Here is a 230,686-nt window from a genome sequence, read left to right as displayed (position 1 = left end):
CGTGGTCAGACGTCTATTAGCGGTAGCATAACACCTTTATATATCATTGACGGTATACCGGTAGAATCAAGCGTATTTTCAACACTGAATCCCAACGATTTTGAGAGTGTTGACGTTTTGAAAGATGCTGCTGCCACGTCCGTTTATGGATCTAGGGGTGCAAATGGTGTATTGGTTATAACAACCAAAAGGGGTAAAGCTGGCAAAACTCAGTTTACTTATGACGTGCAAGGCGGTTTTTCACAAAGAAGCAGTACAAAGTTTGACATGTTGAGTAGCCAAGAGCAACTTGCATTACAGCGTACGCTTAAGAGTGGTCCAGGCTACACTTTGTCTCCAGATAATACTGCCGATGTTAGGGTAAGTATTGCTGGTGTTACATCAACCTTAACAGCAGCTCAAAAGGCGCGTTTCCTGGATTCTTTGAACAATATCAATACAAAGTGGGATGATTTGTTTTTCCGTACAGGTAGCTTTCAAAGTCATCAGGTGAGTGCTAATGGCGGTAATGAGAATACCAGATTTTATACTGCACTTTCATATTATTCACAAGAAGGTGTTGCCATTAGGTCTAAATTAGATCGTTACAATTTGCGTTTCAACTTGGATCACACAGCTGGTAAATTTAAATTAGGCTTACAATCAGGTATAGGTTGGTCTAAATCTAATTTTATTGAGTCTGAAGGTTCAATAACGTTAGCAAATCCGTTTGCTGCGGCCTATTTAGGTTTACCTTACGAGAATCCTTACGGCGCAAATGGTAATGTAATAACGTCAACATGGACAGGTCAGCCGGCTTCAAGTTTGAACTTTCCATTATTTGATAGCCGTTTAGGTTCGAATGCTTTGTCACGCATTGACAATACTTTTCTTAAAAACAATCAACTTAAAGAAACTATTGGTTTAAACCTTTCATATGAATTCTTTAAAGGATTTTCGGCTAAAACCACGTTGGGTGTAGACTTCCGTGAGACAGTGAATGAATCAGGTGTATATCCTTTAACTTTACAAGGTTCACAAACCACAAATGGTGGCCAAGGTTCATATAGCACTGGTAATTCAAGAAACTTACAGTTAATACAGACATCTGGTTTCCAGTATATCAATACTTTTGGTAAACACGAGGTATTTGGTACTGCATTATTTGAAACGATCAGAAACCGACTGTTATCATTTAACTATACCGGTTATGGTATCAACCCATCATTGCTGAACACACCAGCTGGCATCACGGCAGGTAACAATACCAATAACTTAATTCCTACTGTTGGCGGTGGCAAGACACAAAATGGTATCAATTCGATCATTGGTATATTCAAGGACACTTATAATGATAAGTACACTTTGCAGGTTTCCTATCGTCGTGACGGCTCGTCCCAAGTTCCAGCGATAAACAGGTATCACAGTTTTTATTCAATTAGTGGTAACTGGAATGCCAAAAAAGAAAGCTTCTTAGAAGATGTAAAGTGGATTGATGTTCTACGTTTCCGTGCAAGTTATGGTACCACAGCTACGCCTTTCGGTACAACCGGTACTGCTGGTAACTTTGGCTTCCTGGCTTTGTATGGTACCACTTCTTATGCTGGCACAGCTGGTATTGCTCCAAGCACGCCAGGCAATCCTGCTTACAACTGGGAGTTTACCAAACAAACCAATATTGGCTTTGATTTTAGCTTCCTGAAAAACAGAGTAAGAACCACTGTTGACGTTTATAATAAAGACACCTACAATCTGTTTGTTCAGCAGCAGCTTTCTGCCACTTCAGGTTTTGGTTCTGTGTCAACAAATGCTGGTAAGATGAAAAACAAAGGTATCGAGTTTCAAGTTGAGGGTGATGTTATTAAAAGCAACGACTGGACTGTCTCTTTGTTCTCTAACTTTGCCTACAACAAAAACCGTATTACTGACTTAGGTCAAGTGAATCAGTTTGAATCAGGTACATCTATTATCCGAGTAGGTCTTCCATTAGGATCACACTACATTCCAAAATCGGCTGGTGTTGATCCTCAAACAGGTAACTACCTATATTACAACCGTGATGGTAGCACAACAACTACTTATAACGCTACTACTCAGAGTGTTGCAGAGTTCGGCACTTTTTATGCGCCTTACCAAGGTGGTTTTGGCTTAAATGCTAACTATAAAGGTTTATACTTAACCACGTTATTTAGCTACGCACAACAGTTTGCGCGTTTTAATAACCAATCGTTCTTCTTAAACAACCCTACTAACATACAGTCTTATGGTATGACAAGTGAGGTAAGTACAGTATGGACTGCGCCTGGCCAAATTACCAATATTGGTCGCCCAGGTTCACAAAGACAATTTAATTCGTCTGATGTTCAAGATGCTTCTTTTGTTCGTTTCAGAAACTTGAATTTGAGCTATGCACTTCCAAAAAGTATAGTTCAAAAATTGAAGTACATCTCTGGCATAAGAATATTTGCACAAGCGCAAAACCTTTATACTTGGACAAAGTGGACTGGTTTCGATCCTGAAGACAGCAACAACTTGGCGTCTTTCGAGTACCCAACACCTAGAACTTATACTTTTGGTTTAAGTGTTAACTTATAATAATAACGAAAATGACATATTCAACAAAGTATTTAAAAGCCCTGTTTATAGCAGGTCTTATAACAACTACAGTTGGTTGCAAGAAAAATATTGACTTGTTGCCATCTGATAACATTACTTCAGCAAATGCTTATCTAACCAGTGCTAATATAGAATCTGGTATTGTAGGTGCTTACGCTGCTTTAAGCTACGATAACTCAATTCTTGTTAACTCGGTACTAACTGATGAGGTAAGATCAGCTCTGGACAATGGTCCCCGTAACTTTTATTCAGAACAGAGATGGCAGTTTGATGGAACTTCTGGTAACGCCACAGCAGCTTGGTTTAACTTATATCTAGTTATAGATCGTGTAAATCGTGTTTTAGAGGCCATTGATAACGTTCCAGGTGATAAAGTAACTATTGACAGACAAAAAGGTGAACTGTATGCTCTAAGAGGCTTTTGTCATTTTGAGTTGTTGAGAAATTACGCTGCCAATTACGATGCTACAGCATTGGGTGTGCCTGTAATCACTAAATCTGATGTGCTCGGCCAACCTAAAAGGAATACTTTTGCTGAGGTTGTAGCTGCTGTGAAAACAGACTTAACTGCAGCAAAAGGTTTAATTCCTACTACTTTTACCGATAACACCCGGATGACTCGTTTAGCTGTAAGCGCTACTCAAGCCCGAGTAGCGTTATATGAAAAAAATTGGGATGACGCTATAACTTACTCTTCTGAGGTTATAGCCGCCTCTCCATTAGCTACACGTACACAGTTTCCTTCAATCTGGACTGATGCGTCACAAGCCGAGGTTGTATTCACGATTAAGCGTACAAGCAATACTTCTTATATCGGTTTACTGTATCGTGATACAAATAACGATGTGTTTTATTCACCGTCATTTAAACTTATTGATCTGTTTGATAAAACCAATGACGTAAGGTATAATGCTTACATTAAGCAAGACTTAACACTTCCTGCAACTAGGGAGCAATGGTTGGTTAACAAATATGCTGGTTCAGGTACCAGTAATAAGTTCAACAACACTAAAGTGTTTAGAACAGGTGAAATGTACTTGATTAGGGCGGAAGCTTACGAACAGAAAAATAATCTTACCAGCTCTGCTAGCGATTTAAACACTTTGAGAGCTGCACGTATAACTGGCTATACCAATATTGCTTTTGCAAGTCAGGCAGATGCAGAATCTACGATTTTGACGGAGCGGTTTAAAGAACTGTTTGCTGAAGGCCATCGTTACTTCGATTTGAAAAGAAAAAATCTTCCAATCGTGCGTGACAACAGGGACTTAACAGAACCAACAATTCCTAAAACTCTTAACCCGACAGATAGAAATTACAGGTTGCCAATACCTCAACCAGAGGTGTTCGCTAATCCTAATATCTTACCAAATAACCCGGGTTACTAATTAAGCGTGTTATACAAAAAGGCCTCCATTGTGAGGCCTTTTTTGTTTTCATAAATTGTATATTAGTGAAAATAATGTGTTGATATGATCACAAGAAAAGCTAAATTGTTAATAGCGTTAATGTTCGCTGGCATGTTACAGACTCTAACTGCCCACAGTCAAGTACTTGCGGATGTTTTCGGAAACCCGGTTAAGCCTAACAGTTACGTGGAGGTAGAAGGTTCGCCATACTATTTCAAAGAAGGTTGGCATCCTGCTGTAATAACTTTGAGCGATAAGTCTGTAATAAAAGACGTGGATTTAAAGTTTGATATTGTCGAAGACAAACTATATTTCAAGGCTCAAAATGGAGAAACGATGTCATTTACTAAGCCAGTTAGAGAATTTACGTTTAATGTTGGCAAAGACGTGACTTCTCCGGCGCATTTTAAAAACGGTTACAACGGCATACCTGACTTCTCATTTGATGCTTATTTTGAAGTTTTGGCCGAAGGCAAGGCGCAGTTGTTAAAAAAGGTATTTAAAAAAGTTGCGGAGAACAAAATGTATGGTTCTGCAACAATTACCAAAACTTTTGTCGAAAACGTAAGATACTACATCGTTACATCAACTGCAACTATACAGATAAAAAACGACAAAAAAAGTGTGCTTCTTGCCTTACCAGACAAGAAAGATTTACTTGAAGCATATATTAAAGAGAACAATTTAAATTTAAAGAAAGACACAGATTTGACTAAGCTTATTACCTACTACAATTCAATATGATTACCAGCATATTGTACGCTTTCTTGATCAATTACATTAAGAAAGCTAACTCTATAAGCCGGTACATTTAGTGATAGCTTAATAATACTTTCCGAATATTCATCTTCTTCTCCATTAAAAATCAAAGCCCTGACTTTGATTTTTTTTTGCTTCAACAACTCCAACGAGAGTAACGTATGGTTGATACTACCGAGGTAGTGTTTCACCACCAGAACAACTTCGGCACCAAACTTTTCGATCAGGTCCACAACATAATGCTCATTGTTGAGAGGAACCATTAAGCCACCAGCTCCTTCTATAATTAGCTGATTGGTTGTTTCGGGAAGTTGGAATTTATATATATCAATTACAACACCATCTATGCTTGCAGATTTATGTGGCGAATAAGGTTGGGTTAGCTTGTAGGCTTCAGGGTGGAATTTTGAGATTGTATTTGAAACAAAACTTTGCACCTTCATGGTATCACTATTATTGAGATCGCCTGATTGTACTGGTTTCCAGTAGTCGGCTTTGAGCTTTTCTACTAATATAGCCGAAACTATAGTTTTACCTACATCAGTTCCAATACCGGTTATAAATAAAGGTTTTCTTTCCATGATCAGCGTAATGTCTTAATAGATGCAACTAGTTGTTCGATCTCATCAGTTTTATTGAATGCGTGCAGGCATATTCTTAACCTTTCGGTGCCAGCCGGCACAGTTGGACTTAGAATAGGCCTAACATCTAGCCCGGCTTTTTGGAGCTTGTCTGCAAAAGCTTTTGTCATTTCATTGCCTCCAACTTTTACTGTCTGGATGGCGCTGGTATTAGAAACATAACCGGCTTCAACCATCATCTCAGCGTAAGTTGAAATGTTTTGTTTAAGTTGGGCAATGGTTTTTTGCGATCCTTCCAGCAATTTATATCCTGCCTTTACAGAGGCTAACTGATGGAAAGGAGCAGCCGTTGTGTAGATAAACGACCTGGCAAAGTTAATTAAATAATTGCGCAACACACTAGTGCCTAGTACTACTGCTCCATGAGTGCCTAAAGCTTTTCCAAATGTGACTACACGCGCAAAGACATCATCTTGCAGATTCATTTGGTTAACAAGTCCCTTATCAAAAACGCCGAGAGCGTGTGCCTCATCTACTATTAATGAGGCGTTGTGTGCCTTACATAACGTTACTATGTCTGCTAAAGGCGCTAAGTCGCCATCCATGGAGTAGACGCTTTCTACCACAACATAACATATTCCTTTTGCACTTTTAAGCTTTCCTGCCAAACCTTCAAGATTGTTATGATTGAAGCTATAGCGATTGGCATGGCTTAGCCTGATACCGTCTATTATAGATGCGTGTGCAAGCTCGTCGTGTATTACAGTGTCTCCGCGTTGAGGCAGGCTTGATAATATACCCAAATTGGCATCGTACCCGGAATTGAAAAATAGAGCCGCTTCTGCTTTATGGTAATGCGCTATAGTATTTTCTAAATTTTCTGCATACGCCGTGTTGCCTGCCAATAGGCGTGATCCGGTAGAGCCGTTTAAAACAGGAAGATGTCTTGAAACCTCATCTTCTATCAATTCGGTTAGCTCTTTGGATCTGGCAAAGCCAAGATAATCATTTGAATAAAAATCAATTGCATCGCTTGGTAAGCGTAGCTGCCGCAAACTGTCCGCCAAAGCACGGTCTGCCAACTTATTTTGTATGAATTGATACGGCGTCAATAAATTAAATTTTTGCTAAAATAAAAAAAGCGACTTATTGCCGCTTCTCTATTGTTTTATTTTTGTGTTGGAGGAGGGGTGCCGCCGCCACCGCCTTGGCCGCCGCCCTGACGTTGTCTGTTCATTCTTTCGGCAAGCATTTTATCATAGGCTTCTTTCTGCTCTGTAGTCAAAATAGCCTTAATTTTGGTGTTGTTGGCTTCCATCATTGGTCCCATTGCGGTACGCATAGATTGAAAGTCGCCATTGCTTGCTGTTCTCAGGCTATCCATAGCTTTACGCTGCGTTTGGTAAATAGCCAACACTTTTGCGGTCTGGTCATCTGTAAGCTTCAATTGTGTTTGTAAACTTTTAGCCTGTTCTTCAGGGCTTCTTCCCATTCTGCCGCCACCACCGCCTTGGGCGAAGCTAACTGCACTGATTCCTAAAACGAAGCAGCACACTAATAAGATCTTTTTCATTTTTTTAAGTTTGTTTAGTTTTTGATAAAGATATTCGCTATAGGTTTAAAATCAAGCTTGTAACTTAATTGTTGCTTTGTAAACGGGAGATCGATTTCTGCATCTCGGCCATCATGCTTGTTAAGTTTTCAATGCTCGGTTCCGGTGTTGGTGTAGGGAGTTGAGTGGATAAATAAGCTTTGGCTTTCCAAATTTCCAGTATATCCTCACCGTTAATTTCATAGGGTTCATAAACCGGATTGTCGGAAAGTAATTTTAGTTTCTTATTATCCCGGTATTTGTTACCAACACGTTTATATACTACACCTTCTGTTTTTGAAAGTATCACATAAGTTTCGCCTGCTTTTACATCGGCCCAGTTTTCTACATACTCGCCTATAATAACAGAGCCCGAAGGCAGGGGTAGCATAGAATCGCCTTTTATCTCAAACGCCCTGAAAGTTCCCTGCTTAAACATGGGTAAGTAGAATTTTGGCAGTGCTGCTACGTACTCGGGATCTGCATAACCATTTAGGTAACCGGCGCTTGCTTTAACCGGCACCATTTCTATATTTTCATTGTCTTCCTTGTCAACTGATATACTTAAAATACGAAGATTGGCCGGATTGCCTTTTGGTTTAGGTGCCCATTTTTCGTTAATGGTTTCGTTTATAAAGTCATCAATACTAATTTCAAAATAAGATGCTATTTTTTTTAGTAAATCATATTTAGGATCTGCACGATCTTCTTCATAAGCGCCCACTAATGATCTTTTTATACCTATTTCATCAGCAAACTGCTGTTGTGTAAGGCCTTTCTTCTTTCTGAGAAATTTAATATTTGCTGAAATAATTGACATAAAATTTGGAATTACTAAATTTGTTAGTAAATTTATGCTCATAAAATTAGTAACAATATTTCATTCAGCAAAATTTATTATCAGATGAAGAACTACATTTATATCATCACAGACAGAAATCGTACTAATCTACACGTAGGTCTTTGCTCTGACTTGATGAAGACCTTACAGTTTTATCGTGATATGCCTACTTTGTTTTTTGACAAGGCGCAGCAATTAAACCGTTTGGTATATTTTGAAGAGATAAATAACGAGGAGCAAGCTATGGAACGCTTTAAATTCATGAGTACTTTCACCCGCGCCCAAAAAGAAAAACTAATAAGGTTAGTTAATGCCGATTGGATAGATCTTACCGTTGGTTTGAAATTGGAAAGCAATATGAGAAAGCGCCCTTACTTAAGACCATCTTTAGGTACTGCCAAGCGCCCTATTGCTTTTTAACGAATTTTAGAGCACCAGAGTTCATGCAGTATCTTTTGCCACCGCGGTCTTCCGGACCATCATCAAAAACATGACCTAGGTGTAGGCCTGTGCTTTTTTCAACCACTTCTAACCGGGTCATGCCGTAGCTGTTGTCTTCTATAATAGCTACTTTGCCCTGACTTACGGGTTTGGTAAAGCTCGGCCATCCGGTACCGCTTTCGAACTTATCGTCTGATGAAAATAAGACATCGCCGGTTGCAGCACTTACATATACACCCTTTTCATGGTTGTTATAGTAAGCATTATGAAACGGCGCTTCAGTGCCTTTTTCAACCATTATATGGTATTGATTGGTATTTAAAAGTTTCTTCCATTCAGCCGGTGCTTTGCTTTTAGCACCTTTAGGTTGACTATTTTGACCCGCAGAATTTTCACAACCAAACGTGGCTGCCGTTGCAGTAATTAACAAAGCTATTATCAACTTTCTCATACTACAATAAACGAGACTGCCATTGCTTTAGTTTTTAGTGTAAGCACTACAGCGCTTTATCCTTCGGAATTAACACTTGGGTGACTAAGTGCATAGTGCCGTTGCTTTGTTCTATATTAAAACGACTAACCACGCTCTGGCCTCCGGTTTCATCATAGAGTACAATATTTCGGTTGCTGTCTATTTTGGCCGTAATCTTACTTCCCGAAAGTGTAAGAAGTGTTGCTTCCCCTTTTCCGTCTTTTATTTGTTTAGCTAATTCTTTAGCATCATATCTGCCAGAAATGATATGATAACTTAATAGGTTAATAAGTTCGTACTTGTGGTTGGGCTTAACCAGTGTATCCAGCTTTTTACCCAAACGTAAACGAAATGCACTATCGGTAGGAGCAAAAACTGTTAGCGGCCCGCGGCTTTTCAGCGTTCCCATCATGCTTGCCGCCCTTACTGCGGTTAAAAAAAGCGTGTGATTTTTAGATTGGGTTAAGTTCTCAACAAAGTCCATAGCCGAATTCATGGGCGTGCCATTTACAATGTTAATTTTTCCAGAACGGGTTTGTGACCGAACAGAGTCTTGATAAGACGAGCCACGAGCGGGCGTATTTTGTGCTTTAACAACTAATGTACCGGCAAGCAAGCAAATTATAGCTAGAACGTTTTTCATATACATCAAATATAACTACTTAACTTAACAGGTGTTTGTATAGAACAAAAAAAGCGGCCCTGGGCCGCTTTTTATTTAAGATTATAGTGCTTACCAACCTGGTGTGAAATTCAGGCCGAATACGGGTTTTTTAACATCGGTACGGTTAAACGGAAATGCGTAATAAGGCTCCAATATAAGCGCACCAAATAGATTTACCCTTAACGATACACCAGCACTAAGCGCCGGTACACGTTGGTTGCTGTTGTATACAGCAGTGGTGGTTGTATTACCTTTGCCATCGTTTACTACTTGGTAGCCTAGTAAGTCCGGGCTTTTTTGAAATTTAATTTGGTTGCCCTTATTCCAGGCCAAACCCGCATCAAAAAACAAATTCAATTCGCTAAACAAGAACTTTGATTTAATAGCCGAAAGCTTTTCCGGACCTGTAAAAGGTAGCCGGATTTCGAAATTTGCCACAGCCACACGTGAACCCGACAATTGATCGATAGTAAATCCATTAGTCGACACCTGGTTGCCGCTGCCATAAAAAGTTTGACTTTCGTAACCGCGTATTAAAAACGGATAGCCGATGTAATAGGGGTATAGTCCGGTATCTTCGCCAAAACGACCAAAGGTGTTAAACCTGGCTGCAAGCGTAACCGGTTTTATACGGACATACTTGCGGAGGTCTACAGTGGGCGAAAAGAACCGGTATGAACCAAAATCATACTCAGCTTGTATACGGTAACGAAAACCGCTCAGTGGTGATGCTATACCAAAATAAGAATTATCGCCTATTAAAGCTGTGCTTACCTGCATAAGGCTAATGGGCCTTAATATGCCTACATTGTTATAAGGGTCATTGTTGTAGGTATCATTAGAGATACGGTTACGCTGAAAATCTATATAACTACCGGTTGATGCATCATAATATGTACTATAACGGGTAACCATATAAGAGTTGCGCGAAAAGCCGCCGCCAAACTCGGCACGGGTTGTTTTAGAGAAGGGGTAAGAAGTAAACAGCGAAACCTGATCTTGAAAAATGCGGATAATATCATAGCGCTCTTCAACAGCAGGTATACTTTTGTCACCAATTGAGTAGGTGCTCGGTACTACATTGTAAGTAGCCAGTTGGTACGGAATATGTGATAAACCACCACCAAAGTTCCAGCGACCTTGTTGTTTAATATAAAAAACCTGTGCGCCAAAATCGTAAATCTCACCATTAACTGATGCACCGGCATAGATTTGGTTACGGCCTAAAATGTCGCTAAAAACACCTTGTATACCGCTTGATAAGCCCGCACCGTAACTGCCGGCACCAATACCAACACCTACGCCAACACCGCTGCTTGCCAGGTAATCCAACTTAAACTGCGGGCGGTAGGCAATGTTTTGAATGGAATCGGCAGGTATGCGCTGGTATGAAAGGAAGTTGTTGAGATTGGAGTTAATCAAATCAACACCTACAGCTTTAGGCGGCGGCAAAAGTGCAGCATCAAAATTGGTTTCTGAGCCTGCTACAGTTTTGGTTTTAAATTCCGAGGCCTTTGCGTTATACAACGCATACTTTTGCGAACGATAGTACGAGTACACCACATCATCATGAGCCGAAACACTTAAGGCAGGAGAAAATTCTGTAATACCCGATATACCTGTAAATAGTTCCGTCATTTGATCAACACTGCCATTGGCTGTGTTATACGCATATAGGTTGCGGAACCCATCACGGTTAGATAAGAAGAAGATTTTGGAACCGTCGGCTGAATATTGCGGGTTCATATTGTTAGCACCGTCGAACACTTTGATATTGGTTACCTTACGGGTAGCCAGGTCAATTTCGGCCAGGTTAAAGCTTATTGTGTGCGCCGTAGTTGCATCATAAGTGGTGCGGTCGCTCGTGAATACGATCTTTCTTCCATCACGCGAAAAGTTTGGCTGATAATCTGAATACTTGTCATCAGTGAGTTGAGTAACTTCTTTGGTGGTGAAGTTATACATATACAAATCGCTATTGCCATTTGATAGCGCCTGAAACGCAACCAGGTTACCATCAGGCGACCATGTTAAGTTGCCAAATTGCTCGGCCTTACCCATAGCAATATTACTTACTACTTTGCCGCTAGGAACTGATACAACGAGCATCCGGTTGCGCCCGCCGCTAAATATACTGAATGCAAATTTCTTGCTATCCGGCGACCATGCTCCAGCCGATTCGATAAAATTAAATTCATCAATGTGCGTGTTAGATGTTTTACTCGTGAGCCGTCGCAATATCTTCCCGGTCTTAGCATCCGCCAGGAATAGATCTATAGAAAACAGGTCTTTCTCAGAAAGGAATGCAAGGTACTTTCCATCCGGACTAACGGCTGGCGCCACATTCATCTCTCCGGCGTTTTTATTGTCAATTAAGCGCTTACCGGTAGGTACCTGTGAGGTATCTTTAAGATAAGGCTTGTACATGTTAACAATAGAGTTCTTCCATAGGTTAGAGAGCGTCTTATCGTCGTACCCAAACGTACGCCTTATGCCATACTCAAGGCCAAAACGTGCCGTATTTTTAAAAAACGGTACAATAATGGTATCGCCATAGGTTGAACCCAGGTAAGACCAAAACGCCTCGCCATAGCGATAAGGGAAATATTTTCCGCTTTCTGTCAAATCCCGAATACTTGGAATGTCTTTGTTCAGGTAAGCATCGCGCATCCACATAGCTGTATATGCGTCCCGTTTTCCGAGCGAAAGGTATTCGGCCATACCTTCAATCATCCATAATGGGAGGTTGTTGATATTGCCTAAGCCTGTAGTGTCATTTCCTAAAAGCAGATGATATTGAAAAGCATGCACCAACTCGTGTCCCAGTACGTGCCGGGTTGTTTGGTTAGTTTCCATAATTGGCATTACCACCCGGTTCTTTAAACCTTCTGTAACACCACCTGTACCTACGCTAATATCGCCGTCAATAGCTGTAGTTTGCTGAAAATCGGGGTGATTAGCATATAATATAATGGGGTTGGGGCGCTTAAAAGTATCGCGAAATACCTGCTGATGCAGGGTGTACCACAGCTCGCTCTCCTGCGCAAAGCGCTTCAGCAAGCTGTCGTTCTTCATGTAATAGTAAATCTCAAAGTGAGGAGTTTTATAGACCTTAAATTTCAGGTTTTTATAGCGCACCTTATTTTGACCAAAATATTGTGCCTGCGCCGTGTTGTTTAAAAAACATGCACTGATGAGAATAACAAGCAGAATAAAGAATCGTTGCGCTTTACTTTTTTTACTAAAGTAAAATTTACTCATATAAGTGTTTATAACTGTTGACGTTAAAAATATTAATTTACGTTTATAAAGCGTAATTACTTCTTATTTTATTGCTGACCGGTAGTGTCTGGCGGTAATGTTAAAGCGCTGTCAGACGGAGCGGATAAGCTATCGCTAACAGACGATGTATCTCTCGAAATCCTCGGAGATTCGCACATGTATGGCTTTGTTATTTTCACCCATGGTTTAGGGAAGGGGCCGTATGTGTAACCCGATTTTGGGTCTGCATATACTTTTTCCATAAAGGTGCCGAATATTGGCAATGCCGTGTGCGAGCCTTCGCCACTTGCCGATGTATTGAAGTGCACGCTACGGTCATCAGCGCCTACCCAAACACCTGTTACAAGGTCTTTGGTAATGCCCATGTACCATCCGTCCACATAGTCTGATGAGGTACCGGTTTTACCGCCAATCTGGTTGCTGGCCTTTTTCCATAAAATAGGATATTCCCATAAAGCTTGTGATGTACCGCCTGGCTCTTCCATGCCTCCGCGGAACATGTAAAGCATCAACCATGCAGTTTCTTCGCTTAAAACTTTAGTTGTCTTCAACTCAAATTCGGCCAGCACTGCATCATTATGATCGGTAATTTTAGTAACCAGTAATGGTTCAATTTTTTCACCTTTGTTCAGAAAAGTGCTGTATGCTCTTACCATCTCATACACCGAAACATCATTAGACCCCAATGATACTGATGGCACTGGTTTAAGCGGGCTTTCTATACCACATTTGTGAGCATATTCAACTACTTTGTCCCATCCAACTTTTTCTGTTAATTGTGCAGTTATAGAGTTAACTGATTTACCCATAGCCCAACGCAATGACATTTCTCGGTAAGAGAAGTTAAAGTCAGCATTATTAGGAGACCATACTTCCTGTTTGCCGTCTTCATTGTAAGTAATCGATACTGGTTTGTCGGTAAACTTATCACAAGGGGTGTAGCCGTTGTCAATAGCGGTCAAGTAAGCAAATGGCTTAAAGGTAGAGCCCGCCTGCCGTTTTGCCTGGTTCACGTGGTCGTATTTAAAATATTTATGATCTATACCACCAACCCAAACCTTAATTTTTCCCGTTGTGGGCTCAATAGTCATCATGCCGGTATTGAGCATTTTTGCGTAATACTTAATAGAATCCACACTAGAAAAAGTTGTGTCTTTTTCACCGTTCCAGGTAAACACTTTCATACGTTTGGGTACGTTAAAGTAATCCTGAATTTTAACAGTATCGCCTTTGTACTTCTTGTCCAGTAGGTCATAAATGGGCAGGCGTTGCTCCGCTTTCAGCACAAAATCTACTATTTCATTACCTTTCGAGTCCCGCCAGGGGTTCTTACCCCGCCAAATGTTATTGAATCGCTTTTGCAGCATTTTCATTTTTTCGGCAACAGCCTCTTCGGCGTATTGTTGTAAGCGCGAATCAATGGTGGTGTATATTTTCAGGCCGTCTTCGTATAAATCATAATCATTTTTGGTAAGCCACTTGTCCAGCCATTTTTCAACAGCCCGGCGCAGGTAGGAGTCTCCCTGGCCTTCATCTTCCACATGGCTCAGGTCCAAACCAATGGGCTGCCTTATGCTTGCATCATATTCGGGCTTTTTTAAATAGCCGTATTTTTGCATCTGCCCCAAGACAATATTACGGCGTTCTAAAGATTTTTCAGGATTGCGAATAGGATTGTAAGTTGATGTTGCCTTTAGCATGCCAATCAGCGTTGCGGCTTCGGCAGCCGTAACTTCATCCGGATTTTTGTTAAAATACTTTAATGTTGCAGTTTTAATGCCGAAGGAATTGTTACCAAACGGTACCGTATTAAAATAAAGTGTAAGTATCTGCTGTTTGTTGTAAATGTGTTCTATCTTAAATGCGGTTAGCCACTCCTTAAACTTGTATACAACCGTACGCACTATAGGGATGTGCCTGATAAAGCCTTGTGCCTTGCGCTTACGGGTTTGAAAAAGATTTTTTGCAAGTTGCTGTGTAATGGTACTTCCGCCGCGCTTGTCGCCTTTAGCTGTGGATAGCACGCTGGTAAAAAAGCTATAATAATCAACACCGTGATGCTTAAAAAAGCGGACATCCTCCGTCGCAACAAGTGCATTAATCAAGTTTGGCGACAGGTTACTGTATTCAATCGGCGAACGATTCTCTTTGTAAAAACGCGCCAATAACTTACCATCAGCTGTGAAAACTTCTGATGATACGGATAAAATAGGATTCTTGATGTCCTTTGTATCTGGCGAGTAGCCAAAGAGGCCAAACAGGTTTAATTCAATAGAACAAAAGAATATAATTACGAAGTATATAAAAATAACGAGGTAACGCAGAATAGGATTGCGGATACGTTTAAACATTGGCTATAGTTGTAAGTTATATAGTTAACTTTTAACGACTGACAAATACCATTAACGTATAAAAGTCAGCTAAATTTTAAGTTAATACCGTGCAAATCTATTTTATCTATGCAAAATATAACTAACAATTTTAAAATAACTGGAAATCAAAAAGTTTCGCTCAAAGATTTCGACACATCTTTCAGCGCCGGTTACAGAAAAGACGATGCCGACGATGTATTGGCCGATTTAGTGAAACAAACATCCGAACTGCAAAACAAGCTGTATGCCGATAACAAATTTAATCTTTTGATCATTTTTCAGGCGATGGACGCTGCAGGTAAGGACAGCGCAATCAAACATACCATGTCGGGCGTTAATCCGCAGGGGTGCCAGGTTTACAGCTTTAAGCAACCCAGCTCGGAAGACTATGAACATGACTTTTTATGGCGACATTACAAAGCATTGCCAGAGCGGGGGCGCATCGGCATACATAACCGCTCACATTATGAAAATGTGCTGGTTACCCGTGTCCATCCCCAGTATATAATGAATGAAAATTTACCTGGCATAAGTAGTCCGGATGACATCCCTAAGGATTTTTGGGAGCAGCGTTATGAAAGTATTCGGTCATTTGAAAAGCACTTAACTCGAAACGGTACTGTCATTATTAAATTTTTTCTGCATATATCAAAAGAAGAGCAAAAAGAACGCTTTTTAAAACGGATTGATGACGAAAGCAAGAACTGGAAGTTTTCGGCCGGTGATTTAGAAGAACGTAAGCGCTGGGACGATTACATGGAGGCTTACGAAGATGCTATAAATGCCACGGCTACGCACGATGCACCCTGGTACATCATTCCGGCCGATAAAAAGTGGTTTTCGAGAATTGCCATATCCACCATCATTGTGGATACGTTGAGTAAATTAAAAATGGAATACCCTGTTTTGCCTGAAGGCGAATCAAATAACCTGGACGATATTAAGAAGCGGCTTGAAAAGGAATAACGGGAGAAACAGGAAGCCATCCTGTGCTAATTAGGATGGCTTCTTCATGTAATATCATTGCCTTAGCATCTGCCAATATTATTCAACTACGATTTCATCAGCAAAGATGTAAGACGGGCTTCCTTTGCTTTCGTGCCATATGGGCAGTGTACCGTATTGTTTAGCAACAACTTTAATATACCGCGCCTTGCCGGCAAGGGCAGTAGTAAAAATTTGGGTTTGCGGCGTTAGGCTATCAACCCCTATACTGGAGGTTACGGTGCCGGCAGGCTTATAGTTCTTCCCATCTTCTGATGTAAAGTATTGTACCAACTTAGGAAATATAATCCAGGCGCCGGTATCTTGAAGTGTACCCAAGCTAACTTGTTTTACAGGTTTAATTTGCCCCAGATCAATAATAGCTTCCAGGTCTGTGCCCTGGAAACCCTGCCAGTTACCAAGTCGCCAGTTGCTGTTGCCTTTTATACCGTCAATTAAAGTTTCGTCGCCAGCGGCAGCGTAGTTAGGAAGGTATTTGTTTAACAAGCTGATCTTCGCGTTGCCCTTTAGCAAATTAAATGTGCCAGTATTTACAAAGCTTGTCTTTCCATTTTTTATGGCAATTGCTTTAATCGTGGTAGTGGCCGATATATTGATTGGATTGACATACACGTTAGATTTGATGCTTGGAACGGAGCCATCTAATGTATAGTAAATCTTAGCCTCAGGGTCTGCACAATTCATTGCCACCGTCATGGTTTGCCTGAACGAGCGGGATGGCACTATAAACGCCGGGTTGGGCACAATCAGTGAGTCGGTAATTTGTAACACGGGCTTCTCCAGTTCCTGCAGAAAAAGCTGGTTGGGCAAACGACCAGTGAAAATCTCAAACTCGCCACCATCAGCTATGTCCTTATAATCTAGGTAAAGTTTACTGTAAGGCTTTTTGTTAAGGTTCATACCCTGTAAGTAAGTATTGCTCAAGCTAACCGATGTACCTGAATTCAGCACGGTGAGCTTCTTGCCATTTTCCAGGTTAACAACAGCTTTTTCAAATTGTGGTAAGCCAATCATAAACTGCTGCTGGCCGGGTGCTACGTTATATAAGCCAAGTGAACTCATTACGTACCAGGCTGACATTTGGCCGCAGTCTTCATTGCCAGACAGGCCGTCGGGTTTATTACTGTATTGGGTATTTAAAATTTGATTCAAACGTACCTGCGTTTTTTCAGGATTGGTGGTGAAATTATAAAGGTAAGCCATATGGTGGCTTGGCTCGTTACCATGTGCGTACTGACCAATCAAGCCGGTAATATCAGATTGCTGGCGCCCGCTTAATGTCTCTGTCGTTGTAAATAATTCATCAAGCTTGGCTTCAAGCTTTTCTTTGCCGCCCATGCTTTTGGCTAAGCCGTCTATATCCTGCGGAACAAAGAAACTGTACTGCCATGAGTTACCCTCAGTAAAGTGACTATTTACGTCTGTAGGTTTAAAGGGGATAAACCAGCTGCCGTTGGTTCTGGCTTGCATAAAGCCGTTTTGGTTGTTGTACACGTTTTTCCAGTACTGCGCTCTTTTTATAAAAGTGGCGTAATCCTGCGGCTTGTTAAGCATTTTGGCCATTTGGGCTACGCACCAGTCATCATAAGCATATTCTAATGTTTTTGAGACTGACTCATTTTCCGTATCACTCAAAACCAAGCCGTTGTTGCGGTAAGAATCGAGTCCGAGCTTATCTCTGTTTGTTGCGGCTTTCATAGCTTCAAATGCTTTTTCTGCGTCAAAGTCGCGTATGCCTTTGCTGTATGCGTCAACAATTACCGGTATGGCATGGTTGCCAATCATGCAGTAAGTTTCATTTGATGCTAGTGGCCATATAGGTAACAATCCACCTTGCTCATACATCGCTAAAAATGTCTTGATAAAATCGAGGGTGCGCTTTTTGTCAATTAGTGTAAGAAGCGGATGCTCTGCCCGGAAGGTATCCCACAGCGAAAAAACGGTATAATAATTAAAGCCCTGAGCTGTGTGGATCTTATTGTCGAGCCCGCGATACTGGCCATCAACATCGTTGTAAATGTTAGGCGCAATCATGCTATGGTAAAGTGCGGTATAAAAAATGGTCTGCTTTACCTTCGCTTGGTCAACAACCACAGGCCGGCGTTGAGGCTGTTGAGCGTAAGGGCCATATCCATAACTCTGATTGTGCTGGGTTTGCGGCACCGGAGGTGCGCCTCCTTCTACTTCAATCTTTGCCAGTTCGTTTATCCAGGCAGTTTTGGCTTGTTTTTGTACTTGTTTAAAGTCAAAATCTTTTATTTCGGCGTCGAGATTCTTTAAAGCGCCCTCAGAACTTACGGCCGATATGCCTACTTTAACCAGTACCTCTTTAGGGTCGTCAAACTGCACATACATTTTAATGTTGGTGCCTTCAAGTCTTAGTTTACCTTGTTGCAACACGTCGTTAGCGGCAAGGCCATAGGTTTTAAATGGCTTGGAGAACTTAGCATGAAAATAAATGTATTGATTTTGGGCCCACGACTGCGATTGTCGAAATCCTCTGATTTCATGGTCGTTTACCACTTCAATCCACGAGTTTAATACCTTGTCCCGATGCTTCAGATCTATAATGATATTGGCTTGGTTAGTAGAAGGGTAGGTGTACTTATGTAATCCTGCTCTTGTAGTTGCTGTCAGCTCCACTTCTACCTTGTATTTATCTAAAATAGTTTTGTAGTATCCTGGGGATGCCTCCTCGTTAGCTTTTTTAAATCCAGATTTGTATGCTGTGTTTTGCAACTTTGGGAGACCTGTGGTAGGCATAAACAAAATGTCGCAATAGTCGGCTATGCCTGTACCACTTAAGTGAGTATGCGAAAAGCCGTACACGGTGCTGTCAGTGTAATGATAACCCGAACAGCCGTCCCATCCCTCAAGCCGCGTATCAGGACTCAGTTGAACCATGCCAAATGGCACTGTGGCACCAGGAAAGGTATGGCCATGGCCGCCTGTACCTATAAACGGATTTACGAGTGGAGTATAATCTTTCTTCTTTTTTTGAGCAGATGCACCGAACGCAAAAAAAGTAAGTAATAAACAAGTTGTTAAAAAAGCTTGTACTTGTTTAGTATATCTCATGAATTTAGGATTTGTTTATCTAAAGAAGTTAACAGAAAGGAGGCGTTTTAGTGTGTTATACAGAAGATAAGCATGTGAAGTTAAACGTCCAGATGAAAGCTATCAGCATCTTTTAAAAAAGGCATAGCGCGGCGTGCTTTCTCTAACTCTTCAGCGTTAATGGTAAAGGTGTATACATCTTCTTCGTCGCGCTTATAGTATACTACGTTTCCGTTGGGGTCTATACAGGTCGAGTCGCCTGAGTGGTAAACCTCATTACCATCATGTCCTACACGATTTACGCCTATTACATAGGATTGATTTTCAACCGCCCGTGCAGGGATGAGCGTACGCCAGTGTAAAGAGCGGCGCTCCGGCCAGTTAGCTACAATTAATAAAAGGTCATAAGTATCACCAACATTGCGCAACCATACAGGGAAGCGAAGGTCGTAACAAATAGCCGGGCAAATTTTCCATCCCTTATGTTCAACAATCAGTTTTTTGGTGCCGGCTGTATAGGTTTGGTGTTCTTTTCCCAGCGCAAATAAATGGCGTTTATCGTAACATTCATAGGTGCCGTCAGCCCTCATCCAAATAAGGCGGTTGTAAAATTTATCTTCGTCGGCTATAATTAAGCTCCCGGTAACGACGCACTCATATTTTTTTGCAGTAGCCTGCATCCACTGCATTGTTTTGCCATTCATGGGTTCGGCCAATTTTTCAGCGTTCATTGTAAAACCTGTGTTGAACATTTCGGGCAAAATGATCAGGTCTGTGTTCGTACGCATGCCCGATAAACGCAAGGATATATTCTGAAGGTTTTTATCAACGTTTTCCCAGAAAAGGTAGCCTTGATACGTGGTGATTTTTAAATTGTCCATCAGGAATGGCTTATAAGTTGGTTAATAACAGCAGGTTATAGCCTGCAAGTAACAAAAAATATTACAACTTCATTAATCTTTCAACGGCTTTATCTAAAGTTTCTTGTCTTTTAGCAAAACAAAAGCGTAACACATGATGATCTGTGCCCTTTGTATAAAATGCCGAAACAGGGATTGAAGCCACCCCGAGCTCCCTTGCTATATTTATGGCAAATTCGGTGTCTTTAACATCACTGAAATGCTTGTAGGAAACTGACTGAAAATAAGAGCCCGAACAAGGCAGCAATTCAAATCGGGTTTGGGCTAAACCCTGTCTGAAGGTATCTCGCTTTTGCTGAAAAAAGCCAGCAAGGCCCATGTAGCTGTTTTCGTTTTTTAAGTACTGGGCAATAGCTGCCTGCATGGGTGTGTTTGCGCTAAATACAATGTATTGATGTATCTTTCTAAATTCATGCATAAGCTCAGCTGGGGCAAGACAGTAACCCAGTTTCCAACCGGTAGTGTGAAATAACTTTCCAAAAGATGCTACAATAAAGCTCCGTTGCCTGAGCTCAGGGTATCGGGCCATGCTATGATGCTCTTCGCCGTCAAAAATTAAATGCTCGTAAACCTCATCGCTCAAAATTAAAATATCACGATTGCGTACGATGGTGCTCAGCTCATCAATATCCTCTTTGCGTAAAATAGTTGCGGTTGGGTTATGCGGCGAATTTAAGATGATCATACGCGTTCGGTTGCTAACCAATCGCTTCACCATATCCCATGCAATCCGGTAATCGGGCGGCTCCAGTTCTAACGATTTTACAGTACCGCCCATCAGCTTTATAGCCGGAGCATAGCAATCATAAGCGGGCTCAAATACAATTACCTCATCATTAGGATGTATAGACGCACATATTGCAGTAAAGACAGCCTGCGTGCCACCCGATGTGATAGTAACTTCAGACTCAGGATGATAAACTGCGCCGTACAGCTTTTCGGTTTTATAAGCTACCTGCTCACGTAACTGCTGCAAACCAGCCATAGGTGCGTATTGGTTATAGCCATTTTGCATAGCTTGGCTAACCAGGCTTACCAGTTCAGGGTCGCAATCATAGTCGGGAAACCCCTGCGACAAATTGATAGCCCCAACCTCATTTGCCAGGGCAGACATTGTAGTGAAAATAGTAGTTCCGGTTTGTGGAAGTTTAGAAACAGGTATCATTAAGGGCTAAAATAGTTAAACGTGGGTAAAATTGAGCTTCTTTATAAAGATATTAAGCCATCTGCTTTACAATTGTTTACTTTAGTGCAATGAAGCGCAATCCATACTTTATACTTTGTGCTGCTGTGCTTTTAATGACGGCGTGCAAATCAACCGAAAAAAATACTGTTCCCATTGTTGGCTTTGTTGATGCCTTTGAAGATGCTACCATTGCACAGGCTAAGTCCGGCTTTACAGATGCTTTAGCAAAAAATGGCTTTAGCGAAGATAAAGGCAATATCAAAATAGAATACCAGAACGCTCAAGGCAGCATACCGACCCTGACACAGATTGTAAATAAGTTTGTATCAGAACCTGTTGATTTGCTGGCCACCAGTACTACATTATCATCAGTTACTGCAGCTCAAAAAACAAAAACGATCCCCATTTTTATGATGGTGTCACCTACACCAGAACGTGCACATTTGCTTGATGCACAAGGCAGGGCCCCGGCTAACCTGTTCGGTACAGTTGAAGACCTGCATTATATTGACACATCATTTATGCTGATACCGAAATTACTAAAGGCAAAAGCCGGAAAGTTGTTGATCGGAATGGTCTATAATCAGTCGGAGCCGCAATCGGCCGATGCTATGGAGCGTATAAAGGAGTTGGCCGGAAAATCAAATATAACATTGATAGCGATGCCGTTAAATTCATCGGCCGATGCACAACTGGTTACACAGTCGCTGCTATCAAAAAATATCGATGCATTTTTTGCCAATCCAGATAATACCGTATTTGCAGCTTTTGAAACCATATACAAAAACTGTGAGCAAAAGCAAGTACCTATTTTTACCAGCGAAGCCGGTTTGGTACAGCGAGGTGCAGTAGCAGCATTTGGGGCCGATATGTATCAATGGGGTTACCAATCGGGCTTGCAGGCTGCGCAATATCTTAAAACGCATAAAACTGACGGGTTAAAGCCTGAGATGGTTAAAGTAAGAAAGCGTGTATACAACGTGGACGCCGCAAAAAAATATAATGTAATCGTTCCTAACAATTTCGAAGCTGTAAAGTAATGGACTTTTATTTAGCTGCCTTACTGCAGGGAATGTGTTTTGCGGGCATTGCGCTAGGGATATACATCTCCATGAAGATTTTTAACATACCTGATATTACAACTGATGGTAGTTATACGTTAGGCGGTATGCTAACAGGTGTTATGATAACGCATGGTAATTCGTTATACATTACGTTAATAATTGTGTTATTAGCCGGTGCATTAGCCGGCGCAGTAACCGGTTTCATACACACTAAACTTAAAATAAATGCGCTTTTAGCAGGTATTTTGGTGATGACGGCTTTATACTCTGTTAATCTTTCGGTAGCAGGGCGTTCAAACTTACCGCTGGTAAATATGCCGTCGGTCTTTAATGTCGTCAATCTAACAATCGATCCTAATTTAAATGCGCTGGGTATATTAACGATAGTTGTATTGGTAATTACAGGGTTTATAGGCTATATTTTGAAAACTGATTTTGGTATTGCGATGCGTGCCACCGGCAACAGCGAGACCATGATTAGAGCACTGGGTGTAGATACCGACAGGATGAAGATAATCGGTTTAGCCCTAGCCAACGCACTAACTGCCCTAAGCGGCTTTTTGATAACGCAACAACAGGGTTTTGCCGATATAAGTATGGGTATCGGCATTGTTATTATCGGTTTGGGGTCGGTTATTATTGGCGAAAGTTTGATTAACTGGTTTAAGATAACATCAGTGCTGTGTAGCTTGTTACTGATATTGTTAGGTGCAATAGTGTTTCAGTTGGTGCTGGCTATAACGCTTGCGTTGGGTGTTGATGCCAATTTACTTAAATTGGTAACAGCTGTGCTTGTGCTGGTTATTGTAAGCTTACCAAGGTTGTTATTAATAAAACGGTATGATTAAGCTGGAGGGCATTAATAAAACATTTAACCGCGGCAAGGCCAACGAGGTTAAAGCCATACAGGATTTAAATTTGGATATTGCGAGCGAGGACTACCTGGTGATAGTAGGCGCAAATGGATCAGGTAAAAGTACTTTGCTGAATCTGATTGCCGGTAGCATTATACCATCGGCGGGTAAGATTGAATTAGATGCCCATTTGGTTACGCGCTTGCCTGATTACGAACGCAGCAGGTGGATAGCGCGTGTATTTCAAAACCCGCTCAGTGGTACTGCACCTGATCTAAGCATTCTGGACAATTTTCGTGTGGCCGCCTTACGCACTAAAAAAAAGGGTTTAAGTATTGGCACCAATAGTGCTTTTAAAGCAAAGGTTCAGGACAAAATCAGTGTATTGGGCATGGGACTCGAAAATAAATTGATGCAGCCCATGGGCACCTTATCGGGTGGCCAACGGCAAGCTTTAACCTTACTGATGAGTGTGATGGACGATTGCCGGATATTGTTGCTTGATGAACCAACCGCTGCACTTGATCCGCGATCAGCTAATTTAGTTATGCAAACAGCCAACCGTCTCATTCATCAATTCAAACTGACCGCTATTTTAATCACCCACAACCTTAAAGACGCTCATACCTACGGCAATAGGTTAATTTATATGGCTGAAGGGCGTATATTAAAGGATATACACAGTGAAAATAAATTAAATTTAACGCAAAGTGATTTATTTGAATGGTTTGGTTAATTAACTGAAAATAGTGGCAAAGTAATTGTATAGGTAGGTGCATCTATGAAGAACAATCAGTTTGCACCAATAAAAGATGCTTACCAGTTAGTGCAAGGCGCTAAAATTAAGGGCATAAAACACGAAGAAGTTTTTGAATTAGGCTCATATGACCCCAACAAACGCGGTTACACCATATATCCATACGAAGACGGCGTTAAGTTTAACGACTTTAGCGTTATTGTGAGTGAAAAGGAATTGAAAAGCCATTATGTTATTCAGGACGTTAATGTTAACATGCCTTTAATTACCTCAACTCAAACCTCAGTACCTTTAACAGATTTAGGCTTGGCTAGTTAAAAACTGCTGCCAAGATTTTCTACTATATAACAGATAATAGGAGGGTTGTTATACAATGACTCTCTTATATGAAACTGAGAACAGTTTCGTATTAACATTTATCCCTGGCTTTATTAAAAAAGCTTACAGTGCCTTTCTTTTGGTAGTATTTTGCAATCTGTTAATAATTATTACTTTTGCGTTATAATACTTAATAAGATGCTACGCTTCACCCATATCTGCACATTGCTACCTAAGCAGCCTATTCGGCTGGTGCAGAGGGTATTTACTGTGAAGTAGCCTTTCTGCGTTTTGGCCTGTATTTACAGGCATCACTAATCAACTATCAGTTTCTTTTTTTAATAAGGTCAGTCGACACTGGCACTTACATTTCCATATGGACATTTTTTACACAATAGATGAAAAATATCTGCAAGCGGTTGAGGAGTACAAATATGGCGAATCTCCTAAAAGCCTGCAGTTACTTAACGAGATCATTGCTGCCGACCCAACATACGCTCGTGCTTTCTTTCATTTAGGGCTTATATATTACTATGAGCTGAAGGATTACCAACAGGCGGGTTACTGTTTTAAAACCTGTAACGATCTCGATGATCGGTTTCCTGATCTATATGAGCACTATATACGACTGCTTGCATTTCTGAATCTAGAAAGAGCTTTAGAAACTATCAAAATTAAAGCATTGAACATACCCGGCGTAGACTATACCGTAATTTGGGAGATAGCAGGAAAGCATGCCGAAAAGAACAAGCAATTTTGTTTAGCCCGTTCCTGTTATCAGGAAGCGATCTTAACTGCTGTAACTACCAAAAGAGTAGAAGATCTTGAGGAGAGTATACAGCGTTTGGACGGCAAAGAGCAACGTATGGCGGCATTCCGTTACAGCGTAATTTAAAAGTTTGTCTCTTTTATAGAGACAAACTTTTGTTAACAAACACTTAATTTAAATAGGTGTAGGGCTTAATAATGTGTTAATATTTTTGGTGTTTAACCTCAAATACCGAATGAAACATTATTTACTGTTTATCCTTCTGGCTGTAATCCTTGCCGGTTGTAAGAAAAAAGACAATGCGGACCCGATTGAACCTACTGAGGATCCATCCACATTTGCAGAAATTGGAACATTAGACATCGGTGATGCCGGCGCAGCTGAGATCAGCGCTTTTGATCCGACAACAAACCGCCTGTTTGTAGTAAATAACGGGACTGTAAATAAAATTGATGTGATCGATTTCAAAGATCCATCTAAAATGGCAGTTATCTCCTCCATACAAATGGCCCCTTACGGCGGTGCTGTAAATAGTGTGGCTGTCTACGACGGCAAATTGGCTGCCGCTATTGAATCTGCTGATAAACAGGCTCCTGGTAAGGTGGCAGTGTTTAAAACAAGTGATTTTAGCGAAATAAAAGTAATTAGCGTTGGTTCTTTGCCAGATATGATAACCTTTTCGCCCGACGGTAAATTCATCATGACGGCTAATGAGGGCGAGCCAAATACCACTTATACTAGTGACCCTGCTGGCACAGTGTCTATCATAGCTGTAGATAATAATTATGCTGTCACAACGCTCGATTTTGCCGGCTTCGCCAGTCAGAAAGAGGCGCTAAAAGCCCAGGGCTTCAGGGTTTTTGGTGTGGGCAATGATTTCGTTAAAGACATAGAGCCAGAATACATCACTATTTCCGAAGATTCAAAAACGGCTTGGGTAACCTTGCAAGAAAATAATGGTATTGCCAAAATAGACCTGGTGACTAAAACTATTACCAACATCTTTCCACTTGGATTTAAAGATTACAATGCCAATGGTAACGAGATAGACGCCAGTGATCGTGACAACAAAATAGGGGTAGCAGCAAAGTGGCCTGTTAAAGGAATTTTTATGCCCGACGGTATTGCCGTATTCACATCGGGCGGTATACCTTATTTGTTTACTGCTAACGAAGGTGATGCACGTGAATATACAGCGCTAACCGAAGCCAAACGCATAAAAGACGTTACGCTTGACGCTACTGTTTTTCCTAATCGCAACGATTTAAAGACCGATGTGCAGTTAGGGCGTTTGAACATCACCAGCACACTGGGCGATACTGATGGCGATGGCGACTACGATGCATTGTACTCCTTTGGGGCCCGCTCATTTAGTGTATGGAATGGCAATACCGGAGCACAGGTATTTGATAGCATGAACGAACTGGACGTTAAAGCAGTAGCCGCAGGTGTGTACGACGATGCCCGGAGTGATGATAAATCTATTGAACCTGAAGGCATAACGATAGGGAAGATTGGCAATAAAAACGTTGCCTTTGTTGGAATGGAACGCGCTGTTGCAGTAGCGGTATACGATATCACTAACCCTAAAAAGCCGGTGTTTCTGCAATTGCTAAAATGTGGCGATGCGCCCGAAGGTGTACTTATTATACCTGCTAAAAACAGCCCTACCAAAAAGAGCTTGTTGGTAGTGAGTAGTGAAGATGATGGTGTACTGAAAGTTTACTCACCAAAAACGATTTAAAAGCCAGTTGCTATTAAGTATAGATACGTTTAATAAAAAAGGCGGACTCAACAGTCCGCCTTTTTATTAAGGTTACTTTTTATATAGTATTCTGTATATTGTTCCTTTGCTATCGTCGCTTACATAGAGCGATCCGTCTGGCCCCTGTGCCAGTCCGCACGGGCGGTGATCGGCACGACCACTTGCTGTTTTCTCCGTCGAGCCCGAGAATCCGTCAGCAAAGATTTCCCACTTACCGAATGGTTTTCCGTCTTTAAAAGGTTGGAATACCACAAAAAAGCCGGCCTGTGGTTCAGGCGCACGGTTCCATGAACCATGAAAAGCTATAAAAGCACCGTTTTTATAACGTTCCGGAAACATGTTGCCGGTATAAAACAGCAAGCCGTTAGGTGCCATATGGCCAGGAAAGGCCACAGATGGATCAATAGCTTCCTTACCACCTTCTTTCTTACCGTCGCCGCCATATTCGGGCGCTAAGATCTTCTTGTGTTGGTCCTGGTCATAATAAATATACGGCCATCCTGCATTGTCGCCTTTTTTAATGGCATACATACACTCGGCAGGGTAAATAGAAGATTGTTGCACAGTGTAAAGATTAGGAAACAAATCGTGCAATTGGTCGCGGCCGTGCTGCATCACAAACAGCTGGTTGTTTTGCTGATTCCAGTCTAGGCCAACAACATTGCGCAGCCCGGTTGCGTAGCGTACGCCATCTCCATAAGTTTGATTGAGCTTGTTTGCTTTAAATTGCCAGATACCGCCAGCCGAATCAAGTATGGGGCAGCCTTCGCGTCCCATAGACCCAGGGTTGCGATCCTTTACCTGGCACGAGTTAGAGTAAGCGCCAACGTTCACATATATGTTGCCTGCGTTATCAAGCACTACCGACTTCGATTCATGCTGATGGCGGTCAATCAAACCGGTCACTATTTTTTCAGGAGTTGGGTTTGCTATCTGGTATTTATCGTCTAATTTATATCGAAAAACTTCGGTGTTAGATGATGCATAGAGATAACTATCTTTAATGTACATGCCAGTACCAATGTAATTGGCAAAACCTTTTGCATCCTCCATTTTGCCATCACCATTACTATCGTGCAGGTATACAATGCCATTACCGTCTTTATTAAGCCGGTTAAGCTTCACATACATATCGCCAGCAGGTGTAATTGCTATATGCCGCGCTCTGCCAACACCATCGGCCGCCTTTAAGGCGCCAAACCCTTCCGGTAGCTTTAAACCGGCGTTATCAGCGTCCGGAATTACTGATGTAATTGTGTTTTGCTGGCTGGCGCCATACCAAAGTAAGCCGGCAACAGCCAGCATAGGTATAAAAGAAGACAAGGCTACTTTTCTTTTCATAAATAATGGATTGTGCTCAAATTAAAGCATTATAATTTGCGGCCTAAAATTTTACAAATAACAATTTAAATACATGGTTGTGTAATGTACACACAGATGTTACAAAGCATATTATTTAGCCCCTTAAACCTTGCTGTCTGTTATCCTGTCATACATGCAAATTACAGGATATATGAAAAAGTTCTTCTTATCAATCATCATAGCTGCTGGAGGTTTGTTGTCACAAACTGCAAGTGCACAAGTAGGGGTAAACGTAGGTGTACGAATAGGCCCGTTGGTTATTAATGTTCATAAGCCTGTACCTCCGGCTGTAGTTTACGACAACTATTACTACCTGCCAGATGTAGAAGCTTACTACTCTGTACCTGAACACTGTTATTATTATATGGACGATGACCGTCGTTGGGTAAGTGGAGCGTACCTTCCTGGCCGGTACCATGATTACGATTGGCGCAGTGCCCGCCGTTATGAGGTGAGAGCGCAACGCCCGTATGCAAATCACGATTATTACCGCAGTAGATATGGCAGTAACGGTGGCCGCAGTTGGAACAATAACCAATATGCTAACCGAACCCCAGACAGACGTGACGACAGAGGATACAATGGTCGTTTCCCTAGCTCGCCATATGATTCAAACAACGCCGGCGGCGGCCGTGGCAACTGGGATCGAAACAACAGAAACGAAGACAGGAGTAGAGACCGGGACCGTAATTATGGCCAGGGCCCTAATGAGGGCGGCAATAGTAATAACAACAATGGTTATCCTAACAGGAGTGGTTATCCTAACAGGGAAAACAATGGACAACCAGGCAGAGATAACAACCAGGGCAATTATGGAAGACCCTCAAACGGTGGCTTTAATCGTGAAAATAACCAGAACGGAAATAGTAACAATCGTAACGGGAATTATCAACAAAGGTATACCCAAAACAACGGAGGAAGTAGTCGTCCGCAACTTCCCGGAAACAGGTATTCATTCTAATCCGATTAACTCCATCATATATTTAGTAAGGGGACGCTGTTACAGCGTCCCCTTTACTATTAATAAGCACTTGCCTGGGTTAATTGGTTTATCACATCCAAAGGAAGGTTAAGACTTACAGCCTTAGCAAGCTCTTGTAATTGCGCTATACTCGTTGCACTGGCTATGGGAGCTGTTACGCCGGGCCGGGCAATTATCCATGCTAAGGCAGCAGCAGCCGGTGTTGTGCTGTAATTATTGGCTACATCGTCTAAAGCGTTGAGTATACGAAAACCACGCTCGTTCAAATATTTTTTAATGCCCTGTCCACGTTTGCTTTTATTCAGATCCGCTTCGTTTCTATATTTCCCGCTTAAAAAGCCACTGGCTAATGAGTAATAGGTAATAACGCCTACATTGTTGTCTCTACATATAGGTTCAAGCTCTTTTTCGTAACCTTCACGGTCGTATAAATTGTATTCAGGCTGCAGTGTAGCATAGCTGGGCAGGCCAAGCTCTTTACTTGCTTGTAATGATTCGGCAAGGCGGCCAGCACTGAAGTTTGATGCGCCAATGGCGCGCACCTTGCCCTCTTTAATCAACTGCGCATAGGCTTCAAGGGTTTCTTGCACCGGCGTATCCGTATCATCATAGTGCGATTGGTAAAGATCAATATGATCAACTTGCAGACGCCTTAACGAATCTTCGGCAGCTTTAATAATGTAAGCTTTAGATAAGTTCTTTTTACTGTCATTAGGCAACATTGAGCTTCCAACCTTCGTTGCAATAACAACCTTGTTTCGCTTCCCTGTCTTTTTTAGCCAGTTCCCTATAATGGTTTCAGACTCGCCACCTTTGTTGCCCGGCACCCAGCGTGAGTAAACATCTGCTGTGTCAATGCAATCTAACCCATTATCAACAAAGGCGTCTAACAATGTAAAAGACGCCCGTTCATCTATAGTCCATCCAAAAACATTACCGCCAAAAACAAATGGTGCAATGCTTATGCCCGAATTACCTAATTCCCTTTTGTTCATCGGTATTTACTCAATTGAAGAAGTATGATTGATTTGTTCTACCAGCTCATCAACCCAGCCGGTTAAATAGGGTTCTGTACCGGCTACCCTTATCCAGTGCCCGTCCGTCTCTTGCACTATAACCAAATGCAAGGTCTCGTCTATAGATTTAAACTCATATGCCTGCGGGTAACCGCTATAATCGATAGTGGTTACCAATCCCTCAATTGGGCTATCAGAACCGGTTAATACGGCGTCAAACTGTCTTTCCATAAATATAGTTATAAGGTATTTAAAATTACTCTATCAATAATGCACATAACAGGCTATTTGTTTTACACCTAGGCGGTGTATTACTTGGCAGTTAAAACTTTTAATTTATGGTGGTGTTAATAGGGCAATTATAAATAACCGATGAAACTTAATAACATAAAATATTTTCAGGTTGCTCAAGGTGTTTGGGGTATGCGCATTATGTTTGTTAATGTGTATATAATTGCCAATCGTCGCGGTTTTCCTAAAGGCTGGGTATTGGTTGATGCTGGTGTGCAAGGTTCTGCCAAACGCATTATAGCATTTGCCGAAGCCGTTTTCGGGGCGGGTGCAAAACCATCAGCTATTGTTCTGACCCACGCACATTCTGATCATACAGGCGCATTGGAAGACCTGCTTATGCACTGGGATGTACCCGTATATGCGCATGAGCTTGAAGTGCCGTACTTAACAGGTAAATCATCATATCCACCGGCTGATCCTACTGTTGGAGAGGGTATTATGTCTTTAATGTCTGTTTTTTTTCGCAAGGCGCCGTTAGATATAAGCCGTAATTTACGTGTGATTGATGTGAACGAAGGTGTACCTGAGATACCTGAATGGAAAATAATTCACACCCCTGGGCATACGCCGGGGCACATATCGCTGTTCCTGCCTTTGAATACAACACTGGTGGTTGGAGATGCCTTTGTGACTACCAAGCCCGAGTCGGCCTTTTATGCGTTAAACAATATTAAAAAGATTTCTGGCCCGCCTCGTTACATGACCACTAATTGGGAAGCTGCAGCACAATCAGTAAGAACTTTAGCTGACTTACAACCACGAATTGCAGCCACTGGCCATGGCCCGGTAGTTCGCGGACGCGAATTACAAGAGGCATTACGTAATCTGGCTGATAATTTTGAAAAACTTGCCGTGCCGGCGGGTGGCCGCTACGCAGAGCAAGCCGCCGTTGCTGATGAAAGCGGAGTAACGTATGTTCCTCCATTCCACTCTACAACGAAGTTTAAGGTGGTTGTAGGCCTGCTGGGCGCATTAGCAGGTTTTGCTGTTACCCGCGGTTTGGTAAAATAGTAAGCCGTTTTCTGTTACCTTTACGGTGTGGAAAGTTTAAAGCCAGACAGTCAGATATTGGTTGATATAGTTAAAATGCAAATGCCGTTTGGCAAGCATAAAGGTACTTTATTGTGTGATTTGCCGGTAAGCTACCTGGAGTGGATGCACCAAAAAGGAATGCCTGCGGGCAAGTTAGGTATGATGCTTGCAACTGTATACGAGATTAAGATAAATGGACTTAATGTCATCTTACAAACAGTAAAAAGCAAACTGAAGTCTGGGACGATATAATTTAACGTAGGTGGTGATATGAAGAAGTTGGTAATGTACCTGGTTGCCGCTATTTTATTAGGCAGTTGTGCTAACGGACAACCCTATAAAGAGCGGAATGAATTTGCTGCAGTGCCGCAACTCAAACCCAACGAACAGGTTGCCACTTTTGGAGGTGGTTGTTTTTGGGCTTTAAGCGAAGCAATGCTCGAGCTGAAAGGGGTAAATAAGGTAGTATCAGGCTATGCTGGCGGTAATACAAAAAATCCTACTTATGAAGAGGTATGCACCCGAACTACTAACCACGCTGAGGTAGTTCAGATTTATTATAACCCCAAACAGATAAGTTATTCGACACTTGCGGAGTCCTTCTTCTTTGCACATGATCCTACTACACTTAATCGGCAGGGGCCCGACGTGGGTACAGACTATCGTTCCATCGCCTTTTACCGTACACCGCAGGAAAAACAGACTCTATTACAGGTTATTGCCAAGATCAACGCAACAAAACATTATAGTGGTAAAGTAGTAACACAGGTGGAGCCGTTCAAAGTATTTTATCCAGCCGAAAAGTATCATCAAGGCTATTACAGGCTACATCTGGCTGACAATTCTTATTTAACATCTGTTTCGATGCCCAAAATTGTGAAGATGCGCAGGGTTATGAAAGCACAGTTAAAGCCCGAGTTTCAGAAGTTATAACCGGCTAAACCAGCCTTTGCGCCAAAAGAAAAATAATTGTAGCAACCCAATAACAATCATAATGCCTACGCAGTATAGATAACCATGGGGCTCGTAGAGTTCAGGCATGTTATTCGGCAGGGGTTTGTTGGTGTACGGATCGGTAGGAGCGAAGTTCATACCATAAACTCCTGCTACAAATGTTAAGGGAATGAAGATCACCGAGATAATTGTAAGCACCTTCATGATTTCATTCATCCGGTTACTTACCATGGATAAGTACAAGTCTATATTAGTTGCGCTAATCTCTTTATAACTTTCAATCAGATCAATTATCTGAATACAATGGTCGTAGGCGTCACGCAAATAGGTTTTGGTTTCCTTGGTAATCAGCGGGCTTTCAGTACGTATCATATCATTGATCTTGTCACGCTCTGGCCAGCTAGCCCGCCGCAGCACAATAAGCATACGTTTTAGCCGCTGCGTATCGTACATAATACTACGATCGGGGTTTATGTATATGCGGTCTTCTATAGCCTCCAGTTCTTCGCCAATTTGATTCAATACCACAAAATACCAGTCAATTAACGTATCAAATAAAGCGTAGCATATAAATCCTGGCCCGAAGTTCCTAATAGGGCTTTGCTGCGCATTTAACCGTTTTTCTAGGCCTTCAAAGTTTTCTTCATATGTTTCTTCAAAACTTATCACCATGTTATCCTTCACAATGACAGAAAATTGCGTGTTGCTCAACTCACATTGTTCATCACTGGTGATAATACGGCCGGTTGCAAAAACATATTGATCGTACTCATCAAACTTAGGCCGTTGGTGCGTATTCATAATGTCTTCCAGCACCAGATCGTTAATGGAAAGTCGTTTGCCAATTTCTTCAATGAGGCTGGCATCGCCCAGGCCATTTATTTTTATCCAATGTGTGTGATTGGCACACCGGTTTAACTGATCTAAAATCGTTTTGATGTCCTCTCCTTCAGCAGTAACCAGTTCCTTATCGTTGTATGAATATATTTTGATATGTGGTTTAAGCGCACCATCAGGCACCCTAACCAAGCCAGGCCGGTCGCCAACATTGCCTGCCCGGCGTTTTAGTTTAGTAATGCGTTTATACTGCTTGCTGGTCATTTATAAATAATTGACAGACTGCGGCCCTTGATTGAAAAGTAAGTCAACTATACTTAAATCTTTCAAAAACCCATTCCGTTCCTCAAAAACCTGAAAATAAGGTTTTTGTTCAGAGGGTACATTTTTTTTAGGATGTATGTTATTACGGTAGTCGGTCAGCATTGGGTAGTTGCGTTCATATTCGTTGGTATACTGCGGCTTAACCGGTAGCTTTAAAAACTTCAGTAATAGATGAAGCAATTGCTCGTTATAATCAAACAAAAAGGTGAATTGCTCTTCATAAAAGTGTGCAAACTCATCCTCATAAAATTCAAAGTACGCCGACCGCCGATAACATGACTGCAAACTCATCCAATGCAAACGTTGCCATGCAAAGTCATTGCTGATCTTTACGTCCTTTACCGGCGTATGCACCTTTGCACCTTTAACTACCGGTACAACCAGCGCCAGTACACCGTCTGGCGAATATATATTTGCGCGGTTACGGTAGGTTTGTTTAGGGAAGTGCTCATGCTTCTCAATGAGTATGTTTGGTTTACTTTGATTAAGCGCCGTGAAATAGGATACCGGCGGTAAATAAAACATAGGCAATAAGGCGCCGTTTTCCATCATATATTTTTAAGTTTGTAGCTTAATTTTTTGCGAAAGTAATGATAAGAAAAGGTTTTTCAAGGCTAGGGGTGGGTTTACTATACCTGCTTTCTATGCTGCCTTACTTCTTATTATACCTGATTGCCGACGTGCTTTTCGTATTACTTTACTATATGATTGGCTACCGGCGTAAAATTGTACAAGAAAATTTAGCTAACGCTTTCCCTGAGAAGTCACTTAATGAGCGCAAAGCCATTGAAAAAAGATACTTTCGTTTCCTGGCCGATTTGGTAGTGGAAACTATAAAGCTGTGTACGCTCTCGGAAAAAGAGGTGATTAAGCGCGTTCGCATAGAGGATAAGTACCTAAAAGAAAATCTAGCATTTAAACAGGGAAAAAGTATCATAGGCGCAGTAGGACATTATGGTAACTGGGAAAGTGGCTGTTTACGAATGGGGTTGATTACTGAAAGGCCATGCATCATTGCGTACAAGCCCCTGTCAAACCCAGTGTTCGATGAATTTTTTTACAATATGCGTTCACGCTTTGGTGCACATTTGGTGCCGATGAAAAGTACCTTCCGTAAACTGGTTGCCCACCGGAACGAGGTTACCTTTACCGTATTAGCGGGCGACCAAACGCCATCCCGTGATGAAACTACGTACTTCACAGATTTTTTGAATCAGCCCACGGCAGTTTTTTTGGGCGTGGAAAAGCTGGCCAAGGCAACAGACAGCTTGGTTGTTTTTTGTGACGTAAGGCGTGTAAAACGTGGTTATTACTCCTGTACATTTGTACCTTTGTTTGATAACCCTAAGCTAACTGCCGAGTACGAGATTACAAAAGCACATGTGCATTATCTGGAAAATGTTATTAAAGAAGAGCCTCAATACTGGTTATGGTCTCACCGCAGGTGGAAGTTTAAACCAGAAGATATGAACTGATGAATATACCACCTAAAGTTGCTGTTATAATACTTAACTGGAACGGCTTAAAGCACTTGCAACAATTCTTACCCTCTGTACTACAATCAACTTGGCCAAACTTACAGGTGATTGTTGGAGACAACGGTTCTACCGACGGTTCTGTTGAGTTTATTAAAGCCCGTTATGCCGGCCACATTGATGTTATAGAGAATGAACAGAATTACGGGTATACCGGCGGGTATAACCGGGTAATTAACAAGGTGGAAGCTGACTACTATGTCCTGCTTAATTCGGACATTGAGGTAACGCCTGATTGGATTGAACCGGTGATTGCATTGATGGAAGGCGATGCTTCCATTGCTGCAGCTGCACCTAAAATAAAAGCGTTCGACAAGCCCGGCTACTTTGAGCATGCAGGTGCTGCCGGTGGTTTTATCGATAAACTGGGTTATCCGTTTTGCCGTGGCCGTTTGTTTTATGAGGTAGAGGAAGATAACGGACAATACGAGCAGTCGGGTGAGGTGTTTTGGGCGTCGGGTGCGGCACTGTTCATTAAAAGCTATTGCTGGCGCGAAGTAGGTGGGTTTGATGAGCGCTTTTTTGCACATATGGAAGAAATTGACTTGTGCTGGCGTTTAAAGAACTGCGGCTACAAGGTTATGTATTGTGCGCAATCTTCCGTTTATCATGTGGGTGGAGGTACACTCAATACCGAAAATCCATTTAAAACGTATCTTAATTTCAGGAACAATCTTTTATTGCTCAAAAAGAACCTGCCTTCCATGCGCGGTGCATGGGTAATTGGTATACGTTTTTGGCTGGACCTTTTGGCCTTAATCCGCTTTTTGGGTGAAGGTAAACGTAAAGACGCATGGGCCGTAAGCAAGGCCCATCAAAGCTTTGTAAGAAGCTTTTTTAAAAAAACGCAACAAGTTGCTTGTGCGGAGAAACAGCAAACCGAATTATATAGCAACGAAGCGGTGCTGGCCGGTCATTCGGTTTCCAACGCTTCATCAAGCAGACAAGACGGTAGGGATCAAACCTATCAGAAGCCAATGATGGTTCCAAATACAAAAGGGCTGTACAAACGGAGTATTGTAATGCAGTTCTTCGCCAAAAAGAAAACCAAGTTTACTGATCTGGATCCGCAGGACTTTCATTAGTATTGGAGCTTGGCAACGTACCTTGTGCGCTTGCAGAGGTGCCGCTTGGCACATGCAAAATCACTTCTTGCCGCTGCTGTGGTATCTCAATTCCTTCAGCTTCAAAGGCTTTATATATGGCTGATAGGATGCGGCTTTTTAGTTGCTGCCACATCGAAATATCCGCTGCCCAAAACTGTACTTTAAAATCAACCGTGTTTGGCCCCAACTTATCCAAAAAAACAACCGGAGCTGGTTTAATCATAATATCATCCCGGTTAGCCAGTAAATTGCGTAAAATGTTCTTCACCTTGTCTACATCACAGCCGTAGGCAACACTTATGTTTAATTCAACTTGGCGGTTGCTATCACTTAAAGTCCAGTTAATTACATGCTGCGATATTAAATCACCATTGGGGATGATGATCTCAGCGCCGTTACCTGTAGCAATTTTGCTAGATCGCATTCCTATATCTTTTATAGTGCCCGAGCGGTTTGCAACCTCAATAACGTCGCCAACTTGTACAGGTTTTTCAAAGGCCAGTATTAACCCCGATACCAGGTTGTTTACGATGTTTTGTAAACCAAAGCCTACACCAACACCCAGTGCGCTAATGATAATGGTGAGCTTATCTAACGGGAAGCCAGAGGCACCCACAGCTAACAAGAAACCAACGCTGAATATTGCTATGCGGATAAGCAGGAGTGACGTGCGTGTTTTGCGCTTGGTAGACTCGGTTGGCTTGTGCTGGCCAACAAAATCATAAAAGTAACTGATGATGCGGGCCACAACAGATGCCAGCCAGATAACGCCAACGAAAATCAGAATGCTTCCGAAAGTAAATAAGGTGCCGCCTAATTTGCGCGATTGTGTCAGAAAGCTTTCCACTATTTCAAACGCATTGTCTTCGACGCTTAAATTTTGCAGTAGAGTAACTACCCACATTACCACGGCAGCAATGTTTAGGATGTTTTTAAATTTGGCCTGTAGCAATTTAAAGTCTAGATAGGAGCTTATACTATCCTTATCAATTTTATTCGCCTCAAGCTGTAAGAAGAGGCTTTGCATTAATATCTGTACAAAGTAGTATAAACTGATGGCCAGCCAAAAATTATATACGGCGGTAACACCAATAATTTTTGCTAAACTAAAACGGCCTGCTATATTCAATAATACCGATGCAGCTTGAAGAATTACGAGCAGCCAAAGTGCAAAGCGGCTGTAGGGTATATACGGTTCGTAGGTTATGTTAATTTGCTTAATGAGCCTGAAACTTATCCAAGCGGTTGCCGCAGATAAAAATAAAAGCGCAAGGCGATCAACGGTAGACACTTCCACAAATAAGTTACTGATGCTGAACAGCAGCGTTAACCAGAATAGTTTATGTAAATAGCTTAAAGCTGGTTTAGGGCAAGTTTTGTAGGTAAGGTATAATACACAGGTAATAGTTACCAGAAAAATAATTTCCAGGAAAACCATAGGGGGCTGGTCGTAAAAATAAGGAACAAGTAAGGATGTAACTAAAAGCGCAGCGGCAATAGGGTAGCCCGAAACGTATTGTGTTTGTTGAAGTATGCTGGACGGGTTCCTTTTAGTTTTAACAATTTTACGTCTGTTTAAAATAACCCAGCTTAAAAAGCCTGCCAATATCATTAAACCAAGCAAATGCATAAGCGATTCGCCATTGAGCAGCTTAAAAAGCTTTATGTTCATGCTAATTGTACGCTCTAAAGACGATGCAAACGTAGCCCCTTTGGCCGATTGCATGTTCCAGATATAACCGTATTCGCAATTAAAAGAATTAATGCTGAAGTTCCTGATCTTGGTGTTGATGAGGTCCTTCTCCTCCAGTATAGTGATATAAATAGAGGTAACTTTATTTTGCATTAGCCCTATACGAAGCAGTGCTTTCTTGTTCAGCGAGTCGAGCTTATGCGCTTTGACTTCGATAGACGCGCGTTGTTGCAGGAAGGTAAGCCTCAACGTACTATCGGCAGGGAAGATCCTAAAAATGGAATCCCGGTTGATTAAGGTCAGTTGATCGTCAGTATCAGCCAGCTTGTCATTAATGGCTTTTAAATCCTCCTGCCAAACATCTAGCTTGTCTTGTTGCTTAGTTAAAATATCCCTTATAGAATACAGGTAGCGTAATGTTCCTGATCGGTCGCGTACAATTAAATTCCTAACTATTGTAGTCAACTTTTCCAGCTTTGGCAGCTGTGCGCTTATATCTGCAGTATCTAATCCTTTACTTAATCTATTACTTATCTGATTGAAAGATAGTGTGTAATACTCAATTCTTTGAAGTAAATTATTAGTTGATGTGTCTGAGGTTTTGTAATACCTCATCATTGAATCGCGGCGCAGCATTGCCGCACGCAAAGAGTCGCTTACACTTTTAGAACGTTTCTTTTTAGATTGTGCAATGGCATGGTAAGGCATTCCAACCAGCAACAAAAGACAACAGGCAATTAGCCGGAAAAAAAGAATTTTACGCATCAGCACATGAAGTAAGTGGAGCACTTATAAAGTATTAACATCTGCTTGCTCAAAGCGTTTGCTTACAATTAAGTTTAATTAAATGCTTACTATGCTTTCAATTGCTAAGCGATAACCGTCGAGCCCAAAGCCCACTATGATGCCTTTGCAGTTTGGCGAAAGAAAAGAATTATGCCTAAACTCCTCTCTTTTATGTACGTTAGATATATGTACCTCAACAACTGGTGTAGTTATAGCGGCAATTGCATCGGCAATTGCGATAGAGGTATGGGTATAAGCGCCTGCGTTTAAAACAATGCCATCATAGTCAAATCCCACTTCATGCAGTTTGTCTATCAACTCCCCCTCATGGTTACTTTGAAAGTAATGGAGGGAATGGTTGACATAGCGTTGCTGGAGTAAAGCAAAGTAGTTATCAAAACTGCTGTCACCATAAATAGATTTTTCTCTAACACCAAGTAGGTTTAAATTTGGACCATTAATGATTTGTATCTTCATAGCATTTCAAACTTACTTATAAAACATCAAAACTTAAAGCAGGTGGATTGGCAGTCAGCAATAAAAGGTTTTCGGAACTATTTAAAATTGGAGAAATCACTGTCGGAGAACTCTATTGAAGCATATAGTAGAGATATAGGTAGACTCCGCGAATACGCTGAAATACAATTACCTATTTTAACGCCTGATAATATAGTATTATCCGATTTACGGCTCTTTATTCAGTGGGTAAATGAGTTGGGTATGATTCCGTCTACCCAGGCTCGTATTCTATCAGGCATTAAGGCGTTTTATAAATACCTGCTAATTGAAGAGGTTGTTAATGCAGATCCTTCTGAGTTGTTGGAGTCGCCAAGAATTCAACGTAAGTTACCAGACACCTTAAGTTATGATGAAATAAACCAGCTTATTGCCGTAGTTGACCTGTCCAAACCTGATGGCACCCGTAATAAAGCGATGGTTGAATTACTGTACAGTTGCGGACTGAGGGTGTCTGAATTGACTGAACTTAAGCTTTCTAACCTATATCTTGATATTGAATTTATTAAGGTTACTGGTAAGGGTAATAAAGAACGCTTGGTACCCATTAGCAGTACTGCAATAAAGGCTCTTCAATTATGGCTTGAATTTGGACGCGTGCATACTTCAGTAAAGAAGGGAGAAGAAGATATAGTGTTTTTAAACCGGAGAGGTAGCCGTTTAACACGTGTATATATCTTTATGCTTGTTAAGCAACTGGCAGAAAATGTAGGACTAAAGAAAAAAATTAGTCCGCATACCTTTCGCCACTCTTTTGCTACTCACCTTATTGAAGGAGGGGCCGACCTGCGCGCTGTACAAGAGATGCTAGGGCATGAGAGTATTACCACAACCGAAATATACACACACTTAGATCGTGACTATTTAAAAAGCACTATCATTCAATATCATCCCCGTAGTTGAGAAAAGGTTCTGTTCTTTTGATGTAAAAAATCTACCAATATTATAGACTTTTGCTTGGGTGTTCTATCTTTGTTCAAGATGATCTTTGGTTGTTGCTTTTAAAACCGAAATCGTTTTAAACAATTATATACTTATCATAACATTACAAAAATTAATAACCATGAGTTTAAGATTAGGCGATAAAGCCCCCAACTTCAAAGCGCAGACCTCGGTAGGCGAGATAGATTTTTACGAGTTTTTAGGCGATAGCTGGGGCGTGCTCTTTTCGCACCCGGCAGATTACACGCCGGTTTGCACAACGGAACTTGGCCGTACAGCCGCATTAACAGATGAGTTTAAGAAACGTAATGTGAAGGTAGCTGCTTTAAGTGTTGATTCTGTAGAGTCGCATAAGGGCTGGATTAGCGATATTAACGAAACACAGGACGTAGAAGTGAACTTTCCTATCATTGCCGATGAAAGCCGCGAGATAGCGGAGGCCTGGGATATGATTCATCCTAATGCTTCCTTAACTGCAACCGTTCGTTCGTTATTCATCATAGCGCCCGATAAAACCATTAAACTGATAATTACTTACCCTGCATCAACGGGTCGTAATTTTCAGGAAATTTTGCGCGTGATCGATTCCCTGCAGTTAACTGCTAACTACAGTGTAGCTACACCTGCAGATTGGAAAGAAGGTGAGGACGTGGTAATTACGCCTGCTGTGAAAGATGAAGATGTTCCTGCTAAATTTCCGAAAGGCCATCGGGTAGTTAAACCCTATTTGCGAATGACCCCGCAACCAAACAAGTAAAAAGAAAGGCCTCCAGATAAAGGAGGCCTTTCTTTTTTACTTGTTTTATAATCCTATGAGCGCCGAATCTCCCAGCGATACTTCCTTGTCAATTAAATCAGCAATGCTGGTTTCAGATAAGATTTTAAGTGTTGCGTCACGGATGTCCAAAAACATGCTGCGAATACCGCAGGTTGATTCGTTATGGCATTCCTCGCAGCGATGGTAAAAGTTTAAGCTAACGCACGGTACCATAGCTATCGGGCCATCGGTAATGCGTAATATACTAACCAAATAAATTTCTTTTGGATCTTTATTGATGGCATACCCACCGCCAGCGCCCTTTTTACTGTATAAAAAGCCGGCTTTACGTAATTCAAGCAAGATTACTTCCAGAAACTTTTTTGGAATTTTTTCCAGCTCCGCAATCTGTGCAATCTGCATGGGTGGGTTGTCTTTGTTCTTACCCAATACAATCAGTGCCTTAATGGCATACTTTGTCTTTTTTGATAGCATAGATCACTTAATGGAGTACAATTATATTAAAAATATTGCATGCAAGTATAAATGCGGGCTGTTATAGCCGTTTTAAGGTGGTTAATACCTAAAATAGTGATTAAAGCTTTTGAAGTGTAACTCTTTGTTCGATGAATTGTGAATAAAGAATAATTTTGAAATATGGACTTTTTGCACACCTTACTTGGCGAAGACATTAAAGCAGGGCTGTTAATAATCCTCAACTTAATTGTTATTGAAAGTTTGCTATCGGTAGATAACGCGGCAGTTTTGGCAACCATGGTGCTCGATTTACCCAAAGAACAACGTAGCAAAGCCTTACGGTATGGCATTATAGGGGCATATGTTTTCAGGGGCATATGCCTGTTGCTGGCCACATGGCTGGTTAAAATCTGGTGGCTTAAGCCCTTAGGCGGCTTCTATTTGCTTTACCTTTCCTTTAACTATTTTAAAGGAAAAGCTGCTGATAAAGACGAGACTGAAAATATCAAAAAAGAAGAAAGCTGGTTCTACAGAAAAACCGTAGGGGCACTGGGCAACTTTTGGGCTACGGTTGCACTGGTTGAGATAATGGATCTGGCCTTTTCCATTGATAACGTTTTTGCCGCCGTTGCCTTTACCGACCACGTTTTCCTGATATATACCGGGGTGTTCATAGGAATTCTGGCTATGCGCTTCGTAGCCCAGTTCTTTGTGCAACTGATGGAAAAGTTCCACTTTTTGGAAACGGTAGCTTACCTGGTTATCGGTGTTTTAGGGTTAAAACTTTCAGCATCTTTGTTCTCACACTTTTATCCTGAGTCCCCAATAACTAAAACACTTGATAGTGAACAGACTGATATGTGGATATCAGTCTTCACAGTAGGCATATTTGTTATTCCTGTCATTAGCTCAATCTTATTTAATTTCCCCAAAAAACACCAGATTGATCATGCTGACAAAAAGTAGCATGTTTTAATGGCAAATGCAAAGCCATGTGTCGGCAATGCATTTAAGTTTAGTTTAAGTAACGGTATGCTAAATGCATCAGGTAGTATAACAAGCAGGCAAAATTTATCTTCTCATTGTAAACTCCAGCCATAAAATACCAACAAACTAAACTAACTATAATTAATGTTGTAACTTATACGAGCTGTTAAAGTCTATAAGAATAATCTTAATTAAATATTGTTAGTGGAAAATATACTGGAAATTACCGACCTAAGTAAATCCTATCAAAGTGCCGGCAAAACACTTACGGTGCTCGATAACATCAACTTTTTAATTCCCACCGGCTCAGCCAACGCTATTGTTGGGCCATCAGGCAGCGGTAAAACTACATTGCTTGGCTTATGTGCCGGGCTTGACCGGTCGAGCAGCGGAAGCGTGGTGCTTAACGGTATCAATTTAAACACCCTAAGTGAAGACAAGAGAGCGCAGGTTCGTAATCAATTTGTAGGCTTTATATTTCAAAACTTCCAACTGCTCCCTACACTAACCGCTTTAGAGAATGTAATGGTGCCGTTAGAATTACGTGGCGAACGAAACATAAAGGCGAGGGCGCTGGACCTGCTCGATAAAGTAGGGCTGGCCACTCGCAGCCATCATTACCCTACACAGCTTTCAGGTGGCGAGCAGCAGCGGGTATCTATTGCACGGGCGTTCTCCAATCAGCCCAAAATTCTATTTGCTGATGAGCCAACGGGAAACCTGGATGCCGAAACAGGTGAGCGTGTGCAAAAATTACTTTTTGATTTGAACCATGACGCCGGTACCACCCTAATATTGGTTACGCATGATTTGGAGCTTGCAGGAAAAACACAACGCATTTTGAAAATCAAAGGCGGCAAACTCGTATCTGACGAAAAAACTTTAGCCTGATATGAGCGCAGATTCATCTAACATGATAAACTTAAACCGGTCAGTAAAATGGAGCTGGCTATTTAAGATGGCCTGGCGCGATAGCCGGCGCAACCGTTCCAGGTTATTTCTTTTTATCTCATCTATTACGCTGGGGATAGCCGCTCTGGTTGCCATATATTCTTTTGGTTATAACCTGCGTGATGATATCAACTCACAGGCTGCCACCCTGGTAGGAGCAGATTTAGTTATATCGGGCAACAAAGCGGTTGATAAAAAAATGGAGAGGCTGCTTGACACATTGGGCACGCAGCGTTCGCAAGAACGCAATTTTGCCTCAATGGTATATTTCAACAAAAGCCAAGATACCCGGCTGGTACAAATTCGTGCTTTAAAGGGTGGCTTTCCGTATTATGGCAGTATTGAAACTACGCCTGTTACAGCCGCTAAAAGTTTTAAAGATGGTAAATATGCTTTGGTAGATGCGGCTTTAATGCAGCAATACAAAGCCCGTGTAAGCGATTCAGTTAAAATTGGTAAGGTAACTTTTATTATTGCAGGGGTTTTAAACCAGGCACCCGGGCAAAGTGGCTTAGCGGCAGGTATTGCGCCGGTGGTTTACATTCCGCTGCAATACTTAGATGCAACCGGACTGGTTGATAAAGGCAGCCGAATAAATTACAACTTTTACTATAAGTTTGATAAAAAGACAGACGTCGATAAACTGGCAGATCGCCTTGATGAAAGGCTGGACAAAAATAACCTGCGTTATGAGACTATCGAAACGCGTAAGCAAAACACAGGTAGGGCATTTAGCGACTTAAACCGTTTTCTATCCTTAGTAGGCTTTATAGCGCTGTTACTGGGCTGTATTGGTGTGGCCAGTGCAACACAGATCTATGTGCGCGAGAAAGTAGCTTCTATTGCGGTGCTGCGTTGCCTTGGCGTCAAAGCCTCAGAAGCCTTCTTGATATTCTTGATACAGATTGCAGGCATTGGCTTAATAGGTTCAGTTGTTGGCGCTGTATTGGGTACGGTAGTGCAACAGGTTTTGCCGCTTGTTCTGAAAGATTTTTTGCCATTCGACATTTCAGTATCTGTATCATGGTTGGCTTTAGGCCAGGGCGTTTTGTTAGGGGTTATCATATCCGTGCTTTTTGCTTTATTGCCTTTAATCAGCATTCGAAATATATCGCCGCTTAACACTTTGCGCTCTGCATTCGAAACAGTAAAATCTCGCAGAGATCCTCTTCGCTGGCTGGTGTACCTGCTAATACTCGGCTTTATTATAGGTTTCAGTTATATGCAGCTGAAGGATTGGGCGGCAAGTGCAGCCTTTACAGTGGCCATTTTAGTAGCCTTTTTGATACTTACATTAACGGCACTCTTGCTTATGTGGATTATCAAGTTATTGGTTAAAGCATCTTGGAGTTATTTAGTAAGACAGGGCTTTGCCAATTTACACAGACCCAATAACCAAACCACCATCCTGATGGTGTCTATAGGGCTTAGTACTGCTTTTATTTGTTTGCTCATCTTCCTGCAGTCGATGCTTATTAAGCAGGTAACGTTATCTGCAAGCGGCAATCAGCCTAATATGATTTTGTTTGATATACAAAGCGACCAGGAAAAAGGAGTGCTGGATATTACAAAGCAACACCATATGCCTGTTATACAGCAGGTGCCCATCATTACCATTAAGCTGGACCGTATAAACAATAAAACAGCTGCTACCTTACCTAAAGACAGCACTGCTGATAAGCTACGCCGTGCTTTTGGTTATGAGTACCGGGTTACTTACCGAGATTACCTTACCTCGTCCGAAAAGATAGCAGAAGGAAAATGGATTGGTAAGACTGACGGTGAAACCGTAGTTCCTGTATCATTAGATGAACGCATGGCCAAGCGGTTAGAAATAAAATTGAACGACAAGCTTACTTTTAACGTGCAGGGTACGCCAGTAAATACTTATGTAGCCAGTTTAAGAAAGGTAAACTGGAATAAGGTACAAACTAACTTTCAGGTGGTGTTTCCTACTGGTGTTTTAGAGCAGGCGCCGCAATTCCATGTTTTGCTTACCCATGCTTCTTCTTCGCCAACGTCGGCTAAGTATCAGCAAGCTATCGTTAAAAAATACCCTAACGTATCTATAGTTGATCTGGGGTTGGTGCTAACCATACTGGATGAGATTTTGGATAAAATAAGTTACGTAATACGTTTTATGAGCGGCTTCAGTATAGCTACAGGTATTATTGTACTTATCGCCTCTGTCCGTATCAGTAAATATCAGCGTATTAAAGAAAGCGTTTTATTGCGTACCCTTGGCGGCAGCAGAAGGCAGATACTGGCTATCACAGCATTAGAATATTTGTTCTTAGGGGCATTATCTTCATTAACTGGTGTGCTGCTTGCAATAGCAGGGGGATGGTTGCTTGCGAAATTTAGTTTTGAGATTCCTTTTCAAGTTAACTATGCCCCGGCTGGCATACTGTTTGGGCTTACTGTAGCGTTAACTATTTTAATTGGCCTGTTTAACAGCCGTGGAGTGCTTAACCGTCCACCACTGGAAGTGTTAAGATCAGACACTTAAAAGAATATAAGAAAGATGATTGAACATAAGTTGAAAGCATTATTAATAAGCAGCTTATTGCTGGCGGCATGTAGTAATGCAGGGCAGCAGCAGCAAGCAACCGACTCTACTACAGTGGCGTCAACGGCAGCTGTTCCTGCTAAATCCAAACCAAACAAAATAGTATTGTTTTTTGGCGATAGTTTAACTGCCGGTTACGGATTGGAAGATCCGGCAACGGAGGCTTACCCAAGCGTAGTGCAGGATAAAATAAAAGAGGCCAAATTGCCTTACACCGTTGTAAATGCTGGCAACAGTGGTGAAACAAGTGCCGGCGGCCGTGGCCGTATTGACTGGGTATTGAAGCAAAAAGTAGATGTTTTCGTGCTCGAACTGGGCGCTAATGATGGTTTGCGTGGTGTGCCCGTAAGTGAAACAACCCGTAATCTGCAAACAATCATCCATAGCGTAAAATCAAAATACCCTGATGCTAAAATAGTATTAGCTGGCATGCAGGTGCCGCCAAGTATGGGTGCTGATTACGCCAGCCAGTTTAAGGCTATGTTTACCCAACTGGCTGAAAAAAATAAAGTGACCCTCATCCCATTTTTGTTACAGAACGTGGGTGGGGTAGCTAAACTTAACCAGGATGACGGCATCCACCCAACTAAAGAAGGCGCCAAAGTTGTGGCCGATAACGTTTGGAGCGTTTTGAAAAACGTACTGTAGCAATTACATATTATTACGAACAATAACTGAAAATGAGTTGTTCTGTGTAAGTGAAGGTCAAATGCACCGATCTGATTGAAAAACTTATTATGGAAATAACTATTAGCGAAACGGTCTTAAATTATAACCTATCGAAAGCCGAATTTGATGCTTTTGCCCACGAAGGTGTTTGTAAGCAGCGAATTGTGATAGGTGAGGAGCCTATTCTGTTTGTGCTGCAGCGTACCGCCGAAAATGAAATGAGAGCTACTCTTCATACAAATCTGGTAACTGTGTTTGTTCCTGAAAACATAGCCGATGAGTGGACAGCCGGTGAAAACTCTTTTTTAGAAACACAAGATGGTAGCTTACACATTACGATAAAAGCAGTCGATGGTAGTGAATAAATCTATCGTTATAAAGCAGAAAAGCCGCATATCATTGATTAATGCGGCTTTTTTGTTTACATATATTGATATTACTTTTCGGTAATGTAACCGTCGTAAGAAATAGTGTTACGGTTGGTTATAATTGCCTGCAGTGTAGCTGTGCCGCTGTCGGTAACCTCCAAAATAAATTTTTGATTATACTTTGCATCCCGAGGCGTAATGGTAATTACAGTGTTGCCTTTCTTACCGGCCTTAGCGGAGTAGCCAAATTTTGTTGAAGTAAACATCACACCGTTATCGTTCGGCGAGTTGTAAGCTGCATCAAAAGTAGCGCGACCATAATACGGTAAATAAGAGATTACCGAATCGGGCCTAATCTTGAAGTCGTAATTATAATTCAGATAGATGTGGCCATTTCCGTTAGGCGATAAATTAAATAATCGGCCATTTAATGTTGTTACTCCTCCACCCAATGGGTTTGCATATTGGGCCTGAAATACAAATTTTTTACTTTCTAACAGCTGTCTAACTTCCGCAGCTTTCATTTCCTGGCGCTCGGCACGGGTTGTCTTCCTAACGGTGTCTTGAGCGTAAGTATTGCCTGCCAATAAAAACAGTGCAATGATGAATATATACTTTAATGTCTTCATAGTTTGAGCTATATTATATATTGATTATAACACTACTATCTGTAAAGGTAAATTGTTTGATAACCAATATAGTTAGACACAAAAAAAGCCGCCGGTTTAATGGCAGCTTATATTTTTTAAAAGATATTTTCTTAAATCAGGCTCACGCTTCTGTTAACAAACTCGGTCAATTCAGAACCGGTTAACAGGCCTTGAGAAAGTAGCGCCAGATCAAACGCCTGCTTGGCCAGTTGTGATTGTGCACCTTCGTCACCATTTTCTAATATGCGGCTTATCAGTTTGTGATTACCATTCACCACTACTTTATAGCTGTCGGGCATATTTCCATAAAAGCCCATTCCGCCGCCCATTTGGGCCATTTCTTTCATGCGGCGCATAAACTCGTCCATGGTAACAGTTACCGGTAGCTCTTCAGGGCTTAGGCTTTCCAACTCTACTTTAAAGCCAGGTTTGGTAATTGCTTTTTCAAAAACAGCTTTAACCTGAGTCACTTGCTCATCAGTCAATACAGTAGCCGGCGCATCATCCTTTTTAATCAGCTTATCGGCTACGTCAGCATCAACACGTTTCAGTGAAGTCTTTTCAAGTTTTTGCTCCAGGTTACCTACAAAATGATTGTCGATAGGAGAATTCATAACCAACACGTCATAACCTTTTCTGGTAGCCGATTGGATAAATGCATCTTGTTTTGCAGGCTCGTTAGTATATAAATAAATTAACTGGCCATCCTTGTCGGTTTGTACAGCTTGTACTTTCTCTTTGTATTCGCTTAGTGTGAAGTTTTCTTTAGCACTATTAGTTAATAATACAAAGTCTTTTGCTTTTTCGTAAAACTTATCGTCGCTTAAAAAGCCGTATTTAACAAATAGGCCAATGTCGCTCCATTTTTCTTCGTAAGCTTTGCGGTCGGCTTTAAATAGATCGGCCAGCTTGTCGGCCACTTTTTTGGTGATGTAAGTATTTATTTTTTTAACATTACTATCTGCCTGCAAGAAACTGCGAGAAACGTTCAACGGAATATCCGGTGAATCGATCACGCCATGCAAAAGCATTAAAAATTCAGGAACAATGTCTTTAACCTCATCCGTAATAAATACCTGGCGTGAAAATAACTTGATTTTGTTGCGTTGGAAATCAAAGTCGTTTTTCACTTTAGGGAAGTAAAGCACACCCGTTAAGTTAAACGGATAGTCTACATTCAGGTGAATCCAAAACAACGGATCCTCTGAGAATGGATATAATTCTTTATAGAAAGCTAAGTAATCCTCGTCCTTTAGCTCAGATGGGGCTTTAGTCCAGATCGGGTTTGTTTCATTGATAATATTATCGCTCTCAACTGAAACATATTTAGGTTTGCCTTCTTCATCTTCACCATCTGGCTCCTGTTCGGTCTTGGTGCCAAATTTAATAGGAACAGGTAGGAACTTTGCATACTTGTCTAATATCTCTTGCAGTTTGTGTTTGCTTACAAACTCTTCCGACTCTTGATTAACATGTAGTATGATATCTGTTCCGCGTGTTGTACGGTTACCTTCAGTAATTTCAAATTCGGTGCTGCCATCGCATATCCAGCGGGCAGGTTCAGCACCTTCCTGATAAGATAGCGTTTGTATTTCAACCTTATCGGCTACCATGAATGCAGAATAGAAACCTAAGCCGAAACGACCAATAATTTCGTTTGCATCTTTAGCCTCTTTAAACTTTTCCATAAACTCGGTAGCGCCCGAGAAAGCTATCTGGTTGATGTATTTTTTAATTTCATCAGCCGTCATACCTAATCCGTTGTCGGATATGGTGATCGTTTTGGCAGCTTCATCAAATGAAACTTCAACCTGCAGACTGCCAAGGTCGCCATTGTATTGACCCAGTGAGGCTAAACGTTTTATCTTCTGTGTAGCATCAACGGCATTAGACACCAGCTCACGCAGAAATATCTCGTTATCAGAGTATAAGAATTTTTTAATGATGGGAAAAATGTTTTCGGTGTGAATCGAAATCGTACCTTTTTCTTGCATATAGTTAAAATTTAAGGATTAATGTTTAGTAGCTGTTGCGCATACATCAAGCCTTGTTCCAAACGGCTTGCGCTTGTCAATTTGGCAGCTTGCCAGAAATATGTTGGAGGAAAGATTGCAATACACTATGAAGTTTATCAATCGTTTCTGCATCCGTTATTTGGCTTTGGGAGTTTATTTTAGTTCGGATGTAGGAGATGAGCAGCGTAGATGTATCAGGCACGTGACTTGTCAAAACATTCATTATTATTTTTAATGAAGCATGCGCATTTTCTCCCGATGAGGATGCCGTAATAATAGCTACCGGTTTTTCATTAAACTCGCCTGATGATGCGGTCCAATCCAAAGCGTTTTTCAACGAGCCCGGTAAACCAAATACATACTCTGGCGTGCAAATGATAACGCCGTCTGCATTGGCAATTAATCTTCTAAACCTCACAACCTCGCCTGGTACATCTTCGTGATTGAAAGTGGGATCAAAATGTGGCAACAAGCCTATGTTGTCGTAAATTTCATATTGAACACCATCCGGCAACCATGTTTGAATGGTTTTCAGGATACTCATATTAGATGACTCCGGACGCAGGCTGCCACATAAGGCGAGTATCTTCATAAATACAGGGTTAATTAAGTTGCAATATAAAGGTTGTGCCCACACCTTCGGTACTTTGAACCTGTATGTTACCCTTATGCATAAGCATGATTTGCTTGCACAGGCTTAAACCAATGCCACTGCCGGTTTTGCGTGTACTAAAGAACGGAATAAAAATCTTTTCCATAAGCTCGGCAGACATGCCTGTACCATTGTCGCTTATCTTCAATAGAGTTTTGTTGCTTTGCACCTCGGCCGAAAGGCTGATCATTGGTTCAGGCTGATCTTTTACAGCTTCAATGGCGTTTACCAATAAATTAATAAGCACTTGCTCTAACAGGTTAACATCCACATCGATTGTCATGTTAATATCTCGGAGTATAATATCCAATTCAATGTTCTTTTTCTCGAGTGTGGGCAGCATCAGCGTATTCAGGTTTTCGAATAAATCATAAACCGATACCTGTTGCAGCTCGAGCTTGGTGATTTTGTTAAGGCTGCGATAACTTTCTGTAAATTTAAGCAAGCCTTCGCTCCGGCGCTTAATAGTGTCAATTCCTAACTCTAAATCTTCCAAGTCATGACTAACCGGACTGTTGGCTATGTCCGGCCGCTTAAGCCGGTTTTTCAATGTGTCAGCCAGGGACGAAATAGGAGCAACCGAGTTCATGATCTCGTGCGTCATTACGTTGAGCAACTTTGACCAGGCGTTAGATTCCGACTCATCCATGGCATCGCTTACGTTTTGGAAGGCGACTAATTTATAGATCTTATCTTCGCTTCGCAACACGCTCGCCATTAGCTGCAGTTTCACTTTTTGCTGATCCTTGATTAACGTTACTACCTTGCTACCGCCCGATTTTAGTTTAATGATCTCCCAATAAAGCTCATCGTTGCGTTTTTCGAGCGAATGGATGCTTTTAAGGTAAGGTATACTGATTAAATTCTTGAACGATTCGTTAATCCAGGCTACTTCGCCCGTTTCCTGCTCATAAGATATTATCCCGGTGCCTACCAGCTCCAATATCTTTTGCAGATAATGATACTGCGTTTCGCGCTCGCGGTTAATAGTTTTAAACGTGGTGTTGATTTCATTAAAACCTTTACGTAAAATCTGCACGTTAGCAGGTGCGCTCTGGATGGCATAATGGCGCGAAAAATCGCGATACAATGCTGCTTCAGAAAACTCCTGCACCTCCTGATGGATTTTTGTGTATTGCTGCATAATGCTAAAAATTACGTATATAATGAATGGTGCAAGCGCAATGCTGTAAACATAAAACCGGTTTGTAATGGCATAGGCAGCACCACAAAGCAGGGCAAATAAAACAAAAATGCGAAGCAATAATTGCCACTCGTAACGCTTAAATATCATACTTGTTCAGTCGGCGGTATAAAGCGGTACGTGTTAAACCAAGTTCTTTGGCGGCGCGTGTAATGTTGCCGTTATGTTTTTCAATCACCCTTAAAATGGCGTTCTTTTCCATCATACTTAAAGGGACATTGTCAGCAGCTTCGGGAGCTTCTTTTATACTCGTTTCCAGAGATGAAAAGATCAGGTCGTCGGGCTGCAAAATGGCATTTTCGGCCATGATAACAGCCCGTTCAATGGTGTATTGCAATTCGCGTACGTTGCCAGGGTAATTGTATGACTGTAATTTTTGCAGTGCCGCGTTACTAAAATCCACAGACGGCTTTAGGTATTTTGCCGCATAAATTTTTGCAAAATGGCGTGCCAGTAAGGGTATATCGTCATTACGCCTGCGCAAGGCAGGCATGGTAATTTCAACCGTATTAATGCGGTAAATCAAATCCTTACGAAACTTGTTCTCATTAGCTAACTCCTGCAAAGGCACGTTGGTTGCGCATATCAAACGTATGTTAATATCAACCGGCTTGTTGTTGCCTAAGCGCGTAACCTGGCGGTTTTGCAATACAGTTAACAATTTGGCCTGCTGTTGTAAAGAGATATTGCCAATCTCATCTAAAAACAAGGTGCCACCTTCGGCCTCTTCAAAACGGCCCATGCGGTCTTCCCGGGCGTCTGTAAAAGCGCCTTTTTTGTGACCGAATAACTCACTCTCAAAGAGCGTATCCGTTAATGCGCCAACGTCAACCTTAATAAAGGGTTTGTTGGCACGTAAAGACCTTTCATGAATAGCTTTCGCCATCAAATCCTTACCCGTACCGTTTTCGCCTAAAATAAGTATGTTGGCGTCAGTGGGCGCTATCTTGTTTACTTTGTAAAATATATCCTGCATGGCTTCGGCTTCACCTAATATGGCCGTGCCGCCTGTTGAACCCTTGACAGAGATTTTAGGCTTTTTAGGGCCTTCCTGTTTGTCTAATAAATCCTTAATGGTTTCTATCAGCTTTTCGTTGTGCCAAGGTTTTACAACAAAATCGTTGGCGCCTTCTTTCAATGATCGTACAGCTAAATCAATATGGCCGTATGCGGTAATCATAATCACACATACGTTCGGGCGCCATTCTTTTATCTTACGCAGCCAGTATATGCCCTCGTTTCCAGTGTTCATGGCGCTATTAAAGTTCATATCCAATAGCACCAGGTCAATCTGGTTACGGGTGAGCAGCGAGTTTATATTTTCCGGATTTTTTTCGGTTATGATTTCCTGTACTTCTGTCTTTAACAAAAGTTTTACTGCCGTTAGTACATCTATATCATCATCAACAACTAATACTGTTGCTTTTTTTAATATCATTTGCTTTTATTGTGGAGGGTTAAGTTAGTATTAATAGCCGAATGCACTATTATTCATTTTAAATAACAGCTACGCTGATTTGCGCAAATATTGCAATTGGCTATCCAAATTTATAACTATTTGGCAATCAAAGCGCTTCATTTGTTTACAATTTTAGCATTGTATCAATACCGCACACTTGTTGTAACACAAGCGTACGCCAAGCTTTGAGATTGGTAAATAAGGTACTGATAAACAGTTATTTAAACTATGGCACAGGGTTTATATATACGATGTAAATAACATTCTTACGTGGACAGAATAATTGAAAAAAAGAGGTGGAACAATAAACGGGTAATGACTATTGCCGGCATAGTAGCTGTTGTAGCGTTGGTAACAGGAAGCATTGTATTTACTTCGGGCAAGAGCAAGCTTAATGTAGATGCCGAGCGTATAACCATAAGTGAGGTGAAAAAGGGATCGTTTCAGGAAATTATACCGCTTAATGGTATAGTTTTACCTATAACCACTATTTATTTAGATGCAGTTGAAGGAGGCCGTGTAGAAAAGTTATTTGTGGAAGACGGCGCTACCATGAAAAAGGGACAGCCCATCTTAAAACTAGCCAATACTGATTTGGAGTTAAACCTGGCCAACGAAGAAACTGCCGTATTTAACGTGCTTACACAAATGCAAATATCGCACGATAACGCCCGGCAGAATACCATTAGCAAACTAAACCAAATGGCCGAGGTGGAAAGTAACCTGAAAGAAGCCGATCGGGTGTATAAACTAAATAAACGCCTTTATGACCAAAAAGCCATCGGCTTGCAGGAATTTCAAAAATCTGAAAATGATTACTCATACGCCGTGCGCCGCAAGCGCTTGACTACACAAATTCTGAACCAGGACTCAACCGCCATGAACCAGCAAACGCAACAGTCGAAAGAATCGTACGCGCATATGAAAGCTACATTAGAGTTGATGCGCAAAAAGGTGGGAGACTTGATTGTACGTGCACCGGTTGACGGTCAGCTTACTTCATTGGATGCTGAAATTGGCCAAAGCAAGCAAAAAGGTGGTCGTTTAGGCCAAATTGATGTTCTATCTGGCTTTAAAGTGCGGGTTGATGTGGACGAGCATTATATAACCCGTGTGTTTAATGGGCAAATGGGTGAGTTTACCTTAGGCGACAAAACTTACAAACTAAAAATTAAAAAGGTGTTCACACAGGTTTCTAACGGCCGTTTCCAGGTCGATATGCAATTTGCAGGCGCATTGCCAAAAGACATACGCAGAGGGCAGAGCCTACAGATACGCTTAGCTTTAAGCGATGAAACGCAAGCGGTTCTAGTACCTAAAGGCGGTTTTTACCAGCAAACGGGTGGCAGCTGGATATTCAAACTAAGCGAAGATGGTAAAACTGCTTATAGGATGGATATACAATTGGGTCGCCAAAATCCGGATTATTATGAAGTTATGCAGGGGTTAAAACCGGGAGATCGCGTAGTAACATCAAGCTATGAAAATTATGGCGATATGCAGGAGCTAGTTATAAAATAGGAACTGACACCTGCAACAGAGAATGCATCATACTAATAACGCAACTGAAGAAATTACCTTTAAACAAAGAAACCCGGTACAACGGGTGAGGAGGATAAATGATTAAAATAACAAACCTTGAAAAGTTTTACCGCACTGAGGAGGTGGAAACTGTAGCCCTTAATAAGCTGAACCTCGAAATTAACACCGGTGAGTTTGTAGCTATTATGGGTCCATCGGGCTGTGGTAAATCTACCTTGCTTAATATTTTGGGACTGCTTGACGATCCAGATGGCGGCAGTTACCTGTTTAATGGTACTGAGGTGGCTCACTTTAATGAACGCAAGCGTGCCGACTTACGCAAGCATAACATCGGGTTTGTTTTTCAAAGCTTTAATTTGATAGACGAGCTTACGGTTTTCGAAAACGTAGAGCTACCACTTATTTACACAGGCGTTGGCACGGCCGAGCGTAAGCAACGTGTTGAAGAGGTGCTTGCCAAAATGCAAATAATGCATCGGCGTAATCATTACCCCCAGCAGTTATCGGGCGGCCAGCAACAGCGCGTAGCTATTGCCCGTGCGGTGGTAAATAAACCCAAACTTATACTGGCTGATGAGCCCACCGGTAACTTGGACAGCAGTAACGGTAACGAGGTGATGGAACTCCTAACCGATCTGAACGAGCAGGGGACCACCATCATCATGGTAACCCACTCTGAGCATGATGCCCGTTACAGTCATCGTATTGTTCGCCTGTTGGATGGGCATACCGTTGTAGAAAATATCATGATGTAATAGTACTTATTGTACGCAAATGAAATTACCTAAAACCTTATCACTTTTAGTTGCTGCAGCAAGCTTATACATGCATGCTCACGCACAAATGCCCAACACGCTTAAGCCTGAGGAGAAAGTTTACGGACTATCTAAATTTTGGCAGGAGGTGAATTATAACTTTGTTTATCTAAGTAAGGTTAACCGTACCACCTGGGATAGTTTGTACACGGCTATGATACCGACTGTGCAAAAAACTAGTAATGATTATGAGTATTATCATGAGTTACAGCGCTTTTGTGCTTTTTTAAATGATGGTCATACCAATATCTACATGCCTCCTGTAATTGGCAATCAGGTGCTGAATACCATGTTTGGCAACTACCGTCTGTTCATTCAAAACATCGATGGACGCGCAATTATCACCCGAACTAATCTTTCAAAAAAGGACGAAATTCCTGTAGGCAGCGAGATTATTGAAGTAAACGGCATGGCTACCCATAACTATATGGCAAAAAATGTAAGACCATATATTGCATCGTCTACTCGCTATGTGCTCGACGACCAGGCAGCTTCAAATTTGCTGCAAGGGCCAACTGGCACAACCTACGCGCTCAAAATTAAAACACCAAAAGGAGCAATTAAATCATTGCAGTTAACCCATGCAAAAACCGAGGAGAAGGAAACCTATCCGGCGCTCACCGAACCTGGTTTGCTTAATTTAAAATGGTATCCTAACCAGGTAGCGTACGTGGCTTTAAACAGTTTTGGCGACAAGAAGATTGATAGCCTATTTATACAAAAGCTACCCGAGTTGTATAAAGCTAAGGCCCTTATTATCGATCTGCGTAATAATGGAGGTGGCAGCACTGGCATTGGGGCAGCCATCTTGGACTATCTCACCAATGATAAAACATTTTACGGCTCTAAAATGGTAAGCCGGCTGCACGTGCCCTCTTTTAAAGCATGGGGTGTGGGCCTAACACCAAAAGACACTGTGAATAGTGCTTGGGCAAGCAAAGCTTACCTCAACAACCATGATGAGCGTTATGAGCTTATCACCGCTTCAACCATACATGTTAATACAGCGAAAGCACCTAAAGTAATTGTGCCAACTGCCGTACTCATCGGACACAATACAGCCTCTGCAGCCGAAGATTTTTTGATTTTTGCCGACAAACAACAGCACATGATCAAAATAGGCCAAAATACGTTTGGAAGCACCGGCCAGCCTTATAATTTTGACTTGCCCGGAGGTGGAGGTGCGCGTGTTTGCACCAAAAAAGATACTTACCCAGACGGGCGCGAGTTTGTAGGCTACGGTATAAAACCTGATATCGAAGTGGTGCCTACCGTAAAAGATTTTGTTCAGAACAATGATGCAGCATTGAACAAAGCATTGGCCTTCTTAAAAGGCAAAAACCTGCAAAATGTCGGCGTGAGTAAATTGCAGCCAATGCCAGGCAGTAGTAAATAAAGCACAAGCCATTCATTAATGCAGAGCAGAATATTCCGCTCACCAAAAATTTATCACCATGATTAAGAACTACTTAAAAATAGCCTGGCGCAACTTGTGGAAAGGTCGGGTCTTTAACCTAATGAACATCGTTGGGTTATCGGTAGCAATAGCTTGTTGCACACTCATCTTCCTGACCGTTTTTTACGAGTTCTCTTATGATCGCTTTCATGAAAAACTGGAAAACATTTACCAGGTATATAATATTTCGAACCGGCCGGAGGGTGTGGAAAAGACCTCGTCGATGTCTATACCTTTTGCACCTGCATTAAAGGCCGAATATCCAGCCGTAAAACACATAACCCGTAGTGCCAATGCAGGTGCACTAGTGAAGTACGGCAACAAAGAGGTGGAGCAAGGTGTACATTTTGTGGACGAAGATTTTCTGAAGATGTTTACTTTTCCGCTTTTACAGGGTAATGTAAACACAGTTTTTTCCGGCCTTAACAACGTTGTTATTACCGAAACTGCAGCTAAAGCCATTTTTGGTAATGAGCCGGCACTCAACAAGACCGTTACTTTGACTATCGGCAATGAGGAAAAGCCTTTTGTAGTTAGCGGTGTCATGAAAAAATTACCCTCAAATTCAAGTTTGGAGTTTGATATGCTGGTAAGGTTTGAACATTTTCCAAACTACAAAACCGATGTTGACAGATGGGATAATCGAACACATTTTGTACTTGTAGAATTTGCTGAGCACTATGACCCTAAGGTTTTCAGTCACCAAATGAAACCCTTCGTAACGAAGCACTATACACAAGACCTGGACCTATTGAAACGCGAGGGTGCAAAGCCAGATGCAGACGGAGATCTATTTAAGTTAGGTATCGTCCCGTTTGCAACAAATCACTTTAATATAGATTTAGGCGGCGTTGAAGGAAATTCGGTAAGTAAAACATATCCCATCAGCCTAATTGTAATAGGTTGTTTTATTCTCATTATTGCTTGCATTAACTTTATTAATCTTTCGGTAGCCCGCGGCTTTACCCGTGCCCGCGAAGTAGGTGTACGCAAAACCTTAGGTGCCGGCAAATGGCAGCTGCTGCTGCAATTTTGGACAGAAACCATTTTAGTTTGCCTTGGCGCTACCATAGTTGGTTTACTGATTTGCGTGTTGGTGATAGACCAGTTCAAGGCAATTTTTAAGAGTAAAATCAGCTTATCAATGCTTGCCGAGCCAGTCCATCTGGCAGGCATACTTATTTTGTTTCTGGCAGTAACTGCTATAGCCGGCTTTTACCCGGCTCTAATGATGGTGCGTTATAAAACTGTTGTGGTGTTAAAAGGAGACGTGAGTGCTGGTAAGCCGGGCAAATTGCGTAATACCTTGTTAGTTATACAATTTACCCTGTCAACGTTGCTTATCATTTGTACCATTATAACCTGGCAGCAAATAAACTATTTGAGCGAAAAGCCGCTTGGCTATAACAAAACAGAAGTGCTCAGCATACCGGTTAGTAGGGGAATTACGGGCGAAAAGGCTTTACAGCGGATGCGTAACGAGCTGCGTAACAATACAAATGTACTGGGCGTTAGCGGCGCTTATCTGAACATGGGCCGCGGTAATGATGGCTCATCACGCACATCAATTTTAGGTTTTACCGTAAACGACCGGGAAATACGCACCAATATTCAGCGTGTAGATTACGACTATGCCAAAACACTCGACATTAAACTAGTAGAAGGCAGGGAGTTTGATCCGAATTTTCCGGGCGATAGTACAGCTATTATTATTAACGAAAGCATGGCCCGGCAACTGGGAGGCAAGAACCTGTTGGGTAGTTTCCTGCCCATGTATGATCAGCAACCTAAAGCACAGATTATTGGTATTGTAAAAAACTATAACTTCAAGTCGCTGCACGAAGATATTGGCTCTTTAACCTTGACTATGGATAAAGGTTACACCATTAATTACATATTCGTTAAAGTAAAACCGGCAAGTCTTATTCATGCCTTTGATGAAATAAAAGAAAGCTGGCACCGCCAATATCCTAACACCGAATTTAAAGGATCATGGCTTAACGAAAACACCGAGCGCCAGTACTTAAGTGAACGCCGTTTATCAGGCATCTTTGTAAGCGGTGCTGTATTGGCCATTGTTATATCATGTGTTGGCTTATTAGCTATCTCTATTATGATGGTATTGCAACGTACCAAGGAGATAGGTATACGTAAGGTATTAGGGGCCAACGTAGCCGGCATTGTGTTATTGCTTTCTCGCGACTTCGTCAAACTGGTTTTGCTCGCAGCCATAATATCTTTCCCGATAGCTTGGTGGCTAATGAACAAGTGGCTGCAAGGCTTTGCATATAGGATAAGCATCCAGTGGTGGGTTTTTGTAGTATCAACCATACTAGCTATAGTGTTGGCTTTTATTACTATTAGCTTTCAATCTATACGAGCGGCGTTGGCCAATCCGGTTAAAAGCTTGCGGAGCGAGTAATCCCGGTTCTTTTATTATCAACGGTTTAGAACCCGCAGTTTTTCCTGGTCTGAATACAAATTTTTCAAAACATTTATTACTGCCGTACCATGTTTAAAAACTACATCAAAATTGCTTGGCGAAGCTTGTTAAGCAACAAAGGTTTTTCGTTTATTAATATTACAGGTTTGGCTGTTGGCATGGCGGCAGCAATGTTAATTGCGTTGTGGATACAGAACGAAATAAGCTTTGACCGTTTTCATAAAAATATCGATTCCCTTTACGTTGCTTATAACCGGTCAACTTTTGAAGGAGAGGTAAATTGCTGGTCTACCACACCAAACACATTAGGCCCGGCCTTGGCACAAGAATACCCTGAAGTGAAATCGGCTGTACGGGTCGATTATGCTGAAAGACATTTAATAGAATACAATGGTAAAAAGTTGGAAGCAGATGGCTTTAACGCGGACCCGGGCTTTTTTGACATGTTTAGCTTTCCGTTGGTAAGCGGAAATAAACACGATGCGCTAAGCAGTTCCAATCACATCGTAATTAGCCAGGTTTTTGCCAAAAAGATGTTTGGAAGTGAAGACGCGTTGGGCAAGATTATCATGTTTGACAATAAACACAGTTTCGTTGTAAGCGGTGTTATGAAGCCGCAGCCATCCAACACCCGTTTCCAGGGTGATTATATTACGCCATGGTCTTTTATAAAAGTATTTTGGGGTCGCGATGATCAAAATTGGGGAAATAACAGTTACCGTACTTTTGTCCAGTTAAAGCCAGGCGCATCCTTAGAGCAATTCAATAAAAAAATAATCAACATTACTATACGGCACAGCAAGCATCGGGAAGATAATGAGGTTTTCCTTTATCCGCTAAGCGATTACTATCTGCATAATATTTTTAAGGATGGCAAACCGTCGGGCGGAAGGGTAGATGTAGTGCGTTTGTTTACCATAATTGCTGGTTTTATACTGCTTATTGCTTGTATAAATTTCATGAACCTAAGTACGGCCCGCAGCGAAAAGCGTGCTAAAGAAGTAGGCATACGCAAGGCCGTCGGCGCAATTAAAGGCGCGTTAATTGGTCAGTTCCTCATTGAGTCGGTTATTGTTGCCCTTATTTCTGGTATCATTGCTATTGTGCTTGCGCAGGTAAGCCTGCCATACTTTAATAGGCTGGTGCAATGGCAATTGAGCATTCCTTATGGTAACCCTTTATTTTGGCTGTGCATGCTGGCATTTATTTTACTTACTGGCATATTAGCTGGATGTTACCCTGCATTGTACCTTTCTTCGTTCAAATCGGTAGAGGTTTTAAAGGGTACTTTCCGTTCGTTCAACGCCCTGATTACGCCACGCAAGTTATTGGTTATTGTGCAGTTCACGTTTGCTGTGGTAATGATAATTAGCACTATCATAATACGCAGACAAATACAATATGCACAGCAGCGCGACAATGGCTATGATAAAAGCAACTTGGTATATACGCCTTTTTCGGGCGATATTAAAAAGAATGAGCAACTCATCAAGAATGAACTACTCAACTCCGGGGCTGCTGTTGCTGTAAGCATTACCAGCTCAAATTTGGTTACGAGCCAATCCAACTCATGGGGGTTAGAATGGCAAGGGAAAGCACCAGATGCAAAGATTGTTTTTGACCAAATAGCTACTCAAGGCGACTTTATTAAAACTGTAAAGATACCACTGGTTGACGGACGCGACATTAACCCGGCGGCTTACCCCACAGATTCTACCGCCTGCCTGATAAATGAATCGGCCGCTAAAATCATGAACTTTAAAAAACCTATTGGCCAGGTTATAGATAAAGATTTTGTAAAGTGGCATGTAGTTGGCGTATTTAAAGACTTTATTTGGGGATCGCCATTTGATGCTAAAAACCCGATGTTTGTTATGGGGCCAAGAAGCGAGTGGGACAATGTTATTAATTATCGCTTAAATCCAGCACAATCAATAAGTGCTTCGTTGCAAAAGGCCGAAGCTGTTTTTAAAAAATTTAACCCTGCTTTTCCTTTTAACCCTCTGTTTGTTGATCAGGAATATCAGGCAAAGTTTAAAGAACAACAACGTACAGGCAACTTAGCCGGCACGTTCGCTTTGCTAACCATCATCATATCGTGCTTAGGTCTGTTTGGCTTGGCTGCTTACATGGCCAGCAGCCGTACCAAAGAGATTGGCGTACGTAAGGTATTGGGCGCCTCGGTAAGCAGCATTGCAACGCTTATCTCTAAAGACTTCCTGAAGCTGGTTATGATCTCTATTTTTATTGCTACGCCAATAGCCTGGTACGCTATGCATAGCTGGCTTCAGGGCTATACTTACCGCATTGAAGTTGAATGGTGGGTTTTTATACTGGCCGGTTTTGCAGCCATTATAATTGCGATGGTTACAGTAAGCTTCCAATCTGTTAGGGCCGCAATTGCCAACCCCGTAAAAAGCCTGCGGAGCGAATAACGCCATTAACCGGATTGAATTCGGTTGATAATTGTTCAGTTCGACGGCACAACTTACAGTAGAAAAAACGTATCTGTTAGTGTGCCTTTTTGCTTTTTGATCTGAAACTGCCAGCAACATGTTTCCACGTGCCTAATCGAATAAGCAATTGATCTTATAACTGTATCACAACCGCACAATGCATGTTACACAAGCGAACAGCCGTATGTTACTAAAACCATCTATAGGTTTTATAAACAGCACTTTATGGTTTTGGTATAGAATTCATGTATAGCATAATGTATAATAAGTTATCTTCAAACAACTAATCACTCATCATACTGCAAATGCTGTCACTTAAACAAATATCAAAATTCTATAACACTGGAGCTAATAAAACCTATGTGCTTAACAAAGTAGATTTGGAGGTTGACAAAGGAGAATTTCTTTCTATTATGGGGCCGTCGGGTTCCGGTAAGTCAACGCTGCTCAACATCATAGGCATGCTCGATCAGCCATCTGAAGGTTATCAGTACTTTCTAAATGAACCGGTTCATCAATTGAAAGAAAAACAACGTTCAACTTTGTATAAGCAAAACATAGGTTTTGTTTTTCAGGCCTACCATTTAATAGATGAGCTGACAGTATATGAGAACATTGAAACGCCGCTGCTATACCAGGATGTAAAAAGCGCAGAACGAAAGGCATTGGTTGCCGACATTTTAGACCGCTTTAACATTGTAGGCAAAAAGGATTTGTTTCCGGCTCAGTTATCGGGTGGCCAGCAGCAACTGGTGGGTATAGCACGTGCACTTATCAGCAAGCCCAATTTATTATTAGCCGATGAACCGACTGGCAATCTGAACTCTAAGCAAGGCGAAGAAATTATGGACCTTTTCAAAAAATTAAATCAGGAAGATGGTGTTACCATTATCCAGGTAACGCACTCAGAAAAAAATGCCCAGTACGGTTCACGCATCATCAACTTGTTGGATGGCAAAATTGATTCGACCGTTATATTGTAAGCAAGGTTATGCGCTATCTCATTTTACTGATTAGTTTCCTGTGCCTCAATAGATCGGGCCAGTGTCAGTCTGCCGATTCTGTATACAATCTGCAGCAATGTATCGATATTGCCATTACCAATAATCTAACAGTTAAACGCAGCGAGTTGGATATGGAAAGGAGCAGGGTATACTGGCAGCAGCAGCGTGCGGCTTTGCTACCTACTTTTAATGGTGTGGTAAACCATGGGCTAAGTACAGGACGTGGCTTGGATCCGTTTACAAATACTTACTTAAACCAGCAAATTGCATCGGCTGATTATGGCGTAAATGCAAATCTGATACTTTTCAACGGCTTGTCGGTTCAAAACAGCATACGCCAAACTGCCTTAGCCTACCAGGCCGGAAAGATGGACTTTGAACAAGCCAAAAATGATATAACGCTAAATGTGATAACCACCTACCTGCAGGTAATTAACAACACTGATTTACTTACACAAGCTAACAATCAACTGGAGGTTTCTAGGCAACAGGTACAGCGTTTGCAGGTAATGAATACCAATGGCGCAGTTAAGCCATCAGATTTTTATGATGTTAAAGGCCAGCAGGGAACCGACCAGTTGACGGTTATTAATGCTAAAAATGCCTTGGACGCATCAAAACTTAATTTGTTGCAAATTATGAATGTGCCCTACACCCGTAGTATCACTTTGCAGCGCCTGGATGCCGCCCAAGTCTCATCAACCAAGTTCAATAAATCTGCCGAGCAGATATACACCACTGCCATACAAAACTTGCCGCTGGTAAAAGCAGCCACCTTGCGCAGGCAGAGCGCCGAAAAGCAAGTTAAAGTGGCCAAAGGCAATATGCTTCCGGTATTGGCATTATCGGGCGGATTAGCTACCCGGTACTCCAATGCCGCACGCAAGTCTATTTTTGTTGACTCGATGGAGGTTAATACCGGTGCATTTATAAAAACAGCCGGTGGCAACCAGCCAGTGTATGCCTATAACCAAAATTTTTCGAGTGATAAGATAGGATACTTCAATCAGTTTAAAAATAATTACAATACGCAGGTTAATTTAGGCTTGCAAATCCCCATACTTAATGGTTTTGTTAGCCGCAACCGGGTGGCTTTAGCTAAAATTGATTTGCAAGAAACCCGATATGTAGAAGAAACTACACGTATACAATTGAAACAGAATGTAGAGCAGGCCTACATTAATATGGCATCTGCTTATGAAAGGTTTCAGGTATTAACCGAACAGGTCGACGCGTTTAAAGAATCATTCCGCACTGCTGAAATACGTTTCAATGCCGGCGCACTAACCTCAGTTGATTATATTGTGGCCAAAAACAATCTCGATAGGGCTAATAACAATTTAATTAATGCGCGTTATGACTATTATATCCGCACCAAAATATTAGATTATTACCAGGGTAAATTGAACTTGTAGTTAAGTGAGTGTTTCAAGATTAACAATAAAGCCGCACAAAAATGCGGCTTTATTGTTATGCAAATACACACATACTACTATGAAAAAATACTTTTATCTATTAGCCATTACCTTGTGCACCGGATTTTCGGCGTCAGCTCAGTTCTTGCCGAGTTTTAATTTCGGCTTAAAGGCAGGGGCAAACCTGTCCTCTTTTTCTACAGAAAACACTTTAAGCAGCAGTCACCGTGCTGGTTACCTTGTAGGTGCCTGGGCAAGGGTAGGCGCTGTAGGGTGGCATTTTCAGCCGGAGCTGTATTATACCAGTAAGAACGTTAAGTTAAAGGATGCAACAGCCGGAGCTGAAAACACCGCCGAATTTCAAAGCATTGATCTGCCCTTGCTGGTTGGCAGAAAGTTTGGCATGTTTGGCGTTGCCGCCCGGGTTAATACCGGCCCATTGATTTCGTTTGCGATCAATCATGACCAAAGTGTAGGTGATGCATTTACCAACGCAGCCCGGCTTCGGGTACATGATCAAAATTATGCCTGGCAATTTGGCGCAGGTTTAGATTTTCAGCGCATGTCGTTAGATCTGCGTTACGAGCTGGGTTTAAACAAACTTAGAAATGGAAGAGGTGATTCTGAAATTCGTGCAAATTTGTTTAACCTCACTTTAGGTTACCGTTTATTTTCTTTATAAAATTATACAACTACACGTTAGCTCTAAACCTTGTAGGTTTAGAGCTTTTTTTATATATAAAACCAAGAGCTTAACTATCTGTTAATTTAATTGTTATAACATTAATTATAATAACTAAATCTACTTATGAAAGCAGCAGTTTTTCACAAACCGGGTGATATTAGCGTAGACACGGTTGAAGATCCGAAAATTGAAGAAGCCAATGATGTGATATTAAAGGTTACTTCGACCGCAATCTGCGGGTCAGACTTGCACATTCTGGACGGAGGCATTCCGCAGGCAAGCGATATTATAATGGGGCACGAATTTATGGGCATTGTTGAAGAAGTCGGCCCCTCTGTTCGGAACTTAAAACGAGGTGATAGGGTAGTCGTGCCTTTCCCGATTGCATGCGGGCAATGCTTTTTCTGTACCCATGGCGCTTCACCGCATTGCGAGAATTCCAATCATGAGCATTACGGCCCACAAGGCGATATGCTGGATAATAAAGGCGGTGCCTTATTTGGCTATACCGACTTGTATGGTGGTTATTCGGGCGGACAAGCCGAGTACGTACGAGTACCTTACGCCGATGTAAGCCCCCGCATTGTGCCCGATAACATGACAGATGAGCAAGTGCTGTTCCTAACCGATATATTTCCAACCGGTTGGTCGGCCATTGACTGGGCACAGATGAAGGGTGGCGAAGTGGTGGCCATTTTTGGTTCCGGCCCGGTTGGGTTAATGGCTCAAAAAGCTGCATGGTTAAACGGTGCAAGCAGAGTAATAGCAATTGATCCGGTTGATTACCGCCTGAGAAAAGCCCGCGAGGCTAACAAGGTGGAAACGCTTAACCCGAATGATGTAGATGTCGTAGCGGCAATTAGGGAAATGACCGGCGGACGTGGTGCCGACGTTTGTGTAGATGCCGTGGGTTTTGAAGCGCAACGTTCATTCCTTGATAAAGTGAAAGCTACACTCAACTTCGAGAAAGGTAGCATGAAGGTACTGGAAATGTGCTTTGAAGCTGTGCGTCGTAGTGGTACTGTAACCGTAGTAGGTGTATACGGAACTCCTTATGACAACTTCCCGGTTCACCGCATGTTTGATAAGGGTATCACCATTAGGCAAGGGCAAGCACCTGTACTTAATTATATCGATCATCTGATAGATCTGATTAAACAAGAAAAAGTCACTTTAAATGATATCATATCGCATACACTTCCTCTAAGCGAAGCAGCTCATGCCTATGATATTTTCAAGAACAAGCAAGATGATTGTGTGAAGGTGGTACTAAAGCCGCATGCATAACAACAACAAACAAAAAAGGCTACTCATATTCGGTAGCCTTTTTTGTTTGTTACATATCGGCATCTGCAGCCAATATTATTATTATACGTGCTGTATAGCGTCTTCAAGCGCTTTGTTGTGCTTATACCGAAACACGAACGGAAATACAACAGCAATTATAAGGGCATAAGCTGCAAAGGTTAACCATATGCCGTGCCAGTTCTTACTCTTATCGGCCAGGGTAAAAAATTCATCAATGATAATGCCGCTGGCAAAGCTGCCAAACAAAGCGCCAAATCCATTTACCATCATCATAAACAAGCCTTGTGCACTGCCACGTATTTCTGGTGTGGTTTGCGTTTCCACAAATAATGAACCCGAAATATTAAAAAAGTCGAATGCCATGCCATACACAATGCATGAAAGGATAATCATCCAAAGGCCGTCTGCGGGGTCACCAAAAGCAAAAAGACCAAAACGTAATACCCAGGCCAGCATGCTAAACAGCATCACGTATTTAATGCCGAACTTGCGCAAGAAAAATGGTATAGCCAGTATAAACAGTGTCTCAGAGATTTGTGAAATAGACATGATAATAGCGGGATACTTAACCGCAACGGTGTCTTTATAAGCAGCTACATTATTGAAATCATGTAAGAAGGTATCGCCATAAGCATTGGTGAGTTGCAACGCTGCACCTAACAGCATAGAGAAGGCGAAGAATATGGCAAACTTGGGAGTTTTGAAAAGAGCGAATGCATTCAGGCCCAGGTTGTCGGTTAGTGACTTGCCGCTGGTTTTGCTTAACAATGGCGGGCACTTAGGTAAAGTGAAGGAGTATATGCCCAGTGCCATTGATACTGCAGAAGCAATATAGAACTGGTTAGCTGAAGTTTCATTATGTGTAAGACTTACCGTCCACAATGCGGCTATAAACCCGATGGTGCCCCAAATGCGTATAGGTGGATAGTCTTTAACAACATCCATATTCTTATTTTTTAAGGCTGTATAAGCTACTGTAATAGAGAGTGACAGTGTTGGCATATAAAAAACCATATTAAGTAGTATCACCCAAAAAAATGTGGAGGGATTTGTCACTAATGGCAGGCTAAACAAAACAAGCGAACCCATGATATGCATAATCCCGTAAAGCTTTTCTGCGTTTACAAAACGGTCGGAGATTATACCGGTAAGCGCGGGCATAAAGATAGCTGATATGCCCATAGTAGAAAAGATGACGCCAAACTGCGCACCCGACCAATGCTTGTTCTGGAACCAATATGCGCCTATGGTGAGTAGCCACGCTCCCCATATAAAAAATTGCATAAAATTCATCAGTATCAAGCGAAACTTAATATTCATACGGCGCCCGGTTTAATCAGTTTTAGTCAGTGAAAATAAAAGCGGAAAGTAGTGAAATATTGCGAAATGAGAAAACGGCAAAAGTAGATATTTACAGGCGGTGGCGCAGTAAAAAGCCATAGCCGAGACCGATGTTCAACTATGGCTTAATTTATTAATCGTTACTGAGCTAGCAGAATTCAGGATGCTTTTCGCTTATTCAACTCGTCTCTGATCTTGGCTGCTTTCTCATAAGCTTCCTCAGTAAGCGCGTCCTGTAGTTTGGTTTTCAATTCGTCTATACTTAAAGAGGTATAACTGGCTGTACCCGAGCCGCTCGGTTTTTCCTCGGTCGCTTCGGTCAGGTTTTCTAAGTAAACAAAATCATTGCCTTCAATCACAATGCCTGCAGTTGAAAGGATAAACTCGTGGGTATAAATAGGGCAATCGAAACGCACAGCCATCGCAATAGCATCAGACGTACGGGCGTCTATTTCAGCCGTTTTTTTGCCGTCAGAGCATATAAGCTTGGCGTAAAATATTCCGTCTACCAGGTTGTAAATAATGATTTCCTGAATATTGATGTGGTAAGCCTGGGCAAAGCTCTTAAAAAGATCATGGGTAAGCGGACGGCTCGGTGTCATCTTTTCAATCTCAATAGCAATAGCCTGCGCCTCAAAACTCCCAATAATGATAGGCAACCTCCGACGGCCATTTACTTCACCTAACACTAAAGCGTATGCACCCGATTGTGTTTGGCTGTAAGACAGACCTACAATGTCGAGCTTTATTTTTTTCATATTGTTACCCATCACAAACCATTTTAACCTGTTTACAGCATTATTTATGCCGCAAACCTTTCTGTTTATCCATTTAACATCAATAACCACATTGCGGCAGGTTTGTTGAAAACGTTTGCTTTTATTTTAAGCCTGGCGTTAACACCTGTGTTAAGACAATATTAGGTTGATGCAGTAAGCTGCAAACGTTACATTTGCAACGGTTGGGACGGCTACTAAATAATTTGATTTTTATGCCGTCCTTGCTGCAAAAATATATTAAAAAATACACAGTTTAAAATGCAGGCCGACCGCTTAACCAAGCTTCTTGAATTTTTAAAGGGCGAACCCAATGATGAGTTTCTGTTATATGCCCTGGCTACAGAGTACTTAAGATTAAACGATGTTGATAAAGCTTTGCAATACTATGAAAGCTTAGTGGCAGAACATCCAAATTACACTGGTACATATTATCACTTGGGTAAGCTTTATGAAACGCTGAACCGAAAGGATGAGGCTATCGTGATCTATCAAAAAGGTATGCAGATTACACGGCAGAAACGTGATAACCATGCTTTTTCAGAATTGCAGTCGGCGTATAACCAGGCTTCGGGTTTATTTGATGACGACGATGATGATTAACCCGGCACTTATTTAAGGAAGCTTTTAAGATAATCAATCAGCGTAAAGCGAAAGAGATTAACGGCCCGCTAAACACAGGCAAATTGAACAACCGCAAACTACTTTTTTTACGTGATGTGTTGGTTTATACCTTCACTACCTTCGGCGGACCACAAGCGCATGTAGCTATATTGCTGCGCGAATTTGTGGAAAAACGCCGTTACGTGACAGAAGAAGAATTAATGGAGCTCAATGCCTTATCGCAAATACTGCCCGGCCCATCCTCGACACAAACTTTGGTAGGTATTGCCTGGAAGGTGGGAGGTTTGCAACTCGCTCTATTAAGTTTCGTAATTTGGGTATTACCGTCAGCAGCCATTATGTGCATAGCGGCTGTGACCTATAAAGGCCTTGCAGCAAGTGGCAGGGTAGATGAGGTGCTGCGGTTTCTTCATCCAGCAGCGGTGGGTATTGTTGCCTATGCAGCCGTGAATTTTGCACAAAAGATACTTAAGACCAAGGTGAGCGTTTACCTGGCTATTGGTTCGCTGCTGGCAACGCTTATACTGCAAAATCCATACGCATTCCCAATATTAATATTACTGGGCGGTATCTTTTCTTCGGCCTTTGAAACGCAACCCACTGAAGATGCACTACGGGTAAAATTGTTTTCGAATGTTAACCCTAAAAAGGTTGCCTACTTTATAGGGATACTGCTGTTTTTTGCTTCGTTAGGTGCTATTATAAATCGTACCTCGCCTTTTAGCTTGCCCATCCGCTTGTTCGAAAATTTTTACCGTAACGGCATTCTCATTTTTGGAGGTGGCCAAGTGTTGGTTCCGCTAATGTATACTGAGTTTGTGGAGGTTAAGCATTACCTAACCAATGCTGAGTTTTTATCGGGTTATGCTTTACAACAAGCCTTGCCGGGGCCTACCTTTTCATTTACTTCGTTTGTGGGTGCCATTACGTTAGGTAATGAAGGTTACGGTTTAGCCGGACAGATTTGGGGTAGCGTTGTTGCGGTAGTGGGTGTGAACCTGCCAGGTCTTATACTCATACTGTTTATAGTGCCTTTTTGGGAAGACCTAAAGAAGATAACCCGCATTAAAAATTCATTAAGTGGCATTAATGCGGTTGCTGTTGGTTTTATGGCTACCGCTTTTATTTTGCTGGTTGCGCCTTTTGGGGGCAATTGGATGGCTTACCTGGTAATGGCGGGTGCGTTTTGTTTACTGTATTTTACCAAAATTAAAACGCCTATCATTATTCTGATAGGCGTAGCTTTAGGTTTATTGTTTTAAGTATTGGTGGTTATGTCACTAAGTGCTGCGTGTAGCTTTCTATAAAGCTGACAACTAAATTGCCAATCGCTTCTAAGCTTCTGCTCTTTTCTAACTGTTCCGCACCTTAAAATGGTGGCTCATCATCCATGTCATCCATGCGCGACGGACGTATAATAATATTACCTGGGTTGCTGTCGAAACCCTGCGATGGATTTAAGCCTGCAAATGCACTGCCCGATGCAGGCGGCATGTAGCTGTCCATACTTTGTTCCAAATCGGTGAATTTAACGTATTTGCCTACAAATTTCAGCCTTACAGTTCCGGTTTCGCCGTTACGGTGCTTTGCAATAATTACTTCGCCCACACCTTTGGTAGGGTTGTTATCTTCGTCAAATTCCAAACCATAATATTCTGGTCTGTAAAGGAATAACACCATATCGGCATCTTGCTCAATAGAACCCGACTCACGCAAATCCGACAGCATGGGTCTTTTAGAACCGCCCGGACGGCTTTCCACCGCACGGCTCAATTGTGATAGCGCAATAACAGGCACCTGTAACTCTTTAGCTACCATTTTTAATGCGCGGGATATACTACCAATTTCCTGCTCACGGTTACCGCCGCCTTTGCCGTCGGTTTTACCGCTCATGAGCTGCAAGTAGTCAATAATGATAAGCTGAATATCGTGCTGTGATTTTAAGCGGCGGCATTTAGCTCTAAATTCAAAAATATTCAGGCCGGGTGTATCATCAATAATTAACGGCGCTTGTTCAAGGCGGCCAATTTTAGAGTGAATTTGTTGCCATTCCCACTCCTCCATTTTACCCTTACGTATCTTTTCCTGCTCAATTTCAGCCTCACCTGATATTAAACGATTTACTAACTGAACAGAGGACATCTCTAAGGAAAAAACAACTACCGGTTTGTTAAAGTCTACGGCGGCGTTGCGTGCACAGCTTAACACAAACGCAGTTTTACCCATTGCGGGGCGTGCTGCAATAATTACCAAATCCGATTTTTGCCAGCCAGATGTCATGCGGTCAAGGTCGGTAAAGCCAGTACCTATACCCGTTAAACCATCGGTTTTATTTTTGAGCTCTTCAATTTCCTTCAGCGTTTCCTGCATCAGGTCATCCATTTTGCGCGAATCGCGGCGGAGGTTGTTTTGAGCAATATCAAACAAGTTCTTTTCGGCCTTATCCAGCAGCTCTAAAATATCTGTGGTGTCTTCATACGCAATATTGATGATATCGGTCGAAATGCGGATCAGTTCACGCTGAATATATTTTTGAATGATGATACGCGCATGGTACTCAATGTTGGCTGCCGATGCTACTCGGTTAGTTAACTCGGTAATATAAAAAGCGCCTCCAACCATTTCCAATTCGCCCTGCATACGCAATTGGGCCGTAACAGTTAAGATATCAACAGGCGATGTTTTTTCGAACAGGGTACGTATGGCATTAAAAATCTTTTGATGGCTTTCTACGTAAAAAACTTCTGGTTTCAATACGTCAATAACCGAAGAAAGTGCGTCTTTTTCCAACATCAACGCGCCTAAAACAGCTTCTTCCAAATCACGGGCCTGAGGTGGCAGTTTTCCGGATATCTGGTTAGGCGATGTAAATGTTTTATTGCGTCTGTCGTTGTTGGTTCGGTTGTTGTTCTCAAAAATCATGGCCTTGTCTCAAATCGTTGGGGCGACAAAAATATACAAATATTGTAGGGTTGACGCAGGTATAGCAGATTAAAATTACTAACCGATCTTGTTGATAAATATTTGCCGGCTTAGTGTTCTTTTATCTGAAATCTTATTTGTATAGAATATTTGTTCGCCTTTTCACTCCTAACTAAATGTAAGGTTTATACTAGTAATTATGCGTATTTTTGTCACTTTATTTTATTTTAAATGACAGGTAATTATCCCCCGCGACGCAGCAGCAACAATAGTCAATTTATATTCGGAATCCGTGCCATCATAGAAGCAATTGTATCAGGCAAAGAAATTGAATCGCTTTACGTTCAGCGCGGCCTTACCGGCGGACTGTATCAAGAGTTAAAACAAGTAACCAGCGAGCATCAAATTACACCACAGTACGTGCCCGTTGAAAAGTTGAACCGCATGACACCTAAAAATCACCAGGGTGTTGTAGCGGTGGTATCGCCAATTACTTATCAGAAAATAGAAAACATTATTCCAGATGTTTTTGAAAAGGGGGAGGTGCCGCTTATTTTAGTGCTGGATAGCATAACCGATGTACGCAATATGGGAGCATTGGCCCGTACTGCAGAATGTGCCGGTGTGCATGCCATATTGATACCCGCAAAAGGATCGGCACAGATTAATGCAGATGCCGTGAAAACATCGGCCGGCGCTTTATATAAAATTCCGGTTTGCCGACACGAAAATTTTGTACAAACCGTACGCTTTTTACAGGAGTCGGGTTTGCAGATAGTATGCTGTACCGAAAAAACAAATGATTATATCTACAAACCGGATTATACCTTACCTACCGCAGTGGTAATGGGATCGGAAGAAGATGGCATACGTAACGAACTGATACGAACAGCAGACCACTTAGCTAAGATACCCATGTACGGCGAAATAGAATCTCTAAACGTTTCGGTATCTGCTGGAATAATACTTTATGAAGCAGTTAGACAGCGACAGTAATTGGTATGCAAATAAAAATGCGCAGATGTTTAATAAAGGATTAAACACCTGCGCATGGGTTCATTATTTTATTTGAATCTTAAATGTATTTCGTGCCGAATTTCTGTTTAACGTCGGCAACTACTTGTTTTACGTTTTGTTCCTGATCTCGTGGGCAAATCAGCAAGGTATTGTTTGATTCAACAACGATATAATCGTGCAGGCCTTGTAACACAACCAGCTTATCATCAGGTACGTTTACCATACAATTTGACGAATCGTACATAATTACCTTTTCAGAAGGAATAACTGCATTGCCTACATAGTCTTTTTCTGCCAGCTGGTAAATTGAAGCCCAGGTGCCTAAATCACTCCAACCAAATTCAGACGGCAGCACGTAAACGTTTTCTGCCTTCTCCATAATGCCGTAATCAATAGAGATATTGATGCAGCGCTGGTAAGCAGTATGCACATGCGGTTTCTCTTCAGCGGTATTATAAACAGCGCGGGCTTCTGCAAATATCTCATGCATGTCGGGCAAGTACTTATCAAATGAGCTCACGATGGCCTTGGCCGACCAAACAAAAATGCCTGCATTCCATAAAAAGTCGCCACTTTGAATAAAGGTTTTGGCTATATCAAGCGTAGGCTTCTCGGTAAAGGTCTTTACTTTATGGAATTGTTCGTCGATTACCTGGTCATTGTACTGAATGTATCCGTAGCCTGTGTCCGGGCGCGAAGGCATAATGCCTAAGGTGATCAGGCACTCATGAGCAGCTGCTGTTTCCAGCGAGCTTTCAATGGCGCTCACAAATTTATCTTCTGCCAGTATCAGGTGATCGGAGGGCGCTACTACAATTACAGCATCCGGGTTCAGGCTTTCTATTTTAAAGCATCCGTAAGCTACACAAGGAGCTGTGTTGCGCATAACCGGCTCAGTAAGTATCTGTGAGTCGGTCATATCTGGTATCTGCGTTTTTACCAGGTCGGTATAAATTTCGTTGGTAACAACATAAATATTTTCCTTCGGACAAATCTTCAGGAACCGATCATAAGTGTTTTGTATTAACGTTTTGCCAGTGCCCAAGATATCGATAAACTGCTTGGGGTGTGAAGTACGGCTGATAGGCCAAAAGCGGCTGCCTATGCCACCAGCCATGATAATGGCATAATAGTTTTTATTCATGTGATATACAGTATGTGATCAAGTGGTAACACTGCCGTCAAATTTGTAAAAAATAATTCGATTTTGTAATAAAAATCGGGTATATTTAGTTAATTATTATCGGGTTTAGCACAACACGTAAAATCATAATAGTTTAATATTTTGTTTACATTTTGTCGTTTTTCTGTATTTTTTTGTTATTTTGAACTATAAAAGCAGAACTTCAAATTTTTTCTAAGATAAAATGATTGAAATTAAAAAATCGCTTTTTGATAACCTGCAAAATTTTTTCGGATTCGATAATTTTAAAGGCGAACAAGAAGCGATTATTACTAATATAATGGCCGGTAATGACACGTTCGTGATTATGCCTACCGGCGGCGGTAAATCCATGTGTTATCAGCTTCCGGCATTAATGACGGAAGGTACAGCCATCGTCATCTCTCCACTCATAGCCCTGATGAAAAATCAGGTTGATCAGCTAAGAGCTTTCTGTAATTCAGACAGCGTTGCACACTTTCTAAACTCATCATTAACCAAATCAGAAACGGCTAAGGTTAAAGAAGATGTTTTGGCTGGTCGTACCAAACTATTGTATGTTGCTCCCGAATCATTAACAAAACAGGACAATATTGATTTTCTGAGGCTTAACAAGCTGTCATTTGTAGCGGTTGATGAAGCGCACTGTATTTCGGAGTGGGGGCATGACTTTCGTCCGGAATACCGTAAGATACGGCAGGTAATCACCAATCTTGGCGAAGATATTCCGATTATAGCGCTAACCGCTACGGCTACACCCAAAGTGCAGCACGATATTCAGAAAAATTTGCAAATGAACAATGCAACGGTATATAAATCATCGTTCAACCGTTCAAATCTCTTTTACGAAGTGCGTGCCAAACGCAATGTACTTAAAGAAATCATTAAGTTCATTAAGCAGCATCAGGGCAAATCAGGCATTGTTTACTGTTTAAGCCGTAAAAAGGTAGAAGAAGTAGCCGAGGCATTAAAGTTAAACGGCGTTAAAGCTTTACCTTACCACGCCGGCCTTGACGCTAAAGTGCGTGCCGATACACAAGACAAATTCTTGATGGAAGATGCCGACGTAATTGTTGCTACCATTGCTTTTGGGATGGGTATTGACAAACCCGATGTGCGTTATGTAATACACCATGATGTGCCTAAGAGCATGGAAGGTTATTACCAGGAGACCGGCCGTGCGGGGCGTGACGGCGGCGAGGGCATTTGTGTAGCTTTCTATTCTGAAAAAGATGTAGACAAGCTGCAAAAATTCATGAAAGACAAGCCGGTTTCTGAACGTGAAATCGGTACACAGATACTTAAGGAAGTAATTGATTATGCGGAGTCGGCGGTTTGCCGCCGTAAGCAGATCTTGCATTACTTTGGTGAGGACTATGATGCGGCCAGTTGTAATTGCATGTGTGATAATTGCAGTTCTGAGCGGCTGTTCTTTGACGCTGAAGCGCAACTGCACCGTGCTTTGAGCCTCATCAAACAACTGGGCGACAAGTTTGATGATCATCATATTACCAGTGTGTTAATGGGTCAGGATAATCCGCATGTACACCATTATGAACATCATCTTCTTGATGTTTTTGGCTCAGGTAAGGAAGAAGGCCAAAATTTATGGCACTCCTTACTACGCCAGGCAATGTTGGATAATTTCTTATCGAAAGACATAGACAATTATGGCTTGTTGAAGCTAACTGATAAAGGTTACGATTTTATAGACAACCCATACAGCATTAAATTTGTATTGAACAAACCTATGGAAGCCGCTGAGGACGATGAGTCTGAAGAGGGCCCTAAGCACGGCGGTGGTGCGTTGGATACACAGTTGCTGCAGATGCTGAAAGACTTGCGCAAAAAGATTGCCAAGCAAAAGAATTTACCCCCGTTTGTAGTTTTTCAGGATCCGTCATTGGAGGAGATGTGTACGCATTATCCCGTATCTACAGATGAGCTGAAGCAAATATCGGGCGTGGGAGCGGGTAAAGCTGCCAAATTTGGTGCACCATTCATTGAGCTGATTAAAAAGTATGTAGAGGACAACGACATCGACCGGCCGGTTGATATGGTTATAAAAAGTGCGGCTAATAAATCAGCACTTAAAGTTTACATCATTCAGAACATTGACCGCCATTTAGACCTGGAAGATATCGCTGCATCAAAGGGATTAACCTATGAGGAAATACTTCGTGAGGTTGAATCTATTGTTAACTCGGGTACCAAGCTTAACCTAAATTACTATATAGACGAAGTAATTGACGAGGATAAACAGGAAGAGGTTTATGATTACTTCCGTTCGGCTGAAGTTGATTCAATAGACGACGCTTTGGTGGATTTAGGCGTTAATGATTATACCCGCGAAGAGATACAACTCATGCGTATCAAATTTATGTCGGAGTTAGGCAACTAGCATTTACTAGATATGATTATAAAAAGGGAACTCACAAAACGAGTTCCTTTTCTTATATCTTGCATTCTGCAACCTAAAGACCACAACCAAATTTTATGTTAAAATGCCGGCTTAAAAATGCAAGCTCAGTCATACAACTAATTATGACTACTCTGCTTTTATGCCTGGTGAATCAAGAAACCACCGCACAAGTGCTGCCTCCGTTGGCTGACACCCTGCAGCAAAAGATGAAGCGGTATCAACAATTGCGCCCAGCCACATTGTTGTTTGCACATTTCGACAAAACAGTTTACACCAATAACGAAAATGTTTGGTTCACGGCTTATTTGCTCAATTGCAATACTTACGCCGATCATCACACGTTGTCGGTTAGCTTGGTTAGCGATATGGACCGGGCCATTGTTTTGCATGAAAAGTTTGTAATGGCAAATGGTGTAGGTTTTGGTAACGTGCTGCTTCCAGATAGCATTGCACCGGGCAATTACACATTTACAGTGTATACCAACCGTCTAATTAACCATAACCCGGAAGCGGTATTTCATCAACCCGTTACCATCAAATCAGGTGCTGTTCCACCGTTTAAGGCCATATTGTTTCTTAAAGACACTCTGGTTAACAGGCTCAACAAGCCGCGTCAGGTAGTGCTAAGTGTTACCGGTGCCGACTACATGCCGGTTGCTGATGCTACCGTTAAATACAAGCTTGCTGGCAAGGACACGAGTATCATTAGCGGAAAAGCAAAAACGGACCGAGCCGGGCAATACTTGATTAACATGCCCCCAGGAAAAAGCATGTTGAAAGTGCTGATACAAGACAAGAAAGCCAGCCAATATATGTATCTATCACTGCCCGATAAAAACGAAATGGCGCAGGTTAAATTTTATCCGGAAAGTGGGCACCTGATTAATAATGTGCCCTCAAAAGTTGGTTGGGAAGCTACCACGCCAGATGGACAGCCGCTAAAAGTTACAGGTGTACTTTATGAAAATGGTAACGCACTCGATACGCTGTACACTGACTCATACGGAATGGGCAGGTTTTTACTATATGCACGTTCGGAACATGTTTACACCTTAAAATTAAAGGGGATTAGGCAAAGGGACACGTTATACCAACTACCGAAAGCACTTTCATCGGGCATATCACTAACCGCTAGAAACCCGCTGGCAAACGATACGCTCGAGGTGCAGGTTCGTAGTTCAGAACGGGGAAGATATTTTATAAATGTTCACAATTTTACGCACTTGTACTCTTGTACTCCTGTTAAGGTTGATATATTACATCCGCTAAGAGTTAAGGTGCCATTAAATGAGATGCCCAGAGGCTTGGCCGAAGTAACTGTAACTGACAGTGCCGGCCACCCGATGGCTGAGCGTGTATTTTTTTCTCACTTCGATCAACCTAACCCTTTAATTTTTCAGACTAACAAGATCACCTTCAGTACACGCGAAAAAGTTAACCTCAAGGTGCGTTTAGATGCGAAAATGATTGCGCCTTTGCAAGGCTTCGTGTCTGTAGCCTGCGTACAGGATAACCGTATCGAGCTTAAAAAAGTACAGGACATTGAGAGTTATTTTTACCTTAAAAGTGGTATAGGCACCTTGCCGCTAAAGGAAAAATATATGGGTAGAAACCCTCAAGACAAAGCTTACCTTGAAAACGTCCTCTTGATAAAAGGCTGGCGCAAATACACCTGGCAGGATATGCTTAACGTTAAAGTAACCGATACTGCATCCATGCAGGGTTCATTAGTATTATCAGGCAAACTGACGAAATATGATAAGCCATTAAAAAAGGCGGCAACAGTTGTGCTGGCCCGCGATTCATCATCGATCATATTCAGTACGAATGATATTGGACACTTTGATTTAAGTTTTGAACAACTTTTAACCATGCAGGACAAAAAAGTAAGGTTTATAACACAAACAAAAGACAACTACTACGTTCATATAGCGGATCCATATCTTTCTGTTAATAAGACCCTGGCCCATTCTTTAAAAATGCAAAGCTATGAGCCTTCGGTTTCAACACTCAATAGCGAATCTTTTGCAATAAAAGGATTGGAACGTGCTATACAATTAAAGGAAGTTACAGTAGTAGCCAAAAGAGACAACTCCTTTTTTGGTGCTACAAATAAATGTGGCGACTATGTGTGCGCGTTCAAAATTCTTAATTGCCCAAACCATGTTAACGCACAACATACATTGCCGGTAATAGGTGCAGTATATACGTTTAATGGAATGCGTACTGTATATAACGGTTGCTCAGCTGAAAGCAACGGTCAAACCAACACCATCCATGGCATATACCTGGCCAAGCAATTTTACGGGTCAGATTATGCGGTAGCCAACCCTACCGAACCAGAGTACAACTCCACGATATTTTGGAGGCATTTAGTCAAAATAAATAACGAAAAGGAAACCGAAATGAGTTTCTATACCAGCGACATCACAGGAAAGTTTAGGATAGTTATACAGGGCATTGCCGGTGACGGAGTGGTTTATGGTGAGAGCTTTATCAATGTTAAAAAGCCCTGATTTATTTTGCTATTATTTTGAATTCCGTTCTGCGGTTCTTAGCACGATTGTCTTCAGTAGTGTTTGGCACTACCGGCTGCTGCTTGCCATAACCTTTAAACTGAAGCTTGCCGGCATTGGCGCCATGGTTGACAAGATATTGATAAACGGATTTCGCCCTGCTTTCAGACAATGTTTGGTTTAATTTATCGTTACCCATATTGTCTGTGTGCCCCGATATCTCAATACTAACAGTAGGATTAACAGTCATGAAATTGAGCAGGTATTGCAATGCAGACTGCGACTCGGGCTTCAGGTCATATCGATTAGTGTCGAAAAAAATATTCTTCAGAATAGCCGATTTGCCAACTTCAATGGTATTAAGAGGTACCTCAATGTTAAAGGGTTTATTAGTGTCTTTTCCAGTAAGCGCAAAATTCTCAGACGAAAAAAGGTAGCCGTTTTTAGTAATTGTAAGCCCGTAATTGCGACCTGTTACCAGCGTTACCAAAAAATCGCCGTTTGTTGGCGAACTGTAATTCTGATAAACCGGCCGGTTGGTTGTTAAATCAACAATTTCAACTTCTGCTTCGATAGGTTTTTTAGTAGTTGCATCCACAACAGATCCTTTAACGTAGGTTACGTTATGTGGCCTTGTTTTTTCCGGCAGCTCAAACATGTAAATATCAAAGCCTCCATAGCCATTTAACGTGTTTGAAGCAAAGTACGCATAACCGCCGGTAGTACTAATGCTCATGCCATTTTCGTCACCGCTCGAATTAATAGGATAGCCCATATTTTCGGGCTTCTCCCACTTACCTGCCTTGTTAAGGCGGCTTATAAACAAATCTTTATTGCCCATTCCAGGCCACCCGTTTGAGCAAAAATAAAGCGTGCTATCATCAGGATGAATAAACGGAGATTGCTCATCATATGGTGTATTAATGTTTGGCCCCAGGTTTTCAGGTGCCGACCATCCCTTATCAGTTATCTGACATTTCCAGATGTCGTAACCTCCATACCCACCTTTACGGTTACTTACAAAGAACAAGGTTTTGCCATCAGCGCTTATGGATGGCTGCGATTCCCATCCTGAACTGTTGATTGGCGAACTTAGATTGAAAGGTTTGCTCCAGTCTTCCCCCTTTTTTTGTGCTACATAAATATCACACCGACCTAAGCCATCAGGACGGTTGCAGCCCGTAAAGAACAGGAACTTGCCATCTTGCGATAATGATTGTGCCCCCTCATTAAACTCAACGGTGTTGATGAATTTACTTAAATAAGAGGCTGCTGTCCACTGGCCGTTTTGGCGGCTGCTTTTATAAAAATCTTCGTTGGATGCTATTTTACGGGTAAAAATAAGGGTGCTTTCGTCTGCTGTTGATACGGGCAGATATTCGTCGTTTACGGAATTTATTTGTGGCCCCAGATTCACCGGCTTGAAAGGAACCGGGTGCTGTAGTGCATCTATACTAAAAGTACAATCGTCAATGAGCTTGCGGGCATAAAAACGATTCTCGGGCGTTAATGTGGGGTAGGTGATGTATTTCTCGAGATGTGCTTGAGCTTGTACATATTCAGCCAAATTAATTTCCGATTCGCCCAGTTTTAGATAGATGCCACGACTAAACTCGGGGTTAAGCGTCAGTACTGCCCGGTAGTGCTCTACAGCTTCTTTATACTTAATTTGCATTTTAAGCAAATCGGCCAGTTGAGCATGCGCTTCGATAAAATTATTATCGGCCTGGAGTGCGCTTTGTAAATTCAGGCCTGCATTTGTATAGTCCTGACGGTCTAAAAAGGCGCTTGCTTTTTGGTAATACGTTATAGCGGCGCTATTATTGGTACTCAGCTTTTTAACCTGACCATGAGTTTTGATAGTAAAAAGAAGCAAAAAACATAAAGCTACACATCGCATAACAGATACTATACGTATTTTAAGGCAAAAATGTTACGGTATATTCATAAACTTATGGGTCTGTAAAGAAACTTCCCATTTAGGATTGTTCATTACATACTCCACAATAAGCGGCATCATTTCTTTGCTTTTTGACCACTCGGGCTGTAAAAATAACTTGCATTCGGGCGACACCTTGCTGGCGTGTTCTTCGGCCCAGGCAAAATCCGACTTGTTAAAAACAATAACTTTTAACTCATGCGCAAATGCGGTAACATCAGGCATGGGCGCTTTAAACTTTTTAGGCGAAAGGCAAATCCAATCCCAATGGCCCGAAAGGGGGTATGCGCCAGACGTTTCAATAAATGTTTTAACGTTATGCTGATGCAACTTATCGGTAAGATAATCGAGGTTATATATTAATGGCTCTCCACCGGTAACTACAACATTTTTGGCGGGATATCTTAATGCGTTTTCTACAATGAGATCAGAAGGAGTGAGGGCATGTAATTCAGCATCCCAGCTTTCTTTTACATCGCACCAATGGCAGCCTACATCACAACCGCCAAGCCTTATAAAGTAGGCGGCCTTACCCGAATTGTAACCTTCGCCCTGTATCGTATAAAATTCTTCCATCAACGGAAGCTGTGTGCCATCTTCTGGTATTACGTGTGCCATAAATTAATCTGCAAATATACATAAAGCCCGGCAGCATAAACATTTTTAAAACTTCTAACTACAAGTTATTATTTGTATAATTACTTACAAATGACTGGTATGAAAAAACTTTACATTTTTATTATAGTTTGTTTTGCCTGCTCCATAACATCATGTGTGGATATTGTTGAGCGTTATAACTTTAAGGCCAACGGCACATGCGAGGTGCTGTATGATTTTGACATGAGCCAGGCAGTTGCAGTTCTGCACAACTTACTGTCAGACTCGCTTGCATCTACACCGCAATTTGCCATGGTGAAAGATACGGTAATGAACTTGTACAGCGCCTTACCAGATAGCACCCAAACCAAAATGAGCGCTGAGGAAATGAAGCTTGCGCAAAGCAGCAACTTGGCCATAAATATGAATTTAAAGCGAAGCATGATGAAGGTGAGCATTAGGCATCAGGCAAATAGTCCGCAAGAACTGGAGTATTATCTGCAGCGTTTATCTAAATTAGCTAAGTACGATCAAGAGAACGCTAAAAGGCCTAACATGAATATGTTTAATGCCCAGCAACTCATAGCTGGCCAGGATATTTATGCTTACCAGGTTACGCCACATAAATTTTGTCGCGTTATTGATATGGCTAAATTTAAAGTGTTTTTAAAAAAGACGCAGTCAACCTTTGCTATGGCAAAGGCTATGCTCATCGAAACGCCCTACAAGGTGGTATTGAACTTTGCCAAACCGGTTAAGAAAATAGATAACAAGAAGGCAATAGTATCGGCCGATCGTAAGCAGGTTACACTACAAACCAGCATGGATGAGCTGGTCAAGAATCCGTCCCTTATGAACTTGAGAATAGATTTTTAACAGCTTAAATGGCATGGTATAAAGTGGCCGACGGCCTTAACCTGTCTGCATCGGTGATAAAGAAAGTGCAGGCAGGCGGCAAAACTATATGCTTAATAGTTCATGAGAAAAACGTTTATGCACTATCAGCCTGGTGCCCCCATGCCGGTGCGGATTTAAGCGGCGGTTGGTGCCAGGATGAAAAGCTTGTTTGTCCTTACCACCGCTATTCTTACGATTTACAAACAGGTAGAGGCGCGCCTGGCCAAAATGATTATGTAACCGTGTATCCGGTAAGGAATGAACCCGACGGAGTATATATAGAAGTAAAGAGCTGGCTGGAGGGTGTAAAGCGTATTTTTAAATAAGCTTTCTGCAAAAGCAAACGCCGACTCGCAATGGAGCTAACGGGACATTATTCTTTGTGGAAACACTATAGGGGTATTCTATCAGCAACCGGCAAAATGAAATGCTACTATGTAGCAAGTTCGGGGTAGACATCGCGGTTAGCTGAAGCCAGCGTGTTTTTGAGCAACCCAATAATTGTCATTAAACCCACACCACCAGGCACCGGTGTAATCCATGCCGCTTTAGGTGCAACGCTTTCAAAATCCACATCACCATAAAGTTTGTAACCCGACTTGGTTAGGGTAGAGGTTTCGCGGTTCATGCCCACGTCTATAATTACCACGCCGTCTTTAACCATATCAGCGGTGATGAAGTTTTTCTTGCCAATAGCAACAATCAATATGTCGGCGTCAAGTGTAAACTTCTTAATGTCGGGTGTACGACTGTGGCATATTGTAACCGTACAATTACCAGGCTGGGCGTTGCGCGCCATTAAAATACTCATAGGTGAGCCTACAATATTACTTCGCCCAACTACCACACAATGCTTGCCGGCCGTTTCAATACCATATTCCTTAAGCATCATGGTAATGCCGTAAGGGGTAGCCGGTATAAAAGATGGCAAGTTACGCTGCATACGGCCCAAATTTACAGGGTGAAATCCATCCACATCTTTACGGTGATCTATATGTTCGGTAACCTTCTCCGGGTCAATGTGCTTGGGTAGAGGGAGCTGCACAATAATGCCGTCAATATCGGCATCACGGTTTAGCTCAGCAACTTTAGCTAAAAGTTCTTTCTCGGTAACATCGTTCTCATATCGTACCAAGGTTGATTTGAAACCCACCTTTTCGCAGTTTCGCATTTTGCTGGCTACATAAGTTTCGCTTCCACCATCGTGACCAACCAAAACAGCAACTAAGTGCGGTTTGCGGCCCGTGCGCTGCAAATATTCTGATGCTTGTTCTGCAATTTCAACCTTTAATTTTTCAGATACGTATTTTCCGTCGAGTAGTTGCATGTGAGGACATAGGATTAAAAAGACAAAGGACGAAAGACATTGTCGCATCTTTTGTCCTTTATCACATTGTCATTTAGTCTAATTTCAATACCGCCATAAACGCCGATTGTGGTATCTCTACGTTACCTACCTGGCGCATGCGCTTTTTACCTTTTTTCTGTTTCTCTAACAGCTTACGTTTACGTGATATGTCGCCACCATAACACTTGGCTGTTACGTCTTTACGTAAAGCTTTTACTGTTTCACGAGCAATAATCTTAGCGCCGATAGAGGCTTGTACAATGATTTCGAATTGCTGGCGCGGAATAAGCTCTTTCAGTTTCTCACAGATCTTTTTACCAAAATCGTAAGAGTTACTGCGGTGAATTAATGACGATAGGGCGTCAACCGGTTCGCCGTTTAAACGGATGTCCAAACGTACCAGGTCGCTTTGGCGGTAGCCTATTTGCGTGTAATCAAACGAAGCATAACCTTTGGATATAGTTTTCAGCTTATCATAAAAGTCGAACACAATCTCGCCCATTGGCATCTCAAATATGAGTTCAACCCGGTCTGATGTTAAATATGACTGGTTTACAATAGTACCACGCTTTTGAATACACAATGACATTACTGGCCCAACAAACTCGGCCTTGGTAATAATGTTGGCTTTAATGTAAGGTTCCTCAACAAAATCCAGCTTGCTTGGGTCGGGAAGGTCAGAGGGGTTATTTACCGTAAGTGGTTCGCCTTTGGTAGTGTAAGCAATGTAAGATACGTTAGGTACGGTAGTAATAACCGTCATGTCGAACTCGCGCTCTAAACGTTCCTGGATGATCTCCATGTGGAGCATACCCAGGAAACCACAACGGAAACCAAAACCTAACGCAGCAGATGATTCCGGCTCAAATACTAATGATGCATCATTCAGCTGCAGCTTACCCATTGAGTCGCGAAGTTCTTCATAATCTTCTGTATCAACCGGGTAAATGCCAGCAAATACCATAGGTTTAACTTCTTCAAACCCTTGAATACCAGTAACTGCCGGGCGCTCAATTAAAGTGATCGTATCGCCAACTTTAACCTCTTTTGCCTCTTTAATACCTGAAATAATGTAACCTACGTCGCCGGTTTTGATAACATCCTTAGGAACCTGGTTAAGTTTTAAAGTACCTACTTCGTCGGCAATATATTCTTTACCAGTAGCCATAAACTTCACCTTAGTGTTCTTACGTATTTCGCCGTTTACAACTTTATAATAAGCTATAATACCCCGGAAAGAGTTAAACACCGAGTCGAAGATCAACGCTTGCAGTGGTGCGTCGGGGTCACCAACAGGGGCGGGAACGCGCTCAATAATGGCACGCAAAATATCTTCGATACCCATACCTGTTTTACCAGATGCAGCTAAGATTTCTTCCCGCTTGCATCCTATCAGGTCAACAATCTGGTCTTTGACTTCCTCGGGCATAGCACCGGGCAGGTCCATTTTGTTAAGTACCGGAATAATTTCCAGATCATTCTCTAAAGCCAGGTAAAGATTAGATATGGTTTGTGCCTGTATGCCTTGTGATGCATCAACGATGAGCAAAGCACCCTCACAGGCAGCAATTGAGCGTGATACCTCGTATGAAAAATCGACGTGGCCCGGCGTATCAATCAAGTTAAGAACATACGGCTGCCCATCCAGCACATAGTCCATCTGTATGGCGTGGCTTTTGATGGTTATGCCGCGTTCGCGTTCCAGATCCATGTCGTCAAGCAATTGAGCCTGGGCTTCGCGAGCAGTAATGGTTTTGGTGTATTCGAGCAAGCGGTCGGCCAGGGTGCTTTTACCGTGGTCGATATGGGCTATGATACAAAAGTTACGGATGTGCTTCATTTCAAAACGCAAAAATAGCTTTTTAAGGCGATAAATTTGTATGCGTTAACCGATTTAACTAATTTGAAAATAATGGAACCGAACGTTCAATTAATTGATTGCATAGAAAGCTGTTTGACAAAAACTTATGGTCATCATGTAACTATTTTATCAATGCAACCGGTTAGTGGAGGCGATATAAACAGAGCCTATTGCTTGCGCATGCATGATGGTAACATGCTTATGATGAAGTTGAACAGCAATAGCGCTTACCCTAACATGTTTGAGCTCGAAAGCCGGGGACTTGACCTCATCCGCAATACGCACACAATAGCTGTACCTAACGTTGTTTTACAGGCCCATTACGCAGACCACAGCTTTTTGCTAATGGAATGGATTGATAGCACAAAGCCATCTGCAAGCACGTCGGCACTTTTAGGTCAGCAGCTCGCAGCCATGCACCGGCATACGGCCGCCCGGTTTGGCTTAGGCCATGACAATTACATGGGATCGCTGCAGCAAAGCAACCGTATGCATAATACCTGGGCAGAGTTTTTCATCAACGAGCGGTTACAGCCAATGGTGCAGACAGCTGTAAATAAACAATTGCTTAGCAATGTGGATGTAAAACAGTTTGATCGGCTTTATAATATCATGAGTAGTCTGTTTGAGGAAGAAGCTCCTGCTCTTATACATGGCGATTTGTGGGGCGGTAACTACCTTATTGCTAACAATGGGATGCCGTTTTTGATCGATCCGGCTGTAAGTTATGGCAATCGTGAGTTTGATATAGCCATGACTACATTATTTGGTGGTTTTGACAAGCCATTTTACGACGCTTATAACGAAGGCTTTCCTTTAGCGCATGCCTGGCAGCAACGGTTGGATCTGTGGAACCTTTATCCACTGCTATTACATTTGAACTTGTTTGGTGGCGGGTATTTGGGACAGGTTAAAAGCTGTCTGCAGAAGTATGTATAATCATAAGTTATTGCTTTAGAAGATTATTACAGGAACTGGTTCGTCTGTTTCTAAAAAGCGAATTAATAACAATTACATCTAATGCCTTGCTCTTCAAAGGAGTGGGAATTACGTACAAAGCCATTTTACGCTTAAGATTCAACCGAATGCTGACGATAGGCAGCTAACTTTCAAAATAGGCTCAACGGTTTCACATCTGGCCCTTTGAACCAGTCGCCCGATTTGTTGTCGGCCTTGTTGATGCTTTTGCTGATCTCTACTTTGAGTAAAGCGCTATTTTCAATTGGTTTCAGTACTTCGGCGCGCTCTGGGTAAGAGAGTTGGGTATTAAGCCATACATCAGCCTCAGCGCGGGTAAGTATTACGGGCATACGGTTGTGCACTTCGCCCACCATTTGATTGGGCTCGCGGGTTATAACTGTGCAGCTGAGCAGGGGAGTATCAAGCCGGGTGTTATAATCCCACAATCCGGCCAGCAGCATCAGGCTGCCATCGGCCATGCTGAAATAGTAAGGTGTTTTTGTGCCGGTACGTTCCCATTCGTAAAAGCCATCAATGGCTATAATGCAATGGCGCTTACCCAAAAGGTGTTTGAAGGCTGGCTTCTGGCCCATGTCTTCGCTCCGGGCGTTATGGGTATGATACTCAGGATAAGCGTTGCACCATGCCGGCACCAGCGGCCAATGGAAATGACGCAACGTGTCAGGTGCCTTATCAACCAAGCCAAATATGTAGGTCCCTTTACATGCAAAGGCGTTCAGGTCACCAGACCGGGCCGGTTCGCCATCTTTAACACCCAGCCGTTTGGCTGTTTCCGTGCTACTTCCAAAATTTATCCTGCCGCACATAATGAACGCTAAATTACGCTAAAAAGGCTTTATACACAATAATGAGGTAACTAAGCACTTCTAATCTTTTTGAATAAATGATGTATCTTGGTTGCCAGATATTAATTTAAAACGCACATGAATACCAGCAACTACGCCTTATACCAATACTGCATACTTAAAGTGAACACCAAGTTATTTAGCAGTAAGATAGAGTTTGAACTGGACTTAGGTGAGGATAGCGCCACACTTGCCACTTACAACGAAGCCATTAACCAAAAACACAGCAGGTGCAAAAGTACAGCCACCTGGTTGATGGGCTTAATTACCTGGCCACCCTTGGTTGGGAAATCGTAAACGTATACTATCGCGAATTTAGTGGCACCACTTACAACAACCCGCAATACTTGCTCAAACGCCTGGTAAGCGATAAAGCTTAAATAAGGTTAGTAAGGCAAGCTCCCCAGCTCGGCTACTATATTTAATTTATGCCACACATCTGCGCCTGATGGCAGATAACCTCATTGATTATTTGAAACACGTAGCATATACTAATTATGGCTGCAAACACGCCTGTAATAAAGCTGATTTCAGCCACAGATGGAAGTATGCCCGGCAGTTACGAACAGCTAGTGCAAGCTAATGTTAAAGCGTTATGCAGTAAGATTAGTCTTCATTAAGAGTTCCGATAAAAAGTTGTAGGTTTTAAACTCGTTAACTGTCGGAACCCAATAAATAACGCTCACCATGTTTTCGTCTATATCACTAACAGTCATTTCCAGGCTGCCTGATTTTAATTTTACAACGTCGCCAATTTTAATATCTGTATTATGCATATAAAGGTTGTTTACTCATATAAACAACTTTGTATGCAAACTGATTGAGTGACTACAATTTTTGTTCTAAAACGTCGATAGGTGGGTAAATATACTGAACAGCTAAAAATTGCTTGATTTTAGGTACTCACCAGATTTTAGTGTCATGAAAAAAGGGGAGATCACTCGCCCCTTTTTAAACCAAATTTTTCAATTTTGCTATATAAATGACTTCGCTGAATGTCTATATCGTCAGCTGTTTTGGAAACGTTCCAGTTGTTCTTTTCCAACTTAAATTTGATATACTCGCGCTCAGCGTAATCCTTATACTCCTGAAAATTCTTAAACTGCTCAAAGTCGGTTTGTGGCGCAGCGGCCGCACCTGCCGTTACACTAACTGGTGCCGATGGATTGGCAAACGCCTTAACATCGCTATCGGTAATCACCTTGTCGCTTAAAATAATCAAGCGCTCAATCATGTTACGCAACTCACGAATGTTACCCGTCCATGGCAAGGCTCTAAGCGCCTCTAAGCCAGCATCACTAATGCGTTTGGTGGGCATACCGTATTCATTGCAAATCTCTTCTAAAAAGCTGGTTGCTAGCAAAGGTATATCATCGCGGCGCTCAATAAGCGGCGGTACGTGTATCAAAATAACGCTTAGGCGGTGGTACAAGTCCATACGGAAGTTACCATCTTCAATTTCTTTAAGCAGGTCCTTGTTGGTTGCCGCTACTACACGTACATCCACCTCAATTTCCTTTTCGCCACCCACGCGTGTAATACGGCTTTCCTGTAAAGCACGCAGAACTTTAGCCTGAGCAGAGTGGCTCATATCACCAATCTCATCCAAAAACAAAGTGCCACCATTGGCTTGTTCAAACTTACCAATACGCTGCTTTACAGCAGAAGTAAATGAACCTTTCTCGTGCCCAAATAACTCACTCTCAATTAGTTCCGAAGGTATCGCGGCGCAGTTCACCTCAATGATAGGGCCATTGCTGCGGTTCGATTTCTCGTGCAACCAGCGGGCCACCAGTTCCTTACCGCTACCATTGGCACCGGTTACCAATACACGGGCCTCAGTAGGGCCAACACGATCTATAGTTTCTTTGATTTTTAAAATAGACTGCGATTCGCCCAGTATAGGACGAACTTTAGACACCTTACGTTTTAATACCTTGGCTTCGGTAACCAAGCTTCCGCGGTCGAGCGCGTTACGTACGGTAATTAAAAGGCGGTTAAGATCTGGCGGTTTAGAAATAAAATCGAAAGCGCCTTTTTTACTGGCTTCTACTGCAGTTTCAACAGTACCGTGGCCGGATATCATGATAAAAGGCAGGTCAGGCTTAATGGCCATACCCTCAGTAAGGACCTCCATACCGTCCATGCGATTCATTTTGATATCGCACAGCACTAAATCATAATCGTTCTTTTGTATTAGCTGAAGTCCGTCAACGCCGTTGTCCACATCTTCAACATGGTAGTCTTCGTATTCTAAAATTTCGCGCAAGGTGTTGCGTATTGCGCGCTCGTCATCAATAATTAAAATTTTAGCCATGTTTTTCAGGAAGTAGTATGTTTTTTCGGCTGCTAATATAGCTATTTGTATAGTAAAACAAACACTTTTTGTAATGTTCGGGAAATAATTAACCCCTCCTGGTTGTACAAGAGGGGTTAAATACAGCAGCAAAACTGTAAGCCGGGTTTTGTGCTGCCTTGCGGCAGTTTCTATCATTAATCTGGACCTGTCATCGCTGACCGGCTCTATCAACCTACCCATCCTGGCGATACTGCTTACGCAACATCCGGAAGCGAGCAACCTCCATAAACCAGGACCTATTTGGTCTTTCAACTCCTGAGGTTTACCGCAAACATAGTTACCTATGCCTGCCGTGAGCTCTTACCTCACGTTTTCACCCTTACCTAACCTAAGCCAGGCGGTATATTTTCTGTGGCACTGGCTGTCGCCCGCTGCGAAGCGCCTTCCCGTTAAGAAGCAGGATGCTCTATGTTGCCCGGACTTTCCTCCGCCCAAACTAAATCAGGCAGCGATAGAACGTTTTGCAGTGCAAAGATACTGCTTTTCGTATGGCCTGCGTTAACAATCATGCAGAAAGTGATCTGGCCCGGTTAGATAATTGTGGTTATCAATCTCAATTACAATTGTTTAAGTCTTTATTTACTTGTTCAATTGAATGGAGCCCCTGATTATTTCCAAATGAATTTTGTACATAAGTAAGTACCTGAGCAATTTCGACCGGGGTAAGGTCAGCAGGCGGCATTTGCCCGTTGTAAGCTTTACTATTGACAAGTATGGGTAGTTTTAAACCGTTTTTGACATAACATGCTAATTTGCTGCGGTTGTTTTTCAGGAACAGCGAATCGGTGAGCGGCGGTATGAGAGCGGCCAAACCTTCGCCTTGCGGACCATGGCAATTCTGACAACGCGTTTTGTACAGTTGTTGACCTGATGTATAGTAGCGCATAAATTCTAGTTTTTGCTCGCTTTGGCAAGAGTATGCCAATACGATGATTGCGCCTAAAAGAACAAAGATAACTTTCAGTTTCATTGTGCTATACTGTTTGAAGTCTCATTTTGAAGTGTTTTAATATCGCCGATTAGCTTTTGCACCTCGTCGGCATTTGTGCCGTCATAAGTACCACGAATGCGTTTTTGCTTATCAACTAATATAAAATACCCCGCATGTACAAAGCCACCCGGGGCATTCTTGTCTTCTTGTACTGCGGTTAAATAGTTTCCGGCCAATTTGTATGTAGCTTCTTTATCTCCTTGCAAAAACCACCAATTGTTACCGGTGATGCCTAGTTTTTCGGCATAGCTTTTTAATACAGGCACGCTATCATGTTTGGGATCGATGCTATGCGATATAATTTTAACATTGCCCGAAGTTTTAAATTCATTGTAAACATTGAGCATGTTGCGGTGCATAACCGGGCAAATAGATGGGCAACTTGTAAAAAAGAAATCGGCTACATAAATACTGCCGTCTAAAGATTTGCGTGTTATTTCTTTGCCATATTGGTTCACAAACTTAAAATCGGGTATGGTTTGGTAAACGGTATCAGTTACCGTTTTTCTGTTCACCGTTTTGGTTATAGGCTCGCGGTTACCGTATATGGGTAGTATAGTATTGCTTTTATTTTGTGTACACGAACTCCAAATCAAAGCAGTGATAAAAGTTAAGTTAATCAATTTCATTTTTTTAAAGTACTTATAAGTTGGTTTGATTGGTTAACGGCTGTAGCTAGCTGGTTATTTATCTTGCTAACTTTCTTTTTTTGGTCGTCCAGGTATTGCATAACTTCCTCGTGAGATTTGCCTGTATTATCGGCATTAAACTGATGCATCCAGTCTTCCATTGCCTTATCTGCGATACTAAGACTGTTAACCACAGGCGTAACTTTGGCGGCTTCGTCTGCGTTGTTTTTAATCAAGCTATCCAACAGCATCTTATTCCTTACAGCCTGCTCATCATGAGCCATGGCTTTGTCATGTATTTCGATTACTTTGCTTAGCGCTTCCTTTTCCTGCTTTTTAGTGTCGGTGCATGCAGTTGCTAATAGTGTTATTGATGCCAATAAGATATATAATTTCATAATGAGGTTCTTTTAATTCTTTTCAACTAAGTCCATTCCACATTGTGGGCAAATGCCTGGCTTATCTGCCTTTACATCTGGGTGCATAGTGCAGGTATAAACAGTTTTGTCTTCGTTATTCGGCGCTATGGTTTTGGTTTGTGATGATTGATTGCACGCAGCTAAAGTAATCATCAGGCAAAGAATGCTTAATTTTTTCATGTTATTTGTTTTTTAAAAAAGCTGCAAAACCAAACAAAGATACAACTAACACACCGGCTGCAGCCAACATGCTAACTATGTCTCGAATGTTTTTGCCAGCCCAAGTCATACCAAAGTATTTGTGTAAAAAGATGAATGAGAAACCTTCGGTACGGTCAATACCGGCAACTTTTGTAGCTAGCTTTGCAGAAGAGGTTTCGATATACCAGTCTTCATTGTGCGGGTAACTTACTTTAACAACCGGCAAGCGTTTGTTAATAAAGCCGTATTCCTCTGTAAATTGCTTAACAGGTTCGGTGTTTAGCAGCAATTTGTGATACTGATGGGATTTGTTGCCAAAGTAACCGGCCAAATACTGTGCAAATTTATTGTCTCCACCATCAAGAATACTACCGTTTACTGCATTTATATACAAATACTCTTTTTTGTTATTGAGTACCTGATAATACGCAAGCCCATTGAATTTTATTATACTTATGCGCTTAATTAAACTATCAGCTATAACCAAATTCAGATTGCTGGCTCCTAAGTCAGACCGATTGATTAGTTGCTCAAAGGGTTTTTGTGCGGCACCCTGGTTTTGTAATTTAACCCATAAATGAAACCCTCCGCTTATTACGAAGCAAAGCATTACAAACGACACGATTAAACCTAGCTGACGGTGGAAGCGGTGTACAAAGCGATTATTGTGCCGTCCGTTTGCTTCTTGTTTTAGTCTGATCTGTTTAAAGCGGTTCCAAAAAAGTCCGTATACAATTATGCCCGAAAGTAAGGACAACAGCATGAACGAGACAATAATTAGCAGTACAACAATGCGGAATGTTTCTCCTGCTAAATCTCCCAAAAATTGCCAGTTGTGAAACTGTTTAAAAATCCATAAAAATGTTTTACGGGTGTTGTTGTTGAACGTTCCCAGGCGGCTTTGGCTGGTTTCTATATAAACGTCCATTCCATCGGCTCTTTTTAAAGAGATTTTCCAAACCGGTAAGAGGCGATTAATAGGTGCATAATTGTCGTCATAGCTTTTTTGCAACACGGTACTTTTAATAGCAGAAACTGAGTCTTGCGTAAAATACCGGGCAAGGTAAATGGCGTATTGTTGATCGCCGTTAGGCAAAATGCTGCCATCGGTAGCAGAATAATAACTGTAAGAACTATCGCGTTTTAGCAATTGATAGTAGGTGCCTTTTGCAAAGTGTACCAAACTAAAGTTCCTGATCTCGACCGCCTGGTTTTTATCCATAATTTGCTGTAAGGAAAGCTTTGGGGCCATTTGTTGCTGGCTGAGTGGCTTAAATACTTCCTGCGGAATAAAAGGCCTAAACCAGTTTGACATGAAAGGGTGGGAAAGGCCACTAACAGTCCAAAATATTATGGGCACCAGGCTTATCAAACCAATAACGCGGTGCCATTTATAAAACTTCCGCTTGGCTGTTTTGGGTTGTAACTGAACTTCCATAATTAATATTTTGAAAATGAATAGCTAATGCCTAACGTGTACGTACGCGGAGGAGCAGCATAATATGTGTCGCCATACTGGTTGCTGGTTACCGAGGTAGCATAAAGTTCATTGGTTATGTTCAGGGCATTGAACCAGATGCCGGCACCTTTCAAGACTTGTTGCTTAAAGTCATATCCCAAACGCAGGTTAGCAACGTTATAGCCATTATAACGCTTGCTATTAGCCGGATTTGTATAATATTGATTTATGTGCTGCCATTCAGTTGCTGCTCGAAAACCATGCAAAAATGCCGGTTTATAAGTAAGCTCGGCGTTTGCAATCCAACTGGGGGCATTGCTCATGCGCTTACCATTGTAAACGGTGACCTGGGTTTGCCCTGTGCCAAAGTTTGTGCTTACCTCGCTATAGTCTTTGTAAGTGTGGTAGGCATTAGTTCCGCTAAAGCGAAGGGCAAGTTGTTGTACAGGCAGGTAGGTAAGTGTATACTCAATACCGCGATGCTGTGTAGCTCCTGCATTTTGATTTTGTGTGGTATTATCCGGAAGCAGCTGGCTAATAATCTCATTTTTGCCTTCCAGGTCATACAAACTCACTTCCGCATATAGCTTATTATTTAGCATGGTGAACCAGCCGCCTACCTCATAATTATTAAAGGTAGCCTGTTTTAAAGGCACTTGCTGCCGCGAGCTGAATAAGTCGCCTGTTTCGGGAGGTTGAAAGCCTAAACTATAGTTGGCGTATAAGCCTTTATGGTTACCTAAATTGTATGTTAAACCAAGTTTAGGCGCTAAAACGTCAAAGTTATTGGTTTGCTGCTGTTTGTATTTGGTATTACTGGGCGGTAATCCATTTTTAAAGTTATAATTCACTCGGTCATAACGTAGCCCCATCACAATGCGTAGCGGCTCAGCCGGTTTAATCTCGTACTGGGCGTAAGCTGCCGTATTGAATAATTTAATGCGGTAATCATCGATATAAGTACCAGTGTTACTGTACCCTGTATAAAAATTATTAGCCACGTCTTTTTGTATACTTAACGCTTGTGCATAAAACGAGCTTGGACTATTATCGAGATACACACCGGCAATTAATCTGGAGTTTAAAAAGTTGAAATTTAAACGGTGCTGTGCAAGTAACCCGTAGCTATTGAAACGTTGGTCGTTAACCTGCCCATTCGAGCTTACATACTGGCCGGTACTACTGCGCACATCAGAAATAAAGTAGCTGGGCAACTGTGCAGTCGAATTATTGCGGAAATATAGCGTTACAAATGTTTGTGCTTTGCTGCTCCAGGCATGATCTAACCTCGCATTGGCTCTTAAAGCTTTAACCCTACGATAAGTAAATTGCTGGTTGCTGCTATAACTACGGTTATAAAATCTGAGGCTATCCAGGCTGCCGGGCGTTTGGGTGTTCAGGTAGTTGTATGATCCTGATACAGTAAGATGGGTTGCCGAAGTAAAATCATAGGTGGTTTTTAAGCTGGCCGAGTACTTGTCAAAGTCTGAATAATCCTGCCAGCTATCGGCTTGGTGGGCAATATAGCCGCCAACATATAAACCAAACTTTCCGCTGGTAAAGCCACCGTCGGCATCAACGCGCCTGTAATGATAGTTATCGCCCTGTAATTGTAAGCGTCCGGCATAACCGGTTGGTGGATTTTGCGTAATAAAATTTACTGCTCCGCCAATTGAGTTGCTACCATATAATGATGATGCTGGACCTTTGATTACCTCAATATCCTTTACACTGTTCATATTTATCTCGTACAAAGCATTGTGGTTAAAAATGCCTGTAGGCCGTATAGGCAGGCCATCTTCCATATAAAGATACAAGGCGTTATAGGTGATAGGTTGCCTGATGGCCATGGTGTGCTGCTCATTACCGAGATTAACCATGTATACGCCGGCAACCTTGTTCAAAAGCTGGTATAAGGCAGTAGCTTTTGTGTCCTGAATTTGCACCGTGTTAATCTTGCTAATCGCAATAGGGGCGTTTTCACGTGCTTGTCCTTCACGGCTGGCCGAAATTATGACCGGCTGCAAATCGACAGCCGAAGGTGATAAGCTCACACTGATCTTGGCATCACCCGGGTTTATTTTCATAATTTGGGTGGTGTAACCCATATAGGTAAAACGCAGCCTCGAAGAAAGAGCAATGTTAAATTCGCCAAAACGATTGGTGATTGTGCTGATATTGCTTTTAGAGCTACTGTCTGCACTACTTACTGTTACGCCAGACAATGGTTCATGTGTTATGGCATCAACTACATTTCCATGCGTACCAGTTTGAGCCGATAGACATAAGGGTATATATAGTAAAAGGTATAATATAATTTTCCGCATAAAGAATAATTAGGCAAAGTGCCTTTAGGTTGTTACTAAATTATTTTACAATGTGTTATGCGATTTTTTGACGATAGAGCATATACCGTAATGTATAGCTTAGTTGTTGCCATTCCGGTTTAAGATTGGGATGCTACTACGTTAACTATTAAGCAACTTTATAACATGCTTATTAGCCTCAAAGCAGAACCAAATTTGTAGTCAATAAAATCTTAAAATAATTAAGCCACTTGCGGAGGGCGAAGGATAGATTGGCTTACCTGTTGTGTTGACATCACCTGGTAATTGCCGGGGATGAGACGCAGTAATTGAGCATAAAATTTAAATGAAAAGCCAGAAGCGAAATACACGTCCTGGTAAAGGCTTTTTTGTGTTTGGTGCTCGGCACTACGTTCTTTTTCTTCGGCCTGTTTAATCTTTTTCATCAGATAACAGCGGCCGTTACAGTTAAGCCAGGGTTTAGCACGATTTTCACAAAGCTTTTCGGCAATGTATTTTTGATTTACTTCAAAGCCTGCGTAAATAAAGAGCCGCGTAAAGTTAGCGGTGATTATTATGCAAATTAAAAGTAAGGCTAAAAACCGTTTAAACATTGGCACAAAATTAACACTTTCCTATTACAACGCTTTAATGTTTATTGTTTTTATGTAAGGTCACTATCGAATATAATTGGTTGCACTAATTCGAACTGAATTTTCTTATCGTATGTAAGTTAGGTAAAAAGTAGTTTTTCAGTGTTGAAGGGCAGGTGAGTCAACCAAAGGCTTAGAATTCACGATTCATACCTCCAAATTAAATTATAAGCTAAACAAAAAACACATAGATAAACCTTACTTTTATGGCCTCTAATTAAGACAATAAAGCAGTATGTTCTCTAAAACCAGCATAGCCCATTTCAATCAACTGGAAACCCCTTTTTATTACTACGATCTTGATTTGCTTCAGCAAACAGTAGCTGCTTGTATCGCAGCTGCACAGCCACACAATTACCACGTGCATTATGCACTGAAAGCCAACTTTAATCCTAAAGTGCTGCAAATTATACAGGCAGCGGGCATGGGTGCCGATTGTGTGAGCGGCAACGAAGTTAAGGAAGCCATAGCGCAGGGTTTTGATAAAAACAAAGTGGTATTCGCGGGTGTAGGCAAGTCCGACCGTGAAATCAACGCGGCGCTGGATGCTGAAATATTTTGCTTTAATGTCGAGTCTGTTCAGGAATTGGAAATCATTAATGAACTGGCGGCAGTTAAAGGCAAAGTTGCCCGTGTAGCTATTCGGATAAATCCTAATGTGGATGCACATACCCATCATTTTATTACCACCGGCTTAGAAGAGAACAAATTTGGCATTAATACCTGGCAACTTGACGATGTGATAACTACCTTGAAAAGCTGCGATAATTTAGATTTCACAGGCATACATTTTCATGTTGGCTCGCAAATAACAAATCTTGATGTTTTCAAAAATCTTTGCGGTAGGGTAAATGAGTTAAGCAATTGGTTTGAGCAGCAGAACATGCCGGTTAAAGTGTTAAATGTAGGCGGTGGTTTAGGGGTAGATTACTATCAGCCCGATAATAACCCAATTGGCGACTTTAACAGCTTTTTCAAAATATATCGCGATCACTTAAAAGTGAAGCCGGGACAGGAAGTGCATTTTGAACTGGGCCGCGCATTGGTGGCACAATCGGCATCGTTGGTATCCCGGGTACTTTATGTAAAAAATGGTCAGAAAAAGAATTTTTTGGTGCTGGATGCAGGTATGACTGAGTTGATACGGCCCATGCTTTACCAGGCTTATCACCACATCGAGAATTTAACGCGATTGCATGGAACCGAAGCAGCAACAGTTAATTATGATGTGGTTGGTCCGATTTGTGAAAGTACTGACAGTTTCAGAACAGATGTTGCTTTGCCCGAATCTAAAAGGGGTGATTTAATCGCTGTTAGAACGGCGGGCGCTTACGGTGAGGTTATGGCTTCGTCGTACAACTTGCGCGACCGGGTGCAAAGTGTATATTCTACTCAGACTGAGCTGCTGGATGTACAACAATAATAACCCGCGCTTAACTTAGCGTTAATGCTTGGCCCGTAACTTCGTATTAATTCGAAACCGGGACACTTATGAAAGCATTACAATTAATTAAATCGCTACTGGTAAGCGTAAAAGAATGGATGGTGTTGCGCAGCTTCAAATCATCCTTTATTCATTAGTGGATAAACGATTTACTGTCAATATCCATTTATTATGAACAATTTGACCCTGATATAGTTCGGGTTATGTAAATGGATATTCATCATACTACCAATTCTTTCAATAAGCATTTATTCGGTCCCAATTTTCATTGGGGAGTTTCTACCGCTGCGTTTCAAACAGAGGGCGCATGGAATGCTAACGGAAAAGGGCCATCTATATGGGACACCTTTACGCAAAAAAAAGGTAAAGTTCACGGAAATCAGAATGCCTTTGTTGCCTGTGATTTTTATAACCGTTATGAGCAGGACATAGACCTGATCAAACAGCTTAATATACCTAATTTTCGCTTCTCTATAGCCTGGTCGCGTATTTTGCCTGATGGAACAGGCATTGTTAACCAAGACGGTATAAACTTTTATAATAAGGTTATTGATTATTGCTTACAACAAGGGGTAGAACCATGGCTTACTCTTTACCACTGGGACTTACCACAAACCCTTGAAAATAGGGGAGGCTGGACCAACAGGGAAAGTATAGAATGGTTTTCGGGCTTTGTGGAGCTGTGTGCCAAGCACTTTGGCGACCGGGTTAAACATTGGATGGTGATGAACGAGCCGGCGGTATTTACAGGTGCCGGTTACTTTTTAGGCTTACATGCACCAGGCCGTACGGGCTTAAAAAACTTTTTACCGGCGGTACACCATGTTACTTTAAGTATAGCAGCTGGTGCGCGTAAATTACGCAGCTTGCTTCCTGATGTGGTAATCGGTAATACATTTTCCTGTTCTCACATTGAACCTTATAGTGCTAAAGCTAATGACGTGGCAGCAGCAAAGCGCGCCGACGTATTAATAAACCGGCTATATATAGAGCCACTTCTTGGCTTAGGGTACCCGATTGCAGATTTGCCGGTACTGCAAAAGCTAGAAAAGTATTTTAAGCCAGGCGACGAAGACGCTTTAGCATTTGATTTCGACTTTATAGGTTTGCAAAACTATACGCGTGAGGTGGTTAAGCATTCGTTCTTTACTCCGTACATCAGCGCTAAATTGGTTGAAGCTAAAACACGCAATGTGCCTTTAACGGAAATGGGGTGGGAGGTTTACCCACAGGCCATGTATGAGATTTTAAAAAAGTTTAGCGCTTATCCGCAAATTAAACGCATACTTATTACCGAAAATGGTGCGGCATTCAAAGACACCTTACAGGATACACGTTTAAACGATATTTTGCGTATCCAATATATACAAGATAATTTACAACAGTTACTGAGAGCAAAACAGGAGGGATGCCCAGTAGATGGTTACTTTATATGGACACTCACAGATAATTTTGAGTGGGCTGAGGGCTACCGCCCGAGATTTGGTTTGGTGCATATTGATTTCGAAACCCAACAACGCACCATAAAAAATTCTGGATATTGGTATAGGAATTTCCTCAAGTAAGTGCAATTTAGCTTTGCGCAGCAACTGGCGTCGCTGTCCGGGCTACCTGCTTCAATTTAACGTAAAACGTGGTGCCGTCCTGCGCATTGCTGTCAAACCAAATTTCGCCGTTGTGTAATTCTACAATTTGCCGGCAGATGGACAAGCCCAAGCCGAATGATTTTTCGCCAAGGGTGCCTGGCCGTTTGGCTTCCGTAAACATATGAAAGACAACGTTTTTCATGTCATCCGGAATACCAATACCATGATCATTCACTAAAATCTCGATATCATCTTCAATCTTAATAACCTTAACTTTAATTTTACTTCCTACCGGACTAAACTTTATAGCGTTGACTATAAGGTTACTAACAACCCTCCATATTTTTTCCCGGCTAATGAGTATTTCTTCAGATTCATCAAGTGCCTCCAATAAAATTTGCTGATTTTTTTCGGCTGCTTTAAATTTTAATAATTCAACGCTGTTATAAAGCAGATCGTTAATATCTACCCACTGTTTTTCTAACGCCCCGTTACTGTTATTAGTTGCTTCAAGTATCTCGTTAATGAGTTCAAGGCTATTATAGGCAGTATCTTTAACCAAACGTAAATAACCTCGTTGTTCGGCAGAGCAGTTGTCGTCTTCAATAACCGAGGTGGTAAGTGAGGCAATACCACCTATGGGATTGCGCAGGTCATGCACAACGGTGCGTAATATGCGGTCTTTTTCCTGGTTGCTCAATTCAAGCCCTGCTAGTGCTTTTTGTAAATCTTCGTTCTTGGCGTTAATTTGCAGATTAAGCTCGCTCATTGTACTAAGCAATCTTTTAGACTTTTTCCAATTTGCGTAAAGAAGCATCAATATAGTGATAGCCATAACAAAAACCACAAGAGCAACAATTAAGTAGATACTCTTTAGCTCGTTGGTCCTTTTTAGCTCATTCACTTCATAGGCACCTTCAAAACGTTTCAACTCCTCGGTAACGTCTGTTGCTTTTAGCGTAAACGTTTTTTTAAAAACGGCTGCCTGTGATGCATTAAATTGTTTATAATACTTAACCGAATTAGCATACTGGCCTTTATGCTCGTAATAAGAAGCCATTAAACTATTCCAGTCGGTAACTGCTTCATCGTTATGCGCGGCGAGCAAGTTAGTTTGAACCAATTTTAGCACTAGAAACATAGAATCTATCTGATTCTGCTTTTCGTATAATTTAACCAGCTTCAGCTGCGATAAAAGTGCGTCGTTATTATCAAATCCTTCTTGGCTGTTAATAGAAATGCTTTTTTTAAGTAAAGCCTTTGCCTTATTAAGGTGATTAGTGTTGATGTAAACGGATGCCTGATTGCCATATATAACGCCGCGTGCAGCCTGCAACAATTTGTTGGCAACAGCATATTTTTTTGGCACATTATTTAAGAAAATTAAGGCTTTGTCAAAGTAAAACAATGCGCTGTCAGGCTCGTCAATCTTGTTGAAACTAATGCCAACATTATTAAGTAATTCCTGCCGGCGATAAAATGAACGAAAGGTCAGGTCGCAAGTCATGGTTTCATTAAAACTCGTCCGGAAAGATTGCGCTGCGAGCCGGTACCGTTCCTGCTTATAGAGTATCATACCCATATGGTAGCTGTAATCGCTTAGCATACAGTTGTGTAGTTTGCTGCTTTTGTTGGCTGCCAGCTTGCCTTGAAAATAATTTAAGTAAGCCTCATTATATTTATTCTGTCTGAACAAAACATCACCTCTAAAAAAGCGAGCCTTGCCATACAGCGCAAGCTTGTTCTCCTGGTCGGTAGTAATTTGCGATAGCTTTAATAACTCGTCGGCATAACGCAAAGCCTTGTTATTGTCTCCTTTAATATGTAGATAATAGTTGTAATGAATTGTCAAGAAGTCGGCCCGCTGATTGACAGATAAACTGGAAAGATCAATTATGGCAGAATCGAGGTAAAATACCGCTCGTGCTTGTTTCCCCGAATCGTAAAGCTTATTTGCAGAATCGATTACTACAGAAAAAGAAGCTTGCTTTGCTGATGAATGGCGTTGCTTGCAACCTGAAACGCCCCCAATTAAGGCTATAGCACACACCCAATACCAGAATATCTTATTACAAGGAGTGTGTATACGATACCATAATAGTTGCATTAGTGATCAGCTGGGTTTATTACAATAATAAACTTATTCATCTATAAGTAATTAGAATTTTTTAATATTATTTTATTTAAATGGTAGCCTGAAATAATTTGAGATACCTTTGTTTACCAAGTTAACCACCTCATGATAAAAGTTGGATTGCACGAAGCCGAGTTTTTTGCCCGGCACGGATATTATAAAGAAGAACAAATCTTAGGGAATTATTTTGTTGTAAACATTGAAGCCAGTTTTCATCCCGTGGCTCAAAATATAGAAGATGAGCTTGTGAAAACGCTCAATTATGAGCAGTTATACGAAATAACAACACGCCAAATGAAATTGACAAGGCAGCTGCTTGAAAGTGTAGCTCAAGGCATAGCCGATGATATAATGCAGCAATTTCCATATATACAAAAACTGGATGTGCAGGTAAAAAAACGCAATCCCCCCTTAAAGGGCAGCGTTGGTTCTTCAAGCGTTACAATATCTGTCTGATCAAATTAATTTGTGTTGGTAATAAGCCCTGGCTCGTCATACTCTATCATGCGCTGCCGTTCGCGCTGTGGAATAGGTACCGATTTGTAGTTAGTATAATCGTAACTAATGCAAACCGATTTACCGGTTGTACAAATTTCTTCCTCACCATTGGGCCCAATTTTAACCACTACATAAATTACATCAAAACTGCTGTTGCCTATACGTGAGGTACGAAGGTAACAAGCAATTTGATCGTCAACTTTTATAGGCTTCAGGTAATTGATCTCCGAACGGCCTAATATTACACCATAACTCGACCAATCCCAGTCAACAACTTCTTTCCAATAACTCAATCGGGCTATTTCAAAATAGCTAAGGTAGATGGTGTTGCTAACATTTCCGTAGGCGTCGATATCTGAAAAACGTATGGGGATAACTGTTCGATATTTATAATTAGCTAAGTCTTCGGTCATTATGCGTCAAATTGTCTGTATAATATTGTTTTCAATGACATTATGTCTTTAAAAACGCGAATTTTTGCGTTGGTATAACGCTTGTATAGTATGTAGCAACGAAAATAATTAAAAAACGAATTTTTGGAGGATATAAAAATGACTTTAGTAAAATTTAACAACGGACCAAGAAGAAATCAAGTAGCCCCACGCTTTATTGATGTGTTTGACTCATTGTTTAACGATCAGTATTTTTCATCAGCTACAGTAAGTAAAGTGCCTTCTGTAAATATCATTGAATCAGAAACAGGCTTTGATATTGAATTGGCTGTACCCGGTTTGAAAAAAGAGGATATCAAAATTAACGTGGAAAAAAATCTTTTGACCGTAGCTGCTGAGGCTAAAAAGGAAGAAAGCGCTCCAGTTAAAAATTATACAAAAAAAGAATTTAGCTATGCTTCATTCAGCCGTTCATTCACTTTACCTGAAAGTGTAGATCAGTCTAACATTGAAGCACAATATATTGACGGCGTACTTAAGTTGACCGTAGCTAAAAAAGAAGAAGCCAAATTACAAGCTCGCGAAATAGCAGTTAAGTAATTTGAACCATTTGTTTTCATAAGTTAAGTGTTGGTTTGGTTTGATAAGGCCGTCATGTTTAAAAGCATGGCGGCCTTTCTCTTTTAATTACGCATGTTAATGTATTGCAGGGGCTGGCCAAAGTCTTCGGTGCGGCAAAGGCTAATAACCGATTGCAAATCATCTATCTTTTTTGCTTGTACACGTACTTGGTCGTCCATAATAGACGCCTGTACTTTTAAACCGCTATCTTTAATTTTCTTCACGATTTTTTTGGCAACTTCTTTATCTATTCCTTCCTTAATACTTATTTCTTTGCGTATCATGTTACCCGAAGCATATTCTTCTTTTCCAAAATCAAGCGCTTTAGGGTCGAGCTGTTGCTTTACCATACGGCTGATAATAGAATCCTGAATAGCCTTTAGCCGCATATCGTTCTCCGTTACTATGGTTAGATGATTCGTTTTCTTATCCAGTTCAACAGTGCTTTTTGAATCATTAAAATCAAACCGGTTCAAAATTTCTTTCTTAGCGTTATTGATGGCATTATCTAAGGTTTGCGCATCTATTTTACTTACAATATCAAAAGAGGGCATAGGTATATGTTTAGTTTTACAAGCAAATGTAGGTGTTGTGCAAAGCAATTAGCGAAAACACATTAAAAATATTGAAGTTAATATTAACTTAACATCTAAATAAGCAGTTTTGCATACACACATGCGTTGCCTGGCAATGTCTATTTATGGCGCACAAAAACATTCCTTTAATTAATCGCGAGATAAGCTGGTTGTATTTTAACGACCGGGTTTTGCAAGAGGCGGCCGATATAACGGTTCCGCTTATAGACCGAGTAAAGTTTTTGGCAATCTTTTCATCAAACCTTGATGAGTTTTACCGGGTACGTGTAGCTACTTTAACCCGCTTATCTAACCTTAATGAAAAGTCAAAAGCATTATTGGGCTACAATCCCAAAAAGGTGCTTAATCAAATCAAAACGCTGGTTGTAAAACAGGAAAAAAAATTTAATAATCTGTACGACAATATCATTGTAAAGCAGCTGGCCGAAGAAAAAATATTCATCCTTAACGAAAAGCAGCTGAACGTGTCACGGGGTGCGTTTGTGAAAAAATATTTTCGCGAGCGGTTACTGTCAACGCTGGTACCTATAATGCTGGATGAAGACAAGCCGATGCCAGAGTTGCATGACCGGGCTATTTATTTTTTTGTTAAGTTAACCAAAGGCAAAAAAACACGTTTAGCACTAATTGAGTTGCCTGGTAACTTATCGCGCTTTTTGATATTGCCCGAAACCAATAATTTAAAATTTATAATCCTGATAGACGATATTATACGCTATAGCCTGGAGGACATATTCTTCATATTTGAGTATGATAGCATGGAGGCTTACTCCATTCAGCTAACTCGTGATGCTGAGCTGGACCTGGATAAGGAGGTAAGCGGTAAGTTTATAGATGCGCTGGCCAAAAGCTTGCAAAAACGCCGGAATGGTAAGCCCATGAGGCTATTGTATGATGCTGACATGCAGGATGATATGGTAGCTTACTTAAAACATAGGTTAGGATTAGGTATAGAGAATATGATACCGGGCAACCGATACCATAACTTTAAGGATTTTATTAATTTTCCGAACGTTGGCGGCGCGGAATTAGAATACAAGCGCACCAAATCTTTACCGGTTGATGGTTTGTCTTTCGGCAAAAGCTTAATCAATTTTATTGCAGCGAAGGATTATCTGATCAGCACACCATATCAGTCTTTTGATTATGTTATTCATTTTTTACGCGAGGCGGCTATAGACCCTAAAGTGATCGAAATTAACATTTCGGTGTACCGCCTGGCCAGCGACTCGCGGGTTATGCATGCCCTAATTAATGCGGTACAAAATGGTAAGAAAGTAAATTGCCTGATAGAGTTGCGTGCCCGTTTCGATGAACAGAATAACATTCAATGGACGCGCCGGCTCGAAGAGGAGGGCATAAATGTTATACACGGCATACCCGGTTACAAAGTACATGCTAAAATTTGCATGATAACCCGCATGGAAAAGGGTAAACCAGCCTATTACGCTTGCTTATCAACGGGCAACTATAATGAGAAAACAGCACAAATTTATGCCGATCACACCTTACTAACCGCTAACAAAAAATTAACTGGCGATTTAGTTCAAGTGTTTAGAGCCATCAATAAAGGAACGTTACCAAAAGGCTTAAGTCATCTGATTGTGTCACCTGTTGATTCGCGTCCTGAAATATATAAACTAATAGATACAGAAATTAAAAATGCCAAAGCCGGCAAACCCGCCTATATGGTTTTAAAGATGAACAGCCTGGCCGACGAGCAGTTAATTGCCAAACTGTATGAAGCCAGTAATGCTAACGTTAAAATTCAGTTAATTATACGAGGAATGTGTTGCTTAGTACCCGGTGTTGAAGGCTTTAGTAAAAACATCAAAGTAGTCAGCATTGTTGACAAGTACTTGGAGCATGCCAGGGTACATATATTTGCTAACGGCGGTAAAGAGCTTATTTACCTAACTTCGGCAGATTTTATGAGTCGTAACATTGATAACCGCGTCGAAGTTGGCTTTCCAATTTATGATCTCGACTTGCAGAAGCAAATAAGAGATATTATCAATTTACAATTGCAGGATAACACTAAATCGCGCGAAATAAATAAGACCAATACTAACAAATACCACCGTACCCGCACCGATATACATCACCGGGCACAGGTAGAAATATATGATTATCTTAAACAATTAAATAACCTAACAAATTGAGATACGCCGCAATAGATACTGGTTCAAACGCAGTACGACTGCTAATAGCCGACACAACCGACAATGATGGCAACGTTACATTTAAAAAGAACACGCTGATCAGGGTGCCTTTACGGCTGGGCGACGACGCTTTTTTGCAGCAGCATATATCAGACAAGAAAGCTGATGACCTGGTAAAAACGATGACTGCATTTAAAAATCTGATGGACGTATATAAGGTGAACGATTACATGGCTTGTGCAACATCGGCCATGCGCGAAGCCAGGAACGGTCCAGAAATAATTACAAGAATTAAAGAGGAAGCCAATCTTGATTTGGAAATTATTCATGGCGAACGTGAGGCCAGCATAATCTATGCAAGCCATACCGGTATAGACTTGGATGAGAGCAAGACGTACCTTTACATCGACGTGGGCGGCGGCAGCACTGAGTTGTCGTTATTTGCGGAGGGTGAGTTGATTGCTTCTCAGTCATTTAATATTGGCACCATACGTATACTGGATAACCAGGATAAAGATGAAACCTGGAAAGAGATGCAGGATTTTGTACGGCTGCACACCAAACATTTCAAAATTGTTTATGGTGTAGGCACGGGCGGAAACATCAATAAGCTGTTTAAGCTAAGTGAGGAGAAGGATGGTGAACCCATGAGTTATGCCAAACTGAAATCACTGTACAGTTTCCTGTCATCTTACTCTCTTAAGGATCGCATCAATGTACTAAAGTTAAACCAGGATAGGGCAGACGTAATCATCCCAGCATGTGAGATTTATACCACTGTAATGAAGTGGGCCAACATCAAACAAATCTATGTTCCTACGGTTGGAATGGCTGACGGAATTATCCAAACTTTGATCGAAAAAAATTTACCGAAATAATTTAAATTTATTTTAATAATTAAAAAACCTTTGCTACTTTTGTAATGCCCTCTCAAGGGCATGTTTTTCATAGGTAGATGTAGGGTCGAGTACGAGTTATTCGACCCTTTTTTATGCCCTCAACTTTCGTAGCTTTGTCTTGTTACGATATATCATGAAGAAGAAAATTGTAGTTGCTATTACCGGGGCCAGTGGGGCTATTTATGCTAAACTTTTGCTGGAGCAATTACAGGGCCTGCACGAGCAAATTGCTGACGTATCTATTGTAATGTCTACCAACGCTAAGCAAGTTTGGGAATTCGAATTGAATAATACCGATTACCAAAAGACGCCTTTCAAATTTTATGACAAGCACGATTTTATGGCGCCGTTCGCATCCGGCTCTGCGCGGTACGATACGATGGTAATCATCCCATGTTCAATGGGTACTTTGGGCCGAATTGCTGCTGGCGTATCTGACGACTTGGTTACGCGAGCCGCCGACGTAATTTTAAAAGAGCGCCGTAAATTAATCTTGGTAGCCCGCGATACGCCGTTAAATTTAATTCACTTACGTAACATGACCACAGTGACTGAGGCGGGTGGTATCATTTGCCCGGCAATTCCTTCATTTTACAGCAAACCCCAAACAATTGAAGACGTTGCTATGACCGTAGTAAATCGGGTAGTTGATTTGATAGGCTTAGATCATAGCAGCTACCGCTGGAGTGAACAGCAATAAATTAAGAAAGCTTAGTGGCTTTAAACGTTCTTTGCTATATCGTTTCCTGGCTTGAGGAAAAGAACAAAAAGGGTGTATTGGAAAAAGAGATTTTCAATTACTCATTAAAGCCATAATACGGTCATTTAGGCTAAGTAGTGGCGCCACCTTTGGCCTAACTGTTTTTTGCTAATCACATAAAATTGTATCTTTGCAGCTTGATAATGAACAAGAAAGTTGCTTTTTATACCTTAGGCTGTAAGCTAAATTACTCCGAAACGTCAACCTTAGGCAGGCTGCTTAATAGCGCCGGCTTTGATACTGTTGAGTTTACGGATAAGCCAGACGTTTTTGTAATTAACACCTGCTCAGTAACTGAAAATGCCGATAAGAAGTGCAAGAAGATAGTTAAAGAAGCACTTAAAATTTCGCCTAACGCTTACGTAACTATTGTAGGTTGTTATGCGCAACTTAAGCCACAGGAGATTGCCGAAATTCCTGGCGTTGATCTGGTATTGGGTGCTGCCGAAAAGTTTCAATTGGTTGATCATATCAGCGACCTAACTAAACAAGGCAAGGCCGCAGTTTATAATCAGCCAGTATCTGAAGCGAATCAGTTTATTTCCTCTTACTCATTTGGCGATCGTACTCGCACCTTCCTTAAAGTGCAGGACGGATGTGATTACTCTTGTACATTTTGTACTATACCTATGGCCCGCGGAGCGAGCCGTAGCGACACTATTGAAAGCGCTGTTAACCAAGCCGTAGAGATTGCAGCTTCGGGCGTTAAAGAAATTGTGTTGACCGGTGTTAACCTGGGCGATTTCGGTATTCGAAACGGGCAGCGCGAGGATAAATTCTTTGACCTGGTTAAGGCATTAGATGAGGTTGAAGGCATAGACCGAATTCGCATTTCATCAATAGAACCTAACCTGTTAACCGATGAAATTATTCAGTTTGTGGCTACCTCCAAACGCTTTGTACCACATTTTCATATTCCGCTACAGTCAGGCTCAAACAAAATACTGGGCCTGATGCGTCGTCGTTATCGCCGTGAGCTTTATGTTGATAGAGTAGCTAAAATTAAGGAATTGATGCCTAACTGTTGCATCGGAGTAGATGTTATTGTTGGTTTCCCGGGCGAAACTCGCGAAGATTTTGTAGATACTTATAACTTTCTGAACAGCCTGGACATCTCTTACCTGCACGTGTTTACATACTCGGAACGTGAGAATACATTGGCGGCAGAAATGCCGGGCACTGTTCCAGGTTCGACCCGTGCCGACAGGAGCAAAATGTTGCATATTCTATCTGAAAAGAAACGCCGTGCTTTTTATGATTCACAACTCGGCATAACCGATGAAGTTTTATTTGAGGGCGACAACAAGGATGGCTTTATGCATGGCTTTACACGTAACTATGTAAAGGTTAAAGCTAAGTTTGATCCTGTATTGGTGAATGAGTTAAAGACGGTGAAGCTTACAGCGATCAGTGCAGACGGTGATGTCGAAATTACCGAAAGCGAAGAAATATTTGTGCATTAAGCTTATATTCGCTGCAAATTACCACCTGATGTTTCCAACCCTGTCCGATCTTCTGCAGTACCTAACCGGATTAAATATACCGCCATTACCTATACAAACTTTTGGTTTTTTTGTGGCCTTGGCTTTTATGGCTGCTTACTGGGCTTTTGCGCAGGAGTTTAAACGTAAAGAAAAGCTGGGTTACGTTCATTCATTTCAGCAGACGGTAACCGTTGGTCAGCCAGCATCTATTACTGAATTAATCACCAATGCCGTTTTTGGATTTATAGTAGGTTATAAAATAGTCGATATAGCCCTGAATTATCACACGATGATAGAAGACCCTCAAAGTTTTCTACTATCGACACGTGGTAACTGGATAGGTGGCATAATTGGCGCTGCGGCTATTGCATATTGGGCATATTATGAAAAAAAGAAAGAGCAGTTAGCTGAACCCGTTACCCAACAAGTAACCGTACACCCACATGACCTGATGGGCACCATTTTAGTATGGGCAGCCATATTTGGATTTGCAGGTGCTAAAATATTTAACGCACTTGAAAACTGGGGTGAATTTATGCAAGACCCGGTTGGTATGCTCATCGGCTTTAGTGGTTTAACCTTTTATGGCGGCCTTATTTGTGGTGGAGCCGCCGTGTTATATATTGCCAATAAACATGGGATAAAACCGCTAACCATGCTCGACATTGGTGGACCTGGTATGATGCTGGCTTATGCAGTTGGTCGGATAGGATGCCAAATGGCCGGAGACGGTGATTGGGGCATACCTAACTTAGCTGCAAAACCTAACTGGCTAAGCTGGGCTCCCGACTGGATGTGGTCGTTCAAATATCCGCACAATGTGAGCATGGCCGATCATGATAACCCTATAGCGAACTGCGTTGGCAAGTTCTGTTACGAATTAAAGTTGCCGGTATATCCTACGCCTTTTTATGAATGTGTAGTTTGCTTATTGCTGTTCCTGTTTCTATGGAGCATTCGCAACCACATCAAAACGCCAGGTATAATGTTCGGTATTTATTTAATTCTGAACGGCGTAGAACGATTTTTTATAGAGTTGATCCGCGTGAATACCAAATATCACGTGGCAGGTATACCTTTTACTCAAGCCGAACTTATCTCGCTCCTTCTGGTATTAACTGGTGTGGTGATGATTGTTACCGCTCAAAAAAGAAGAACCGCATTAGAGCACCGGGGTACTAATGGCTAATGAAACCTGGCAACGGCTTACTGCAAATAAGTTTACCCGCTTTTTATTTTCGGCAGGTTCAGGTTTTCTGGTTGATATAATTGCTTTTTATTTATTCGACAATCTCGTATTTACGCAAAAGCGCTATTTAATATTAGGGCACCAAACTGGTAATCATGCCTTATCGTTAATCATATCGTTTACCTTAGGGGTAATGGTTAACTTTCTAATCACCCGTTATCTTGTTTTTTCCGAATCTAAACTGCCCTTTGCTAAACAGTTTTCCCGGTTCTTAATGGTAGCCTTTGTTGGTTATTTTGCCAACCTTGAGGTACTCAAACTGCTTATTAAGTATTTATATCTCTCGCCTTCTGCAGCTCGTATAACGGCAGCGCTCAGTTTATTTTTTGCCAGTTTTTTTATTCATAAAATCTTTTCCTTTAATCTTTCGTTACGTAATCATGCTCGAACAAATCACTAAACAAGTAACAGAGGTAGCCCGCGAAGCAGGCGATTTTATACGTGAGGAACGTAAAAATTTCAGTGCAGACCGAATTGAATTTAAGGGCCTTAATGATCTGGTTTCTTACGTTGATAAGACAGCCGAACAAAAGATCGTGGCGTCTTTGGAAAAGATTCTGCCTGAGGCCGGATTTATTACGGAAGAAAAGACAACGACAAAAATAGGAGAGCGCTACAACTGGATTATAGATCCATTGGATGGCACAACGAACTTCATACATGGCGTTCCTGTGTTTTCCGTAAGTATTGCACTACAGGAGTATGATAAGCTGGTTTCAGGTGTTGTTTACGAAGTGAACCTGGATGAATGCTTTTATGCGAGTATTGATACGCCGGCCTATTTAAATGGCGCCGAAATTAAGGTAAGCAACGCGCCTTCTATTTCAAGCAGTTTGTTAGCTACAGGTTTTCCGTATTATGATTTTACCAAGCAGCAGCAATATATAAACCTCTTTACCGAATTAATGAAAAGTTGCCACGGCTTGCGCAGGATGGGGTCGGCAGCAGTTGATTTGGCTTATACGGCTTGCGGAAGATTTGAGGCTTTTTATGAGTACAATTTAAACCCTTGGGATGTAGCTGCAGGGGTATTGATAGTAAGACAGGCCGGAGGAGATGTGGTTAATTTTAGCGGAGGTGACGAGGTAATAAACACCCGCGAATTACTGGCCACCAATGGAAAAATAACGAAGGAGATGCTGGAAGTGATAAGTCAGCACTTTAAATAAAACGTAAATGCGAGATATGAAGCAATCTAGCCGCTAATCAATAATAGCCTGCGTCTAACTTCATATCTCGCAATTACGAGTTTATTATTCGATGGGTTCGGGTAATTTAAGACATACCCGAAACACGGATTTGTTACAAAGCTTCCGACACTACTTCCTGAACTTCAGGAACCATGCGTTTCAATAAGTTCTCAATACCCGATTTTAATGTAAGGGTTGATGATGGGCAACCACTGCACGAGCCACGCAACTCAACAGTTACAACACCTTCGTTAAATGATTTGTAACTGATAGCACCACCGTCTTGCTCAACTGCAGGGCGTACATAGTCATGCAATATCTGCTGTATCTTTATTTCAGCATCCGTGCCCTCAAAGTTTACCTCTTCTTGTTCTGCCTCCTGAACTTTTAATTCAGCTTCAACAGCGCCTTTTACAAATTCCTTTAGTATGGGTTCGATATCGTCCCAGTCTGTACCTTCTGTTTTGGTTACCGTAACAAAGTTGCTTGCAAAAAACACACCGTTCACAAACGAAAATTTATATAGTTCTTTAGCGAATGGTGATTTTTCGGCACTTTCCTTAGTTGGATAATCTACACTGCCGTTAATCAGCAGTTTATTTACTATGAATTTCATAGTTGCCGGGTTAGGCGTAGATTCGGTATATACGTTGATATTCATGGGTATACAATTTTAATTAGAACAAATTTAAACAGCTTTTTGATTTAACAATGCACCACTACCGGTTTTGACCTCAACATGACTTATACGCCTGTGTAATTAGAAGGGGTAATTTGCTTCAGTTCAGCCTTTACATCATCCGCTACTGCTAAGCCATCCACAAAGGTAGCTATACTAGCTGCGTTAATTTGTTGATTAGTCCGGGTAAGGTCTTTCAAAGCCTCGTACGGGTTGGGGAAGTTCTCACGGCGCAAAATAGTTTGGATAGCCTCTGCCACTACAGCCCAGTTGTCCTCCAGGTCTTGCTTGATGGCTACTTCGTTCAAAAGTAATTTATTTAAGCCGCGTATTGTAGATTTGATTGCAATAAGCGAATGTGCTACAGGCACGCCAACGTTACGAAGCACGGTTGAATCTGTTAAATCGCGTTGTAACCTCGATACCGGTAATTTAGCTGCCAGGTGTTCATAAAGTGCATTGGCCAAACCTACATTGCCTTCGGAGTTTTCAAAGTCGATTGGGTTTACTTTGTGCGGCATAGCCGACGAACCCACCTCTCCGGCTTTGATTTTCTGCTTAAAGTAATTCATGGATATGTAGCTCCACATGTCGCGGTCCAGATCCATAATGATATTGTTAATGCGCTTTAATGAGTCGCATTGCGCCGCAAAGTTATCGTAGTGTTCTATCTGCGTAGTGTATTGTGAGCGCTTTAACCCTAAAATGTTATTTACAAAATGATTTCCAAAATCGGTCCAGTTAATAGCAGGATAGGCCACATGGTGCGCATTAAAATTACCGGTAGCACCACCAAACTTTGCAGAAAAAGGTACAGCCTTAGCCAATGTCAATTGGTTCTCTATGCGCTCAACAAAAACTTCAATTTCCTTACCTAGGCGGGTAGGTGATGCCGGCTGTCCGTGTGTATGGGCCAGCATAGGTACGGCTTTCCAGTCTTGCGCGTATTTTTTTAAAACAGCAAGCAAATCTTCTATAGCCGGATAGTAAACCTCATGCAAGGCTTGTTTAAAAGAATAGGGTATGGCTGTGTTATTAATATCTTGCGAGGTTAAGCCAAAGTGAATAAACTCTTTGTAGTCCTGCAGGTTTAAGGTATCAAATTTTTGTTTGATGAAATACTCAACCGCTTTAACGTCGTGATTAGTAGTGCTTTCGATAATCTTAATAGCTTCAGCATCACTTTCAGAAAATTGCTGATAAATTACTCTTAGGCTATCAAATATGCTTTTATCAAAGCCTTTCAATTGCGGCAAAGGATGTTCGCATAAAGCAATAAAGTATTCAATTTCTACATAAACCCGGTATTTTATCAGAGCATATTCAGAAAAATAAGGTGCCAGTGTTGCGGTTGCGTTATGATAGCGGCCATCAACAGGTGATATGGCCATAAGCGGAGTAAGCGACATACTAGAAAAAGTTTTCGCAAAGGTAACAAAGTAGCCGGAATGTGCTTACTGCAAAAACGCAAGACTGCATCAATTAACAGGCACCCATAAGTAAACCTACCGGCAAAAGCGCAAGGAACAGTTATACTCTTATACTGATTCGTATAAAATTGGGCAATGATAGTCAAACACTATTCGTGCTTTTTATGTACTTTGTATAACTAATAATTAAATGTAGCTATGAGATTCAAAATAACTAACCCGTTTTGGCAAGCAGTGGGCTTGGGTACTATAGCCGGTTTCCGTTCCATGTCGGCACCGGCGTTAACCAGTCATATACTAAGTCACCACCAGTCTAAAGCGTTAGCCAATTCTTCCTTAAGTTTAATGCAATCTAACAAAGTGGCTACTGCTTTTAAGCTTCTGGCCGTAACAGAATTTATTGGCGATAAGCTACCCAATGCTCCTGATCGTATCAAACTGCCGGTAATATCGGCCAGGTTTTTAGCTGGTGCACTTGCCGGCGCAAGTGTTTATAAAGCACGAGGCGGCCAGGCTTACGTGGGCGCTTTGTTAGGAGGCAGCGCGGCCATACTATCAACATTTGGTAGTTTCTATTTACGCAAAGCAACTGTAAAAGGCACTAAGATTATGGATCCTATCATTGGCGGTATTGAGGATGCACTGGTAATTGGTGCGAGTGCAGGCTTGGCAAAAGCAGCTTAATATTTTGTAAAACTGCACAATATGTAAGTGCATAAACAGTTATATAATTACTTACGATATTTGCATAAGTAACCAGATTAGTTTTTATGCAACAAAAAGACTTCTTTAAATAGAGGTGATTGTTTTAGAGTGATTGAAGCAGGCCGGGAAATTAAGCTTTCCGGCTTGTTTTTTTATAACGAGACCAAGGTTTTCATCGCAATATTACCCGCAAGCAATTTATGGATGGGGCATGCTTCAGCAACTTGCAATAATCTTTCAACCTGTTTAGCTATGAGATCACCTTTAAAACTAAGGCTGGTTTCGATCAAATGGCCATCGTTCACTGCATAAATCTCCAACTCAGCCTTAATTTCGTCTACTACCCACATTTTTCTTTCGATATACATTCGTAGCGTAATAATAGTGCAGCTGCCTAAGCTTGACAGTAACAAGCCATAAGGCCCCATGCCTGTGTCACTTCCATTCAATTCTGCGGGTTCATCAACTATAATGGAATGATTACCGCTATTGGCTATCGTTTGATATTGTGAGCGCCCAATAGTAGTTGTAGCTTTGGCAACTAATCTTTTTTCAGTATTCATAAGCAATAAAGGTACAGCTTTACGGCTATACCTTTACATGAGTGTGGAACAACAGGTGCCACGAATAAAATAACTTAATGATTAATAGAAATCATAACAACGTGTTGATCCCATAAATTTTGGTGAGCCGGTACGAGACGGTAAGGTGGTTTCATATCCTAAGCTGCCCTCCGTTGTTCCGCTGGTGTTGCTGTAATTTAACTTGGAGGTAGGTGCATCGTGGCTGATACCGAAACGCATTTTTTCGCCACCATCCTTGTTTATAAAAAGATCGAAGATGAAAGACACCACAAATGAACTTGGACCGGTTTGTCCTCCGCTGCGGTACCATAAACCCGCATTTACGCTACGGCGTTTGTATTGCATACCGGCACTTAATGAGGTTGATGATGCTTGCTTGTACATAACCACCGAAGGTATTACATATGACTTCTCATCCTCGTCGTAGTTATCGTATGGATTAAGATCCCAACGGTAGCTTAAGTGACCGGTTGCGCGCATTGGTAACTTTGCTGAAGCTCCGGTAAACGATTGATCGGGACGGTTAATGTGTTGCAATGCGCCGCCAGCCATAAAATTGCCCATTACGAGGTTGATGCCGGCGCCGGCGTCAAAGTAAAATTTGTTATTCAACTGCCCTAAATCAGCTGCTGATTGTGATCCGGGAATGTAACCCAGGCGAGGATCGATCTGGTCACCAAAAACAAGCTTGCTGCGATCAATGGTACGGTTACCAATACCCGCTTGTAAGCCAAACGATAAAACAAAATCGTCAGAACCCACACTGTATGAATAGATGCCGGCCAGGTTGTTTCGTAAATAATAAGCGGTACCCTCATTAGCACGTGTAAACATTAAACCAACGCCGCCACCAAATTTGGGTATGTTCAGGTCTACTGATGCGGTTAAGTAACTAAGTGCACCAGGGAGGGAAGACCACTGGTTACGATAAATCATATTAACGCGTAAATCACCTTCAAATTGACCATTTAGCGCCGGGTTTAAGTACACAGGCGAATTAAAGAATTGCGAATACTGATGATCCTGCGCCTTTGTAACGGCAGCTGTCAACAGCATCATAACGCTCAAAATATAATATCTGATTCTCGTCATCTTCATTACCTTATTAAGTGTATAGCACCTGTTCGTTTAGGCGACGAATTGTTATACGACATTCCCTTCCATTCAGAACCATTAATAAAACTGGCTTCGATTTGCCAAATGTATACCCCCTGCGGCAATGGTGATCCTTGGAAGGTTCCGTCCCAGGAATCGGTTGGCTCGCCACGTGCATCAAGCTTCGTTGTTTCCCAAACCATTTGACCGTAGTTATTAAATATGCGCATGTGCCACTGGCGTAAACCCGATCCTTTTGTGGCAAACGTGCGTAACTCAGGGTTAGTACTGCTTGGCGTAAATGCATTAGGCACATACAACTGCCCCGGTATGCCAGTTATACGCACATAGTGCGTTTTAGTTGTACCACAATACTGGTTTGATGTGGTTAACGTAACTTTGTATAGCCCCGTATCGGCATAGGCATGCGTTGGGTTCTGTTGCGTTGAAGCGGAACCATCACCAAAGTTCCATCTCCATGACTTAGGATTATTACTTGTTAAATCCTCAAAAGAGAAAGTGTAATTAGGATACGTTTGTATACTGTCGGGTCTTGCCCTAAATTCGGCTATAGACGGAGCGTTAACAGTAATAGTACGTGTTGTTGTTTCTGTACAACCCGTGGTACGGTTGGTAACTGTTAACGTAACCGTGTAGGGTGAGCTTAGGTAATCGTACGTATGTGCCGGCGGTGTGCGCTGTTCAGATGTATTAGGGTTGCTTGCGGTAGCCCGGGCATCACCAAAATTCCAGCTGTAAGCAAAATCGCCCGCGTTAGTTGGTTCCGGGGTGTTGTTTGCGAAGTTTACCGTTAAGGTTTTACATCCTACACCATTATCCGGCGTAAAGGCTGGTGCCGGCTTCTCGCTTACCACAACAGTTACCGCTTGTGAAGGCGCGTTTTGTGCACAATCATTAGTGGCATATAAAATAACCTGGTAGGTGCCGGCACGGGTAAACGTATGCGGCAAGCCGTTGGTGTTTAAGGTAGTTGTCGGCACACTTCCGTCGCCCCAATCAATGCGGTAAAATGTTCCGCCCTGGCTCGTATTAATAAAATTAACGGTATGCGGTGCGCAGCCAAAGCGTTCGCCGGTAGTAGCGGTGGTTATACCTGCAAACACGGTACGTGCACTTACCACAATAGGAATACCAGCACTGCGCCCTGTACCACACGTAGATTGCGCTTCCATGTAAACAGAGTAATTACCTTGGTCTGGAATCACCAGTGTTTGCTGCGCTTTGTTGTTGACCGGTACGGGGGTAATTACATCGTTACCACTGGCATCAACAACATGGTAAATGTACTTATCATTGTTGCCTGGCGAAATATTATCAACCACCAATGAGAATGGTGCACAACCCGAAGTGGATTTTGGTGAAATACGGGCAACCGGTACAGCAGGCTTAATAGTAACCGTACTAGTCATGGTGGTAACACTACATGACGTAGTAGCTGTAAGCTTAACGGTGTATTCTACGTCTTTACCATCAGTTGAGGCTGCGAATGTTACCTGATCCGGCTGTTCTTTGGTTGACGTTATTCCGTTGCCAAAGTCCCACAAATAGGTGCCGCCGCCTATTGGGGTTGATGTGTTGGTAAAAGTTACGTTGGTTGTACCACAGTTTTGTGTAGCTGTTTGCGTATAACTTGCCGTTACAAATTTTACAGTCTTAAAAATATGTGTTGAAACTGCAGATTCACATCCAAACTTGCTAGTCACCACCAGGCGAATTTCAACGGTTTCACCGTCAGTATTAATCGTATATCCTGGGAACGTTACGCCGGTTCCGATTATCTGGTTGTTGGCATACCAAGTGTAATCGGCGTTGCGGTCGGGGTAGGCTACACCTTTAATATTTTGTGCGTTCAATGCAAATGGTATACAATCAGCATCTTTGGTCCACGTAAATTCGGCTTTAGCATCCGGATTAACAGTGATGGAAATGGTGTTGCTATAATTACTTTGAACACCATTACATAATAGTGAGCTAACAACACGACGATACTGAATATTACCAATTAAAACAGGTGTAGTATAATTAACATCGGTAGCGCCGGTAATATTCGACCAGTTGTTTCCGCCATCTGTGCTGCTTTGCCACTGGAAACTGAAATTGCCGTCAGCACCAGCTGGCGTACTGCCTGTTATTATACCTGCCGAATGATTAACACAAACATCGGTTGTTGGTATGCTGATACTGTTGCCGCTGATAGCAGGCTGTACCATAATTTGTACTACGTTACTTTTATCCTCCGTACAAGCGCCAGAACTTACTGAACGTCTGAAGTAAGTAGTTTCAATAACCTGCATGTTTAGGTTTTTGCCGGTTTGGTTAGAAAGAACCAACCAATTTGTGCCATCGGCGCTGCTTTCCCACAAGTAGGTGTAAGTGCCGCTGCCTCCGGTTGGTGTGCTGCCTGTAATGCTTATGTTTTGACCAGAACAGGTAGTTGGGCTGGTTAAAGTAACGGTGTTGTTGCTGATAGGAGGGTTATTTGTAACCTTTACTTCATTAAACTTGGGTGTACACTGCGCTGCGCCGGTTATTGTCCATCTAAAGGTATACACCTGGCCTTGTTGCAGGCCGCTTACTGTGGTGTTAAACTTTGTGGCGTCGGTAAACGAAACGCCCGACTGGCCAGAAATTAGTGTCCATGTACCGGTAAACGAACCTGGATCGTTTCCTTTTAGCTGGTAAGTTGCTTGGTTACATAACACAGCATCGGTACCGGCATCAGCATCGGGTACCTGCGGTTGTACGGTTATTGTTATGGTCTTGGCGTCGCCGCTACAGTTATCTGCCGAACTTGTATTGTATGGGGTGACCGTATAAGTTACGGTAGCCGGGACAGTTCCGGTGTTGATCAGTACCTGGCTTATACCGGTTACGTTTGTTGGGGCGCCCTGATCTGCTGCACCTGTTACATCGCCCGTTGTGGCAACTGTCCAGGTATATCGGGTGCCAGTTACATTGGATGTGAACTGTACCCCAGCCGGTGAGCCGCTACAAATAGTGTTACCTGGCTGACCTGTCAAATTAATCTCTGGTTTGGGCACTACCGTTACCGTGAGGTTGAATGGTGTTCCATCACAGCCGCTAGCGTTAGGTACAATAGTATAAGTCACTGTTCCATTAGCAGTAGGCGATGAATTAACCAACACATCATTAATATCGCCCGACCCGCTGGCTGTAAAGCCGCTTACATTAGCTGAGCTTTGTGTAACCTGCCAGTTAAAAGTACTACCAGCAACGGTTGATGTAGGTACATAGGCTACTGTACCACCGGTGCATATTATTTTTGTAGCAGGACTTGTAATATCGTTTTGCGGATTGATGTTGATAATTACATCATCCTTAATAGTAGCGCAATCGCCCGGAAGGGTTGTGGTTATCGTTACGGTCAGCTTTACCTGGCCAGCAGTTCTATCTGCCGCACTGGGCGTATAAACCGGCTTGTCAATATTTTTATTGCTAAAAGTTCCGGTTCCTGAAGTAGTCCAAACCAAGGTATTGTACGCACCGGTTACCGATCCATCCAACTGGGCAGGTGAGCCAAAGCACACTGTTTGATCCGTTCCCGCTGTAAGGGTCGGCGCTTCTTTAAACGTGATATGCTGTGTTTGCGATGTTACTGTACCGCAATCATTAGTGTGTTTAACGGTTACATCGTAGGTGCCAAAGTCAGGAAAACTTATTTGTGGATATTGACTGTTAGCTGTCGTATTATTTACGAATGTTGCAGGTGCAACGCCATTTTGTCCAACTACTGTCCACAAGTAAGTATCCGGTTTTGGGTCAACAGTACCGGTTAAAACAACCCGCGTGGCGCTGCCGGTAGTATTATCAAATGTTAAAATTTGTCCTTTACCGCACAGTGAAAAATCAGGCGATAGGGTGGCAGTTGGCACATTGCTTACAATGATGGTTTTGATGGTACTTTGAGCCACATCACAAACGCCGTTATCAACTTCTAACTGTACGTCATATTTGCCGGCTGTCGAAAAGATGATTTGAGGGTTAGAGCTATTCTTGGTTGATCCGGCTGCATAAGTATAACCGGTAGCTGGGGTTATTTTCCAATTATAAGTAATGGGATTGTTGCAGGGGTTGCTAACTACAGAGGCGTTAGTTAAAGTAACAGGGCCGCCTCCTATACATATGTTGGTTGGTACGTTGGTGGCTGCCTGCGGTGCATCCTGCACACAAATGGTGTGCACTGCATCTGGAGCAATACATGGCGTTGCGCTGGTAAGCTTTAAAGATACGGTATAGGTGCCCGCAGTAGTAAAGGTATATTTAAACGGTATATTTTTTTTTGAGTTGAACGGTGGTACCGGCTGCCCGTTTATATACCATTGGTAAGTTGCATTAGGATTCTCACAAGATGCACCGCCAGCAGTACTGCTCACAATCTGACCGGCGTAGGATATGTTGGTGAATGTAACCTCCTTACCGGTACAAGCTTTTGTTGGACCACTTATAGCATTTTTAGGTGGTGATAACACAGCCTGGTCACCGCTCAGTGTCTTCGTTTGATCGGGGCAGTAAGGGTTTGATACTCTAAAGGCGACCTCGAATTTATTGGTAACAACACCTTCAGCGTTCTTGGCTCCGCATGATGAAACGAGGTAATCATGGCTAAGCACACCGTTGGTAGCTAAAATCTGAAAGTAGGTTAAATTTGAATTGCTGCCATCGCCCCATTTGATATTATAAATGGTGCCCGGGTAGTTGGTTTGAATACCGCCACCACCAGTTATATTTACACTATACGAAACGCGCGCATAACTTTGCTCAGGCAAACACACGCTCGATGAGTTTTGCGTTTGGAAACTGTTGCTGATGTAATTATTAATTAGCAGATAAGCCTTTGTGCCTACAACGCCATTATTCACTGCCTTAACCAGTATAGTATAGTTGCTCGTTTTAGCTGTAAATGTGGTAGGCGTGCTTAAGGATATGGTTTGTTCATCAGCCTGCGATAAATCATTAAAAAAGTTAGCTGTTACTGTAGACCCGGGTGTTGACTGGTCTACAAATAGGAAAGGATAATCGCCGTTGGTGAAACAAGTCCCAAATACTTCGGGGCTCGTGCTGCTTACTTCTGTTGAACTTGTACCCGCTTGTACAGCTGTGCCAGCTGCAACGGTGAAAGCAGTTGAGGGGGCGCTCACTGTAAGTGGGGCGGTTGTTTTTACTCTAACCTTATAACCCGTTCCTGCAGGCGTATTAGCAGGCAAAACACCGTTCACAAACCCTGTGTAATAACCGCTAAATTCCCCTATAAATTTTTCTGCGGCAAAGTTGCCGTTGGCATCCGATAAGTATAGTTGGTACTTATTGTTATTAGCGTTCAGATCACCGTTGGCATCTGTAACGGTTAAGGTAGCGGCAATGGTAGAACCTGGCGCATACGGACCAGCATCAACATTACGGATGGTTACTGTTTGGGCATAAACACTTGCACCACCGCAAACACAACAACAAAAGACAAGCCCTGCAATAAACCGTGTAAATATTCTAACCATCTAAAATGTAAAGTATATGAACGTATTCGGCTATATTTAAAATAGCAATTAAGTCCTTTTACGGTAGGATGGTGGAAAGGTTAGTGCGAAAAAAAATTATTTAACATTAGCAGAAAAATAATATCAAATGGAGATATTATTTTTCTGCTAATGATATTTATATATAGAAGCTTGAGTATTGATGTGCTTGATTTACTGTAATATTTTATAATACTATCCGAAAAAAAGATAAGAGATTAATATAGCAGCTATTACGCCGGCCAAGTCGGCAATGAGGCTGGCAGGTATAACGTAACGCGTTCTTTTAACGCCAATTGAACCGAAGTACAAGGCTACCATATAAAACGTAGTATCAGCAGCACCATATAATACGCTGGATAAGTGCCCTATAAAGCTGTCTGGCCCGTGCACTTTCATGTTATCCAACATTAATCCACGTGCACCAGAAGCACTTAAAGGGCGTAGAATAGCAATCGGGATAACATCGGTGAACCGGGTATCCATATTAAAGTGGCCAAAAATCCATTTAAAACCATCGGCCACATAGGTTAGTGCACCCGAGTTACGAAAAACACTTACGCCAACCAGCATGGCTACCAGGTATGGAATAATTTTAACAGAAGTTTCAAACCCTCCAATAGCACCTTCTATAAAGGCTTCAAAAACGTTTACTTTTTTGCGAAGCGCGCCAAGTATAAAGGCAACCGGTATTGCGAAAAGCATAAGGTTACTGGATACTTTTGATACCGTACCAATCTGTTCTTTACTTAAATAAACGGCAAAATACCATACAATAAAAGCAATAAATGCCGTTAGGCCGAAGAGCCAGCTAATAACAACTCGGTCGGCCAGGTTGATTTTTTGCTTGATGGCTACTACTAACAATCCAACCAGAGTGGCTACATAAGTAGCAATAATACAAGGTATAAAAATATCTGTCGGGTCGTGCGAACCTAGTATAGCTCGCTGGGCAATAATGCTTATGGGTAAAATGGTTAGACCAGAGGCATGCAAAACCATAAACATTATTTGTGCATTTGAGGCTGTTTCTTTATGTGGGTTTAGCTCTTGTAAGCCTGCAATCGCTTTAAGCCCTATAGGGGTTGCGGCGTTGTCCAATCCTAATAAGTTAGCAGAAAAGTTCATCATCATTTGCCCTGCTGCAGGATGATTTTTAGGAACTTCGGGGAACAGGCGTTGAAAGAAAGGGCCTACAACACGAGATAGGAAGTTAATTGCTCCGGCTTTTTCACCCACACGCATAATGCCCAGCCAAAATGCCATTGTACCAACTAACGGCAAGGCAATATCCATTACCGATGATTTTGAGGAGTCGAATACACCTTCAATAAGTTGCTTGAAGATTTCAGTATCGCCCAGAAAAATCAGCTTAAACAGTGCCATTAAAAAAGCGATTACAAAAAAACTTATCCAGATGTAATTAAGAGCCATATATGAGTATTGTAGAGCTAAAAGTTAATTAATTGTAGGTTGTAATATTTTTATCGGATACTATTCGGATGTCATAGTCTTTCCGGATGGGGCTATAGGGTACTTTATCGTTTATAGTCATGTATATCATGCCTAAATCTTTCACCTTAATGCTGGTTATGCCGGAGTTGTCTTCCTGACTAAGCACAAAAGGCGAAATGGAGTTGACTAACAAATTTACCTGATTCAACTCGTCTTTAGCTAAATAAATATATATCCGCTTACCGTCGTTCCTGATCTCCACATCAGATGCTGCGTTACCAGGCAAACTTAAGTGGTACTTTAAGTTACCAGCTTTTTTTACTTTGTGCTTTGTATAACCTTTCGACTGCATAAAATCGTCGGCTTTTTGAGCGTTGTTAGTAATGATGTATAAAATATCTTCATAAGCCAGCAAGTTTCGCTGTGCCTGGCAAATCATTTGAGAAAAACACAAAGCTGCAATCACTAAAAGTATCTTCATTTGCAATTTATGTGCATAAAACTATCATTTTTATAGTAGGCAAACAAAACTTTCAACTCAAAATAATAATTTAGCCATCTTAATATCTATATATATGCCTAAAATAGAATTAGCAAGAGTTAGCGCCGAATATGGCTTTGAAGCCAGTGACGAAAACGGACATACCGTGCGCATGGATACAAGCCCCGAAAGTGGCGGCCAAAATTACGGCGTACGCCCTATGCAAATGTTGCTGATGGGTTTAGGCGGATGCTCGGCTATAGATGTGATCAGTATTCTGAAAAAACAACGTCAGGAAGTGCTTGACTACCGCATGGTGATTAATGGCGACCGTGAGCCGGGCGTAGAGCCATCCTTATGGGAAAATATAAACATCGAATTCCATTTAAAAGGTAACATTGATGAGGACAAGGCTAAACGTGCTGTTGAATTGTCTATAGGCAAATATTGCTCTGTTGCCGCTACGCTTGAAAAAGCAGGCGCCGAACTTAACTGGCAGGTGTTTATTCATCCTGCTGATACAACATTATAAGAACTCAAAAATGTCATTAAACGATTTACATCCTTTAACTAAAGCGATACGTTTGCGGTCTCCGCAAACGCTGCAAAACGAGCATTCAACACCGTTATACTTAACCAGCAGTTTCACATTTGATGAAGCTGAAGCCATGCGTGCAGCCTTTGCCGACGAAACAGACGATAATATTTACAGCCGTTTTAGTAACCCTAATGTTGATGAATTCATTGCTAAAATGTGCATGCTCGAAAACGCAGATGCAGGTTTTGCAACATCAACAGGTATGAGTGCGGTTTTTGCTTCTATGTTTGCCTTGTTGCAACAGGGCGATCACTTGTTGTGCTGCAGCTCCGTTTTTGGAAGCACCTTTACTGTTGTGACGAAGTACTTGCCTAAATACGGTATAACTTGCACACTGGTACCGGCAAATGATAAAGAAGCTTGGGAGGCAGCAGTACAATCCAACACAAAAATGGTGTATCTCGAAACACCTACCAATCCACAGCTTGAAGTAATTGACTTGGAATGGGCTGGTCAATTCAGTAAAAAACACAACCTTATCTTGAATGTAGATAACTGTTTTGCCACGCCGCTATTACAACGCCCTATTGAGTATGGCGCAGATTTAGTAGTACACTCAGCCACTAAGTGGATTGATGGACAGGGCAGGGTAATGGGTGGTATCGTGGTTGGGCGCGAGGATCTGATTAAGGAAATTTACCTGTTTTGCCGCAACACCGGACCAGCTTTATCGCCATTTAACGCTTGGGTGTTGAGTAAAAGCCTGGAAACGTTGGATGTACGTATGCAGCGCCACTGTGCTAATGCCTTAAAAGTGGCTGAAGCCCTTCAAAATCACCAAAACGTAACCTGGGTTAAATATCCCTTTCTACCTAATCATCCTCAATATGAAATTGCTAAAAAGCAAATGGCTTTTGGTGGCGGAATCTTATGTTTTGAGATTAAGGGTGGCTTAGAAGCTGGCCGCAGATTTCTGGACAACCTGCAAATGCTGTCGGTAACGGCCAACTTGGGCGATTCGCGTAGTATAGCTTCACATCCTGCAAGTACAACGCACTCAAAGCTTACAGATGAGCAGCGCGCGGCGGTAGGCATCACACCAGGCTTGATCAGAATTTCATGCGGTTTAGAAAAAGATGATGATATAATTGCAGATATTAGTCAGGCACTAAACCAAAGTGCTGCAAAAGTTTAATGTGATTTATGAGCCAGGTTATACCTATTAAAACCCTGCACTTATTTGAGAAGTTAGATAGTTTACTCATCGATTTGCTTAAATCCTTATCGGCAGATGACTGGGACATGCCAACGGTGTCGCCGCAGTGGACTGTTAAGGATATAGCAGCACACTTACTTGATGGCAATATGCGCGGTTTATCTATTTCACGTGACGGCTACAGGGGTGACCCACCCGGAGAGATTAATTCTTACCGGGACTTAGTAACATACCTGAATGATCTGAACACTATTTGGGTGTTAGCCTGGAAAAGAATCAGCCCTGCGATACTAATAGACCATTTACAATCAACCGGGCGTGAGTATGTGGCTTATCTGCACACACTCGATCCGTTTGCTCCAGCCATCTTTCCGGTTGTGTGGGCAGGCGAAACGGAATCAAAAAACTGGTTTCATATAGCGCGTGAATATACCGAGAAATGGCACCATCAACAGCAAATACGTGAAGCTATAGGCTTGCCGCACCCCTTAATGACGCGGGAATTGTTTTACCCTTGCATTGATACCTTATTGCGTGCATTGCCATATGCGTACCGGGATAACGACGCCGAGGTTGGTACACTAATTAAAATTGAAATTACAGGTGATGCCGGTGGTATATGGTTTATAGAAAAAACTATGGGTGGCTGGCGGTTTGTAAAAAACCTGGCCAAAGCCGAACCTGCCGCAGCCGCCACATTCAGTCCCGAATCTGCATGGAAGCTTTTCACTAAGGCCATAAAGGCACAGGATGCCCAAGGCGAAATCAATCAGGAAGGAAATATCGATCTTTTAAAGCCTGTAATGTCTATGTTGTCTATCATGGCATAAACACGCGTTTGTACATTTAAATATACATTTAAGGTTTCATAAAGGCCGGTATTACCTATACCGGCCTTTATACATTTTAAATCGCTGCTGTTGTTACTTGGCTGTCTTATAACTGAAAAATAACTTAATTGCTGTTAAATTGAAGTTCTACAATCTCGAATTTATCAAATGTGTTTTGCATGGCATCAATGTTGCCCCTTGGCTGTACATCAGCGTAGCTATGCGCTCGTATTACAATCTAAAATTACAATGATGAAATTAAAACTAAAAAAAACCAGCCTGCTACTTTTGGGAGTTGCAGTAGGGGGTAACTTATTTGCACAAACTCCGGATTCTACTACAAATTCAGCTAACTATGTGAAACCTTTTTCAGGTGCTAACAACTTTCGGTCATGGTCAATCGGTTTACACGGTGGTATGACTTCAATTAATACCCTATTTCAGGAAAAAACCGATTACGTAACAGCTAATGAGCGCCTGGGTTACGGTGGCTACGTTAAAAAGCAACTACTGCACGGTTTGGGTTTGCAAGCCAACTTTTTTAGAGGGCATGTACAAGGCTCAAACCCGCGTCAGATAGGTTATCCGGTACAGCGCTTTGAAACTAAAGTAAAGTATGCAGTTGATTTAAGTGCGGTAATTACAGTAGCTAACATCAACTGGTTAAATAACAAAAGCTTTATACAGCCGTATGTAAGCGTGGGTGCCGGTAATATGGGCTATACATCTACACTGACTAACAATAGTGGCACCATGGCTGGAGTTAGCGACAGGCATGATTGGTTTATACCAGTAGGCGGTGGTTTCAAGATAAATTTAGGTCCGGTTGTGAACCTTGATTTGGGCTACCAGGTTAATTTTGTGAACAGCGATTACCTGGATCAATTCGTCTCTGGCAGTGCACGCGATAAATTTGGCTACGCTCATGCAGGCCTGGAGTTTAGTTTAGGTAAACGTTCAAAACCTCAGCTGGCTACTCATAACCCTGTATCGTCAATGCGTACAGAGTACCTGATGGCTGAGCGCTCATTACAAATGCAATTAGACCAGCAAAAAGCTGACAATGCTAATTTACGTTCGGAGTTAAACACTGTAAGCCAAAACTTAACACGTTTAACTGCGGATAGCGATAGAGATGGTGTTTTTGATATTAATGATAAATGCCCCAACACTCCGGCCGGCACTAAGGTAGATGGTTCAGGTTGTCCATTACCAACTCCGGTAACCCGCGTTTATGTAACCGAAGAGGATCGGAAAGTAGTTAAAGAAGCTATTGCCAACCTTGAATTTGATTTGGGGAAAGCAACTATTCGCGAAAAATCATTTCCAAGTTTGAACCGCGTTGCCGAACTGCTTGTAAACAAGAACTTCAGCCTTAAGCTGGCTGGACATACAGACAACACAGGTTCTGACGCATTAAACCTGAAATTATCTAAAGACAGGGCAGAAGCTATTAAAGCTTATTTAGTAAGTCAGGGAGCCAATGCTTCTCGTATTGAGGCTACAGGCTACGGTGAAACACAACCCATAGCCAGCAATAATACTGCGGATGGTCGTCAGAAAAACCGTCGTGTAGAATTTACTTTATTTTAACGGAATACTCTTATAAACAAAAAGGCTGCCCGGATAGGCGGCCTTTTTGTTTTATATGCCTTCATAAAATTCTGCAATACTACCAAAGTAAACATCGTTCCAACCCTCAACAATATCATCATACGCTTCATCCGGAATGTTAGCGTGTCGCAACTCTACAGATGTATGCTGCTTATCGGCATGAAGCTTTATGGTAACGATTGAAGGCTCATCTTGACCGTCGAAATACCATTGCTGCACTATTTTTTTCCCTTCTTCAAACTCAAGGTTTTTGCCAGTAATGCTGCCATCCCACATGCTAAATTCTGTGCCCGGAGTGGTCGACATTTCGGCCGGTTCGCCTGTCCAGAGCTGAATGGTTAGCGGATTAGTGATTGCTGCATAAATTTCTTCTGGGGTGGCGTTTATAGAGTAATATTTTTTATAATCTTTCAAAATGTAATTTTTAATCAGTGTAACGGTGTCATCAAAATTAACATATAATTTTCAGGTATGCGAGTTTTGTAGGCTGTTCTATTTCTACACCTAACCAAACGTTTATATAAATCACTTCTTAAACGCTTCTAACAAAGCCTTTACTACACCATCCATATCGCGGTTTTCAATCCACCGTACCACCATCACCACATCATGCTCAGGGTCGCAATAAATCATGTTAGTGCCGTTGCCTATGTGTACCCAAGCACTGGCCGGGGCCGAAGGTAGTAGCTTTTTATCGATGTTTAAAAACCAGTTCATGTATCCATAACCTGTGTTAGCTTTGGTGGGCGTAAGTGCTTGTTTTATCCACTGTTCACTAATAAGTTGCCTACCGTTCCATTTGCCTTGCCTCAAGGTAAGCAAACCAAAGCGAGCCATATCAAACGTATTGATAAACATACCGCCTCCCCAATGGCCGCCACCGCTTACTGATTGTACAGGCTGACCATCGAGTACAATCCATGAAGTCTTGTAACCCGTCCAGCGCCACGTGCTCGATGCGCCTATTGGATCCATTATGGTTTCTTTAAGCACCTGTGGCAATGGCTTACGCCAAACAGATGTAGCTGCAAGTGCAAGTGCGTTCACACGTACATCGTTGTATTTGTACACTTCGCCCGGCTCATTGCGTTTGCGAGCTTTGTATTGCTCAATATCGCCCTGCGGACGATCGGCCCAATCGGGTTTACCCCACAACGTGCCTTCCCAATCGCTGGTTTGGCGCAGCATCACTTCCCAGGTTAAACGCCGGTTATGTTCAGATGCAAATGGATAAATAATACTGCTTTGTGAAGAATCGGATCCGTTTGTATTGATCTTCAGATCATATAATTCTACAAAGGGAACATAGTTCGCAACTGTGTCTGTGGTACTATGGATAAGGCCACGATCAACAGCCACGCCAACCACTGTGGATAACAGGCTCTTGGTAACGCTGTTAACAATATCTACCCGACTTGGCTGGCCCCACTGCGCCACTACGTAACCTTTGTAAACAATTAAGCCGGAAGCGTCGCCCCGGTCTGTTAGCGGGCCGACCGCCTCGCTAAAAGGCTCCCGACCAAAACTTTGATGTTGTGATAACTCGCCATTGCGGGAAGATTTAGCCTCATGAGCCTTTGCAAAGCTGATGGTATTTTTGATCGCCTGCTCATTAAGCCCCAACTGGCTTGGTGCTCTGGTTTGCCAATTGCCAGCCGGTGGGTAATAGCCTGATAACGTTTTATTTTTTTGACCAAATGCATTGGTGCCCAACATCAGCAGAGCAATGGTAATTAAAGGACGTTTCATGGTAGCAATATAAGCAGAGTTGCTAACTATTGAAACACCTATGGACTAACGCAATACCTTTCTCATCAACAAATCGGTTTGCTGGTCATTCCCTAACATAAAACTATGACTGCCACAATGCTCGAAACCCAGACGCTCATACAGGCGAATAGCGTTCACGTTGTGTTCCCATACACCAAGCCATATAAAGCGGCAACTTAAGGCATGAGCCTGTTCTAAAGCAAACCTTAGCAGTTGTTGTCCAATTTGCCTGCCCTGGTACTTAGCCAGCACATAAAGGCGTTCAACTTCGAGGCTGTTCTCCCGTTTAAATTCGTGTTGGGCGTTCCCTGTATTGAGTTTTATGAAACCTACAACTTCTCTATCAAACCTGGCAAAGTAAAATACAGAGCCAGGCGTGTTTATTTCATCTTTAAGTGTATCAATATTGAAGGCATTAGCTGCATAAGCTTCCATATCATCTGCATTATTCAAATGATAAAAAGCTGCAAAAAAAGTTTCACGACTTATAGCCGATAAGGCTCCTGCCTCGTCGGCAGATAGTTTTTCAAGTTGTATGGAGTCGGCCATTAAAATTATTCGAATTGGCCCTCTAATCGTTCCAATCTTTCAATAAGATAACTCACCTTCTTCTGCTCACGTTGTATCAATCGGTCTTTCAAATAAAAGGTAGCTATAAGGATGTAAACACCACAAAAAGTATAATATAAAACCCTAAATATCAATGGTTTGTTTTGGAATACCTCAATGGTGTATAAAGATATGCCTAGGCAAATCATTAAAGCGAATGCATAATAAAACCTGCCGTTGAGATACGCACGCCTGTTTTGGTATTCTTTTAAGCTTTTGAGATAAGCAGCGGGGTTCAAAGTTAAATCGTGTTTGGTTATTGTACGATAATCACCTATTTGTAGTACAAGGTAAGCAATCATGCCTAACAGCATTACAAACAAGCCAATGTAACTCAAACGCTGTTCGTACACTGCAAAAAGCGTTAAGCCTGATGTAAAAATCAGAGCCACAGCGGTAATTGCAATGCTGTAAAGCACCCTTATCCCTAATTTATTAATTCCCTTTTTTACCTGTTTAAGCACATCATCAACCGAAAGCTGGGGTTGCTTAGGTTGTTCTTGCCAAACCGATAGCAGGTGTTCAAAGTCTTTCATATTGATTATATAAATCGGTTAGCTTTTGTTTAATACGATGAATTTTCACTCGCAGATTTCCTTCGGATATTCCTGAGATGTCAGCGATCTCCGGGTAGGGCAATTCATCAAGCACCATTGTAATGATTATTCTTTCTGATTCTTCGAGCTTGGCTATACATTTATACAACAAAGCCACTTGTTCGTTTTTTTCTGATAGTTCTTCTTTACGGGTTTCGGCCAGTTGCGGAGTTAATTCTTCCTTAGCCTGGCGTTTTTCAGACCGCAGGTACGTTAAACAGGTGTTTACAGCAATGCGGTATATCCAGGTAGATATCATGGCGGTATTGCGAAACTTATCAAGGTTTTGCCAAACCTTTACAAAAGTCTCCTGTAGCAGGTCATGCGCCGCATCCTCGTCACCGGTGTAACCGTAGCACAAACGGTATATCTTTTTTGAGTTCGATTCAAATATCTGCCTAAAGGCAGCATCTTTATCAGCCACTGGGGTTAGTATTTAAGTTGTAGGGTTTAGATGGCCGAAAGATAACAATTGTTACACGTAATCGTGTTTATTTATCCAGCTCAGTTTTTCAGCAGCTTGTTCAACCACCTTCTCAAAATCGGTTTGAAAATCGTATTGAAGGTCCTCGTGCAATGCGCTCATCAATTTTTTTGTTTTTTCCAATTGCTTGTTAAGCAACTGCCTTAACGGTTTGTAGCCGGTGCGCCGATCAATGAACAACACATATTGTTTACAGTAATGCAGCAGTAAATCTATCTCGGCCGGTTTTGATGCCATAAATTTAGTATGCTTGGTAATTAGCTTTAAAGCCTTGCGCAGTGCTTTAGCCTGGTAGTAACTATGGCTGGGCAAAGAGCTGAATAGGAGATCTATTTCTTGTTTGACGCCGTCTGTATAGCCGGTCTCGTTATCGGCCTCAAAAAGCAGATAAGATAGTAGCTCCTTATTCTCTTTCTTATATTTAGCAAGGCGCAGGCATAAGTCGCTTATCTGGCTGCTGCTCAGGTGTTGTAATTCTTTTTTTATTGATTGTAAATTGTAGGTATTTATCCCCATGCCATCACTTTAATTTTAGCAAAATAGTAATTAGTTGTAGCTTAGCCACTCAATTCGTTTCATGAAACAAAGTAAACTTACCCTTTTTATTTTTATTGCCTTAGTTGCGGGTGTAATAACCGGATACTTGTACAATATCAAAGTTATAAATGTTTACAACAGCAACATTGCCGTTGCTGACGCCCGTGTTAAAGCCATTGATACCCGCTTGGTTAAGCTTACTGATACCACTGTAACTGAATACGCAAATCTAAAAACTGAACGCGCTACCGTTGTAAAGCAGCGTAAAGCCGATGATACTACACGGGAAGATAAATTGGTAGGCTTTAGCATATTGAGTGATATATTCCTGAGATTGATTAAAATGATTGTAGCTCCGTTGGTTTTTACCACACTAGTAGTTGGTGTAGCCAAGGTGGGCGATATAGGTGCAGTAGGGCGTATAGGTGGTAAAACTATGGTTTGGTTTATCAGCGCTACACTGGTTTCATTGTTATTGGGTATGATGCTGGTGAACTTTTTTAAACCGGGCGAGACTATGCATATCCCACTACCTGATAGCCACTTAAGTACCGGAATCCAAAAAACCGCTTTATCTCTTCGCGATTTTATTAGCCACGTATTTCCTAAGAGCTTTGTGGAAGCAATGGCTAACAATGAGATATTACAGATTGTGGTGTTTGCCTTGTTTTTTGGTGTAGCAACCGGTGCCATTGGCGAAAAAGGCGAAGTAGTAGTTAAAGCAATGGATGCCATTGCACATGTTATATTAAAGATTACCGGCTATGTAATGCTGGTGGCCCCTTTGGCTGTGTTTGGAGCTATTACTGCTGTTGTAGCCAGGCAGGGTTTGGGGATATTATCAACCTATGCTGTGTTTATTGGCGAGTTTTATTTCTCGTTAGTGGTATTGTGGCTGGTTATATTGTTGGCTGGCTTTTTGGTGTTGCGGAAACGGGCCCTTACACTGGTTAACCGAATTAAGGACGCCATGCTCATTGCTTTTAGTACCTCAACCAGCGAGGCGGCCTACCCGCGTATATTAATGGAATTGGAACGCTTTGGTTGCAATAACAAAATTGTAAGTTTTGTATTGCCACTAGGTTACTCTTTTAACCTCGATGGTTCTATGATGTACATGACGTTTGCCTCCTTATTCCTGGCGCAATCATACGGTATACATCTGGCTTTTGGTCAGCAGCTGTCTATGCTATTGGTGCTTATGCTAACCAGTAAGGGTATAGCCGGCGTACCACGTGCATCACTGGTGGTTATTGCGGGTACCATATCCATGTTTAACATTCCGGAGGCTGGTTTAGCGCTGCTTATTGGTATTGACCCTTTGTTGGATATGGGCCGTTCGGCTACCAACGTTTTAGGTAATGCTATGGCTACAGCAGTGGTGAGCAAATGGGAGGGAGAGCTAAAGAGCTAATAAATCTTAGTTAGCCGCTTAACCTGAATCTTGTGCATGAACCGCCGTCAAACTGGTAAATTTATGACATTGAAATAAACTCCTTGTCCTACTTTTGCAATTCGTACTAATTCATAATTTCTATTTCTTTATGACCGATAAAACTAAAAAGATATTTTTTGCACTGACCATTATTGTGCCTATAGGCTTATACTGCGGCTATTACTATGGTATGATGATTAAAAATGCACCGTATCGTTTTTCTGATTTTCAGTATATCCGGTTCGAGTATGGCTTAGGTGATAGCTTAAATAATAAATTCAACTCTAAGACCGGTTCTTACCAATATGTTACCCAAAGCGGTAAGGTAAAAAAGATGAACTTGCATTTAACAAAGGATAATCTGATTTATCTGCATCGCAAGGCGGCAGATTTGGGCTTCTGGAACTTCCCGGCGGTTGAAGAAGGCGATGCTTACCAGGGAAAGAAAGAAAAGACACCCCATTACTTGATTGAGTTTGCCTACAAGGAAAAGACTAAGAAAGTGCTCTTTGACCAGGCTTATAATGGCGATCCGAAACTGAAGGATGCCAACCAACGACTCATCAAAGAAATACAGAAGATATTGGATGATCGAGAGCAGAAAGTTCAGCAATAATGTTTTGTCGCAGCGTTGCTTTTACAAATAAGAATTTCTATATTTGCACCTCAAATTTTTAAACAATTTAATTAACAAACAATGTACGCAATAGTAGATATAGCCGGACAGCAATTTAAAGTTGCAAAAGACCAGCAAATCTTTGTACACCGCTTACAGGGAGATGAGGGCGCTAGTATTGAATTTGACAAAGTATTGTTAGCTGAAAACGAAGGTAAATTTTCGTTAGGTAGTGCCTTACAAGGTGCTAAAGTATCAGCAACAATTGTGTCTCATGTAAAAGGTGAAAAAGTTCTGGTTTTCAAAAAGAAACGCAGAAAAGGTTACAAAAAGAAAAACGGTCACCGTCAGCAATTTACCAAAATTGCAATCACAGGCATTACTTTATAATTGAAGGTTTAACGCAAGGCTTAGTAAGCTTTGATAAAATATTAAAACATGGCTCACAAAAAAGGTGCGGGTAGTTCCAAAAACGGCCGCGAATCGCATAGTAAACGCTTAGGTATCAAGATTTTCGGTGGTCAGCCTGCAATTGCTGGTAATATCATCGTTCGTCAGCGTGGTACACGTCATAACCCAGGTCAAAACGTAGGTATTGGTCGCGACCATACTTTATTCGCTTTGATAGACGGTCAGGTAGTTTTCAAAAAGAAAGCTGATAATCGTTCTTACGTATCAGTATTACCTTACCAAGGTTCTGAAGTAGCTGCTGAAACTAAACCGGTAGTAAACGTACAAACTGAAGCTGCTGCTGTAGCTGCTCCTACTACTAACGGAAAAGCGAAGAAAGCTGCTGCTCCTGTTGAAGAAGAAGCCCCTAAAGCTGAAACTGCTACTGAAGGTGATGAAGTTGTTGCCTAGTAAGGTAACTATAGGTTAGTTCGCTAATCATATTAAAAGGCCTGCATTATATAATGCAGGCCTTTTTTACTAGTTAGCTAAAGTAAATACAACCGGTATTTCATGATAAGCGCGAACTATCTTTCCGTCTTTTTGCGCAGGCACCCACTTTGGCGATTGCGCGATTACTCTTAAAGCTTCAGCGTTTAAGTCAGTAGATGCGCTGGTTTTGATCCTTAGCTGAGTAAAGCTACCATCCTTTTCTACAATAGTTTGTAAAACGACTGTGCCTTGTATGTTGTGTTCTACAGCATAAGCCGGGTAACGTAGCGTTTTAACTAGATACCTATTCAATTTCTTTTGTCCGCCTACAAATTCAGGAGCTTTGTCGGTTTGTAAGTAAATACTATCGCTTTGGCTTACTACCGGGCTAGTACTTTGCGCTTTAATACCGCTAAAAGAAAGGATAAATAGGGTGGATAATATCAAACGTTTCATCATCGTATTATTTTTCTCGTATCATTAAGCCGTCTGCGAAATCACGAAGGTATTGTTTGCGGTCATTTGATAAACTGATCTGATCTAACGCCTCGAATGCTTTGTTAGCAAAGTCTTGCATGGCCTGTTCGGCATACATTCTAATATTTAGCTGATTATAAATATTGGTAACAGCCTTTACCTTTTCCGCAGCGTCGAAGTCATCCCTATTTATCCAGCGGTTTAATTCTTCTATCTCATTACTTCCTGCTAACTCCAGCGCCTTAATTAGCAAATAAGTCTTTTTATTAGAGATGATATCGCCGCCTACCTGCTTGCCAAATTTCTCCGGATCGCCGTATACATCTAAAATGTCATCCTGTAGCTGAAACGCAGTACCTAATTGTTCACCAAAGGTACATAGCAGGTCGGCATCAGCTTTGCTGGCTCCACCAATCAGTGCCCCGATTTTAAGAGCGCCGCCCAGTAATACAGCTGTTTTTAACTTAATCATGTTAAGATAAGCCTCAATAGCCACATGTTCTACTTGCTCGAAGTTCATATCCAGTTGCTGCCCTTCGCAAACGCCTACAGCTGTATTACTGAAAATCTTCAATACGTCGCGCAAGATTGAATCTTCAACCTGCATAATCAGTTTATAGGCCTCAACCAACATTACATCGCCCGATAGAATAGCCACATTAGGGTTCCACTTTTCGTGTACAGTTACTTTGCCACGGCGTAAGGGGGCATTGTCCATAATGTCATCATGTACCAGGGTAAAGTTGTGAAACACCTCGATGGCAAGTGCTGGCTGAACAGCAGCCCTAACATCGCCGCCAAAAAGGTCGCATGCCATTAAAAGTAGAGCAGGTCGCATACGCTTGCCGCCTACCGACAGAATGTAGGTAATAGGATCGTATAATTCAGCGGGATCAGTAGGATAGGAGAGGTTATTAACTGCTTCCTCTATGAGTAACTGTAAATCTTTTAATGTATTCATATAAAAGTAACCGGTGCTGGCTTTTAGTCAAGCACCAGTGAGAAATCAATTTGCTTTTTAGTGAGATCTACGTTCTTGACTTTAATCCGGACTTCGTCGCCCAGTTGATAAACCTTCTTTTTCCGTTGACCAATGATAGCATAGTTTTTTTCATCTAAGGTATAAAAGTCATCAGATATGTCGCGAAGCCGTACCATGCCTTCACAGTTATTTTCGGTAATCTGCACGTACATTCCCCACTCGGTAACGCCCGAAATCACACCTGTGTATTCACTACCGATATTATCCTGTAGATACTCGGCCTGTTTGTATTTAACCGAAGAGCGTTCGGCATCAGCAGCTTTCTTTTCCATTTCTGAGCTGTGCTTACTGAGCGCTTCATAGTGCTCTGCATTTACAGCCTCGCCACCGTTTAAATAATGAAATAACAACCGGTGCACCATCACATCGGGATAACGGCGTATAGGCGACGTGAAGTGCGTGTAATGGTCAAAAGCCAATCCATAGTGGCTGCTGCTTTTGGTGGTATAAATAGCTTTAGCCATAGAACGTATGGCCAGCTGTGTCAGTACATTTTGCTCCTTTTTGCCTTCTACATCATGCATCAGGTGATTGAGTGATTTGGCTATCTCACGGTCCGACTTCATGTTTATGCGGTAACCAAAGCGGGCCGCAAATTGCGCAAAGTTGCCTAAGGTTTCGGGGTTAGGTGCATCGTGTGCGCGATATACAAAAGCGTATTTCTTTTTGCCTTTACCTTTTTTGTTCACAAACTCGGCTACTTTACGGTTGGCCAGTAACATATAGTCTTCAATCAACTTATGGGCATCTTTGCGTTCCTTAACATAAACTCCAACAGGCTTCCCTTTTTCATCAAGCTTGAATTTAACCTCGGTACTTTCAAAGCTGATAGCGCCATGTTTAAACTTTTGCTCACGCAACTTATAGGCTATTGCATTAAGCTGGTGTATCTCTTCTACATAATCTCCCTCGCTGGTTTCTATCACTTCCTGCACTTCTTCATACGTAAAACGGCGGTCGGAGTGGATGATAGTTTTACCAAACCATTGGTCAAGCACATGACCTTCGTCATTCATTTCAAATACGGCTGCAAAGCAAAGCTTATCTTCATGCGGACGCAGCGAGCACAGTCCGTTTGACAAGCGCTCAGGCAACATGGGTATCACGCGGTCAACCAGGTAAACAGAGGTGCCACGGTCATAAGCTTCTTTGTCAAGAGCAGAATCCGGAATAATATAATGCGATACGTCAGCAATGTGAATACCTATCTCGAAGTTGCCGTTTTCGAGCTTTTTAAAAGATAACGCATCGTCAAAATCTTTGGCATCAAATGGGTCAATAGTAAAGGTCAGTACATCTCTAAAATCCCTGCGCTTGTCTATCTCTTCGGCTGTTATGTCTTCTGAGATAGCCTCGGCTTCCTGTTCGACCTCGGCAGGGAAAGACAGCGGAAAACCATATTCTGCCAGGATAGCGTTCATCTCCGTATCGTTCTCGCCCTGTGTACCTAAGATTGTTTTGATGCGGCCAACCGGATTTTTAGCTTCAGGTGGCCAATCGGTAATAGCTGCAACGGCTTTCATGCCGTTTTTTGCACCGTTTAAATCGCTTAGCGGTATAAAGATATCATGCAACATCTTACGGTCATCGGGTACAAAAAAAGCAAATCGTTCAGATAACTTTACAATGCCGGTAAATTCCATCTTGGCACGTTGTATAATATCCACAACCTCGCCTTCTTTACGCTTGCCTTTGCTCTTGGCATACACATATACTTTTACGCGGTCACCATGTAGTGCATTGCGTAGCTTACGGGGAGCTACATAGATGTCATTCTCAAACTCATCGTCGGTTACAATAAAGGCCGATCCATCGTTGGTCATATCAACCTTACCCTCTACGAAAGTTTTAAGCTCCAGCACTTTGAATTTACCTGGAGACACTTCCTGTAAGACGTTTTTCTTAGCTTCTTCTTTTAAAATTTCTAATATAGTTTCACGAGCTTCTGGCTCGCGTACGTTCAATTTAGATGATACCTGTTTGTAGTTAAGTGCCTCTTTGGCATTTTGCTCAAATACATCCAGCACAAGTTGTGTAAGTACTTGTTTAACTGATGAACTGATGTTTTTCTTTTTGGCCATTTAAATTTAGCTATGGTGCTAATATACGCAACCTGTATTTAGTAAGCGGCGTATATAATTTGATATAGATACTAACAACCGAAGCTGGCGAAAGTTGTTGGTTTTAAGATGGGATAACGATTTGAGGAATAGACGCAATAAGCTTCTGTGTATAAGGTGTTTTAGGATTAATAAACAGCTCGTCCGCATCTGAAATCTCCTGAATTTCTCCTTTGTTGATGACCATGATACGGTCAGAGATGTGTCGTATAACCGATAGGTCATGCGAAATAAAGATATAGGTAAGACCCAAATCTTTTTGCAGATCGCGTAGCAAGTTCAAAATCTGCGCTTGTACAGAAACATCCAGCGCAGACACCGACTCATCGCAAATGATGAATTGAGGTTCTAAGGCCAGTGCTCTTGCAATAACCACGCGCTGGCGCTGCCCGCCCGAAAATTCGTGCGGATAACGGTTAAAATGCTCGGGCAGGAGACTCACCCTTTCCAAAAGTTCAATAGCCTTTTGACGCCTTTGTGTATTATTTTCATGCAGGCCATGTACCTGCATAGGTTCCATCAGCAACTGCCCAATGGTTAAGCGTGGATTTAAAGAGGAGTAAGGGTCCTGAAAGATGATCTGCATTTGGCGCCGCATATGCCGCAATTCGTTTGGCCTTAAGTTGAGCAGGTTAGTTCCTTTATAGGTTACGCTGCCTGAAGTGGGTTGTATTAGCCTTAAAATACTTCGGCCAAGCGTGGTTTTACCACTGCCGGACTCGCCAACTAAGCCTAGAGTTTCGCCGGGATATACTTCAAAATTTACATTACTTACAGCCTTGATATATTTTTTTGAAGAAGAAAACCAACCGGAGCTAACGGGGAACCAAGTACATAGATCATTTACTTTGAGAATAGGTTCCTGCTTGTATAACAATTGCTTACGCTCATGTATGTCAAACTGGTTATAAGAAAAATTTTCTTTCACGGCACTTACCGAAAGCCCGGTGCTTTTAAGCTCACCATTACCATCAACGTTTAAAAAATCGCTGATAGTAGGCAGGCTCTTTAAGTTGAGATTGGCCGAAGGCCGGCAAGCAAGCAAACCTTGGGTATACGGGTGGTTGGGATTGGTGAATATGTTTTTTACCGGCCCTTGTTCAACCACATTGCCCTTGTACATTACTAACAGCTCATCAGCTATTTGGCTAACCACACCAAGGTCATGCGAAATAAAAAGCAAGCTCATATTGCGCTCCGCCTTCAATTTCAACAGTAAGTCAATTATCGTTTTTTGTACGGTTACATCAAGTGCTGTAGTAGGTTCATCAGCAATAAGCAGATCAGGATTGCAGGATAATGCCATTGCGATCATAACCCGCTGCCGCTGCCCACCGGATAGTTGATGCGGATAGCTATCAATCATACTCTCCGGGCGTGGAAGCTGTACTTCTTTAAACAAGTTGATAGCTTGTTGCCGGGCCTCATGTTTGTCAAGCTTTCGGTGTAATTGTATGGCTTCGGTTATTTGGTCACCACAACTAATCACGGGGTTTAAGGAGGTCATAGGTTCCTGAAAAATCATGGCAATGCGGTTACCACGCAACACGCGCATTTCTTTTTCTGATGCTTGAGCGATGTTTATGCCATCAAATACAATATCACCTTTTATTTGTGTATGCCTACTTTCGAGCAGGCGCATTATTGCTAACGAAGTAACTGATTTACCCGAGCCGGATTCACCTACAATGCCCAGTGTGCGCCCTTTTTCTATTGACAAAGAAATACCTTTTACTGCCTCAAACCATCCATCGGATGTACGAAAACTTACATGCAGGTTGTTAATTTGAAGCATAATATCAATAAAGGGATCAGTTGGCTCAATATAGCGTAAATGCGCTACAATGCAAAATTACAGGTCTACAATCGTGACTTGGTCATCAGTGATCAGCGGTTCGCCTTTAAACCTTTTGAGCAACTGCGCTGTAGTCACCACATCCTTTTGGCAATAAGTGCAAATGCGATCAAGCTGATTGTCAACCCAATAAACCTGCGCCACCATGCTGCCGTCTATGTCATCTTTAGGGGTAGGGATACCAAAAATGGCCGCTAATAAATTTAAAGAAGTAAAGTTCTTGTAATCGCCAAATTTCCACATCTCCATTGTATCTAGATGGCAAATTTCCCAGGGTTTTTTACCTGAGATATGCAGTTGGACGGGTAGGGGAATTCCATTAATCAATAACCGGCGGCAGATATAAGGAATATCAAACTCCTTTACGTTGTGCCCGCAAAGTATGAGTTTATCTGACATGCCTTTAAGCATTTCAGAAAACTTTCTTAACAACTCACTTTCGTCATGTGAAGCGAATGATTTTACACGGAAGCCGCCTGACTTTGTAAAGATACCGGCAGATAGACATATGATTTTGCCAAATTCGGCGAGAATGCCGGCACACTTATAAAATTCTTCGGCTGTTTCTTCTTTGCGCTGGTACTGTGTTTTCTTGTCCCACAGTTGCCTAAATTGTTCTGGAACCTCATCGTAACTGCTATACTGCGGAACAGTTTCAATATCAATCACCATCACATTATTCCAATCCAAATTTTCGAGCATAGCAGCCGGGAGTTTAAAACAGCCACAAAATAAAGCATTTTTATTGATGTTACTACTTAGATGCTACATTTGCAGCGAACAATTAAGCTAATAATGTACAAAGTAGCAAAGAGCGCTTTATGCTAATTTATAATTTTAACACGTTATTAGTATAGTTACATACACTTAATGGGAAAAAAGCTCCTTAGTTCGAATTTGATATTTGCCTATGATCATCAACACATTATCTGTCATCATACCCGCTTACAACGAAGAGCGTACCATACACCTCATACTGAATAAAGTTAAAGCCGTTGAACTTATCAGTGGTATTCAAAAAGAAGTCATTATTGTAAATGACTGTTCGAAAGATGATACGGAAGGGGCTATACTACGTTATAAAGAAGCTAATCCCGATCTGCCCATCAGTTATTTTAAGCATGATATAAACAAGGGAAAGGGTGCGGCCTTACATACTGGAATAGCTAAAGCTACCGGTGAATATCTAATTATTCAGGATGCCGACCTTGAGTATGATCCGGATGAATACAATGATTTACTTAAGCCTGTTGTGAACGGGTTTGCTGATGTAGTTTATGGCTCCAGGTTTATGGGTAGTAACCCGCACCGCATATTATTCTTTTGGCATACCATAGGCAACCGCTGGTTAACGTTCGCCTCAAACATGTTCTCCAACCTGAACCTTACAGATATGGAAACCTGTTACAAATTGTTTAACACTAAAATGCTGCAAGGCATAACGTTAACGGAGAAACGATTTGGCTTTGAACCTGAGGTTACCATTAAAATGTCACGCATACCGCACATACGTATATATGAAGTAGGAATATCCTATTACGGCCGTACATATTATGAAGGCAAGAAAATAGGATGGAAGGACGGTGTAAGGGCAATCTATTGCATCCTCAAATACGGCCTCTTTAAAGCAAACTGATTTACATTTAAACTATGTCAGCCTGCAGGATGTGTAAGTTACTTAATCATTACGCCAGGCTTATTAAGTACCGGCAACTTAATAAAGTTTGATTCTACAATACTTTCGGGGAGGAAGATAAATTTCTTGTCATAAATGTCCTTACCTATGTAGTAGCTTACCCAGTACTCATTATTAAGGCCAAAGGTTTGCTCGTCTATCGGCTCAATAAGCGCAAAGCTTTTGCTTTGAATAATCGGCATCATGTGCCTTAAAACTGAAGTTTTAACTTGTTCGCCGTCCTTCTCACCGTAGCCTTTGGATGTAACAAGTACGTTTTCGATGGGTTGGTCTTTTAGGTTGATGAGATATACGTACCATACTTTGCTCTCTACGGTTTCATTTTCAAGCGCAACGGCAACTCCTATATCCTTAACTAAGTTCTCGGGTAAATCTCTAATCATAATCAAAAAACGCCTGTTTCCAGGCGTGCATTATCTTTATTTCTTTTTAGCAAACTTTTTGCCTGCCGGTTTCTTGCCGTCCTTTTCCATGGCATCGGCCAGCGCTTTACACTCGTCGTAGGTTAAAGTAGTGGGCTCTTTGCCCTTAGGTATTTTAACGTTTAATTTACCAAATTCGATATATGGTCCCCAGCGTCCGTTCAAAATTTTAACATCAGCATTTTCTTCAAACGTTTTAATAAGCTTTTCAGCGTCTTTTTTACGTTTCTCCTCAATTATTTCAATACCCTGCTGTTCCGTTACACTCATGGGGTCAACGCCTTTTGGTAAAGAATAAAAGCTGCTGTTGTGTCTGATATACGGACCAAACTTGCCGATGGCTACGGTCATTTCTTTGTCCTCATACACACCAACTTTTTTGGGCAGTTTGAACAATTCCAGCGCATCCTCTAAAGTGATCGTCTCAATCATCTGGCCAGCCCTTAAACTGGCGTATTGAGGCTTTTCGTCTTCTTCAGCTTCGCCTATTTGTACAAATGGTCCATAGCGACCGATACGGACCGACATTTTCTTGCCGCTTTCGGGATGGATGCCTAAATCACGTTCACCGCGAGCTTTATCTGCAGTTTGAATTGTACTCTCTACACCCTCGTGAAAAGGAAAGTAGAAGCTTTTGATCATAGCTGTCCACTCGGTTAAACCCTGGGCAATCTCATCAAACTGCTTTTCGACATTAGCAGTAAAATTAAAGTCGACAATGCCAGTAAAGTGCTGTACCAAAAAGTCATTTACAACAGCACCAATATCTGTAGGGAACAGTTTGTTACGTTCGGCGCCTGTATTTTCAGACTTTTCTTCGCGCTTTATGGATTTTTCTTTAAGCGTTAAAACCTTGAAATTACGGGTTTTGCCTTCTCGATCTTCTTTTAAGACATAACCACGGTTTTGCACCGTTGAAATGGTAGGCGCATAAGTAGATGGGCGGCCAATACCTAATTCCTCCAACTTTTTTACCAGACTTGCTTCTGTATAGCGTGCAGGAGGCCGCGAGTAACGTTCAGTAGCCGACATTTCCTGCAGGCTTAAAACTTGACCTTTGGAAAGCGGTGGAAGAATCGCGTTGTTTTCGTCCTGGTTGTTATCCTCATCTTCGTCACTCGACTCAAGGTAAACTTTCAAAAAGCCGTCAAATTTCATCACCTCGCCATTGGCAACCAGATCTTCAGACCGGGTTGAGATGTTTATTTTGGCCGTGGTTTTTTCAAACTGGGCCTCACTCATTTGTGATGCAATAGCGCGCTTCCAGATCAGCTCGTACAAGCGCTTTTCGGCGTTTTCACCATCAATGGTGTGCTCATTAAAATAAGTAGGGCGTATGGCTTCGTGCGCTTCCTGTGCACTGGCCGATTTGGTTTTATATTTACGTAACTGATGATATTTATCACCATAAGCAGACACAATTTGCTGTTCTGCAGCATTTAGAGCGGTATCAGATAAATTAACACTATCGGTACGCATGTAAGTAATCTTACCAGACTCATATAGCCTTTGAGCAACCGACATTGTACGTGAAACCGAAAATCCCAGTTTGCGACTAGCTTCTTGCTGAAGCGTAGAGGTTGTAAAGGGAGCTGCTGGCGAGCGTTTAGTTGGTCGTGTTTCTAACGATTTTACAGTAAACGATGCTTCAATACAGTCGTTGAGGAATTTTTCTGCTTCTTCCTGTTGTGTAAATCGTTCTGGCAGTTCTGCACGGAATGCCTCACGACCTTTGCCAAATATAGCTACCACCCGAAACGCAGCTTCGGCTTTAAACTTGTTGATCTCACGTTCGCGCTCTACTATTAACCTTACAGCAACGGATTGAACCCGGCCGGCAGATAAAGAAGGTTTTACTTTTTTCCAGAGCACTGGCGAAAGCTCGAAACCCACCAAACGATCCAATACACGGCGTGCTTGTTGGGCATTTACCAGGTTATAATCTATAGTGCGCGGGTTTTCAATAGCCCGCATAATAGCAGGCTTTGTTATTTCATGGAATACTATACGTTTAGTTTTATCTTCTTTTAAGCCCAAGGTTTCAAAAAGGTGCCAGGAGATCGCTTCACCCTCCCGGTCCTCATCGGAAGCAAGCCAAACCATTTCTGCTTCCTTTGCTAGTTTTTTCAACTCGCTGACTACCTGTTTTTTATCAGCAGGTACCTCATATCTTTGTGCAAAGTTATTGGGTATATCAATGGCGTCCTCTGACTTCACCAGATCACGGATATGACCATAGCTAGACTTAACAGTAAAGTCTTTGCCCAGGTAACCCTCGATAGTTTTGGCTTTCGCCGGAGATTCTACAATAAGTAAGTTTTTGGCCATTAATGCTCTTTATTTTCTGCAAATAAAACACAAAGAATGTGAAACACAAATTCACAAACAGTATTAATTTTTTAATTGCAACAGTAATTAATCAGAATTGTTCGAGATGACGGCTTACTAGCTAAGTAGGATTACATCAAGAAACCACCGCCCAGCAGATCATTACCCTCGTAAAACACAGCGGATTGACCAGGCGCAATACCCGACACCTGATGGTGAAAATCTACCTTTATGTGATCGCCCAGCTGTACGATGGTGCTTTCGGCACCGGCATCTTTATAGCGTATTTTAGTAACGGCCTGTAAAGGCTCGTTAATGTTTTCATACTTCACGAGGTTCAGGTTACGCACCCATGCTTCTTTACGGTGCAATTCTTCTTGCGTTCCCAAAACTACTGTATTATCGACCGGATTTATTTTGGTTACGAACATAGGCTGCCCTAAGGCTATGCCCAACCCCTTACGCTGGCCGATGGTGTAAAACGGATAGCCCTGATGCTTGCCCACTACCGTTCCATCAGTTAACACAAAGTTACCAGCACCTACACGTGTGTCCAAGTCCTGTACTTTATGGCGAAGGAATGCCCTATAGTCGTTATCAGGAACAAAGCATATTTCATAGCTTTCGCTTTTGCCAGCCAATTCAACCTGCCCGTAATCTAATGCCATTTGCCTGATCTCTGCTTTTGCAAAACTGCCTAACGGAAATCTTGTACGAGCCAGGTTTTGTTGCGATACGCCCCAAAGTACGTAAGACTGGTCTTTGTTTTCATCGCGACCTTTAGATACCACATAGCGACCGCTATCTTGTAAGCGGATATTGGCGTAATGCCCGGTTGCTATAAATTCACAATCTAGCTTGTCTGCACGTTTAAGTAAAGCTTCCCATTTAATATGGGTATTACACAAAACACATGGGTTAGGTGTACGGCCGGCCAAATACTCGTCAACAAAATTGTCTATTACGTAATTGCCAAACTCATTGCGTATATCCAATATATAATGTGGAAAGCCATAACCCACTGCTAATGATCGGGCATCATTAATGCTATCCAAACTACAACAGCCGGTTTCCTTAGAACTTCCACCCGCAGAAGCGTAATCCCAGGTTTTCATGGTAAGCCCAATTACTTCATAGCCCTGCTCATGTAGCATAATTGCTGCTACTGAACTATCAACACCACCACTCATGGCTACTAAGATTCTACCGTGCTTACTCATATCAAATGCAAAGATAAGCTTTGTTAACCGTTGCCAAAAATGGGCATGTCAGCATAAGGTAAAACCTAATGCCATACTCAATCGTGTTAACTATCAAGAAATAGCTATTGTATAACAATGAGTTGAGAATATTATATCAACAAATTATTTACATTATACATTACCTAACATAAACCGTTTTTATATTTACAAACTCATGTATGCCGAACATTCCCAGCTCACGGCCATATCCAGATTGCTTAATGCCACCGAATGGAAGCCTGGGATCTGACTTTACAAGGGAGTTTACAAAACAGGAACCAGCTTCCAACTGCGTTGCAGCAATCCTTTCACCTCGTTCAATGTCCTGTGTAAAAACTGCAGCTCCTAAGCCAAATACACTATCATTAGCTAAGCTTACAGCTTCTGCTTCATCCTTTGCTGTAATGATAGCCGCCACCGGTCCAAAAAGCTCTTCATCAAAAGCGGGCATACCTTTTTTTACCTGGGTAAGGATAGTTGGTGGATAAAAAGCGTTTTCTCCATCAGGTAACTGCCCGCCTAATATACATTGGGCGCCGGCTTCTATGGATTTTTTTACCTGATTATGCAACTCATCTCTTAAATCAACACGTGCCTGCGGACCAATGTCTGTTTCCTCGCTCAAGGGGTCGCCAGTATGTTTGGCTTTCATTTTTTCGAGCATTAATTGTGTAAACCTCTCGGCTACCGTTTCCACAACAATAAACCGCTTGGCAGCTATGCAGCTTTGGCCGCTGTTAATAAGTCGACTATCTGTACAGGTTGTGGCTGCAAGCTCAAGGTCGGCGTCGTCTAAAACCAAATACGCATCACTGCCACCAAGTTCCAGCACTGTTTTCTTCAGCACAGATCCAGCCTTTTGGGCCACTTTAATTCCGGCTTGTGTGCTGCCTGTTAAAGTCACTGCTTTTATCAATGAGTTTTCTATTATAGCATCAACTTTATTGCTTGTAACTAACAGTGTTTTGAAAACATTAGGCGGAAAGCCGGCCTGTTGTACTAATTCTTCGATCACTATTGCACAACCCGGTACATTTGAAGCATGCTTTAAGACGCCGCAATTACCGGCAGCTAATGCCGGGGCCAGGAAACGAAATACTTGCCAAAAAGGAAAATTCCAGGGCATGATGGCCAATACTACGCCAATAGGCTCAAATGTTACAAAGCTTTTTTGAGCTTCCGTTTCAATCAGCTGTTGCTGTAAAAACGAATCGCCGTGGTCTGCATAGTATGTGCAAACCGACTCGCATTTTTCAATTTCGCTGATGCCTTGCTTAATGGGCTTGCCCATTTCAAGAGCCATCAAATGGGCTAACTCCTGTTTGCGCTTTTTCAATATAGCTGCAAGGGCACGCAAAAGCACTGATCGTTCACCGTGTGAAGTTAAGTGCCATTTTTGCCATGCCTCATGTGCAGCCTCAGTTTTCAACTGGACTTGCTCGTCGGTATCGGCTTCGTAAGTCTTGATAACTTTTCCGTTTATGGGGTTAATTGATTGAATAGACATAATTGTTAATTAACTGCTCGATATTAAACTTGATTAGCCATCAGAAAGACAACCACACCAAAAAAGTGTTTTGAGCGGTATAAGTAGGCTTTTTTACAAACCTTTTATATATGCCTGGTGTGTTTATAAAGTTAACGCAACAAATAAATGCTGTTATCCTCACTAATAAATCGTTTCTTTTTGTAACGAAAAAGCATCAATAGAGCGAACTGAGTGAATTTTTGATAAAAGTACTTACAGGTATTGCGTAGAAATACGCAGCGTATATATTTGCCATATAACCCTTGCCAAATATGAACATTACAGATTTAACAATTGAGCAAAAACTACAAGGCTTTATTTTGCTAATTATCTGCTTCGTTGCAGTAATGAACTACGTTATTTAATTTTCAACGCATTATTTGAGAGAAGATAAAGACTTACTTCTTGGAATAATCATGCCCCCAATTTTTAAGGGAGTAATTCCAATTGCTGTTAGCTACATCGCCTGAAGGTTTTTGGGCGGAGTGACGTTTAATGTAACCAACAACCTTCTGCATATGTAAGTAGTCTGCTTGCTGCAGCTCGCCTTTATTTTTATACAGAAGACTTACTATCTTTTCGCCCGATTTGTGACCCACCGACTCGCCGTCGCCACTGTCCCAACCTACTTTTTTTGATTCATCGGTTTTAAGCCATTTTTCAAGGGATGAAGCCGTCATGTTTACCAGCTCTTTAAACTCAATATATATTTCCTGCTGTTCGTCTGTATTTAGATGCTTGTCCATAAATGATGTTAAAGCAAAAATAACAGGCACACATGAGATTTGTTGCGCAAAAGATTACTCCTTTAACGCGTATAAATTTGATATATACCTTTAACGGAGCGATTTTCGGGGGAACCAACTAACACCGTGGTAATTTTCTTTCTGATCATCAATTCATCCGCCTGGTGTATCAGTTCATCTTCATTAATTATTACTGGATTCGGGTTCATCATCCCGGCCACTGTTTGCGTAGTCGTATCGGGATTGCGCATCAAGGAGCGACGCAGGTCGCCGTCTGTTATAACGCCTTTTACGTTTGATGTGTCACCAACAATCACCATTCCTAAACGCCCTTCTGACATGCATAATAAAAGTTCTGTAAACGGTACGTCTTCCTTAATAAAAGGAAGTTTATGTGTACGCATCATATCTTTCACCTTAACCAATAATTTGCGTCCAAGGCTGCCACCCGGATGAAAACGCGCAAAGTCTTCTGGCTGGAAATGCCTGGCTTCCATAAGCGCTACAGCCAGTGCGTCGCCCATAACCAGTGTTGCAGTAGTTGACGAGGTAGGGGCTAGCTTAAGTGGACAGGCCTCATGTGTGATGTGGACGTTTAAATGAAAATCAGTATTGGTAGCGATAGTTGATGATGAATTACCAGTGATACTTACAATTTTGTTCTTATTCCATTTTAAAAAAGGAATAAGCCGAATAATCTCGTCTGTTTCGCCAGAGTAGGAGATAAGGATGATCAAATCGTTGTGCCCAATCATTCCCAAATCGCCATGAAAGGCCTCTGTAGGGTGCATAAAAAAGCTGGACGTGCCTGTACTGGCCAAGGTGGCTGCAATCTTTTTGCCTATAAGCCCGGATTTGCCTGCGCCAGTTACAATAAGCTTGCCCTTGCTTTGTAAGATAGCGTCTACAGCTTTAGTAAACTGTTCGTCAATTAAGCTTGCAGCTTCTTGCAGTGACTGTATTTCGTCCTTAAACACTCTTTTGGCTATTTCCTGCATGCGTAATAATCGGTCTTAATTTGTGTTCTAAATGGCCTGTAAATGAAATATCGTAGTTAGCTTAATAATGGCTCAATTACTTTATCCAAATCACTTAGCTTGATCATGTTAGGGCCATCACTTAAGGCATTATCAGGATCGGGATGAACCTCCATGAAATAACCATCAGCTCCAAACGCCTTGGCTGCCTGAGCCATCATTGGTACAAACGTCCGGTCGCCACCGGTTTTGCCACCAGCACCACCAGGGCGTTGCACCGAGTGCGTACAATCCATGCAAACCGGATGGCCAAAAGATTTCATGTCGTGTATATTCCTAAAATCAACAGCTAAATTATTGTAGCCGTACATATTGCCGCGTTCGGTAAGGATAACCTGTTGATTTCCTGCTTCAAGTACTTTTTGGGCAGGGTAAAACATATCCTGACCTGACAGAAACTGCGCTTTTTTAACATTAACTACTTTTCCGGTTTGGGCAGCAGCTACCAGCAAATCGGTTTGGCGGCACAAGAAGGCTGGTATCTGCAAAATATCTACTACCTGACCAGCTACCGCAGCCTGGTAACTTTCGTGTATATCAGTAGTTAGGGGTAAGTTGAAGCGCTCTTTTACCTTTTGAAGCATTTCCAGGCCTTTCTCCAGGCCAGGGCCACGGTAGGAGCCGATAGAGGTACGGTTTGCCTTATCAAATGATGATTTGAAAATAACCGGTATATTGTACTGCTGGCCAACGCGGGCAACCTGTTCGGCTACCTGATATAACAGGTCCTGGCTTTCCATCACACAAGGGCCCAAAATGAAGAAAGGTTTTTGCTGTATTTGTTCAAAAAGTGTCATTAATACGTTTATATGAAATTAATAATAACAAAGCCCCAATGCAAAATGCATCAAGGCCTATTTGTATGAGATCCTAATATATTAGCCGTTAGTCCATTAGTTGTGGTGTACTTACGTTTCCAGCTTTGATAGTAATTAATTATCGTCGACTTACGTTTTAGGTTAGCAACCTTTAATTCCTATGCAGTTCTAATTTACAATTCAATGTTTTGCTCAACTAAAATTGGCGTAAACTCAGCAATATATTTGGTACATAGTTAGGATATTTTGCTTCAATTACCAATAGCTATTTTGCGAGTACCTAAGATTCACGTTTTGTTTTGGAGGTAGTTTTACCAATGGGTCTAACGCGCTTATCTTGATATTTCCATTTCTAAATTACTGTATCATTTGAAAAGCTTTCACGTTCCTGGAGACGTAACCATATAAACACAATATGAGGAAACCGACCACAGTTTGGATTTAAACTTTAGTTTCATTTATATGATACCTGACCAATTTCAGTGTTCATTTATCAAAGATGACTTTTTGCATACCAGTTACTGATTAAATTAACGGTAACTTTACACCACACATTGTGTGATGTGATAGAACGAGCGACACACTACCGAACAACGAACGATTAACAGCTTACGATTGATTAGTAATGGGCAAACCGGCCGTTGCTCAGTTTATAAATGCTACTAAAAACTACATTGATGCTGCGGTAAGCCATCATAAAATTCTTGAATGAGACAACTAAAAATATCCCAATCCATTACCAATAGGGAAACGCAGTCCTTAGATAAATACTTGACCGAGATAGGTAAAGTAGACCTGATTTCAGCTCAGGAGGAAGTTATCCTGGCACAAAAGATCAGGGAAGGTGATCAGGCTGCGTTAGAGCGGCTTACTAAAGCTAATTTACGCTTTGTGGTATCGGTTGCTAAACAATATCAAAATCAAGGTATTACGTTAGGCGATTTGATCAATGAAGGGAATTTAGGCTTAATTAAAGCCGCCGGTCGTTTTGACGAAACGAAAGGATTTAAATTTATCTCATATGCCGTTTGGTGGATTCGCCAATCAATCATTTCAGCAATCGGAGACCAATCACGCGCAGTAAGGTTGCCGCTAAATCAGGTGACTGCCATAAGCAAGATCAGAAAGGCTCAATCAAAGTTGGAGCAGGAGTTTGAACGGGAGGCTACACCTGAGGAACTTGCTTTAAACCTGGAAACAACTGTTGAAAGGATAAGCGATTCGCTGAGCATTTCAGGAAGGCATATTTCTGTAGATGCACCTTTCCAACAGGGCGAAGAAGGTACGTTGCTGGATGTAATGCACAGTAGCGATCCTACCACAGACAATATGATGATTCATGACTCTCTGAGCATTGAACTTTATCGTTCACTCTCAAGGCTAGGAGATCGGGACCGTGAAGTTTTGATTTTATTTTACGGCTTGGGCGGAGGAAATACGCATACCTTGGAAGAGATTGGAGAAAAGCTCCGCCTAACACGCGAACGGGTTAGACAGCTAAAGGATAAGGCATTGCAAAACATTAAGCGCTCATCCAGAAGTGGCGTGCTACAGTCATACTTATAAAAATCACTTAAAGGCGTTTCAAGATAAAGAATGAGGTCCCGGGTCGCAGGATGACCCAGCTCTTATGACACAAAAAAGGTGATGCAAAGCTGCCAGTTGAATACGGATAGCTTTGCATCACCTTTTTTGCGTACAAGCAGCAATTAAAGAATATTTTATTACTTCTTGCTTTTGTTTACAATCTTATAAATATCCAATCTCCTGTCTTTTAGGTTTCTTACTGCACCAAAACTATGCAGTTCTTTAAGCAGGTCTACATCCACATCTGCAATCAATGTGGTTTCGGTATTAGGCGTTGCCTCTGCCTTAATGCCATTGCTTGGAAAAGAAAAGTCTGATGGGGTAAACACGGCCGACTGCGCATATTGAATATCCATGTTGTGTACCTTAGGTAAGTTACCTACGCTGCCTGCAATGGCCACATAGCACTCATTCTCTATAGCCCTGGCTTGTGCGCAACTCCTAACACGGGTGTAGCCGTTTTGTGTATCAGTCATAAAAGGAACGAAAAGAATCTGCATGCCTTGCTCGGCTAATAGCCTGGGCAGTTCGGGAAATTCTACATCATAACAAATTAAGATGCCAATCTTACCGCAATCGGTATCGTAAGTAGCGATGTTATCGCCGCCTACCATGCCCCAAGCGCTTTGCTCGGCAGGCGTTAAGTGGATTTTGCGGTACATTTCATATGATCCGTCACGCCGGCATAAATATCCAACATTCTGCAAAACGCCGTTTTCCAGGTATGGCATACTACCAGTAATAATGTTAATGTTGTAACTGATGGCGTATTCCATAAACTTATCCCGTAAAGGAATAGTGAAATTAGCTATCTGGCGCATTGCTTCGGCACCACTTAAATGATTGTAATCTGTCATCAATGGTGCATTAAACAATTCCGGAAACAGGATAAAATCACTTTGATAATCACTAACCACATCTACAAAAAACTCAATTTGCTCGCATAGCGACTCCAGGTTAGGAAACGGCCTCATCTGCCACTGTACTAATCCTAACCGGATAATCGATTTTTTTGAATTAATATGCGCAGCTTCTTCGTTGTAGTAAATGTTGTTCCACTCTAACAACGAGGCATATTCAAGTGACTGCGTGTCGCCTGGTAAATACCCTTTTAAAATTTTCCTGACGTGAAAATCGTTGGCCAGTTGAAAAGATAGGGTAGGGTCATGTATTTCTTTCCCTTTAACTTTTTCGAGGTATGCCTTGGGTGTGAGTTTATCGGCATAGTCTTTATATTTTGGAATACGGCCACCCGCAATAATGGCTCGCAGGTTATATCGCTCGCAAATTTCTTTCCGGGCGTCATATAATCTTCGTCCTATTCGCATGCCCCGAAAGTCTGGGTGTACAAAAAAGTCAATTCCGTATAACACGTCTCCTTTTGGGCTGTGGGTTGAAAAAGTATAATTACCCGTAATTTGGCCGTAAGTATGATTGTCTCCAAACTTGTCATAATCTACTATTAGCGACAATGCGCATCCGGCTATTGCTCCATTAACCAGTATACAGATCTGCCCTTCCGGAAATATTTCTACAAGCTTTGTTATATGCGCTTCGCCCCAAAAGGAAGCGCCTTCCCATTCGGAATAAGCTTCCATCATAGAGGCTTTTAAGCCCAGATAATCATCTTTAGTGAGCGTGCGTAATTCTATTTTGAGATCTTCGTTTTTAAGTTCTTTTTCCATTTTGTGGTTTTGCTCTAGTGGGTTGATGAACTGGTGACAGTTGAAATTTAAAAAAAAAGCACCCTCCCAAAGGAGGATGCTTCGTAACGGTTTTATAGTTCGTTAAGCTAACTTTACATTTACGGCGTTAGGACCTTTACGGCCTTGCTCTACGTCAAAACTAACAACGCTGCTCTCACGAATGTTGTCAATTAGACCGGTTGAGTGAACAAAGATCTCGCTTCCACCATCATTTGGAGTGATAAATCCGAAACCTTTAGTCTCATTAATAAATTTAACTGTTCCTTGTTGCATTATATGGTTATGGATAAGTAGGCAAGGTACTTAAAAACATTTACCTAATTTACTATGGGTAAAAGTATTTAATTAATGGTAATAAAGCAGCTTTTTAGATAACATTAAAGAGTGCTTTAAAAAGACTATTTGTAGCAAGCAGCATAACAACCAATGATAAACAGGGCACAGATATTGTTGATGGCTGGCAACATTGATAATTGTTAGATGATTAAAGAATACCTCACTATAAAAGCTTTCATTAACGGAGGCAAAATATTAAAGGCGGCTTTCGGCAATTTCATGACTGACCGCGCACTGAAGTACAGTGCCTCACTGGCATACTATACCATCTTTTCATTAGCGCCGCTGTTGTTGCTGCTGATTTCGTTAATTGGTATTTTTATGGGGCAGGATGCCATACAGGGCAAGGTATTTTCAGAGATTAACGGTATGGTAGGTAACGAGCCGGCTAAACAAATTCAAGACATGATCAAGCATCTTGAGATGTCAGGTAAATCTACCATATCGGTTGTTATTGGCATAATCACTTTAATCCTCGGTGCTACTTCAGTGTTTGGTGAGATTCAAGACTCAATTAATATCATATGGCAGGTTAAAGCCAAACCCCAAAAAGGCTGGGTAAAGATGATTAAAGATCGGGTTTTGTCATCGTCATTAATTATTACTTTGGGCTTCCTACTCATGGTTTCGCTTGTAATTAACGGTGCATTACTCGCAGTGAGCGACCGGTTAAAAACCTTTTTACCCGACTTCACCGTTGTAATTTTTAACGTCATTAACGGGGCTATCAGCTTTGTAGTAATAGCTGTGCTTTTTGGGGTGATTTTTAAAGTTCTTCCTGATGTAAAGATTCAATGGAAAGATATCTGGCCGGGGGCATTATTTACAGCTGTTTTATTTATGATCGGACGACTGCTGATTAGTATTTACATAGAAAAGTCGGGCACCAGTTCCACTTATGGTGCAGCAGGATCGTTGATTGTTATACTGTTGTGGGTGTATTACACAGCTGCCATACTCTATTTTGGTGCTGAGTTTACCAGGGCGTACGCTGACTTTAAAGGCATAAAAATTGAGCCGGCAGAATTTGCAGTACACGTAGAAGAGAAAGAACAGGAAAAAGATGTAGATGTGCTTCCTAAGCAACATAAAACTGACTACAAATAAAACGGTCGTGTTCTGATAAATACCTGGTCTTAACTTGACATTTTTAACGCTTTGCACGAACGCTTGGCTTTTGTGCCTGAAAAGCCGTTGTAAGTTTAACAGAATACAATCTTTGCTTTCAACGTTACTACCTTAAAAACAAAAATCCGCTATGATTGCTCATAACGGATTTTGTTGTATAGTACCCAGAGCCGGGGTCGAACCGGCACGGCCTTGCGGCCACAGGTGTTTGAGACCAGCGCGTCTACCGATTCCGCCATCTGGGCCTGTCCATACTTCCTTTCAGAAGCGGGATGCAAATGTATTCAAACTCTCCTGAATTCGCAACAAATATTTTTGTCTATAATAAATATCTGCAATGCTGTTTAAACGACTTTCTTTTGCCGTATCATTAAGTGTTTCATAATCAGTTGTTAACTCTTTGAATTGATTGTTCAGATCATCTTCAACAGACAGCACTTCTGCACGTATAGAGGCCAGTTGTTCGGCATCATCGGCCTCCATAAGGCGCTCATTAAGGTCCATCATCTCCATTAAGAAGTCGGCCGGTAACTGCGGTTTGGCACCCTCGTTAACTAAATCATGCTGCTTTAGGATGTATTCTAACCGCTTAGCGGTATCGCTTAATGTTTGGTAAGCCTTATTGTTGATCGTAGATATTTCCAGTATCTCCTGTTGTTTACTATCATCTTCGTTTGCGTAAAAATCGGGATGGTACTGCTTGCTTAGCGCATAAAACTTTTTCTTTAAAGCAGCACTGTCAATATGGAATGACTCTGGTATATCGTAAAATTCAAAAAAATTGATCATAACGCATTTTTACTAAAAGAGAAAACCTGATTTCCCTTGTTATTGAGTGTAAAGGTATTTAATAAAGTATTGTTTGCCCATGCAATGTACTAGCGAATGGAAAAAAGTATGCGCTGACGTTAATTTTTACTATGTTTAGTTCATTAACAAACGTAAAATGATTTTTAAAACGAAAATTAAGTATCTGCTCATTTTCCTGACTTCGATAACCGCTATGAAGGGTGCAGCACAATCTAAAGTTGAAGAGGAATTGCAGGGCATTATGAAACGATATGAGGCTATAGGTATGTCGGTGGCGGTTGTTAAGGAAGGAAAGATATTTTATACCAAATCTTTTGGTTTTAAAGACGTAGAGCATAATACGCCTCTTAGTGATACAGATATTTTCAGGATTGCATCCATCTCTAAATCTTTTACATCAACATCGCTGATGCAACAGGTTGAGGCAGGTAAAGTAAGCCTGGATGATGACTTTGGTGACTTAATTGGCTTTAAGATCAGGAACCCCAAATATCCCGACACAAAAATTACACTGCGCATGGTCTTATCGCACACATCGAGTATAAATGACAGTGAGGGTTACTTTAATTTGGATGCAATTAATCCGGATAAAAGCCCAAACTGGTCTAAGTGTTATAACAGCTATGAGCCAGGGAAGGGCTATCAGTATTGTAACCTGAACTTTAATATGGCGGGTGCAGTTTTAGAGCGGCTTACAGGCGAGCGATTTGACAAGTATGTAAAAAGCCACGTTTTAAACCCTTTGAAATTAAATGCCGGTTACTGTGTCGACTCGCTTGATAACGCAAGGTTTGTGACGCTTTACGAATATAATGGGGCTACTCATAAATACACGCCTGCACCACTGGCTTATGCGCCCAGAAGGGAAGAGATAGCGAATTACAAGCTGGGATACACAACACCCGTGTTTTCGCCTACAGGTGGTATGAAGTTATCTGCTACTGATTTGGCTAAATATATGACCATGCATATGTACGACGGCAAATATAACGGGGTCAAAATCATATCTAAAAGGTCCGCTAATACCATAAGAAAACCAGTTGCCAAAAAGCAGGGGTATGGGCTTGCGATACACACCAGCGACGTTATACCGGGTAAAAATATGTTTGGCCACACTGGCTCGGCTTATGGTTTATACAGTGTAATGTTTTTTGACCCAAAGGAAAACTTTGGCATTGTAGCTATAACGAATGGTTGTAATGCACCTGATGGTGAAGACATGCACCCAATGCTAAAACTGGTTGTACAAAGCCTGTACACTAACCTGATTAAGCAATAGGAAATCTACTTTCCTATTGCTTTGGAAACGCCGGTTTGATAGGCGCTTATCTTTTCGGCAACATCAACCATGGGAGCAATCCAAATATTTTTCTCATTTGCCTTTAGGTAGTGTAGCAATTTGCTGTGCGCCTGTGCATCAACATTAATGCTATGTCCACCCCCCACGCCGTGAAATAAAAACACGAGGAGGGTATGCGTTTGTTGGGCTTTTTTTACCAGGTCTATCATATAATCGGCGGAGTGACCGTTTATTGAGTAACAGTTGATGTTGTCTAATGGCACATCCTTGGCAGACGGCATGCCGCCAGTTACACCACGTGCGCCTACGAAGTCTTTTTTTAACTGCTCATAAAAATAAACGTTCCCTATCTGCCTGTCACCGCAAGGGTAGGCAAAGGTGCGTTTGCTCTTACCGTCAATAGCTGTAAGCAGCACATTGTTTACGCGTATCTCGTCTACGGCACGTGCAACAGTGTATTTGCTCAGGTCATGATCTGCCTTTACAAAGCTTCTGCCAGGCAGGCTGCCGTCACAGGGGTGAAATAATGCGTGATTGCCCAATTCATGCCCATGCTTAGCTGCCAATCTCCATTCGCTTAAACGGCTGTTAATTACGGGCGAGGAACCAATTAGGTAAAAGGTTCCCTTAAATTTCATTGAATCCAGCGCTGGTATGACGTTATCAAGGTCTGCGTCTATAGCATCATCATAGGTAAGTACTACAGCGCATTGTTTGTTATTCCATACGCTTTGCTGTGCATACGTAATGGTTTTAAACGCTAAGAGCGTTGCGGTTACAAATAAGAGTCTTAATGTTTTCATTAGCTTATTACGGTTTATCGGTTCTGAATGGCGATGCAGGCAGGCCTTCCTTGTTATACAAATTTGCCCCTTCGGGATTATCCGCCCAAGCGTAACGGACATAAAGAGGCTGATTAATTTCTTCATTGTAAACAATTACCTTATTGCCTTCAATTTCGGCCTTAGCCCAAACAAACTTTTTATCTGCACCTGCAATAGCGAATTGTTGCAATTCACCGCCTCCTTTGGCTACCAAGCCGCCCCCGGTTTCGGTGAATGAAAGTACAATCTGTTTGCCCTGAACCGTAGCCGATTGCAATAACGGTCCCGATGCTACTACATTTTTATTGCCGTAGGCTACGCGTTGCGCGGCAAGTGCCATGCGTTCGCCAACATCTTTTTTGTTAAGTGGGTGAATATCATTCCATTCACCAGCATCAATAGCAACAGCCATGGCCGTATTGGGTACCGACAAAGTTTTAAGCTGACTTTCCCTCAACTCGGCCCACTGACTTTGTGAAGGTGAATACTGAACTTCCATAAAGTTAGGTAACTGTGCATAAATAAATGGCAGGTTCGGCTGATTCCAAACAGTGCGCCAGTCTGCAATTAGTGCTGGTAGTAACGCTGCATATTCGGATGGCTTCCCGCTATTTGCCTCACCCTGGTACCATAATACGCCTTTTATTTTGTAAGGCACAGCTGGTGCAACCATAGTATTATACAAGCCGGTCGGCTCACTTTGTGCAGAAAAAGAGTTGGGTAAGCCAGTGCCGCCAGTTTCAAAAACCTGGCCTACCTGATATTGCCAATCGCCCCTTAAGTCGAGCTTGAAGTCGCCGGCCGTTAGATAGTAGGGTTTATCGGGAACAAATCCTCCTTTACCGAAAGTACTGGTTACCCTGACTACTATAATGTTTTTGCCTGCTTTTAGCAACCCTGCTGGTATTTCATACCTCCGTGGCGGGTATTGGTAGGTGATGTTGCCCACTAGTTTACCATTTACATACGTATGATCAGCGTCTACAATACGACCCATAAAAAGCTTGGCGGCTTTGCCGGCTATAGCAGCCGGTAAATTTATTTCCTTTCTGAACCATACAATGCCGTTTAAACCCTTCACACCCTGATCGGCCCAATAGCCCGGAAGCCAGAAATTATGCCAGCCTTGAGGTACAAACGTAGTATCAAACCAAGGCTTAGCGCCGGTAAGACCTTTGTCGGTTTGCTTGTTACCAGGTTTACCCGCATCTGCACTAACATACGGCCTACTAATGCGATTATAGTAGGCCGTGTCTTTTAACTCGGCTATCCGCTTTGCATAGAGATCTAAAGATTTCAAGCCATTTTCGCTAATCCATGCCTGTATGGGGGTGCCTCCAACACTGGAGTTAATAATGCCAATAGGCACATGGTACTTATTAAACAGATGCCGGGCGAAAAAGTAACTAACCGCCCCAAATGATAACACGTCTTTTGAGTTTGCAGTTACCCATTTGCCAGGCGGTAAATCATCGTGCGTACGCTGTACGTCTGATGCGGTAGGAATAAAGAAATTCCGGAGCAAAGGGTAATCAGCATTAACAATATCGTCCGGGTACTTTTCATTAACCCGTTCCATGTTTATAACCATGTTTGATTGGCCTGCACAAAACCATACATCACCTAACAAAATGTTTTTTATTAAAATATGATTGGTCGCATCAATTTGCATGTCGTATGGGCCGCCTGCTTTTAGCGCCGGCAGGGTAGTGGTCCATTTACCCACAGCCGACGCAGATGTTTTGTAAATCTTTTTGTTAAACTTAATACTTACCTTTTCGTGCGGTGCAGCCCAGCCCCAAATGTTTATTTTCTGATCTCTTTGCAGCACCATGCCGTCACTTATTAATTGCGGCAAACGTACCTGTGCTTTCAGTTGTGCATGACATAAAAGCAGAAGAGCGAGGAACACTTTATAGTATTGTCTCATAAAAGGTGTGCGTATAATTGGTTGCGGCGTTAAATATCGCATAATTTATTCTTACTGCAATCGATTGCAATTAATATTTTTATTAGGACCCAAAAGTCAATTTGTTTTCAGTGGGGTGTTGTAATATTAAATTAAAAAAGGCACTCAAACCGGTTGGTTACGATAATACGGCATATTGAATTTCTTTGGCAGGCGCCACTATGCACAAAACTGGTAACAACGGATGTTTATTAGCGCATTACTGGCTATCGGTACAGATGCCTGAACGTAATTTTGAAGTTTAGCCAGCTGATGAAACTTTTTTATTAATTTTAAGCGTAAGTAATATTACATAACCTATCATTATGAAGAAATTTTTTGCGACCTACAATTTTGCCACACCTGTTGATGTGGCGTTATTATTAGTAAGACTCGTCTGCGGCTATGCGTTTATACTGCATGGCTGGGGAAAAATCCAGCATCCTATGAGTTGGATGGGCCCACAGTCGTTTATTCCACCCATATTTCAAGCCCTCGCTGCCATTGCCGAATTTGCAGGCGGTATAGCACTTATTGTTGGTTTTTTGACCAGGCTTGCGGGTGTTGGGTTACTGGTAACAATGGGGGTAGCTGTTTATACACATGCCTTCGTTTTTAATGATCCATTTGTGAATTTTAAAGGTGGCAGTTCGTATGAGCCGGCATCAATATTTTTTTGTATTGCAGTAATGTTGCTGGCAGCAGGTGCCGGGCGTTTTTCTTTGGATAAACTTATATTCGGCGATAGAGCTAATACCAAATATTAAATTAACTGATAAAATTCTTGAACATGTTTGAAAACACAAAAGCTTTTAGCGGATTTTCTGTAGACGACTCCCAAAAGGCCAAGCAGTTTTACAGTGAAGTATTGGGTTTAGAAGTAGAAGAGCTGGATATGCCAGGCCTATTAAGTTTGCATATAGCAGGTGGGTCGCACGTGCTCATATATGCTAAAGCAAACCATTTGCCAGCCACGTTTACCATCCTCAATTTTCCGGTTGATGATATTGAGAAAGCTGTAGATCAGCTTGTACAAAAAGGCGTTAAATTTGAAACTTACAATGAGCCCAACTTTAAAACCGATGATAAAGGAATATTTCACGGCGGAGGACCAAAAATAGCATGGTTTAAAGATCCAGCCGGGAATATTTTATCGGTACTTGAACAGCGTTAAAAACACTAACAAACAAGAAAGGCTGCAATTAGCAGCCTTTCTTGTTTGTTAAGTAATGCGGATAAGATGTTTATTTCTCGATACTGATATCGGCAATGCCTTTAACTTCGGTTGACAGTTCGCCCAACAAACCCAAGTTATATGGTATCCCTGTTTGTACTTTAATGAAATCAATACCGTTTAAAGCCACCTTGTTGCCTTTTTCGTCTATAGCATTGGCTATATCTAGCTTGTCTGATCCGGCCGAGTTGTCGGCATACCCAGATGTAAAGGGCGTACTGGTAATAATCCCGGCATGATTAATATTGCTTGACGGCAACAAAGTACCTGTTAATGTATAAGTATTTGCGGTAATCCACACCGGATAATACGCTTGTTTATAAAACGTATTCGTTTTAACAGAGCCAGAGTTGCCCAGGTTATCTGTCCAAGACACTTCACTGGCGGGCGATGAAGGCCGTGTATAAGTAATACTATAATTGCGCGTATAGCCTGCCGAATTTTGGGCACTGCCGCTTAACTCGTACCAGATATCATCGGGCTTGCCGTTGCTATTTACATCTTGCATTACCCAAACCACACCCGGTTCGGCAAAACTGGCCGAGGCATTATTATAAATAACAATATCCTCCTTGCCGCTCTGATTAAGTACCGTATGATCAAAGCCTAAAACGATATTACCCCCGTATGAGCCTAAGCTAACTAAACCTTGTTTACCGTTTAAAACAGTTTTAGCAGCATCCGCATCACCAAAGGCGGTATTCACAAACTGGCCCGGACCAGGGGTATAATCGAACAACTGTGTTACATAGGCGCTGCTTTGAGTTGTAATGGGCCTAACTTTCACCTCCTCAGTTTGTTCAGGTTCCTCAATTTCTTCGTCCTTTTTGCAGGAGCTGAAAAACAGTGTGCCGCCAGCAAATGCTAGCAACACGCTTGTATAAAGTCTATATTTTGTTGTTTTCATAGTAGTGAAAGAAAAACCATTATTGTTTTTTGTACGAATACACAAATACTGATGCTTTAGGATAAACGCCCGTTTCAAAATCATGCAGCTTTTTGCCGTTGCTACCAAAAATGAAGGCTTTACCGCTGGTATAACTAATGCCATCGCCAGCTACTACCATGTTGCTGAACGGATCGATTGTTACACCGTAAAGATAAGTGAATGAGGTGCCGTCGGTAATAAAGTTGGCGCCGGCGGTACCCGTAGCTACTTCTAACTGCCTAATAACAGATGTCTCCGTTGAAATAATGCCTTTGTCACTTGTAAAGCTTAAAGCGCTGCCATAGCCATAGCCAGGTGTTGTTTGAACTTTGGTATCTGTAATACTGCTTATTCTGTCGAGTGCGCCAGCTACTTTGGTATAATAGTTTCCATAACAGATAACATAAATATCGCCGTTAGGTGCAGCAACCACTTTACCCGGGTTAAGCGATACGGTGATGTCTTTGGTTTTTTTAAAAGTTGCTAAGTCTATCACAGATACTTTATTTACATTTCCGGTATATAGGTAATCTGAATTGGCTACGTATAACTTGCCATTGGCTGTTGCCACGCCTTCAAGATAATTAACTTCGAGATTTAACTCGGCATCAACGTTTAACGTTGCAGTGTCAATGCGACTTACTTTACCATCATAGCGTGACACATATGCCTTGTTTTTGTAAAACGCAATTGAGCGTGGCTCATACCCGCCGGTTGTAGAATTAAACGGTATACGTTTAATCGACTTGCAGGTATTTACGTCCATTACATCTACGAATGATTGGGGTTGAGATGATGTTCCGCTTACTACGCAATACATTTTGCTGCCGTAGCGTTGCAAATCATTTGGTGTTTCACCTAAATTGCTTCCATTTACTTTTTTGTAATAGCTTTTTTCAGCCGTATTCGTTTTAAAGTTATAGAAAGAGATGTCACCATTGCCGTTGCCGTATGTACCCTCGCAAAGTACATATACGCCCGCTGTACTTTCGATTACAGGCTCAAGGTTATCAGGCTCGTTTTTGTCTTTTTTACAAGAGGTAAAAAGAACGGTAGTTGTAATAATTGCTAATAGTAATCTTTTAGAATAGCGTAGAAATTCAATTTTCATTTTATATAGTGGATTTTAGTAATTAAAAGCAAAGTGGGCAGGTACATCGCCGGTAGTTACCGACCATTTCTTTTTGCCAGCACTGTCAAAGCAATAAAGCGTACCCGGCGAAATAAAATCTTTAGCATCGGTTAGCAGTACATCTTTAGTAACCGGATTAACGCTCAAGCCGTAAGGCAATCTTATTTGGCTTTGTGTTCCATCAGTTATAAATTGCTGGCTAAGCAGCGTTTCATCCAGTGTGTTGATGATATTATAGGCGAACTTGGATTGTGCATTGGTGCTTATGACGTACGCTCGGTCATTATCTATAAACAACACCCTTGTCTGCAAATTGAACGTTTTTTTGATTCGCTCGGTTTGCGTGTCAATTACGTAAAGATTTGGTTGAATGGTAAGATAATCGCCACGTGAAGTAATGTACAAATCGCCAAAGCGATCAGCTTTTAGATGTTCCAGGTTAATGTCAACATCAATTCGCTTAACCTCAGTAAACGTGTCGATATCAACTACCGAAATGGTACGTTCGTAATTAGGCGGACTATAACCACCTGAATTAGCCACATAAAGCTTGTTACCTGCAACAGCCATTTCTTCGGGCTGCCGGCCAACCGTTACCCGCCGCTCAATCAGCAGGGTAGTCGTATCAATTTGAGCCACTATACCGTTGGGTGAGTTTGCGTCGCCCACGCTACCCAAATAGGCGCTAACGTAAACTTTGTTATTATGAAAGGTAAGGTACCGGCAGTTTACCAAATCAATTTGTTTTATACGCTTTCCGGTTTTTGCGTTAAGCACCTCAACTTTGTTCGAATTATTAACAGCCACATAAAGCTTGGAACCATATACAAGAATGTCGTTTCCCACATCGCCAAGCCCTTTTATTACTTCAGGGTTGGCCTGATTATAGATGTTACGTCTGTAGCGGCCCGTTGTATAATCCACATAATCTAAAGAGGCTTTGTTCATGTTTAGGTTACCTTCATTGAGCAGGTATACGCCTTTTACTGAACTAGAGGGCACTGGTTCAAAAAGCGTTTCTGTTTCTTCCGGAGCAGGTTTTGGATCTTTACGGCAGGCAGACAACAAAATTAGGATAAGCAAAAAATAAGTTTTGTATGTTGATCTCATTATTTTTATTTGTTTAATAATTTAAACTAAACTTCAACCGATAGTAACGACCAGGCATCGGAAAGTTTGTAATGACTTCATAGTATTGATTTAGTAGGTTATTAACGTCTATTCCGACCTTTATTTGATGCCCTTTGAACGAAGTTTGCCACATTGCTGCTACATCATGCGTGTACCATGGCTCTACATAGTTGGCGGGTATATTTGCACTTTGGTTATAGCGCTCGCCGGTGTAAATAAAACTGTAGTTTAAGCTAAGCTGTTGCCAAAGCAAACCAGCCAGTAAAGACCCGCTGTGTAGCGGTGTGTAAGGTATCTGTTGGTTGACCAAAGAGCCACTTGAAGCATCGAGTGCTTTTTGATAGGTATAATTGATACCAGCATTCAAAAATAAACTGCTTTTTAACTGCCATCCCGTTTGCAGGCGGGTTTCAATTCCATATACGTTTACACGGTTAATGTTTTCCATGGTCCAGCGGCGCAGGTTTTGGCCCGGCACTGCTACAATTTTGTCGGCTACACGGTTGTAGTAAACGTCCATTTGTAATTGTATGTGTTTTATTAAACGCTGCGAGCCATTGTGCTGAAAAGTGAAGCCGGCATCATATTGTTGGGAATATTCTGGTTTTAAGTATGTGCTGCCAACAAAGGTGTAATACAACTCATTGAAGGTTGGCAGACGGTACAATCCTTTGTAAAAGCTCCTTAGTCTAAAGTTCGGGCTTTTGAAAGGTTGCCAGGAAGCCATTACAGCAGGTGTGTATTTTACCCGGTTTGGCGCTGCTTCAAACGCCTTTGTACTTTCGTAGGTAAACGTTCCCAGTACGTTAGCCTGAAAGATAAATCTGGTCCACTTTACTTCGGTAGCCATTGCTGCTAACCAAGTGTTACGGGTAGGGTAGGTGAACCTGTAAATGTTCGATTGCATGGTATTAAGTAGGTAGTCTGCCGAGATAGCCGTGTTCCAAAACTTTTTGATAACAATTTGATTGGTTACAGACAAATAAAGTTCCTGTTGATGGTAACGGCTATCGGAGAATCCGGTTGTGGTTACAATCTCAGGATCCAGGTATCGCAGGTAGTCTCTCGAATACTTAGCATTAGCTAATAAGCTGTATACCGGACCTTTTTTTTCGTAAGCCGATTGTATGAACAAATTGCGGTCCCATTCGCGCTGATTATAGTTAAACTTATTGGCTACAATGGCACCTGGTAACCCACGTTCGGAATTGTACAAATAGGTTTTGACAGTCCATGTGCTACTGTCGCTTAATGTTCCGTTTAATCCTGCCTCTATGCGTAAGGCGTCGATGTCACCGTTATTTCTTGTTGCAGTGGTGTCATAAGCGCCATTGGTGTATCTGAAAGGGTATCGGCCACTTGCGCGCGTCCATTCGGTACTAACAGTACTGTATGTTTTATTACTTATACGATGTTGCCAAAGTGCCGAAGGATTAACTAATCCCAGCGAGCCTGTTTTAAAGGCTGCTTTATAATGATTGTTGTTGCCAGTTTCAAAAACAGGTCGTTTTGCGGTAAGATAAATTACACTGCCTGCTGCAAGTGCCCTTGCCGACTGAAAGATACTGCCTTTTTGGGCGTTGTATAACTCAATTTCACCTATGTTGTCTAATGAAAATTTACCTAAATCAACCTGCCCATTTTGTGCATTACCTAATTGTATGCCGTCATAAAACACCGCTACCTGGCTGCTGCCCAGGCTGCGCACATCAACTGTTTTTAAGCCGCCTACACCGCCATAATCTTTAAGTTGAGCGCCTGAAAAGTAGCGTATCGCGTCTGCAACAGATAAAGTGCTTAACCTCTCAAGAGCTGCGCCCTTTAACAGTTGTACAGGCGTAGGACTAGCGAGGGGGATACTTTGTGCGCCCGACCATATTTGCACTTCCTGTAATTGATGATTGCGTAGGCTATCAACTGTCGGCTTTTTTACTTGTGCGCACAAAACAAAGCAGTGGCTAACCAAAAGCATTACCAATACCCAGGTTAAAATAAATCTTACAGAAAACCCTGCACGCCAGTGCGTGTAAAGTTCAGTTAATTCCATGTGTGTTGTGAGTTAATACCCACAGCATACCGAAAATTGTACACTACAAATGAAAAACACGAAAAGTATCTTCATTCAGCTTCAATCCGCGAAAGCTATGAATTATAAAAGCTAGAGGCAGGTATTCTGACTTGTTCCCCTTGGTTCGTCTTCCCATTCTGTGTTAACGGAACAGTGACTAAAGAATGAACTTCGGTTTGTATAGAACTTACAGCTGCGGGACAGTTCTGGATTTACACCAGATTCCCTTTTAATCCTGAAGATCGATGCTCCAGGAACCAAAAGCTGGCGCAAAGATAGCGTTTACAGCTTAATTTAAAGCAACAAGATTTTACTTAGCAAACCATTTCTTGTGCTTAAGTATTGTTAACTATAACAGAACACCAGGAATTTATATGAAAACTTGTAAGAAGACAATTAAGCGAAACAGTATAACAATTATTGTAATAGGTGGGTTGATATCTATTGCAATTGCGAGCTGTAGTCAGCAAAGTTTGGACAAGGAAATTAAAGCTGATTTGGTTGCTAAGGCAAAAACTGACGTGAGTTTTGCAGGCGTCAGCTATTCGGTTGAGAAGGGTGTAGTCACATTAACCGGCGCTTGCGCTACCAGAAAAGCAAAATCGGAGGTGGAAAAAACCGTAAAAAGCATACACCTTATTAAAGGTTTGCATAACCAATTAGTAGTCGCACCCGTAATTTTAAATAACGATTTCCTGCTGAAGCAAGCGGTAGACAGCGTTTTGGCTGCATACCCAGCAGTACAGGCCAGTGTTGCACAGAATGTTGTGACGCTAATAGGTAAAGCTCAAAAAGAAGAGGCCGATAAGCTGGTACCAGCTATAGCTAAATTAAAACCCGCAAGCATCGACAACCAGTTGCAAATGCATTAACGGTTATGTATTCTTAAAAAATGGATTAAATAACTGCAATCAAGTTTGTGAATCGAAAACGGTTTAATGCCTGGTGTTTCGAAATGTTCGTGCATTCCTGTTAATTTATAGTGCCATCGATGCCTTGTGTAAACGCTTTGATAAAAGCATTTCTAAGCACTCCCACAAAAGTTTGCCATCCGCTGGTTTCGGGATTATTTAAGTTTCCAGATATGGGAACCTTAGTTGCAATTTTTTTAGTTTTTGGGTTCTGAACAGCTTTAACGAACAAGCCTACTACCGCTTCTTTCGCGGCCTGAAAGATGCCGCCTTTTTTCTTCACATCCTTTTTCCAATTAAGCACCTTGACACCTTTAATAAAAGGTTTAACATAGCCGTTAAACTTTCCACTTTTTGCTTCTAACTCGCTGTACATATCCAGTGTACCCTTCTCTACATCAATCTTGCCTTTAGCTTCTATGAAGTCATTCAAGCTGGTTAGTTTTACGGTGGTTAACTGGCCGCTTAGTCTAAAATCAGGAATTTCTTTTAAAACATTGATCTTCATGTCGGCCTTAAGCTTTCCATTTCCTATTGACGTTCCAGTCAGGCTAACTGTCGAAGGCAAAGCTTCACCGTTTTTTTCAACATTAGCCAGGTTAAGCGCAGTTAATTGCATGTTCTGAATATGCAGGTTAATGTCTGGTTTTGCTGCAAAATCCATATAAGCTATACGGCCACCATTAACTTGCAAGCGGTTAATGGTCATAGGCATTAGCGCTTTTAACGTCCGTGTCCAATGCTCTTTTGCCGGCTCTTTAGATATATCAGCTGTTTCTGCCAATATATGTATGGCAGGTTCATTCATAATTACTTCACCCACCAAACGTCCCTTAAAAATGGCTTTCCATTCCAGTGACAGATCTGTATGCTCTATTTTCAAAAAGGGGTATTTAGGCGGATCGGTCTTTTTGCGAAGCACCAAACCATCAATTGCATAGGCGCCACGAATCAGGTGTATATCAATATCATTTACATGGCCGGTATAACCTGGCAATTCGTTTAATTTACGGTTTACATAACCCTTAACAATAGCCGGAAGCATAAGCCTTATGATGAATAAAAGTACGATAACACCAATCAGTACCCAATATCCCGGCTTTAGCCTTCTCCAATTCATGCTTCAAGTTAACCTTTTACTATTTGCTCTATTTCGTGCAGATCTGTAGTTTTCCTTTTACGTTTGGTATTTTTCTTTTCGAGATAATCGGTACTATGGTCTTTAGCCCCTTCAGCTACATTAGACAATTTTTTACGGAAGGAGTATCCCTTTTTAGTAGCGTAAAGGTAAGCTATTGCACCAGCAGCTATGGCGCCTACAGCAACGGCTGCAATAACCAAACTGTTATCATTTTCTTTAACAAATAAGTTTTTCATACTGAACGATTTACACCTTAACAGAAAAATGCCTAATTAGTTCTAAGAAATATTTTGTGTTTAAGGTATAACAGATTTTTTTTTTCAATAGTTAGTAAGTGAGGTTAAGGATGCAGTGCATTAGCTAACATAATATTGAGGCTAGCTTAATTGATCTGATCGTTTGAAACTTAATTTTAGATTAAGTGGAAACACCTTTTTTATAAAGAAGAATTGTTAACTGTATACTACAGTGCTAGCACCAGGTTAATAAAAAAAACCTTAAATATTTTATTTAAGGGTTTGGTGTTAGAATGCTATCTAAATTTGTGATTCCATCAGGATTCGAACCTGAGACCTACTGCTTAGAAGGCACTAGCCCTTGTTTTTTCATAACTTATTGATATTTGCCAAGCTTAACTAAAACGCTTTAAAAACGCTAAAAAAGACATTTTTGTTTATTCTTTACAAACCAATTCTTATATTCGTTTATTATAGTTCATGTAAACCGTCATGTAAACCGCCATGTAAACCAATCGTAAACTAAAACGAATATCAAAAGATGGATTCAACTATTGCTGCTATACTTTATAAATCAAAAACATTAGCTAATGGCAAGCATCCAATAATGCTTCGGGTAACAAAAAACGGCAAGCGGAATTATAAAGCTTTAAACCTGTCATGCTTTCTTAAAGACTGGGACACAGCTAAAAACTGCCCTAGAAGAAGTTGCCCCGACAAGGACAAGATAAATACTATCATCGCCAAAGCAATAAATGAATACAACCAAAAACTTTGGGAATACAAAGTTGAAGGTAAGGATTTTACCCCTGATATTTTAATTGCAGAAGCAACGCAACCAAAAAAGAAAACCACTGTATTTAAGTATTTTGATATAACCATTGAGAATTTAAAAAAAAGGAAAGAGATAGGCAACGCCAAAGTATATCAAGACACTTACAATCAACTTAAAAAATTTAGTAACGATAAGGATAGAACTTTTGCGCAGCTAGATTACAATTCCCTATCGAATTTTGAAACGTATTTAAAAGCAAAGGGGTTAACCGATAATGCTTTGTCAGTTAGGTTTAGAACTATCAGAGCGCTTTTTAACTCTGCAATAATTAACGGCTACACGAAAAAGGAATATTACCCATTCGAGAAGTTTAAAATAGCTTCGAGATATAGTACTAAAACACAAAAAAGAGCAATTACTAAGAATGACATTCAAGAAATTAAAAAGCAGGAGTATGAAAGAGGCTCTGTTGTTTACGAAGCACAGCAATACTTTTTATTCAGCTATTTTGTTGCTGGTATGAACTTCATGGATATTGCACGTTTAAAATGGAGTAATATACTTGAAGATAGAATCTTCTATAAGAGAGCTAAAACAGGTAATGAAATGATATTTCAACTTAAACAACCCGCACTAGAAATTATAAAAAACCTCTCGATCAGCTCTAAATCCGACCGAGATAGTTACGTTTTCCCGATACTGAATAAAAACCTTCATGTTACACCTATACAACAACATAACCGTATCCGGAAAGTAATGTCAAGGGTGAATAGAGATTTGAAGAAAATAGCTATAGACGCCAAAATTGATACACCATTAACAACCTATGTAGCACGACACACTTTTGCAACAGTATTAAAACGTAGTGGAGTTTCAACAGCTATTATATCAGAGTCAATGGGCCATCAAACCGAAGCAATTACCCAGACTTATCTTAAAAGCTTCGAAAACAGTGTACTGGATGATGCGTTAGATAATCTACTATAAAACGTCATGGACAACTTTTTAAGGTGGATAGAAATATGTAGTAATTGTGGACGTTACGTACCTGCTGTAAGTCCGTATTGCGAAATCTGTCATCATCAGTACTTGGTTCGCGATCTTACAGATGATGAACTTAGTATTCCGCTTGACGTAATTGTGAATAGAATAAACGATGCCTACTTTTTGTTCGAGCATTTTGGCTTAGGAAAAATAAAAGGTTATGAAAGCTTCAATTTCGTAAAGTACTTCAAACTTTTCTTTGCAAAAGCTCAGTATAAATCTGAAATCATTAAGTTAAGCAGACATTATTGGCATTTGAATGAGCAAATAAAGGATTTCAGTAACCGGAGTGCTTTCAAAAACAGAAACTATTATTTAAATCAAGATTTCGGTTTGGACTGTGTCGCAATGCAGGAGGTAAATGAAACCTTAGAAACGCAGTTTCAAAAATACATTGACACAGAGAACTTTCAAATTTCAAGAGCGATTTCAATTGAAGACCTTGACGACGATCTAAAGCGCAAAAATACACGCAAGGTTCCAACACCTGCCAACTCAAGAAAACTTATAACGTTTGATAGCCTTGAATCATCATCAAACGTCTTCAATGCTTTAAAGTCCTATTTTCCCGGCAATGAGGTAAATTTATTGCAAGCGTTACAAGGCGATATTATAAATCAGCCTTTATTTTTTCCATATAAACAGAATCTTTTAACGGAACTATTTCTTAGGCTACATGAAAATGGGAAACTTTTAAATTCTAAAGTAAGAACCTGTGAGTGGCTTTGCGGTAATTTCACATTTAGATTTATTAGAGGAGCAGATGACGAAATTCGCAAGTTTAACAAGATTACCGTGTTAGATTTACTTAACAAAGGCAAAGGTATTCCCCCTTTAAAATTACGCATCCACAAAGAAGAGTGGCCTCCAGTTAAAAAAATTAAATAATTCATCCTCCTTCTATCCCCCTTACTGATTTAGGATCTTGAAAGGGGGATACCTTGTTAATGATTTTTGTGCTTTAATTATTTATCTAATCATTAAAGTAATGAAAACATTAACATTTGAGCAGCTCCCACAGGCAATCGCTCAACTAATAGAAAATTTTGATGACTTGAAAGCTTTACTTTCAAAGCAAGAGGCGACTACCATTAAAGACGAGGACAAGTTGCTTAGCGTCAAAGAAGCAGCTAACTTATTAAACCTTTCGACTTCTACAATTTATGGGTTGGTTAACCGAAAACAAATTCCAGTTTCAAAACGGGGCAAACGCTTATACTTTTCCAAATTCGAGTTGGTTAATTGGATTAAAGAAGGGCGAAAACTTACCCAACAAGAACTTGATAACGCTGCAAATGCCTTTATTGCTAATCTTAAAAAACGGGGGTAATGATGGAACAGTATTTAGCACATTCTGAACTCCTATCAAATTTGATAAATCAGATTACGACAATTGATTTTGAAGCTATCGCTTTTCCTGAGAAAAATAAAGTACTCGAGGAAATTAGAAAAATCACCGCAGTAAATAAAAATAATTCAGGTAAAAATGATACTGCTAATGATGAAATACTGCAAGGGCTTTACCAAAAGTTAAACACCTTCAAAATCAAACAAAAACAAGTTTTGGTTATTGCCATTGAGCAAATCATTGAGTTAGCTAGATTACATTCTTGGAACCTGTGCAAAAACAATGGTCTAATTTATATATACAATGGTGCTTTTTGGAAGCACATTGAAAATGAGGAATTTCAAAATTTTCTGGGTAAAGCTGCTGAAAAACTTGGAATTGATGAATTATCAGCGAAACATTTTAGCTTTAAAGAGCAGTTGTTTAAGCAGTTCTTGTCGGCTGCATACTTACCAAGACCTACACTGAGCAAAGGCGAAGTTTTAGTTAACCTTCAAAACGGGACTTTGGTAATTTCACCCGATAAGGTTTACTTGAAAAATTTTGACCCAAACGATTTTTTAACCTATCTACTACCATTTAATTACGATACTGAAGCAAAATGTCCACTTTTTAACAATTACTTAGCCGAAGTTCTTCCAGATATAAATTTGCAAAATATTCTTATGGAATATTTAGGCTACCTATTTATTCAAAGCAGCACCCTAAAACTGGAAAAAGCTTTATTATTATATGGCTCAGGAGCAAATGGCAAATCGGTGTTCTTCGAAGTAACTACTGCTTTGTTAGGTCAGGATAATATATCAAATTACTCTTTGCAAAGCCTAACAAATGAAAACGGGTATTATAGAGCTAAACTTGCAAACAAACTTGTTAATTATGCAAGTGAAATAAATGGCAATCTAGAGGCCTCTATTTTTAAGCAATTAGCCTCCGGCGAACCAGTTGAAGCACGACTTCCATATGGCGAGCCGTTTAGTTTGCAAAATTATGCTAAGCTTATATTTAATAGCAATGAGTTGCCGAAAGAAGTAGAACATACACCAGCATTCTTTAGGCGGTTTCTAATGGTTCCATTTAATGTTACTATACCAGAACATAAACAGGATAAAGAGTTAGCTAACAAAATTATATCGAGCGAATTATCTGGTGTGATGAACTTGGTAATCTTAGGCTTGAAGCGTTTGCTAGATCAGAAACGCTTCACGCAAAGCGTTGCTGCTGATAATTTGAACGAGTACTTTAAAAAGCAGTCCGATACGGTTCAGTTATTTCTTGAGGAAGAGCAGTATAAAAAGTCGTTTTCAAATTACATTCAATTAAAAGATGTATATAGCGCATATCGAACATATTGCTATGAAAATGGATATAAACCAGGTTCTAATAGAACCCTAAGCGAAAGGTTGAAAAATGCCGGCTATGAAGTTGAGCGCAAAAGTACTGGCATTGTTGTTTACATTGAAAAGCAAAGCTATGTACCCATTGAAGAAAGTCCATTTTAAATAATACTTGTTGAAGTTTGCTCAAGTAATCACGAGATAAAATTAACAGAAAACAAGGCAATAAGTAGTTTGTAAAAAGCTGTTTATAACCATAATGCAAAGTCCATACAGGCTAAATTGTACTATAAGTATAAGAGTTGTTTTAAGCTGCATTACCTACACTACTTACACTATACAAGCTATATTTATTTGGCTATATTGTGTACGTAGTGTAGTATGTGCAGCCTATAAAACAAAAGTAAATCACACCTATTACCCTAAGAAACCCTTATAGCCTTTACTATACTTTACATTAGCCACAAGCCTGCCATGCATATGAAGCGCGCCAATGTTTAATTTAATATTACAAGGCCGTGAAAAGGCCTTATTTACCCTTTAATGAAACTATACCAAGTGTAACCGTAATTAAAACAGTGCAAACCCTCTAAAGACATAAAAAAGGTTGAAAGTTAGCTAATAACGCTTACTTATGCTAAATTAGATAAGATTAAATAACGAATATAAGGGGGAGTGAGGGGTACTGTTATATCTACAATACCCGTTAACCGGCAAGAGAAATTTTTTGGATTTCCATATAGAAACTTAACAGCTCGTTTTATTCTAAATATTGCCTAAGCAACTTAGGTGCTGAAATTGCATGAAACTGTTAACTTAGAGAGACAAGCTACATCTTTACATCTCTTTACTTTTAACAAAGTGATTTATCTCTCTACGCTAATTAATAACTTGATAAATAAGGTTAGATACTCTCTTCTTTAGGTCATCAAACATAACGTGTAAATTGGGTAGGGTCATAAGTTTGTACAGTAGCCTCCTTTTCGTTTGAAAACGGAAACTTAAGAAACTGGCCTTTTAGCTCGATGATTACAGGTTCATACTTTTCTTTCAAGTTTTCATATAGACCTATTCTGCCTTGAGTACTTAGACCTTCTTTGTTAAGCTGTAACCAAATACCTTCTTGTAATGCTCTTAAGGCGGCATCTTGATTATGCCAGTGATAGTGTTTACTAAATTCCTTAAACCAGTAGTCTGGTTCTATTTTTGTCTTTGGCTGTCTCAAAATTGATTTGATTGCGCTAATGTTTGCGGCCATAACAAAGAAACAAATTAGGTATATCAAACCAATTATAGCAATTATAAGATCTGTCATGATGTCTGTTTACTCTTTGATAAATTAATGGACTTAGACTTTACTTGTCAAAGCCGTAAGGTAAGGCATTAACTATTTCCCATACATACTTGTATGATACATAACCCCGTTTATGAAAGTCGCTCCCGTTTAAACTTTCAATTAAAACCATATCTGTCCGATCTTGACCAACATTAGCTGTCGTTTCAATGTAAGTACCCTCACTAGAATCAAGTAGATACTTCCCCCCTTCGATTAGTTTAAAAGCTATATCACTTTTGTTTTCATCCGTATAGGCGTATTGGTCTGTTAACGGTTCTGTTCCTGCTTGATTGTTGCTTAAGGTGACGCTTACCTCTTTGCCGGCATAAACACTTCGTAAGGAATCCAAAACTTGTGTTTTTTCATCAACCTTCCGTTTGCATCCCAACGCTAAAATCGCTAGAGGAATTAAAATTAACTTTTTCATGGTTATCGTAATTTGAGTTAAAAAGTATGGCGTAACTATCGTATCATTAAGCTACTCAGGGTTACGACGCCCTCCACGCATAAAAGATACAGCTACGCCATGACAGCGTACTACATCGTTTATATTGCGTGGTGCCTGAGGTCGTAATTCGAGCAGCAATAAAGAATAGTACAATATTTTGAACATTACAAAGGTAGGAAGATATATCAGTACCTACAAATGACCTTACAATCTAATCAATGATCTTAGCGGCTAACGAAGCGGTATATCTTTTATGTGTAGTCGGAACGTGATAAATTTATAACGTTTCTATTTTATTAATTTGCATTTTTGGGGTTAATATTGAATTTATGAAATCAGGCAACTCGGAATATGAAATCTTAGATTATACCAAGGTTTATGAACGAGTGATGCAATTCGATAAAAACAAAACGGCTTTTGTTCATCAATGGTACCCGTTTGTAGAAGGCTATTCTAAAGAGTTTATCAATGGTATTTTAAGCGAGTTGGATTACAAACCAAGCCTTGCACTCGATCCTTTTGCCGGAAGTGGAACTACCCCTTTAGAACTGCAAAGCAATGATATTAGCTGTATTTCATTTGAGGTAAGTCCTTTCATGCATCTTCTCGCTACTGTTAAACTTGAGCTTGGTTATAAAAAAGATTTATTATTAGACGCGCTGATCACCGTTGGAAATTCGTTAAATGGTGATTCAACAGATATACGAAAACAGGTACCTCTTCCCAAAGCGAGGACGTTTGTAAAGTCGGAAAAACTTGAAAAATGGATCTTCAATGATGAGGTATTAGACGGTGTTTTAGATATCAAGTATAGTATTAGCTTACTAAAAGATGATGTTTATAGAAACCTTTTTAAAGTGGCACTAGCATCGATATTATTAGATGTAAGTAATGTATATAGGGATGGCAAGAGCGTAAAATATAAATCTAAATGGCGTGAACGAGTTTGCACTAGGCGAGAAGTTCACCAAAAGTTTTTAGATAAGATTAACTTAAAAATTTTACCGGACATAACAATGCTTGAAGGGATTAGTTACGAGGTTAACAATAAGGTATTGTGCAAGCATGGCGATGTTAGAAAACATCTTGAAATGGTTCCGGATCACTCGGTCGATTTAGTGATAACTTCACCACCCTATCTGAATTCCAGGGATTATACTGATATATATATCGTCGAACTTTGGATGTTGGACTTAATCAGTAGTTACGACGATTTAAAGGAATTAAGGTCAAATACATTAAGATCTCATGTGCAGGTTAAACACGGTAATGTTGACATGGTAAACAACCAACATCTACGCGACGTAATTGATGCTCTTGAGAAGGCTTCTATTAACCATTGGAATAAAGAGCTTCCTAGCATGATAAAAGCTTATTTTAAAGACATGGAAACTCTTTTTAGACAATTACGAAAAAAGATGATGCCGAGTAAAAAAATTTATTTCAATGTTGCAAATTCAGCTTATTATGGCATTGAAATAAAAGTAGACGAAATCATTGCCTGTATCGCTGAAAGCGAAGGGTTTAAAGTAAATGAAATTAGAAAAGCAAGGGATTTAAAGCCTAGTAGTCAACAAAAAGATAAAATTAAATCTTTAAGAGAAACTGTCATTGTCATGACGTCCTAACTTGGATGTGCATTTTTAACTTTTAAGTCGGCGATTTTTCTGAAACGAGAATAAAACCTTGCACTTTCTGTTTTAAGTTTTGATGTATCAAAGGTAGCTACCGTATCTGGCTGATCCCCGTTTCTCGCATCAAATACAACTAAATAACCCATTTTAATAGGCTTCTTATGCTTATCTAGTTCCATTAAATAATTTACAGTTTGAACTATCGCGTCTGGGTTTATATCGTCTTGATCGTATGTTGTCCCTTTAGCTCGACCACTTGCATGAATACTTGTACCTACCCATTTAACCTCAATTAAAAAAAGATCACCGTACTCATCTGTTATTAGTATATCTAGTCGCTTAAAGCTTTCCAATAGGTGTTCTTTCGTAATTATTACATTACCTTTTAACTCATCATCTAAATACTTCCTCAAATCCTCCCTAAAACTGTTCTCTGGCTTGTTTTCTAACAAATTTTGATATTGTGTAAAGAACTTTTTTTCTTGCTTAATGGCTTCCAGGCTGTTTTTCGTTTGTGGTAAAGCACCATTGCTCAATAAAATATGATATAAGGCACTTTTGCCGCTCTTGGAAACGAAAAACTTTCTATACGTGTCTTGAATAGTTAGTTTAATTCTGTAATCATCAAATACATCATTGATTTGACTAACGTCTTTTCTTTCATTGAAACGAGCCTCGTCATCCCGCGAAAAAAATATAATCTCACCAACATCGTCTCCATTTAGAAAATAATGGATTCCTTCAGGTTTAATAATGAAAACACAAAAGTCTTTAGAAATATTTAAGTAAACCTGCCTAGCTTCTTGACTAGTTTTATAATGCTGTTTGTCAGAGGAAACAATTTCGCATTTCCTGTCAATAATAACATGATTATTGGATTTCTCAATACATGCGTTTATTACATCAAATATTACCTGAGTAAAGTCATCAACTAAATTTTCAATCTCCTCTGGACGAATCAATACAGCAACAAGTCCATTTAGTGGATAATAAGACTTATAACTATAAAGAACCGTATGAAATCGCTTAAATTTCTGGTTTTCATGCAATCCGGAATTGGTACGCTTAAGGATTGCTGATTCATTAGCTTTAATAAGCCTTTTGATATCATCAAAATCAAAATCTCCAAACATACCTTATGACTCTTTTCTTATGATCTTGCTAAAAATGTATTCAAAATATAATTCGAGATATTCTTTCTGATTGATTTGGCTAACATTTTCTATACTCTCTTCGAATGTTTTTTTGAATTTATTAAGAGTTTTAGTTGTCCTATTTTGATCAGAAATATCAATTTCTTTTTGTGAGTTTCTTTGAAAAAACTCCTTGTATTGCGGATCTTGAATTACAAATCCGAAAACCTTACTTTCTCCATATTTACCTAAGATGTAGATAACAATACGGAACCATTCTAACTTGTCTGACTGAGGAAGACTTTCCTCTTTCAATCTAATTGTGTTAATTTTAAAATTTCCGTGTTCATCCTCTAATAAAAGTTCGCGAACTCGTAAGTCAAGTAAAGATTTATTTATAACGCTGGAAAAAGGTCCAGAATCTGTTATCGAAAAATGGTAATTATTAAAGTTACCATCGTTCTTGGAGTATATAAACGCGTAAAGTACACTAGATAGATAAAGTATTCTATGAACAGACTGTTCGCGGATCTCGGGCCAACCTATCTCGTTGATGGCAACCATCAGTCCAATTATATCTGAGTTTATCTCGTAAATTTCAAGAGTTTTACTTCTCATCAATACTTGCAATTAATTTTTTATAAATAATATTTAAGGCATCATTATCCCCTTGTATCGGTGACTTTTTAGCGATTTTGAACAAATCAATAACCGATATAGAATCGTGTGTACTAACGAGATAATTTAGAAACTCACTGTTGTTTAAGTTAGTAGTTAAAATCAAACAATACGGGTAATTGCTAATAAACTTTTTGAACACATCCGCTGCATTTCGCTCATAGGATATATCAAGGCTACTGTCTGGAGTTTCTATAATATATATGGATGGCTTGTTATAAAAGAACGATAAAATACTCATACGAAAGGCATGATCCACAAAAAACCTCTGTGATTCAGAAAGCTCCTCTTGCTCCTCTCTGATTTTACCATCAATAACTGGATAAAATCGTTTTTGCCCATTTAACTCTTCAAATGTTAAAGAACACTGAACTCCTAAAAACTTTTCTGCGTATCCTGAAAAAAGCGATGAGAAAGTCCTAGCATTCTTAACTATATGTTCTTCAATTCTCACCGAGATTTCGCTAGCAATTTCTTTTTGTACTCTGCTTTTTTCTTGAAAGTCGTCCTTTAACAATTCCAGCTGTTCTATCTCATCGTAAAAAGCCTGCAAATTACTCTCTGGCTTTTTTTCTTTATCTTTTATATCTTCAAATTCAACAACTCTTAGTTGTGACGCAAATTTCCTTTTTTCTATACTTAGCGTCTTAAACTCTCGATCTAAATCTAATAGCTTACTCTCTAGACCGTATATTTGCCGTTGCAATTCATTTATAGTAGAATAAACGGTTTTTAATTTATTTTTACTATCCACCTGTTCATTTGTAAGGACTTCGGTTTTATTTATAACGATGTCTTGATTACAAAGTATGCAATTGTGAGAATGGGCTACTCGCGAATCTATAAATGATTGCGAGAGTTCTTGACTACACATAGGGCATATTTCATTAGACTGGATACTTTGTAAAAACAAGTTATAGTTAGGATTTAATTTTATCCAATTACTTTGAATTAGTTCCTTTTCAATCTTCTTTTGCTCCCTTTCATAATCTGTAGCTTCTTGACTCAGTTTATTTACTTGGTTACTTATTATCCTTAGTTCGTTATCACATTCATTTCGTTGTCCTTGAATACTTTCAATTTTGTAGTTGATCGTATCAATTGCGGATTTCAAGGTACTAATTTGCTCATTAACGTCATCCACTGGCTTAGATACCTCATTTCTGGTAGCTTTTTCTAAAACTGATTTAATTACACGAATGTCTTCTGAACGGTGCCGAGCCTGAGTGTCAAAATATTTGGCTTGCCTGTTAGCTTCTTGACGATAATTGTTTAGTTCGCGAGGATTAAAATATTTATTAAACAGCTCAGTTTGAACATCATCATATGTTTCGCTATTCCACAATATTGTCTTATGATCTTCGCCAAAGAATAAAATCTTGTTAATGAAAAAAATTAAATCATCGAAGGGAATATTACTAACCTTTTCAATTCGTTTTTCAAACTTATTTTGTAAAGTGTTACTTATCCTTATACGAACCTCTTCCTTCATTACCCCCTCAGCCATGCGAGAAAATTCATAACATAAGTTATCGTAGGTAAATTGATTCAAAAATTCTCCTTTTAACTCCACACCATCTATAAAAACGCTAAGTAAAGCAATATCCTCCAAGTCTCTCTCCACTTGGAATTGGGTAGTATTAATTTTAAAAACAGATGTAACAGAAGCCTTTGAATTAAGTTGAATTTTGGTATCCTTTCTTTTACTAAAATAGTTCCAAGGATAATTGGTGCGTTTTTCTATCTTCCTTCCTTTATAAGTTCTGGTCAAATCAAAGCCTTCGTCATAATTACCAATGATTGAATGCTTGATTATATTAACAAGAGTCGTTTTACCCATACCATTTCCCCCAACTATCAAATTTACGCCTTTTACGAACTCGTGATTAAAATTCAGGCCATTAGGATATAGGGAAAAGTTCTTTATGTTAACAGATAACAATTCAGGAAGAAAAATATTATTCATCTCGCTTCGCATGTGATTGAGGTCATTATAGTGATGTCGTAATACCTTGACAATAGTAAATAAAAGGACGGATATAAACCATGCAATAAACGGTATATATTCTTCAGGTATTAGCTATGCACAAAATTTTCATTCTAAGCTAACGAGGTTTATTAAAAGGTCATTGACAACTAATAATGATAACTAGGTTAAATAAGCAATGATGTAAACCAATATGTAAACCGAAATAAAAAAGGGATTACATTTTACTTGTAATCCCTTAATAATCAAAGTGATTCCATCAGGATTCGAACCTGAGACCTACTGCTTAGAAGGCAGTTGCTCTATCCAGCTGAGCTATGGAACCTTGCAATCTGTTTTGCGGTGCAAATATGCAAGTTTAGGTTGATAACGGCAAACTTAAGCTTTCAAAATATTCATTATAGCTATCAAAGTCTTTATCTTTGGTGCTACTTACAAAGTCATTATGGCCAGTATCAGTCAGTTGTACATCTATCCAATTAAATCATTAGGCGGCATTGCTTTACAAAGGGCCTCGCTTACATCAAGAGGGTTGGAGCACGATCGCCGCTGGATTTTGATAAATGACAACAATGAATTTTTATCACAACGGTATCTTCCGCAAATGGCGCTGTTTGAACAGCAGTTGCATGAGCAGGGCCTGTTAATTACGTACACACCAACCGGCAAAAACTTATTGGTACCTTATTTACCTCAAACTGACGTTAGAGTTTGCGTTGATGTATGGGACTCGCCCTGCACAGGCACTTTGGTAAGTACAGCGGCCAATGAGTGGTTTAGCCAAATGTTAGGAATATCATGCCGTTTATTATATATGACAGATGATAGCATCAGGCCGGTTGACCCGCGCTACGCCAGCTCCGGTCATATTACTTCTTTTGCAGACGGTTATCCTATGCTTTTAGTAAGTGAAGCTTCTTTGAGTGATTTGAATAGCCGGCTTGACATTGCAATCAACATCAACCGATTCAGGCCCAATATCGTCATACAAGGAACGGCCCCTTACATAGAAGACAGGCTGCGGCATTTTGAGGTAGCGGGAATAAAATTTTATGGTGTTAAGCCATGCGCCCGTTGTGTTATGATAGGTGTTGACCCGCAAACGGCTGTTACGAGTACCGAGCCGCTCAAAACATTATCAAAATATCGTAAAGCCGGTAATAAGATATATTTTGGTCAAAATATTATTCACAACGGCGGAGGCGAAATCAAAATAGGAGATGAGCTGACGGTGAAACAGTTAGGTGAAGAGTTGCAGTTTTGATCAGTTATTAGCACCGGTGTAAGTATACAGTAAGTTGTTAAAATGACGTAGTATTGTAAACCAACTTAAATTAAAACGGTTATTACACACATGGCAAATACATTTGAAATAGATATACCGAAAAAAGATCATCCCATTGCTGTCATTGTCCAGTCACGCGATGATGCCGATAGTGCTAACGTCTTTGATCTTTTTTATTGTGACCAGCTTTGCGGATGCATTTTTAAAAATGAGCATAACATTTGGATATATGAGCCGCATGCACACGCAGGTTTATTGCTTGATGCAGAACAAATACAACACCTGGGTAAAGAAATAGGCGAGCGGTCTTACAACATTTAAGTAGTAGCTATTATCAAACAAAAGTCATAACACAGGCCTTGAGAACTATCTTATATAAATCTGCGTACTTGTGGTATGATTAAAATTAAATCTGTAATTTTTTTTATAGTAAGTCTGCTTACTATTCCTGCTGCTTTTGCGCAGGATAAGAAGGATGTAGCAACAGAAAAAGCAACATTTGGCATGGGTTGTTTTTGGTGCTCAGAAGCTATATTTCAGCGCTTAAAAGGCGTTACAAAAGTAGAGTCGGGGTATTCGGGCGGCACTGTTAAAAACCCAACGTATGAGGATGTTTGCACAGGTACAACCGGGCATGCCGAAGTTGTGCAGGTTACGTTTAAACCTGAGATTATTTCTTACAAAGACCTTCTTGAAATATTCTGGAAAATGCACGATCCTACTACGCTGAACAGGCAGGGAGCTGATGAGGGCACACAATATCGTTCGGCTATTTTTTATCATAATGCAGCGCAAAAACAATTGGCTGAGACTTACAAAGCTGAACTGAACAAGCAAAAGGTATACCCACACCCAATAGTTACCGAGATTACCCGTTTCAGCAATTTTTTTGTTGCTGAAAATTATCACCAAAATTATTTCAATTTAAATGGCAGCAAACCATATTGCCGCATGGTGATTCAACCAAAAGTAGATAAGCTTGAGAAAGTTTTTCAACAGAAACTTAAACAGTAATTATTTTACATCTGAGCGTTGTAGGGTGTGAACTAAAAAAGTGGCTATCATATTAAATATTAAAAAAATAATTTTATTTTTAAAAAATTAAATGCTGGTTATAGCCACCTAAAGGATATGATTGATGAATTTGAACGGCTAAACGCAGTTGACCGTTTTAAAAAGCTTGATGCTGGTATTAAAAAGGATTTAGATGATATTGTAAATCTGTTAGCCAGTATTTGTAACGTACCCGTAGCTCTTATAAGCCTTATTGACGATAAAATGCAATGGTTTAAAGCAAGCGTTGGTACGGGTGAAATCAATTGCAACGCACGTGAATTATCATTTTGCCAGCACACCATTTTGCACGATGAGGTGCTGATTGTTAAAGATGCCAGCCAGGATAGTCGCTTTGCAAATCTGCCTATTGTAAGTAACGCGCCCTACATTAAGTTTTACGCCGGAGTACCACTCATGACCTATGACGGCCACGCAGTTGGTAGCTTGTGCGTATTGCATGTTCAGCCAATTGAGTTAAGCGAATTGCAGATTAATACAATTAAAGTGTTATCCAAACAGGTTACCAATTTAATTGAACTGAATTGGAGTATGCAAAGCTTAATGGAGCAAAACCAAAGCACCCAGCTTCAAAAGAAAAGGATAGAGGATTCAGAGATTAAACTAAAGGCGGTATTTGACAGCCAAAAAGACATTCACATACTTATTGGCCGTAATATGGAAGTGCTTGCTTACAATAAAGCTGCCTACAAATATATCAAAGCCAATTACCAAAAAGAGATCAGGCAGGGTGTTCACTTTTTAACGCTTACTAATCAAAATTATACTGATGAAATGTTTGAGAACATTCATGCAGCAATGAAGGGTAAGGTTGTAAATTCCGAATGGCTGTTACAGTATGAACAGGAAGACGCCCGCTGGTTGGAAGTGACATTTGAACCGGTTACTGATAATACCGGCCTGATAATTGGCGTAACCATTAATGCAACCGATGTAACTATACGTAAGCAAAACGCAGAGCAGATTGACAAACAGAATGAGGCCTTACAGAAGATCGCCACAATTCAATCGCATGAACTGCGCAAGCCCGTTGCATCTTTAATGGGATTAATGGAAGTATTAAAGCTGGATGATAACTACGTGTTTAACAGTTATTATCCTATGATTGAGCTTACTATTAACGAGTTGGATACCAAGATAAAGGACATTGTGTACCAGTCAGAGCGAACGCTTAATCATCCACATAACTAGTTGCACTCAAAAATTTATACTTAAGGATATTAGAATATGTATCTGATACCGCACCAGGGTATTTCTTCAGTAAGCATATTTACAAAAGTATCTATCATTTTGGCCTTTAGTTGGTATTGGTAGCGGATATTAACACCGCCAAAACTGCTTCGCTTTTGCTCCTGTAACTCGGGCAGCCAAAGTAATTCTTCCGCTTTAGGGTTTATATCAACATTAACCAGATGCTGACGCTCGTTATGCGTTAAAAAAATCACTTCGCATTGCATCTGTTCTTTGACTTTTTCGGTTACTGCTGCGTTTAATTGCCTGAAAAGTTCCCGGTAATCCTCTTCCCAATCCCTGTCTACACCACGAAGCCGGTCATATACAATTACAGGAGAAAAGTTGACATGTACCTCATACCCGGCTTCATAAAAGTCGTTGATGGCTTTCAGGCGCTTTTCAATGCTGTCTGTACGTACATCTACCAGCCTGCTTACCTCGGTAGGCATTAAGCTAAACCTTATTCTCACCTTTCGCTGCGGATCAAAACCTAACATGTTTGGGTTTACAAATTTGGTGGCAAATGTTGCTTTAGCACGTGGATGATGTTTGTAAAATTCAAACACCTCGGCAATTCCGGGTGATATATCATAATCAACCGCAATATCTGAATTACAGCCAATATCGTAAGTGTAATAGATATCATCCGTCTGGTTGGCCGCCTTCGGCCATGGTAATAAAGCCACATGCTTATCTACTTTAGCCAGTATCTCGTCTACATTGGTAAAAATGGTTATGGGATTAACTTTCTTATGCCGATCAACATAGCAATACGTGCAGGCGCCAAAGCAGCCATTAGCCAAACTTGGCGCAATATAATCTGAGCTACGCCCGCTATATTTTATATCAAGCGTTTTAAGCCTGCCTAAAACCAACAAGTCCGACTTAGCCTTATAATGTGGTATTTCATCAATCTCGACCAGTCTGTTGTGTTGTTTAACGGGTAAATGTAAAGCGTCTGAATATTTCTCAGCTAACCTTAACCCGCGATCATTAAGCGCATCAGCAGTATATAAAACTTGTTTTGGATTAAACTCAGGCATCTGTTTTCTAAATTAAAACAATAAACAATGCTTAACAACCATGCCAGCTATCTCCAAACTGACTAATTAACAATCATATCAAAGCCAGTATCTAAACAAAAAAGGAGTGACTCACTATAAGGAAAACAGCCGCTAATCATTAACGGTAAAAGCTCATCATAAATTAAGGCTGCTTATTGTCAAGTTTTTTTCCAAAGTTTGGCAACGAATTGTTACATCCGCCAATTAATGAAACATAAATTTACTAAAATTACAGCCTTCATATTTACGCTAATAACGGTTACATACGTACAGGCGCAAAAAATACAAGACGGTAAGCTTTGGCTTAACGAAGATGGCAGCAACTATTTCAAAGTCACGCTGATATCGCAGGTTTGGGTGCGTAACACAGACATGAATCCTGGCACCACCATTAATGGTTATCCCAAAAGCAGCTATACCGATATTGGCGTTAGAAGGGCCAGGCTGCAGGCATACGGGCAAATTGCCGACCGGGTGTTTATCTATTCTCAAATAGGTATGAACAATTTCAATTTTCTTTCAGATCGTAAAGCGGGCTTCTTTATACACGATATTACAGGCGAGTATGAAATTGTACGTAAGCGGCTTTCTCTCGGTGCTGGCCTTACAGCATGGAACGGCCTTTCACGTTATGCAGCACCATCCGTAGGGAGCATACTAGGGTTGGATGCTCCTTTATTTGAGCAAACAACTAACGATGTTACCGATCAGTTTTTAAGAAAATTAAGCATATACGCAAAGGGCAAGCTGGGTAAGTTAGATTACCGATTAGTAATGAGCAGTCCGATGGCTGTTCAAAAATCTTCAAATTATAATGCAGCACTCACTGATTATTCTACTTATTCAGCAATGCCGGCAAAAATGCAATGGCAGGGTTATTTTCAATGGCAGTTTTTAGATGAAGAAGCGAATACAACGCCCTATGCAACAGGTACGTATTTAGGCACAAAGCGTGTGTTTAACGTAGGGGCGGGCTTCCAATACCAGCCCGATGCTATGTGGAGAAAAGGTGTGAGCCTTACCGATACAATAACATCACCAATGCGTCATTTTGCTGTTGATGCCTACTATGATGCTCCGTTAAATACGGCAACCGGCACCGCTATTAGCGCCTATGCTGCATATATGAACCTGCAACACGGCCCTGGTTACATTCGCAATCAGTCGACCATGAATCCGGCGAATGGCAGCACAATGCCGACTGTTATAAATGGTAGCGGTAACGGCTACCCATCATTCGGATCGGGCAGCTTACTGTATGCACAGGTTGGTTACAAGTTTAAAAATAACTTGATAGGAAGCACAACAGTACTGCCCTACGCCAGCTTACAATATGCCAAGTATGACCGGCTAGCTGGTAAAATGAACTATTGGGAGGCAGGAGCGAGCTGGTTATTGAAGGGACACACCTCTAAACTTACGTTTGCTTATCAAAACAGACCTATATTTGAAACATTGAGCCCAGGTGCAAAAGCAGTTCAAACCGAACGAAAAAGCAGCGTTGTGTTGCAATATCAGGTGTTTCTAAATTAAAAATTCTTATCAAAGATGAACGAACGGCGCTATTCATAATTGCCTGACGACTAAAATTAAAATTTATTTTCCGCAAAGCAGCTTTTCCAATCACCCACAATGAACTTGTAGTTGAGTATGCGGCCTAAATTTATGCTATTTACAGTTTTCCAATCGTTTAATTCATCTTTAAACTGCGGCAACGGCAGTTCTGCGTGCATTGCCGCCTGAGTATAAAACACCTGCTTTTGTGGATGACTCGGCGAACAGGCGTTGAATGTGAATCCGTACGCCTGCTGCTTTAACACTGACAGGGTTATTTGTATACAATCATCCAGATGTATTAGATTGACGGGAGCTCTTCCGTTATCTACGCCTGTTTTACCAGCAAAAAAACGGCCCGGATGACGGCCCGGCCCAACCAAACCACCAAAGCGTATTATGGTTGTTTTGAACGCCGTTTGCTTCATAAACAATTGCTCGGCAGCAAATAGTATATGCGCTGAGGATGCCTCATCAGGTTCTGGTAGTACTGATTCATCTACAACCTGGTTGTTGTCTGGATAAACACCCGTTGAGCTTATGTAGACCACTTGTCCAATGTTATGATGTATGGCAGCCGCAATAATATTCTCCATCTTTGAAAGATAAGCTGCTGTTTGTCCGCTCCTGAATTTGGGCGGAATACATACAATTAAGGTGTCGGTCTCAAAAAAACCTGATGCCTGGGCAGTGCCTTCTTCAGTAACTGAAACGATGTAAGGTTTTATGCCAGCCTGAATAAGGTCAGGCAAACGGGCTTCAGAAGTGGTGGATCCTTTAACCAATTCACCCTCAACCAACAAAGCTTTCGCTAAAGCCAGTCCATACCAACCGCAACCTAAAATACTAATCATGGGGGTGAAGTTAACAAAGTGCAAACAAGGTGTCAGTATTTTGATTAATAATGACATTATAAGTAAACAGAATCCCGAGCGTTATTTACTTACGCAACTAATTAAAAAGGAAATATAAATTGAAGAATATATTGTTTTTTGGGGATAGTTTAACTGCCGGCTATGGCTTGTTAAATGTATCACTCGAATCGTTGCCGGCTTTAATACAAGCCCGGATCATAAAAGAGAAACTTGAATACCAGGTAATTAACGCCGGCGTAAGCGGAGAAACATCAAGCGGTGGGCTGGCAAGAATAGATTTATTGTTAAAGCAACCAGTTGATGTCTTTGTGCTGGAATTAGGTGCTAATGATATTCTTCGTGGTATATCGCCACAAACAACGGCCAGCAATTTGCAAGCTATTATTAACAAAGTGAAGGCTGCACATCCTCATGCAAAAATGGCTTTGTTGGGTATGGAACTACCTGGCTGGATACCTGGAGCGTTTGTTGCGCAATTCAGAGCGGTGTTTTCACAAGTCGCCAAATCGAACAACATGGCTTTTTTGCCCTTTTTGCTAGATGGTGTGGCAGGCGTTTCGCATCTCAATTTACGCGATGGTTTGCATCCTACGGCCCAGGGATACCAAATAATTGCCGATAAAGTTTGGCCGGTAATTCAGCCCTTGCTAGCGTGATAGGTATATGTCAATTCAGAATTGTCAACTTAACGCTCAATAATTTCGCAGATAGTAATAGCTTTGCCACAACACTAACCAATTGAAAAATAATATGCAGTTCAGTGAGCCATCTCTAAAACTTCCGAAGGTGATTTTTGGTACCAGCGGGTTAGGGAATTTGTACGTTGCCTTGCCTCATGAAAAAAAGCGGGCTATTGTGGATGAATTTGTAAGTAATAGCGGCGTGCCGGCTGTTTTCGATTCGGCAGGTAAATATGGGGCTGGCTTAGCTTTAGAATCGCTGGGCCAATGCTTAAAAGATTTAAATGTACACCCTGATAAAGTACTGATAAGTAACAAGCTAGGCTGGGTGCGTACGGAGCTTAAAACGCCCGAACCTACGTTTGAACCCGGTGTTTGGAAGGATTTAAAGTACGATGCCGTTCAAAAAATAAGCTATGAAGGCATTTTGGAGTGTTATGAGCAAGGCAATGAATTATTAGGAAATTATCAAACTCAGTTTGTATCGGTACATGATCCTGATGAATACCTTACTGCGGCAACTGATGAATCAGATCGTAATAAAAGATATCAGGATATATTGGCTGCTTACGAAGCGCTAACTGAATTGAAGGCACAAGGTAAAGCAAAGGCTGTCGGCGTGGGCGCCAAGGATTGGAAAAGCATTGAGCTTATTAACCGCGATGTAAAGTTAGACTGGGTAATGATTGCCAATAGCATGACGGCACATAGTCATCCGGCAGACCTTTTAGCATTTATGCAGAAGCTAAAAGACCAAGGTACGTTAATCATCAACTCGGCTGTATTTAACGCTGGCTTCTTAACCGGCGGAGACTACTATAACTATAAGCTTATTGATAAGCAAAGCGACAACGGTAAAGCACTTTACCAATGGCGCGATCAATTTTACGAATGCTGTAAAGATTTTGAGCTCGATCCGGCAACAGTATGTGTTCGGTTTGGATTAACTGCGCCCGGTGTTGCAAGCGTAGCCTTAAGCACCTCCAATCCGCAACGTGTAGCTCAAAATATCCAAATGGTAAACGCTGCTATACCTGCAGCTTTTTGGGAGAAGTTACATACCGATGGACTGATAAACGATCAGGCACTTGATTTTCTGAACAAAGGGTAAGTTATTTTGGTAAAAAGCAAGAATTACACCTATTATTGTTCCCAAACATTAAGTACTCGCTACACATAAAAACACGATATGAAATTAATCAGATTTGGACATCAGGAACAGGAAAAACCAGGTGTACTGATAAATGATAAACGGTACGACGTATCAGGCTTCATCCCTGACTACAATGAAGCATTTTTTGAGACCAACGGCCTAGAAAAGCTTAAGGCTATTATAGAGGAACATCAAGATAATCTGCCTGAGGTTGGCGCCGACGAGCGTGTGGCAAGTCCGGTAGCTCGTCCGTCAAAATTACTTTGTATAGGTTTAAACTATGCCGATCATGCTAAGGAGACGGGAGCGCCATTGCCACCCGAGCCTGTTTTGTTTATGAAGAGCACCACAGCTATAGTTGGCCCGTTCGATAATGTAGTTATACCTAAAAACTCTGTTAAAACCGATTGGGAAGTAGAGTTAGCAGTAGTAATAGGCAAAAAAGCGAGTTATGTGAGCGAAGCAGAGGCTGAAGCCTGTATAGCCGGTTACGTTTTGCATAATGATGTTTCTGAACGTGAATTTCAATTGGAACGTAATGGAACCTGGGATAAAGGGAAAGGTTGCGATACATTTGCTCCGTTAGGTCCGTTTTTGGCTACGCCCGATGAAGTAGGCGACGTAAACAATTTGGGTTTGTGGTTAACTGTTAACGGGCAAAAAATGCAAAACGGCACAACAGCCAACTTAATTTTTAATATCCCGTTCCTGATTTCTTATGTTAGTCAGTTTATGACTTTGTTGCCAGGCGATGTTATTTCCACCGGAACACCTGCTGGCGTAGGTTTAGGATTCAATCCACCGGTATATCTTAAACCTGGAGATGTAATTGAATTAGGCATTGATGGCTTAGGCGTCCAGAAGCAGGTTGTTAAAGCTTACGGCGAATAAGACAGTATATATTTATTTACCAGGAACCCGCAAGCAATTGCGGGTTTTGTGGTTTTAAGCGATAGTTCGAGGAACAATTTTCCCGTTTGTTACATATTGAACTTTCCATAACCATCCACACATACTTTACGTATAACTAAAAAAATGGCTTTTGGGCGCATGTGCCGTACACTAGCCATTCAACCAGCGCTTTTATTGTTGTTACATTGCGGCTGGCTAATTAATTGCTATTGCAAATTGAAATTAAACCTACTACTAATCCATATATGACAAGTACTGATAGGCGTTTAAGTGTTGTTTATGCCTGTGATAATAACTTCGTACCACTATTGGCCGCCTCAATTAAATCTCTCGAAATAAATTCGGCCGGAGTTCAAAAAGACATCTACGTTATAGACGATGGCATTAGCGCTGCAAACCGTCAACGGCTAATTAATTCTATCAGTTCGAAGGAAATTGCCATTAAGTTTCTACTGGTAAAAGACGTGGTGGGCAAAATTACTATACCGTACTTTAATAATGCCGCTTTGCCGGTAACCACTTTTTTCAGGCTGTTTGTACATACTTTTATTCCAGAAGGTACTGAGCGTGTTTTGTATCTGGATTCGGACATGATTGTACTGGGTAACATCGCCGAGTTGTGGGGGGTTGAATTTGGCGACAGCATTATTGCTGCTGTACAGGATCCGGGTATTAAAACGCTTGGATGTTCATGGGGCGGAGGCGTGCGTAATTGGAAAGAGTTAGGATATCAAGCCGATGACAAATACTTGAATGCGGGGCTATTACTTATAAACCTGCAAAAATGGAACGAGTTTGATGTTTGTACGAAGGCATTAGATGCTGCTGTAAAATATCAAAAGCACATTGTATACGGCGACCAGTACTGTTTAAATGCAGTATTAGCCAATCGCTGGGTGGAACTCGACCCGGAGTGGAACCATTTAGTAGACAATGATAAACCCGGCGCTAAGCTTTTACACTATATAGGCAATAAACCTATTTACACCAACTATACATACAGTGAAAAGTACCGCCAAATCTTCTTTGATTACTTAAATAAAACGGACTGGAAGGAGTTTAAATTGGTGGGCGCGTTTACGCGTCGCGTGCGCATGGTTAAACGATTTGTTAGAAAAATTACCGGTTAATTTTATAGATATACTGATGGGAGCTCCATACAATTTTGACCGCGTAACCTTATTAATAACACATTACAATCGTAGTAAGTCGCTTGAGCATTTGCTAAAACGCTGTGCTGAGGAAGATTTATCATTTGAAGAGATTGTTATATCTGATGACGGAAGTAAGCCTGAACATTTAAGCTACGTTAAATCATTACAGCAAATTTACACATTCAGGCTAATCACTACACCGGTAAACAAGGGCTTGGGCGCCAACATAAACAGGGGACAGGATGCTGTCAAAACGCGTTATACGTTGTATGTACAGGAAGATTTTGAACCCACCTGTGACTTTGCACCGAACTTTATAAATGCAATTAAGCTAATGGATACGGAAAGCTGGGATATAATTCGCTTTTATACTTTCCCGTGGGCGCCATTTCCATATCTTAAAGACTATAAGCTAGGATATGCAGAAATGTTGTTTAAACCTACGCTATTACATCTTAATCATTTAAAGTTTCGCTTGTACAGTGATCACCCACATCTGCGCCGGTCAAATTTTTTTCAAAAGTTTGGGCGATATATAGAGGGCCAACGTGGCGATCCGACTGAATACAACATGTGTATGCAGTTTATCCGTAAGAACGGCAGGGCATTAATGTTTAATGGCAGCCCTGAGTTGTTTTTGCACGAGCATGGTGCAATCGAACCCAACACAATGGTACGTAGCAAATGGAAACTTAGTAATTCTTTCTTCGTAAGTGTAATGCGCAATTTGTATTTAAAGGGCAAAGTGGTTAACAGCACTATAAAGCTGAAAAAACTGAACTGATTACGTCCTTCATAATAATTAAACCATTTAAGATACCTTAAACGCTGTAATGCTTGCTAAACTAAAGCCAATACTCGAAAAGCTTAAAAACCCACATATCGTAAACCTGATAGGCACTGCTATTATGCAGGTGCTAAACCTGATTCAGATCGCTATTTTGTTTAATTATCTTTCAATAGAAACAATGGGGGTGTGGTTTTTCTTCCAGGGCACTATAGGCTTGGTTGATACTTTAAGGGCAGGTTTAATTACAACTGCTTTTATTACATCTTACTCGGGTACTACAAAAGAGCGGGCGGCCGAGGTAGCGGGGTCGGCCTGGTACTTGTCTCTTTTAATTACCGGTATATTTGTTATCATAAACCTGGTTTACCTATCTACATCTATCCATATTAAAGATGGCGGGTTAGATTTATTTTTAAAATGGTTTGGTTTAGTGTTTGTAATTACGTTACCATCTTTTATAGCCAGCTGTGTGGCCCAGGCTGAGCAACGGTTCGACAGGTTACTTTATATTCGTGCTATCAGTACTGTGTTATCAATCACAATGGTGCTCACGTTGATTTTAACCAAGGCGCTTAATTTAAATACAGCTATTTACGTAGGGTTTGCTGCAGGTGGTATAACCAGTTTAATGACTATTGTGTTGGGTTGGGCCCGCTTGGGTACTATTGCTAATAAAAGCATCACTACAGTTAAAGCACTTTTCGCTTTTGGTAAATATAGCGTAGGCACTTCCTTAGGCAGCAACCTGTTCCGTTATTCAGATACGTCTATAATTAACTTTATGCTTGGGCCTAGCAGCCTTGCTATATACAATTTAGGTTTGCGGTTAATGGAGCTTGTAGAAGTTCCGTTACGCAGCTTTGCAGCCACCGTTATGCCACCGTTATCTGCTGCTTATAACCAGGATAATAAATATCACGTAATCTATTTGCTCAAAAAATACGCTGGCTTGCTTACTATTCTTCTAATTCCGGTGGTGATAGGATCGCTGCTTTTCGCCGAAATTGCCATATGGATTGTAGACAAGAAGTACCTGTCTACCGAAGCTGCGAATGTGCTTCGGGTTTTTATGTCGTTTGCGTTGCTATATCCGGTTGAACGTTTTATGGCACTTACCCTCGACGCCATTAACCAGCCCCGGGTAAACGCAGTTAAACTGGTATTTATGCTAATTGCTAACGTAGTGGGCGATTTTGTTGGTGTGTGGGTGTTCGGCAATATTTACGGAGTTGCCCTGGCAACCATACTGCCTATACTAACCGGCATGATTATAAGCTACAGCTGGTTACAGCGTTATATGAAATTTGATTTGTGGGACGTGTATAAAATTGGCTGGCTGGAAACGCAATGGTTAATAAAAGACAGCCTGGCTATGTTGCGTAAAAAGCGTGAAACAGCGTCTGACACTTAAATATCTAAGTTTTCATAGCTTTAATCATTCGATCCTTACCGGTCATGTCCTGCCGTAATTCGATGTTTACAAAACCTTTAGCTGATAACATATCAACCGTTTTGTTGCCATAACTCTCATTAATCTCAAAGAACAAAAACCCATTTTTGGTAAGGTTTGTATGGGCAAAACCAGCTATCGCCTCATAAAAAATCAGCGGCTGCTCGTTGCTTACAAATAACGCAGTATGCGGCTCAAAATTCGTTACGTTCTGGTGCATCTGGCCCTTGTCGGTCATGGTAACGTATGGTGGGTTGCTTACTATAACATTGTATTGCTTGCTTATAACTTCGGGTTCTGCCAAATTTAAAATATCAGCTTGCAGAAATTTAACATCTACTTGATTTAATTCCGCATTTCTCTCAGCTGTCTGTAAAGCTTCGGCAGATAGATCGATGGAAGCAACGGTACTGGCCGGTAAAAACTTTTTCAAGCAAATAGGTATGCAACCGCTGCCGGTTCCCATATCCAGTATGTCGTATTTTGTTTCTCTATCAACCGATGCTAACACCCATTCCACCAATTCTTCAGTTTCCGGTCGTGGAATAAGAACTGATGGATTTACCATAAAATTCAGGCCGTAAAATTCTGTATGTCCTAGTATATATTGAATAGGTTTTCCTGTCTTTAATTGTTCGAGCGCATTCAATAATTGCTGAGACTGTTCCGCACTCATTTCATAACTGTCAAAAGCCTTAAGCCAGCCTTTGTTTTTTCCGGTTAAATCACTTAATAACAAGCTAGTTATAGCATCAGTTTCCTGAGTGCTGTACATGCCAGTTAAATCCGTCTTAAACCTATCAAAAGCATCTTTAACCGTTTTCATGCAACAAATAAACATAAAAGCTACTTTTGTGCGATGGTTAACCATGAAATTTTTATGCAACGCTGTCTGGAGCTGGCAGCTTTAGGCATAGGGCAGGTAAGCCCCAACCCAATGGTGGGTGCCGTTATTGTGCACGAGGGGAAAATAATAGGAGAGGGTTACCACCAAAAATACGGACAAGCGCATGCGGAGGTAAATGCCGTTAACCAGGCTTTAGAGATACATGAAAACGCTGCCGACCTGTTCAGGCAATGTACCTTGTATGTTTCCTTAGAACCCTGTGCACATTACGGGAAAACACCACCTTGTGCTGATTTAATCATAAAACATAAAATTCCCCGTGTAGTTGTTGGCTGCCGCGACCCATTTGCGCAGGTAGATGGAAAAGGAATAGAGAAGCTAATGCAAGCAGGCGTTGAAGTTGTGACAGGGGTAATGGAAAAAGAATGCCGTCAAATTAATAAGCGTTTTTTTACACGTGTGCAGCAGCAGCGCCCTTATATTGTGCTTAAGTGGGCACAGACGGCTAATGGCATGTTTGCACCGGCGGATGGCTCGCAGCATTGGATAACTGGATTAAAAGCCAGAAAATTAGTACACCGTTGGAGGACAGAAGAGGATGCTATACTCGTGGGTAAAAATACCGCGAGGATTGATAATCCTCAGCTTAACGCGCGTTATTGGAGCGGCAAGTCGCCCAAACGGGTTGTAATTGACCGTAACCTGGAGTTGGATCATAGGTTACACTTATTCGATAATTCGGTAGATACTTTCGTATTTAATGCTTTGAAGACAGACGTTGAAGGTAAGACTAAGTATATTGCTTTAGAAGACTTTGACCGGTTTGTACCACAGTACATCTTGTTTCAGCTGTATCTGCAAGATGTGCAATCTATCATCATTGAAGGCGGTGCTCACACATTAAACCAATTTATAGAAACAGGTTTATGGGACGAAGCACGTATATTTACTGGCACAAGTATGCTTCGGGATGGTATAAAAGCGCCCGTTGTTACCGGAAGCCGATTTGAAGAAACCATGGTAGGAGATGATCGTTTGCAATTAATTTACAACCAATAGCTATTCATGCTTTATATATTTCTAAGCGTTTGCTGTAGTGTGCTGGTGTCTATACTGCTAAAAATGGCTAAGCGTTATCAAATTAACGTGGTACAGGCCATCACCTGGAATTATTCCATAGCAGCGCTGCTCACCTGGATTTTTTTAAGACCTGATGTAAAGAGCGTAACCAACGCACCGATCAATATTTATTTGTTGTTAGGCATCTTGTTGCCCGTTATCTTTTATATGATGGCGCTGGCAGTTAGATCTGCAGGTATTGTACGTACCGATGTAGCTCAACGTTTATCATTACTTATTTCACTCACTGCTGCCTTTTTATTTTTAGGAGACCATTTTACGTTATTGAAGTTTTTTGGCATAGCCCTTGGCTTTGCTGCTATTTTTTGCCTTATACCCTGGCAAAAAAAGCATGTAGTTACCCAGGATAATAAAAATACCTGGTTCTACCTTTTAATTGTTTTTTTAGGCTTTGGTGCAATTGATATACTTTTTAAGCAAATGGCCACCAGCAAAACAGCACCTTATACGGCGTCGTTGTTTATTGTTTATGTTGCTGCATTTATAATAGCCGTGCTGGGTTCCCTGTATCAGATTAAATTCAAAAATAAACGCTTTCTGTTCAGGCACATTTTTTTTGGCTGGATACTCGGCATCTTCAATTTTGGTAACATTTTGTTTTACCTTAAAGCACATAGAGCGTTAGCCAGTGACCCATCTGTAGTTTTTACAGCAATGAACATTGGTGTTATTGCTGCCGGCACCTTAGTTGGTTTAATGATATTTAAAGAAAAGCTGAGTTTACTTCATAAAGTTGGCATAGCACTGGCCGTAATTGCCATTGCGGTAATTGCTTATAGCGCTCAATTATAGTTATTATGCTATTTGAAGATACTTACTTCACTGTTAAACAAGCGGCCGAATATACTTTTGCCGACCGTGGTAGTAAATTCATCGCTTTTGTTTATCCCATTACATCAGAAAGTGAGATTAAGCCGCTTATAAACCAGTTAAAGACTGCCCATCCTAAAGCTAACCATCATTGCTGGGGAATGCGCATTACGCCAGACCGTTCTGTATTTAAGGTAAATGACGACGGAGAACCATCGGGCACTGCTGGGCGGCCTATACTTAATGTGATGTTATCTAAAAATGTAACTAACACCCTCATTGTAGTCGTACGATACTTTGGAGGAAAGTTATTGGGTGTGCCCGGTTTGATCAATGCTTACAAAACGGCGGCAGAGCAAGGTTTAGCAGCAGCTGGAATTGTTGAAAAAGTAAGCAGCGACGTTTATAGCATTGATTTTGACTACCTACAGATGAATGATGTGATGAAAATTCTGAAAGATGAGGGCGTAAATATTTTGGAGCAACACGCCGATAATACATGCACTATAAAAATTGCTGTAAGAAAATTAAAGATTAGCCAAACAATCAATAAACTCAGCAGTTTATATAGTGTTACAACCAATTACCTATATAGTATTTAGTAATTAAATGACTTAATAAATAAATTAGTCTTTTTAGTTGCAAAAAATATAATTACTATTTAATTTAGGGTAACATTTACATCTAACCTCCAAACATCATGAACGGCTTGCCAATTGGGATTTATCTCGAAAACGAGAGAAGATTCGAATTCGATTTTGTTAAACATTTACTAAAAATCAAATTTTTTAAAGAAACTCAACCCGCGGGTACTATTGTGTCGCCTTTTCGTTTAATTAAAAATGATGACGGCTATTATTTATTAATTCACAATTACGACCGCTTGGGCGAACGTAAAATCATGATTGAATCGATAGACCAGAATGAACTGGTTATAAACCATGACAATACATCTTACAAGCTTAAGAAAGTAGCTTAGTATAATATAAAGAACTTTTATGTGATTTTTAGTAAGGAGGGTAATATTACATATTACCCTTTTTTAATGGCCTTTTGCCCTATAATTTGTAACTTGGGCATATATGCAATCTTTTGAAATTGATAAGTCAGACCTGCAGCGCCTTAAAGCAGCGCTTGATGGTAGTGATGCAGACCTGCAACAGGTTCTGCAACAGTATCATACCTCTGAGATTGCCATACTTTTCGAGAAACTTTCGCCTGCAGAACGCGAACGAATCATTAACGTTCTTCCGGCCGAAGAGGCGTCCGAAGTTATTTCGGAGATGGATGATGCAGATCACCCGGCAGAATTATTAATTAACCTGACGCCGGAAAAACGGTCGGAGATTGTTGAAGAACTTGATTACGATGATGCCACCGACCTTATTTCACAACTAGACGAGAGCGATCAACAGGAAATTTTAGGTGAGATTGATGAGGAAGACGCGACGAACATACGCGCCTTACTCAACTATGACGAGGAAACGGCCGGTGGTTTGATGAATACCGACCTCATTAAAGTTAACATCAATTTTACTAAGAATGAGGCTTTGGAAGAAATCATTCTCCAGTCGGAGCAGATGGAAGAGTTCTATACGCTTTATGCCGTAAATGATAATAACGAACTGAAAGGTATACTTTCTATTAAAGATATCATAAAAGCGAAAAGGCAAGTAACCGTATCTCAATTAGTAAATACGGAGTTTGTATATGTTAAAGCAGATCTCGATCAGGAAGAAGTAGCCAAGCTTTTCTCACAATACAATTTAACTAGTATTCCCGTCGTAGATGATGGCATGAGATTGCTCGGCCGTATTACGGTCGACGACATTATGGATGTGCTGGAGGAGGAGAATACAGAAGACATTCTGAAAATTTCCGGTGTTTCTGAGGATGAGGAATTAGGAGGTAGCTGGCAGGATGCCATTAAAAGCCGCTTGCCTTGGCTAGTTATAAATTTGGCAACAGCATTTTTAGCAGCTTCTGTTATCCGGAGCTTTGATGAAACGGCGAAGAAAATACCAATCATTTCGGCCTACATGGTCATTATTGCAGGTATGGGCGGTAATGCAGCTACTCAGGCACTGGCTGTTACCGTAAGGCGCATATCATTAAGCGATTTAACAGATAAGCAGGCTTATATTACTGTAATTAAGGAGTTTTTGGTTGGAATGACCAATGGCGCCACCACTGGGTTAATTGTTTTTATTGTAGCGCTTGTTTATGATGCCAATCCTACGTTAGGACTGGTTATGTTTTTAGCTATGACAGGTAATTTAATTGTTGCCGGCCTTACTGGTGCCACAATACCGCTGCTGCTTAAGCGTGTGGGTATCGACCCCGCCGTAGCTTCGTCCATTATTATTACCACTTTTACAGACTGTATAGGTTTTTTGATGCCACTATGGTTGGCAACAAAGCTTTTATTATAAATTTGCCACAGTTTAAAGTTCTATCCAATGACTGAAATAAGACACGACTGGACCAAAGAAGAAATTTCTGAAATATACCATACGCCATTACTGGACTTGATCTACCGGGCGGCAACCGTTCACCGCGAAAATAAAGACTACGCTGAAGTGCAGATCAGCTCGCTGATTTCTGTTAAAACCGGTGGATGCCCTGAAGATTGTGCTTATTGCCCGCAAGCTGCACGTTTTCAAACCGGCGTTAATGTGCATGCCATTTTACCTAAATATGAAGTCGTAGCTGCTGCTCAAAAAGCTAAAGCAGGCGGCGCATCTCGTTTGTGCATGGGTGCCGCATGGCGCGAAGTACGTGATAACCGCGATTTTGATAAAGTGATTGAAATGGTACAAGCCGTTAATGAACTGGATATGGAAGTGTGCTGCACTTTAGGCATGCTTACAGAAAGTCAGGCTCAACGGCTTGCCGATGCAGGTTTATACGCTTATAACCACAACCTCGACACATCTGAAGAGGATTATAAGCGCATTATCACTACTCGTACTTATGACGACCGTTTAAAAACCATTGAAAACGTTAGGAAAGCTAAAATCTCAGTTTGCAGTGGTGGTATCATCGGCTTGGGTGAAACGGTCGAAGATCGGATTTCCATGCTAAAGACCTTGTCTAATATGCCAAAGCATCCCGAGTCGGTGCCTGTAAACGCCCTTGTACCAGTTCAAGGCACCCCATTGGCCGAGCAGCCGAGGGTTTCTGTTTGGGATATGGTGCGCATGATTGCAACCGCCCGCATTATTATGCCGCGCACGGTAGTGCGATTATCTGCAGGCCGTACCGAAATGAGCACTGTTGAACAAGCCTTATGCTTTATGGCAGGTGCTAGTTCTATTTTTGCTGGTGAAAAACTTTTAACTACGCCTAACCCGTCATTTGATGAGGATATGGCCATGTTTGAATTACTGGGTTTGACTCCACGTAAAGCATTTAAAAACGGCAGACCAAACCAGTTGCCTATTACTGAAAGCGCTGAAGTTGCCGTGTCTTAATTAACAACATATTTCCTCAAAACCAAGTATATAAAAAACGGTTCACAGCGTAAGCTTTTGAAACTTCGAGCTGTGAACCGTTTCCATTGTTAGCTTTTAATTAGAAGGTGATTGCGTTATACTGCTATGACCTTCACCTCAATATTTCCCCGCACAGCTTTCGAATAAGGACAGGCACGATGAGCTTTATCCGCCAGTTGCTGTGTTTCGTCCAGGCTCATACCCGGAATGTGTACATGCAATTCGGCCGAAAGCACATAGGCGTTATCGTCCTTATTAAAGCTTACGTGTACCTCAGCCGTTGCCTCGCTTACATCAATGTTATCTTTTTTGGCCACGCTGCCTAAAGCGCCCAGATAACAAGCGCCATAAGCACCGGCAAATAATTGCTCTGGATTGGTAAAACTGCCGCCTTCACCACCCATTTCTACCGGTTTTTTCAAGTCCAGGTCAATAATGCCGTCAGACGATTTGATATGACCATCACGGCCGCCTTTAGCTGTAACAACAGCTGTATACACTTTTTCCATTATATATATTTTTAATTGTAACCCTTATAGTTGTGTAAAGTTTTTTATTCTATTCTAATCATGCTAAAAATATTAGTATTTTTGAAATCGTATGGATGAGAAACGTATAATTGAAAAGCTGAATATTTTAGCGGATGCTGCCAAATATGATGTATCGTGTGCGTCGAGCGGTAGCAAGCGTAAAAACGAAAACAAAGGATTAGGTAATGCCAGTAACGGCATTTGCCATACGTATACAGAAGATGGACGCTGTGTATCGCTTCTTAAAATATTACTTACCAATCACTGTATTTTTGATTGTGCTTATTGCGTTTCACGTAGCAGCAACGACATAAAACGTGCTGCGTTTACTGTGCAAGAAGTAGTTGATTTAACTATAAATTTTTACCGCCGCAATTATATCGAAGGCTTGTTCCTTAGCTCCGGTATTTTCAAAGACGCCGACTTTACCATGGAACGTTTGGTACGCGTTGCTAAAAAGCTGCGAACCGAACACAAGTTTAACGGCTACATTCATCTTAAATCAATTCCGGGAGCAAGTGACGAATTAATGCGAGAGGCGGGCTTGTATGCCGATCGGTTAAGCGTTAATTTAGAAATGCCTACAGAAGAGGGTTTAAAGCTTTTAGCGCCCGAAAAGAACCGCCAGGATATGATTCAACCTATGGGATTTCTCAAAAACGAAATCATTCTTCGGACGGAAGAAAAGACTTTGTTTAAGAAAGCACCCATTTTTGCACCGGCCGGCCAAAGCACCCAGGTTATTGTGGGTGCTACGCCCGAAACTGATCATCAGGTTTTGCATACGGCCAATCATTTTTACAAAAATTTCAATTTAAAACGAGTTTATTACTCAGGATATGTACCTGTAATAAGTGATAAACGCCTGCCCGACCTGCACACTAGCGTACCTATGGTGCGCGAAAACCGCCTTTATCAGGCCGATTGGCTAATGCGATTCTATGGCTTCCAGGTAAATGAAATTGTAAATGGGCAAAATCCACATCTCGATCTCGACATCGACCCAAAGCTAAGCTGGGGATTACGCAACTTGCACGTTTTTCCAATTGATATTAATAAAGCCGACTTGCAATTGATATTACGGGTACCTGGTATAGGGTTACAGTCGGCACATAAAATTGTTAGCGCAAGGCTGTTCGGTAGGTTAAATTGGGACCAATTAAAGAAGATAGGCGTGGCATTGAACCGGGCAAAGTATTTTATTACTTGCCACAGTCCGCAGTTTGAAAAGCGTGATTTAACTGGAACTGCCATTAAGCAGTACATCCTGTCTCAGTCGCAAAGTAAGTATTTAAAAAATTCGGTTACTCAGCTTAACTTGTTTTAATGATGACTACCCTTGTATACGACGGATCGTTTGAAGGCCTGCTTACCGCGGTGTTTGAAATTTATGAACACAAGCTGCAACAAGTTAAAATACAGAAATGGGAGTGGCTAAGTACCGCTTTGTTTGAAGATGTTATTAAGATAGTGACCGATCAAAACCGCGCAGGCCGTGTATTGCAGGGCTTACAGCAGCGCTTGGCAACGGCAAGCATGCAGCGCCTTTATGCTATTCATATGGCCGGTTTTGATGGCGAGGACGCAACAATTATTGGCTACATTAGGTATATTTTCGATTCAAAAATTAATGTAGAAGAAGATTATGGCAATAAATATGTGCTTCGGATGGCAGAGCTGTTGCGGATGATACGCCGTGAAAAACATCGCATGGAAGCATTCATACGCTTTCAAAAATTACAAGATGAAACTTTCTATTCGGCTATAGAACCAGATTTTAATGTGCTCCCGTTATTAGGTAAACATTTCAAAAACCGATATACCGACCAAAAGTGGATCATTTACGACATGCGGCGCAACTATGGCTTATACTATAATCTTCACGAACTCGAATTTATTACACTTGATTTTTCAACTGCCCGTCCCGACAATGTGATATCAACCTATACAGAAGATGAGGGTCTATATCAAAACCTTTGGAAGAATTATTTTAACAGCGTAAATATACCAGCACGTAAAAACACAAAGTTGCACATGCGCCATATTCCAAAAAGGTATTGGCGGTTTTTAACAGAAAAAATTTAAAAGGCAATGGCGATGATTTTATTATACTGATTAACAGCAAGTTGACAAATAATTGAATTTTAAACTTGACACGTATAGTAAAACATGCTATCTTGGTATTATTAAGAACGACGTACATTGACAGCCTTGAGTAACGGAAAATGAATCGGGTGAATCTTCGGAGGATCTAAAGATCATGGGAAGTCTCTAATTGCATCCTGGTAGCAAATAAGATACGCAAGTTATTATAGCTGAGGGATGAGGGTTAAAAAAGGTATTACCAAAAAGGACACCGTAATCTACGGAGAAACAGTGAAAACAAAGGTAATGGTCTTGCAGTAGTAAGCGCTTGTATATAACGCGAGTTATATAGAGCAATAACGGAGGGCAGATCGGTAAATGCACATCAAATCGTACTTAATGCTTTTAAAGCCAGCTATGGTTGGGGTTAAAAGTTAAGGAAACGGAAGTTGAAACGTAAATGTGGAGGCTTCCGTTTTCGTGTTTTATATGCTCTTCAATTATATTCATTCAGCTTTACTATAGGCTACAGCTAAAATGTATATTTTTACCTTACATGGCTAAAGAGGGTAAAATCAAATCAACATCTGCTCAAAAAAAAATATTTGTACTGGATACGTCGGTTATTCTTTACGATCATAACGCATTTGAAAGCTTTCAGGAACATGATGTGGCTATTCCAATTCAGGTATTAGAAGAGCTGGATAACATGAAAACGGGTAATGATACGCGTAATTTTGAAGCTCGTGGATTTATTCGCTTAATGGATAATTACTCGCAAAATTATTTACTTAACAACTGGTTGCCATTAAACGGTAAAAATAAAGGTTCGTTTAAAGTTGTAATGGATAAGTCAGAGGGTACGGTTAACGCAGAGACTATATTTGGAAGTGATAAGATAGATCATCGCATACTTAATGCAGCCTTACGCCTTCAACAGGAAAATCCGGATAAAAAAGTTATTTTAGTATCGAAAGACATTTGTTTGCGGCTAAAAGCAAAGGCACTGAACTTGTATGCCGAAGATTATGAGACAGGTAAAGTAAAAAATCTGGAAGCGTTATATACTGGCATAGGCCCGCTGCAAAAAGTAACCGAACGGCTGCTAGGCCAGCTTAATAAGCAGCCGTTGCCGGCTGACACGGCAAATATCCACCCCGCCGGTAATCTATTCTATATACTGCAAGGTAAAAATACTGCTGTTCCTGCGTTTTATAACATACAGAATGCCCAGTTAGAGAAGATACAACAGCAAACAGCTTTTACCATTGAGCCAAGGAGTGTGCAGCAGGCGTTTGCCTTGCATGCTTTGCTTAACCCTGCAATTAAATTAGTTACTATACAAGGTAATGCGGGCACCGGCAAAACACTGCTTGCCTTGGCAAGCGCGCTTGAACAGCGTAAAAACTACAGGCAAATATTTATTACACGCCCTACCGTGCCGTTGGGCAATAAGGAAATCGGGTATTTACCTGGCGATGCTAAATCGAAGGTTGATCCATTTATGGCGCCTATTTGGGATAATCTCAAGTTTTTGAAAGACCAGTATGCCCATGATGAGAAAATGCAAAAGAAGATTGATGAACTGGTAGCTACCGACAAAATATCCATCACGCCCCTGGCTTTTATACGCGGTCGTACACTTAGCAAAATTTTCTTTATGGTTGATGAGGCACAGAACTTGACACCGCATGAGATTAAGACAATTATCTCAAGAGCAGGGGAGAACAGCAAGGTGGTATTTACCGGAGACATCTACCAAATCGATACGCCATATCTGGATGCGGAGAGTAACGGATTGTCTTATTTAATCGATAAAGCTAAAAACCATCCGCTTTACGCGCATATCACTTTGCAAAAAGGCGAACGCAGCGAACTGGCCAACCTTGCAAACGAATTACTTTAACTTATAAATGCATCAGCCGTTTTAGCAATATCGGCGCTTATTTTATGAATGAAACCGAGCTGGTCTTTTAACAAAATTTCGTCTGCAGTTAACTCGCGTTGTTCAGAACCGTCTAGCTTTTTATCGCCCACAAAGTCAACACCGACTCCGCCCAGCTTTTTAGCGCTGTCATTAAGAATGTTAATACTACGTTTAACCATCTTTAAGTTCTCGCCACTGGTTTTATGCAGCTCACGCCCCGTAACGCCCGAAGCTATTGTAGCTATGTATGAGGATAGGATGTGATTTAATACAACAAATTTATGCACATCCTTACTTTTGTGCTGCTTGTTTTTGGGCTCAGAAGTCATGCGCTCAAAAGCAGCTGATAAATTGGCGGATTTGATATATACCTCTTTGCGTGCAAGCTTATATTCAGTAGTGCTCACCGGTATACCGGTTATACTTTCAGCAATCTTAGTGAGATAATTGGCATTAGCCGTAAGTACTTCGTGCAAACTCTGTTTTAACTGTTCAGACTCCCAAGTTGGGAATAACAGATAATTAGCACCAAATGCAATTACTGACCCTATAATCGTGTCTATAATCCTTTCCTCGGCAATGTTTAAATGCCCTAGACCTAAAAACCGGAACAATATTAATACGTAAGGCGTCATCAGTACGATGCCCACCCCATAATTAATTCGTATAAAACTGTAGGCACCAACCATCAAAACGGCCAATATTACAAATTGAGCTGTATCGTTATGTACAAAATTAAGAATACCAACGCCAATAGCTCCTCCAAAAATGGTACCGATAAGCCGCTGGTAGTTGCGCTGTTTAGAAAGGCTGAACGCCGGTTTTATAATAACAATAATGGTAAGTAATACCCAGTAGCTATGCTGCCCAAATACTACCGTACGGCCAGTAACAGCATTAATGAAATGTAGCAAGGCGCTGCTTTTGGTAATGATAAAACCAAACAGGCAAACTAAAGAAACGCGCAGTGCAAACTTAAAGGTGGTTGATTTGAACGTAAGGTTGTCTAATAGCAGCCTCAGCGAAAAGTCCTGATGCGCAACAAATTTATCATACTCTACCTGGTATGGATTGTCAATTGGCTTTTTAGAGGTGCGGGCCTTATGATATCTATAGATGTCGACGATCTTTTGATTTAAATCACGCAGATTAATCAAGATCTTTTTCAACACCAGGTTACTTCCTGTATTTCCGGACACTCCCAGCGTATCAATCTTAGCCTTCAGCTCTTCTAAATCGGTGCTAAACCGTTTGGCTGAGCGGTAAGTTGTGTTAGAAAGCACAGCAAATCCAATGTTATCTAGTTCATCGGCCATGCGGTGAAGCAAATGACCAATATCTTCCAGAATACCTGTTTCGCCAAACTGCTCATGTATACGGCCGTAATCATAGTGGGTAGCCATAATCTGCTCAAACATATCCACCAGATCAACAAACGTAAGTACCAGCATACGGCTATAATTGGTTGATTCTTTAACCACTTGCCGGCTCTTAAACAGTAACTCCCTAACGGAATCCTGATGCTGACTTACCATGATCTGTTTGGAAACAAGCTTTCTGTAATTGTCGTCAATATTAGTCTCAGGTAAATAAAAATCGGCTTTCACCCTTAAAAATTCAACAATATCCCTGATGTTTTCACCTAAAGCCTGCTGGGCCGCACGATAAGGTCTAATGCCAAAGAACATCAGGCTCATGAGCATGTACCATATACCTCCGGCTAACACCATTAAGCTATGCGTCCAAATCTCGCTTCTGGCAATATCTTTATCCATCACAAAAACCATGGCTAGCAAACCTGCGGTTCCCACTGCTGCTGCCCGATTACCGAAAACAATGAGTATGGAAAAGATAAAAGAGAGGACGGTAACCTCAGTACCTAAAATCCATAGATTAAAACGTGCATATCCGGTAACTATCAATACCAAAAAAACAAGGGCGTTGCCTATCAGCATTGCGTTACGCTTGTGAATAACCGGTCCGGGGTTATCAATAACGCTCATGCAAACAGCACCTAACGATATAGTTAAACCGGTTTGAAGTAAACCTAATTGAGCAAAAACAACAGCAGGCAATAGCAAGCCCATGCTAATACGCAGCCCGTCAGAAAAATACTGGCTGAAAAGGAAGCTTTTTATCTCGCGGGTTTGGGTAGACATTAGGTTAGCAGCAGCAAATTACAGTACAAAAATAGATAAACCAAGAAGTATATCAGAAAAACATACATTGTGCTAAATGCAATAACTATTTATTATCAGCTTGGTTTGATTATTTATAGATAAGATGTGTATTTTAACGCCGCTTAAAGAAGGCGTTCGCCTTCATTTAACAGTTTATAAAATATGTCAGTAACACCACATTCTACACAACGGGAAACAGTCTTCAGCCAAGAGGTCATAACCCGCTTCGAACTTTATAACAGTTTATTTTTAACGCTACCTTTTTATCAAGTTAAGGATACCGGCATTTTATTACCGTTCTTTAGCTCGCATTGCGAAAAAGGAGTAGCACAACTTAAATCACCAAGTGAAGTTATTGAGTCCTTTTTTGATGAGCATGTACCCGGCGTTGATGAACGTGAGAAGATTAATCGTTTGTTCCGCTTTATACAGTATATCGAAAGACAAGTGGTATTATTTGATGCCATAGAGGATTCTTCGTTCAGCAAATTAAGCCGGACCGATGATAGCGGTACCCTGCAAGGATTATTGCAGCAGGTGGCATCGAGCGATGAAGTGCGCGAAAAGATTAGTGAGAAGCTTAAGAATTTCTCATTACGCCTGGTATTAACCGCGCATCCTACACAGTTTTACCCTGGCACGGTACTAACAATCATGACCGACCTAATTGAGGCGCTTAAAACGAACGATATTAATACCGTAAATCTGCTTTTACAGCAGTTGGGTAAGACACCGTTCTTTAACAAAACTTCGCCTACGCCTGTAGACGAGGCCATTAGTCTGATTTGGTTTTTAGAGAACGTGTTTTATTACGCCTTGGCTGGTATACAAACCCGATTAAATGAGGAGTTTGGTATTGACAGCTTTCCCAACCAGGTGTTTGAATTAGGCTTTTGGCCGGGCGGCGATCGCGACGGCAACCCGAACGTAAAAACCAATTCGACACGTACGGTTGCAGCAACGCTAAGGCAAATCATCTTCAGGTGTTATTATAGAGATTACCGCATCCTAAAGCGTCGCATTACGTTTAGAGGCATTGAGGAGCCTATGAGCAGGCTTGGTGATTTGTTGTACGTGAACGCCTTTAATCCGCAACCAGATGCTGGTGATCTGCAGCAAGAAATGATTGACTTGTTGCAGGGTATTAAAGACACGATGGTTAAAGATCACGACGGTATATTTTTAGAGCTGATCGAAGATCTGACACTGAAGGTAAGGCTTTACGGCTGCTATTTTGCTGGCTTAGACATTAGGCAGGATAGCCGGGTATTACGCACGGTATTTCAATATGGTTTAAAACAACCCGGGCTAAATAACGGCTTGCCAGAAAATTACAGCGAACTGAGTGAAGATGAAAAACTAAAACTCATCAGCTTTAATGAAGCTGATTATCCTTGCACTGAGGAAACTGATGGCAATACTGATGAAGCGATGATCAATGATACGCTATGCACTATCAGGCTGATGCATAAAATTCAGCAACAAAACGGCGAGAAGGCCAGCCATCGGTTCATCATCAGCAATTGCCAGGAAGCTTCGGATATACTGCAATTAATGAATTTGTTTTTGTGGTGCGGTTGGACTAAAGACAACCTGACCATTGATTTTATGCCATTGTTTGAAACCGTAAATGACCTGAAAAATGCGGCTGGCGTAATGGAAAAATTGTATGCGCACCCTATATACAAAGAGCATTTGAAGAAGCGCGGAAACCGCCAGATGATAATGCTGGGTTTCTCAGATAGTACTAAAGATGGTGGTTATTTAATGGCTAACTGGTCTATATACCAAGCCAAGGTTGAGTTAACCGCCATAACCAAAAAGTATGATATTGAGCTGGCATTTTTTGATGGGAGGGGAGGCCCGCCGGCAAGAGGTGGTGGCAAAACGCACCGCTTTTATGCGGCTATGGGCAAAGAAATTGCGAACGATCATATCCAACTGACCATACAAGGCCAAACCGTTAGTTCACAATACGGCTCTATAGAAACAGCAAAATACAATATCGAGCAACTCGTAAACGCTGGCATCACTTCAGCGCTGCATCCAAATCATCGTGATTTGCTCGACACTGCACATAAAGACTTAATCTCCACAATGGCCAATGAGAGCTTTGATAAGTTTCTGGCATTGCGCAAGCATCCCATTTTTACGGAGTACTTGGAGAACATGAGCCCATTAAAATTGCTGTCCAACATCAATATTAGCAGTCGGCCTACCAAACGCAATGCTGGCGCGCCGTTAAAGTTAGAAGATTTGCGGGCTATTAGTTTTGTAACCTCGTGGAGCCAGTTAAAACAAAATGTACCAGGCTTTTATGGGGTTGGTTCGGCTTTAAAAAAAGCAAAAGACTTAGGTAAGTGGCAAGATGCGGTAGATTTGTATAAGTCATCTGGTTTTTTCAAAACCATGATCGATAATTGTATGATGTCCATGTCTAAATCCGACTTTAGGATTACAGCGCACCTGGAACATGATGAGCATTATGGGGAGTTTTGGAAATTACTGAAAAACGAGTTTGACTTAACAAAGGCTTTAACGCTTGAATTAACGGGCAACCAGGAACTAATGCAAGAATACCCGGTTGAAAAACGCTCTATAGCAATGCGTGAGCGCATTGTTTTACCGTTGGTTGTTACACAGCATTATGCACTGCAACAATTAAAAAATACAACAGATGAAGAGTTAAAGAGCGCCTATAGTAAGTTAGTGATTCGTACAGTTTACGGTATTGTAAATGCCGGACGTAATTTGGCCTAATGCTATAGTTAAATAATAAAATCCAAACTGTTCAAATATTGTTGTTCGTTTTGTAAACCAGTAAAACATTTAATTGTTACTAAAATAATTATCTGTTAACATCATCTTACAAAATGAAAAACATCTTAAGTTTAAGCGCTGTAGCGTTACTAGCTATATCAATAACCGCCTGTAATGATAATCGGCGCGCAAAAAATTATAACGAAAAAACTTTGGTTGATGACCAGGGGATTGGATTTATAAAGGAAGCTCATGAAGCCAGTTTAACAGAAATAAAGGCTGGCACAGTTGCGCAGGCCAAATCACAAAACCCACGGGTTATTAGCTTTGCCAAGATGATGGTATCTGATCATAAATCCATGGGCAGCGAAGTAAAAAAGCTCGCGACTGATAAGTATGTCAATTTAAAAATGGATACAGACACACTGAATCCGGAACATCAGCAAATGGTGGTTGGTTTAAATAAAATGTCGGGACCTGCCTTTGACAAAGCGTACATGCAAATGATGGTTGCAGATCATGCTAAAGTTATTGAGCTATTTCGTAAGAATACCGATAACCGTATAACCGAAATAAAAAAGCTGGCCGAAAAAAGCTTGCCGAAACTAAACATGCACTTAGATTCAGCAAAAGCGATTAATGCATCTTTAAAATAATAAAAGAAGCAGCTATTATCAAGCTGCTTTTTCTATTTTAAATAAATTCTCATAATTAACATTATGTTAAGTAGATTCATCTATAATAAAGGGCCCTAATTACTGGGCCCCTTGTTACTTATTTTATTGCATCCATTCTTTTCTTAATCTCTGCAGTTTTAACAGTGTTCTTCTTAATGATGTAATAGTTTCTTAAATTACCTAAAGCACTTAAATCGTCTGGTTTAAGCTCAACTGCTTTTTCCAGGTATGGTTTTGCTTTATCAGCAGCGGCGTTAGCTTTTGCAGATAATGCATTGTATTCTTTTTGCTTAGCAACGGGTAACTTGTTTGCAGCATTGTAATCGTCAACTGCAGAAGTCATTAAAATATATCCCATGTTTAGGTTAGCTTCGAAATAGTTCGGATCTAATTCAACTGCTTTCTGATAAGCATCTGCAGCCTTAGCATTATTGTCGTCTCTGGCTTTCAAGGCAGCAGCTTTAGCAACCGGATCTTTGGCTTTTTTAGCAATTTCGGCCTGTGCATCAGCTATTTTACCATATGCAATGCCCGTATAAAAGTGCAGCGTTTTGTTTTTTGGATCATTAGTAGCAGCAGCTTGAATTTTGTCTATAAATTCTGCTTGCTTGCCTTGTTGTAATGCAATTTCTACCTCACGGCCGCGTAACGTTGCGCTGGTTGGGAATTTGCTAACACCTTCGCTTACAGCAGCTAATGCATTGGTGGTATCTTTTGTCATCAGATATAAGTTGGATAAATCTGAATAGATATCTGCTCTGCGGCTGTAATTTGTGGTAACTAATTTTTTATAGTTGTTAATGGCAATTGGGTAATTCTTCGAGTTTGCAGCAGCTAAGCCGGTGTAGTATATAGCTGTAGTATCTTCTGGATATATGCTACGATAAAAATCAAAAGCTTTGTAGGCTTCGTCAAATTGTTTAGCCTGAAATTCTTTTACACCTTTATTCAGTTGATAATAAGCCAGATACTGATTTGCTTCGTCAACCAGTTTTTTAAACTCCCCTTTTGTATCAGTTTCTTTAGCTTTTTTTATAGCATCGGCGGCAGCGCTATACAAAGGCTGTGATGTTGTTGCTACTGTATCGTTATAAGCCAAAGCACCATAAATTGCGCCTTTTAGAGCATAAGTTTGAGGTAATGTACCGGTTTTATCGTTGGTAGCGGCTTTATCAATAGAAGTTTTAGCAGTATTAAGGCTGGTTCTGGCGTTAGTAGCCATCGCCTTTTGCTGTCTGAAAACTGCATACTTGTCGTACTCGGTCTGAGCAGTATTTAACTCTGATTTTTGTGCAAATACTGTTGCCGAGAACAGGCTCATAGCACCTGCTATCAAAAATTTAATTTTCATAGATTCTCTAATTAGTTAATTGTTGCAATTTACTGTTTATGTTATTTAATTGAGTGTCGTTTCCGCTTTTTGCATATATGAGTTGCAAAAGCTTTAGGGTATTAACGTTTTTAGGAGACATTTCATATGCCTTTTGCAGCCAAAGTGCCGACCGCGAAAGATTTTTATCCGCCTCATCCTTGTTTCGCTTGGCAGCACTAAGCTTTAAATACAAAAGCCCTAAATTAAGTACGGGGTCATAAGCAGCACTATTCAGTTCAATAGCACGCAGGTACAATGACTCTGCCCTATCATATTTTTCCAAACGGTCATAACAATTAGCTGCAATAAAATACACCTCCGCATCATTGCCGTAAGCATCCAGTAAATCTTTCAACAGCGGCTCCAGTGATCTGTAATCCTTTTTATTATTGAAGATATTAGCTTCTTCCAAAACAAGGCTTTTATCGCCAGGTAAAAAGCGCCTACCCTTTTGCAACGTTTCCAGTGCCTTTGCGGTATCCCCCATCGTTTTATAAATGTTTGACGCCGCAATCACATATTCTGTTTTGGCGCTGTCGGCAGTTAGCAAGGTGTTATAAAATTTAACTGCTTCCTCCAAACGGCCGGCCCGGGTATTGGCATAGGCTATATAAGCGTTTATTTGACCAAACTTAGGTGAATACTGCTGTGCTTTTTTAAAAGATTCAACCGCATTTGTAAAATCTAAATGCCGGCATTGCTCAAATCCATTTCTGATCAAAACATTAGCCAGGCATCGCTTCGAAAAATCGAGTTCCGTTTGGTATTTGTAGATTCGTTTATGGTGAGAAAGTCTATCAACCAGTTCAACTGTTTTGTTCGAGAAATCGGCAGGCTGATTTAAGCGGTTAGTGGAGTCTATATAAGCTATGCTTGAGTAAACAATAGCTTTGTATATGTTTTTACCAAGATTAGATGAATCTGACCGGGTTTTAATTAAACTATCAACCGATTTTTTGGCGTTGCTCAGATATTTGAGCTCGCCGCGCTGGCGATAGTAAGCCAGATTGTTTACCACAACCTTTAATGCCTCGCTTTGGCCAAAGGCTAACGGTGCGGTAAACAATCCTAATAAAACCAGTACAATGATTTTACGGCTTAGTAGCATAATTTATTCGTTTTCTGCATCATCCGGTGCATCTGCCGCCGGACTATCATTGTCTTCAATTCCAACGTCGGTGCCGTTGGTGTTCAAGCTGCTTTCAATCGCCTGTTCCAGTTCTTCCTCTTCGCTGTGCTCAATTTTAGCTACCGAAGCAATTTCATCACCCTCTTTCAGAGAGATCAAACGAACACCCTGAGTTGCACGGCCCATAACCCTTAATTGGTTCATGGCAATACGGATAATGACACCAGAGCGATTAATGATCATTAAATCATCACCATCTGTAACATCTTTTATGGCAACAAGTTTGCCGGTTTTTTCAGTTACGTTAATAGTTTTTACACCTTTACCACCACGGTTTGTAACGCGGTAATCATCAACGTCGGTACGTTTGCCATATCCTTTTTCAGAAACAACAAGTATGGTTGTGTCTAAATCGTTAACGGCTATCATTCCAACAACAGCATCTTGCTCGTTCTCTAAAGTAACGCCTCTAACTCCGGTTGCAGTACGACCCATTGGCCTAACTGTAGCTTCATTAAAGCGGATTGCGCGGCCTGATTTTAAGGCCATTACAATTTCGCTGCTACCGGTAGTTAATGTGGCTTCGAGCAAGGTATCGCCATCATTAATATTAATAGCGTTAATACCGTTAGAACGCGGACGGGAATAGGCTTCTAAAGAAGTTTTCTTGATGGTGCCTTTAGCCGTACACATGATAATGAAGTTGTTTTCCAGGTATTCCTGGTCTTTCAAATTCTTAACCTTTATATAGGCTTTAATCTTTTCCTCTTTAGGGATGTTAATGATGTTCTGAATAGCACGTCCTTTTGAGGTACGGGTGCCTTCCGGAATTTCGAATACCCTTAACCAGAAGCAACGGCCGGCCTCAGTGAAGAACAGCATATAATTGTGGTTTGATGCTACCAGCAAGTGCTCTATAAAGTCTTCATCGCGGCTGTTGCTGCCAATAGCGCCTTTACCTCCTCTGCCCTGGCGGCGATATTCAGTAAGTGGCGTGCGTTTAATATATCCCTCATGTGAAATAGTGATAACAACATCTTCATCCTCAATGAAATCTTCAGTCATCATTTCGGCGCTCGAGTGAACCATTTCGGTTTTACGCTCATCGCCATATTTTTCTTTGATTTCTAATAGCTCATCCTTGATGATCTGCATTTGCAACGCCGGGTCTGCAAGGATAGATTTCAAGTACTCGATAGTTTTCATTAACTCAGCGTACTCCTCTTTAATCTTGTCGCGCTCCAGTCCCGTTAAACGGCGCAGCGTCATATCCAAAATTGCACGGGCTTGTATTTCGCTTAAGCCAAACTGAGTCATTAAACCATCGCGTGCCTCTTCAGGCGTTGCCGAAGCACGGATAAGGCGTATTACCTCATCTAAATGATCTAAAGCAATTAATAAGCCCTCTAAGATGTGCGCGCGCTTCTCAGCTTCCGCCAGTTCGTACCGGGTACGGCGAACAACAACTTCCTGCCTATGCTCCACAAAGTGGTGTATAAGGTCTCGTAGGTTAAGCAACATAGGGCGGCCTTTAACCAGCGCAATGTTGTTTACACTAAAAGAAGTTTGCAGTGAGGTATATTTATAGAGGTTGTTTAAAACGATAGCGGCATTGGCATCACGTTTTATCTCATAAACTACACGGATACCTTCGCGGCTGGACTCGTCGCGAATGGTAGATATACCTTCTATTTTCTTTTCGTTAACCAGCTCGGCAGTGCGCTCAATCATCTGCGCCTTGTTTACCTGGTAAGGAATCTCGGTAACTATTATACGTTCACGATCATTGTTAAAGGTTTCAATCTCGGCACGTGCTCGTAAAACTACGCGGCCACGGCCGGTTTCGAAGGCGTCACGGGCACCTTCATAACCATAAATAATTGCACCAGTCGGAAAGTCGGGACCTTTGATATAATTCATCAACTCGGCAACTTCAATATCGCGATTATCAATCAACGCTACCGTAGCATCTATAACTTCCGAAAGATTGTGCGGCGCCATATTAGTGGCCATACCCACCGCAATACCCGAGGCACCGTTAACAAGCAGGTTAGGAATTTTAGCGGGCAGTACGCTTGGCTCTTCTAATGAGTCGTCGAAGTTTAACTGGTAGTCGATAGTATCTTTATTGATATCGGCCATCATTTCTTCGGCTATCTTTTGCAAGCGAGCCTCCGTGTAACGCATAGCCGCAGGGCTATCACCGTCAATAGACCCATAATTGCCCTGACCATCTACTAGCGGATAACGTAAGCTCCAATCCTGAGCCATACGCACCATGGTGTCATATACCGACGAGTCGCCGTGCGGGTGATATTTACCAAGAACCTCCCCTACAATACGCGCCGATTTTTTAAAAGGTTTACCACTGGATAAACCCAAATCGAGCATACCGAATAATACGCGTCTGTGTACAGGCTTTAGGCCGTCGCGCACATCTGGAAGTGCACGTGATACGATAACCGACATTGAATAATCAATGTAGGCCGCTCGCATTTCTTCATCAATGTTTATAGGAATGATTCTGTCTTCGTTCTGTGAATTATCTTCAGCCATTTCAATTTTTGTGTAAGAAAAATTTGCTCAATGTGTTAGGTTGATGCGAAAAATTTGACTTGCGAAGATACGAATTTTAAGCCATTTTAAAGGTAAAATTACTAACATTCCGGCCGGTAAGGCTTACAATACAAGCTTTGCAATAAAGGAAAAGTAACTCAGCTTACCGAATAATTACGGGGTAAAAAGGCAGACCGTTAACAGCAGCAAAGGCAAAGGGCGGTTAAGACTACTCGTGCGATGCTTTTAATAGGATTAGCAAAACTATTACCATTATTTTCAGTTGTATCTTTAGTTGTAACTCTGCAAATATAAATCCCATTACTTCTCTAAAAAAGCGGTCGGAGCTTACACGCACACTACATAAAACAAATAATCATGAGTAAAGATAAAGGCGGCAAAAACATTAAAAAAGCACCCAGTACGGAAGGTAAAAAAGCAACTTCCGACTATCAATCGGGTAAGAAATCATCTTCTAAAGACGATGCAGGCGCAGGCGCTAAAAAAAAGTAGTATAGCTCTTTGGTAGCTACTTTGCAGAAATGTCACCTTCAAGGCCTACTTCATCTTCGTCCAATGCTCTTCAACCTGCATACCGGTTGGTAATTTGCCTTCCAAAATCAGCGTGTCGTTTTTGATCTGGTAATTGTAGTGTACAGGCACATTGGTCAGTTTTGAAGGCTGGGTTGAGAAGGTTTCGGTTTCGGTACAGGTATTGCCATCAATTTTGTAATCGCCTGCCTGGTACTTTTGTGGTTCACCGCCATCTTCTATCATAACAGCTTCAAACTTTTTATCGGTGTAAGTCCGCTGCAATTGGTATCCCTCTGTGCCTCCCTCTTTTTTTCCGTTGTATACGCCCCCAGCGTATAACCATTTTCCTTCCAGTTTTCCAGAACCGTTGCATGCCGATAATGATATCATAGCTATAGCAGTGAGTATAAATAATGCTTTCATTTGTATAGAGGCAGATTAATTTCTTAAATAAAGATGCCGCAGCTCAATAAACTGCAGTACAAATAAAGTGTTTTTAATGAAAAAAATTTTGTCTGATATATAACTGTTTAAATTTATCATGCAAAAACTGCCGTAATGCGGCTCTTGCGCTGTACAGAACGGTAAGGATTTCAGAAGAGTTTAAAAATTGTTAGTTGTGCTGCAGCGAAAGGCTGAATAGGAAAAGCGAAAAAGGATTTTAAGTGTGGCACGGCTTTAAGGTTTATAAGTATGACACACGTCGTATGTATGTAAAGGGTTCAATTGTTAAACCCAGTTAATCCCCTTCTTTAAAAGTTTTAACGTTTTTTCCTCTTCACCACCTGTTTCCGGTTGATAGTTGTAAAGCCACTTAGCGGTTGGAGGCAAACTCATTAAGATGGACTCAATGCGCCCGTTGGTTTCCAAGCCGAACTTAGTGCCGGCATCATATACCAGATTGAATTCTGCGTAACGGCTGCGGCGCTGGTACTGCCACTGCTGTTGCTCTTCAGTATATTGTTTATTTCGGTTCCGATTAACCAATTCAGTATAAACCGGTGCAAATGATCTGCCCACGGCTTTAGAAAACTCAAATATGGTTTCCCATGTTAAGTCGTCACTGGCAGTTAACCGATCATAAAAAATGCCACCTATACCGCGCGTCTCGTCGCGGTGTTTAATAAAAAAGTAATCATCTGCCCAGGTTTTAAAGCGGTGATAGAAATCAGCATTGAACAAATCACAAACAGATTTCAAGTGGCCATGAAAGAACCGGGCATCTTCTTCAAAAACATAATGAGGCGTTAAATCAATGCCACCACCAAACCAGCGCAATGGCTGCCCGCCTTCAATAGAAGATGGCATTTCAAAGTACCGGATGTTCATGTGGATTATGGGTACCATGGGGTGATTTGGGTGGATAACGATAGACACACCGGTTGCAAAAAAGTCATCCTGCTCTACCTTCAAACCTTTCTTTACAGCGTCGGGCAACTTACCATACACGGCCGAAAAATTCACACCGCCCTTTTCCAATATGGTTCCGTTTTGAATTACACGGGTGCGGCCACCGCCGCCGCCGTCTCGTTCCCAAACCTCCTGTTCAAAAGTGGCTACACCATCCAGCGCTTCAAGAGCGCTGCATATTTCATCCTGTATTTGCTGATACTCGCTTGCAATCGTTTCTTTAGTCACCATCGGTACAAAAATGCAAAAAAATGGGCTAATGCTACGCCTTCATTTCAGAAGCGGCGTTGAGATTACCAGCCGGCTCCTCGCCTTCCATGTAATTCAAATCCTTGCCAAAGCTTTCTTTAAGTTGCGTAAGCGCCAATAGTGATATTGCGGTAACAATACCCATCATGACATAAGAGCTAACAATAATGCTGTTTTTATACCCCTGTGCTGTAAAATACTTTACAAAAAATTCGAAGCTTAAGGTTATCGGAATTAAGAAACCACGTACAAAATTCGGAACGGTGGTAGTTACCGTTGCACGGATATTGGTACCAAACTGCTCAGACGCCACAGTAACAAATGTTGCCCAATACCCTATAAAGAATCCGATAAATAAGCAGATTGAAATGAAACGCCCTTCTGTAATACCGTGTGCATTTAAATAAAAAACCACGCTTACCACCGACATGAGCTGAAATATAAGCATTGTTAAGCGCCTTGATTTGGTAATCTGCGCAAATAAGCCGGCGAACATATCACCAACCGATAAGCCTATATAAGTATACATTACTCCGGTGCCTGCACTTAAAGTTTCAGGTGCTCCCAGCTCCTTGCCTATCTCAGGGGCCTGGGTGATTAAAATACCTACTACAAACCATAGCGGCGTTCCGATCAGTATACAGCATAGGTATTTTATAAAACGTTTCCTGTTGGTGAACAGCATTAAAAAGTTGCCCTTTTCGGTATCACTCTGCTCGGCCTGCTTAAACATGCCCGACTCAAATGTACCCACCCGCAACAGTAAGAGTAACAAACCTAAGCCACCTCCTATAAAGTACGCACGCTGCCATCCGTATTTAGCAACAGTGGCCGCTGCTGCTGCACCTAACAATCCCACAACTGCCACAATCATTGTTCCGTAGCCGCGTTTTTCCTTACTCATTGTTTCGCTCACCAGCGTAATGCCAGCACCTAGTTCGCCAGCGAGGCCAATACCAGCTAAAAGCCTTATGATTGCATAGGTTTGGTAGTCGGTAGCAAAGCCATTGGCAAAGTTGGCTAATGAGTACAACAAAATGGAGCCAAACAAAACTTTAATGCGGCCAAATTTATCGCCTATTACGCCCCAAAGTATACCACCAACCAGCAAACCAAACATTTGCATGTTAATGATAAATTCACCTTTAGTTCGTATATCTGCCTCAGCAACGCCAATATCGCGCAGGCTCTGCAAGCGCACTATCGAAAATAACAGCAGGTCATAAATATCAACAAAGTAACCAAGTGCAGCTACTGCCACCAGGAAAATAACGTTTTTATTGCTCTTAGTAATGGATAGATCTTGCATGGGATGTTAGAACGCCTTGTTTATTTTTTGTCGGCAATATAAAAGTTTTGTGCAAAAAAAACCTCTGTTGTCACAGAGGTTTAAGTTAAGTATATTTTAGTTTTATATCTTTTTAACTTTTACGGCCTGCAATCCTTTTCGTCCGTCCTCAACATCATATTCCACACTGTCGTTATCTTTAATGGCATTTACGCCGCCTTCAACGTCTTTAAAATGCACAAATAAGTCCTTTCCATCATCGGTAATAATAAAGCCGTAGCCTTTTTGAGTGTTAAACCACTTAACTTTTCCAGTTTTCATAATTAATAATTGTATAGATTTATAAGAGATTGATAGCTAACGCCAAACTGAAAACTATAAGCTCATAGTCAGAAAGGTTACAGCAAATTAAAGTATTTTGTCCAAATATAAAAATTTTAGTATCACACAATAATATTTTTACATTTTCTAAAACTTACAGTTTAAGCTACTGACAACCTGCATATTATAGCTGTATTAATTCTAAGGAAACTATGATTTGGCATGTTTTCCTTTGAATTAATAAAGAGAGCGTTATGTACTGACTAAAAAGTTACATACAACATAAATGGTAAATGCTTGTTACCACACTTTGGGCTCGTCATTAAGCCCTTGCAAACACTTGTTAAATGAAGCATACCTACAATACGGGCATAATCGGCAACTGTAACTTTTTAGCACACATTAATAAAAACACAAACGTCGACTGGCTGTGCTGGCCACAGTTCGATAGTACCTTTGTTTTTGGAGGTTTGCTGGACACACAAAAAGGCGGCGAGTTTTCTATACGGCCCGAAGGCGATTACGAGTCTGAGCAATATTACCTGGAAAATACTAATGTTTTAATCACAGATATTACCATAAAAGACGGCGGGCGCTACCGGATCACTGATTTTGCGCCCAGGTTTCAAGAACATCAGCGCTATTTTAAACCACTAATGTTGGTTCGGAAGGTAGAAGTTTTGGAAGGTGCCCCTCGTATACGTGTAAAATGCGAACCTGTTTCGGACTATGGTGCTGTTAAGCTTGACGTTAACCGCGGCAGCAACCATATACAATATTTGGGTGGTGAAGAAAAAATTCGGTTAACCACTAACATTCCTATAAGCTACGTTTTTGATCACCAATCTTTTGTACTCACCGAAAACAAATACTTGGTGCTTACTTATGGTGAACCTTTAGAGAAGCCGTTAAGTAGCACAGTAGAATGGTTTTTAAGAGAAACCGCTCACTACTGGCGTACCTGGATAAAGCATTCGTCTATCTCTGGCTTTTATCAGGAATATGTAATTCGGTCTGCCCTTGCGCTTAAAATACATCAGTATGAAGATACTGGTGCCATTATTGCGGCAAGTACAACAAGCCTGCCCGAATCTCCCGGAAGCGGCCGTACCTGGGATTACCGCTATTGCTGGCTGCGTGATACACATTATGTTATTAGTGCATTGAGCCATATAGGTCATTTTGAGGAATTGGAACGGTACTTTAATTATGTTACAGATATTTCATTCGCTGATGATGAGCGGTACCAACCCTTGTATGGCATTACAGGTAAGAAGGAGCTTACAGAACGCATTCTTGAGTTAGATGGGTATGAAGGTAACAAACCTGTGCGTATAGGCAACCAAGCCGCCGAACATATCCAAAACGATATTTACGGACAGGTGATGATTTCTGTTTTGCCGTTATACACCGATCATCGCTTTATTTTTGATGAACGTAAAGATTCAACTAAATGGCTGGATTACCTTCTCAGTAAAGTAGAACGCACCATTGACGAAAAAGATGCCGGTATATGGGAGTTCAGGAACATGGCCAATATACATTGTTACACTAACCTTTTTCAGTGGGCAGGCGCTTGCGCAGCCGAAAAGATGGCCAGGACCATTAACAACCCGGATCTTATAAAACGTGCTATTGCTTTAAAAAACCGTGCCGCCACGCACATCGAAAATTGTTATGACCCGGTTAGAAAGGTGTACACCAATGCTGTGGGAAGCCCATATTTAGATGCGAGCACTCTTCAGCTCATTATGATGAATTACCTTGACCCGCACTCCCAACGAGCAAAGGACCATTTAATAGCCCTTGAAAAAGAATTAAAAACAGAAAGCGGATTATTTTACCGCTACCTGCATGCCGATGATTTTGGGAAGCCGAAAACCACTTTTTTGGTCTGTGCCTTTTGGTATATAGAGGCCCTGGCCTGTGTTGGCCGGTTGGAAGATGCTGTGCGCGAATTTGAAAACATTGTTCAGCACTCTAACCACCTGCAGTTGTTCAGTGAGGACGTTGCTGAAGAAGATGGCAGCCAGTGGGGAAATTTTCCGCAAGCATACAGCCATGTTGGATTAATGAACGCTGCATACCGCATTGCTATGAAATTAGATAAGCCTATCTTTCTTCAAAACAATGGTTCCGACTTAAACGAAACTAAAATTTAATATACCGTTACATTTGACGTTAATGCCTTAAGTAAGTTGCGGACCTCTGTAGGGTTACGTACATAAAACTTGGCAGCTGATGCCCCTGTGCCCACTTTTATAGTAATTGCTCTATCTGGTAATGACTTAAACAGATCCTCATCTGTTAAATCATCGCCAAAGGCCATAATAAAATCGTAATCTCTTTGCTCAACAAGGGTTAGCGCCGCTTTACCCTTGTTTACGTCAATATTTTTCACCTCCACAACTTTATCACCGGGCAGTAATTGCAATCCTTTGTCAGTTGCTAAAAATTTAAGTGTATTTATGAGCTCATTTGCTCTTAACTCGCCAAGGCCACGTTCCGCTTTGCGATAATGCCACGCCAGTGAATACGTTTTTTCCTCAATGAAAGAACCAGGTGTACGGTCTACGTATTTTTCCAGCACGCCAAAAATGTCTTTTTTCCAACTGGTTGACAGGCCACTGGTTTTATACCACTCCATGCCTTGCTGCTTAAACCATGCACCATGTTCGGCAATCAGGTAAATATTTTTGTCCCCAAACCACTCCCCCAAGTTTTCGTGTTTACGACCGCTAATAATAACCAGGTGATTGTTAGGATCTGATGAAAGCTGGGTAAGAATATCGTATAGTTCAGCATCCGGGCGCGCTTGATCAACATTAGGTTTAAAGCCAACCAGTGTACCATCGTAATCTAAAAATATGATACGTTTACTGGTATCATGGTAACGATTAACGATAGATTGTGCGGTAGCCGAGTGAACATGCCGTGTTTGCATTGACCGTTGCATTGCCTTTACTTCATTCAAGCGTTCCATAAACAAAGCAACCCAATGGGTAACGTTAAATTTGGCCACTACACTACGCATTTGTTTCATGCGGCGCGTTTGCTCGTCTAAAGGCATATTAAGTGCCTCTATTATAGCGTCTTTTACCTGAATTATATTATTAGGGTTAACCAGCAATGAATCAATGAGTTCTTTAGAAGCACCTGCCATTTCACTTAATATTAAAACCCCATCATCCCGCGTACGGCTGGCTACATACTCTTTACTTACCAGGTTCATACCATCGCGCATGGGCGTTACCAGGCAAACCTCAGCGGTACTATAAAGCGCAACTAGTGTTTCAATAGGCAACGATCGATAGTAATAACTTATGGGCGTCCATTCTATAGAGCGATACCGTGCATTTATATTACCTACTTTTTTATCAATTTGATCCCGAAGATGGGCATACTGTGCCACTGTATCTCTCGATGGTACAACAACCATGTAAAGGGTTACTTTACCTACATAATCCGGGTTTTCATCCAACAAGAGCTCAAACGCTTGTAGGCGCTGTAAAATGCCTTTGCTATAGTCCAGCCGATCTATAGAAAGGATTAACTTATTGTCTTTATAAATGTCGTTAATTTGCTTGGATTGATCCTGCACTTCGGGAGTGCCCGTAAGTTCGGCATATTTCTTTTCGTCAATACCCATCGGGAACGACTCTACTATTACTAAACGTTCATCGCAAGTAATGGTGTTAGAAGATACCTGGTAAGGTAATATACGACTTACAGAACTCAAGAAGTGCCGTACATCATCAAAAGTGTGAAAACCAATAAGATCAGCTCCCAGCATTCCTTCCAGCAATTCCATCCGCCATGGTATAAGTCTGAACATCTCATGAGACGGGAATGGTATATGAAGGAAAAAGCCGATAGACACATCTGGCCTTGCTTGACGTATTAACGACGGCAGTAGCAGTAACTGGTAGTCATGTACCCAAATGGTGTCGCCCGGTTCTGCAATGCTGAGCACCACATCCTTGAACTTTTCGTTTACACTTTTGTAGTATTCCCAATTTGAGGGGTTGTAGGTTGCATACGTTGATGCGTAGTAATGAAAAACCGGCCACAATACCTCGTTAGAAAAACCCTCATAGAACTCGCTAATGTCTTCTTGCGTTAAATAGACCGGCATCAGGCTCAAATCGGCCAGTTGCTCGGTAACTTGATCTTGTTGCTCGTGGGCAATAACCTGTCCGGGCCAGCCAATCCAAACATTGTCATTCTGCTTATAAACTGAGCCAAGGCCGGTGGCAAGTCCGCCCTCGCTTGGCATCAGTTTCAATCCTTCTTCACTTTCCTGTATCTTAACCGGCAGCCGGTTAGCTACAATAATTACTTTTGGCATAATACGAAACGTTTGCTTGCTTAGATAAAGCGCTTAAGCCAAAACTTGTTTGCCGTTTTTTGATGGATATTGAATATGAAAGGCAACAAAAAAGCCACACCTTTAAGGCGTGGCTCACATTATATATAGATGAGTTGAATTAACTATTAGTTTTTGCTTAATAGCTCAACTGCTGAAGAAGGGGTGATTCTTAAAGTAGCTTGTTTGTCAGCTTTGTACAGGCTCAAAAGGTATACTTCGTCGTCAGCTACATTGATTGCAGTAAGACGTGAAAGAGCTGAAGAAGGAGCATCTGCATATTGGAAACGAATAAGTTCTTTTACATGGTAACCTTCGTATTCTTTGGCAATTTGTTTTTTTGCGTGTGCAGGCAAAGTAGTGTAAGATACGGCTTCTGTATGACCAAGGTATTTACCATTCAGATCGTAGTAAGCAGCCATCTTAACTTTGTTAGAGGTAAACTCAACTTTTTCAAAAGAATCGGTTACGGTCCAGGTTGCATCTTTTGCATCGTTAAACTCGTATTCGAATTGACGAATAACGTGGTAAGGAACCTTGTTCGAATCATCTGTTTTTTTACCACCATCGGCAAAAGCGCTTAAAGTGAATATGGCGAACAAAGCGCTAAGTAAAGTTAACTTTTTCATAATGTTCTAAATTTGCGTTGTATTAAATTTTAAATCCGCAACAAATTTACAACTCAAATATCAAAATGATAAACTTATTTGAACTTTTATGATAATTTCATAAAATTCGGCTTTACAACTTGCCGTTTTAAAATTAAACCGATTTCATTACGGTGAAATTTAGATATTGTTAATAAAAACATATTATAGAAATCAAAATGCTACCCAAACAATAGAATACTTACTGATTTGCTAACACTATAGTTGTTTTATGTAATCTAAAAACAAATATAGGGCCTGCTTTTTGGCTTCCGTAAGCGGATAGTCAATCTTATGCATCAAATAGTCCTTTAAATCAAAATCAGTTCGCATTTCCATTTCTTCGAATAATTCATTGCGGTTATCCAGGCCATACTGTAGTGATTGGTTAAAATCATTAATAAATGATTGAGAAATGGGCTTGTTGGCTATCCATGCAGCAAATGTAAAAGGCAACCCTGTAAATTTTGTCCACTCCGCGGCAAGGTCATATACATATAAGTAAGCGCTTGCCTTACCAAAGGTACGGTCACCTATTTGTACAAACGCCGTTGTCGAATCAGTCGACTTACTATAATCAGATGCTGCAACAACCATCTCAGGCTGTAGCTTCCAATAATTTTTTAACAGAACCTTTGCCAGGTTATTTGAAGACCGTGATTCTGGATCGAGCTGTAAAGTTTTAACCTGTTCTATCGGACAGTTGCTAAAAATAAAAACGGAGTTAACAGCTCCTACCGCACCAATGCAGTAGTCAGAAACTAAATGCCACTCGGGTAGGTTAAGCGTAGCGGCTACAGGTATGAGGCCAATATCAACTGTATCATCTATTAATTTCTGAGCACAATCTGCTGGTATATCTAAACTCAGGTCAATTTGGTTAATGATATCAGTGTGCTGTATACCGTATAAAAAAGGTTTGGTGTTAGTATAACTAACAGCCGAAATTCTAACTTTTTTCAAGAAATTAAACTAGTGAATTTGCAAATGGATGGCATTGTTAAAATCGGCTATGTCGAACCGGCTGCCATCATAAGTTACTTTGTAGAGAACAAGGTTCTGGTGCGGAAAATCTTCCATGTGGATAAGCGACTTATCTGTTAACAGACACAGGAATAAGCGTAAAGCGCGGCCATGCATGCAAATCAGCACGTTCTTCTCTTCCGGCCGGCTCATCATGATTTCTAAAGCTTCTTTCTGCCGTTCCTGAACTTCGTTAGGACTCTCCCCTCTTTCGAACTTTGAATCAAGACGACCGGCTGTCCAGTCGCGCATTAATTTAAAAAAGGCGGATTTAGTTTCAGGTGTGCTGGGCTGACCTTCGTGGATACCCCATGCAAGCTCATCCAAACCCGATAGCTTTTCAAAAGGAATGCCGGTATCAATAAACTGCTGGATGCTTTGCTGTGTGCGCTTAAGAGTAGATATATAAATTTTATCAAAGGCAACATCCTTATAGGCATTGTAAAACATATTGGCCTGTAATCGGCCCTCATCGTTCAGGTCGGTATCCATGCCCCGGCCTTGTACAATGCCCCTTTTATTCAAATCTGTTTGCCCATGACGGACAATATATAGCGTTTTTTCAGTCATGCTTAATTAATAACCGGTAACTTATAAAACTGTGGTTTCACCTCTTCCGCAAACACATAGTCGTTATAATCGGTAATTATGTTGTATAAAGTATCGCGTTCAATTGGATGGCGGCCAACATGCTTTATCAGTTCAACAAGCTGTTTGGTACTCATACCCGGGTTTTGCTCCTCTGCACCTGCCATCGAATAAATTTTGGTGGTATCGTCCAGAGTGCCGTCTATATCATCAACCCCAAAGCTAAGGGATAATTGCGCAGTAGTGCGGCTAATCATGGCCCAGTAAGCTTTAATATGATCAAAGTTGTCCAGATAAATCCGGGCTATAGCGTAGTTACGCAGATCTTCAATCACAGATGATTCTGCAACGTTAGACATTTGATTATCCTTATTGCGGAACTTTAATGGAATAAAAGTTTGGAATCCGTGCGTGCGGTCCTGCAACTGGCGCAATTGTTCCATGTGGTCAACCCGGTGCCAGTACTCCTCTATGTGGCCATAAAGCATAGTAGCGTTTGAGCGCATGCCCAGCTTATGCCATTCTTCATGTATCTGTAGCCACTGGTCACCTGTACACTTGTCTTTCGCTATTTGATCACGTACTTCCGGATGAAAAATCTCGGCGCCACCACCAGGCATTGATTCCAGGCCGGCTTCTTTCATGAGGCGCATACCCGTGGCATAATCCACCTTAGCTTTTTTGAAAATGTAGTGGTATTCAACTGGGGTAAGCGCTTTTACATGCAGATCCGGGCGGTGCGTTTTAATGGCACTAAATAGTTGCTGGTAAAATGGCATATCATACTGAGGCAAAACACCACCTACAATGTGCACCTCTGTAACTGGCTCGTTATCGTACTTTTTAACAATGTTGAGCATATCGTCCATAGTATACTCCCACCCTTCAGAGCGTTGCTTGATGAGACGAGAATAAGAACAGAACTTACAATCGTACACACAAAGGTTAGTAGGCTCGATATGGAAGTTACGGTTAAAGTAAGTGGTGTTACCGTGACGCGCCTCACGAATGTAATTAGCTAATATACCCAGGTAACTAAGCTCGCCTTTTTGATATAAAGTAACGCCCTCATTAAAAGTAATGCGCTCGCGGTTAAGTACTTTTTGGGCGATGTGTTTCAGATCATCAGCTAAACGGGCATCTTGGAGTAATACCCTTACTTGTTGTTCAGCATCCATGTATTCGTTTTTGATGCTGCAAAGGTAATAAATAGGCGGGGTTAGTGTATCAGTTGTTTGTAACATTGTGCAGGCCCCCAATTTGGGTTATTATCAGAGGCTAATTACTACCTTAGTTTTACCGAATTCTACGAATCCCATTTACATTAGGATGTAAGAACCCAACTTCAGTCATCATGAAAAAAGCAGTCCTGATAGTATTTGCACTTAGCGTGGCTTTATTGTCGAAAGCCCAAAAAAAGTTGTTTACGGCAGGCTTGAGTAAGACCTGTACAAACGATTTTACATTCGCTGCTGATACGTCTGCAAAAAATAGTTTCAAAATAGCTGGCCTCGATTCGTTGTTCAAACCCGTACCAGACGCACTATTCGAATTTAGATTATATGAAATGGGATTGTCTGTTCAGTCTCAAGCCGCCTTCATCATGACCTTTACCAAAAACAAGACTTGGGAAATTCGTTACTTTAATCATTATGATGATAAAGGAAATTTAACAAAAAACCTGCGAAAACGCCCGGTGAGCACAGCCTATGCCGATAATTTGTGGTGTATGCTGACCCAACTTGAGGTGCTCACTTTACCCGACCATAATAAGTTACGCCCTCAAATGATCCACCTTGAGCTGGACACCGCCAACCTGCCTTACAGTCTGGAACGCCGAACCGAAATGACAGACGGCATGTATTACCATTACAATCTGCGTACACAGGGCCGGCAGCGTAGTTACGGCTATGGCAATCCAAATGCTTTACTAAAGCAGTATGCTAATGTGCGTGAGTTGTACAACGCAAGCGCTATAATAGCGGTTATCAAAAAGTATGTAAACCGTCCTGCAGTTGTGTATTAGCATCCTATATATTTTCGCATTTTAACACGACTTACTTAAAGTAAAAAGCCTTGTATATTGTTGCGTTAACAATTATACAAGGCCTTGCAAATATATAAACGCAGACTTAGCTTACACGAATGTTCGTGCCTTAGTTAATACCCGCTCCAATCCACTTACGTCCTTACCACCAGCTGTAGCAAAAAACGGCTGACCTCCACCGCCGCCTTGTACTTCTTTAGCCAGTTCGCGTACAATGTTGCCGGCATTTAAGCCGCGGTCTTTCACCAAATTTTCTGCAATCATAACGGTAATATTCGGTTTCCCCTCAATGTCGGCAACAAGTACCAGGAACAGGTCGCTTACCATATCTTTCAGCTGGTAAGCCAGCGTTTTGATGGCATCGGCATTAGGCAGTGCTACCTTTTGTGCTATAAGGTTGATGCCATTCAACGGCTCTGCTTTTTGTGCAAGTTCGGTTTTTAAGCCGGCCGCTTTTTCCATAACCGATTTCTCGATCTCCTTCTTCAAACGGCTATTTTCTTCCAGCAAGCCTTCAATACTTTTAGCTATATCTTTCGGGTTTTTCAGTAACTCTTTAAGTTGCTGCATCAGTTGTGTTTGCTCATTAATATAGTGTTCCACTGCTGCACCCGTAATCGCTTCGATACGGCGCACGCCGGCAGCAACTGCACTTTCACCGGTTATTTTAAAAAGTCCAATTGAACCGGTAGCTTTAACGTGAGTACCACCACAAAGTTCTTTCGAAAAACTATCGTCAAAGGTAATTACACGCACAAAATCGCCATATTTTTCGCCAAACAGTGCTGTTACACCGCTGTCTAACGCCTGTTGGTAAGGTACGTTACGTTCTTCTTTCAGCAATATATTTTCCCGTATTTTCTGGTTGACAATGGCTTCAATCTGCGCTAGCTCTTGGTCGGTTACTTTGCTGAAGTGCGAAAAATCGAAACGGAGATAATCTCCGTTCACCAGTGAGCCTTTTTGATTTACGTGATGGCCAAGTACCTGTTTCATGGCTGCATGCAGCAAATGCGTGGCTGTATGATTGCTTTCTATACTTCGTCTGCGTTCAGGGTCAACATACGCAGTTAGGGCATCATCGATTGTTGCAGGTAAGGTATCAGCAAAATGGACAATAAGGCCGTTTTCTTTCTTGGTATCGGTTATCTTTAAAATTTCACCATCAGGGAAAATTAAATCGCCGGTATCGCCTACCTGACCGCCGCTCTCGGCATAAAAAGGAGTTTTATCCAGCACCAGTTGAAATTGCTCTTTGCCTTTTGCTTTTACCTTGCGGTACTTGGTTATATGCGCTACGCTCTCAGTTTCATCGTAGCCGGTAAAGGTTACATGATCATCCTCTTTCAACAAAATCCAATCGCCGGTGTCAATAGCAGTTGCAGCACGTGAGCGGCTTTTTTGTTGCTCAAGGGCTTTATTGAACCCTTCTACATCAACAGTAAACCCTCTTTCACGTGCCATCAGTTCCGTTAAATCTAAAGGAAAACCGAAAGTGTCAGATAATTCAAAAGCAAATTCCCCACCAATTATATTGTCATTTGCAGAGGCTACAACTTGTTCAAACTGTACTATACCATTTTGAAGCGTCCTCAAAAACGCTATCTCCTCCTCCAAAACCACTTTCTGCACAAAATCTTTTTGACTAAATAACTCATCAAAAACGCCTTCGAACTGATTGGCTAATAAAGGAACTAATTGATTCAAAAACGGCTCTTTAAAGCCCAGGTACTGGTAAGCATAACGCACAGCACGGCGTAAAATACGGCGAATCACGTATCCCGCCTTGTTGTTTGACGGCAACTGTCCATCAGCAATGGCAAAGCTAATAGCCCGTATATGATCGGCCATTACTCGCATAGCTACAGCCTCATTCCATCCTTCAGTTCCTGGTGAAGCGTCTGCATTATAGGATTTTCCGCTTTTCTCTGATAAAAACTGTATCAGCGGCTGGAAAACGTCAGTATCATAATTAGATGTTTTGCCTTGTAGCACCCGCACCAAACGTTCAAAGCCCATACCCGTATCCACATGGCGGGCAGGCAAAGGCTGCAATGAACCATCCTTTAAGCGGTTGAACTGCATAAATACGTTATTCCATATTTCAATAACGTTAGGATCATCAGCATTTACCAAGTTAGCGCCGCTTACTTTAGCCCGCTCCTCGTCGCTGCGACCGTCAAAATGTATTTCAGAACATGGTCCGCAGGGGCCGGTCTCCCCCATTTCCCAAAAATTATCTTTTTTGTTGCCCGGTAAAATATGGTCTTCGCTTACATATTGTTTCCAAAAATCGTAAGCCTCGGTATCTTTCGCCAACCCTTCTTTTTCGTCGCCTTCAAAATAAGTTACGTAAAGGCGGTCTTTATCTAACCTGTAAACACTGGTAAGCAGTTCCCAGCTCCAGTCAATGGCTTCCTTTTTAAAATAGTCGCCGAAGCTCCAGTTGCCCAACATTTCAAACATGGTGTGGTGATAGGTGTCTACCCCTACTTCTTCCAAATCGTTATGTTTGCCCGATACGCGCAAACAACGCTGTGTGTCGGCCACACGTGATGCTTTGGCTGGCGCCTCACCTAAAAATATATCTTTAAACTGGTTCATGCCGGCGTTGGTGAACATCAGCGTCGGGTCGTTCTTAACCACAATTGGTGCCGATGGTACAATTGTATGGCCCTTTGAGGCAAAAAAATCCAGAAAAGCCTGGCGTATCTGTTGAGCAGTCATAGCAGCAAAGATAAAGCTTTAGAGCCAAGAGCCAAGCGCCGTGAACCAAGACTTATCGTATTGTTCCCCACTTTTTAAATTGACCATATCTTTAGCTGATTACTAACCACCTGTAATGCTGGGTCTTGGCCCTTGGTTCTTGTCTCTTGTTTCAATTTTCCCTATGTTTGACAGTTAATTTAAGCTATTACTACTTTACAGCTGCAGATGAGTAAATTCTGGACTTATTTAAAAACCAAAGACTTTAGAAATCACCTTATAGGCGCAGCGGGATCGGTGCTGGCCGTTATACTGATTGCTTATCTTAGCTTAGGGTATTATACCCGTCATGGCTCAGGTATACCGGTGCCTAAACTAAAAGGTTTAAGTATTGATCGCGCTACTGCTATATTAGATGAGCAGGGCTTCCGCTACCAGATAGATTCTGTTTATGTGCAAGACCAGCCGCCGGGTACAGTATTAGAGCAAGATCCGGACGCAGGCACAAATGTTAAAGAAAACCGTACCATATACTTAACAATGGTTACCACCCAGGCCCCAGCAGTTGGTCTGCCCGATCTGGAGCAGAGCACTTACCGTGAGGCTGTGGCCATCTTATCAAACAATGGCTTGAAAGTGGGTGATACCACTTACGCATCTGACATTGCCCGAGACCGTATCTTGGAAGTACGTTTTAATGGCCAGGTTATTCATACCGGTCAAAAATTACCCAAAGGTTCACGCTTAAGCCTGGTGTTGGGAGATGGCGCGGGTGCCAACGAAGTAGATATACCCGATCTGTTGAACCAGGATTTGGATGCGGCCCGTTTTGCCATACGCGGGGCTGGCCTATCAATAGGTACTATTACTTACGAGGGAAGCATAACCGACTCAACCAATTTGGTAGTGGTATCTCAGTTCCCTATGCGTACCGATTCTACAGCTAAAACCAGCATAGGCACACGTGTTAATTTG

At 41.3% G+C, this 230,686-nt stretch carries 204 protein-coding genes, 2 tRNA genes, 1 other RNA gene and 1 riboswitch (2 of these 208 cut by a window edge); of the genes, 100 read left to right on the top strand and 107 right to left on the bottom strand.

Annotation, left to right across the window (positions count from 1 at the left end; genetic code table 11):
- The 3 genes from ABDD94_RS12480 to ABDD94_RS12470 all read left to right on the top strand — a co-directional run.
- Nucleotides 1-2,574, top strand: partial view of a SusC/RagA family TonB-linked outer membrane protein gene (locus ABDD94_RS12480; protein WP_345952525.1) — the 3' portion only. The gene continues 504 nt to the left of window position 1, outside the view; only the last 2,574 of its 3,078 coding nucleotides appear in the window; its start codon lies off the left edge, out of view; it ends in the stop codon at nucleotides 2,572-2,574.
- 11 nt (nucleotides 2,575-2,585) lie between these two features.
- Nucleotides 2,586-3,983, top strand: coding sequence for a RagB/SusD family nutrient uptake outer membrane protein (locus tag ABDD94_RS12475; protein ID WP_345952524.1), 1,398 nt, complete (start codon nucleotides 2,586-2,588; stop codon nucleotides 3,981-3,983).
- Between the two features lie 84 nt (nucleotides 3,984-4,067).
- Entirely contained in the window at nucleotides 4,068-4,748 is a 681-nt protein-coding gene (locus ABDD94_RS12470; RefSeq protein ID WP_345952523.1) for a hypothetical protein, read from the top strand.
- On the opposite strand, the gene bioD is transcribed toward ABDD94_RS12470, so the two are convergent.
- The 4 genes from bioD to ABDD94_RS12450 form a co-directional block, all read right to left on the bottom strand.
- The gene (gene bioD, locus ABDD94_RS12465) at nucleotides 4,733-5,344 is read right to left on the bottom strand and encodes a dethiobiotin synthase (protein ID WP_345952522.1); all 612 of its coding nucleotides are present in this window, start codon (nucleotides 5,342-5,344) and stop codon (nucleotides 4,733-4,735) included. The two genes, ABDD94_RS12470 and bioD, sit on opposite strands and share 16 nt — an antisense overlap.
- A 2-nt stretch (nucleotides 5,345-5,346) precedes the next feature.
- A complete protein-coding gene (locus ABDD94_RS12460) occupies nucleotides 5,347-6,426 on the bottom strand; it encodes an 8-amino-7-oxononanoate synthase (RefSeq protein ID WP_345952521.1) in 1,080 nt (359 codons plus the stop codon).
- Between the two features lie 86 nt (nucleotides 6,427-6,512).
- Complete coding sequence (locus ABDD94_RS12455) at nucleotides 6,513-6,917, bottom strand: hypothetical protein (RefSeq protein WP_345952520.1); 405 nt, start codon at nucleotides 6,915-6,917, stop codon at nucleotides 6,513-6,515.
- 64 nt (nucleotides 6,918-6,981) lie between these two features.
- Nucleotides 6,982-7,755: a LexA family transcriptional regulator gene (locus ABDD94_RS12450; protein WP_345952519.1), complete on the bottom strand. Its 774-nt coding sequence runs from the start codon at nucleotides 7,753-7,755 to the stop codon at nucleotides 6,982-6,984.
- 84 nt (nucleotides 7,756-7,839) lie between these two features.
- Between ABDD94_RS12450 and ABDD94_RS12445 the strand changes: the two genes are divergently transcribed.
- Nucleotides 7,840-8,196 (top strand): GIY-YIG nuclease family protein, encoded by a 357-nt coding sequence (locus ABDD94_RS12445; RefSeq protein WP_345951765.1) that lies wholly within the window; start codon nucleotides 7,840-7,842, stop codon nucleotides 8,194-8,196.
- Here the strand turns inward: ABDD94_RS12445 and msrB are convergent.
- The 4 genes from msrB to ABDD94_RS12425 form a co-directional block, all read right to left on the bottom strand.
- Nucleotides 8,183-8,668, bottom strand: a complete 486-nt coding sequence (gene msrB, locus ABDD94_RS12440) for a peptide-methionine (R)-S-oxide reductase MsrB (protein WP_345952518.1) — start codon at nucleotides 8,666-8,668, stop codon at nucleotides 8,183-8,185. The two genes, ABDD94_RS12445 and msrB, sit on opposite strands and share 14 nt — an antisense overlap.
- Before the next feature lie 46 nt (nucleotides 8,669-8,714).
- Nucleotides 8,715-9,332: a fasciclin domain-containing protein gene (locus ABDD94_RS12435; RefSeq protein WP_345952517.1), complete on the bottom strand. Its 618-nt coding sequence runs from the start codon at nucleotides 9,330-9,332 to the stop codon at nucleotides 8,715-8,717.
- 90 nt (nucleotides 9,333-9,422) lie between these two features.
- The gene (locus ABDD94_RS12430) at nucleotides 9,423-12,614 is read right to left on the bottom strand and encodes a basic secretory protein-like protein (protein ID WP_345951768.1); all 3,192 of its coding nucleotides are present in this window, start codon (nucleotides 12,612-12,614) and stop codon (nucleotides 9,423-9,425) included.
- A gap of 68 nt (nucleotides 12,615-12,682) precedes the next feature.
- Complete coding sequence (locus ABDD94_RS12425) at nucleotides 12,683-14,986, bottom strand: transglycosylase domain-containing protein (protein ID WP_345952516.1); 2,304 nt, start codon at nucleotides 14,984-14,986, stop codon at nucleotides 12,683-12,685.
- Between the two features lie 108 nt (nucleotides 14,987-15,094).
- Here ABDD94_RS12425 and ABDD94_RS12420 point away from each other — a divergent pair, with 108 nt between their 5' ends.
- On the top strand, nucleotides 15,095-15,973 hold the full coding sequence (locus ABDD94_RS12420; RefSeq protein ID WP_345952515.1) for a polyphosphate kinase 2 family protein: 879 nt from the start codon (nucleotides 15,095-15,097) through the stop codon (nucleotides 15,971-15,973).
- Between the two features lie 78 nt (nucleotides 15,974-16,051).
- On the opposite strand, the gene ABDD94_RS12415 is transcribed toward ABDD94_RS12420, so the two are convergent.
- The 3 genes from ABDD94_RS12415 to ABDD94_RS12405 form a co-directional block, all read right to left on the bottom strand.
- Nucleotides 16,052-19,090, bottom strand: coding sequence for a GH92 family glycosyl hydrolase (locus ABDD94_RS12415; RefSeq protein ID WP_345952514.1), 3,039 nt, complete (start codon nucleotides 19,088-19,090; stop codon nucleotides 16,052-16,054).
- Between the two features lie 80 nt (nucleotides 19,091-19,170).
- Nucleotides 19,171-19,950, bottom strand: coding sequence for an amidohydrolase (locus tag ABDD94_RS12410; protein ID WP_345952513.1), 780 nt, complete (start codon nucleotides 19,948-19,950; stop codon nucleotides 19,171-19,173).
- 61 nt (nucleotides 19,951-20,011) lie between these two features.
- Nucleotides 20,012-21,154 carry a methionine aminotransferase gene (locus tag ABDD94_RS12405; RefSeq protein WP_345952512.1) on the bottom strand — a complete coding sequence of 381 codons (1,143 nt, stop codon included), beginning with the start codon at nucleotides 21,152-21,154 and terminating at the stop codon, nucleotides 20,012-20,014.
- A gap of 89 nt (nucleotides 21,155-21,243) precedes the next feature.
- On the opposite strand from ABDD94_RS12405, the gene ABDD94_RS12400 reads away from it, so the two are divergent.
- The 6 genes from ABDD94_RS12400 to ABDD94_RS12375 all read left to right on the top strand — a co-directional run bounded on the left by ABDD94_RS12400 (nucleotide 21,244) and on the right by ABDD94_RS12375 (nucleotide 26,681).
- A complete protein-coding gene (locus ABDD94_RS12400; RefSeq protein ID WP_345952511.1) occupies nucleotides 21,244-22,215 on the top strand; it encodes an ABC transporter substrate-binding protein in 972 nt (323 codons plus the stop codon).
- Nucleotides 22,215-23,087 carry an ABC transporter permease gene (locus ABDD94_RS12395; protein WP_345952510.1) on the top strand — a complete coding sequence of 291 codons (873 nt, stop codon included), beginning with the start codon at nucleotides 22,215-22,217 and terminating at the stop codon, nucleotides 23,085-23,087. The genes ABDD94_RS12400 and ABDD94_RS12395 overlap by 1 nt, the downstream gene beginning before the upstream one ends.
- On the top strand, nucleotides 23,080-23,829 hold the full coding sequence (locus ABDD94_RS12390) for an ATP-binding cassette domain-containing protein (RefSeq protein WP_345952509.1): 750 nt from the start codon (nucleotides 23,080-23,082) through the stop codon (nucleotides 23,827-23,829). Before ABDD94_RS12395 ends, ABDD94_RS12390 begins: the two co-directional genes overlap by 8 nt.
- Before the next feature lie 45 nt (nucleotides 23,830-23,874).
- Complete coding sequence (locus tag ABDD94_RS12385) at nucleotides 23,875-24,168, top strand: hypothetical protein (RefSeq protein ID WP_345952508.1); 294 nt, start codon at nucleotides 23,875-23,877, stop codon at nucleotides 24,166-24,168.
- Between the two features lie 376 nt (nucleotides 24,169-24,544).
- Nucleotides 24,545-25,063 carry a hypothetical protein gene (locus ABDD94_RS12380; protein ID WP_345952507.1) on the top strand — a complete coding sequence of 173 codons (519 nt, stop codon included), beginning with the start codon at nucleotides 24,545-24,547 and terminating at the stop codon, nucleotides 25,061-25,063.
- 109 nt (nucleotides 25,064-25,172) lie between these two features.
- Nucleotides 25,173-26,681, top strand: a complete 1,509-nt coding sequence (locus tag ABDD94_RS12375) for a choice-of-anchor I family protein (protein WP_345952506.1) — start codon at nucleotides 25,173-25,175, stop codon at nucleotides 26,679-26,681.
- Between the two features lie 72 nt (nucleotides 26,682-26,753).
- Here the strand turns inward: ABDD94_RS12375 and ABDD94_RS12370 are convergent, their stop codons facing one another.
- Nucleotides 26,754-28,043 (bottom strand): PQQ-dependent sugar dehydrogenase, encoded by a 1,290-nt coding sequence (locus ABDD94_RS12370; protein ID WP_345952505.1) that lies wholly within the window; start codon nucleotides 28,041-28,043, stop codon nucleotides 26,754-26,756.
- Nucleotides 28,044-28,215: 172 nt separating this feature from the next.
- On the opposite strand from ABDD94_RS12370, the gene ABDD94_RS12365 reads away from it, so the two are divergent.
- Nucleotides 28,216-29,025 (top strand): hypothetical protein, encoded by an 810-nt coding sequence (locus ABDD94_RS12365; protein WP_345951781.1) that lies wholly within the window; start codon nucleotides 28,216-28,218, stop codon nucleotides 29,023-29,025.
- Nucleotides 29,026-29,084: 59 nt separating this feature from the next.
- On the opposite strand, the gene ABDD94_RS12360 is transcribed toward ABDD94_RS12365, so the two are convergent.
- Together ABDD94_RS12360 and ABDD94_RS12355 are read right to left on the bottom strand one after the other, a co-directional pair.
- Entirely contained in the window at nucleotides 29,085-30,041 is a 957-nt protein-coding gene (locus ABDD94_RS12360) for an aldo/keto reductase (RefSeq protein WP_345952504.1), read from the bottom strand.
- Nucleotides 30,042-30,047: 6 nt separating this feature from the next.
- The gene (locus ABDD94_RS12355) at nucleotides 30,048-30,293 is read right to left on the bottom strand and encodes a hypothetical protein (RefSeq protein WP_345951783.1); all 246 of its coding nucleotides are present in this window, start codon (nucleotides 30,291-30,293) and stop codon (nucleotides 30,048-30,050) included.
- Nucleotides 30,294-30,434: 141 nt separating this feature from the next.
- Here ABDD94_RS12355 and ABDD94_RS12350 point away from each other — a divergent pair, with 141 nt between their 5' ends.
- Genes ABDD94_RS12350 through msrA (ABDD94_RS12340) form a run of 3 tightly spaced genes read left to right on the top strand, consistent with a single transcriptional unit; the run spans nucleotide 30,435 to nucleotide 32,321 of the window.
- The gene (locus ABDD94_RS12350; protein ID WP_345952503.1) at nucleotides 30,435-31,367 is read left to right on the top strand and encodes an MBL fold metallo-hydrolase; all 933 of its coding nucleotides are present in this window, start codon (nucleotides 30,435-30,437) and stop codon (nucleotides 31,365-31,367) included.
- A gap of 27 nt (nucleotides 31,368-31,394) precedes the next feature.
- Nucleotides 31,395-31,640, top strand: a complete 246-nt coding sequence (locus ABDD94_RS12345; RefSeq protein ID WP_345952502.1) for a DUF3820 family protein — start codon at nucleotides 31,395-31,397, stop codon at nucleotides 31,638-31,640.
- An 18-nt stretch (nucleotides 31,641-31,658) separates the two neighbouring features.
- Nucleotides 31,659-32,321, top strand: a complete 663-nt coding sequence (msrA, locus tag ABDD94_RS12340) for a peptide-methionine (S)-S-oxide reductase MsrA (protein ID WP_345952501.1) — start codon at nucleotides 31,659-31,661, stop codon at nucleotides 32,319-32,321.
- On the opposite strand, the gene corA is transcribed toward msrA (ABDD94_RS12340), so the two are convergent.
- Together corA and ABDD94_RS12330 are read right to left on the bottom strand one after the other, a co-directional pair.
- The gene (gene corA, locus ABDD94_RS12335) at nucleotides 32,316-33,443 is read right to left on the bottom strand and encodes a magnesium/cobalt transporter CorA (protein ID WP_345952500.1); all 1,128 of its coding nucleotides are present in this window, start codon (nucleotides 33,441-33,443) and stop codon (nucleotides 32,316-32,318) included. The two genes, msrA (ABDD94_RS12340) and corA, sit on opposite strands and share 6 nt — an antisense overlap.
- Nucleotides 33,444-34,055 (bottom strand): WbqC family protein, encoded by a 612-nt coding sequence (locus tag ABDD94_RS12330; protein WP_345952499.1) that lies wholly within the window; start codon nucleotides 34,053-34,055, stop codon nucleotides 33,444-33,446.
- A gap of 38 nt (nucleotides 34,056-34,093) precedes the next feature.
- Between ABDD94_RS12330 and ABDD94_RS12325 the strand changes: the two genes are divergently transcribed.
- Together ABDD94_RS12325 and ABDD94_RS12320 are read left to right on the top strand one after the other, a co-directional pair.
- Nucleotides 34,094-34,978 carry a lysophospholipid acyltransferase family protein gene (locus ABDD94_RS12325; RefSeq protein WP_345952498.1) on the top strand — a complete coding sequence of 295 codons (885 nt, stop codon included), beginning with the start codon at nucleotides 34,094-34,096 and terminating at the stop codon, nucleotides 34,976-34,978.
- Nucleotides 34,978-36,123 (top strand): glycosyltransferase family 2 protein, encoded by a 1,146-nt coding sequence (locus tag ABDD94_RS12320; RefSeq protein ID WP_345952497.1) that lies wholly within the window; start codon nucleotides 34,978-34,980, stop codon nucleotides 36,121-36,123. Before ABDD94_RS12325 ends, ABDD94_RS12320 begins: the two co-directional genes overlap by 1 nt.
- Here the strand turns inward: ABDD94_RS12320 and ABDD94_RS12315 are convergent.
- Together ABDD94_RS12315 and aroQ are read right to left on the bottom strand one after the other, a co-directional pair.
- On the bottom strand, nucleotides 36,092-38,602 hold the full coding sequence (locus tag ABDD94_RS12315; RefSeq protein ID WP_345952496.1) for a mechanosensitive ion channel domain-containing protein: 2,511 nt from the start codon (nucleotides 38,600-38,602) through the stop codon (nucleotides 36,092-36,094). The genes ABDD94_RS12320 and ABDD94_RS12315 overlap by 32 nt on opposite strands.
- Before the next feature lie 78 nt (nucleotides 38,603-38,680).
- Nucleotides 38,681-39,100 (bottom strand): type II 3-dehydroquinate dehydratase, encoded by a 420-nt coding sequence (gene aroQ / locus ABDD94_RS12310; RefSeq protein WP_345952495.1) that lies wholly within the window; start codon nucleotides 39,098-39,100, stop codon nucleotides 38,681-38,683.
- Between the two features lie 42 nt (nucleotides 39,101-39,142).
- Between aroQ and xerD the strand changes: the two genes are divergently transcribed.
- Entirely contained in the window at nucleotides 39,143-40,042 is a 900-nt protein-coding gene (xerD, locus tag ABDD94_RS12305; protein WP_345952494.1) for a site-specific tyrosine recombinase XerD, read from the top strand.
- A gap of 160 nt (nucleotides 40,043-40,202) precedes the next feature.
- On the top strand, nucleotides 40,203-40,838 hold the full coding sequence (locus ABDD94_RS12300; RefSeq protein ID WP_345951794.1) for a peroxiredoxin: 636 nt from the start codon (nucleotides 40,203-40,205) through the stop codon (nucleotides 40,836-40,838).
- A gap of 45 nt (nucleotides 40,839-40,883) precedes the next feature.
- On the opposite strand, the gene ABDD94_RS12295 is transcribed toward ABDD94_RS12300, so the two are convergent.
- Entirely contained in the window at nucleotides 40,884-41,333 is a 450-nt protein-coding gene (locus ABDD94_RS12295) for an Rrf2 family transcriptional regulator (protein WP_345951795.1), read from the bottom strand.
- A gap of 162 nt (nucleotides 41,334-41,495) precedes the next feature.
- On the opposite strand from ABDD94_RS12295, the gene ABDD94_RS12290 reads away from it, so the two are divergent.
- From ABDD94_RS12290 to ABDD94_RS12270, 5 genes are all read left to right on the top strand, one after another.
- Nucleotides 41,496-42,281 carry a TerC family protein gene (locus ABDD94_RS12290; RefSeq protein WP_345952493.1) on the top strand — a complete coding sequence of 262 codons (786 nt, stop codon included), beginning with the start codon at nucleotides 41,496-41,498 and terminating at the stop codon, nucleotides 42,279-42,281.
- 219 nt (nucleotides 42,282-42,500) lie between these two features.
- Entirely contained in the window at nucleotides 42,501-43,193 is a 693-nt protein-coding gene (locus ABDD94_RS12285; protein ID WP_345952492.1) for an ABC transporter ATP-binding protein, read from the top strand.
- 1 nt (nucleotide 43,194) lies between these two features.
- Nucleotides 43,195-45,762, top strand: a complete 2,568-nt coding sequence (locus tag ABDD94_RS12280) for an FtsX-like permease family protein (protein ID WP_345952491.1) — start codon at nucleotides 43,195-43,197, stop codon at nucleotides 45,760-45,762.
- A gap of 15 nt (nucleotides 45,763-45,777) precedes the next feature.
- Complete coding sequence (locus ABDD94_RS12275) at nucleotides 45,778-46,470, top strand: arylesterase (protein ID WP_345952490.1); 693 nt, start codon at nucleotides 45,778-45,780, stop codon at nucleotides 46,468-46,470.
- Nucleotides 46,471-46,559: 89 nt separating this feature from the next.
- The gene (locus ABDD94_RS12270) at nucleotides 46,560-46,856 is read left to right on the top strand and encodes a hypothetical protein (protein ID WP_345952489.1); all 297 of its coding nucleotides are present in this window, start codon (nucleotides 46,560-46,562) and stop codon (nucleotides 46,854-46,856) included.
- Between the two features lie 71 nt (nucleotides 46,857-46,927).
- Here the strand turns inward: ABDD94_RS12270 and ABDD94_RS12265 are convergent, their stop codons facing one another.
- The 5 genes from ABDD94_RS12265 to ABDD94_RS12245 all read right to left on the bottom strand — a co-directional run bounded on the left by ABDD94_RS12265 (nucleotide 46,928) and on the right by ABDD94_RS12245 (nucleotide 52,818).
- Nucleotides 46,928-47,488 (bottom strand): DUF4251 domain-containing protein, encoded by a 561-nt coding sequence (locus ABDD94_RS12265; RefSeq protein ID WP_345952488.1) that lies wholly within the window; start codon nucleotides 47,486-47,488, stop codon nucleotides 46,928-46,930.
- A gap of 131 nt (nucleotides 47,489-47,619) precedes the next feature.
- Nucleotides 47,620-49,503 (bottom strand): molecular chaperone HtpG, encoded by a 1,884-nt coding sequence (gene htpG, locus ABDD94_RS12260; RefSeq protein WP_345952487.1) that lies wholly within the window; start codon nucleotides 49,501-49,503, stop codon nucleotides 47,620-47,622.
- 76 nt (nucleotides 49,504-49,579) lie between these two features.
- Entirely contained in the window at nucleotides 49,580-50,116 is a 537-nt protein-coding gene (locus ABDD94_RS12255; RefSeq protein WP_345952486.1) for an NAD(P)H-dependent oxidoreductase, read from the bottom strand.
- Nucleotides 50,117-50,126: 10 nt separating this feature from the next.
- Entirely contained in the window at nucleotides 50,127-51,470 is a 1,344-nt protein-coding gene (locus ABDD94_RS12250) for a HAMP domain-containing sensor histidine kinase (RefSeq protein ID WP_345952485.1), read from the bottom strand.
- On the bottom strand, nucleotides 51,460-52,818 hold the full coding sequence (locus tag ABDD94_RS12245; RefSeq protein ID WP_345952484.1) for a sigma-54 dependent transcriptional regulator: 1,359 nt from the start codon (nucleotides 52,816-52,818) through the stop codon (nucleotides 51,460-51,462). Before ABDD94_RS12245 ends, ABDD94_RS12250 begins: the two co-directional genes overlap by 11 nt.
- A gap of 291 nt (nucleotides 52,819-53,109) precedes the next feature.
- Between ABDD94_RS12245 and ABDD94_RS12240 the strand changes: the two genes are divergently transcribed.
- From ABDD94_RS12240 to ABDD94_RS12200, 9 genes are all read left to right on the top strand, one after another.
- Nucleotides 53,110-54,360 carry an efflux RND transporter periplasmic adaptor subunit gene (locus ABDD94_RS12240; protein WP_345952483.1) on the top strand — a complete coding sequence of 417 codons (1,251 nt, stop codon included), beginning with the start codon at nucleotides 53,110-53,112 and terminating at the stop codon, nucleotides 54,358-54,360.
- Nucleotides 54,361-54,458: 98 nt separating this feature from the next.
- Nucleotides 54,459-55,136, top strand: a complete 678-nt coding sequence (locus tag ABDD94_RS12235; RefSeq protein WP_345952482.1) for an ABC transporter ATP-binding protein — start codon at nucleotides 54,459-54,461, stop codon at nucleotides 55,134-55,136.
- A gap of 19 nt (nucleotides 55,137-55,155) precedes the next feature.
- Complete coding sequence (locus tag ABDD94_RS12230; protein WP_345952481.1) at nucleotides 55,156-56,592, top strand: S41 family peptidase; 1,437 nt, start codon at nucleotides 55,156-55,158, stop codon at nucleotides 56,590-56,592.
- 58 nt (nucleotides 56,593-56,650) lie between these two features.
- Nucleotides 56,651-59,074 (top strand): ABC transporter permease, encoded by a 2,424-nt coding sequence (locus tag ABDD94_RS12225; protein ID WP_345952480.1) that lies wholly within the window; start codon nucleotides 56,651-56,653, stop codon nucleotides 59,072-59,074.
- Nucleotides 59,075-59,163: 89 nt separating this feature from the next.
- Nucleotides 59,164-61,530: an ABC transporter permease gene (locus ABDD94_RS12220; RefSeq protein ID WP_345952479.1), complete on the top strand. Its 2,367-nt coding sequence runs from the start codon at nucleotides 59,164-59,166 to the stop codon at nucleotides 61,528-61,530.
- A 326-nt stretch (nucleotides 61,531-61,856) separates the two neighbouring features.
- The gene (locus ABDD94_RS12215) at nucleotides 61,857-62,534 is read left to right on the top strand and encodes an ABC transporter ATP-binding protein (RefSeq protein WP_345952478.1); all 678 of its coding nucleotides are present in this window, start codon (nucleotides 61,857-61,859) and stop codon (nucleotides 62,532-62,534) included.
- Between the two features lie 8 nt (nucleotides 62,535-62,542).
- Nucleotides 62,543-63,970, top strand: coding sequence for a TolC family protein (locus ABDD94_RS12210; RefSeq protein ID WP_345952477.1), 1,428 nt, complete (start codon nucleotides 62,543-62,545; stop codon nucleotides 63,968-63,970).
- A gap of 79 nt (nucleotides 63,971-64,049) precedes the next feature.
- Nucleotides 64,050-64,652, top strand: coding sequence for a porin family protein (locus ABDD94_RS12205; RefSeq protein ID WP_345952476.1), 603 nt, complete (start codon nucleotides 64,050-64,052; stop codon nucleotides 64,650-64,652).
- A gap of 126 nt (nucleotides 64,653-64,778) precedes the next feature.
- A complete protein-coding gene (locus ABDD94_RS12200; protein ID WP_345952475.1) occupies nucleotides 64,779-65,942 on the top strand; it encodes a zinc-dependent alcohol dehydrogenase in 1,164 nt (387 codons plus the stop codon).
- Between the two features lie 81 nt (nucleotides 65,943-66,023).
- Here the strand turns inward: ABDD94_RS12200 and ABDD94_RS12195 are convergent, their stop codons facing one another.
- Nucleotides 66,024-67,283 (bottom strand): nucleoside permease, encoded by a 1,260-nt coding sequence (locus ABDD94_RS12195; protein WP_345952474.1) that lies wholly within the window; start codon nucleotides 67,281-67,283, stop codon nucleotides 66,024-66,026.
- A gap of 179 nt (nucleotides 67,284-67,462) precedes the next feature.
- Nucleotides 67,463-68,062, bottom strand: coding sequence for a bifunctional nuclease domain-containing protein (locus ABDD94_RS12190; RefSeq protein WP_345952473.1), 600 nt, complete (start codon nucleotides 68,060-68,062; stop codon nucleotides 67,463-67,465).
- 279 nt (nucleotides 68,063-68,341) lie between these two features.
- Between ABDD94_RS12190 and ABDD94_RS12185 the strand changes: the two genes are divergently transcribed.
- Both ABDD94_RS12185 and chrA read left to right on the top strand, forming a co-directional pair.
- Entirely contained in the window at nucleotides 68,342-68,683 is a 342-nt protein-coding gene (locus tag ABDD94_RS12185; protein ID WP_345952472.1) for a tetratricopeptide repeat protein, read from the top strand.
- An 83-nt stretch (nucleotides 68,684-68,766) separates the two neighbouring features.
- The gene (gene chrA / locus ABDD94_RS12180) at nucleotides 68,767-69,966 is read left to right on the top strand and encodes a chromate efflux transporter (protein ID WP_345952471.1); all 1,200 of its coding nucleotides are present in this window, start codon (nucleotides 68,767-68,769) and stop codon (nucleotides 69,964-69,966) included.
- A gap of 106 nt (nucleotides 69,967-70,072) precedes the next feature.
- Here chrA and dnaB read toward each other — a convergent pair whose 3' ends face one another.
- Nucleotides 70,073-71,626, bottom strand: a complete 1,554-nt coding sequence (gene dnaB, locus ABDD94_RS12175; protein WP_345951819.1) for a replicative DNA helicase — start codon at nucleotides 71,624-71,626, stop codon at nucleotides 70,073-70,075.
- A 231-nt stretch (nucleotides 71,627-71,857) separates the two neighbouring features.
- Here dnaB and rlmB point away from each other — a divergent pair, with 231 nt between their 5' ends.
- Nucleotides 71,858-72,622, top strand: a complete 765-nt coding sequence (gene rlmB, locus ABDD94_RS12170) for a 23S rRNA (guanosine(2251)-2'-O)-methyltransferase RlmB (RefSeq protein WP_345952470.1) — start codon at nucleotides 71,858-71,860, stop codon at nucleotides 72,620-72,622.
- A 79-nt stretch (nucleotides 72,623-72,701) separates the two neighbouring features.
- On the opposite strand, the gene ABDD94_RS12165 is transcribed toward rlmB, so the two are convergent.
- Nucleotides 72,702-73,787, bottom strand: coding sequence for a mannose-1-phosphate guanylyltransferase (locus tag ABDD94_RS12165; RefSeq protein ID WP_345952469.1), 1,086 nt, complete (start codon nucleotides 73,785-73,787; stop codon nucleotides 72,702-72,704).
- Nucleotides 73,788-74,013: 226 nt separating this feature from the next.
- Between ABDD94_RS12165 and recQ the strand changes: the two genes are divergently transcribed.
- Together recQ and ABDD94_RS12155 are read left to right on the top strand one after the other, a co-directional pair.
- Nucleotides 74,014-76,206: a DNA helicase RecQ gene (gene recQ, locus ABDD94_RS12160; RefSeq protein WP_345952103.1), complete on the top strand. Its 2,193-nt coding sequence runs from the start codon at nucleotides 74,014-74,016 to the stop codon at nucleotides 76,204-76,206.
- A gap of 143 nt (nucleotides 76,207-76,349) precedes the next feature.
- Nucleotides 76,350-78,743, top strand: coding sequence for a hypothetical protein (locus ABDD94_RS12155; protein WP_345952468.1), 2,394 nt, complete (start codon nucleotides 76,350-76,352; stop codon nucleotides 78,741-78,743).
- A gap of 1 nt (nucleotide 78,744) precedes the next feature.
- On the opposite strand, the gene ABDD94_RS12150 is transcribed toward ABDD94_RS12155, so the two are convergent.
- A complete protein-coding gene (locus tag ABDD94_RS12150; protein WP_345952467.1) occupies nucleotides 78,745-80,619 on the bottom strand; it encodes an OmpA family protein in 1,875 nt (624 codons plus the stop codon).
- 57 nt (nucleotides 80,620-80,676) lie between these two features.
- Nucleotides 80,677-81,300 (bottom strand): 7-carboxy-7-deazaguanine synthase QueE, encoded by a 624-nt coding sequence (locus ABDD94_RS12145; protein WP_345951824.1) that lies wholly within the window; start codon nucleotides 81,298-81,300, stop codon nucleotides 80,677-80,679.
- Nucleotides 81,301-81,399: 99 nt separating this feature from the next.
- On the opposite strand from ABDD94_RS12145, the gene ABDD94_RS12140 reads away from it, so the two are divergent.
- Nucleotides 81,400-82,155 carry a hypothetical protein gene (locus ABDD94_RS12140; RefSeq protein WP_345951825.1) on the top strand — a complete coding sequence of 252 codons (756 nt, stop codon included), beginning with the start codon at nucleotides 81,400-81,402 and terminating at the stop codon, nucleotides 82,153-82,155.
- A gap of 8 nt (nucleotides 82,156-82,163) precedes the next feature.
- Nucleotides 82,164-82,502 carry a Rieske (2Fe-2S) protein gene (locus tag ABDD94_RS12135; protein ID WP_345952466.1) on the top strand — a complete coding sequence of 113 codons (339 nt, stop codon included), beginning with the start codon at nucleotides 82,164-82,166 and terminating at the stop codon, nucleotides 82,500-82,502.
- Between the two features lie 107 nt (nucleotides 82,503-82,609).
- Here ABDD94_RS12135 and ABDD94_RS12130 read toward each other — a convergent pair whose 3' ends face one another.
- Nucleotides 82,610-83,503 carry a tetrahydrofolate dehydrogenase/cyclohydrolase catalytic domain-containing protein gene (locus ABDD94_RS12130; RefSeq protein ID WP_345952465.1) on the bottom strand — a complete coding sequence of 298 codons (894 nt, stop codon included), beginning with the start codon at nucleotides 83,501-83,503 and terminating at the stop codon, nucleotides 82,610-82,612.
- Between the two features lie 73 nt (nucleotides 83,504-83,576).
- Nucleotides 83,577-85,364 (bottom strand): translation elongation factor 4, encoded by a 1,788-nt coding sequence (lepA, locus tag ABDD94_RS12125; protein ID WP_345952464.1) that lies wholly within the window; start codon nucleotides 85,362-85,364, stop codon nucleotides 83,577-83,579.
- 72 nt (nucleotides 85,365-85,436) lie between these two features.
- Here lepA and ABDD94_RS12120 point away from each other — a divergent pair, with 72 nt between their 5' ends.
- Nucleotides 85,437-86,324 carry a fructosamine kinase family protein gene (locus ABDD94_RS12120; protein ID WP_345952463.1) on the top strand — a complete coding sequence of 296 codons (888 nt, stop codon included), beginning with the start codon at nucleotides 85,437-85,439 and terminating at the stop codon, nucleotides 86,322-86,324.
- A 170-nt stretch (nucleotides 86,325-86,494) separates the two neighbouring features.
- Here ABDD94_RS12120 and ABDD94_RS12115 read toward each other — a convergent pair whose 3' ends face one another.
- Complete coding sequence (locus tag ABDD94_RS12115) at nucleotides 86,495-87,172, bottom strand: SOS response-associated peptidase (protein ID WP_345952462.1); 678 nt, start codon at nucleotides 87,170-87,172, stop codon at nucleotides 86,495-86,497.
- Between the two features lie 117 nt (nucleotides 87,173-87,289).
- On the opposite strand from ABDD94_RS12115, the gene ABDD94_RS12110 reads away from it, so the two are divergent.
- Nucleotides 87,290-87,508 (top strand): hypothetical protein, encoded by a 219-nt coding sequence (locus ABDD94_RS12110; RefSeq protein WP_345952461.1) that lies wholly within the window; start codon nucleotides 87,290-87,292, stop codon nucleotides 87,506-87,508.
- Nucleotides 87,509-87,804: 296 nt separating this feature from the next.
- Here ABDD94_RS12110 and ABDD94_RS12105 read toward each other — a convergent pair whose 3' ends face one another.
- The 10 genes from ABDD94_RS12105 to ABDD94_RS12060 form a co-directional block, all read right to left on the bottom strand.
- The gene (locus tag ABDD94_RS12105; RefSeq protein ID WP_345952460.1) at nucleotides 87,805-87,987 is read right to left on the bottom strand and encodes a DUF2158 domain-containing protein; all 183 of its coding nucleotides are present in this window, start codon (nucleotides 87,985-87,987) and stop codon (nucleotides 87,805-87,807) included.
- Nucleotides 87,988-88,148: 161 nt separating this feature from the next.
- Nucleotides 88,149-89,528 carry a sigma-54 dependent transcriptional regulator gene (locus ABDD94_RS12100; protein WP_345952459.1) on the bottom strand — a complete coding sequence of 460 codons (1,380 nt, stop codon included), beginning with the start codon at nucleotides 89,526-89,528 and terminating at the stop codon, nucleotides 88,149-88,151.
- A gap of 121 nt (nucleotides 89,529-89,649) precedes the next feature.
- An RNA gene (rnpB, locus tag ABDD94_RS12095) (RNase P RNA component class A) lies at nucleotides 89,650-90,038 on the bottom strand.
- A gap of 85 nt (nucleotides 90,039-90,123) precedes the next feature.
- Nucleotides 90,124-90,540 carry a cytochrome c gene (locus ABDD94_RS12090; RefSeq protein WP_345952458.1) on the bottom strand — a complete coding sequence of 139 codons (417 nt, stop codon included), beginning with the start codon at nucleotides 90,538-90,540 and terminating at the stop codon, nucleotides 90,124-90,126.
- Nucleotides 90,537-91,190, bottom strand: coding sequence for an SCO family protein (locus ABDD94_RS12085; RefSeq protein WP_345952457.1), 654 nt, complete (start codon nucleotides 91,188-91,190; stop codon nucleotides 90,537-90,539). The genes ABDD94_RS12090 and ABDD94_RS12085 overlap by 4 nt, the downstream gene beginning before the upstream one ends.
- Complete coding sequence (locus tag ABDD94_RS12080; protein WP_345952456.1) at nucleotides 91,187-91,588, bottom strand: hypothetical protein; 402 nt, start codon at nucleotides 91,586-91,588, stop codon at nucleotides 91,187-91,189. Before ABDD94_RS12080 ends, ABDD94_RS12085 begins: the two co-directional genes overlap by 4 nt.
- 12 nt (nucleotides 91,589-91,600) lie before the next feature.
- The gene (locus ABDD94_RS12075; RefSeq protein ID WP_345952455.1) at nucleotides 91,601-91,789 is read right to left on the bottom strand and encodes a heavy metal-binding domain-containing protein; all 189 of its coding nucleotides are present in this window, start codon (nucleotides 91,787-91,789) and stop codon (nucleotides 91,601-91,603) included.
- A 1-nt stretch (nucleotide 91,790) separates the two neighbouring features.
- Nucleotides 91,791-93,248 (bottom strand): PepSY domain-containing protein, encoded by a 1,458-nt coding sequence (locus ABDD94_RS12070; protein ID WP_345952454.1) that lies wholly within the window; start codon nucleotides 93,246-93,248, stop codon nucleotides 91,791-91,793.
- A gap of 2 nt (nucleotides 93,249-93,250) precedes the next feature.
- On the bottom strand, nucleotides 93,251-95,596 hold the full coding sequence (locus tag ABDD94_RS12065; protein ID WP_345952453.1) for a TonB-dependent receptor: 2,346 nt from the start codon (nucleotides 95,594-95,596) through the stop codon (nucleotides 93,251-93,253).
- A gap of 221 nt (nucleotides 95,597-95,817) precedes the next feature.
- Nucleotides 95,818-96,021: a hypothetical protein gene (locus tag ABDD94_RS12060; protein WP_345951840.1), complete on the bottom strand. Its 204-nt coding sequence runs from the start codon at nucleotides 96,019-96,021 to the stop codon at nucleotides 95,818-95,820.
- Between the two features lie 442 nt (nucleotides 96,022-96,463).
- Here ABDD94_RS12060 and lysA point away from each other — a divergent pair, with 442 nt between their 5' ends.
- Together lysA and ABDD94_RS12050 are read left to right on the top strand one after the other, a co-directional pair.
- The gene (lysA, locus tag ABDD94_RS12055) at nucleotides 96,464-97,651 is read left to right on the top strand and encodes a diaminopimelate decarboxylase (protein WP_345952452.1); all 1,188 of its coding nucleotides are present in this window, start codon (nucleotides 96,464-96,466) and stop codon (nucleotides 97,649-97,651) included.
- A 230-nt stretch (nucleotides 97,652-97,881) separates the two neighbouring features.
- Entirely contained in the window at nucleotides 97,882-99,237 is a 1,356-nt protein-coding gene (locus tag ABDD94_RS12050) for a GH1 family beta-glucosidase (protein WP_345952451.1), read from the top strand.
- 7 nt (nucleotides 99,238-99,244) lie between these two features.
- On the opposite strand, the gene ABDD94_RS12045 is transcribed toward ABDD94_RS12050, so the two are convergent.
- Nucleotides 99,245-101,365, bottom strand: coding sequence for a HAMP domain-containing sensor histidine kinase (locus ABDD94_RS12045; RefSeq protein WP_345952450.1), 2,121 nt, complete (start codon nucleotides 101,363-101,365; stop codon nucleotides 99,245-99,247).
- Between the two features lie 132 nt (nucleotides 101,366-101,497).
- On the opposite strand from ABDD94_RS12045, the gene folB reads away from it, so the two are divergent.
- Nucleotides 101,498-101,848 (top strand): dihydroneopterin aldolase, encoded by a 351-nt coding sequence (folB, locus tag ABDD94_RS12040; protein WP_345952449.1) that lies wholly within the window; start codon nucleotides 101,498-101,500, stop codon nucleotides 101,846-101,848.
- Nucleotides 101,849-101,853: 5 nt separating this feature from the next.
- Here the strand turns inward: folB and ABDD94_RS12035 are convergent, their stop codons facing one another.
- Entirely contained in the window at nucleotides 101,854-102,303 is a 450-nt protein-coding gene (locus ABDD94_RS12035; RefSeq protein WP_345952448.1) for a thioesterase family protein, read from the bottom strand.
- A gap of 138 nt (nucleotides 102,304-102,441) precedes the next feature.
- On the opposite strand from ABDD94_RS12035, the gene ABDD94_RS12030 reads away from it, so the two are divergent.
- On the top strand, nucleotides 102,442-102,882 hold the full coding sequence (locus ABDD94_RS12030; protein WP_345952447.1) for an Hsp20/alpha crystallin family protein: 441 nt from the start codon (nucleotides 102,442-102,444) through the stop codon (nucleotides 102,880-102,882).
- Nucleotides 102,883-102,965: 83 nt separating this feature from the next.
- On the opposite strand, the gene ABDD94_RS12025 is transcribed toward ABDD94_RS12030, so the two are convergent.
- Nucleotides 102,966-103,457 (bottom strand): YajQ family cyclic di-GMP-binding protein, encoded by a 492-nt coding sequence (locus ABDD94_RS12025; RefSeq protein WP_345952446.1) that lies wholly within the window; start codon nucleotides 103,455-103,457, stop codon nucleotides 102,966-102,968.
- 146 nt (nucleotides 103,458-103,603) lie between these two features.
- On the opposite strand from ABDD94_RS12025, the gene ppk1 reads away from it, so the two are divergent.
- The 7 genes from ppk1 (at nucleotide 103,604) to ABDD94_RS11990 (ending at nucleotide 111,222) form a co-directional block, all read left to right on the top strand.
- Complete coding sequence (ppk1, locus tag ABDD94_RS12020; protein WP_345952445.1) at nucleotides 103,604-105,661, top strand: polyphosphate kinase 1; 2,058 nt, start codon at nucleotides 103,604-103,606, stop codon at nucleotides 105,659-105,661.
- A complete protein-coding gene (locus ABDD94_RS12015; protein ID WP_345952444.1) occupies nucleotides 105,658-106,539 on the top strand; it encodes an exopolyphosphatase in 882 nt (293 codons plus the stop codon). Before ppk1 ends, ABDD94_RS12015 begins: the two co-directional genes overlap by 4 nt.
- A 154-nt stretch (nucleotides 106,540-106,693) precedes the next feature.
- Nucleotides 106,694-107,260, top strand: coding sequence for a UbiX family flavin prenyltransferase (locus ABDD94_RS12010; protein ID WP_345952443.1), 567 nt, complete (start codon nucleotides 106,694-106,696; stop codon nucleotides 107,258-107,260).
- Nucleotides 107,261-107,463: 203 nt separating this feature from the next.
- Nucleotides 107,464-108,783, top strand: coding sequence for a tRNA (N(6)-L-threonylcarbamoyladenosine(37)-C(2))-methylthiotransferase MtaB (gene mtaB, locus ABDD94_RS12005; protein WP_345952442.1), 1,320 nt, complete (start codon nucleotides 107,464-107,466; stop codon nucleotides 108,781-108,783).
- A 28-nt stretch (nucleotides 108,784-108,811) separates the two neighbouring features.
- The gene (locus tag ABDD94_RS12000; protein WP_345952441.1) at nucleotides 108,812-109,993 is read left to right on the top strand and encodes a prolipoprotein diacylglyceryl transferase family protein; all 1,182 of its coding nucleotides are present in this window, start codon (nucleotides 108,812-108,814) and stop codon (nucleotides 109,991-109,993) included.
- Entirely contained in the window at nucleotides 109,986-110,453 is a 468-nt protein-coding gene (locus tag ABDD94_RS11995; RefSeq protein ID WP_352432868.1) for a GtrA family protein, read from the top strand. The genes ABDD94_RS12000 and ABDD94_RS11995 overlap by 8 nt, the downstream gene beginning before the upstream one ends.
- The gene (locus ABDD94_RS11990; RefSeq protein WP_345952440.1) at nucleotides 110,434-111,222 is read left to right on the top strand and encodes an inositol monophosphatase family protein; all 789 of its coding nucleotides are present in this window, start codon (nucleotides 110,434-110,436) and stop codon (nucleotides 111,220-111,222) included. The genes ABDD94_RS11995 and ABDD94_RS11990 overlap by 20 nt, the downstream gene beginning before the upstream one ends.
- Before the next feature lie 133 nt (nucleotides 111,223-111,355).
- On the opposite strand, the gene ABDD94_RS11985 is transcribed toward ABDD94_RS11990, so the two are convergent.
- Together ABDD94_RS11985 and purB are read right to left on the bottom strand one after the other, a co-directional pair.
- Nucleotides 111,356-111,904 (bottom strand): NifU family protein, encoded by a 549-nt coding sequence (locus ABDD94_RS11985; protein ID WP_345951854.1) that lies wholly within the window; start codon nucleotides 111,902-111,904, stop codon nucleotides 111,356-111,358.
- A gap of 83 nt (nucleotides 111,905-111,987) precedes the next feature.
- Nucleotides 111,988-113,331 (bottom strand): adenylosuccinate lyase, encoded by a 1,344-nt coding sequence (gene purB, locus ABDD94_RS11980; RefSeq protein WP_345952439.1) that lies wholly within the window; start codon nucleotides 113,329-113,331, stop codon nucleotides 111,988-111,990.
- A gap of 219 nt (nucleotides 113,332-113,550) precedes the next feature.
- Here purB and ABDD94_RS11975 point away from each other — a divergent pair, with 219 nt between their 5' ends.
- Nucleotides 113,551-114,036, top strand: a complete 486-nt coding sequence (locus ABDD94_RS11975; RefSeq protein WP_345952438.1) for a DUF4126 family protein — start codon at nucleotides 113,551-113,553, stop codon at nucleotides 114,034-114,036.
- Nucleotides 114,037-114,209: 173 nt separating this feature from the next.
- Here the strand turns inward: ABDD94_RS11975 and ABDD94_RS11970 are convergent, their stop codons facing one another.
- From ABDD94_RS11970 to ABDD94_RS11950, 5 genes are all read right to left on the bottom strand, one after another.
- Nucleotides 114,210-114,620: an OsmC family protein gene (locus ABDD94_RS11970; protein WP_345952437.1), complete on the bottom strand. Its 411-nt coding sequence runs from the start codon at nucleotides 114,618-114,620 to the stop codon at nucleotides 114,210-114,212.
- Nucleotides 114,621-114,701: 81 nt separating this feature from the next.
- Nucleotides 114,702-115,733: a PorP/SprF family type IX secretion system membrane protein gene (locus tag ABDD94_RS11965; protein ID WP_345952436.1), complete on the bottom strand. Its 1,032-nt coding sequence runs from the start codon at nucleotides 115,731-115,733 to the stop codon at nucleotides 114,702-114,704.
- 5 nt (nucleotides 115,734-115,738) lie between these two features.
- Entirely contained in the window at nucleotides 115,739-121,270 is a 5,532-nt protein-coding gene (locus ABDD94_RS11960; protein WP_345952435.1) for a PKD domain-containing protein, read from the bottom strand.
- Between the two features lie 213 nt (nucleotides 121,271-121,483).
- A complete protein-coding gene (locus ABDD94_RS11955; RefSeq protein ID WP_345952434.1) occupies nucleotides 121,484-122,722 on the bottom strand; it encodes a nucleoside recognition domain-containing protein in 1,239 nt (412 codons plus the stop codon).
- A gap of 28 nt (nucleotides 122,723-122,750) precedes the next feature.
- Nucleotides 122,751-123,224 carry a hypothetical protein gene (locus tag ABDD94_RS11950; RefSeq protein WP_345952433.1) on the bottom strand — a complete coding sequence of 158 codons (474 nt, stop codon included), beginning with the start codon at nucleotides 123,222-123,224 and terminating at the stop codon, nucleotides 122,751-122,753.
- 94 nt (nucleotides 123,225-123,318) lie between these two features.
- Between ABDD94_RS11950 and ABDD94_RS11945 the strand changes: the two genes are divergently transcribed.
- The 4 genes from ABDD94_RS11945 to ABDD94_RS11930 all read left to right on the top strand — a co-directional run bounded on the left by ABDD94_RS11945 (nucleotide 123,319) and on the right by ABDD94_RS11930 (nucleotide 127,401).
- Nucleotides 123,319-123,756, top strand: a complete 438-nt coding sequence (locus ABDD94_RS11945; protein WP_345952432.1) for an OsmC family protein — start codon at nucleotides 123,319-123,321, stop codon at nucleotides 123,754-123,756.
- A gap of 10 nt (nucleotides 123,757-123,766) precedes the next feature.
- Entirely contained in the window at nucleotides 123,767-124,957 is a 1,191-nt protein-coding gene (locus ABDD94_RS11940) for an aminotransferase class I/II-fold pyridoxal phosphate-dependent enzyme (protein WP_345952431.1), read from the top strand.
- A gap of 8 nt (nucleotides 124,958-124,965) precedes the next feature.
- On the top strand, nucleotides 124,966-125,808 hold the full coding sequence (locus ABDD94_RS11935; RefSeq protein ID WP_345952430.1) for a maleylpyruvate isomerase N-terminal domain-containing protein: 843 nt from the start codon (nucleotides 124,966-124,968) through the stop codon (nucleotides 125,806-125,808).
- A gap of 249 nt (nucleotides 125,809-126,057) precedes the next feature.
- The gene (locus tag ABDD94_RS11930; RefSeq protein WP_345951865.1) at nucleotides 126,058-127,401 is read left to right on the top strand and encodes an OmpA family protein; all 1,344 of its coding nucleotides are present in this window, start codon (nucleotides 126,058-126,060) and stop codon (nucleotides 127,399-127,401) included.
- Nucleotides 127,402-127,452: 51 nt separating this feature from the next.
- Here ABDD94_RS11930 and ABDD94_RS11925 read toward each other — a convergent pair whose 3' ends face one another.
- The 6 genes from ABDD94_RS11925 to ABDD94_RS11900 form a co-directional block, all read right to left on the bottom strand.
- Entirely contained in the window at nucleotides 127,453-127,836 is a 384-nt protein-coding gene (locus ABDD94_RS11925) for an SRPBCC domain-containing protein (protein WP_345951866.1), read from the bottom strand.
- A gap of 111 nt (nucleotides 127,837-127,947) precedes the next feature.
- Nucleotides 127,948-129,171, bottom strand: coding sequence for a serine hydrolase (locus ABDD94_RS11920; RefSeq protein WP_345952429.1), 1,224 nt, complete (start codon nucleotides 129,169-129,171; stop codon nucleotides 127,948-127,950).
- 45 nt (nucleotides 129,172-129,216) lie between these two features.
- Entirely contained in the window at nucleotides 129,217-129,741 is a 525-nt protein-coding gene (locus tag ABDD94_RS11915) for a GNAT family N-acetyltransferase (RefSeq protein WP_345952428.1), read from the bottom strand.
- Between the two features lie 5 nt (nucleotides 129,742-129,746).
- Complete coding sequence (locus ABDD94_RS11910; RefSeq protein WP_345952427.1) at nucleotides 129,747-130,337, bottom strand: hypothetical protein; 591 nt, start codon at nucleotides 130,335-130,337, stop codon at nucleotides 129,747-129,749.
- The gene (locus ABDD94_RS11905) at nucleotides 130,324-130,821 is read right to left on the bottom strand and encodes an RNA polymerase sigma factor (RefSeq protein WP_345951870.1); all 498 of its coding nucleotides are present in this window, start codon (nucleotides 130,819-130,821) and stop codon (nucleotides 130,324-130,326) included. The genes ABDD94_RS11910 and ABDD94_RS11905 overlap by 14 nt, the downstream gene beginning before the upstream one ends.
- A gap of 51 nt (nucleotides 130,822-130,872) precedes the next feature.
- Entirely contained in the window at nucleotides 130,873-131,397 is a 525-nt protein-coding gene (locus tag ABDD94_RS11900) for a hypothetical protein (protein ID WP_345952426.1), read from the bottom strand.
- A 61-nt stretch (nucleotides 131,398-131,458) separates the two neighbouring features.
- On the opposite strand from ABDD94_RS11900, the gene ABDD94_RS11895 reads away from it, so the two are divergent.
- The 4 genes from ABDD94_RS11895 (at nucleotide 131,459) to rpmA (ending at nucleotide 134,330) form a co-directional block, all read left to right on the top strand.
- The gene (locus tag ABDD94_RS11895; protein ID WP_345951872.1) at nucleotides 131,459-132,832 is read left to right on the top strand and encodes a dicarboxylate/amino acid:cation symporter; all 1,374 of its coding nucleotides are present in this window, start codon (nucleotides 131,459-131,461) and stop codon (nucleotides 132,830-132,832) included.
- A 130-nt stretch (nucleotides 132,833-132,962) separates the two neighbouring features.
- Nucleotides 132,963-133,469 carry a hypothetical protein gene (locus ABDD94_RS11890; protein ID WP_345951873.1) on the top strand — a complete coding sequence of 169 codons (507 nt, stop codon included), beginning with the start codon at nucleotides 132,963-132,965 and terminating at the stop codon, nucleotides 133,467-133,469.
- Nucleotides 133,470-133,550: 81 nt separating this feature from the next.
- Entirely contained in the window at nucleotides 133,551-133,859 is a 309-nt protein-coding gene (gene rplU, locus ABDD94_RS11885; protein ID WP_345951874.1) for a 50S ribosomal protein L21, read from the top strand.
- 48 nt (nucleotides 133,860-133,907) lie between these two features.
- A complete protein-coding gene (gene rpmA / locus ABDD94_RS11880) occupies nucleotides 133,908-134,330 on the top strand; it encodes a 50S ribosomal protein L27 (protein WP_345951875.1) in 423 nt (140 codons plus the stop codon).
- Between the two features lie 69 nt (nucleotides 134,331-134,399).
- Here the strand turns inward: rpmA and ABDD94_RS11875 are convergent, their stop codons facing one another.
- From ABDD94_RS11875 to ABDD94_RS11855, 5 genes are all read right to left on the bottom strand, one after another.
- Complete coding sequence (locus tag ABDD94_RS11875; RefSeq protein WP_345952425.1) at nucleotides 134,400-134,810, bottom strand: energy transducer TonB; 411 nt, start codon at nucleotides 134,808-134,810, stop codon at nucleotides 134,400-134,402.
- A 4-nt stretch (nucleotides 134,811-134,814) separates the two neighbouring features.
- On the bottom strand, nucleotides 134,815-135,789 hold the full coding sequence (locus ABDD94_RS11870; RefSeq protein ID WP_345952424.1) for a polyprenyl synthetase family protein: 975 nt from the start codon (nucleotides 135,787-135,789) through the stop codon (nucleotides 134,815-134,817).
- Between the two features lie 23 nt (nucleotides 135,790-135,812).
- The gene (rnr, locus tag ABDD94_RS11865; RefSeq protein ID WP_345952423.1) at nucleotides 135,813-137,951 is read right to left on the bottom strand and encodes a ribonuclease R; all 2,139 of its coding nucleotides are present in this window, start codon (nucleotides 137,949-137,951) and stop codon (nucleotides 135,813-135,815) included.
- A gap of 103 nt (nucleotides 137,952-138,054) precedes the next feature.
- The gene (locus tag ABDD94_RS11860; RefSeq protein WP_345952422.1) at nucleotides 138,055-139,785 is read right to left on the bottom strand and encodes an ABC transporter ATP-binding protein; all 1,731 of its coding nucleotides are present in this window, start codon (nucleotides 139,783-139,785) and stop codon (nucleotides 138,055-138,057) included.
- A gap of 57 nt (nucleotides 139,786-139,842) precedes the next feature.
- Complete coding sequence (locus ABDD94_RS11855; RefSeq protein ID WP_345951880.1) at nucleotides 139,843-140,547, bottom strand: 3'-5' exonuclease; 705 nt, start codon at nucleotides 140,545-140,547, stop codon at nucleotides 139,843-139,845.
- A 208-nt stretch (nucleotides 140,548-140,755) separates the two neighbouring features.
- Between ABDD94_RS11855 and ABDD94_RS11850 the strand changes: the two genes are divergently transcribed.
- Complete coding sequence (locus ABDD94_RS11850) at nucleotides 140,756-141,481, top strand: glycosyltransferase family 2 protein (protein WP_345952421.1); 726 nt, start codon at nucleotides 140,756-140,758, stop codon at nucleotides 141,479-141,481.
- A 38-nt stretch (nucleotides 141,482-141,519) separates the two neighbouring features.
- On the opposite strand, the gene ABDD94_RS11845 is transcribed toward ABDD94_RS11850, so the two are convergent.
- The 7 genes from ABDD94_RS11845 to kdsA form a co-directional block, all read right to left on the bottom strand.
- A complete protein-coding gene (locus ABDD94_RS11845; protein WP_345951882.1) occupies nucleotides 141,520-141,924 on the bottom strand; it encodes a hypothetical protein in 405 nt (134 codons plus the stop codon).
- 36 nt (nucleotides 141,925-141,960) lie between these two features.
- A complete protein-coding gene (topA, locus tag ABDD94_RS11840; protein ID WP_345952420.1) occupies nucleotides 141,961-144,291 on the bottom strand; it encodes a type I DNA topoisomerase in 2,331 nt (776 codons plus the stop codon).
- A gap of 131 nt (nucleotides 144,292-144,422) precedes the next feature.
- The gene (mnmA, locus tag ABDD94_RS11835) at nucleotides 144,423-145,511 is read right to left on the bottom strand and encodes a tRNA 2-thiouridine(34) synthase MnmA (RefSeq protein ID WP_345952419.1); all 1,089 of its coding nucleotides are present in this window, start codon (nucleotides 145,509-145,511) and stop codon (nucleotides 144,423-144,425) included.
- A gap of 160 nt (nucleotides 145,512-145,671) precedes the next feature.
- Nucleotides 145,672-147,039 carry an NAD-dependent succinate-semialdehyde dehydrogenase gene (locus ABDD94_RS11830; RefSeq protein WP_345952418.1) on the bottom strand — a complete coding sequence of 456 codons (1,368 nt, stop codon included), beginning with the start codon at nucleotides 147,037-147,039 and terminating at the stop codon, nucleotides 145,672-145,674.
- 419 nt (nucleotides 147,040-147,458) lie between these two features.
- The gene (locus ABDD94_RS11825; protein ID WP_345952417.1) at nucleotides 147,459-147,806 is read right to left on the bottom strand and encodes a DUF3140 domain-containing protein; all 348 of its coding nucleotides are present in this window, start codon (nucleotides 147,804-147,806) and stop codon (nucleotides 147,459-147,461) included.
- Between the two features lie 62 nt (nucleotides 147,807-147,868).
- The gene (locus tag ABDD94_RS11820; protein WP_345952416.1) at nucleotides 147,869-148,804 is read right to left on the bottom strand and encodes a KpsF/GutQ family sugar-phosphate isomerase; all 936 of its coding nucleotides are present in this window, start codon (nucleotides 148,802-148,804) and stop codon (nucleotides 147,869-147,871) included.
- A gap of 56 nt (nucleotides 148,805-148,860) precedes the next feature.
- Entirely contained in the window at nucleotides 148,861-149,640 is a 780-nt protein-coding gene (gene kdsA, locus ABDD94_RS11815; RefSeq protein WP_345952415.1) for a 3-deoxy-8-phosphooctulonate synthase, read from the bottom strand.
- A 729-nt stretch (nucleotides 149,641-150,369) separates the two neighbouring features.
- On the opposite strand from kdsA, the gene ABDD94_RS11810 reads away from it, so the two are divergent.
- Complete coding sequence (locus ABDD94_RS11810; protein ID WP_345952414.1) at nucleotides 150,370-151,227, top strand: RNA polymerase sigma factor RpoD/SigA; 858 nt, start codon at nucleotides 150,370-150,372, stop codon at nucleotides 151,225-151,227.
- A gap of 158 nt (nucleotides 151,228-151,385) precedes the next feature.
- Here ABDD94_RS11810 and ABDD94_RS11805 read toward each other — a convergent pair whose 3' ends face one another.
- Both ABDD94_RS11805 and ABDD94_RS11800 read right to left on the bottom strand, forming a co-directional pair.
- Nucleotides 151,386-152,933 carry a bifunctional GNAT family N-acetyltransferase/carbon-nitrogen hydrolase family protein gene (locus tag ABDD94_RS11805; protein ID WP_345952413.1) on the bottom strand — a complete coding sequence of 516 codons (1,548 nt, stop codon included), beginning with the start codon at nucleotides 152,931-152,933 and terminating at the stop codon, nucleotides 151,386-151,388.
- 102 nt (nucleotides 152,934-153,035) lie between these two features.
- A complete protein-coding gene (locus ABDD94_RS11800; protein WP_345952412.1) occupies nucleotides 153,036-153,227 on the bottom strand; it encodes a cold-shock protein in 192 nt (63 codons plus the stop codon).
- Between the two features lie 207 nt (nucleotides 153,228-153,434).
- Between ABDD94_RS11800 and ABDD94_RS11795 the strand changes: the two genes are divergently transcribed.
- A complete protein-coding gene (locus ABDD94_RS11795; RefSeq protein WP_345952411.1) occupies nucleotides 153,435-154,397 on the top strand; it encodes a YihY/virulence factor BrkB family protein in 963 nt (320 codons plus the stop codon).
- Between the two features lie 182 nt (nucleotides 154,398-154,579).
- On the opposite strand, the gene ABDD94_RS11790 is transcribed toward ABDD94_RS11795, so the two are convergent.
- A tRNA-Leu gene (locus ABDD94_RS11790) sits at nucleotides 154,580-154,663 on the bottom strand.
- Nucleotides 154,664-154,679: 16 nt separating this feature from the next.
- Nucleotides 154,680-155,207: a Fe-S protein assembly co-chaperone HscB gene (gene hscB, locus ABDD94_RS11785; RefSeq protein WP_345951894.1), complete on the bottom strand. Its 528-nt coding sequence runs from the start codon at nucleotides 155,205-155,207 to the stop codon at nucleotides 154,680-154,682.
- Nucleotides 155,208-155,364: 157 nt separating this feature from the next.
- Here hscB and ABDD94_RS11780 point away from each other — a divergent pair, with 157 nt between their 5' ends.
- Nucleotides 155,365-156,507, top strand: a complete 1,143-nt coding sequence (locus ABDD94_RS11780) for a serine hydrolase domain-containing protein (protein ID WP_345952410.1) — start codon at nucleotides 155,365-155,367, stop codon at nucleotides 156,505-156,507.
- A gap of 5 nt (nucleotides 156,508-156,512) precedes the next feature.
- Here the strand turns inward: ABDD94_RS11780 and ABDD94_RS11775 are convergent, their stop codons facing one another.
- Complete coding sequence (locus tag ABDD94_RS11775) at nucleotides 156,513-157,331, bottom strand: polysaccharide deacetylase family protein (protein WP_345952409.1); 819 nt, start codon at nucleotides 157,329-157,331, stop codon at nucleotides 156,513-156,515.
- 7 nt (nucleotides 157,332-157,338) lie between these two features.
- Nucleotides 157,339-159,282 carry a sialate O-acetylesterase gene (locus ABDD94_RS11770; protein ID WP_345952408.1) on the bottom strand — a complete coding sequence of 648 codons (1,944 nt, stop codon included), beginning with the start codon at nucleotides 159,280-159,282 and terminating at the stop codon, nucleotides 157,339-157,341.
- A 344-nt stretch (nucleotides 159,283-159,626) separates the two neighbouring features.
- On the opposite strand from ABDD94_RS11770, the gene ABDD94_RS11765 reads away from it, so the two are divergent.
- Together ABDD94_RS11765 and ABDD94_RS11760 are read left to right on the top strand one after the other, a co-directional pair.
- Nucleotides 159,627-160,067 carry a DoxX family protein gene (locus ABDD94_RS11765; protein ID WP_345951898.1) on the top strand — a complete coding sequence of 147 codons (441 nt, stop codon included), beginning with the start codon at nucleotides 159,627-159,629 and terminating at the stop codon, nucleotides 160,065-160,067.
- Nucleotides 160,068-160,090: 23 nt separating this feature from the next.
- Nucleotides 160,091-160,474, top strand: coding sequence for a VOC family protein (locus ABDD94_RS11760; RefSeq protein WP_345952407.1), 384 nt, complete (start codon nucleotides 160,091-160,093; stop codon nucleotides 160,472-160,474).
- A gap of 70 nt (nucleotides 160,475-160,544) precedes the next feature.
- Here the strand turns inward: ABDD94_RS11760 and ABDD94_RS11755 are convergent, their stop codons facing one another.
- The 4 genes from ABDD94_RS11755 to ABDD94_RS11740 are packed head-to-tail and all read right to left on the bottom strand — an operon-like array spanning nucleotide 160,545 to nucleotide 165,772.
- Nucleotides 160,545-161,441, bottom strand: a complete 897-nt coding sequence (locus ABDD94_RS11755) for a cell surface protein (RefSeq protein WP_345952406.1) — start codon at nucleotides 161,439-161,441, stop codon at nucleotides 160,545-160,547.
- A gap of 19 nt (nucleotides 161,442-161,460) precedes the next feature.
- A complete protein-coding gene (locus ABDD94_RS11750) occupies nucleotides 161,461-162,573 on the bottom strand; it encodes a DUF5074 domain-containing protein (protein WP_345952405.1) in 1,113 nt (370 codons plus the stop codon).
- Between the two features lie 15 nt (nucleotides 162,574-162,588).
- Entirely contained in the window at nucleotides 162,589-163,704 is a 1,116-nt protein-coding gene (locus ABDD94_RS11745) for a DUF5074 domain-containing protein (RefSeq protein WP_345952404.1), read from the bottom strand.
- A gap of 13 nt (nucleotides 163,705-163,717) precedes the next feature.
- Nucleotides 163,718-165,772, bottom strand: a complete 2,055-nt coding sequence (locus ABDD94_RS11740) for a TonB-dependent receptor (protein ID WP_345952403.1) — start codon at nucleotides 165,770-165,772, stop codon at nucleotides 163,718-163,720.
- A 98-nt stretch (nucleotides 165,773-165,870) separates the two neighbouring features.
- Nucleotides 165,871-166,070: riboswitch (cobalamin riboswitch) on the bottom strand.
- A gap of 97 nt (nucleotides 166,071-166,167) precedes the next feature.
- Between ABDD94_RS11740 and ABDD94_RS11735 the strand changes: the two genes are divergently transcribed.
- Entirely contained in the window at nucleotides 166,168-166,665 is a 498-nt protein-coding gene (locus ABDD94_RS11735; RefSeq protein ID WP_345952402.1) for a BON domain-containing protein, read from the top strand.
- Nucleotides 166,666-166,765: 100 nt separating this feature from the next.
- Here the strand turns inward: ABDD94_RS11735 and ABDD94_RS11730 are convergent, their stop codons facing one another.
- Complete coding sequence (locus tag ABDD94_RS11730; RefSeq protein ID WP_345952401.1) at nucleotides 166,766-167,824, bottom strand: DUF748 domain-containing protein; 1,059 nt, start codon at nucleotides 167,822-167,824, stop codon at nucleotides 166,766-166,768.
- A gap of 8 nt (nucleotides 167,825-167,832) precedes the next feature.
- On the bottom strand, nucleotides 167,833-168,081 hold the full coding sequence (locus ABDD94_RS11725; RefSeq protein ID WP_345952400.1) for a YtxH domain-containing protein: 249 nt from the start codon (nucleotides 168,079-168,081) through the stop codon (nucleotides 167,833-167,835).
- 541 nt (nucleotides 168,082-168,622) lie between these two features.
- Here ABDD94_RS11725 and ABDD94_RS11720 point away from each other — a divergent pair.
- The 4 genes from ABDD94_RS11720 (at nucleotide 168,623) to ABDD94_RS11705 (ending at nucleotide 172,750) form a co-directional block, all read left to right on the top strand.
- Nucleotides 168,623-169,843 carry a site-specific integrase gene (locus ABDD94_RS11720; RefSeq protein ID WP_345952399.1) on the top strand — a complete coding sequence of 407 codons (1,221 nt, stop codon included), beginning with the start codon at nucleotides 168,623-168,625 and terminating at the stop codon, nucleotides 169,841-169,843.
- A 6-nt stretch (nucleotides 169,844-169,849) separates the two neighbouring features.
- Entirely contained in the window at nucleotides 169,850-170,788 is a 939-nt protein-coding gene (locus ABDD94_RS11715; protein WP_345952398.1) for a hypothetical protein, read from the top strand.
- A 100-nt stretch (nucleotides 170,789-170,888) separates the two neighbouring features.
- Nucleotides 170,889-171,230 (top strand): helix-turn-helix domain-containing protein, encoded by a 342-nt coding sequence (locus tag ABDD94_RS11710; protein ID WP_345952397.1) that lies wholly within the window; start codon nucleotides 170,889-170,891, stop codon nucleotides 171,228-171,230.
- On the top strand, nucleotides 171,230-172,750 hold the full coding sequence (locus ABDD94_RS11705; RefSeq protein WP_345952396.1) for a phage/plasmid primase, P4 family: 1,521 nt from the start codon (nucleotides 171,230-171,232) through the stop codon (nucleotides 172,748-172,750). Before ABDD94_RS11710 ends, ABDD94_RS11705 begins: the two co-directional genes overlap by 1 nt.
- A 763-nt stretch (nucleotides 172,751-173,513) precedes the next feature.
- Here ABDD94_RS11705 and ABDD94_RS11700 read toward each other — a convergent pair.
- Together ABDD94_RS11700 and ABDD94_RS11695 are read right to left on the bottom strand one after the other, a co-directional pair.
- Nucleotides 173,514-173,900 carry a hypothetical protein gene (locus tag ABDD94_RS11700; RefSeq protein WP_345952395.1) on the bottom strand — a complete coding sequence of 129 codons (387 nt, stop codon included), beginning with the start codon at nucleotides 173,898-173,900 and terminating at the stop codon, nucleotides 173,514-173,516.
- Nucleotides 173,901-173,940: 40 nt separating this feature from the next.
- Nucleotides 173,941-174,348 (bottom strand): hypothetical protein, encoded by a 408-nt coding sequence (locus tag ABDD94_RS11695; RefSeq protein WP_345952394.1) that lies wholly within the window; start codon nucleotides 174,346-174,348, stop codon nucleotides 173,941-173,943.
- A 350-nt stretch (nucleotides 174,349-174,698) separates the two neighbouring features.
- Between ABDD94_RS11695 and ABDD94_RS11690 the strand changes: the two genes are divergently transcribed.
- The gene (locus tag ABDD94_RS11690; protein WP_345952393.1) at nucleotides 174,699-175,997 is read left to right on the top strand and encodes a DNA methyltransferase; all 1,299 of its coding nucleotides are present in this window, start codon (nucleotides 174,699-174,701) and stop codon (nucleotides 175,995-175,997) included.
- Here the strand turns inward: ABDD94_RS11690 and ABDD94_RS11685 are convergent.
- The 4 genes from ABDD94_RS11685 to ABDD94_RS11670 all read right to left on the bottom strand — a co-directional run bounded on the left by ABDD94_RS11685 (nucleotide 175,994) and on the right by ABDD94_RS11670 (nucleotide 180,126).
- On the bottom strand, nucleotides 175,994-177,136 hold the full coding sequence (locus ABDD94_RS11685) for a hypothetical protein (RefSeq protein WP_345952392.1): 1,143 nt from the start codon (nucleotides 177,134-177,136) through the stop codon (nucleotides 175,994-175,996). The two genes, ABDD94_RS11690 and ABDD94_RS11685, sit on opposite strands and share 4 nt — an antisense overlap.
- A gap of 3 nt (nucleotides 177,137-177,139) precedes the next feature.
- A complete protein-coding gene (locus ABDD94_RS11680) occupies nucleotides 177,140-177,754 on the bottom strand; it encodes a hypothetical protein (protein ID WP_345952391.1) in 615 nt (204 codons plus the stop codon).
- Nucleotides 177,744-179,780 carry a hypothetical protein gene (locus ABDD94_RS11675; RefSeq protein WP_345952390.1) on the bottom strand — a complete coding sequence of 679 codons (2,037 nt, stop codon included), beginning with the start codon at nucleotides 179,778-179,780 and terminating at the stop codon, nucleotides 177,744-177,746. The genes ABDD94_RS11680 and ABDD94_RS11675 overlap by 11 nt, the downstream gene beginning before the upstream one ends.
- Before the next feature lie 272 nt (nucleotides 179,781-180,052).
- Nucleotides 180,053-180,126 (bottom strand) — tRNA-Arg (locus tag ABDD94_RS11670).
- A gap of 120 nt (nucleotides 180,127-180,246) precedes the next feature.
- On the opposite strand from ABDD94_RS11670, the gene ABDD94_RS11665 reads away from it, so the two are divergent.
- The 4 genes from ABDD94_RS11665 to ABDD94_RS11650 all read left to right on the top strand — a co-directional run bounded on the left by ABDD94_RS11665 (nucleotide 180,247) and on the right by ABDD94_RS11650 (nucleotide 183,351).
- A complete protein-coding gene (locus ABDD94_RS11665; RefSeq protein ID WP_345952389.1) occupies nucleotides 180,247-181,065 on the top strand; it encodes an MOSC N-terminal beta barrel domain-containing protein in 819 nt (272 codons plus the stop codon).
- A 90-nt stretch (nucleotides 181,066-181,155) separates the two neighbouring features.
- Nucleotides 181,156-181,407 (top strand): hypothetical protein, encoded by a 252-nt coding sequence (locus ABDD94_RS11660; protein WP_345952388.1) that lies wholly within the window; start codon nucleotides 181,156-181,158, stop codon nucleotides 181,405-181,407.
- Between the two features lie 75 nt (nucleotides 181,408-181,482).
- The gene (gene msrA, locus ABDD94_RS11655) at nucleotides 181,483-182,100 is read left to right on the top strand and encodes a peptide-methionine (S)-S-oxide reductase MsrA (RefSeq protein WP_345952387.1); all 618 of its coding nucleotides are present in this window, start codon (nucleotides 181,483-181,485) and stop codon (nucleotides 182,098-182,100) included.
- A gap of 117 nt (nucleotides 182,101-182,217) precedes the next feature.
- Nucleotides 182,218-183,351, top strand: coding sequence for a GAF domain-containing protein (locus ABDD94_RS11650; RefSeq protein WP_345952386.1), 1,134 nt, complete (start codon nucleotides 182,218-182,220; stop codon nucleotides 183,349-183,351).
- 29 nt (nucleotides 183,352-183,380) lie between these two features.
- Here ABDD94_RS11650 and ABDD94_RS11645 read toward each other — a convergent pair whose 3' ends face one another.
- On the bottom strand, nucleotides 183,381-184,436 hold the full coding sequence (locus tag ABDD94_RS11645; RefSeq protein ID WP_345952385.1) for a spore photoproduct lyase family protein: 1,056 nt from the start codon (nucleotides 184,434-184,436) through the stop codon (nucleotides 183,381-183,383).
- Nucleotides 184,437-184,664: 228 nt separating this feature from the next.
- Here ABDD94_RS11645 and ABDD94_RS11640 point away from each other — a divergent pair, with 228 nt between their 5' ends.
- The gene (locus ABDD94_RS11640) at nucleotides 184,665-185,990 is read left to right on the top strand and encodes a hypothetical protein (RefSeq protein WP_345952384.1); all 1,326 of its coding nucleotides are present in this window, start codon (nucleotides 184,665-184,667) and stop codon (nucleotides 185,988-185,990) included.
- 56 nt (nucleotides 185,991-186,046) lie between these two features.
- Here ABDD94_RS11640 and ABDD94_RS11635 read toward each other — a convergent pair whose 3' ends face one another.
- The gene (locus ABDD94_RS11635; RefSeq protein ID WP_345952383.1) at nucleotides 186,047-186,865 is read right to left on the bottom strand and encodes an SDR family oxidoreductase; all 819 of its coding nucleotides are present in this window, start codon (nucleotides 186,863-186,865) and stop codon (nucleotides 186,047-186,049) included.
- A gap of 119 nt (nucleotides 186,866-186,984) precedes the next feature.
- On the opposite strand from ABDD94_RS11635, the gene ABDD94_RS11630 reads away from it, so the two are divergent.
- The 6 genes from ABDD94_RS11630 (at nucleotide 186,985) to ABDD94_RS11605 (ending at nucleotide 192,986) form a co-directional block, all read left to right on the top strand.
- Nucleotides 186,985-187,542: an arylesterase gene (locus tag ABDD94_RS11630; RefSeq protein ID WP_345952382.1), complete on the top strand. Its 558-nt coding sequence runs from the start codon at nucleotides 186,985-186,987 to the stop codon at nucleotides 187,540-187,542.
- 94 nt (nucleotides 187,543-187,636) lie between these two features.
- Nucleotides 187,637-188,677, top strand: coding sequence for an aldo/keto reductase (locus tag ABDD94_RS11625; protein ID WP_345952381.1), 1,041 nt, complete (start codon nucleotides 187,637-187,639; stop codon nucleotides 188,675-188,677).
- 78 nt (nucleotides 188,678-188,755) lie between these two features.
- The gene (locus ABDD94_RS11620) at nucleotides 188,756-189,610 is read left to right on the top strand and encodes a fumarylacetoacetate hydrolase family protein (protein WP_345951917.1); all 855 of its coding nucleotides are present in this window, start codon (nucleotides 188,756-188,758) and stop codon (nucleotides 189,608-189,610) included.
- A gap of 266 nt (nucleotides 189,611-189,876) precedes the next feature.
- A complete protein-coding gene (locus ABDD94_RS11615) occupies nucleotides 189,877-190,761 on the top strand; it encodes a glycosyltransferase family 8 protein (RefSeq protein ID WP_345952380.1) in 885 nt (294 codons plus the stop codon).
- On the top strand, nucleotides 190,739-191,569 hold the full coding sequence (locus ABDD94_RS11610) for a glycosyltransferase (protein WP_345952379.1): 831 nt from the start codon (nucleotides 190,739-190,741) through the stop codon (nucleotides 191,567-191,569). Before ABDD94_RS11615 ends, ABDD94_RS11610 begins: the two co-directional genes overlap by 23 nt.
- Nucleotides 191,570-191,618: 49 nt before the next feature.
- Nucleotides 191,619-192,986 carry an oligosaccharide flippase family protein gene (locus ABDD94_RS11605; RefSeq protein WP_345952378.1) on the top strand — a complete coding sequence of 456 codons (1,368 nt, stop codon included), beginning with the start codon at nucleotides 191,619-191,621 and terminating at the stop codon, nucleotides 192,984-192,986.
- A 4-nt stretch (nucleotides 192,987-192,990) separates the two neighbouring features.
- On the opposite strand, the gene prmC is transcribed toward ABDD94_RS11605, so the two are convergent.
- Nucleotides 192,991-193,851, bottom strand: coding sequence for a peptide chain release factor N(5)-glutamine methyltransferase (gene prmC, locus ABDD94_RS11600; protein WP_345952377.1), 861 nt, complete (start codon nucleotides 193,849-193,851; stop codon nucleotides 192,991-192,993).
- 54 nt (nucleotides 193,852-193,905) lie between these two features.
- Here prmC and ribD point away from each other — a divergent pair, with 54 nt between their 5' ends.
- The 6 genes from ribD (at nucleotide 193,906) to bioB (ending at nucleotide 199,295) form a co-directional block, all read left to right on the top strand.
- Complete coding sequence (gene ribD, locus ABDD94_RS11595; RefSeq protein ID WP_345952376.1) at nucleotides 193,906-194,931, top strand: bifunctional diaminohydroxyphosphoribosylaminopyrimidine deaminase/5-amino-6-(5-phosphoribosylamino)uracil reductase RibD; 1,026 nt, start codon at nucleotides 193,906-193,908, stop codon at nucleotides 194,929-194,931.
- Between the two features lie 6 nt (nucleotides 194,932-194,937).
- Nucleotides 194,938-195,804: a DMT family transporter gene (locus ABDD94_RS11590; RefSeq protein WP_345951923.1), complete on the top strand. Its 867-nt coding sequence runs from the start codon at nucleotides 194,938-194,940 to the stop codon at nucleotides 195,802-195,804.
- A gap of 5 nt (nucleotides 195,805-195,809) precedes the next feature.
- Nucleotides 195,810-196,424, top strand: a complete 615-nt coding sequence (locus ABDD94_RS11585) for a YigZ family protein (protein WP_345952375.1) — start codon at nucleotides 195,810-195,812, stop codon at nucleotides 196,422-196,424.
- 98 nt (nucleotides 196,425-196,522) lie between these two features.
- Nucleotides 196,523-196,801 carry a hypothetical protein gene (locus tag ABDD94_RS11580; RefSeq protein WP_345951925.1) on the top strand — a complete coding sequence of 93 codons (279 nt, stop codon included), beginning with the start codon at nucleotides 196,523-196,525 and terminating at the stop codon, nucleotides 196,799-196,801.
- Nucleotides 196,802-196,904: 103 nt separating this feature from the next.
- Nucleotides 196,905-198,254, top strand: a complete 1,350-nt coding sequence (gene mgtE / locus ABDD94_RS11575; RefSeq protein ID WP_345952374.1) for a magnesium transporter — start codon at nucleotides 196,905-196,907, stop codon at nucleotides 198,252-198,254.
- A 27-nt stretch (nucleotides 198,255-198,281) separates the two neighbouring features.
- On the top strand, nucleotides 198,282-199,295 hold the full coding sequence (bioB, locus tag ABDD94_RS11570; RefSeq protein WP_345952373.1) for a biotin synthase BioB: 1,014 nt from the start codon (nucleotides 198,282-198,284) through the stop codon (nucleotides 199,293-199,295).
- Between the two features lie 116 nt (nucleotides 199,296-199,411).
- Here the strand turns inward: bioB and ABDD94_RS11565 are convergent, their stop codons facing one another.
- Nucleotides 199,412-199,825, bottom strand: coding sequence for an organic hydroperoxide resistance protein (locus ABDD94_RS11565; protein WP_345952372.1), 414 nt, complete (start codon nucleotides 199,823-199,825; stop codon nucleotides 199,412-199,414).
- Nucleotides 199,826-199,916: 91 nt separating this feature from the next.
- Between ABDD94_RS11565 and ABDD94_RS11560 the strand changes: the two genes are divergently transcribed.
- From ABDD94_RS11560 to ABDD94_RS11550, 3 genes are all read left to right on the top strand, one after another.
- Nucleotides 199,917-201,173 (top strand): putative DNA modification/repair radical SAM protein, encoded by a 1,257-nt coding sequence (locus tag ABDD94_RS11560; RefSeq protein WP_345952371.1) that lies wholly within the window; start codon nucleotides 199,917-199,919, stop codon nucleotides 201,171-201,173.
- The gene (locus ABDD94_RS11555) at nucleotides 201,173-201,931 is read left to right on the top strand and encodes a TIGR03915 family putative DNA repair protein (RefSeq protein ID WP_345952370.1); all 759 of its coding nucleotides are present in this window, start codon (nucleotides 201,173-201,175) and stop codon (nucleotides 201,929-201,931) included. Before ABDD94_RS11560 ends, ABDD94_RS11555 begins: the two co-directional genes overlap by 1 nt.
- Nucleotides 201,932-202,487: 556 nt before the next feature.
- Nucleotides 202,488-203,837, top strand: coding sequence for a PhoH family protein (locus tag ABDD94_RS11550; RefSeq protein ID WP_345952369.1), 1,350 nt, complete (start codon nucleotides 202,488-202,490; stop codon nucleotides 203,835-203,837).
- Here ABDD94_RS11550 and ABDD94_RS11545 read toward each other — a convergent pair.
- Nucleotides 203,834-206,017, bottom strand: coding sequence for an FUSC family membrane protein (locus ABDD94_RS11545; RefSeq protein WP_345952368.1), 2,184 nt, complete (start codon nucleotides 206,015-206,017; stop codon nucleotides 203,834-203,836). The two genes, ABDD94_RS11550 and ABDD94_RS11545, sit on opposite strands and share 4 nt — an antisense overlap.
- A 183-nt stretch (nucleotides 206,018-206,200) precedes the next feature.
- On the opposite strand from ABDD94_RS11545, the gene ABDD94_RS11540 reads away from it, so the two are divergent.
- Entirely contained in the window at nucleotides 206,201-208,798 is a 2,598-nt protein-coding gene (locus ABDD94_RS11540) for a phosphoenolpyruvate carboxylase (protein WP_345952367.1), read from the top strand.
- A 113-nt stretch (nucleotides 208,799-208,911) separates the two neighbouring features.
- Nucleotides 208,912-209,454 (top strand): DUF4142 domain-containing protein, encoded by a 543-nt coding sequence (locus ABDD94_RS11535; RefSeq protein WP_345952366.1) that lies wholly within the window; start codon nucleotides 208,912-208,914, stop codon nucleotides 209,452-209,454.
- 118 nt (nucleotides 209,455-209,572) lie between these two features.
- Here ABDD94_RS11535 and ABDD94_RS11530 read toward each other — a convergent pair whose 3' ends face one another.
- The 3 genes from ABDD94_RS11530 to gyrA are packed head-to-tail and all read right to left on the bottom strand — an operon-like array spanning nucleotide 209,573 to nucleotide 214,532.
- Nucleotides 209,573-210,826, bottom strand: coding sequence for a hypothetical protein (locus ABDD94_RS11530; protein WP_345952365.1), 1,254 nt, complete (start codon nucleotides 210,824-210,826; stop codon nucleotides 209,573-209,575).
- Between the two features lie 7 nt (nucleotides 210,827-210,833).
- Nucleotides 210,834-211,955: a tetratricopeptide repeat protein gene (locus tag ABDD94_RS11525; RefSeq protein ID WP_345951936.1), complete on the bottom strand. Its 1,122-nt coding sequence runs from the start codon at nucleotides 211,953-211,955 to the stop codon at nucleotides 210,834-210,836.
- 3 nt (nucleotides 211,956-211,958) lie between these two features.
- Nucleotides 211,959-214,532 carry a DNA gyrase subunit A gene (gene gyrA / locus ABDD94_RS11520; protein ID WP_345951937.1) on the bottom strand — a complete coding sequence of 858 codons (2,574 nt, stop codon included), beginning with the start codon at nucleotides 214,530-214,532 and terminating at the stop codon, nucleotides 211,959-211,961.
- Nucleotides 214,533-214,910: 378 nt separating this feature from the next.
- Between gyrA and ABDD94_RS11515 the strand changes: the two genes are divergently transcribed.
- On the top strand, nucleotides 214,911-215,045 hold the full coding sequence (locus ABDD94_RS11515) for a hypothetical protein (RefSeq protein ID WP_345951938.1): 135 nt from the start codon (nucleotides 214,911-214,913) through the stop codon (nucleotides 215,043-215,045).
- A gap of 45 nt (nucleotides 215,046-215,090) precedes the next feature.
- Here the strand turns inward: ABDD94_RS11515 and ABDD94_RS11510 are convergent, their stop codons facing one another.
- The 4 genes from ABDD94_RS11510 to ABDD94_RS11495 form a co-directional block, all read right to left on the bottom strand.
- Nucleotides 215,091-215,489, bottom strand: a complete 399-nt coding sequence (locus ABDD94_RS11510; RefSeq protein WP_345952364.1) for a hypothetical protein — start codon at nucleotides 215,487-215,489, stop codon at nucleotides 215,091-215,093.
- A 306-nt stretch (nucleotides 215,490-215,795) separates the two neighbouring features.
- Entirely contained in the window at nucleotides 215,796-216,707 is a 912-nt protein-coding gene (gene hemF / locus ABDD94_RS11505; RefSeq protein WP_345952363.1) for an oxygen-dependent coproporphyrinogen oxidase, read from the bottom strand.
- A 31-nt stretch (nucleotides 216,708-216,738) separates the two neighbouring features.
- Nucleotides 216,739-218,034, bottom strand: a complete 1,296-nt coding sequence (locus ABDD94_RS11500; RefSeq protein ID WP_345952362.1) for an MFS transporter — start codon at nucleotides 218,032-218,034, stop codon at nucleotides 216,739-216,741.
- Nucleotides 218,035-218,136: 102 nt separating this feature from the next.
- Nucleotides 218,137-218,334, bottom strand: coding sequence for a cold-shock protein (locus ABDD94_RS11495; RefSeq protein WP_345209171.1), 198 nt, complete (start codon nucleotides 218,332-218,334; stop codon nucleotides 218,137-218,139).
- A 347-nt stretch (nucleotides 218,335-218,681) separates the two neighbouring features.
- On the opposite strand from ABDD94_RS11495, the gene ABDD94_RS11490 reads away from it, so the two are divergent.
- Entirely contained in the window at nucleotides 218,682-220,496 is a 1,815-nt protein-coding gene (locus tag ABDD94_RS11490) for a glycoside hydrolase family 15 protein (protein WP_345952361.1), read from the top strand.
- Here the strand turns inward: ABDD94_RS11490 and ABDD94_RS11485 are convergent.
- The 5 genes from ABDD94_RS11485 to mqnE form a co-directional block, all read right to left on the bottom strand.
- Nucleotides 220,493-222,682: a bifunctional alpha,alpha-trehalose-phosphate synthase (UDP-forming)/trehalose-phosphatase gene (locus tag ABDD94_RS11485; RefSeq protein ID WP_345952360.1), complete on the bottom strand. Its 2,190-nt coding sequence runs from the start codon at nucleotides 222,680-222,682 to the stop codon at nucleotides 220,493-220,495. The genes ABDD94_RS11490 and ABDD94_RS11485 overlap by 4 nt on opposite strands.
- A 146-nt stretch (nucleotides 222,683-222,828) precedes the next feature.
- Entirely contained in the window at nucleotides 222,829-223,329 is a 501-nt protein-coding gene (locus ABDD94_RS11480) for a hypothetical protein (RefSeq protein WP_345952359.1), read from the bottom strand.
- A gap of 237 nt (nucleotides 223,330-223,566) precedes the next feature.
- Entirely contained in the window at nucleotides 223,567-224,310 is a 744-nt protein-coding gene (locus ABDD94_RS11475) for a menaquinone biosynthesis protein (protein ID WP_345952358.1), read from the bottom strand.
- A 9-nt stretch (nucleotides 224,311-224,319) separates the two neighbouring features.
- Nucleotides 224,320-224,940: a histidine phosphatase family protein gene (locus ABDD94_RS11470; protein ID WP_345952357.1), complete on the bottom strand. Its 621-nt coding sequence runs from the start codon at nucleotides 224,938-224,940 to the stop codon at nucleotides 224,320-224,322.
- A gap of 2 nt (nucleotides 224,941-224,942) precedes the next feature.
- Complete coding sequence (mqnE, locus tag ABDD94_RS11465; RefSeq protein WP_345955984.1) at nucleotides 224,943-226,136, bottom strand: aminofutalosine synthase MqnE; 1,194 nt, start codon at nucleotides 226,134-226,136, stop codon at nucleotides 224,943-224,945.
- 176 nt (nucleotides 226,137-226,312) lie between these two features.
- Here mqnE and ABDD94_RS11460 point away from each other — a divergent pair, with 176 nt between their 5' ends.
- Nucleotides 226,313-226,984 carry a hypothetical protein gene (locus tag ABDD94_RS11460; RefSeq protein ID WP_345952356.1) on the top strand — a complete coding sequence of 224 codons (672 nt, stop codon included), beginning with the start codon at nucleotides 226,313-226,315 and terminating at the stop codon, nucleotides 226,982-226,984.
- Nucleotides 226,985-227,095: 111 nt separating this feature from the next.
- Here ABDD94_RS11460 and alaS read toward each other — a convergent pair whose 3' ends face one another.
- On the bottom strand, nucleotides 227,096-229,732 hold the full coding sequence (alaS, locus tag ABDD94_RS11455) for an alanine--tRNA ligase (protein WP_345952355.1): 2,637 nt from the start codon (nucleotides 229,730-229,732) through the stop codon (nucleotides 227,096-227,098).
- Nucleotides 229,733-229,939: 207 nt separating this feature from the next.
- Here alaS and ABDD94_RS11450 point away from each other — a divergent pair, with 207 nt between their 5' ends.
- Nucleotides 229,940-230,686: the 5' portion of a PASTA domain-containing protein gene (locus ABDD94_RS11450; protein WP_345952354.1), read on the top strand. It continues 66 nt past the right edge of the window; the window shows 747 of its 813 coding nt (coding positions 1-747); its start codon is at nucleotides 229,940-229,942; its stop codon lies beyond the right edge, outside the window.

It is taken from the genome of Mucilaginibacter sp. PAMB04168, assembly GCF_039634365.2.
In the GTDB taxonomy this organism is placed as follows: domain Bacteria; phylum Bacteroidota; class Bacteroidia; order Sphingobacteriales; family Sphingobacteriaceae; genus Mucilaginibacter.
This window is presented reverse-complemented; position numbering and strand designations above follow the sequence as displayed.

Bases quoted from the DNA above. Each gene is read 5' to 3' on its own strand.
- ABDD94_RS12475 (WP_345952524.1), top strand. From the start codon at position 2,586: ATGACATATTCAACAAAGTATTTAAAAGCCCTGTTTATAGCAGGTCTT.
- ABDD94_RS12470 (WP_345952523.1), top strand. From the start codon at position 4,068: ATGATCACAAGAAAAGCTAAATTGTTAATAGCGTTAATGTTCGCTGGC.
- bioD (WP_345952522.1), bottom strand. From the start codon at position 5,344: ATGGAAAGAAAACCTTTATTTATAACCGGTATTGGAACTGATGTAGGT.
- ABDD94_RS12455 (WP_345952520.1), bottom strand. From the start codon at position 6,917: ATGAAAAAGATCTTATTAGTGTGCTGCTTCGTTTTAGGAATCAGTGCA.
- ABDD94_RS12450 (WP_345952519.1), bottom strand. From the start codon at position 7,755: ATGTCAATTATTTCAGCAAATATTAAATTTCTCAGAAAGAAGAAAGGC.
- ABDD94_RS12445 (WP_345951765.1), top strand. From the start codon at position 7,840: ATGAAGAACTACATTTATATCATCACAGACAGAAATCGTACTAATCTA.
- msrB (WP_345952518.1), bottom strand. From the start codon at position 8,668: ATGAGAAAGTTGATAATAGCTTTGTTAATTACTGCAACGGCAGCCACG.
- ABDD94_RS12435 (WP_345952517.1), bottom strand. From the start codon at position 9,332: ATGAAAAACGTTCTAGCTATAATTTGCTTGCTTGCCGGTACATTAGTT.
- ABDD94_RS12430 (WP_345951768.1), bottom strand. From the start codon at position 12,614: ATGAGTAAATTTTACTTTAGTAAAAAAAGTAAAGCGCAACGATTCTTT.
- ABDD94_RS12425 (WP_345952516.1), bottom strand. From the start codon at position 14,986: ATGTTTAAACGTATCCGCAATCCTATTCTGCGTTACCTCGTTATTTTT.
- ABDD94_RS12420 (WP_345952515.1), top strand. From the start codon at position 15,095: ATGCAAAATATAACTAACAATTTTAAAATAACTGGAAATCAAAAAGTT.
- ABDD94_RS12415 (WP_345952514.1), bottom strand. From the start codon at position 19,090: ATGAGATATACTAAACAAGTACAAGCTTTTTTAACAACTTGTTTATTA.
- ABDD94_RS12410 (WP_345952513.1), bottom strand. From the start codon at position 19,950: ATGGACAATTTAAAAATCACCACGTATCAAGGCTACCTTTTCTGGGAA.
- ABDD94_RS12405 (WP_345952512.1), bottom strand. From the start codon at position 21,154: ATGATACCTGTTTCTAAACTTCCACAAACCGGAACTACTATTTTCACT.
- ABDD94_RS12400 (WP_345952511.1), top strand. From the start codon at position 21,244: ATGAAGCGCAATCCATACTTTATACTTTGTGCTGCTGTGCTTTTAATG.
- ABDD94_RS12395 (WP_345952510.1), top strand. From the start codon at position 22,215: ATGGACTTTTATTTAGCTGCCTTACTGCAGGGAATGTGTTTTGCGGGC.
- ABDD94_RS12390 (WP_345952509.1), top strand. From the start codon at position 23,080: ATGATTAAGCTGGAGGGCATTAATAAAACATTTAACCGCGGCAAGGCC.
- ABDD94_RS12385 (WP_345952508.1), top strand. From the start codon at position 23,875: ATGAAGAACAATCAGTTTGCACCAATAAAAGATGCTTACCAGTTAGTG.
- ABDD94_RS12380 (WP_345952507.1), top strand. From the start codon at position 24,545: ATGGACATTTTTTACACAATAGATGAAAAATATCTGCAAGCGGTTGAG.
- ABDD94_RS12375 (WP_345952506.1), top strand. From the start codon at position 25,173: ATGAAACATTATTTACTGTTTATCCTTCTGGCTGTAATCCTTGCCGGT.
- ABDD94_RS12370 (WP_345952505.1), bottom strand. From the start codon at position 28,043: ATGAAAAGAAAAGTAGCCTTGTCTTCTTTTATACCTATGCTGGCTGTT.
- ABDD94_RS12365 (WP_345951781.1), top strand. From the start codon at position 28,216: ATGAAAAAGTTCTTCTTATCAATCATCATAGCTGCTGGAGGTTTGTTG.
- ABDD94_RS12360 (WP_345952504.1), bottom strand. From the start codon at position 30,041: ATGAACAAAAGGGAATTAGGTAATTCGGGCATAAGCATTGCACCATTT.
- ABDD94_RS12355 (WP_345951783.1), bottom strand. From the start codon at position 30,293: ATGGAAAGACAGTTTGACGCCGTATTAACCGGTTCTGATAGCCCAATT.
- ABDD94_RS12350 (WP_345952503.1), top strand. From the start codon at position 30,435: ATGAAACTTAATAACATAAAATATTTTCAGGTTGCTCAAGGTGTTTGG.
- msrA (WP_345952501.1), top strand. From the start codon at position 31,659: ATGAAGAAGTTGGTAATGTACCTGGTTGCCGCTATTTTATTAGGCAGT.
- corA (WP_345952500.1), bottom strand. From the start codon at position 33,443: ATGACCAGCAAGCAGTATAAACGCATTACTAAACTAAAACGCCGGGCA.
- ABDD94_RS12330 (WP_345952499.1), bottom strand. From the start codon at position 34,055: ATGATGGAAAACGGCGCCTTATTGCCTATGTTTTATTTACCGCCGGTA.
- ABDD94_RS12325 (WP_345952498.1), top strand. From the start codon at position 34,094: ATGATAAGAAAAGGTTTTTCAAGGCTAGGGGTGGGTTTACTATACCTG.
- ABDD94_RS12320 (WP_345952497.1), top strand. From the start codon at position 34,978: ATGAATATACCACCTAAAGTTGCTGTTATAATACTTAACTGGAACGGC.
- ABDD94_RS12315 (WP_345952496.1), bottom strand. From the start codon at position 38,602: ATGCGTAAAATTCTTTTTTTCCGGCTAATTGCCTGTTGTCTTTTGTTG.
- aroQ (WP_345952495.1), bottom strand. From the start codon at position 39,100: ATGAAGATACAAATCATTAATGGTCCAAATTTAAACCTACTTGGTGTT.
- ABDD94_RS12300 (WP_345951794.1), top strand. From the start codon at position 40,203: ATGAGTTTAAGATTAGGCGATAAAGCCCCCAACTTCAAAGCGCAGACC.
- ABDD94_RS12295 (WP_345951795.1), bottom strand. From the start codon at position 41,333: ATGCTATCAAAAAAGACAAAGTATGCCATTAAGGCACTGATTGTATTG.
- ABDD94_RS12290 (WP_345952493.1), top strand. From the start codon at position 41,496: ATGGACTTTTTGCACACCTTACTTGGCGAAGACATTAAAGCAGGGCTG.
- ABDD94_RS12280 (WP_345952491.1), top strand. From the start codon at position 43,195: ATGAGCGCAGATTCATCTAACATGATAAACTTAAACCGGTCAGTAAAA.
- ABDD94_RS12275 (WP_345952490.1), top strand. From the start codon at position 45,778: ATGATTGAACATAAGTTGAAAGCATTATTAATAAGCAGCTTATTGCTG.
- ABDD94_RS12270 (WP_345952489.1), top strand. From the start codon at position 46,560: ATGGAAATAACTATTAGCGAAACGGTCTTAAATTATAACCTATCGAAA.
- ABDD94_RS12265 (WP_345952488.1), bottom strand. From the start codon at position 47,488: ATGAAGACATTAAAGTATATATTCATCATTGCACTGTTTTTATTGGCA.
- htpG (WP_345952487.1), bottom strand. From the start codon at position 49,503: ATGCAAGAAAAAGGTACGATTTCGATTCACACCGAAAACATTTTTCCC.
- ABDD94_RS12255 (WP_345952486.1), bottom strand. From the start codon at position 50,116: ATGAAGATACTCGCCTTATGTGGCAGCCTGCGTCCGGAGTCATCTAAT.
- ABDD94_RS12250 (WP_345952485.1), bottom strand. From the start codon at position 51,470: ATGATATTTAAGCGTTACGAGTGGCAATTATTGCTTCGCATTTTTGTT.
- ABDD94_RS12245 (WP_345952484.1), bottom strand. From the start codon at position 52,818: ATGATATTAAAAAAAGCAACAGTATTAGTTGTTGATGATGATATAGAT.
- ABDD94_RS12235 (WP_345952482.1), top strand. From the start codon at position 54,459: ATGATTAAAATAACAAACCTTGAAAAGTTTTACCGCACTGAGGAGGTG.
- ABDD94_RS12230 (WP_345952481.1), top strand. From the start codon at position 55,156: ATGAAATTACCTAAAACCTTATCACTTTTAGTTGCTGCAGCAAGCTTA.
- ABDD94_RS12225 (WP_345952480.1), top strand. From the start codon at position 56,651: ATGATTAAGAACTACTTAAAAATAGCCTGGCGCAACTTGTGGAAAGGT.
- ABDD94_RS12220 (WP_345952479.1), top strand. From the start codon at position 59,164: ATGTTTAAAAACTACATCAAAATTGCTTGGCGAAGCTTGTTAAGCAAC.
- ABDD94_RS12215 (WP_345952478.1), top strand. From the start codon at position 61,857: ATGCTGTCACTTAAACAAATATCAAAATTCTATAACACTGGAGCTAAT.
- ABDD94_RS12210 (WP_345952477.1), top strand. From the start codon at position 62,543: ATGCGCTATCTCATTTTACTGATTAGTTTCCTGTGCCTCAATAGATCG.
- ABDD94_RS12205 (WP_345952476.1), top strand. From the start codon at position 64,050: ATGAAAAAATACTTTTATCTATTAGCCATTACCTTGTGCACCGGATTT.
- ABDD94_RS12200 (WP_345952475.1), top strand. From the start codon at position 64,779: ATGAAAGCAGCAGTTTTTCACAAACCGGGTGATATTAGCGTAGACACG.
- ABDD94_RS12195 (WP_345952474.1), bottom strand. From the start codon at position 67,283: ATGAATATTAAGTTTCGCTTGATACTGATGAATTTTATGCAATTTTTT.
- ABDD94_RS12190 (WP_345952473.1), bottom strand. From the start codon at position 68,062: ATGAAAAAAATAAAGCTCGACATTGTAGGTCTGTCTTACAGCCAAACA.
- ABDD94_RS12185 (WP_345952472.1), top strand. From the start codon at position 68,342: ATGCAGGCCGACCGCTTAACCAAGCTTCTTGAATTTTTAAAGGGCGAA.
- dnaB (WP_345951819.1), bottom strand. From the start codon at position 71,626: ATGATTTTTGAGAACAACAACCGAACCAACAACGACAGACGCAATAAA.
- rlmB (WP_345952470.1), top strand. From the start codon at position 71,858: ATGACAGGTAATTATCCCCCGCGACGCAGCAGCAACAATAGTCAATTT.
- ABDD94_RS12165 (WP_345952469.1), bottom strand. From the start codon at position 73,787: ATGAATAAAAACTATTATGCCATTATCATGGCTGGTGGCATAGGCAGC.
- ABDD94_RS12155 (WP_345952468.1), top strand. From the start codon at position 76,350: ATGACTACTCTGCTTTTATGCCTGGTGAATCAAGAAACCACCGCACAA.
- ABDD94_RS12145 (WP_345951824.1), bottom strand. From the start codon at position 81,300: ATGGCACACGTAATACCAGAAGATGGCACACAGCTTCCGTTGATGGAA.
- ABDD94_RS12140 (WP_345951825.1), top strand. From the start codon at position 81,400: ATGAAAAAACTTTACATTTTTATTATAGTTTGTTTTGCCTGCTCCATA.
- ABDD94_RS12135 (WP_345952466.1), top strand. From the start codon at position 82,164: ATGGCATGGTATAAAGTGGCCGACGGCCTTAACCTGTCTGCATCGGTG.
- ABDD94_RS12130 (WP_345952465.1), bottom strand. From the start codon at position 83,503: ATGCAACTACTCGACGGAAAATACGTATCTGAAAAATTAAAGGTTGAA.
- lepA (WP_345952464.1), bottom strand. From the start codon at position 85,364: ATGAAGCACATCCGTAACTTTTGTATCATAGCCCATATCGACCACGGT.
- ABDD94_RS12120 (WP_345952463.1), top strand. From the start codon at position 85,437: ATGGAACCGAACGTTCAATTAATTGATTGCATAGAAAGCTGTTTGACA.
- ABDD94_RS12115 (WP_345952462.1), bottom strand. From the start codon at position 87,172: ATGTGCGGCAGGATAAATTTTGGAAGTAGCACGGAAACAGCCAAACGG.
- ABDD94_RS12110 (WP_345952461.1), top strand. From the start codon at position 87,290: ATGAATACCAGCAACTACGCCTTATACCAATACTGCATACTTAAAGTG.
- ABDD94_RS12105 (WP_345952460.1), bottom strand. From the start codon at position 87,987: ATGCATAATACAGATATTAAAATTGGCGACGTTGTAAAATTAAAATCA.
- ABDD94_RS12100 (WP_345952459.1), bottom strand. From the start codon at position 89,528: ATGGCTAAAATTTTAATTATTGATGACGAGCGCGCAATACGCAACACC.
- ABDD94_RS12090 (WP_345952458.1), bottom strand. From the start codon at position 90,540: ATGAAACTGAAAGTTATCTTTGTTCTTTTAGGCGCAATCATCGTATTG.
- ABDD94_RS12085 (WP_345952457.1), bottom strand. From the start codon at position 91,190: ATGAAATTGATTAACTTAACTTTTATCACTGCTTTGATTTGGAGTTCG.
- ABDD94_RS12080 (WP_345952456.1), bottom strand. From the start codon at position 91,588: ATGAAATTATATATCTTATTGGCATCAATAACACTATTAGCAACTGCA.
- ABDD94_RS12075 (WP_345952455.1), bottom strand. From the start codon at position 91,789: ATGAAAAAATTAAGCATTCTTTGCCTGATGATTACTTTAGCTGCGTGC.
- ABDD94_RS12070 (WP_345952454.1), bottom strand. From the start codon at position 93,248: ATGGAAGTTCAGTTACAACCCAAAACAGCCAAGCGGAAGTTTTATAAA.
- ABDD94_RS12065 (WP_345952453.1), bottom strand. From the start codon at position 95,596: ATGCGGAAAATTATATTATACCTTTTACTATATATACCCTTATGTCTA.
- ABDD94_RS12060 (WP_345951840.1), bottom strand. From the start codon at position 96,021: ATGAAAAAGATTAAACAGGCCGAAGAAAAAGAACGTAGTGCCGAGCAC.
- lysA (WP_345952452.1), top strand. From the start codon at position 96,464: ATGTTCTCTAAAACCAGCATAGCCCATTTCAATCAACTGGAAACCCCT.
- ABDD94_RS12050 (WP_345952451.1), top strand. From the start codon at position 97,882: ATGGATATTCATCATACTACCAATTCTTTCAATAAGCATTTATTCGGT.
- ABDD94_RS12045 (WP_345952450.1), bottom strand. From the start codon at position 101,365: ATGCAACTATTATGGTATCGTATACACACTCCTTGTAATAAGATATTC.
- folB (WP_345952449.1), top strand. From the start codon at position 101,498: ATGATAAAAGTTGGATTGCACGAAGCCGAGTTTTTTGCCCGGCACGGA.
- ABDD94_RS12035 (WP_345952448.1), bottom strand. From the start codon at position 102,303: ATGACCGAAGACTTAGCTAATTATAAATATCGAACAGTTATCCCCATA.
- ABDD94_RS12030 (WP_345952447.1), top strand. From the start codon at position 102,442: ATGACTTTAGTAAAATTTAACAACGGACCAAGAAGAAATCAAGTAGCC.
- ABDD94_RS12025 (WP_345952446.1), bottom strand. From the start codon at position 103,457: ATGCCCTCTTTTGATATTGTAAGTAAAATAGATGCGCAAACCTTAGAT.
- ppk1 (WP_345952445.1), top strand. From the start codon at position 103,604: ATGGCGCACAAAAACATTCCTTTAATTAATCGCGAGATAAGCTGGTTG.
- ABDD94_RS12010 (WP_345952443.1), top strand. From the start codon at position 106,694: ATGAAGAAGAAAATTGTAGTTGCTATTACCGGGGCCAGTGGGGCTATT.
- mtaB (WP_345952442.1), top strand. From the start codon at position 107,464: ATGAACAAGAAAGTTGCTTTTTATACCTTAGGCTGTAAGCTAAATTAC.
- ABDD94_RS12000 (WP_345952441.1), top strand. From the start codon at position 108,812: ATGTTTCCAACCCTGTCCGATCTTCTGCAGTACCTAACCGGATTAAAT.
- ABDD94_RS11995 (WP_352432868.1), top strand. From the start codon at position 109,986: ATGGCTAATGAAACCTGGCAACGGCTTACTGCAAATAAGTTTACCCGC.
- ABDD94_RS11990 (WP_345952440.1), top strand. From the start codon at position 110,434: ATGCTCGAACAAATCACTAAACAAGTAACAGAGGTAGCCCGCGAAGCA.
- ABDD94_RS11985 (WP_345951854.1), bottom strand. From the start codon at position 111,904: ATGAATATCAACGTATATACCGAATCTACGCCTAACCCGGCAACTATG.
- purB (WP_345952439.1), bottom strand. From the start codon at position 113,331: ATGTCGCTTACTCCGCTTATGGCCATATCACCTGTTGATGGCCGCTAT.
- ABDD94_RS11975 (WP_345952438.1), top strand. From the start codon at position 113,551: ATGAGATTCAAAATAACTAACCCGTTTTGGCAAGCAGTGGGCTTGGGT.
- ABDD94_RS11970 (WP_345952437.1), bottom strand. From the start codon at position 114,620: ATGAATACTGAAAAAAGATTAGTTGCCAAAGCTACAACTACTATTGGG.
- ABDD94_RS11965 (WP_345952436.1), bottom strand. From the start codon at position 115,733: ATGACGAGAATCAGATATTATATTTTGAGCGTTATGATGCTGTTGACA.
- ABDD94_RS11960 (WP_345952435.1), bottom strand. From the start codon at position 121,270: ATGGTTAGAATATTTACACGGTTTATTGCAGGGCTTGTCTTTTGTTGT.
- ABDD94_RS11955 (WP_345952434.1), bottom strand. From the start codon at position 122,722: ATGGCTCTTAATTACATCTGGATAAGTTTTTTTGTAATCGCTTTTTTA.
- ABDD94_RS11950 (WP_345952433.1), bottom strand. From the start codon at position 123,224: ATGAAGATACTTTTAGTGATTGCAGCTTTGTGTTTTTCTCAAATGATT.
- ABDD94_RS11945 (WP_345952432.1), top strand. From the start codon at position 123,319: ATGCCTAAAATAGAATTAGCAAGAGTTAGCGCCGAATATGGCTTTGAA.
- ABDD94_RS11940 (WP_345952431.1), top strand. From the start codon at position 123,767: ATGTCATTAAACGATTTACATCCTTTAACTAAAGCGATACGTTTGCGG.
- ABDD94_RS11935 (WP_345952430.1), top strand. From the start codon at position 124,966: ATGAGCCAGGTTATACCTATTAAAACCCTGCACTTATTTGAGAAGTTA.
- ABDD94_RS11930 (WP_345951865.1), top strand. From the start codon at position 126,058: ATGATGAAATTAAAACTAAAAAAAACCAGCCTGCTACTTTTGGGAGTT.
- ABDD94_RS11920 (WP_345952429.1), bottom strand. From the start codon at position 129,171: ATGAAACGTCCTTTAATTACCATTGCTCTGCTGATGTTGGGCACCAAT.
- ABDD94_RS11915 (WP_345952428.1), bottom strand. From the start codon at position 129,741: ATGGCCGACTCCATACAACTTGAAAAACTATCTGCCGACGAGGCAGGA.
- ABDD94_RS11910 (WP_345952427.1), bottom strand. From the start codon at position 130,337: ATGAAAGACTTTGAACACCTGCTATCGGTTTGGCAAGAACAACCTAAG.
- ABDD94_RS11900 (WP_345952426.1), bottom strand. From the start codon at position 131,397: ATGGGGATAAATACCTACAATTTACAATCAATAAAAAAAGAATTACAA.
- ABDD94_RS11895 (WP_345951872.1), top strand. From the start codon at position 131,459: ATGAAACAAAGTAAACTTACCCTTTTTATTTTTATTGCCTTAGTTGCG.
- ABDD94_RS11890 (WP_345951873.1), top strand. From the start codon at position 132,963: ATGACCGATAAAACTAAAAAGATATTTTTTGCACTGACCATTATTGTG.
- rplU (WP_345951874.1), top strand. From the start codon at position 133,551: ATGTACGCAATAGTAGATATAGCCGGACAGCAATTTAAAGTTGCAAAA.
- rpmA (WP_345951875.1), top strand. From the start codon at position 133,908: ATGGCTCACAAAAAAGGTGCGGGTAGTTCCAAAAACGGCCGCGAATCG.
- ABDD94_RS11875 (WP_345952425.1), bottom strand. From the start codon at position 134,810: ATGATGAAACGTTTGATATTATCCACCCTATTTATCCTTTCTTTTAGC.
- ABDD94_RS11870 (WP_345952424.1), bottom strand. From the start codon at position 135,789: ATGAATACATTAAAAGATTTACAGTTACTCATAGAGGAAGCAGTTAAT.
- rnr (WP_345952423.1), bottom strand. From the start codon at position 137,951: ATGGCCAAAAAGAAAAACATCAGTTCATCAGTTAAACAAGTACTTACA.
- ABDD94_RS11860 (WP_345952422.1), bottom strand. From the start codon at position 139,785: ATGCTTCAAATTAACAACCTGCATGTAAGTTTTCGTACATCCGATGGA.
- ABDD94_RS11855 (WP_345951880.1), bottom strand. From the start codon at position 140,547: ATGCTCGAAAATTTGGATTGGAATAATGTGATGGTGATTGATATTGAA.
- ABDD94_RS11850 (WP_345952421.1), top strand. From the start codon at position 140,756: ATGATCATCAACACATTATCTGTCATCATACCCGCTTACAACGAAGAG.
- ABDD94_RS11845 (WP_345951882.1), bottom strand. From the start codon at position 141,924: ATGATTAGAGATTTACCCGAGAACTTAGTTAAGGATATAGGAGTTGCC.
- topA (WP_345952420.1), bottom strand. From the start codon at position 144,291: ATGGCCAAAAACTTACTTATTGTAGAATCTCCGGCGAAAGCCAAAACT.
- mnmA (WP_345952419.1), bottom strand. From the start codon at position 145,511: ATGAGTAAGCACGGTAGAATCTTAGTAGCCATGAGTGGTGGTGTTGAT.
- ABDD94_RS11830 (WP_345952418.1), bottom strand. From the start codon at position 147,039: ATGTCTATTCAATCAATTAACCCCATAAACGGAAAAGTTATCAAGACT.
- ABDD94_RS11825 (WP_345952417.1), bottom strand. From the start codon at position 147,806: ATGGACAAGCATCTAAATACAGACGAACAGCAGGAAATATATATTGAG.
- ABDD94_RS11820 (WP_345952416.1), bottom strand. From the start codon at position 148,804: ATGCAGGAAATAGCCAAAAGAGTGTTTAAGGACGAAATACAGTCACTG.
- kdsA (WP_345952415.1), bottom strand. From the start codon at position 149,640: ATGACACTTTTTGAACAAATACAGCAAAAACCTTTCTTCATTTTGGGC.
- ABDD94_RS11810 (WP_345952414.1), top strand. From the start codon at position 150,370: ATGAGACAACTAAAAATATCCCAATCCATTACCAATAGGGAAACGCAG.
- ABDD94_RS11805 (WP_345952413.1), bottom strand. From the start codon at position 152,933: ATGGAAAAAGAACTTAAAAACGAAGATCTCAAAATAGAATTACGCACG.
- ABDD94_RS11800 (WP_345952412.1), bottom strand. From the start codon at position 153,227: ATGCAACAAGGAACAGTTAAATTTATTAATGAGACTAAAGGTTTCGGA.
- ABDD94_RS11795 (WP_345952411.1), top strand. From the start codon at position 153,435: ATGATTAAAGAATACCTCACTATAAAAGCTTTCATTAACGGAGGCAAA.
- hscB (WP_345951894.1), bottom strand. From the start codon at position 155,207: ATGATCAATTTTTTTGAATTTTACGATATACCAGAGTCATTCCATATT.
- ABDD94_RS11780 (WP_345952410.1), top strand. From the start codon at position 155,365: ATGATTTTTAAAACGAAAATTAAGTATCTGCTCATTTTCCTGACTTCG.
- ABDD94_RS11775 (WP_345952409.1), bottom strand. From the start codon at position 157,331: ATGAAAACATTAAGACTCTTATTTGTAACCGCAACGCTCTTAGCGTTT.
- ABDD94_RS11770 (WP_345952408.1), bottom strand. From the start codon at position 159,282: ATGAGACAATACTATAAAGTGTTCCTCGCTCTTCTGCTTTTATGTCAT.
- ABDD94_RS11765 (WP_345951898.1), top strand. From the start codon at position 159,627: ATGAAGAAATTTTTTGCGACCTACAATTTTGCCACACCTGTTGATGTG.
- ABDD94_RS11760 (WP_345952407.1), top strand. From the start codon at position 160,091: ATGTTTGAAAACACAAAAGCTTTTAGCGGATTTTCTGTAGACGACTCC.
- ABDD94_RS11755 (WP_345952406.1), bottom strand. From the start codon at position 161,441: ATGAAAACAACAAAATATAGACTTTATACAAGCGTGTTGCTAGCATTT.
- ABDD94_RS11750 (WP_345952405.1), bottom strand. From the start codon at position 162,573: ATGAAAATTGAATTTCTACGCTATTCTAAAAGATTACTATTAGCAATT.
- ABDD94_RS11745 (WP_345952404.1), bottom strand. From the start codon at position 163,704: ATGAGATCAACATACAAAACTTATTTTTTGCTTATCCTAATTTTGTTG.
- ABDD94_RS11740 (WP_345952403.1), bottom strand. From the start codon at position 165,772: ATGGAATTAACTGAACTTTACACGCACTGGCGTGCAGGGTTTTCTGTA.
- ABDD94_RS11735 (WP_345952402.1), top strand. From the start codon at position 166,168: ATGAAAACTTGTAAGAAGACAATTAAGCGAAACAGTATAACAATTATT.
- ABDD94_RS11730 (WP_345952401.1), bottom strand. From the start codon at position 167,824: ATGAATTGGAGAAGGCTAAAGCCGGGATATTGGGTACTGATTGGTGTT.
- ABDD94_RS11725 (WP_345952400.1), bottom strand. From the start codon at position 168,081: ATGAAAAACTTATTTGTTAAAGAAAATGATAACAGTTTGGTTATTGCA.
- ABDD94_RS11720 (WP_345952399.1), top strand. From the start codon at position 168,623: ATGGATTCAACTATTGCTGCTATACTTTATAAATCAAAAACATTAGCT.
- ABDD94_RS11715 (WP_345952398.1), top strand. From the start codon at position 169,850: ATGGACAACTTTTTAAGGTGGATAGAAATATGTAGTAATTGTGGACGT.
- ABDD94_RS11710 (WP_345952397.1), top strand. From the start codon at position 170,889: ATGAAAACATTAACATTTGAGCAGCTCCCACAGGCAATCGCTCAACTA.
- ABDD94_RS11705 (WP_345952396.1), top strand. From the start codon at position 171,230: ATGATGGAACAGTATTTAGCACATTCTGAACTCCTATCAAATTTGATA.
- ABDD94_RS11700 (WP_345952395.1), bottom strand. From the start codon at position 173,900: ATGACAGATCTTATAATTGCTATAATTGGTTTGATATACCTAATTTGT.
- ABDD94_RS11695 (WP_345952394.1), bottom strand. From the start codon at position 174,348: ATGAAAAAGTTAATTTTAATTCCTCTAGCGATTTTAGCGTTGGGATGC.
- ABDD94_RS11690 (WP_345952393.1), top strand. From the start codon at position 174,699: ATGAAATCAGGCAACTCGGAATATGAAATCTTAGATTATACCAAGGTT.
- ABDD94_RS11685 (WP_345952392.1), bottom strand. From the start codon at position 177,136: ATGTTTGGAGATTTTGATTTTGATGATATCAAAAGGCTTATTAAAGCT.
- ABDD94_RS11680 (WP_345952391.1), bottom strand. From the start codon at position 177,754: ATGAGAAGTAAAACTCTTGAAATTTACGAGATAAACTCAGATATAATT.
- ABDD94_RS11675 (WP_345952390.1), bottom strand. From the start codon at position 179,780: ATGAATAATATTTTTCTTCCTGAATTGTTATCTGTTAACATAAAGAAC.
- ABDD94_RS11665 (WP_345952389.1), top strand. From the start codon at position 180,247: ATGGCCAGTATCAGTCAGTTGTACATCTATCCAATTAAATCATTAGGC.
- ABDD94_RS11660 (WP_345952388.1), top strand. From the start codon at position 181,156: ATGGCAAATACATTTGAAATAGATATACCGAAAAAAGATCATCCCATT.
- msrA (WP_345952387.1), top strand. From the start codon at position 181,483: ATGATTAAAATTAAATCTGTAATTTTTTTTATAGTAAGTCTGCTTACT.
- ABDD94_RS11650 (WP_345952386.1), top strand. From the start codon at position 182,218: ATGATTGATGAATTTGAACGGCTAAACGCAGTTGACCGTTTTAAAAAG.
- ABDD94_RS11645 (WP_345952385.1), bottom strand. From the start codon at position 184,436: ATGCCTGAGTTTAATCCAAAACAAGTTTTATATACTGCTGATGCGCTT.
- ABDD94_RS11640 (WP_345952384.1), top strand. From the start codon at position 184,665: ATGAAACATAAATTTACTAAAATTACAGCCTTCATATTTACGCTAATA.
- ABDD94_RS11635 (WP_345952383.1), bottom strand. From the start codon at position 186,865: ATGATTAGTATTTTAGGTTGCGGTTGGTATGGACTGGCTTTAGCGAAA.
- ABDD94_RS11625 (WP_345952381.1), top strand. From the start codon at position 187,637: ATGCAGTTCAGTGAGCCATCTCTAAAACTTCCGAAGGTGATTTTTGGT.
- ABDD94_RS11620 (WP_345951917.1), top strand. From the start codon at position 188,756: ATGAAATTAATCAGATTTGGACATCAGGAACAGGAAAAACCAGGTGTA.
- ABDD94_RS11615 (WP_345952380.1), top strand. From the start codon at position 189,877: ATGACAAGTACTGATAGGCGTTTAAGTGTTGTTTATGCCTGTGATAAT.
- ABDD94_RS11605 (WP_345952378.1), top strand. From the start codon at position 191,619: ATGCTTGCTAAACTAAAGCCAATACTCGAAAAGCTTAAAAACCCACAT.
- prmC (WP_345952377.1), bottom strand. From the start codon at position 193,851: ATGAAAACGGTTAAAGATGCTTTTGATAGGTTTAAGACGGATTTAACT.
- ribD (WP_345952376.1), top strand. From the start codon at position 193,906: ATGCAACGCTGTCTGGAGCTGGCAGCTTTAGGCATAGGGCAGGTAAGC.
- ABDD94_RS11590 (WP_345951923.1), top strand. From the start codon at position 194,938: ATGCTTTATATATTTCTAAGCGTTTGCTGTAGTGTGCTGGTGTCTATA.
- ABDD94_RS11585 (WP_345952375.1), top strand. From the start codon at position 195,810: ATGCTATTTGAAGATACTTACTTCACTGTTAAACAAGCGGCCGAATAT.
- ABDD94_RS11580 (WP_345951925.1), top strand. From the start codon at position 196,523: ATGAACGGCTTGCCAATTGGGATTTATCTCGAAAACGAGAGAAGATTC.
- mgtE (WP_345952374.1), top strand. From the start codon at position 196,905: ATGCAATCTTTTGAAATTGATAAGTCAGACCTGCAGCGCCTTAAAGCA.
- bioB (WP_345952373.1), top strand. From the start codon at position 198,282: ATGACTGAAATAAGACACGACTGGACCAAAGAAGAAATTTCTGAAATA.
- ABDD94_RS11565 (WP_345952372.1), bottom strand. From the start codon at position 199,825: ATGGAAAAAGTGTATACAGCTGTTGTTACAGCTAAAGGCGGCCGTGAT.
- ABDD94_RS11560 (WP_345952371.1), top strand. From the start codon at position 199,917: ATGGATGAGAAACGTATAATTGAAAAGCTGAATATTTTAGCGGATGCT.
- ABDD94_RS11555 (WP_345952370.1), top strand. From the start codon at position 201,173: ATGATGACTACCCTTGTATACGACGGATCGTTTGAAGGCCTGCTTACC.
- ABDD94_RS11550 (WP_345952369.1), top strand. From the start codon at position 202,488: ATGGCTAAAGAGGGTAAAATCAAATCAACATCTGCTCAAAAAAAAATA.
- ABDD94_RS11545 (WP_345952368.1), bottom strand. From the start codon at position 206,017: ATGTCTACCCAAACCCGCGAGATAAAAAGCTTCCTTTTCAGCCAGTAT.
- ABDD94_RS11540 (WP_345952367.1), top strand. From the start codon at position 206,201: ATGTCAGTAACACCACATTCTACACAACGGGAAACAGTCTTCAGCCAA.
- ABDD94_RS11535 (WP_345952366.1), top strand. From the start codon at position 208,912: ATGAAAAACATCTTAAGTTTAAGCGCTGTAGCGTTACTAGCTATATCA.
- ABDD94_RS11530 (WP_345952365.1), bottom strand. From the start codon at position 210,826: ATGAAAATTAAATTTTTGATAGCAGGTGCTATGAGCCTGTTCTCGGCA.
- ABDD94_RS11525 (WP_345951936.1), bottom strand. From the start codon at position 211,955: ATGCTACTAAGCCGTAAAATCATTGTACTGGTTTTATTAGGATTGTTT.
- gyrA (WP_345951937.1), bottom strand. From the start codon at position 214,532: ATGGCTGAAGATAATTCACAGAACGAAGACAGAATCATTCCTATAAAC.
- ABDD94_RS11515 (WP_345951938.1), top strand. From the start codon at position 214,911: ATGAGTAAAGATAAAGGCGGCAAAAACATTAAAAAAGCACCCAGTACG.
- ABDD94_RS11510 (WP_345952364.1), bottom strand. From the start codon at position 215,489: ATGAAAGCATTATTTATACTCACTGCTATAGCTATGATATCATTATCG.
- hemF (WP_345952363.1), bottom strand. From the start codon at position 216,707: ATGGTGACTAAAGAAACGATTGCAAGCGAGTATCAGCAAATACAGGAT.
- ABDD94_RS11500 (WP_345952362.1), bottom strand. From the start codon at position 218,034: ATGCAAGATCTATCCATTACTAAGAGCAATAAAAACGTTATTTTCCTG.
- ABDD94_RS11495 (WP_345209171.1), bottom strand. From the start codon at position 218,334: ATGAAAACTGGAAAAGTTAAGTGGTTTAACACTCAAAAAGGCTACGGC.
- ABDD94_RS11490 (WP_345952361.1), top strand. From the start codon at position 218,682: ATGAAGCATACCTACAATACGGGCATAATCGGCAACTGTAACTTTTTA.
- ABDD94_RS11485 (WP_345952360.1), bottom strand. From the start codon at position 222,682: ATGCCAAAAGTAATTATTGTAGCTAACCGGCTGCCGGTTAAGATACAG.
- ABDD94_RS11480 (WP_345952359.1), bottom strand. From the start codon at position 223,329: ATGAAAAAGTTAACTTTACTTAGCGCTTTGTTCGCCATATTCACTTTA.
- ABDD94_RS11470 (WP_345952357.1), bottom strand. From the start codon at position 224,940: ATGACTGAAAAAACGCTATATATTGTCCGTCATGGGCAAACAGATTTG.
- mqnE (WP_345955984.1), bottom strand. From the start codon at position 226,136: ATGGATGCTGAACAACAAGTAAGGGTATTACTCCAAGATGCCCGTTTA.
- ABDD94_RS11460 (WP_345952356.1), top strand. From the start codon at position 226,313: ATGAAAAAAGCAGTCCTGATAGTATTTGCACTTAGCGTGGCTTTATTG.
- alaS (WP_345952355.1), bottom strand. From the start codon at position 229,732: ATGACTGCTCAACAGATACGCCAGGCTTTTCTGGATTTTTTTGCCTCA.